Source organism: Enterobacter sp. SORGH_AS_0287 (genome assembly GCF_031453695.1).
GTDB lineage: Bacteria > Pseudomonadota > Gammaproteobacteria > Enterobacterales > Enterobacteriaceae > Enterobacter > Enterobacter ludwigii.
In genome coordinates, this window is sequence record NZ_JAVIZW010000001.1 from 3,621,814 (window position 1) to 3,852,499 (window position 230,686).

The following is a 230,686-nucleotide window of genomic DNA, read 5'->3' on the forward strand; positions in this document are numbered from 1 at the left end:
AACTCGCCGAACTCGACGTGATAGTCCTGCCCGTCGGCGTTTTTGGTCAGATAACCGCGTTTCGCCGCCTCTTCACAGAGGTCTCTGTCGCTGGCCACGTAAGGGTTGATATAGGAGAGGAACTGCACGCCCTCCTGCTTCCACTGCGGGATACGTGTATCCAGCTGCGGATACAGGTCGCTGTTCCACTTCCAGTTCCACATCACGCGTTTGCCAAAGGAGGTCATCCGGATGCCGGACCAGTCCTGCGCCCAGATACCGTTCACCTTCACACCGCCGTTGCGCATGGTGTCGAGCTTTTGCTGGCACACGTCGGTGCCGCCCTGAACGCCCAGCGTTACCCCGTCGTAAACCCAGTCCGGCAGTTCGGGCTGGCGGCCCAGTAACCCGGTCAGTTTTTCCAGCAGATCGACATACGTTTGCGCACATTCGAAGCGCAGCGTGGCGTTATCTTCCCAGAAGGCCAGCTCATGGAACGCCGGCGCGCTGAAGTCGAAATTCATATAACAGCTGTTATCCACGTGGCAGTAGTACTTCTGGGTACTCACAAAGGTGGGTTGCGGGAAGAAGGTCCAGTAGTAATCGCCGCCCGCGTTCTCTTTGCAGTCTGCCTGCCAGGTGACGTAGGTGTGCTTATTACGGCCCACGCCCTGCTCGCTGGTCCACAACGGGAACGGCTTGCCGCGCAGGTCGAAGTAGGAGAACTGCTCTCCGCAACCATAGATATGATCCTCGGGCTGGGCCGCCAGCCGCAGCCAGATGCGGTTATGGCAGGTGGCATCATTTTTGAGTTTCAGCTCCAGGCGTCCTTCGGCATCCACACCCACCAGTAGCGTGGCGCTGACGGCGTCACCCCGGGTAAAGCGAATCGCCCAGCCCGCATTTTGCGGCGCGACGGTGGCCTCGGTCAGGGCAATTTTTTCGTTGAGTTTGTCTTTGATGCTGAAGTTGCCGCGAAACATCTCGATATCGGCTTCACCTGCGCCGATCCACAGGCACGGGGTGTCGGCGGTGTGGGACAGAATCAGACGATCCTGCCAGCTCAGGGTGAAACCATGTTCACTGCTTTTAAGAATAATATTGTGTAGGGTACGCATAAGATCTCCGTTTTTATTATTTGGCCTGGCTATCCAGTAATCCGGCGGCAACGGCCGGGGCTAACCCTGGCGCCAGCGGTAAGCGAGGGATCACCAGGCAATGCAGCAGATGATAAATATCCTGCTTGCCGTCCCAGACTTTGGTGGTCACTTCGTTATGGATATCCAGCTCCTGCCACCATGAACCGTTCTCGTAGTCGATCAGGTATTTGATGCAGTAATCCCACCATTTCTGATACCAGGCTTCGTACTGCGCCTCGCCGGTGACGGTATAGAGCGCATAGGCCGTTCCCATCGCTTCGACAATCGGCCAGCGCACGCGCTCGCGAACGATGGGTTTACCATCCCAGCCAACGGAATAGACAAAACCGTCGGCACCATCGGGTGCCCAGGCGTCGCGGATTGTGGCGTGGAACAAGCCTTTTGCATCTTCCAGCAGCCATGCGGGGGGTGTTTCAAAACGCGCTTCCAGCGCAGCGCGCAGGTGCAGCATCAGGCGGCCCCACTCGATCCAGTGGCCTGGCGTACCGCCGTAGGCGCGAAAACGGTGAGCGGGGTTATCAATGTTGTAATCGCGGATGGGGTTCCATTGCGTATCGAAATGCTCATTAACCCGGTACTCGCCCTTGCGTGCCACGTCGTGAATGATCACCGAAGCAATGCGCAGGGCGCGGTCGAGCCATTTACGGTCATGCGTCACGTCATACACAATCAGGAAGGCTTCGACAGCGTGCATATTGGCGTTGCCGCCACGGTACTCTTCGGTTTTGCTGAAGGCCTCATCCCAGGATTCCAGGCACATCTGTTCCTGTTCGCTCCAGAAATAACGCTCAATCACCTCGATGGCATCGTCCAGTAACTTGCGAGCCTGTGGATGGCCCGTGGTGACGGCGCTGGCCGCGCCCAGCAAAACAAAGAAGTGCTGATAGCCCTGCTTGGAGGCATCCATAACGCCTTCATCGTTAATACAGGCGTACCAGCCGCCATATTGCGGGTCACGCAGCGGACCATTCAGGGCGTTGATGCCATGCTCCACCAGGGCATATGCGCCGGGACGCCCCATGTTTGCCGCCACGGCATAAACGTGCAGCATACGGGCTGTGATCCACAGATGCGTGCCCATATCGCTGCGCACCTGACCGTTATTGCCCAGCCAGCCAAAACCGGTCGGCACGGCGGCGTTTTTACCGAAATCAAGAATGCGGTCAGTCTCTTGTTCAAGCCAGCGGTTATGGCTTAGGGTGTTAAACCATTTCATGTTCGGGTCCTTTCTTAACGGCGAGCCATCATTTCGTCGACGATCTCACCCAAACGCTGCAGTTTCGGCACAGAAATATCACGGAGCATCAGTTCCGTGTCCGGCAGGCCAATCACTGATGACCAGACGGCGCGGCCGGCTAAAAAGCCGGATGCGCCCGCCTGCATCGCAACACTCACCGCCCTTGGGAACAACTTATCGTCCACGCCGGATGAGAGGATCACCCACGGCATGGCGATGTTCTCGTTCAGTTTTTGCGAGGCAGTCAGCAATTCCTGCTGAGAGCCTTTGCCGAACAGGGGCATCTCCACTTTGTAAAGGTCAGCTCCGCTGTCTCCCAGCTCTTTTGCCGCGTCGATAATGGCCTGTTCACGATTAAACGTCGCGCCGCGACGCGGCGGGCGGACTACCGGCTCAATAATGCTGAGCAGTCCATTGTTATGGCACAGCTGATTGAACGCCTTCACCATCTCCAGACGCTGCTGCGGATCTTCGTCGCTACGCCACAGCACCAGTAGCTTCAGCGCTTTACCGCCATCGCGCCTGACCGCCTGGGCATCAACGTTTTTATCGATGACGACGCTGTCAACGGGGATCCCGTTCCCCGGAATAAATTCGTCTGCTGCCACAATCATCGCGCAGTTTTTGGCAACGGCCTGTTGCTCTACGATCTGCTGGTAGCAAAACTGCTGATCGACAAGAATGGCGGAGGCATACGGCGACAGAATCTTGGCCGCGTTGACCTTAAAGTCGGTGAGATGCCGATCGGTGACCGGCACCGGTGCGCCAGCCGCAGCAAACATCAGGCGCATCGCTTCGCGCTGGTCAACGGCCAGCATCGCAAAACCGCCGGAAGGTCGGGTGATATCTTTCAGGGTGTACATCGTCATTCCTCAGTCCTTTCGTATCAGTGTGTTTTTTTCAGCCCGGCGGATGCGCGAACCTGTTCAAGAATGGCTGTCCAGTCTTCGCGCCCGCGTCCGGCGGCCCGCGCCTGGTTGTAGACTTCACGGGAGGCGGCGCCCAGCGGCATCGGGACGTGGAGCTGGTTTGCCACGTCCAGCGCGATCCCCAGATCTTTATGCGCGAGGTCGATCATAAAGGCCGGTGTAAGATCGCCTTTGAGCACCTTGTTAGGCCATGAAGTGGTGAAGTGGCCTTTGCCTGCTGGCGTACCGCTCATAACGCTGAGCGCCACATCGAAAGAGAGGCCGAGGGCTTCACACAGCACGGCGGCTTCAGCGGACAGCGCGTTCAGGGCAATGCTCATGTAGTTGTTAATAAGCTTCACGCGGATGCCCATGCCTGGCCCACCTGCGTTTATCAGTTCATTGCCCATCGCCATCAACACCGGCGTGGCTCGTTCAACCTGCTGCGCGCTGCCGCCAGCCAGAAGGAGTAATGTTCCGGCGACGGCATGGTCCGATGTGCGTCCGACAGGCACATCCATCATGCTGAAACCACGTTCAGCCATGTCGCGGATCAGGGCATCGGTCTGTAGCGGGTGAATGGTGGACATATCAATGACCAGCGCTTCGCGGGATAACCCTTCGCAGACGCCCTGCTCACCAAACAAGACTGTGCGAACCAGGTCTCCGTTTGGCAGCATGGTGATGACAAATTCGGCCTCCTTTACTGCCTGTGCAGGCGTGGCTGCAGCCCGGGCTCCACGCGCCACCAGAGCCTGTATCGCCTGCGGGTTTACATCAAAAACGTGAAGCTGGTGGCCCTGTTTAAGCAGATTCGTTGCCATGGGCGCACCCATCTGTCCTAACCCGATAAAGGCAATTGCTGACATGCTTCTCTCCTGTCACATCGTGTCAATTATTGAGCGTTTGTGTTGTCTGTTTTTGATCGTATTTGTAATTTATAGTCAAAAAATTGACAGGGGTCACTTTTTAAACATTTCGTGAAATTAAAATGAGAGCATCAGAAAACGCAGAAGGAATCACCATGACTCGCATCGTTTGTGTCGGCATTACCGTGCTGGATCGCATCTGGTATCTCGATGATTTACCGAAAGAAGGTGGCAAATATGTCGCAAAAGACTATACGGAGGTGGGCGGCGGTCCTGCGGCGACTGCGGCGGTGGCGGCAGCGAAACTGGGGGCTGAGGTGGACTTTATTGGCCGGGTGGGTGATGACGATACCGGCAGAAGACTGCTCGCGGAGCTGGAGTCCCTGGGGGTAAACACGCGCTATACGCGGATGGTGAAAGGAGCCCGTTCATCGCAATCGGCCGTGCTGGTGGATGGCCACGGGGAGCGTGTTATTGCTAACTACCCCAGCCCCGATCTCCCGACTACAGCGGCATGGTTGCAGGATATCGATTTTTCGCAATGGGATATCGTATTAGCCGACGTGCGCTGGCACGAAGGGGCTAAACAGGCGTTCACCCTTGCCCGCCAGCAGGGCGTCAGCACGCTGCTTGATGCCGATGTCACCCCGCAGGACATTGCTGAACTGGTCGCCTTAAGCGATCACGCGGCCTTCTCCACGCCGGGTTTGCGGCGTTTAAGCCAGCTGGACGATACGGAAAACGCACTGAGAAAAGCACAAACGCTCACAAATGGACATGTCTACGTCACGCAAGGGCGTGAAGGGTGTTACTGGCTGGAGCAGGGCGCGCTGCGTCATCAGCCGGGATTTGCGGTCGACGTGGTGGATACCACAGGTGCAGGGGATGTCTTTCACGGCGCGCTGGCGGTGAGTCTGGCGCAGCAGGGGGCGTCACCAGACGCGGTACGTTTCGCGAGCGCGGTTGCGGCACTGAAATGTACCCGGCCCGGCGGACGGGCGGGTATACCTGACTGTGATCAAACCCGCTCTTTTTTGTCACTTTTTGTATAAAATGCGGGGCGTGATGGTTTTCAGAGGACAGCCCATGAGCCTTACCGAACTGACCGGCAACCCGCGGCACGATCAACTGCTTACGTTGATTGCTGACCGCGGCTATATGAACATTGATGAACTGGCGCAACTGCTGGACGTCTCAACGCAAACCGTGCGCCGGGATATCCGCAAGCTGAGTGAGCAGGGGCTGATCACGCGTCATCATGGCGGCGCGGGCAGGGCATCCAGCGTGGTGAACACCGCGTTTGAGCAACGTGAAGTCTCCTTGACCGAAGAGAAGCGGGCCATTGCCGAAGCGATTGCCGACTACATTCCCGATGGTTCAACCATCTTCATTACTATCGGGACGACGGTAGAGCACGTTGCCCGGGCGCTGCTCAACCATAATCATCTGCGCATCATCACCAACAGCCTGCGGGTGGCGCATATCCTGTATAAGAACCCGCGCTTTGAAGTGATGGTGCCAGGCGGTACGCTGCGTCCGCATAACGGAGGCATTATCGGGCCTGCGGCGACGGCGTTCGTGTCAGGCTTCCGTGCCGATTACCTGGTGACCAGTGTCGGAGCAATTGAACACGACGGTGCGATGATGGAGTTTGACGTTAATGAAGCCAGCGTGGTGAAAACCATGATGGCCCACGCGCGACATATTTTACTGGCGGCCGATCATACGAAATACCACGCCTCTGCTGCCGTTGAAATTGGTAACGTGTCGCAGGCAACCGCGCTCTTCACCGATGAGCTACCGGGATCTGCGCTGCAAAATCATCTCAAATCCAGCAAGGTTGAAGTCGTTGAGGTGAATTCAGGCGACGAACAGCAGGCAGGCTAACCCTTCTTAATGGCCCGATATTCAGGCTCGGGCCTTTCCTTTCTGTAAGCTGAATCTGGCGCATAGCCAAACCTTATCTTTCCCGCTACAGTTACTTTTCCACGGCGAGCAGGAGATAAAAAATGCTTTATATCTTTGACTTAGGAAATGTAATCGTCGATATCGATTTTAATCGGGTGCTGGGCGCATGGAGCGACTTTAGCCGTGTCCCGCTGGCGACGTTAAAGCAGAGTTTCGCCATGGGCGAGACCTTCCATCAGCACGAGCGCGGCGAAATTAGCGATGAAGAATTTGCTGAACGTCTGTGTCATGAAATGGATGTGCCGTTAAGTTACGAGCAGTTTTCCCATGGCTGGCAGGCAGTGTTCGTCGCGATCCGCCCTGACGTGATCGCCATTATGCATAAACTCCGCGAGCAGGGGCATCGGGTTGTGGTGCTGTCGAATACTAACCGTCTGCATACCACGTTCTGGCCTGACGAGTATCCTGAGGTGCAGGCGGCGGCCGATAAAATCTACCTCTCCCAGGAGATGGGGATGCGTAAACCCGAAGCGCGTATCTATCAGGCGGTTCTGCAGGCGGAAGGATTCACCGCGGCCGATGCGGTCTTTTTCGACGACAATGCCGATAATATAGAGGGAGCTAACCAGTTGGGTATCACGTCAATTCTGGTGACCGGAAAGGAGACGATACCAAACTATTTTGCGAAGCAGTTATGCTAAAAACCGTTCATCAAAAAGCCACGCATCATACTCGTCCGCTCAGGGCGTGGCTGAAACTGCTCTGGCATCGCATTGATGAGGACAACATGACCACGCTGGCGGGTAACCTCGCCTACGTGTCACTGCTCTCGCTTGTGCCGCTGGTGGCCGTCATTTTTGCGCTATTTTCCGCTTTTCCAATGTTTGCAGATGTCAGCCTGCAGCTTCGCCACTTTGTCTTTGCGAATTTTATTCCCGCCACCGGGGACGTCATACAGAACTACATTGAACAGTTTGTCGCTAACTCCAGCAAAATGACGGCGGTTGGGGCGTGTGGCCTGATCGTCACGGCGCTGTTATTGATGTACGCCATAGATAACGCGCTGAATGCCATCTGGCGGAGTAAAAAGGCGCGGCCCAAGGTTTATTCCTTTGCGGTGTACTGGATGATCTTAACGCTGGGGCCCTTGCTGGCCGGTGCGAGTCTGGCTATCAGTTCGTATCTGCTTTCGCTGCGCTGGGCCAGCGATCTCAACGGCGTTATCGATAACCTGTTGCGTATCTTCCCGCTGATTTTATCGTGGCTCTCTTTCTGGCTGCTGTACAGCGTGGTACCGACCACGCGCGTGCCTAACCGCGATGCGGTCGTGGGCGCGCTGGTCGCGGCATTGCTCTTTGAACTGGGCAAAAAAGGGTTTGCCCTTTACATCACCATGTTCCCGTCTTATCAGCTGATTTACGGCGTGCTGGCGGTGATCCCCATTTTATTTGTCTGGGTCTACTGGACCTGGTGTATCGTCTTGCTTGGTGCCGAAATAACTGTCACTCTCGGCGTATACCGCGAACTTAAAAAAGCAGCAGAAGCTGAAAAACAACAAGAAGCAGACCAACCATGATTGCATTGATACAGCGCGTAACCCGTGCCAGCGTCACCGTGGAGGGAGAGGTGACGGGTGAAATTGGCCCAGGACTTTTAGTGTTGTTGGGTGTCGAAAAGGATGATGACGAACAGAAAGCCAACCGCTTGTGCGAGCGCGTGCTGGGCTACCGCATTTTCAGCGATGCGGAAGGTAAGATGAACCTGAACGTTCAGCAGGCGGGTGGCAGCGTGCTGGTGGTCTCCCAGTTTACACTGGCGGCCGATACCGAGCGCGGCATGCGCCCGGGTTTCTCTAAAGGTGCCGCACCGGATCGTGCAGAAGCCCTTTACGAGTACTTTGTGGCGCGTTGTCGTCAACAGGACATGAATACGCAAACCGGACGATTCGCTGCAGATATGCAGGTATCGCTGGTGAACGATGGCCCCGTCACATTCTGGCTCCAGGTATGAGCCAACTGGCGGCGTGGCCGCGGGTAACAAGAGAGAGTACAGCTATGTATCACCTTCGAGTACCGCAAACGGAAGAAGAGTTAGAAGCCTATTACCAGTTCCGCTGGGAAATGTTACGCAAGCCATTACATCAGCCAAAAGGGTCTGAGCGCGACGCCTGGGATGCGATGGCCCATCACCAGATGGTGATGGACGAAGAGGGTAACCTCGTCGCCGTCGGGCGTTTGTACATCAATGCCGATAACGAAGCTTCAATCCGCTTTATGGCGGTTCATCCTTCCGTGCAGGATAAAGGCCTCGGCACCTTGATGGCGATGACCCTTGAGTCCGTCGCCCGTCAGGAAGGGGTTAAGCGCGTCACCTGTAGCGCCCGCGAAGACGCCGTCGAATTCTTCGCCAAACTCGGTTTTGTTAACCAGGGGGAAATCACCGCCCCGCAAACCACGCCGATTCGTCACTTTTTGATGATCAAACCCATCGCTACGCTGGATGATATTCTCCATCGCGCCGACTGGTGTGGGCAGCTCCAGCAGGCCTGGTATCAGCACATCCCCCTGAGTGAAAAAATGGGCGTGCGTATTCAGCAGTACACCGGGCAAAAATTCATTACCACCATGCCGGAAATCGGCAATCAGAACCCCCATCACACCCTGTTTGCCGGCAGCCTGTTTTCGCTCGCCACGCTGACCGGCTGGGGGCTAATCTGGCTGATGCTCCGCGAACGCCATCTTGGCGGCACCATTATTCTGGCCGATGCCCATATTCGTTACAGCGCGCCGATCAGTGGTAAGCCGAGCGCCGTTGCCGATCTTGGCGCACTTGGGGGCGATCTCGACCGCCTGGCGCGCGGGCGTAAAGCGCGCGTACAGATGCGCGTTGAGCTGTTCGGCGATGAAACGCCGGGTGCTGTCTTTGAAGGTACCTACATCGTACTTCCTGCGAAGCCGTTTGGCGCGTTTGAAGAGGGTGGAAACGAAGAAGAGTAGGTTCCGTCGTCCCGGCATGATTGCCGGGTTAATTCCCCGCGCCGATCCGTCTGGCAATATCCCTCAGAAGATCGCGCGCAGACGGGCTGACCCCACCAAGCTGGAAAAATCCATGGATAACCCCCAGCCACCGCTGAGCCGTACACGTGACGCCTTGCTCAGTCAGGCGCTGATATAGCGCCTCACCTTCGTCGCAAAGCGGATCAAACTCGGCAGTAATGATGTGCACGGGAGGTAGGCCGCTAAAATCCTTTCGCCAGAGCGGGCTCGCTTCAGGATGCTGGCGTTCCGTGTTGGCCAGATAGAGCTCATATCCGCTCAGCAGCGTATCGCGGGTGATGACGTAATCCGCGCCGTTACGGGTATAACTTTCAAAATAGGCCGTGGCATCCAGCATCGGGTAGATAAGAATGAGCTGCGCAGGCCGCCAGAGTCTGGAAGACGTGAGCCGCAGGGCCGTCACCAGTGCCAGATGGCCTCCCGCGCTGTCCCCGCACAGGGTGATACGGTTTTTATCCACGCCAAACATATCCGCGTATTGCCAGACCAGATGTGCGCCTCTTTCTGCATCATCATGGGCGGCAGGGTAGGTATGTTCAGGAGCAAGTCTGTACTGGATCGCAATGACGCGGCAGTTGCCATAAAACGCTAACTGGCGCAGTTGATTATCGTGAGTATCGAAGCCGCCGCTGATAAAGCATCCTCCGTGGTAGTAGATAACGGTCGGCAGCTTTTCAGCAGCATCTGGCGGAGAGAAGACGCGATATGTGATGCCTTCGAGGTTCAGCGTTTCTACGTCAACGCGCGTTTCTGTCTCACCGGCAAGCGCCGTGCTGGCAATATAGCCTGCTCTCCGGTCATCAATACTTTGGCTACGCGCAGAAGGGCGTCCTGCTGCGATGAACGCCTGAACCAGCGTATCAATCCCTTTTTCGAGTGCCATGTGGGTCCCTTTAATCTGTATGAATATACAGTGTTATAACTCAGTTTGTTGTCGAGTGAAACAGGGAAAACGAGGCTGAAAACGATTCTGGAAAGCGGCTCGCAAAAGTAAACATGAATGTTAAATTTGGCTTTAGTCCTGAATAACGCACGTGTAGTTTGCCTGCACAGTGATGCTGGAAGATATGCGAGAGGAAGGCGAGGATGTTTCAGTCAACCAGATACAGGCCGGGCAAACCAACGTTGCCCGGCACTGTGAGTGGGGATTACTCCCCTTCACCCGGGAACAGGAACGGGTTAATAGAGCTGCGGGCAAAGCCCTCTTGCTCCATTTTGGCGTCCAGAATCAGCGAGGCGAGATCGTCGGCGACGGCTTCGACTTTCGGGTCTTTTTCCTGATAAAGGATCTTCAGGTAGGTACCGCAGTCGCCGCAGCTTTCAGCTTTGACCGCCGCGTCTTCATTTTCCAGCGACCAGTAGTTGAGATCGCGCGTCTGCTCGCAGTTGCTGCATTTAATGCGCACCACGTGCCACTCGGTTTCACACAGGTTGCAGTGCAGATAACGCAGCCCCTGAGTGGTACCGATCTGCACCATGCTGGACACCGGCATTGAGCCGCATACCGGGCAGAATTGACGCGCTTCGCCGTATTCGGCGCGGGCTTTACCCGGGATCAGGCTGGCCATTTGCGCCCAGTAAAGCGACAACGCCGCCCAGATGAACGGCGCTTTGTCGCTGCTGACCAGGGAGAAATCGGACGCAAACAGCGCGCTCGCCATCTCTTCCAGCTCCTGATCGGAGGCTTTTTCCAGATTCTCAATGACCGCCAGCGCGGTACCGCTCATCTCGGGTTTCAGCTCGGCAATCAGGGAGTGCAGCAGCGTATGCCAGTGCTTATCGCGCGGCAGAACGTGAATATCCAGCGGAGGCTTACCCTGCTCGCTGGCCTCTTTGATGCGCGCGGTCAGGTCAATTTGCAGCGGGTGGTCGTACAGCACCACTTCCTGCGCATGGGCAACCAGCGCGGCAAAACGCAGAAAATCGCCCAGTGGGTTGTTCTCTGCCAGCTCGCGCAGACGCTCTGCGCGGCGGTTATAGAGGTTCTTGAGTCTGGGGAATAACAACGGCGGAATATAATCCGCCGTGCGTTTCTCGCTCGAACCCAGCTCATCTTGCGGGATTATGCGAATACTCATTCAGATTACTTTTCCTGTTTCTGGCGGACCTCTCGGTACCAGCGCGGGTGATGTTTCTTCGCCCACGTACTGGTTACCCAGCCTTCCACCATCGCGGTAATGGTGCCTTTCACCCAAAGGGCGGCGTAAATATGCACCATGATAACCACAATTAACGCCACTGCGGCAAATGAATGCAGCATCAGCGCGAATCGGATCACCGGGATTGAGAAAGCAGGCGCAAAATACGGACGCCAGATGATCACGCCGCTTACCAGCAACAGGACCAGGAAGATAATCGCCGCCCAGAATACGCACTTCTGGCCGAAGTTATAACGCCCGGTATCACCCACTTCCTCGTTGACGACGATCTTACGAATATTCTTCGCCCAAAAGATATCATCCCGATTGATTAGGTTATGGTGCCAGTATCGGAAAAACATGATGATGAACGACGCGAACATGATGACGCCAACAAACGGGTGCAGTATACGCGCCAGCTGTGGTGTCCCCATGATCTGCATCAGCCAGTTGAAGGAGGGGAAGAAGAACCCCAGCCCGCTTATCGCCGCCAGCATGAAGCAGAAGGCGGTGACCCAGTGGTTAATGCGTTCCGGCGCGGTATAGCGCACGATGGTGTCACGTTTTTTCATTTGCGCACCTCGTCTTTCTCTTCATGCAGGTTGTCGTCTTCCTCTTCCGCGCGGTTCGGACCAACACCGACATAGTGGAAGATGCTTGCTGCGAAGGTGGCAGCAAAACCCACCGCTGCCAGCGGTTTCCAGATGCCTTTCCAGAACTTCACGGTCGCGCTGATTTCCGGATTCTCCGGCAGGCCGTGATACAGATTCGGCTTGTCTGCGTGGTGCAGCACATACATCACGTGCGTGCCGCCCACGCCGGCCGGATCGTACAGGCCTGCGTTGTCGTAGCCACGGGTTTTCAGTTCGCCCACGCGTTCAGCCGCCAGCGTTTTCATATCCTCTTTGGAACCAAAGTGGATAGCGCCCGTCGGACAGGTTTTCACGCACGCAGGCTCCTGGCCGACGTTTACGCGGTCTACGCACAGCGTGCATTTGTAGACGCGGTTGTCTTCCGGGTTCATGCGAGGGACATCGAACGGGCAGCCCGCTATGCAGTAGCCGCAGCCAATGCACTGCTCGGACTGGAAGTCGACGATACCGTTAGCATACTGAATGATAGCCCCTTCTGACGGACATGCCTTCAGGCAGCCCGGATCCGCACAGTGCATACAGCCGTCTTTGCGGATAAGCCATTCCAGTTTGTCGTTCTGTTCCACTTCCGAGAAACGCATCACCGTCCAGGACTTGGCGGTCAGGTCAGCTGGGTTGTCGTACACCCCGACGTTGTGACCCACTTCATCACGGAGGTCGTTCCACTCAGAACAGGCCACCTGGCAGGCTTTACAGCCGATACAGGTGGTCACGTCGATAAGCTTCGCCACTTCCTGCTGGTGGTCCCGCGCCTGAGGCGCGGGCGTGAAACCGTTAGTCGCGGAACGACGGATAATGTCTTGAGATTGATAAGCCATAAGTCGTCTCCGTTACACCTTTTCCACGTTCACGAGGAAGGCCTTAAACTCCGGCGTCTGCGTGTTCGCATCACCGACGAACGGCGTCAGGGTGTTCGCAATGAACCCTTTCTTCGCCACGCCCTCATAACCCCAGTGAATCGGAATACCGATGGTATCCACCTGCTGACCGTGAACGTTCAGCGTGCGAATACGCTTGGTCACCACCGCCTTGGCCTTGATGTAGCCACGGTTAGAAGAGACCTTCACGGTATCGCCATGGGCAATGCCGAGCTTGTTCGCCAGCTTCTCGCCGATCTCCACAAACTGTTCCGGCTGCGCGATAGCGTTAAGCAGCGCGTGCTTGGTCCAGTAGTGGAAGTGTTCGGTCAGACGGTAAGTGGTGCCCACATACGGGAACTTGTCTTTTTTACCCAGCGCGTCGAAATCGCCCTTAAAGATGCGGGCTGCCGGGTTAGAGACCACGTTCGGGTGCAGCGGGTTGGTGCCCAGCGGCGTCTCAAACGGCTCGTAGTGTTCCGGGAATGGCCCTTCCGCCATCTTATCGATAGCAAACAGGCGTCCCATCCCTTCAGGCTGCATGATAAACGGCCCGACATCGCTGCCTGGAGGGGCAGTACTGTAGTCCGGAATATCCACACCGCCCCATTTCGCGCCGTCCCATTTCAGCAACTGACGCTTCGGATCCCACGGATTACCCTGCGGGTCAGCGGAAGCACGGTTGTAGAGAATGCGGCGGTTCAGCGGCCATGCCCAGGCCCAGCCCAGCGTATTGCCGAGGCCTGACGGGTCAGCATTATCGCGGTTGGCCATCTGGTTACCTTTCGGCGTCCAGCTACCGGCAAAGATCCAGCAGCCACTGGCGGTCGTGCCGTCATCACGCAGGTGCGCGAAGGTACTGAGCTGATCGCCTTTCTTCGCCAGCACCGTCCCGGTGGCCGGGTCGATAACATCTGCCAGCGCTTTACCGTTGCTCTCCATCGCCACTTCTTCCGGCGCTGGGTTTTCCGGCGTCGAGTAGTTCCAGGTCATGTTCAGCACCGGTTCCGGGTTCGCACCGCCTTCTGCCGCATACATCTTACGCAGGCGTAAGAAGATACCGGCCAGGATCTCGCCGTCGTTCATGGCGATGCCAGGGGCATCCGCACCTTTCCAGTGCCACTGCAGCCAGCGGCCGGAGTTCACGATGGAACCGTTCTCTTCCGCGAAGCAGGTAGAAGGCAGACGGAACACTTCAGTCTGAATCTTCGATGGGTCAACATCATTCGACTCACCGTGGTTCTGCCAGAAGGTCGACGTCTCGGTGTTGAGTGGGTCAATCGTCACCAGGAATTTCAGTTTCGACAGCGATTCAACCACCTTGTTCTTGTTCGGGAATGAGGCGACCGGGTTAAAGCCCTGGCACAGATAGCCATTCACCTTGCCCTGATGCATCATCTCGAAGTACTGCAGAACGTCGTAACCTTTGTCCCACTTCGGCAGCCAGTCAAATCCCCAGCTGTTTTCCGCTGTCGCTTTGTCACCGAAGAAGGCTTTCATCATCGAGACGAAGAACTTCGGATAGTTGCCCCAGTAGTTCACCTGACCTTCGAGCAGCGGTTTAGGCGTGCTGGCTGTGAGGTAGGTCTGCAGGTCGGTCTGTTTTTCACTTGGCAGGTTCATGTAACCTGGCAGGCTTTGAGACAGCAGACCAAGGTCGGTCAGACCCTGAATGTTGGAGTGACCACGCAGGGCGTTCACGCCGCCGCCAGCCATCCCCATGTTGCCGAGCAGCAGCTGAACCATCGCCATGGTACGGATGTTCTGCGCGCCGACAGAGTGTTGGGTCCAGCCGAGCGCGTAGAGGAACGACGCCGTTTTGTCTTTCGCGCTGGTTTCGGCGATAAGCTCGCACACCTTCAGGAAGTCTTCCTTCGGCGTACCACAGATGTTTTCAACAACGTCCGGCGTGTAGCGGGAGACGTGCTCTTTCAGCAGGTTCCACACGCAGCGCGGATGCTGCAGCGTCGTATCACGCTTCGCAAAGCCTTTCTCATCCAGCTCATAGTTCCAGCTGGTCTTGTCGTATTTGCGTTTTTCGGCGTCATAACCGCTGAACAGTCCATCTTCGAAGTGGTAATCCTCACGCACGATCAGGCTGGCGTTGGTATAGGCTTCGGTGTATTCGCGGTTATATTTTTCGTTGGTCATCAGGTACAGCAATACGCCTGACAGGAAAGTGATGTCAGTACCTGAACGAATAGGGGTGTAGAAATCCGCCACTGACGCAGTACGCGTAAAGCGGGGATCGATCACAATCAGTTTCGCACCGTTGTGGATTTTGGCTTCCATCGCCCAGCGGAACCCGACAGGGTGCGCTTCAGCGGCGTTACCGCCCATCACCACAATAAGGTTGGCGTTCTTGATGTCGACCCAGTGGTTGGTCATCGCACCGCGACCAAATGTTGGAGCAAGACTTGCTACCGTTGGTCCGTGTCAGACACGCGCCTGGTTGTCGACCGCGAGCATACCGAGTGCACGCGTAAATTTCTGGGTTAAATAGCCGGTTTCGTTACTGGAAGCAGACGCACACAGCATCCCGGTGGAGAGCCAGCGGTTGACGGTGACGCCTTCAGCGTTCTTCGCAATAAAGTTGGCATCGCGGTCTTCTTTAATCAGTTTAGCGATGCGGTCAAATGCGTCTTCCCAGCTGATTTGCTGCCATTTATCGGAACCTGGCGCACGATATTCAGGGAATTTGAGGCGGCTTTCGGAGTGGATAAAGTCAACCAGGCCGGCACCTTTCGGGCACAGCGCGCCGCGGTTGACCGGATGGTCCGGGTCACCTTCGATATGGAAGATAGACGCTTTGGCGTTTTTAGCACCGTCGCCGAGGCTATACATCAACAGCCCGCAACCGACAGAGCAGTACGTACAGGTATTACGGGTTTCACGGGTGCGCAGCAGTTTATATTGCCGCGTCTCCGCCAGCGCTACACCGGGTGCAAAACCCAGTGCCGCCGCCGTGGTGCCTGCCATACCGCCAGCGCAGATCTTAAAGAACTGCCTTCTGCTGACCTGCATGGGTCACTCCTTGTTTCGACATTGCTTACATATGTAGTTTTGACTTCGCGGTTGAACGGTGACCGCAAAGGAGAAAAATTTGCGTTAATCCCTCAGTTCTACGAGGGATATCATCAGAATACCACAATGTCGGTACGCCTGTTCCAATGGCGTTAATACAAAGTGAACGTATTATCACTGTGTTGATTATAAAGTGTGACACGAGTCACATTATTGCCCCAGCATGTTAAAGGGCTGTATCACCGCCTCGGTTGCGCCTCTCCCAAATGAGTAGGTAAACTTGATGAGAATGGGTGCTGAAAAGTTGATCCATACTATGCGTATGGCCTGCGGTTTATGATGCAATAGCAGGCTCACCTCCGTGGTTGTTCAGGAATACCGCTGTGTCTAAACAAAACCGTGTTACCCACTCGTCGCCACTGCCTGCCGGTATCGTGGAACTGTCGGTACACAGACCGCCCCACATTACCCACACCACGCCTGATTTTCTGGCGGAGGAAGTGCCCGTTGCTCTGGTTTACAACGGTATTTCCCATGTGGTGATGATGGCCTCGCCGAAAGATCTGGAGCTGTTCGCGATTGGCTTTTCCCTCTCGGAAGGCATCATTGAGCACCCGCAAGAGATTTACGGCATGGATGTGGTGAAGGCCTGTAACGGCCTTGAAGTGCAAATCGAACTCTCAAGCCGCCGCTTTATGGGGCTCAAAGAGCGGCGACGCGCGCTGGCCGGGCGTACCGGATGCGGGGTTTGCGGGGTAGAGCAGCTCAATGATATCGGTAAGCCTGTCGCACCTCTGCCGTTTACCCAGACCTTCAATCTGGCCCATCTCGACCATGCCCTTGAACATCTGAATGACGTGCAACCTGTCGGCCAGTTGAGCGGATGCACGCATGCGGCGGCATGGGTTCTGCCATCGGGCGATATTGCCGGCGGACATGAGGATGTCGGCCGCCATGTGGCGCTGGATAAACTGATGGGCCGCCGGGCGCGCGAAAGCGACCTCTGGCAGCAGGGGGCGGCACTGGTCTCCAGCCGCGCCAGCTACGAGATGGTGCAAAAGTCGGCGATGTGCGGCGTTGAAATCCTTTTTGCCGTATCGGCCGCGACCACGCTGGCGGTAGAAGTGGCGGAGCGCTGTAACCTGACGCTGGTGGGGTTCTGTAAGCCGGGAAGGGCGACGATTTATACCCATCCGCAGCGATTAATAGTTAATCAGTAAATTTGAAAAAGAATAGCAAATCCTTCCGCTTTTAGTTGTTCATGATGAGGTCTACTATTTATCTCATCAAGGCACGGTGCCTTAAACAAACAACTAATTGAAAGGGTTTATATCATGAAAAGCATCAAAACTTTTGTCGCAGTAATCGCTCTGGCTACATCTTTCGGTTCTTTCGCTGCACAGACTGTGACCGCAACCGCCACTACCATTGATGGCGCAGAAGCCAAAATTGCTGCACAGGCTCAGGAAGCGGGCGCGTCATCTTACAAAATTACCCAGGCGTTTACGGGTAACCGCGTACACATGACCGCTGAACTGAACAAATAAGCTGCCACACCGTCGAAAGAGCGCCCCAGGGGCGCTTTTTTTATTGGATACCCGCCAGACGCAGCAATGCAGTCACAACCGCAGCCGCCACGATCACCACAATTAACGGCATTTTTCGCCATGCCAGAAACACTGCAAACGCCACGCCCAGTACGCGCGCCATACCGGCAAAATGCTCACCTTCATAGAAGGTGGTCGCCAGCGCGACGGAAAACAGCAAAACCGTTGCCGCATCTGAAAGCAGAGCCTGAGAGCGGTCTGACAGCGCCAGTCGGTTACCGAGTTTTGCCCCGCCGAGACGCATTAAATAGGTTCCCACAGAAAGAAGGGCGATACCGAGAATAAAGACCGTCATATTCCCCATTATTTTTTCCTCGCAGCAAGACCCAGTAAAGAGAGCAGAACCGGTAAACCCACCGGAGCAAACGGCACGGCGGCCAGTGACAATGCAGCACCGCTGCAGGCGCGGATCAGGGTGGTGCGATTTTTAAAAGCCGGCACCACTAACGCCAGTAAAATCGCCGGGAATACCGCATCCAGCCCGATGGTTTCAAGGTCCGGCAACAGTTTGCCAACCATGGTGCCCAGCAATGTACCCAGCGGCCAGACGATCGCCACGCCTAAACCGCATAGCCAGTAAGCCGTCTTACGCTGTTCGGGCGTTTTTTGCGACAACCCGAACACCACGCTTTCGTCGTTCATAATGTGGCAACCCAGAAAACTCAGGCCACGTTTACCCACCAGTTCACGCACCGTCACCCCAAACGGTACATGGCGTGCATTAACCAGTAATCCGGCAGCCGCCGCCGCCAGAGGGTTACCGCCGCTTGCCACAATGCCGATAAACATAAATTCAGAGGCACCCGCCAGCACGGTAATGGAGAGTAAAAACGGGACCCAGACCGGGAAACCGTAGGCCATTGCCAGCGAACCATAGGACATCCCGACGACGCCTACCGCGAGACACACCAGGATGATTGCTTTTATCGTGTCGCCTTTCAGGGTTGAGAGATGATGCTTCATACAATTTTAGCCATATCGAACGTATTTCCATTATAATGAACGCATCAGAACCGTTTTTCAAGACGAACGATTCGTTCGATTTATAGAACAAAGGGGCCGTTTTTATGACGCAGCCAATCAGCGTGATCGCTAAAAGTCTGGTGCGAGAACGCCTGCGAACCGGACTTTCACTGGCGGAAATCGCGCGCCGTGCCGGGATCGCTAAATCCACGCTGTCGCAGCTGGAGTCCGGCAACGGGAATCCCAGCCTGGAGACGCTCTGGTCACTCTGTGTGGCGCTGGACATTCCTTTTGCCCGTTTGCTCGAACCGCAGCAGCCGACCACTCAGGTGATCCGCCGTGGAGAAGGAACGAAGGTGGTTGCCGGACAGGCTAACTATGAAGCCATTTTGCTGGCGGCGTGCCCGCCGGGCGCGCGTCGTGATATCTACCTGTTACTCACCCAGCCGGGTGCCGACCGCATTTCTCAGCCACATCCGGCAGGCTCAGTGGAGCATATTATTGTGACGCAGGGTAGAGCGCTGGTTGGTCTGATCGACGCGGCGGAAGCGCTTGGCCCGGGGGATTACATTTGCTATCCCGCTGACCAGCCGCATATCTTTAAGGCCCTGGAGCCGGATACGCACGCGCTTCTGGTGGCTGAACAAAATTAACGCAGATACGGAAAATCATGTCGCTTAAAGCCATTGCCAAAGAACTGGGGCTGTCTGTTACCACCGTCAGCCGCGCCCTTAACGGGTATGACGATGTCTCCCGCGAGACGCGCGCCCGCGTCGAAGCGGAGGCTCAGCGCCGTGGCTACCGGCCAAACACCTTCGCGCGTCGCCTGAAGATGGGCAAAATCGACGCCGTGGGTCTGGTTTTTCCGGTGCATCCTGTTCCGCTCAATAACAGCGTCTTTATGGACATGGTCGGCGAAATTAGCCACGAACTGGCGCGACATGAAATCGATCTCCTGCTGATTGCCGATGACGATCTGGCGGATAAGCACAGCTATATGCGTATGGTGCAAAGTCGTCGCGTGGATGCGCTGATTGTGGCGCACACGCTGGATCATGACCCGCGCCTGGAACAGCTTCAGGCCGCCGGTTTTCCCTTTCTCGCGCTCGGGCGCAGCCAGCTGCCGCAGCCCTATGCGTGGTTTGATTTTGACAACTATGCCGGCACGTACAATGCCACCCGCTGGCTGATTGAAAAGGGACATCGCCGCATCGCCTTGCTGGGTGAAAGCAACAATCAGGCCTTCATCACCCAGCGCCGCCAGGGTTATCTGGATGCGCTACGCGAAGCCGGGTTATCCAGCGAATGGCTGCGCGCTATGCCGCCTTCGCGCCGGGTGGGTTACGCCACGACGAATGAACTTCTCTCCCTGCCGCAGCCCCCCACGGCCATCATTACCGACTGCAACACTCACGGCGACGGCGCGGCCATGGCGCTGGCGCAGCGGGGTCTTCTCTGCGGTGAAAACGCCGTTTCGCTGGTGGTTTACGACGGCTTACCGCAGGACAGCATTGTCGATGTTGATGTGGCGGCGGTTATTCAGTCCACCCGCCAGGGTGTCGGGAAACAGATCGCTGACATGGTGCGTCAGTTGATTAACGGCGACGATATCGCTCAGCTTCAGGTGCTCTGGCAGCCAGAGTTCTTCCCGGGCCAGACGGCCTAAACACAGCAAAATTCCAAAGCCGATCACAGATCCGAAACGTTTTGGTTTGTATCCGAAACGTTTCGGATCAACACTCAGATCATCCCGATGACAGGAGAGGTCTGATGCACGATTCCATTTTTCGACTCGAAAGTAAGGCGGTTGACCTGGTGATAACCACGCACCCGTTCGCCGAAATTCTCTACTGGGGGCCGCACCTTCACCACTTTTCACCGCAAGATGTGGTAAGTCTGGCTCGTCCTGTGGCGAACGGCAGGCTCGACGTTGACGCCCCGGTGACGCTGATGGCGGAGCTGGGACACGGTCTGTTTGGTTCGCCCGGTATTGAAGGGCACCGCCAGGGACTGGACGGGTCGCCTGTCTTTAAAACCACCCATGTGCAGCACGAGGGGCAAACCCTGACCTTAACGGCGGAAGATGAACATGCCGGGTTGCGTCTGACCAGCGAGCTGGCACTGGATGCAAGCGGGGTTCTGGTGGTGCGTCACGGTTTAACTAACCTGCGGGCGCAGGCGTGGCAGGTTGATCGTTTTGCCGTGACGCTACCGGTCGCTGAACGCGCGCAGGACGTGATGGCGTTCCACGGACGCTGGATCCGTGAGTTCCAGCCGCATCGCGTGAAGCTTGAACACGACAGCGTTGTGATTGAAAACCGCCGCGGCAGGACCTCTCACGAACACTTCCCGGCGCTGATCGCCGGTACGTCCTCATTTAACGAAATGCACGGCGACGTCTGGGGCGTGCATCTGGGCTGGAGCGGCAACCACCGCCTGCGTGCGGAAGTCAAAACCGACGGACGCCGCTATCTGCAGGCCGAAGCCCTCTACCTGCCGGGAGAAATGGCGATTGAAGAGGGGGAAACGCTCTGGACACCACGCCTGTATGCGAGCTACTCCGCACGGGGTCTGAACGGCATGAGCCAGTCGTTCCACCGGTATCTGCGCGACAACGTTATCCGCTTCCCTGAAAACAAACCGCGCCCGGTACATCTCAATACCTGGGAGGGGATCTACTTCAGCCATGACCCGGCGTACATCATGCGCATGGCCGATGAGGCTGCGGCGCTGGGCGTGGAGCGTTTTATCATCGACGACGGCTGGTTCAAAGGCCGTAACGATGACCACGCGGCGCTGGGTGACTGGTACCTGGACGAGAAAAAATACCCGGACGGGCTGACGCCGGTGATTAACCATGTGAAAAAGCGCGGCATGGAATTTGGTATCTGGATTGAGCCGGAGATGATTAACCCGGACTCGGATCTGTATCGTGCCCATCCCGACTGGGTGCTGGCGCTGCCGGGCTACACCCAGGCAACGGGCCGTCATCAACTGGTGCTCAACCTGAATATTCCGCAGGCTTTTGATTATCTGGTCGAGCGCATGAGCTGGTTGCTGGGCGAACATGCCATCGACTACGTTAAGTGGGATATGAACCGCGAACTGGTACAGCCCGGGCACCACGGCAAAGCCGCCGCGGATGCGCAGACGCGGCAGTTTTATCGTCTGTTAGACGTGCTGGGTGAGCGTTTCCCGCACATCGAATTTGAGTCCTGCTCCTCGGGTGGCGGGCGAATCGATTATGAAGTCCTGACCCGCAGCCACCGCTTCTGGGCCTCTGACAACAACGACGCGCTGGAGCGCAATACCATCCAGCGTGGCATGAGTTACTTCTTCCCGCCGGAAGTGATGGGCGCGCATATCGGTCATCATAAATGTCACGCCACCTTCCGCCAGCACAGCATTGCTTTCCGCGGCCTGACGGCACTGTTTGGCCACATGGGACTGGAGCTTGATCCGCTCACCGTCGATGCTCAGGAGCGTGAAGGCTATCGCCATTACGCCGCGCTGCACAAGCAGTGGCGGGAAGTCATCCATCACGGTACCCAGTGGCGCGTGGATATGCCGGATGCCAGCACGCTGGCGCAGGGTATAGTGAGCGAAGACAAAACGCAGGGGTTGTTTATGGTCAGCCAACTGGCCATGCCGGATTACACGCTCATGATGCCGCTGCGCATGCCGGGGCTCGACGCGCAGGCGCAGTACCGCATCACGCTGCTCGACCACCCCAACATTCGACTCACCGGTGAGGGCGGGCACACCATGCGCAAGCTACCGGCGTGGATGGAAACGTCCCAGATGGCCAGCGGTGAGTGGCTGATGCAGGCGGGGATCGCACTGCCGATTCTGGACCCGGAAACCGCCATTCTGATTGGCGTTGAACGCGTGTAAGGGTGATGGGCCGGGAGACTGGCCCTCCGTTGAGGATAAAAATAATGAACACAACAACCTGTACCCACAAAGACAACCCTAACTTCTGGATCTTCGGGCTGTTCTTCTTTCTCTACTTCTTCATTATGGCCACCTGCTTTCCGTTTCTGCCGATCTGGCTGTCGGATGTCATCGGCCTGAACAAAACCCATACCGGGATCGTATTCTCCTGTATCTCGCTTTCGGCCATCGCCTTCCAGCCCGTACTTGGGGTCATTTCGGATAAGCTGGGGCTGAAAAAACACCTGCTGTGGATTATCACGGTGCTGCTGTTTCTGTTCGCGCCGTTCTTCCTGTATGTCTTTGCGCCACTGCTGAAAAGCAGTATCTGGCTGGGGGCATTGAGCGGCGGTCTGTATATCGGTTTTGTCTTCTCCGCAGGTTCAGGCGCGATTGAGGCCTACATCGAACGCGTGAGCCGTAACAGCGTGTTTGAATACGGCAAGGCGCGCATGTTCGGCTGTCTCGGCTGGGGGCTGTGCGCTTCAACGGGCGGTATTCTGTTTGGCATCGACCCGTCGTATGTCTTCTGGATGGGATCAGCGGCTGCGCTGCTGCTGATGCTGTTGCTGGTGGTTGCGAAACCGAAGCCAAACCAGACTGCGCAGGTGATGAATGCGCTGGGGGCCAACCAGCCGCAGATCACCGCCAGGACGGTCTTTAACCTGTTCCGTCAGCGCAGAATGTGGATGTTCATTCTGTACGTCATCGGTGTGGCCTGTGTGTATGACGTTTTTGACCAGCAGTTTTGCCACCTTCTTTAAAACCTTCTTCTCAACGCCGCAGGAGGGAACGCGAGCCTTTGGTTTTGCCACTACGGCGGGGGAAATTTGCAACGCGATCATCATGTTCTGCTCGCCGTGGATCATAAACCGTATCGGTGCGAAGAATACGCTGCTGATTGCCGGGCTGATTATGGCGACGCGCATTATCGGCTCGTCGTTCGCCACCACCGCGGTGGAGGTCATTGCCCTGAAGATGCTGCACGCGCTGGAGGTTCCGTTCCTGCTGGTGGGGGCGTTCAAATACATCACCGGCGTGTTCGATACCCGTCTGTCGGCCACTATCTATCTGATTGGCTTCCAGTTTGCCAAACAGTCGGCGGCGATTTTCCTCTCTGCTTTTGCCGGGAATATGTATGACCGGATCGGTTTCCAGGAGACCTACCTGATGCTGGGCTGTTTTGTACTGGCGATTACGGTGGTCTCGGCCTTTACGCTGAGCAGTAAGCAGGAGATTGCGGCGCGCCGCGCTGCGATGGAGGCAAACTAACGCAGGACGCTGCCGCGGATGCGGCAGCGTTAACGTTTTAGGGCAGGTAAAACACCGCTTTCAGTTCGGCACTCACCGGGCTGTTGTCGGGGTTCGAGGGCATAACCTCACCCATGTATTTCCACCAGCGCTGACAAATGTCGGTCTTTGCCACCGCGTTCCAGCGCGCTTCCGATTCAATTTCAACGCTCGCAAACAGCAGGTTACGCGTCTCATCGAGATAGATAGCGTAATGGTGCGCACCGTGGTCTTTTAATACCGCCTCCAGCTCTGGCCAGATGGGGTTATGGCGACGCGCGTACTCGTCGTGCGCGTCAGGGTTCACCTGCATCACAAATGCTTTGCGGATCATCATGCCTCCAGCCGCTTTCGCGGGCCGCTATGGGTACAAATCCAGTGCCGACTGCATCGGCGTGACGCCAAAGCGTTTACCGAGTGCAATCAGCTCTTCCCGGGTGATGGTCTGCTTCATGCCGCCCATCGACAGGACCTTCACCAGTACCTCGGCGGACTTCTCGGCGGTATCAATCAGACCAAACGTTTCGTCGAGCGTCGGCCCGCTGCCGAATACCCCGTGGAACGGCCACAGCACCAGGGAGTGGGACTGCATTTCGATGGCGGTGGCCTGCCCGATTTCGTCGGTACCCGGCACCATCCACGGCAGAATGCCGACCCCGTCGGGGAAAACCACCAGACATTCGGTGCTGCCTTCCCACAGCTTCCGCGTGAGGTAGTCGCTACTGTTTTCCAGCACGTAGGTCAGGGCGATCAGGTTAGTGGCGTGACAGTGCATGATCACCCGGTCCTTGCCGTGAGTTGCCTTGATACGCTCACAGTGAGAGAGGAAGTGCGCCGGGAGTTCAGACGTGGGCACTGCATCGTCCGTCAGCCCCCAGAGGATGTGATAGCCTGCGCCGTCGCTGTCCACTCTCACCACCCCGAGGTTGGCCTGCGGGTCGAGCTGCACGTTACGGAAGAATTTGCCGGAACCGGTGACGATAAACGGCGTACTGGCGAGCTGCGGCATTGGCTGGCTCAGAGCGATATAGCGCGGCTTCTGATGGAACTCGGCGGCGAACGGTTCAATGTCGGCATCATCCAGGCGCAGCGTCAGGTTACCGCCATTGCGCTCGTCCCAGCCTTTCAGCCAGGCGTCGGAGGTGGCTTTAATCATGCCCTGGACGAACCAGGCGTTAGTGATGGTCTGCATAGTGTTTCATTTCCCGTGATCGCGGTGAGCGTTTCCCTCACCCCGGCCCTCTCCCACAGGGAGAGGGGGTAAAAGTGGCCTCTTCCACAGGAAGTGGGTGAGGGCATATTTATCCGCGCTGACTCAGCACGTCTTTCTCATACATCCGCACGTTATCCAGCCACTGACTGCCCGCTGGGGTGTCGTTACGCTGGCAGTACATCTCCCACACCGCCTGCCATGGCAGGGTTTTCTGCTCTTCCAGCAGCACCAGGCGCGCGGTGTAATCGCCGTTCTCTTCCAGCTGTTTCAGGGCGCTGGTGGGCTCCAGCAGCGCACGCAGCAGGGCTTTTTTCATGTTGCGGGTGCCAATCACCCAGGCCGCGATGCGGTTGATGGAGGCGTCAAAGAAGTCGAGGCCAATGTGCACGCGGTCAAACAGATCGTGGCGAATGATTTCGCTGGCAATGGCCTGGGTTTCGTCATCCAGCAGCACCACGTGGTCGCTGTCCCAGCGTACGGGACGGCTCACGTGCAGCAGCAGGCGGGGTACGTAGAGCATGGCGGCGGAGATTTTGTCGGAGATCACCTCCGTCGGGTGGAAGTGGCCGGCATCCAGGCACAGCGCGGTCTGGCGGCTGGTGGCGTACCCCATGTAAAACTCGTTCGAGCCCACGGTGTAGCTTTCCGCACCAATACCGAACAGCTTGCTCTCTACGGCGTCGATGTGGTGCGCCGGGTTCAGTTTTTCGCTGATGGCTTCATCCAGCGCCGCCAGCAGGCGTTGACGCGGGGCCAGACGGTCAACGGTGATGTCTTTCATGCCGTCCGGGATCCAGATGTTCATCACCGACGGCGTGCCGAGCTGCTCGCCAAAGTACGCGGAGACGCGGCGGCTGGCTTTTACGTGGTCAATCCAGAACTGGCGGATGTCGTCGTTCGCGTGGGCAAGGGTAAAACCGTCGGCGCTCAGCGGGTGCGAGAAGCAGGATGGGTTGAAATCCAGGCCCAGCTGGTTGGCTTTCGCCCACGCCACCCAGTTTTTAAAGTGCGCAGGTTTGATCTCGTTACGCGCGACCGGCGTGTCAGATTCCAGATAGATAGCATGCAGGTTCAGCCGCTTAGGCCCCGGGATCAGGCTCAGCGCCAGCTCCAGGTCGGCGCGCAGCTCGGTGGCGTTACGCGCTTTGCCCGGATAGTTGCCGGTGGCCTGAATGCCCCCCGTCAGCGAGCCGCCCGGGTTTTCAAAACCGGCAACGTCGTCGCCCTGCCAGCAGTGCATGGAGACCGGCAGACGATCGAGCTGGCGCAGCGCCTCATCGACATCCACGCCTACGGCGGCGTAACGCTGTTTAGCCAGGTCCCAGGCTTGTTCAAGTTGAGTGGTCATGCGCAAAGCTCCTTAGTCAGTCGGTTTTGCTGAAACTGCGCCCGATAGCGGGCAATTTCATGGCAGGGATTGGGGATGAACGTGGTCAGCGTGGCGTTCGCCGACACCACCGTGCGGAAATCGTCCACGCTGGCAAGTTCGTCCAGGGTCATGAGCTGAATGCCAATATTGCCGAGCGTCGACGCTTCAATCGGGCCCGCCACCACGGTGATCCCGCAGGCATCGGCGCAGAGCTGGTTCAGAAGCTGGTTCTGGCAGCCGCCACCGACAATATGCAGCTGAGTGAAAGGCCGGCCGCGAAGGTCGGCCAGCTCGCTCAGGATCTCGGCATACAGCAGGGCGAGGCTGTCGAAAATACAGCGTGCCAGCTCTGCCGGTTTCGATGGCACGGGCTGCCCGGCGTCGACGCAGGCGGCCTGGATTTCGGCGCTCATGTCCGCCGGGTTGATAAAGCGGTCATCATTAGGATTGATCAGGAAACTGCAGGCTTTCAGTCTTTCGGTGTCGGCAATAAGCGCGGGCAGGTCGGTAATGTTTTGCTCTTTTAGTACTCGCTGGAGCAGCCACAGACCCATGATGTTCTTCAGCACGCGGTAGCGCCCCTCGGCACCGCCTTCGTTGGTGATGTTCGCGGCCAGCGCGGCATCGCTGGTGTAGGGGGTTTTGCTCTCAAAGCCCATCAGCGACCAGGTCCCGGAAGAGAGGTAGGCCGCGTCGTTACCGGCAAGCGGTGACGCAATGACGGCGCTGGCGGTATCGTGACTCGCAACCGCCACCACCGGGATCGCATTACCCTGCGGGCACATCCATTGCCCGATCACATTGCCAGGGTGCGTCGGCGTACCGAACCAGGAGGGTGAAGCCCCGGTCCAGGCCAGCAGGTGTTCATCCCAGTTATCGGAGTTGATGTTCACCAGTTGCGTGGTGGTGGCGTTGGTGTATTCCCAGTTCATGTTGCCGGTCAGGCGGTAGCTGAAGTAGTCCGGGATCAGCAGTGCATGCGCCACGCGGGGAACCAGCGCCGGCTGCTGTTCGACCAGCGCGCGCAGTTGATAGAGCGTATTGAATGGCAGGAACTGAATGCCGCTGCGGCCATAAATATTCTCTTTGCCAAGCCCGGCAATCGCACGCGCCATCAGGCCGTCGGTGCGGCTGTCGCGATAGGCTATCGGCAAACCAACGCGTTCGCCGTTACTGTCCAGCAGTACGTAATCGACGCCCCAGGTATCGATGCCGATACTGTCGATACGGATCCCCGCATCGCAGACCTTCTGCAGTCCGGTGCGGATCGCTGCCTCAAGGCTGTCGATATCCCACACCTCACAGCCGTCCTGCTTTTGCAGGCAGTTAACAAAGCGGTGCATCTCGCGAAGCGAAAGCGTCTGCCGCTTGCCGTCATAAGTGGCCAGCATTACACGGCCGCTGGATGCACCGAGATCGACAGCCACGCAATGGCGAAAAGTCATGGTTGTGTCCTTCTTAAAGTCATTAGCGGTGAGTGTAAAAAAAGGAACCCATCACCACCTTCTCGCCAGTGACAGCGGTTTTCCGGGGCTGGCAAGAAAGCAAAGATGAACGTGAGGGAGTTCACAGTTTCCAGGCGTGACGGGGTTTGCAGGCAGTGTGACGCTTACCGCATTTCCTGATCTTTCAGCCTGTTTCTTGAAAAACGGACAGTTTTTGCGAGGTTTACGGTCGAAAATTTAAGGTGAGGGGACGGGGCCTTAATTAATATTTTGAGAACATTTCTCATTGGTGGGGGCCGTTATGACCGTACTGCACAGCGCGGATTTTTTTCCTTCGGGTGGGTCGTCTGTCGCGATTGAACCGCGACTCCCTCAGGTGGCGTTTCCTGAGCATCATCATGATTTTCACGAAATTGTGATTGTTGAACACGGAACGGGGATCCATGTGTTTAACGGCCAGCCGTATACCATCAGTGGTGGGACGGTCTGCTTTGTGCGCGATCATGACCGGCACTTATATGAACATACCGACAACCTGTGCCTGACTAACGTGCTCTACCGTTCGCCCGATGCGTTCCAGTTCCTGTCCGGGCTGAACCATCTCCTGCCGCAGGAGAAGGACGGCATCTATCCTTCACACTGGCGGGTGAATCAGTCCACGCTGCAGCAGGTGCGTCAGCTGGTGAGCCAGATGGAACAGTGCGACGAGGGACAGGAGACCCACGTCATCGCCACGCGTGAGCTGCTGTTTATGCAGCTGCTGGTGCTGCTGCGGCGCAGTAGCATGGTGGCCGGGCTGGGGAATAACGATGCGCGTTTGACTCAACTGATGGCCTGGCTGGAGGGCCATTTCGCCGAGGATGTCTGCTGGGAAACGCTGGCGGATGATTTTTCGCTGTCGCTCCGGACCTTGCATCGTCAGCTGAAGCAGCAAACCGGGCTGACGCCCCAGCGCTATCTGAACCGTCTGCGCCTGATTAAAGCGCGCCATCTGCTGCGTCATACCGATGAGAGCGTCACGGATATCGCCTATCGTTGCGGTTTCGGCGACAGTAACCACTTTTCGACCCTGTTTCGCCGGGAATTTAGCTGGTCACCGCGCGATATTCGCCAGGGAAAGGACGCGTCACTGCAGTAACGCGAGGGTTGTCACCGTTTCCCGTGGGCAAAAACGCTAATAATGTCAGGTTATTTGCTGTCGAGGTGGTGTCGTGGTTGCTCAGTTAATGCTTCGCAAAGTGGATTTTTTTGCCTCCGCCGGCCAGGCCGTCGCGGTGGCGGATCGCTATCCGCAAAACGTCTTTGCCGAGCACACTCATGAGTTCTGCGAGCTGGTGCTGGTGTGGCGGGGCAATGGCTTGCATATCCTTAACGACCGGCCCTACCGCATTACGCGTGGGGATCTGTTTTACATCCGTGCTGAAGACAAACACGCCTACGCTTCGGTCAACGACCTGGTCCTGCAGAACGTGATTTACTGCCCTGACAGGCTGAAACTCAACGTCGACTGGGCGGCTTACATTCCGGGTTTTAATGATACGAAGTGCGCGGCGCACTGGCGACTGAGCAGTAACGGCATGACGCAGGTGCGACAGGTGATTTCTCAGCTGGAGCAGGAGAGCCAGAAAAGCGATCCTGAGGCTCACCAGATGGCAGAACTGCTTTTCGCCCAGCTGGTCATGACGTTGACGCGCCATCGCTACGCCATTGATAACCCGTCGGCTACCGCGCAGGAAGCCCTGCTTGATAAGCTCATCACCACCCTGGCGGGCAGCCTTAACAAAAGCTTTGTGCTGGAGAAATTCTGCGAGCAGGCGCAGTGCAGCGAGCGCGCGTTGCGCCAGCAATTCCGCACCCAGACCGGGATGACGGTGAACCACTATCTGCGCCAGCTGCGCATCTGCCATGCCCAGTACCTGCTTCAGCATACGGAACTGATGGTCAGCGATGTGGCGATGCGCTGCGGCTTTGAGGACAGTAACTATTTTTCGGTGGTCTTTAACCGCGAGGTGGGGATGACGCCGGTTCAGTGGCGTCATCGCAGTCGTAACGCGGCGTAATCAGTTCGCCATGCCGAGGCCCACAATGTTGGCCGCAATAATGATCACCACGCACCCCAGACTCAGCACGCCCACCGGGCGACGCCCGGCGTTGTTCCACTCTTTCAGAAGCAGACCCACCAGCCCACCGCACAGCACGTAGAAGCTCATGTGCAGCATCCAGCTCATATAGTCATACTGCGCCGGAATACTGGCGTGACCCCACGCGTAGAAGAAGAACTGGAGATACCACATCAGCCCGCCGAGCGCCGAGAGCAGCACGTTCCCGATAATCATCTGTTTAGCCAGCGAGAAGTCGGCTTTCAGTGACAAGGTCTTCACGTTTGCCAGACGGAAAAAACAGAAACCGAGGTTAACCACCGCTCCGCCACCCATGATCACCACGTAGCTTGGCAGTGCCACGTACAGCGGGTCGACGCCCAGTGCGGCAGCGGCTTCATGCATCGGTTTGGCGGCGTTCATCGCGAATGACATGCCTGCGGAGAAGATCCCGCACATCACCGCCAGCAGCAGGCCTTTCTTCAGGTTGAACTCTTCGGCTCTGATGCCCATTTTGCGCTCTTTCAGCTGCCCTGCGCGGGTGACAATGCCCACGCCAATGACGGCCACCAGCACGCCCAACAGCGTCATCTGGCCGCCTTTGGTGTTGATCAGCACGTCGACGTTGCCGTTGAGGATCGGCGTCATCAGAGTGCCGACAATCAGCGTAATACCAATCGCGATGCCAATGCCCATCGACATGCCGAGGTAGCGCATGGTGAGGCCATAGTTAATGTTACCGACGCCCCACATGGCGCCAAAGAGAAAGACCGGCAGCAGGGTGGAGGCGTTAAAGGAGGAGAAGTAGCCCCAGAAATCCGGGAGCAGCATGGCGCTGATGGTCCAGGGAAGAATTATCCACGAGACCACACCGCCGACGGACCACATGGTTTCCCATGACCACTGTTTGACCTGTTTAAACGGGGCATAGAAACAGGCTGCACTGGCCGCGCCTATCAGATGCCAGAAAATACCCATCGTAATCGCATGATTCATGTTTACATCCTCATCGTTTTTATATGCCGGTGGCTTCCCACCGACTCGATGAGTGTAAAAATTAAGCAGTCGGGTAACCTTCGGAAGGTTGCCGCACTTTGGTTTTGAATGGCAATCAACGCGTTAACCGGGTGAGCAGACTCACAATTTCAGCAATAATCGAAAACCGAATAACCTTATAAAAACTACGGCATTGATAATCATTTTCAATATCATTTAATTAACTATAATGAACCAACTGCTTACGCGGCATTAACAGCTGTGCCGCCCGACAATAATGGAGAGGATTATGAGTTATACACTGCCATCCCTGCCGTATGCCTACGACGCACTGGAACCGCATTTCGACAAGCAGACGATGGAAATCCATCACACTAAACACCACCAGACCTATGTGAACAACGCGAACGCCGCGCTCGAAAGCCTGCCAGAGTTCGCTAGCCTGCCTGTTGAAGAGCTGATCACCAAACTGGACCAGCTGCCAGCTGACAAGAAAACCGTTCTGCGTAACAACGCAGGTGGTCACGCTAACCACAGCCTGTTCTGGAAAGGCCTGAAAACCGGTACCACCCTGCAGGGCGACCTGAAAGCGGCTATCGAGCGCGATTTCGGTTCTGTAGACAACTTCAAAGCGGAATTTGAAAAAGCCGCTGCGACCCGTTTCGGCTCTGGCTGGGCGTGGCTGGTTCTGAAAGGTGACAAACTGGCGGTTGTTTCAACGGCTAACCAGGACTCCCCGCTGATGGGTGAAGCAATCTCTGGCGCATCCGGTTTCCCTATCCTGGGTCTGGACGTGTGGGAACACGCTTACTACCTGAAATTCCAGAACCGTCGCCCGGACTACATCAAAGCCTTCTGGGACGTGGTGAACTGGGACGAAGCAGCAGCGCGTTTCGCCGCGAAAAAATAAGGTTGCATTGACGCCTGTGAGAAGCGAGTCTGATGACTCGCTTTTTTTGTATCTGCAGAAAGGAGCAGCGATGCATTTTCCGGTGAATGTCTTTACAGGCAAGGTAAGGGAGTACGACGGCAGCCGCCCGAGCGCCATCGCCAAAATTCAGGTCGACGGCGAGTTGACGTTAACCGACCTCGGGCTGGTGGGCGATGAGCAGGCCGAAAAGAAAATCCATGGCGGGCCTGACCGCGCGCTGTGCCACTATCCGCGGGAACACTATCAGCACTGGATAACCGAGTTTCCCGAACAGGCGGATATGTTTGTCGCGCCCGCGTTTGGTGAGAATCTCTCAACGGAAGGGCTGACCGAGAAAAACGTCTTTATCGGCGATATCTACCGCTGGGGCGATGCCCTGATTCAGGTGACGCAGCCGCGCTCGCCGTGCTTCAAACTAAACTATCATTTCGGCATCAGCGACATGTCTGCCCGGCTGCAGAGCGCGGGTAAAACGGGCTGGTTATATCGGGTGGTGCTGGCAGGTCAGGTATCGGCAGATGCGCCGCTGGTGCTGGCATCGCGCCTGAGTGATGTCTCGGTATATGACGCCTGCGCGATCGCCTGGCATATGCCGTTTGATGACGACCAGTACCATCGGCTTTTGTCCGCTGCAGGGCTGTCCACGAGCTGGACCCGAACGATGCAGAAACGCTGTTTAAGTAGCAAGATCGAAGATAATTCGCGGAGATTGTGGGGGAAATAGTTTCCCCGCAGGAGAGGCAAGCCGGGTCAGCGATACCGCCGCCCGGCTAAACGGCTACGAACGTTTATACAACGGCAGCCACAGTGTTAACCGCAACCCACCCAGCGGGCTGTCGTCGGCCTTCACCCAGCCGCGATGCTGCTGCATGGCGGTTTCCACAATCGCCAGACCCAGCCCCGTGCCGCCAGATTCACGGTCACGCGCCTCGTCGGTACGGTAGAACGGACGGAAAATCTGTTCGCGGTCTTCCGGGCTTACCCCAGGACCATCGTCATCAACGATGATGGTGATCCCGTCTTTATCCACCGAGAAGGCTACTTCAATCTTCGTGTGCGAATAGCGCAGGGCGTTACGCACGATGTTCTCCAGCGCGCTTTCCAGCGTGTTGGGGTTACCGTACAGCGGCCATGGCCCCGGCGGGAAGTTGACGGTAAAGGATTTCCCCATCTGCTCCGCTTCGAACGCCGCGTTATCCAGCACTTCATGCCACAGGTGGTTGGCTTTCACCGTTTCGCTCACCAGCGCATTTTTCTGCTGATTGCGCGACATGACCAGCAGGTCGTTAATCATGCTGTCCAGACGATGCGCTTCCGTTTCAATACGTTCCAGCTCTTTGCTCTCACCGCTGCGGCGACGCAGCAGCGCGGTGCCGAGTTGTAAGCGCGTGAGCGGCGTGCGCAGCTCGTGCGAGATATCCGACAGCAGGCGTTGCTGTGCCGTCATCATGCGGTCGAGGGCGCTCACCATCTGGTTAAAACTGGTCCCCGCGGCAAGGAACTCCTGTGGACCGGCTTCCAGTTCAGGGTGTTGTCGCAGGTTACCCTGCGCCACTTCGTCCGCCGCGTTTTTCAGCTTACGCGCCGGTTTCGCCAGACTCCACGCCAGCCACAGCAGCAGCGGTGAGCTAACCAGCATGGTGACAATCAGCAGCAGAAGCGGACGGTCAAACAGCAGGTTGATGAAATCGGACTGGGAGTTGCTCGCCGGGCGGATCAGGTAAAGCTGGTAATTATCCTCGCCATCTCTGACGGAGAAGGGGCCCACCATCTCAACCCGACCGTATTTTTTCTTCTGAGGATGGTCGGCGTTATCCGCCTGACCAATGAAGTTACGGATGATCTGCATTTCATTGCGATCGGCGCCAATCACGCGCCCTTCGCTGGTCACCAGCAACAGGCGCTGGGCCTGGCGGTGCCCATTTGTCGATAGCGCGAAACAGCCTGCGCCACCACATTAAATCGTTCGGCGGGTCGTTTGCCAGCTCGGCTTCCACGTGCTGCTCGATCATCACGCCCTGACGTTGCTCGCTGTCGAGAAGCTCCGTCATCTGGCGTGAGTCGAGTTTTGGCAACATCAAAACGAGCATTAAAACCAGTGCCAGCGTCAGCCAGAAAATGGCGAAGATGCGGGCTGTTAAGCTTCCTATCATGAAGCGGAAACCATCAGATAACCGCGACCACGCAGGGTTTTAAACCATGGATGCCCGTCCTTGCGTTCCGGCAGCTTGCGGCGCAGGTTCGAGATATGCATATCGATGGCGCGATCAAACGGGGTGAGGCGTTTGCCGAGCACTTCCTGGCTCAAATGTTCACGCGATACCACCTGGCCGAGGTGCTGGGCCAGCAGGTACAGCAGGGTGAACTCGGTGCCAGTCAGTTCCAGCGTTTCACCGTCAAAACTCGCTTCCTGACGGCCCGGATTCAGGCTCAGGGAGTCGACTTCCAGCGTCGGTGAACTGTTGTCGCTGTTCTGCTGCTGTTCGCTCCAGTGAGAGCGACGCAGGATAGCGCGAATACGGGCAACCAGTTCACGGTCGTTAAACGGCTTTGGTAAATAGTCATCCGCGCCCAGCTCAAGGCCAAGTACACGGTCAAGTTCGCTGCCGCGAGCGGTCAGCATAATTACGGGCGTCTGGTGTGTCTGGCGAAGCTCTTTCAACGTATCAATGCCGTTTTTCTTCGGCATCATTACGTCGAGCAAAAGTAAATCGATGCTGTCGTCAAGGAGACTCAGCGCCTGCTCGCCATCATGGGCAACCAGAACGTTGAAACCTTCCATGTCGAGCAACTCCTTTAAAAGGGATGTGAGCTCTCGGTCATCATCAACTAACAGGATTTTATTCATTGTTTAAATACCTCCGAGGCAGAAATTACGACATCAAGGCTATCTAATCCATGACTTTACGTTGTTTTACACCCCCTGACGCATGTTTGCAGCCTGAATCGTAGACTGTCTCTCGTTGAATCGCGACACGAAAGATTTTGGGAGCAAGTGATGCGCAAAGTTACCGCTGCCGTCATGGCCTCAACGCTGGCGTTCAGTACATTAAGCCAGGCCGCTGTAGCTATCCCCGGCGATAACGGGCCCTCAACGGAGGGGGCAACGCAGCACAGCAGCCAAAGCCATATGTTTGATGGCATAAGTTTAACCGAACATCAGCGTCAACAGATGCGAGATCTGATGCAGAGGGCACGACACGACCAGCCCCCTGTTAATGTTAGCGAAATGGAGACAATGCACCGCCTTGTCACCGCAGAAAAATTTGACGAAAGCGCTGTACGCGCTCAGGCCGAAAAAATGGCACAGGAGCAGGTTGCCCGCCAGGTAGAGATGGCGAAGGTCCGCAACCAGATGTTCCACCTGCTAACGCCCGAGCAGCAAGCGGTTTTGAACACAAGACATCAGCAGCGAATGGACCAGTTGCGTGAGGTTGCACGGATGCAGCGAAGCTCAGAAACAACGTTTTTCAGTAGCAATAGCAGTACCCGTAGTAACCAGTAAACCCTGTTTTCCTTGCCATAGACACCATCCCTGTCTTCCCCCACATGATGTGGGGGTTTTTTTTGCCCTTCATTCTGCTTTGTTAACCGTTTATTCATCCTTTGACTCCCCATGCTTCCGTTATACTAGCGGCATGACATGACAGGAGCGTTTATGAATCAATCCTATGGAAGACTGGTAAGTCGGGCAGCGATTGCAGCGACCATCGTGGCTTCAAGCCTGTTAGTGATTAAAATTTTTGCGTGGTGGTATACCGGCTCAGTCAGTATTCTCGCGGCGCTGGTGGACTCGTTGATGGATATTGCCGCCTCGCTGACGAACCTGCTGGTTGTGCGTTACTCGCTGCAACCGGCGGATGAAGAACATACGTTTGGGCACGGGAAAGCCGAGTCGCTGGCCGCGCTGGCGCAAAGCATGTTTATTTCCGGCTCCGCGCTGTTTCTGTTTTTAACCGGTATTCAGCATCTCGTCTCGCCGTCACCGATGAACGATCCCGGCGTGGGCGTGGTCGTGACGATTGTGGCACTTATATGCACACTTGTTCTGGTAACGTTCCAGCGCTGGGTTGTTCGCAAAACGCAAAGCCAGGCTGTACGGGCGGATATGCTTCATTATCAATCTGATGTTATGATGAATGGCGCTATTCTTATTGCGCTCGGTCTGGCCTGGTATGGCTGGCATCGGGCCGATGCGTTGTTTGCGTTAGGGATTGGCATCTATATTTTATATAGCGCCTTACGGATGGGGTATGAAGCGGTGCAATCGCTTCTGGACCGCGCCCTCCCGGACTCAGAACGTAATGAAATTTTTTCTATCGTGACCTCCTGGCCTGGTGTCAGAGGTGCACACGATCTTCGAACGCGGCAGTCAGGGCCGACCCGCTTTATTCAGATTCATATTGAAATGGAAGACAACCTGCCACTGGTTCAGGCTCACGTTATTGCTGAGCAGGTCGAGCAGGCGATTTTGCAGCGTTTTCCTGGTTCAGACGTCATTATTCACCAGGATCCCTGCTCGGTTGTACCCGGACATGTTGAGCTTTCGTAATTGGTTGTAAAAAAGTGAGCCAGGCCAGCATTTTGTGTATAAATTACCGCCATTTGGTCTGACCTGAATCAATTCAGCTGGAAGTGATTGATATACTATTTGCAGTATTCGTTGGTCGATAAATTCTTCCGGCAACAGATTTCAATTTTGCATTCCTAAGTTCAGAGGTAGTCATGATTAAGAAAATCGGTGTGTTGACAAGCGGCGGTGATGCGCCGGGCATGAACGCGGCAATTCGTGGGGTTGTCCGTTCAGCGCTGACGGAAGGCCTGGAAGTTTTTGGTATCTATGATGGTTATCTGGGCCTGTATGAAGATCGCATGGTTCAGCTCGACCGTTACAGCGTGTCCGACATGATCAACCGTGGCGGTACCTTCCTCGGTTCTGCGCGCTTCCCGGAATTCCGTGATGAACACGTCCGTGAAGTGGCTATTGAGAACATGAAAAAACGTGGCCTCGACGCACTGGTTGTTATTGGTGGTGACGGCTCGTACATGGGTGCAAAACGTCTGACTGAAATGGGCTTCCCGTGCATCGGGCTGCCGGGTACGATCGACAACGACATCAAAGGCACTGACTACACCATCGGTTATTTCACCGCACTGGGCACCGTTGTTGAAGCGATTGACCGCCTGCGCGACACCTCTTCTTCCCACCAGCGTATCTCCATCGTGGAAGTGATGGGCCGTTACTGTGGTGACCTGACGCTGGCTGCGGCCATCGCCGGCGGTTGTGAGTTCGTAGTGGTTCCGGAAGTGGAATTCAGCCGTGAAGATCTGGTGGCTGAAATCAAAGCGGGTATCGCAAAAGGCAAGAAACACGCCATCGTAGCCATCACCGAGCATATCTGTGACGTTGACGAGCTGGCGAAGTACATCGAAACCGAAACCAAACGTGAAACGCGCGCTACCGTTCTGGGCCACATCCAGCGTGGGGGTTCCCCGGGTCCATACGACCGCATCCTGGCATCACGTATGGGTGCATACGCCATTGAACTGCTGCTGCAGGGTCATGGCGGTCGTTGCGTGGGTATTCAGAACGAAAAACTGGTTCACCATGACATCATCGACGCCATTGAAAACATGAAGCGTCCGTTCAAGGGTGACTGGCTGGACTGCGCAAAAAAACTGTACTGAGCGGTGACTTTCCCCCGGTCGCGCTGAGTTAACCGGGTCTGCAGTCCACACTCGTAAAGACCGGGTAAGGCGATATTGCCGCCCGGTTTTTTTATGCCAGTCCGTTTTTTATTCCTCTATGTTATAGCCAATCTTTTTTTATTCTTTAATCATTGGTTAGCTTTCTGGCACGCTGCAAGCATCAAAACACTACACAAGAGATCCGGGCGATGAATAAATGGGGCGTGGGGTTAACATTATTGCTGGCATCGACCAGCGTTTTGGCTAAGGACATCCAGTTACTGAACGTGTCATACGACCCGACGCGTGAGCTGTACGAGCAGTACAACAAAGCCTTCGCGGCACACTGGAAACAGGAAACCGGCGACAACGTGGTGGTGCGCCAGTCTCATGGTGGCTCCGGTAAGCAGGCGACCTCAGTCATCAACGGGATTGAAGCCGACGTGGTTACCCTGGCGCTGGCCTATGACGTCGACGCCATCGCCGAGCGTGGGCGTATCGATAAAAACTGGATCAAACGCCTGCCAGACAATTCAGCGCCTTACACCTCGACCATTGTTTTCCTGGTGCGTAAGGGCAACCCAAAACAAATTCATGACTGGAACGATCTGGTTAAGCCGGGCGTTTCCATTATCACCCCGAACCCGAAAAGCTCGGGTGGCGCACGCTGGAACTACCTGGCGGCCTGGGGCTACGCGCTGCATCACAACAACGGTGACCAGGCGAAAGCCCAGGCGTTCGTGAAAGCGCTGTATAAAAACGTTGAAGTGCTGGACTCGGGCGCACGTGGTGCCACGAACACCTTCGTTGAGCGTGGGATTGGCGACGTGCTGATCGCATGGGAAAACGAAGCCCTGCTCGCCACCCACGAACTGGGTAAAGACAAGTTCGAGATCGTTACGCCAGGCGAATCTATCCTCGCCGAACCTACCGTTTCTGTGGTTGATAAAGTGGTTGAGAAGAAAGAGACCAAAACGGTGGCGGAAGCGTACCTGAAGTATCTCTACTCGCCAGAAGGCCAGGAAATTGCGGCGAAAAACTACTATCGTCCACGCGATCCGGCGGTGGCGAAGAAATATGAAAGCGTCTTCCCGAAACTGAAGCTTTTCACCATTGATGAAGAGTTCGGCGGCTGGGCGAAAGCGCAGAAAGAGCACTTCTCTAACGGCGGAACTTTCGACCAGATCAGCAAGCGCTAAACGTTAGCAGGACAGACACGGTGACCCGGCGCGAGAAATCCGCCGGGTTTTTTATTTGGTCATCATTTTGCGTTACTCTTTCGCCACTATCGAAAACAGGGAACGCATTGTGAAAAAAATACTATTACTGATTCTGGTTGTCATCATTCTTGCCGCGGGTGGCTGGTACTGGATGAAAGCGGGTAATCCGAATGCGTTGCGTCATATCGTTCTCAACCAGTGTCTGCCGAATCAACTCCAGCACCGTAACCCGGCCCCGTGCGCGCAGGTAAAGCCTGATGCGGGTTATGTGGTGTTTAAAGACCGCAACGGGCCGCTGCAGTATCTCCTGATGCCGACTTACCGTATCAAAGGAACCGAAAGCCCGCTGTTGACCGAACCGAATACGCCCAACTTCTTCTGGCTGGCCTGGCAGTCACGCAACTTTATGAGCATGAAGCGCGGGGCCGAGGTGCCGGACAGCGCAATTTCGCTCACCATTAACTCCCCGACAGGCCGTACGCAGAACCATTTTCATATCCATATCTCCTGCCTGCGCCCGGACGTGCGCGAGAAGCTTAATGCCGCGCAGGGGCAAATCAGTACCCAGTGGTTACCGTTCCCGGGCGGGCTGGAAGGGCATGAGTACCTCGCCCGTCGCGTGACGGAAAATGAGCTGGTACAGCGCAGTCCGTTTATGATGCTGGCTGAAGAGCTGCCGGAAGCGCGTGACCATATGGGGCGCTTCGCGCTGGCCATGGCGCAGCAGTCGGATGGATCGTTTGTCTTACTGGCGACCGAACGTAACTTGCTGACCCTGAATCGCGCGTCGGCTGAGGAATTGCAGGATCATCAATGCGATATCCTGAAGTGACATCACCATAAATAGCGTTTACTCGTCCTGCCTGTCGCCGTAGACTTGCTGAAAAAAACGACAGGAGACAGGAATGTCGCTCTGGTTAACGCATCCTCTGTTTGTGCCCTCATTGATAGTCGGCGTCACCATCGTGCTGTGGGCGACGTCGCTATTGCCGGAATTTATCACCGCGCTGCTGTTTTTCACGGCGGCGATGACCGCCAGAATCGCCCCGGCGGAGGTGATTTTTGGTGGTTTTGCCTCGTCTGCATTCTGGTTAGTGTTTAGCGGCTTCGTGCTGGGGGTGGCAATCCGTAAAACCGGTCTGGCGGACAGGGCCGCACGGGCGTTGTCGGCAAAACTCACGGATTCGTGGGTATTGATGGTGGCAAGCGTGGTGGGGCTGAGCTACGCGCTGGCGTTTGTGATGCCGTCGAATATGGGCCGTATCGCGCTGCTGATGCCGATTGTCGCCGCCATGGCCAAAAGGGCCGCCATCCCCGACGGTTCCCGCGCGTGGTATGGCCTGGCGCTGGCCGTCGGGTTCGGAACCTTCCAGCTCTCGGCGACCATCCTGCCTGCCAACGTGCCGAATCTGGTGATGAGTGGCGCCGCGGAGGGCTCGTACGGGATCCATCTGAACTATGTCCCGTATCTGCTGCTGCATACACCCGTCCTCGGGATCCTGAAAGGGGGCATTCTGATCGGCCTGATCTGCTGGTTGTTCCCCGGTAGCCCGAAACCGGCCACCGATCTTACGCCGTCTGAACCGATGGGCCGGGATGAAAAACGTCTCGCCTGGTTGCTGGCGGTGGTGCTGGGGATGTGGGTGACAGAGAGCTGGCATGGCATTGGACCGGCGTGGACGGGTCTTGCGGCGTCGGTCATCGTCATGCTGCCACGCGTCGGGTTTATCACCGGTGAAGAGTTTTCTGCGGGAGTGAACATGCGCACCTGCATTTACGTGGCGGGGATTCTCGGGCTGGCGATTGTAGTGACCCAAACGGGTATCGGTTCCGCGGTGGGGGAGGCATTATTGCGGATTATGCCGCTTGATGCCAACAGACCGTTCACCAGCTTCCTGGCGCTTACCGGTATTACCACGGCACTCAACTTCATTATGACCGCGAACGGTGTACCGGCGTTGTACACCACGCTGGCACAGAGTTTTTCGGACGCCACCGGTTTCCCGCTGTTGTCGGTGATCATGATTCAGGTACTGGGGTATTCCACGCCGCTGCTGCCATATCAGGCGTCGCCGATTGTGGTGGCAATGGGTTTAGGGAAGGTGCCTGCAAAGGCGGGGATGTTGCTCTGTCTGGCGCTGGCGATTGCAACGTATCTGGTGCTGCTGCCGCTGGATTATCTGTGGTTTAGCGTGCTGGGGAAAGTGTAATTTCCCTCCCCGGTGGGGGAGGGAAGTCGGTTTTTACGCCTGTTTAGCCGCTTCTGCTGCTTTAACGATCACCGCGAAAGCGTCAGCTTTCAGGGATGCACCGCCAACCAGCGCGCCATCGATGTCTGGCTGGGTGAACAGCTCAGCAGCGTTGGATGCGTTAACGGAACCGCCGTACTGAATAATTACCTGCTCAGCCACTTTCGCGTCCGCTTTAGCAATGTGGTCACGGATAAATTTGTGAACCGCCTGTGCCTGCGCAGGGGTTGCTGATTTGCCGGTACCGATCGCCCAGACGGGTTCGTACGCGATAACCGCGCCTTCGAATGCTGCAGCACCCTGCGTTTTCAGCACGGCGTCGATCTGACGAGCACACACTTCTTCCGTTTTGCCTGCTTCGTTTTCGGCTTCGGTTTCACCGATGCACAGAACCGGGATCAGACCCTGCTCTTTCAGCACCGCGAATTTCTTCGCGATAAATTCGTCGGATTCTTTGTGGTAAGTGCGACGCTCAGAGTGGCCGATGATGATGTATTTCGCGCCGATATCTTTCAGCATTTCAGCAGAGGTTTCACCGGTGAATGCGCCTGACAGGTTAACGTCAACGTTCTGTGCGCCCAGAATGATGTGGCTGCCGTCAGCGGCATGTTTAGCCAGATCCAGGTACATATCCGGCGGAGCGATAGCAACCGCGCAGCCCGTCACGCCCGCCAGCTCTTTACGCAGGTTCGCAACCAGTTCGTTTACCATGTGGCGGCTGCCGTTCAGTTTCCAGTTACCCATCACTAAAGGATGTCGCATTTCAATTCTCCACGCTAAATTAGCGAATTAAGGAATATGGCCGCCCTGTCGGGCAGCATGGTCTGTGAATCAGTATAGAGATTTTCCCTCGAAAGGCTTTGCTTTTTGTCATTAATTCGCCCCGCCGAGTGTGTCTGATAGTGCCAGCTTAATCGGTTCAACAGCGAAGGTCAGTCCTTTTTCGCCGTTATCTGCCACCACATAGCGTATGGCCCCTTCGGTATCGGCGTAGTAACGCTTGTTTTTACCGGCGGTGAGAAGTTTTTGCAGCTTTTGCTGGCTTTGCTTTTTGGTCAGCGCGGGCGTAAAAGCCTGCAGTATCGCGCTCATGTACTCGAGCGCTTTTGCCTTAGCGGCTTTCTGCTCTGGCCCCTGAATCGGCAGCCAGGTTATTTGCATGCTTTTGATTTTTAGCGTGCCGCGCTCCAGCGCAGTGGAGGCATATAAATTCTCGTTAATCTTGCTTGCAGCCCGGGTCAGGGTTGGCGTATCCCGGGAGCTGTCAATGGCGCGGAATTCATCCAGCGGTAGCGTGGGGTTGGTTTTATTGAAGGTTTCACGAAACTGGCTGATTGACTGATCGAACGAGGGTGCACCTGCCAGCAGATAGGGGGCTGTCGTCGGGGCAGTGGTTTCGGCGGCGTGCAGGGGGACACCCGCGATGAGCATCGCTAAACACAGGAAAAGAGAACGTGCCGAACTTTTCATCAACATTGCCCCTGGCCGTAAGTGTTCATGATTAAATCGATATCTGGTCGGCTTGTCAAAAGGTCACAACTCCAGGGTAAAATGCGCGCTATATGATAATAAGGAACCTTACATGACCATACAGCAGTGGTTGTTTTCATTCAAAGGGCGTATTGGACGCCGTGACTTCTGGATCTGGATGGCGGCGTGGATCGTTGCCATGCTGCTTCTGTTTTTCGTGGCCTTCAACGCATGGCTCAGCACACAAACGGCGGCGTTTGCGCTGGTCTGTTTACTGTGGCCAACCGCGGCCGTGGTGGTGAAACGTCTGCACGATCGCGGCCGTTCCGGCGCGTGGGCTTTTCTGATTATTCTGGCGTGGATGCTGGTGGCCGGGAACTGGTCGATACTTCCGTCCATCCTTCCCTGGGTGGTGGGCAGACTGCTACCAACCATTATTTTTGTCATGATGGTGGTCGATCTGGGCGCGTTTATCGGCACCCAGAGCGAAAACAAATACGGCAAAGACACCCTTGAGGTGAAATACCGCTGATCACCAGTAGTGTTCGGCGGTCATATGGCCCGGCCGGCGGCGAAGATGTTTCGTCATCTGCCGGGTATCCTTCAGAAGCTGCTGCGTGTCGCGAACCATCTGCGGGTTGCCACACAGCATGACGTGGCTGGTTTCAGCGCTCATCGGCAGGCCAATTGCGTCTTCCAGTGCACCACTCTCAATCAATGCCGGCACGCGGCCCGTCAGTGAACCTGCTGCGGTTTCGCGGCTGACCACGGTCTGAATTTTCAGTTTCCCGCCGTACTGCTTTTCCAGCGCCTGCATCTGCGGAAGATAGCTCAAGTCTGCGGCATAGCGCGCGGCGTGAACCAGCACGATGTTTTTAAAGCGCTCAAGGTCTTTGCCGTACTGCAAAATAGAGAGATAGGGGCCAATGGCCGTGCCGGTTGCCAGCATCCAGAGGGTGTCGCAGTCCGGGATTTCGTCCAGTACGAAGAAACCGGCCGCTTCACTCACAATTTGCACATCATCACCGGGCTTAAGCGCGGCAAGGCGTGGGCTGAGTTTGCCGTCCGGGACGGTGACCAGATAGAACTCGAGATCCGGGTTATCGGGGGCATTAACGTAGGAATAGGCGCGCTGCACGCGCTCGCCGTCAACATCCAGCCCCAGCTTCGCAAATTGCCCGGCCGTAAACGGGTGGACGGGAGCATGCAGGGTGAGACTAAATAGCGCATCGGTCCAGAACTGTATTTTTGTGACTTTACCTGTTACCCAGTCCGCCATGATCTTCTCCTGTGCTTTTTCTCTGTTCTATCTTCCGGACTTGTGGCGAAGATTTCCAGCCCATTTGGGCCGGAAAGCTCTATCGATCAAACGGTTTTACAGAATGTGCGCCTGCACGTCAGGGTCTTTACGATCCAGATAGTGAACAGACTGAATGCGGCGAATGGTGCGCGATTTACCGCGGATCAGCAGGGTTTCGGTGGTGGCCATATTGCCCTTACGGGTGATGCCATCCAGCAGGTCACCTTTGGTGATGCCGGTTGCGGAGAAGACAACGTTGTCGCTGCGCGCCATGTCATCCAGCGCAAGCACCTTGTTGGCTTCAATACCCATCGCTTCGCAGCGTGCCAGCTCTTTTTCCCCAATACGGCGATTCTCTTCGCTGTCGCCTTTGACTTCATGACGGGGCAACAGACGGGCCTGCATGTCGCCATCCAGAGCGCGGATCACCGCGGCGGAGACCACACCTTCCGGCGCGCCGCCGATGCCGTAAAGCACATCCACTTCGCTGTCTGGCATGCAGGTCAGGATAGATGCTGCCACGTCGCCATCCGGGATGGCAAAGACGCGAACGCCGAGCTGTTGCAACTGGGCAATGGTGGCATCGTGGCGCGGTTTCGCCAGAATGGTCACGGTGAGCGCGCTAAGCGGTTTTTCCAGCGCCCTGGCAACGTTACGCAGATTCTCTTCCAGCGGCAGGCTCAGGTCGATAGCCCCTTTGGCGCCGGGGCCGACAATCAGCTTTTCCATGTACATATCCGGCGCGTTGAGGAAACAGCCTTTGTCCCCTACCGCCAGCACGGCCAGCGCGTTGGCCTGGCCCATTGCCGTCATGCGGGTACCCTCAATCGGGTCAACCGCGATATCCACGGCATCACCTTTGCCGGTGCCCACTTTCTCACCGATATAGAGCATTGGCGCTTCGTCGATCTCGCCTTCGCCAATGACGATGGTGCCATCGATGTTGACCTGGTTAAGCACAATGCGCATTGCATGGACAGCCGCACCGTCTGCGGTATTTTTGTCGCCACGGCCGAGCCATTTATAGCCCGCCAGTGCGGCAGCTTCGGTGACGCGGGAAAACTCGATAGCCAGTTCACGTTTCATGAGGTACTCGTGCAATCAAAAGGAATTGCACGAAGTTTATCACAGAGTGGGGGTGGGTGCGGTCGGTCCCCTCTCCCCGGCGGGGAGAGGGGACGGGAGAAATTACTGCTCGTGCTCTTCCCACGCCAGGGCGCGTTTCACCGCTTTCTTCCAGCCGCTGTAGCGATAGTTACGCTCAGTGGTTTCGATGCCAGGGCGGAATTCGCGTTCGATAACCGCTTTTTCCTGCAGTTCATCCAGATTCTGCCAGAAGCCGACAGCCAGACCTGCAAGGTACGCCGCACCCAGCGCGGTGACTTCACGTACTTCCGGGCGCTCTACGCGGGTGCCCAGAATGTCGGACTGGAACTGCATCAGGAAGTTGTTGGCAACGGCGCCGCCGTCCACGCGCAGGGCGTGCAGACGAATGCCGGAGTCAGCCTGCATTGCTTCCAGTACGTCGCGCGTCTGATAAGCGATGGATTCCAGCGTAGCGCGGATAATGTGGTTCGAGTTTACCCCACGGGTCAGGCCGAAAATCGCGCCGCGTGCATACGGGTCCCAGTAGGGTGCGCCCAGACCGGTAAAGGCCGGAACCACATACACACCGTTGGTGTCCTTCACTTTGGTTGCGAAATACTCGGAGTCAAACGCATCGCTGATGAGTTTCATCTCGTCACGCAGCCACTGAATAGACGCACCTGCCATGAACACCGCACCTTCCAGCGCATAGTTCACTTCACCGCGTGGGCCGCAGGCGATGGTGGTCAGCAAGCCGTTTTCTGATTTCACCGCTTTCTCACCGGTGTTCATCAGCATAAAGCAGCCGGTACCGTAGGTGTTTTTCGCCATCCCTTCCTTAACGCACAGCTGGCCAAACAGCGCCGCCTGCTGGTCACCGGCAATACCGGCGATTGGAATACGCGTGCCGCCTTTGCCGCCGATATTGGTCTGACCGTAAACTTCAGAAGATTTGCGGACTTCTGGCAACATCGCGCGCGGGATATCCAGCGCGTCCAGCATCTTGTCATCCCACTCCAGGGTATTGATGTTGAACAGCATGGTGCGCGAGGCGTTGGTGTAATCAGTGACGTGGACACGCCCCTGGGTCATCTTCCAGATAAGCCAGGTGTCGACGGTACCAAACAGCAGCTCACCGCGTTTTGCACGTTCACGTGAACCCTCAACGTGGTCGAGGATCCATTTCACTTTGGTACCGGAGAAATACGGGTCAACGACCAGACCGGTTGCGCTACGCACATAGTCTTCCATACCGTCGCGCTTCAGCTGTTCGCAGATTTCTGACGTACGGCGGCACTGCCAGACGATGGCATTGTAAATGGGCTTACCGGTTTCGCGCTCCCAGACGATAGTGGTTTCACGCTGGTTGGTAATACCGATAGCGGCAATCTCGTCGGAACTGATATCGGCTTTCGCCAGCACTTCTACCAGCGTGGAGCTTTGTGAAGCCCAGATCTCCATAGGATCGTGTTCAACCCAGCCTGGACGAGGATAGATTTGCTCAAATTCGCGCTGTGACACGCTGACGATATTCGCGTCATGATCCATTACGACAGCGCGGGAGCTGGTAGTGCCCTGGTCGAGCGCAACGATATATTTTTTTTCGGTCATGGTATGTGTCCCGTAGTCAGATTACAGCGAAGCTTTTTGTTGTGCGGTAGAAGTCGTTTCCTTCTCCTCTTCCACACAGGTGTCGCACGGTAAATGGCGACCAATTAATTTGCGGTAGCTAAATGCACCCAGCGCAGCCCCGACAACCGGTGCAAACAGCGGTACCAGGAAGTAAGGGATATCTTTACCGCCGGTGAAGGCCACGTCGCCCCATCCTGCGATAAAGGCAAAAGCTTTAGGTCCGATATCACGCGCCGGGTTCATCGCAAACCCAGTCAGCGGGCCCATGGATGCGCCGATCACCGCAATCAGCAGGCCAATCAGCAGCGGTGCCAGCGGGCCGCGCGGAATGCCGTTTCCGTCGTCGGTCAGCGCCAGGATAACGCCCATCAGAATAGCGGTAATCACCATTTCAACTGCGAACGCCTGCACAAAATTGATATGCGGGTTGGGATAGGTTGAGAAAATGCCTGCCAGATCCAGACTTTCGACACTGCCACGCACCATATGATGAGTCTGTTCGAAGTCGATGAAAAGATTGTAATAAAGCCCGTAAACTAACGCCGCTGCGCAAAACGCGCCGGCAAACTGAGAAAGGATGAAGGGAACAACTTTGCGTCCGTCGAAGCACGCGAACAGCCACAGCGCGATGGTCACCGCCGGGTTAAGATGTGCGCCGGAAACCCCTGCGGTCAGGTAGATGGCCATCGCCACGCCCAGACCCCAGATAATACTGATTTCCCACTGACCGAAACTGGCACCCGCCACTTTCAGTGCAGCAACACAGCCCACTCCGAAGAATATCAACAACCCGGTACCAAGGAACTCGGCAATGCACTGGCCTTTTAAGGTTGATGTCTGACTCATAATCGGAATCCTGAAGAAATTGATGTTTATTGTTAGCATGACCGCCCGTGACAGCCACGATGCCCTGTAGACATAGTGTTAATTTATCGTTAACGAGCAAAAACGAGAAATATCGAAATCAAAATGTGTGGTCTGCGTCAATAAAATGAGCGTTTTCGCGCCATAAAGCGCATTTTTACACCAATAGCAAAATGTGAGCTGAATCATTTCATTAACGAATGAGTTAACAATTTAGGGGTATATGCCGCGAACGCACCAGGACGAGGCCGAAAAGTGTTGCAAACCACGATCTGCGCGGTCTGCCGCTGGACAGGGGCGACGGGGCTTCATACAATCGGCATATCTGTTGTGCGCGTTTACGTTAAAGCGTCGCCTTGCAATTCAGGAGAGGTAGGATCATGTCTTTAGAAGTGTTTGAGAAACTGGAATCGAAAGTACAGCAGGCGATTGACACCATCACGCTGCTGCAGATGGAAATTGAAGAGCTGAAAGAGAAGAACAACAGCCTGGCGCAGGAAGTTCAGAACGCCCAGCACAGCCGTGAAGAACTGGAGCGCGAAAACAACCAGCTGCGTGAACAGCAGAATGGCTGGCAGGATCGTCTGCAGGCGCTGCTGGGGCGTATGGAAGAAGTGTAATTTCTTTCGGGAAATGCAGAACAGGCCGGGTAAGGCGTCGCCGCCACCCGGCTTTTTTTATTACTCGATATCCAGTGGATCTTCGGAAAGGATAATCCCGGTGTTATCGGCATAGAGATGGTCACCGGAGAAGAAGGTCACGCCGCCGAAATTGACGCGCACGTCGCTTTCGCCGATACCTTCACCTGCAGCACCCACCGGAATGGCCGCGATAGCCTGAATGCCAATGTCCAGGTCTTCGAGATCGTCCACCTGGCGCACTGAGCCATACACCACAATGCCTTCCCACTCGTTCTGTACGGCAAGACGGGCGAGCTCAGCATCAATGAGGGCACGACGTACGGAGCCCCCGCCATCAACCAGCAGAACGCGGCCACGGCCGTTCTGTTCGAGCAGATCATAGAGCAACCCGTTATCCTCGAAACATTTCACCGTGACGATTTGTCCGCCAAACGACGACCGCCCACCAAAGTTGGAGAACAGCGGTTCAACGACGTTGACATCTTCCTGGTAGATGTCACAAAGCTCGGAGGTATCGTATTTCATAGGTTTAACGCTCAGTTGCTGCGAATGTGTTCAGTATATCGTGCTAAATGCGTTGTTGGCAAAATCATCAATTGTTAATTGATATTTGTCAGTTAACCCAGCGTCTGACTTAAGACAATCCCGATGACGAACAACAGGTTAGTCAGCAGCGCCCCTTTTACCGTACGCTCCAGCATTGGCGGCATGGCCGCAGGGCTGAGTTCACGCATGACGAATCGCGCCTGCTTAATCAGCAGCGGTGCGACGAGTACAAACAGCCAGCCCCATATGCTGTGCAGCGAGATAACGTTAAACAGCGCCAGGCACAGCAGAGCGCCCAGCAGCAGGCACGCATGATAACGGCGTGCATTAACGGGCCCCAGACGCACGGCCAGTGTGTTTTTGCCGTTCTCACGGTCGCTGTCGATATCGCGCAGGTTGTTGATGTTAAGCACCGCCGTCGCCAGCATGCCGCAGGCGGTTGCCGGCAGGAACAGGGCTGGGATCAGGGTATGTGCCTGTAAGTACCCGCTCCCCATCACGCTCAGCCAGCCGAAGAACACCAGCACGGAGATATCACCCAGCCCAATATACCCGTAAGGGCGGGTACCGACGGTATAGGTAATGGCGGCAATAATGGCGAGCAGACCCAGTACCAGGAAACCAATGAAATCGCTGGGGGTTTTAGACGCGACCGTTACCAGCGCCAGGCCGGAAAGACAAATCAGCGCCACGGTGATGATCAGCGCGCGCTTCATCTGCGCCTGGGTAATGACCCCTTTCTGCATACCGCGCAGTGGCCCGATACGGTCGGGTTTGTCGCTGCCTTTAACCGCATCGCCATAGTCGTTGGCGAGATTGGAGAGAATTTGCAGCAGACCGGCGGTAATCAGTGCCAGCCCGGCAACCAGCGGATCGAAATAGCCTTGCCACCAGGCAAGCGCCGTACCGACGATAATGGCGGCAAAGGCCAGAGGAAGAGTTTTAGGGCGCAGACTTTCGAGCCACGCCTGAGTACGGCTGATGTCAGTCATAGTAATTTAGCCAATAAAAATGGGGGCTTTAGCCCCCATTAAACGTGATGAGAATGCAGTAACCGCGATTATAGGATAAAACGGCTCAGATCTTCATCTGCCACTAACGCATCCAGGTGTTTACCCACATATTCTGCGTCAATGGTAATGCTTTGACCGTTCAGGTCGCTCGCATCATAAGAGATATCTTCCATCAGGCGCTCCAGCACGGTGTGCAGACGACGGGCACCGATGTTCTCGGTGGTTTCGTTGACCTGCCAGGCGGCCTGGGCGATGCGTTTGATACCGTCTTCAGTGAACTCGATGTTCACACCTTCGGTTGCCATCAGCGCTTTGTACTGTACGGTCACAGAGGCATTTGGCTCGGTCAGGATGCGTTCGAAATCTTCAGTGGTCAGCGCCTGCAGCTCCACGCGAATCGGCAGACGACCCTGCAGTTCCGGGATCAGGTCAGACGGTTTCGCCACCTGGAATGCGCCAGAGGCGATAAACAGGATGTGGTCCGTTTTGACCATACCGTGTTTGGTGGAGACGGTGCAGCCTTCAACCAGCGGCAGCAGGTCGCGCTGAACGCCTTCACGGGAGACATCCGGGCCTGAGGATTCGCCACGCTTACAGATTTTGTCGATTTCGTCGATAAACACGATACCGTGCTGCTCAACCGCGTCGATAGCATCCTGCTTCAGCTCTTCCGGGTTCACCAGTTTCGCCGCTTCTTCTTCGATCAGCAGCTTCATCGCGTCTTTGATTTTCAGCTTACGCGCTTTCTGCTTCTGGCCGCCCAGGTTCTGGAACATGGACTGCAGCTGGCTGGTCATCTCTTCCATGCCAGGCGGTGCCATGATTTCCACACCCATAGGGGCAGCAGCAAGATCGATCTCAATCTCTTTGTCGTCCAGCTCGCCTTCACGCAATTTTTTGCGGAACGCCTGACGCGCCGCTGACGGCTCAGCCTGCTGTTCAGCCTGGCCCCAGTTGTTTTTCGCCGGTGGGATCAGGACGTCAAGAATGCGCTCTTCCGCCATCTCTTCGGCGCGATAGCGGTTTTTCTCAATCGCCTGGACGCGCACCATTTTGATCGCCGAGTCGGTCAGATCGCGAATGATGGAGTCCACTTCTTTACCCACATAGCCCACTTCGGTGAACTTGGTGGCTTCGACTTTGATGAACGGGGCGTTAGCCAGTTTCGCCAGACGACGGGCGATTTCGGTTTTACCGACACCGGTCGGGCCGATCATCAGAATGTTTTTTGGCGTCACTTCATGGCGCAGCTCTTCTTCGAGCTGCATGCGGCGCCAGCGGTTACGCAGGGCAATAGCCACGGAACGCTTGGCGTTGTCCTGGCCGATAATATGTTTGTCCAGTTCGCTGACAATTTCGCGTGGGGTCATTTCAGACATGGGAGATCCTTACGCTTTAGACGGTAATTCTTCGATGGTGTGGTTGTGGTTGGTATAGATGCAGATATCACCTGCAATATCCAACGCCTTCACCGCGATATCGCGCGCGTTCATGTCGGTATTTTCCAACAGCGCACGGGCTGCAGCCTGGGCGTACGGGCCACCAGAGCCAATAGCAATCAGGTCGTTTTCAGGCTGAATGACGTCACCGTTACCGGTGATGATAAGCGAAGCGGTTTCATCGGCCACCGCCAGCAGCGCTTCAAGTTTGCGCAGCATGCGATCGGTACGCCAGTCTTTCGCCAGCTCAACGGCGGCTTTCACCAGGTGACCCTGGTGCATTTCCAGTTTGCGTTCAAACAGTTCGAACAGCGTGAAGGCGTCAGCCGTGCCGCCTGCAAAACCGGCGATCACTTTGTCGTTGTATAAACGACGAACTTTCTTCACGTTGCCTTTCATTACGGTATTACCCAGCGTGGCCTGGCCATCACCGGCGATTACCACGTGGCCGTTACGGCGTACACTTACGATTGTTGTCACGAGCAGACCCCCTGGTTACAGAATCGGGAAACAGAAGCCCTGAGCCTGTGCTCAGGGCTGAATAGAATGATAGATGGGGGGGAATTTGGGGGTTTCAACCCCCGGTAGCGAGTCGAATGCAGTTTGTGTGTCCCGCCACTTTCAAACGGGAAATGGTTCCGTCGGCATTTTCTTTGCCTTTGACCGGGCCAATCACCACGCGATTCCAGCCGTTATTGGTGGTAATGCGTGAATCAAACCCTTCAAAAGCCAGCTGTGCGCGCACCGTTTCCGCCTGCTCAGCACCTTTGAATGAACCACATTGAACCATCCAGCGGCGTTCGTCTTTTTTCTCAGCAGTCTGCTTCGGCGCATCGGTCTCTTTGGTTACCGGTGCGGCCTGCTGCGTTTTCGGCTGCTGCGCAGTGGTATGCGCCGGCGTCTGCAGCAGATCCTGATACGGCTGAGCCGCCTGTTTCTGCGGCTGGGCCTTCGGCGGTTGCTGCACTGGCTGGGACTGCGCCGTTCGCGTTTGCTGCTGATACGGCTGTTCCGTCACCCGTGGCTGCGTTTTAGGCTGCTGCACTGGCTGGGTTTGCGCCCACTGCTGTTGTTGCTGCTGTTGCTGTTGGAGCTGCTGCTGCGCCTGACGACGCTGCAGCGTTTGCTGACGCTGTTCCGGCGTCTGCTCGTTCCACGGCACTTCGTTCAGCTGCGTAGGCTGCTGGCGCATATCGGCCTGCATTTGTGCCAGCAACTGACGCTGTTCATCCGTCAACTGGCTGGCATTTTGCACTTCGCCACCCGCTGAAGGTTCGGTCGGCGCACGTACGCCAGGCTGACGGCTTTCCAGCTCTTTGATATAGCGCCAGCGCTCTTCAGGCTTCGGCGGAAGGCCGTTTCCGGCAACCTTGCTGGCCTGAAGCGCCTCGGACTCTTCTTTTTTATGGTGCGTGATAAAGTACAGACCACCAATAAAGGCCACGACTACAGCCGCAGCAATAGCGACCATCGCTGGCGAGACAGCAGGCAGGTTACGTTGCTTTTTCCTTGAGCTACTCTTTTTGCGTCGCGAAGGTGCCGGCTGGCCGCGACGTACATAATCTCGTTGTGCCACTATCGTTTCGCTGTATTTATTCGTTCGTCAGCCCGCCATGTTACTTAAGCGGCGGGGCTTTGACCAGATAAGGGTGTCTGAAAGACATTTACTTTAAGTCAATGCCTGGGTAGAACCGCGCACAATCAATTCACAGTCCAGCAACCGCGAGCCGCTGTTAACTGTTTGACCATGCAGCTGATCCAGCAGAAGAAGCATCGCTTCACGCCCAATATCATAGCGCGGCTGCGCCACGGTCGAGAGTGGAGGATCGCAAAATTCTGACAGCGAAATATTATCGAATCCGATGATCGACAAATCTTTCGGTATGCGCAGGCCGCGGCGCTTCGCATACGATAATGCCCCCAGTGCCATCACATCGCTGTGACAGAATACCGCGGTCGGCGGCTCGGGCAGATCCAGCAGCTTCTCCAGCGCCTGTCCACCAGCTTCAAAGGTGAAATCCCCGCGAGCAATGTAGTGCGGGTCGACGGTGACGCCGGTACGGCGCAGCGCCTGAACGTAGCCCTGCAGGCGGTAGTGGCACAATGGCATCTCTTCCGGCCCGGCAATGCAGCCAATACGCTTGTGCCCCAGCTCCTGAAGATAGTTGACGGCGTTGAACGCGGCGGTCAGGTTATCAATATGTACCGTCGGCAGCTCCAGCTCGGGTGCAAACTCGTTGGCCATCACCATCGGCGGTAAATTGCGCTGCTCTTCAATGCTGGCATCAAACGGCAGGCGAGACCCAAGCAGCAACATGCCGTCGATCTGCTTGGTGATAATGAGGTCGATAAAGGTTTTTTCCTGCTGGTTCTGGTGAGCACAGTCGCCAATCAGCACCAGATAACCTTGCTCTGCCGCCGTCACTTCGATACCGCGAATAATCTCGCTGAAGAAGGGATCGCAGATGTCCGGCACAATCACCAGGATGGTGCGCGACTCATTGCGTTTAACGTTTCGTCCCATCGCCTGCGGGAAATAGCCCACTTCCAGCGCAGCCTGCTCTACCCGGTTACGGGTCGCCTGGGAGACTTTATCCGGGTTCATTAATGCGCGGGACACGGTTGCCGTAGAGACTTGTGCTTTCTGGGCAACGTCTTTCATGGTCGCCGTGGCAACCTCTTTCCTGGACTTCAACGTCTTCTCCTCGCCTGAACACCGAACTTCTGACGCCACCATTTTTACAGATAGTTAATGGAATCGGTTACAGAATTTTCATAAAAAGTGTGAGGAGCGTTAAATTTTTCGATCCGTCTTCAGCCTTCGATAGGATCAACGTCCAGCACCCACTTCACTTTGCGCGCTTCCGGTAGGGTATTGATCAGCACCAGCGCGCCGCTGACGATATGTTGCAGGCGGATGCGCGAAGGGTGCTGGAGCAAAATCTGCCAGCGGAAACGTCCACCACGCTTTGGTGCCAGCGCCGGCACCGGCCCCAGTATCCACAGCGGGTTATCCACCAGCGGACTGGCCTGCAGGAGGTTTCTCAGCTGCTGCAGGAAAAGCGGTGCCTGCTGGTTGTTGTGATCTTCTGCGCGGATGATGACGTGGCTGGTCCACGGCGGAAGCTGCATCGTCTGGCGTTCTGCCAGCGCCTGCTCCGCAAACGCGTCATAGCCTTTATGCAGCAGGGTTTGCAGTAACGGATGTTCAGGATGGTGGGTCTGTAAAACCACCTCACCCTGTTTGCCTGCGCGACCGGCACGTCCGGCAACCTGGGTATAAAGCTGGGCAAAACGTTCTGCTGAGCGAAAATCGGCCGAAAACAGCGCGCCGTCTACGTCCAGCAGGGCGACCAGCGTTACGTCCGGGAAGTGGTGCCCTTTGGCCAGCATCTGCGTGCCAATCAGAATGCGTGCGCCACCGCGATGCACTTCCGCCAGCTGCTGTTCCAGCGCCCCTTTGCGGCTGGTGGTGTCACGGTCGATGCGGGAAAGAGGAACGTCAGGGAAGAAAGGCTTAAGGGCCTCCTCCAGTTGCTCCGTCCCCAGACCGACCGGCACGATATGCGTTGAGCCACATGACGGACACTGGCGTGGTACCGGCCGCTGGCTGTCGCAGTGGTGGCAGCGCAAATGGCGCTGGGCCTGATGGAACGTGTAGTAGTGGTCGCAGCGCGGGCATTCGGCAATCCAGCCGCAGTCGTGACACAGCAGCGCCGGGGCAAACCCGCGGCGGTTAAGGAACAAAATGACCTGATTACCGGCCTGCAAATGCTGGCGCATCCGGGTGATAAGCGCAGGCGCTAACCCCGCCTGCACCTGCTGGCCTTTTAGATCCAGCACATGCTGAATGGCAGGGCGCGCGTTCCCTGCGCGCCGCGTCAGGCGCAGCATGTGGTATTTACGCTGGCGAACGTTATGCAGCGTTTCGAGGGCGGGCGTCGCGGAGCCAAGAATAATCGGGATTTGCTCGCTGTGGGCGCGATAAACGGCCAGATCGCGGGCGTGATAGCGCCAGCCTTCCTGTTGCTTATAGGAGCTGTCATGCTCTTCATCGATGACGATAACGCCGAGGTTTTTAAACGGCGTAAACAGCGAGGAACGGGTGCCAATCACAATCGCCGCTTCGCCGTTTTTGGCTTTCAGCCAGGCGCTGAGGCGCTCGCTGTCGTTCAGGCCCGAATGTAACACTTCAACCGGCGCATTAAACCGCTCGCGAAAACGAGCGATGGTTTGTGGCGTAAGGCCGATTTCCGGAACCATCACCAGCGCCTGTTTACCCTGCGCAAGCACGTTTTCCAGTACGCTGAGATACACTTCTGTTTTGCCGGAGCCGGTGACCCCTGCCAGTAGCCAGGCGGAGAAATGATCGGAGGCGCTGTGAATGGCTCCTACGGCGGTGGCCTGCTCGGTGTTGAGTCGCAGACGATCCCCTGAAACGGAGAAACTGTCCCGCCAGTCATAAAGGGCAGGCGCCTCGCTTGCCAGTTCGCTCAGCCCTTTTTTGCGCAGGGCCTGCAGCGCCGTTTCACTCACCGCAAGCTCATCAACCTGATGTCGCCAGATTTTCCCCTGACGCAGGGCCGCCAGCGCCTGCTGCTGTTTCTGCGAGCGTTTCAGGCTATTGATATCGACCGCCTGACCCTCCTCAGTGGCAAACCAATACCAGAGGGGAGCGTGGCTGGCACTTTTACCCTGACGAAGCATAATAGGCAGGGCGTGGAACAGGACATCGCCGATGGGATGATGGTAGTAATCTGCCGCCCACAGCAGGAGCCGCCAGATGCTGGTGGAGAACACGGGCTCGCTGTCCAGTACCTCCGCGACGGCTTTCAGCTCATTGAGCGGCAATTCGCTCTTATCGCTCACCGACACCACAATCCCAATACGCTGCTGTTTGCCAAATGGCACGGTCACGCGACAGCCCGCTTTGGCGCTCATGCTGTCAGGCAGCAGATAGTCAAAGGTGCGGGGAAGCGGAACGGGCAGGGCAACGTGAGCGACGGGCATCGAATCTTCCTGACTTGAAAAGTGGCGCGTTAGTATACACATTAGTGAAAGCGGCGTGCGGATCAGTTTGCATACGTTGGTCAAATTCTGTATGATTCGCCGCCTTTGGTGTACTTTACGCCAAAGAACTTACATTCAACATCGCGTGGTGTCTGGCGTTAGGGCTGGAAGAGCGACGCGGCCTTAACTGAGGTTCTCCCATGAAAAAAGATATTCACCCGAAATACGAAATGATTACTGCAAACTGTTCTTGCGGTAACTCTATCCAGATCCGCTCTACCGTGGGTCACGATCTGAACCTGGACGTGTGCGGCAAATGCCACCCGTTCTACACTGGTAAGCAGCGTGATGTTGCAACCGGTGGCCGTGTTGACCGCTTCAACAAGCGTTTCAGCATCCCGGGCGCTAAGTAAGTTTCCCGAAAAAAAGGCACCGCAAGGTGCCTTTTTTGTATCCGCTTCTCAGTATTCCCACGTATCCGGGTCGATACCCAGTTCACGCATGATCACCTTCGCCTCTTCCGGAATTTCATCACTACGCTCTTTGCGCAGATCTTCATCGTTTGGCAACGGTTGACCGGTAAACGCATGCAGAAACGCTTCGCACAGCAGTTCGCTGTTGGTCGCGTGGCGCAGGTTGTTCACCTGACGACGCGTACGTTCATCGGTGAGGATCTTCAACACCTTCAGAGGAATGGAAACCGTAATTTTCTTTACTTGCTCACTCTTCTTACCGTGCTCAGCGTATGGGCTGATATATTCGCCGCTCCATTCAGCCATGAGATACCTTTAATCCTCTCAGTCATTAATCTAAAGGTGCAAAACCCGTCATCGCCAGTTTTGACCGTAATCCAGCGTAGTTTACCGTAGAGACGATACCGTGGCACGGATATTGCCGCTGCAGCGTGCACTAAAGCATATAATTTTAACGGCTATTTGCGCATTGCTCAATCTATACGCAAAGAAGTTTAGATGTCCAGATGTATTGACGTCCATACTTTCAGTGTTTACTCTGGTGCCTGACTTTTCACCTCTTTTAGCCAGGAAGCCTTCACCATGACGCGTAAACAGGCCACCATCGCAGTGCGTAGCGGATTAAATGATGACGAGCAGTACGGCTGTGTTGTCCCGCCAATTCATCTTTCCAGTACTTACAATTTTACCGGTTTTAATGAACCCCGTGCGCATGACTACTCCCGTCGCGGCAACCCGACGCGTGACGTAACCCAGCGCACGCTGGCGGAGCTGGAAGGCGGTGCAGGCGCCGTGTTAACCAACACCGGGATGTCTGCGATTCACCTGGTGACGACGGTATTTCTGAAGCCGGGCGACCTGCTGGTGGCACCGCACGACTGTTACGGTGGTAGCTATCGTCTGTTTGACAGCCTCGCAAAACGCGGGTGCTACCGCGTGCTGTTTGTCGATCAAAACGACGAACAGGCGCTGAAACAGGCGCTGGCAGAGAAACCGAAGCTGGTGCTGGTGGAAAGTCCAAGCAATCCATTGTTGCGCGTCGTCGATATTGCGAAAATTTGTCAGCGCGCAAGGGATGCGGGAGCGATAAGTGTAGTGGATAATACCTTCCTCAGTCCGGCCCTTCAGAACCCGCTTGCGCTGGGTGCCGATCTGGTATTGCATTCATGCACAAAATATCTGAACGGTCATTCTGATGTGGTAGCGGGCGTGGTGATTGCAAAAGATCCCGACGTTGTCACCGAACTGGCATGGTGGGCCAATAACATTGGCGTCACTGCGAGCGCTTTCGACAGCTACCTGTTGTTGCGCGGTATCCGCACGCTGTCGCCGCGCATGGAAGTGGCGCAGCGTAATGCTCAGGCGATTGTCGATTTCCTGAAGACCCAGCCGCTGGTGAAAAAGCTCTATCACCCGTCGCTGCCGGAAAACCAGGGGCACGAGATTGCCGCGCGTCAACAAAAGGGATTTGGCGCGATGTTAAGTTTTGAACTGGACGGTGACGAGCAAACGCTGCGTCGCTTCCTGAGCGGGCTGTCATTGTTTACGCTGGCGGAATCATTAGGTGGGGTTGAAAGCTTGATCTCCCACGCCGCGACCATGACGCACGCAGGTATGGCACCAGAAGCACGTGCCGCCGCCGGTATTTCTGAGACGCTGCTGCGTATCTCGACCGGTATTGAAGATTCTGAAGATTTAATTGCCGATCTGGAAAATGGCTTCCGGGTCGCAGCCAAGGGGTAATCATGAGTGTGATAGCGCAGGCAGGGGCGAAGGGTCGTCAACTGCACAAGTTTGGTGGTAGTAGTCTTGCTGATGTGAAGTGTTACCTGCGTGTCGCAGGGATCATGACAGAGTATTCGCAGCCGGGGGACATGATGGTTGTCTCCGCGGCTGGCAGCACCACCAACCAGTTGATTAGCTGGCTCAAACTGAGTCAGACCGATCGCCTCTCTGCGCATCAGGTGCAACAGTCCTTACGTCGTTACCAGAGTGAGCTGATTGCCGGCTTACTGCCAGCGGACGTCGCGGACGGATTGATTAGCGCCTTTACGCATGACCTTGAGCGTCTGGCTGCCCTGCTGGACAGCGGTATTACCGACGCGGTGTATGCCGAGGTGGTCGGCCACGGTGAAGTGTGGTCTGCGCGCCTGATGGCGGCCGTGCTGCAACACCTGGGCGTGGATGCGGCCTGGCTTGACGCGCGCGACTTCCTGCGTGCCGAACGCGCCGCTCAGCCACAGGTGGATGAAGGCTTGTCATATCCGCTGCTGCAACAGCTACTGGTTCAGCATCCGGGCAAACGTATTGTGGTGACCGGCTTTATCAGCCGCAGCAGTGCCGGTGAAACCGTGCTGCTGGGACGTAACGGCTCTGACTACTCAGCGACGCAAATTGGTGCGCTGGCAGGCGTTTCCCGCGTCACCATCTGGAGCGACGTGGCCGGTGTCTACAGTGCTGACCCGCGTAAAGTGAAAGATGCCTGCCTGCTGCCGCTGCTGCGTCTGGACGAGGCCAGCGAGCTGGCACGCCTGGCGGCACCGGTTCTGCATGCGCGTACGCTACAGCCGGTTTCCGGGAGCGACATCGACCTGCAGCTGCGCTGTAGTTACACCCCGGATCAAGGCTCTACCCGCATCGAACGCGTCCTGGCGTCCGGTACGGGGGCGCGAATTGTGACCAGCCATGACGACATCTGCCTGATTGAGTTCCAGGTCCCGGCGGGCCAGGATTTCAAACTGGCACACAAAGACATCGACCTGATCCTTAAACGCGCCCAGGTGCGTCCGCTCGCCGTTGGCGTGCATAACGACCGCCAGCTGCTGCAGTTCTGCTACACCGCCGAAGTGGCGGACAGCGCCCTGAAAATTCTTGATGAAGCGGGCCTGCCGGGCGAGCTTCGCCTGCGTCAGGGTCTGGCGCTGGTGGCGATGGTGGGGGCGGGCGTTACCCGCAACCCGCTGCACTGCCACCGTTTCTGGCAGCAGCTGAAAGGCCAGCCGGTTGAATTCACCTGGCAGTCGGAAGAGGGCATCAGCCTGGTGGCCGTACTGCGTAAAGGACCCACCGAGAGTCTGATTCAGGGGCTGCATACCTCTCTGTTCCGTGCGGAGAAACGCATTGGACTGGTGCTGTTTGGCAAAGGAAACATCGGCTCACGCTGGCTGGAGCTGTTCGCTCGCGAGCAGGTGACCCTCTCAGCGCGTACCGGGTTTGAATTTATTCTCGCGGGCGTGGTGGACAGCCGCCGCAGCCTGTTGAACTACGAAGGGCTGGACGCCAGCCGGGCGCTGGCCTTCTTTAACGATGAAGCGGTTGAACAGGACGAAGAGTCGCTGTTCCTCTGGATGCGCGCGCACCCGTATGACGATCTGGTTGTGCTGGACGTGACCGCCAGTGAACAGCTTGCCGATCAGTATCTTGATTTCGCCAGCCACGGTTTCCATGTTATTAGCGCCAATAAGCTGGCGGGGGCGAGCAGCACGGACAAGTATCGTCAAATCCACGACGCGTTTGAAAAGACAGGCCGTCACTGGCTGTATAACGCCACGGTGGGCGCTGGCTTGCCGGTTAACCATACCGTGCGTGATTTGATTGAAAGCGGCGACAGCATTCTGGCGCTGAGTGGCATCTTCTCCGGCACGCTCTCCTGGCTGTTCCTGCAGTTTGATGGCACCGTGCCGTTCACTGACCTGGTGGATCAGGCATGGCAGCAGGGCTTAACGGAGCCTGACCCACGCGTTGACCTCTCCGGTAAAGACGTTATGCGTAAGCTGGTGATCCTGGCGCGCGAAGCCGGTTATGACATCGAACCTGATGCCGTCCGCGTTGAGTCGCTGGTGCCTGCTGGCTGTGAGGACGACTCTGTCGACCACTTCTTCGAGAACGGCGAAGAGTTGAACGAGCAGATGGTGCAACGTCTGGAAGCGGCAAACGAGATGGGACTGGTGCTGCGCTACGTGGCGCGTTTCGAAGCGAACGGAAAAGCACGTGTGGGTGTCGAGGCGGTTCGTCCTGAACATCCGTTGGCGGCACTGCTGCCGTGCGATAATGTTTTCGCCATTGAAAGCCGCTGGTACCGTGATAACCCACTGGTGATCCGTGGCCCGGGTGCGGGGCGCGATGTGACCGCCGGGGCCATCCAGTCTGACATCAACCGTCTGGCTAAACTGCTGTAATCTTTCTTGTTCCCTCTCCCGGTGGGAGAGGGACAGGGTGAGGGCATCAGACCGCACTCACCCGCCATCATGAACTCCCTTCATCTTCCCTGAGCATTCCTCACCATTCCTGGCGATTATTTCTGTTGACGTCCCTCCGCTTTTCCGTCATTTTTACATCTGGACGTCTAAACGTATAGAAGTTCGAAACACAACACACAATGACACGCGATTGATGAGGTAAGGTATGAGCTTTTTTCACGCCAACCAGCGGGAAGCCCTGAATCAGAGCCTGGCCGAAGTAAATGGTCAGATTAACGTCTCTTTTGAATTTTTCCCGCCGCGCACCAGTGAAATGGAGCAAACCCTCTGGAGCTCTATCGATCGCCTGAGCAGCCTGAAACCGAAGTTTGTCTCCGTCACCTACGGTGCTAACTCCGGTGAGCGTGACCGTACGCACAGCATCATTAAAGGCATTAAGGACCGTACGGGTCTGGAAGCGGCTCCGCACCTGACCTGTATCGACGCGACGCGCGATGAGTTGCGTGCCATTGCCCAGGACTACTGGAACAACGGTATTCGCCATATCGTCGCCCTGCGCGGTGACCTGCCGCCGGGGAGCGGTAAACCGGACATGTACGCCACCGATCTGGTCGCGCTGCTGAAAGAGGTCGCAGACTTCGACATTTCCGTTGCCGCTTACCCTGAAGTTCACCCGGAAGCGAAAAGCGCCCAGGCGGATCTGCTTAACCTGAAGCGTAAAGTGGACGCCGGTGCGAACCGCGCCATTACCCAGTTCTTCTTTGATGTGGAAAGCTACCTGCGCTTTCGTGACCGCTGTGTGTCCGCGGGCATCGACGTCGAAATTATCCCGGGAATTTTGCCGGTCTCTAACTTCAAACAGGCGAAGAAATTTGCCGATATGACCAATGTGCGCATTCCGCACTGGATGTCTAAAATGTACGAAGGGCTGGACGATGATCCGGAAACACGCAAGCTGGTGGGCGCAAACATCGCGATGGACATGGTGAAGATCTTGAGTCGTGAAGGAGTGAAGGATTTCCACTTCTATACGCTCAACCGCGCGGAAATGAGTTACGCCATTTGCCATACGCTGGGTGTACGGCCTGGCGCATAACAAATAGAAGCCCTCTTCGGAGGGTTTTTTGATTTATAAGGGTTTTATTTCCCCGCCATATCAGCAATGCTGCCTTTGACGTACAGAACGCACATACTTTCAATGGGAAATTAAACGGAATTAACTATCGAATCTGTGGGTTATCTCAACTATACCTTATCAACAAGGGCGTATATCGTAACGGTAACACTGTAAAAGGGAGCATAGCGATGAGCACGTCAGACGACAGCAATAATGCGGCATCAATCGGCAAGTGCCCGTTCCATCAGGGCAGCGTCGATCACAGCGCGGGGGCAGGCACAGGCAGCCGCGACTGGTGGCCAAAACAACTCCGCGTCGATCTTCTTAATCAACATTCCAACCGTTCTAACCCTCTGGGTGAAGACTTTGACTACCGCAAAGAATTCAGCAAACTCGATTACTCAGCGCTCAAGGGCGATCTCAAAGCACTTCTGACCGACTCTCAGCCGTGGTGGCCAGCCGACTGGGGCAGCTATGCGGGCCTGTTTATCCGTATGGCCTGGCACGGCGCAGGTACCTATCGCTCCGTTGACGGTCGCGGTGGCGCAGGGCGCGGTCAACAGCGCTTTGCCCCCCTGAACTCCTGGCCAGATAACGTAAGCCTGGATAAAGCGCGCCGTCTCCTGTGGCCTATCAAACAAAAATACGGTCAAAAAATTTCCTGGGCTGACCTCTTCATCCTTGCCGGTAACGTGGCGCTGGAGAACTCTGGCTTCCGTACCTTTGGTTTTGGGGCCGGGCGTGAAGATGTCTGGGAACCGGATATGGACGTGAACTGGGGTGATGAAAAAGCCTGGCTCACCCACCGTGACCCGGAAGCACTGGCGAAGCGCCCACTGGCAGCCACCGAAATGGGGCTGATTTACGTTAACCCGGAAGGGCCAAACGCCAGCGGTGAACCACTGTCAGCGGCCGCGGCGATCCGTGCCACCTTTGGCAACATGGGGATGAACGACGAAGAGACCGTTGCGTTGATTGCTGGCGGTCATACCCTCGGTAAAACCCACGGTGCAGGTGAAGCGACCCATGTCGGCGCCGACCCGGAAGCCGCGCCAATTGAAGCGCAGGGTCTGGGCTGGACCAGTACGCACGGTACCGGCGTTGGCGCAGATGCGATCACCTCCGGGCTGGAAGTCATCTGGTCACAAACGCCGACCCAGTGGAGTAACTACTTCTTCGAGAACCTGTTCAAATACGAGTGGGTGCAGACCCGCAGCCCGGCGGGTGCGATTCAGTTCGAAGCCGTGGATGCACCAGACATTATGCCAGATCCGTTCGACCCGTCGAAAAAGCGCAAACCGACGATGCTGGTCACCGATCTGACGCTGCGTTTTGACCCCGAGTTCGAGAAAATCTCCCGCCGCTTCCTGAACGATCCGCAGGCCTTTAACGAAGCCTTTGCCCGCGCGTGGTTCAAGCTGACCCACCGTGATATGGGGCCAAAAGCGCGTTACATTGGTCCGGAAGTGCCGAAAGAAGATCTCATCTGGCAGGATCCACTGCCGCAGGCGGTGTTCAACCCGACCAAAGAGGACATAGAGAGTCTGAAAGCGGAAATCATTGCCTCGGGTCTGTCCGTGAGCGACCTGGTTTCCGTTGCCTGGGCGTCTGCATCGACCTTCCGCGGTGGCGATAAGCGTGGCGGCGCCAACGGTGCGCGTCTGGCACTGGCACCTCAGCGCGACTGGGAAGTTAACGCCGCAGCGGTTCGCGCGTTACCCGCTCTGGAAGCTATTCAGCGTACCACGAATAAAGCGTCACTGGCCGATATCATCGTGCTGGCAGGTGTGGTGGGTGTTGAACAGGCGGCGAAAGAGGCCGGCGTTTACGTCAATGTACCGTTCACGCCGGGCCGCGTTGATGCGCGCCAGGATCAGACGGATATCGAGATGTTTAACCTGCTCGAACCGATTGCCGATGGCTTCCGTAACTACCGTGCACAGGTTGATGCCTCCACTACCGAGTCTCTGTTGATTGATAAGGCCCAGCAGCTGACGCTCACTGCACCAGAACTGACGGTGCTGATTGGTGGTCTGCGCGTACTGGGGGCGAACTTCGATGGCAGTCAGAACGGCGTGTTCACCCATCGTGAAGGCGTGCTGAGTAACGATTTCTTCGTGAACCTGCTGGACATGAATACCCAGTGGAAAGCGACCGATGAATCAAACGAGCTGTTTGCCGGCAGCGATCGCGCCAGTGGTGAAGTGAAATACACCGCCACGCGTGCCGATCTGGTATTCGGTTCGAACGCCGTGCTGCGCGCGCTGGCCGAGGTTTACGCCAGCAGCGACGCCCATGAGAAATTCGTCCGCGACTTTGTTGCCGCTTGGGCGAAGGTGATGGATTTGGATCGGTTTGATCTGCAGTAAATACAATCCCCGCTTCGGCGGGGATTTTTTTATTATCCGGCCATACCGGTTACGCCCACTCCCGCAGGAACCGTTGCCCGTACTGATCGGCCACCAGCAGCGCCGCGTAAACCTGATCAGGTGACACCCCGCCTGGCATGTTGTGAATGGTTTCCCCCTCTGCGCAGGCAGCCTCGGCAATCAGCCGCATTTTGACCGGAATATCCTCTTTAATATTCAGTTGTGCCAGCGTGATGGGCAAACCTACGCTGTGACACAGCGCCGCGACGGTTTCAATTTCCTCTACCGGGGCATTTTCCAGCACCAGTTGCGTCAGCGTCCCAAACGCCACTTTTTCACCGTGATAGAACGAATGTGCCTCCGGCACGGCGGTCATTCCGTTGTGAATGGCGTGTGCGGCCGCCAGTCCACCACTTTCAAATCCAACGCCGCTCAGATAGGTATTGGCTTCAATGATGCGCTCCAGCGCCGGTGTGACCACGTGCTGCCCGGCTGCGAGCATCGCTTTCTCACCCTCTTCAATTAACGTGTTGTAGCACAGCTCGGCTAGGGCTAGCGCAGCCTGGGTACATTTTCCGCCCGCCATGGTGATTGCGCCGCTACGGGAACAGGCGCGCGCTTCAAACCAGGTGGCAAGGGCATCGCCTATCCCGGCGGCCAGCAGACGCGGCGGAGCGCCAGCCACCACCCGGGTGTCGACAATCACCATGTTCGGGTTATGCGGCAGCATCAGGTAGCGATCGAATTCACCGCTGTCGGTATAAATGACGGAAAGGGCGCTGCACGGGGCGTCGGTGGAAGCGATAGTCGGGGCGATGGCAACGGGCACGTCCATAAAATGCGCCAGCGCTTTGGCGGTATCCAGCGTTTTCCCGCCGCCGATACCGAGCACCGCCATACAGTCGGCGCCGTCGGCCCGTTTTTTCACGCGATCGATCTCGTTTTGCGAACATTCGCCACCGAAGGGCGCGATTTCAGCATGAATTTCCGCTTTTTTGAAACTCTCAAGCAAGGTCTCTTGTGCAAAACCCAGCACAAACTTATCGCCCACAACCAGCCAGCGTGTTGCCAGTGGTTTCAGATAGTCGCCGAGACGGGTGAGAACATCAGCGCCCTGGATATATTTCCCCGGCGATTGAATGATACGGTCCATAACAGATCTCCCTTAGAGATTGAGGTTACCAAACGCGTTTTTCCAGTCGTGCTCAAACTTCTCTATGGCTGACTCTACCGCCGGGGTGCCGAGCATTTGTTGCGCTACATCTAAAGGAAGCGTGATTGCTTCACATCCGGCGAGCAGGCAGTCCAGCGCCTGACGTGGTGTTTTGAAGCTGGCGGCCAGTACGCTGCTTTCTGGGGCGTGGCATTCGAGCAGGGATTGCAGCTCCTGTACCATACGAATGCCGTCCCCGCCCTGAGCGTCGACGCGGTTAACATACGGTGCGACATATTTCGCTCCCGCCAGCGCGGCCAGTAAACCCTGGGCGGCGCTGTAAACGGCCGTGCCCAACGTGGTTATGCCCTCTTTTTTCAGCATTTTTATCGCCATAAGGCCCTGTGCGGTCACCGGGATTTTCACCACGATGTCAGGAATGGCGTTACTCAGGCGTTTGGCTTCTGCCACCATCCCTTCGGCTTCACGGCTCATGGTCTGGGCAAACAGCGTACCCTGTGGCCCGATGGCGTTTTGCAGACGCGGCAGTACGTTCCAGAGGGTTTCGCCGCTGGCGGCTACAATGCTCGGGTTGGTGGTGACGCCGGCAATCGGAAAAATGCGCGCCAGGCGCTCAACCTCTGCCACGTTGGCGGTATCCAGATACAGTTCCATTATTTTTCCTTAAGTCAGAAAGGTTAACTTAAGGATAAGGTGGGGCTGCTGGCCGGGGATACAGGTCAATTTTGCCAAATACTGGACAAATGTAATGTGCTTAGTGAAGTGAGAGGGCGATCACAATGCTAGTTTTTGGCAGTCAGCTGGCTGTGATACTGGCGGCGGTACTCGGAAGGGGAGCGTTCGGTATGTTTACGAAAGAGGCGGCAGAAGTAGTTGCTGTCTGTAAAGCCGCAGCGGGCGGCAATGTCTTTGATTTTTAGATCATAACCCTTGAGCAACTGGCGCGCGTGTTCCAGACGCGTTTGGGTCAGGTATTCATTGAACCCCACGTTCCCGGTCTTCTGAAACAGATGTGAAAGGTAGTTGGGTGAAATATAAAACGCCCGCGCCACGGAATCGCGGGTCAGCGGTGAGGCGTGATGTTCATCGAGATAGCGCCGGATGGCTTCAAACAAAGCACGACTGCGGCTGTCAGTATGAATGTCGCTGCCAAGAAGATCGCGACAGTGGCTGAGCATACTCAGTACCACCAGTCTGGCCGTTTCCTGTTCATCAGGCTGCATCTGCAGCTCGGCCAGCGTTTGCAGGAGAAACGCTCCGGTTCGGGGGCCGCGCCGGGCAACCTGCTGGTGCTGTATAAGCACGTTATCCCGATAAAGACGAAGCGACAGCTGCTGTTTACCGAAGCTGATGCTGAGCGCGTGACCGGTATGAAGTAACCCCTCCGCAGAGGAAGAAAACCACGCTTCGCAGGCATTATCGAGGTTAATGACCAGGCAAGGCGTTGTGCGGGAGTGTGGGTCGGGCGGGGCGACAAACCGTACGTCACGTAGCGCGACGGTGCCATTAATGAGGTCGGTCAGAAGGGTGCTGATGTCGTGGTGCATGGCGTGAATACCGGATATCGCCCGGCAGCGTTAGCGCTGCCGGGCCTGTATGAAGCCAATGGATTAGCCTGTGTTACGCATACCTGCCGCAACGCCTGCAATCGTCACCATCAACGCCTGTTCGACGCGTGGATCCGGCTCTTTACCTTCTTCTTCCGCCAGACGTGAACGGTGCAGCAGCTCCGCCTGCAGGACGTTCAGGGGGTCGGTGTAGATGTTACGCAGCTGGATGGACTCGGCAATCCACGGCAGATCCGCCATCAGGTGCGAGTCGTTAGCAATGTCCAGCACCACTTTGATGTCGTCTTCCAGCAGTTCGCGCAGCTCTTTACCCAGCGTCCACAGCTCAGGCTTCACCAGACGCTGATCGTAGTATTCCGCCAGCCACAGGTCTGCTTTCGAGAAGACCATCTCCAGCATACCCAGACGGGTGGAGAAGAATGGCCAGTCGCGGCACATGGTTTCCAGTTCGTTCTGTTTGCCATCTTCCACCACTTTCTGCAGCGCCGCGCCTGCGCCCAGCCAGGCGGGCAGCATCAGACGGTTCTGGGTCCAGGCGAAGATCCACGGGATGGCACGCAGAGACTCTACACCACCGGTCGGGCGGCGTTTAGCCGGGCGTGAACCCAGCGGCAGTTTACCCAGCTCCTGCTCAGGGGTAGCTGAACGGAAGTAAGGCACAAAATCTTTGTTTTCACGCACGTAGCCGCGGTACAGATCGCAGGAGATATCTGATAGCTCGTCCATGATATGGCACCAGGACTCTTTCGGCTCTGGCGGTGGCAGCAGGTTCGCTTCCAGAATTGCACTGGTGTAGAGCGACAGGCTGCTGATGGTCACTTCCGGCAGGCCGTACTTAAAGCGGATCATTTCACCCTGTTCGGTCACGCGCAGGCCGCCTTTCAGGCTTCCCGGCGGTTGTGACAGCAGTGCCGCATGCGCTGGCGCGCCACCACGGCCAATCGAGCCGCCGCGTCCGTGGAACAGCGTCAGTTCGATGCCCGCTTTTTCACAGGTTTTGATCAACGCGTCCTGTGCCTGATATTGCGCCCAGGATGCCGCCATGACGCCCGCGTCTTTTGCGGAGTCGGAATAGCCAATCATCACCATCTGTTTGCCCTGAATAAAGCCGCGGTACCAGTCGATGTTCAGCAGCTGCGTCATGACGTCGTTGGCGTTGTTCAGGTCATCAAGGGTTTCAAACAGCGGTGCAACCGGAAGGGCATAGTCGATACCGGCTTCTTTGAGCAGAAGGTGAACGCCCAGCACGTCAGACGGCGTTTTCGCCATGGAGATCACATAGGCAGCCACCGATCCTTTTGGCGCATCAACGATCGCTTTACAGGTGTTGAGCACCTCGCGGGTTTCGTTGCTTGGCTCCCAGTTACGTGGCAGCAGGGGACGCTTGGAGTTCAGTTCGCGGATCAGGAAGGCTTGTTTGTCCGCTTCGGACCAGCTTTCATAGTCGCCGATGCCGAGATAGCGGGTCAGTTCGCCCAGCGCTTCGGTATGACGGGTGCTTTCCTGACGGACGTCAATACGCACCAGCGGCACGCCGAAGCACTTCACGCGACGCAGGGTGTCGAGCAGTTCGCCATTCGCGATGATGCCCATTCCGCAGGCCTGCAGCGATTTATAGCAGGCATACAGCGGCTCCCAGAGCTGCTCGTTCTGGCTCAGCAGGCCTTCCGGCTTCGGCAGGCGCTGGCCTTTCAGACGCGCTTCCAGCCAGGCCTGCGTCGCCATCAGTTGGCCACGCAGTTTTTTCATCAGGAAACGATACGGCTCGCTGGCACCTTCTTCGCCGGCCAGCGCGCGCAGTTCCGGCGTGGCCTCTACCATCGACAGCTCGGAGATCAATACCTGAATATCTTTCAGGAACAGGTCGGTTGCTTTCCAGCGGCTCAACAGAAGCACGTGGCGGGTAATTTCCGCGGTGACGTTCGGGTTGCCGTCACGGTCGCCGCCCATCCAGGAGGTGAAGCGCACCGGCACAAAATCGACCGGCAGGCGGTAATCCAGATTCGCTTCCAGCTGCTCGTTCAGCTCACGCAGGTAGTTCGGCACCCCTTCCCACAGGCTATTTTCCACTACTGCAAAGCCCCATTTGGCTTCGTCGACCGGGCTTGGACGATGCTTACGAATTTCATCGGTGTGCCAGGACTGGGCAATCAGCTGGCGCAGACGGCGCATCAGCTGGTTGCGTTCGTAGTCAGCAATGTCTTTGTTATCCAGCTGCTTGAGGCAGTTGTTCACTTCCACCATTTTGTGGATCAGGGTGCGGCGAGTGATTTCGGTTGGGTGAGCGGTCAGAACCAGCTCCAGCGAAAGGGACTCCACCGCTTTTTTGATGATGTCTTCGTTGAGGTCTGGTTGGTCTTTCAGTTTACGAAGCGTACGGGCAATGACTTCCGGGTTGCTGGCAGCTTCGCCATTCGGCGAAATGCTGTGGTATTGCTCAGCGGTGTTTGCCAGGTTCAGAAACTGGCTGAAGGCGCGGGCAACGGGCAGCAGCTCATCGTTAGAAAGGTTCTGCAAGGTGGTGAGCAGCTCCTGACGACTGGCCTCGTTACCTGCACGGGAAGATTTTGACAGCTTGCGGATGGTTTCAACGCGGTCGAGGATGTTTTCCCCCAACGCATCTTTGATGGTATCTCCAAGCACTTTGCCGAGCATACTGACATTACTACGCAACGCGGAATATTGTTCGTTCATAAAAACCCAGTCACCCCATCATTTTTGTTTATGCCCAATCGAAAATCTTTTGGACAATATTTTGTCATCTCCCTTTATAAAGCCACGTAAAACCCCCGTCGTCAATTGCTGCGAAAACGGTTCAGCAAACGAATAAATGTGGGTAATTTACGAAATTTAATTCGCTTTGCGTCAGATAAGAGATGCTTATGGGAATGTGACGAAGATCGCGGGATTTGTTGCCCTTACCCTGACCCTCTCCCACCGGGAGAGGGAACCCTCAGGGGCATTTTAATGCCAGCAGAAGTGATGCACGACCTGAGTAATCAGTTCACGGGTCGGTTTGATAAAGCGCGTTTCCAGATATTCATCCGGCTGGTGAGCCTGGTTGATGGAACCCGGGCCAAGCACCAGCGTAGGACACAGGGTCTGAATAAACGGTGCTTCGGTGCAATAGTTCACCACGTCGGTTTTCTCGCCGAGCAGCTTTTCCACGACTTCAACCAGTTGATGATCCGGCGGACATTCGTAGCCAGGGATCGGCGGATGAAGCTCGGAGACCGTCAGGCGGCCCGGCCAGCGCTCGCTGACCGGCGCCAGCGCTTCGGTCAACAGGCCGTCGAGATCGCTCAGCGTCATGCCCGGCAGCGGACGGATATCCATATGCAGTTCGCAGCAGGCGCAGATACGGTTGGATGCATCGCCACCGTGCAGGCTGCCGAGGTTCAGCGTCGGGTAAGGCACGGTGAATGCGTCGTAGTGATAACGCTCTTTCAGCGAGTCGCGCAACTGCATGATGCGGCCGATGGCGTCGTGCATCAGTTCGATGGCGTTGACGCCGCGCGCCGGATCGCTGGAGTGGCCTGACTGGCCCAGCACGCGCACCGCCGTGGAGATATGGCCTTTGTGGGCGCGGATTGGCTGCAGTGACGTTGGTTCACCAATAATGGCGCAATCCGGGCGAATCGAGGTGTTTTCAGAGAAGTAGCGCGCCCCGGCCATGCTGGTCTCTTCATCGGCAGTGGCCAGAATGTAGAGCGGTTTCTTCAGCGTTGTCACGTCCACGTCACGCAGCGCATCGAGGATAAAAGCAAAAAAGCCTTTCATGTCGGCGGTGCCCAGACCGTAAAGCTTGTTGTCATGCTCGGTCAGGGTGAACGGATCGCGCGTCCAGCGACCATCGTCAAAGGGAACGGTATCGGTATGACCGGCCAGCAGCAGGCCGCCGGCACCCTGTCCGGTACTGGCGAGCAGGTTAAATTTATGGCGTGTTCCGGGGACGGGCTGAACCTCAACGTTAAACCCAATATCGCTAAACCAACCTGCCAGCAGATTGATTAAAGACTCATTGCTCTGATCCAGCGCTTCTTCGGTCGCACTGATGGAGGGTGTGGCAATCAGGGCGCGGTAAATCTCGATAAATGGCGGTAAGTTCATTTTCATTGTTGACACACCTTAGGTCGTGATAGTATCAATATTCATGCAATAAATGTGAATAAAAATACATTAACGTTGAGCATAAAGGAACCCGATGTTGAATACGCTGATTGTAGGCGCTAGCGGTTATGCGGGCGCAGAGCTTGTAAGCTACGTGAATCGCCATCCTCATATGACCATAACCGCTTTGACCGTGTCAGCGCAAAGCAATGATGCAGGAAAGTTAATTTCCGATTTGCATCCGCAACTTAAAGGCATTGTTGATCTGCCGCTGCAGCCAATGTCTGACATCCGCGCGTTCACCGACGGCGTCGACGTGGTGTTTTTAGCTACCGCGCACGAAGTCAGCCACGACCTGGTTCCGCAATGTCTGGCGGCCGGCTGTGTGGTGTTCGACCTCTCCGGCGCCTTCCGTGTGAATGACGGCGCGTTCTACGAAAAATATTACGGTTTCACCCATCAACACCCTGAACTGCTGGAAAAAGCGGTATACGGCCTGGCGGAGTGGAGCACAGATAAACTGAAGGAAGCGGATCTGGTTGCCGTGCCGGGCTGTTATCCGACGGCGGCACAGCTTTCTCTGAAGCCGCTGATCGACGCAGACCTGCTGGATCTGAACCAGTGGCCGGTGATCAACGCCACCAGTGGTGTCAGCGGCGCGGGGCGTAAAGCCGCTATCGCTAACAGCTTCTGCGAAGTGAGCCTTCAGCCGTATGGCGTGTTCAATCACCGCCATCCACCCTGAAATCACGACGCATCTGGGTGCGGATGTTATCTTCACGCCGCATCTGGGCAGCTTCCCGCGTGGGATCCTCGAAACCATCACCTGCCGCCTGAAACCCGGCGTGACCCACGAACAGGTGAGCGAAGCCTTTACGCAGGCCTATGCGGACAAACCGCTGGTGCGCCTGTACGACAAAGGCGTGCCGGCGCTGAAAAACGTGGTTGGCCTGCCATTCTGCGACATTGGCTTTGCCGTGCAGGGTGAGCACCTGATTGTGGTGGCTGCGGAAGATAACTTACTTAAAGGCGCTGCCGCGCAGGCAATGCAGTGTGCAAATATTCGTTTCGGTTTCCCGGAAACCCAGGCTCTTATTTAAGGTGTGATGATGAACCCATTAATTATCAAACTCGGTGGTGTACTGCTGGACAGCGAAGAAGCGCTGGAGCGTCTTTTTACCGCGCTGGTGAACTATCGCGAATCACACCAACGTCCGCTGGTGATTGTGCACGGCGGCGGCTGCGTGGTTGATGAGCTGATGAAAGGGCTCAACCTGCCGGTGAAAAAGAAAAATGGCCTGCGCGTCACGCCTGCTGACCAGATTGATATTATTACCGGTGCCCTGGCGGGGACGGCGAACAAAACGCTGCTGGCGTGGGCGAAGAAACACCATATCGCCTCTGTCGGTCTGTGTCTGGGCGATGGTGACAGCGTAAAAGTGACCCAGCTCGACGAAGAGCTCGGACACGTTGGACTGGCACAGCCTGGTTCGCCTAAGCTGATTAACATGCTGCTGGAAGGAGGATTCCTGCCGGTGGTGAGCTCTATCGGGGTGACCGAAGAGGGCGAGCTGATGAACGTCAATGCAGACCAGGCGGCAACGGCTCTGGCGGCTACGCTGGGCGCGGACCTGATTCTGCTCTCTGACGTAAGCGGTATTCTCGACGGCAAAGGCCAGCGTATTGCGGAAATGACCGCAGCGAAAGCCGAACAGCTTATCGAGCAGGGCATTATTACCGACGGCATGATCGTCAAAGTCAATGCGGCGCTGGATGCCGCGCGTACGCTCGGACGTCCGGTGGACATCGCCTCCTGGCGCCACGCGGAGCAACTCCCGGCGTTGTTTAACGGCACGCCGATTGGCACGCGTATTCTGGCGTAAGCAATTTACCGATTCTGCAGGCCCGGTCAGCGCAGCGCAGCCGGGCAATGAAATTCAAAGATATTAAGGAAGCATGTTATGGCACTTTGGGGTGGGCGTTTTACACAGGCAGCGGATCAACGGTTCAAACAGTTCAACGACTCTTTGCGCTTCGACTACCGCCTGGCCGAGCAGGATATCGTCGGCTCTGTGGCCTGGTCCAAAGCGCTGGTCACCGTGGGCGTTCTGACCGCAGACGAACAGCTGCAGCTGGAAGAGGCGCTGAATAACCTGCTGGAAGAGGTGCGTCTGGACCCGCAGCAGATCCTCGCCAGCGATGCGGAAGATATTCACAGCTGGGTGGAAGGGAAACTCATCGATAAAGTCGGCCAACTGGGTAAAAAACTGCATACCGGGCGTAGCCGTAACGACCAGGTCGCGACTGATCTGAAATTGTGGTGTAAAGATACCGTTGGTGAACTGCTGGCAGCCAACCGTCAGCTGCAGGGTGCGCTGGTGGAAACCGCGCAGAACAATCAGGACGCGGTGATGCCGGGTTATACCCACCTGCAGCGCGCGCAGCCGGTAACCTTTGCGCACTGGTGTCTGGCCTACGTTGAGATGCTGGCGCGTGATGAAAGCCGTCTGCAGGATACCCTGAAGCGTCTGGACGTGAGCCCGCTGGGCAGCGGTGCGCTGGCAGGGACGGCCTATGAAATCGACCGTGACCAGCTGGCAGGCTGGCTGGGCTTTGCTTCAGCCACCCGTAACAGCCTGGACAGCGTCTCTGACCGTGATCACGTGCTGGAGCTGCTTTCCAATGCGTCTATCGGCATGGTGCATCTGTCGCGCTTTGCCGAAGACCTGATTTTCTTCAAACTCCGGTGAAGCCGGGTTTGTTGAGCTGTCTGACCGCGTGACGTCAGGCTCCTCTCTGATGCCACAGAAGAAAAACCCGGATGCGCTGGAGCTTATCCGCGGTAAGTGTGGCCGTGTGCAGGGCGCGCTGACCGGCATGATGATGACCCTGAAAGGGCTGCCGCTGGCGTATAACAAAGATATGCAGGAAGACAAAGAAGGGCTGTTCGACGCGCTCGATACCTGGCTGGACTGCCTGCATATGGGCGCGCTGGTGCTGGATGGCATTCAGGTGAAACGCCCGCGTTGTCAGGAAGCGGCGCAGCAGGGCTATGCAAACTCGACCGAGCTTGCCGATTACCTGGTGGCGAAAGGCGTACCGTTCCGTGAAGCGCACCATATTGTCGGTGAAGCGGTGGTTGAAGCCATTCGTCAGGGTAAGGCACTGGAAGCGTTGCCGCTGACCGACCTGCAGAAATTCAGTGCGGTTATCGGTGATGATGTGTATCCGATTCTGGCGTTACAGTCTTGTCTGGATAAGCGTGCAGCGAAAGGCGGCGTGTCACCGAAGCAGGTCGCGCAGGCGATTGCGGATGCGAAAAACCGGCTGGTTTGATGAGTGCGGGCTGGTGCCCTCATCCCGGCCCTCTCCCACCGGGAGAGGGCGTAAACACTAAAAATGGCAACTTCGGTTGCCATTTTGCTTTTATCCCCGGGCTTTTTTACGCAAAAAAAAAGCGGACCACGGGGTCCGCAAAAGTTCACGTTGGCTTTAGTTGTTCGAGTTTTGAGAGAAACTCGCTGACGGTGCGGGGACGTCAAGGGTCAAGCACGTGCCGCCTCGTCTATGTGGTGTATTATTCAACAGAATGCTTGATAGGGATAATCGTTCGTTGCTATGCTATCTATCGCCATGAACTATCGTGGCGACGGAGGATGAATAATGAATATTCGTGATCTTGAATACCTGGTAGCGCTAGCCGAGCACCGCCATTTTCGCCGCGCGGCAGATTCCTGCCACGTCAGCCAGCCTACCCTGAGCGGCCAGATCCGCAAGCTGGAAGACGAGCTGGGCGTGATGCTGCTGGAGCGCACCAGTCGTAAGGTACTGTTCACCCAGGCAGGTCTGCTGCTGGTGGATCAGGCGCGCACCGTGCTGCGCGAGGTCAAAGTGCTCAAGGAAATGGCAAGCCAGCAGGGGGAGGCGATGTCCGGCCCGTTGCATATTGGCCTGATCCCAACCGTTGGCCCGTACCTGTTGCCGCACATCATTCCAATGCTGCATCAGACGTTCCCGAAACTCGAAATGTATCTGCATGAAGCGCAAACCCATCAGCTGCTGGCGCAGTTAGACAGCGGCAAGCTCGACTGTGCCATTCTGGCGCTGGTCAAAGAGAGCGAAGCTTTTATCGAAGTGCCGCTGTTTGATGAGCCCATGATGCTGGCGATCTATGAAGATCACCCATGGGCGAACCGCGATCGCGTGCCGATGGCCGATCTGGCCGGTGAAAAACTGCTGATGCTGGAAGATGGTCACTGCCTGCGCGATCAGGCGATGGGCTTCTGCTTCGAAGCGGGTGCTGACGAGGATACCCATTTCCGCGCAACCAGCCTTGAAACGCTGCGTAATATGGTGGCGGCGGGAAGTGGAATCACATTGCTGCCGGCACTGGCCGTGCCGCGCGAACGTAAACGTGACGGCGTGGTTTATCTGCCATGCATTAAACCAGAGCCACGTCGTACCATTGGTCTGGTTTATCGTCCGGGTTCACCGCTGCGCAGCCGCTATGAGCAGCTGGCAGAGGCCATCCGTGGTTCGATGGATGGCCATTTTGACAATGCGTTAAAACAGGCGGTTTAAACCGTTCAGTGCCGCGACCCGATAGGCTTCCGCCATGGTCGGGTAGTTGAAGGTGGTGTTAACGAAGTACTCGATGGTGTTACCACCACCTTTTTGCTCCATGATCGCCTGGCCGATATGAATAATCTCCGCCGCGCGTTCACCAAAGCAGTGAATACCGAGGATCTCTTTCGTCTCGCGATGGAACAGGATCTTCAGCGTACCCACGCTCATTCCCACGATTTGCGCCCTCGCCAGATGTTTAAACTGCGCGCGACCCACCTCGTAAGGCACCTTCATTGACGTCAGCTGCTGCTCGGTTTTCCCGACGGAGCTGATTTCCGGGATGGTATAAATACCTGTCGGAATATCTTCGATCAGATGTGCCGTCGCTTCGCCTTTCACCAGCGCCTGCGCCGCGATGCGTCCCTGATCGTATGCTGCAGAAGCCAGGCTTGGATAACCGATAACATCACCGACGGCATACACATGCGGCAGGGCTGTCTGGTACATGCTGTTCACCTTCAGCTGACCGCGGCTGTCGGTTTCGAGCCCGATATTTTCCAGAGCCAGAGAATCGGTGTTACCGGTACGGCCGTTGGCGTACAGCAGGCAGTCTGCTTTCAGCTTCTTGCCCGATTTCAGATGCATGATCACACCGTCGTCGCAGCCTTCAATTTTCTCGTACTCTTCGTTGTGGCGAATCACCACGCCGCTGTTCCAGAAGTGGTAAGAGAGCGAGTCTGACATTTCCTGATCGAGGAAGGCCAGCAGGCGGTCGCGGGTGTTGATCAGATCAACTTTCACGTCCATGCCCCGGAAGATCGACGCATATTCGCAGCCAATCACCCCTGCGCCATAGATAATCACATGACGGGGTTCGTGGTGCAGGCTCAGGATGGAGTCGCTGTCGTAAATGCGCGGGTGGGAGAAGTCCACGTCTGCCGGATGGTATGGGCGTGAACCACAGGCGATGACAAATTTTTCCGCCGTGATGGTTTCGACCGACCCGTCGTGGCATTCGAGTGCCAGGGTGTGTTCATCAACAAAGTGCGCATTGCCCTGCAAAATTTCACAGTGGTTACGCTCATAAAACCCCTGGCGCATCCGCGTCTGCTGGTTAATAACGGTATCTGCATGATTCAGGATGTCAGCAAAGGAGGAACGAAGAAGTCGGGAGTGGTCGCTGTAAAGAGGGTTCTGGTTAAATTCAATAATGCGGCTAACGGCATGGCGGAGGGCTTTGGAAGGGATGGTGCCCCAATGGGTGCAACCACCGCCAACGTTATGGTAGCGCTCTATCACCGCTACTCTGGCTCCCTGTTTCACCAGTCCCATAGCAGCGCCTTCGCCGCCGGGGCCGGAACCTATCACAATTGCGTCGTAATCGTAGGAATGTGGCATGGTAAGGCTTACCTGTTCTTATACATAAAAGCAACAGAATCATAACATCATTGCCCGAGTAACCCAATTATCGTTGTGCTTTTTTCCGGCAGTGGAGCACAAACCGTACGTAAACAATCATTCACAAAGCCAGGCAAACAGATTAATTTTATTCTCTGGTATAGTGCCATCAGGCCTTTGGAAGGATTCAACTATCGTGATGGGCGTAAGAGCACAACAAAAAGAGAAAACCCGGCGTTCGCTGGTGGAAGCCGCATTCAGTCAACTGAGTGCCGAGCGTAGTTTTGCCAGTTTAAGCCTGCGTGAAGTTGCGCGCGAGGCCGGGATTGCGCCAACGTCCTTCTATCGTCATTTCCGTGATGTGGATGAACTGGGTCTGACCATGGTCGACGAGAGCGGGCTGATGCTGCGTCAGCTTATGCGCCAGGCGCGGCAGCGTATCGCTAAAGGGGGGAGCGTGATCCGCACCTCTGTGTCGACCTTTATGGAATTTATTGGCAATAACCCCAACGCATTTCGCCTGCTGTTGCGGGAACGTTCCGGAACATCAGCCGCGTTCCGTGCCGCTGTGGCGCGTGAAATTCAGCATTTTATCGCGGAACTTGCCGACTATCTTGAACTCGAAAACCATATGCCGCGTGCATTCACTGAAGCACAGGCTGAGGCGATGGTGACGATTGTTTTCAGCGCGGGTGCCGAAGCGCTGGATGTCAGCATCGAACAACGCAAGCAGCTCGAAGAGCGACTGGTATTACAGCTCAGGATGATCTCCAAAGGCGCGTACTACTGGTATCGCCGTGAACAAGAGAAACTGGCACATCAAACCGAAGAGTGAAGGTGAGTAATGAAACAGTCAGGTCAGGATAAGGGTACGCTGTTGCTGGCATTGATCGCTGGCTTATCAATTAATGGCACGTTTGCGGCTGTGTTCAGCTCGATCGTTCCATTTTCTATTTTCCCGCTCATTGCGCTGGTGCTGACGGTGTACTGTCTGCATCAGCGTTACCTGAACCGCACCATGCCGGTCGGGTTGCCTGGGCTGGCCGCGGCCTGCTTTATTCTTGGCGTGTTGCTGTATAGCACCGTGGTGCGTGCAGAGTATCCGGATATCGGTTCTAACTTCCTGCCGGCGGTACTCTCTGTGGCACTGGTGTTCTGGATTGGCTCGCGCATGCGTAGCCGCAAGCACGAGCTGCCGGAGTAAGAGAGTGGGGTTGCAGGCAGGTTGACCTGCCTGCCATCACGTTACTTCGCGGTAAGAAGTACGCCGCACTCCATATGGTGCGTATACGGGAACTGATCGAAGAGAGCCAGACGTTCAACATTGTGCGTCTGGCTTAATGTTTCGAGATTCTTGCACAGCGTTTCCGGGTTACAGGAAATGTACAAAATACGCGGGTACGCCTGCACCATCTTCTCGGTTTCGCTGTCAAGGCCACTGCGCGGCGGATCGACAAAAATCGTCTCACACTGGTAGCTCTTCAGATCGATCCCCTCCAGGCGATTAAACTGTCGTACGCCATTCATGGCCTGCGTGAACTCTTCTGCAGACATACGGATGATCTGCACATTGTCGATGTGATTGGCGGCAATGTTGTACTGTGCAGCGGCAACGGACGGCTTGGCAATCTCCGTCGCCAGGACGCGCTCAAAGTTACGCGCCAGCGCCAGGGAGAAGTTGCCGTTCCCGCAGTACAGCTCAAGCAGATCGCCCTTTGACCCTTCGGTCGCCTTCAGCGCCCAGTCCAGCATCTGTACGTTCATTGCCGCGTTTGGCTGGGTAAAGCTGTTCTCAACCTGACGGTACACCATCTCTTTTCCCGCCACCGACAGACGTTCGTCGATGAAATCCTGATCCAGCATGATTTTGGTTTTTGTCGCACGACCAATCAGGTGAACGTTGATGTTCTGCGCGCGCAGGGCATCGCGCAGCGCTTCTGCCTGCTCGCGCCATTCGTCATTCAGCGCTTTGTGATACAGCAGAGAGACAATCGCCTGGTTGCTTTGTGTGGTCAGATAATCAATCTGGAACAGCTTGTGGCGCAGCACAGGGTTGTTGCGTACGCCGTCGATCATCAGCGTCATGAGCTGGTTGATGAGTTCACTCGCCGCCGGGAAGCTGTCGACCCGAATGCGGGACTTCGTCTGCTGATCGAAAATGATGTGGTACAGGTCGTCACCGTCGTGCCAGATGCGGAACTCCGCACGCATGCGGTAGTGGCTAACGGGCGAGCGGAACACCTCAGGAACGGGCGCGTTGAAAGGCGTCATCATACTTTGCAGGCGGACAACTTTCTCTGCCAGCTGTGCGTCGTACTGTTCTGTTGGGAGGTGTTCGGGGGTCATGATGCGTCCTGAGTGATAAAGAATTACGCGGGGATTGTAGGGATTGTGCAGTGGATGTCCAGATTTAATGGCCAATAGCTATCTGGACATCTATACGTGTCTAATTGTAGCATTCTGTTTCCGGTCTCCTGAGAGTGAAAAGGGAATCCAGTGAAAATCTGGAGCTGACGCGCAGCGGTAAAGACTGGCGGGATGAGAATTGTAGACACTGTGAAAATGGGAAGTCTTCATCCGCAAAACGCCACCTAGCCCGAAGACCTGCCGGGATCACGTCGCATTTGGTTTCGTCATCGCGTGCTATAGATGAAGCCTGCGGCATCCTTCTTATATTGTGGATGCTTTAACAATGATTAAAAAAGTATCGCTGTTGACGGCGTTGTCCGTCACGGCATTTTCGGGCTGGGCGCAGGATAGCGACGACTCGTTGGTGGTGACAGCAAACCGTTTTGAGCAACCTGTTAATACCGTTCTTGCACCAACGTCTGTGGTGACGCGCGAGGATATTGATCGCTGGCAGGCAAACACCGTCATTGACGTTATGCGTCGCTTGCCTGGCGTGGATACTGCCCAAAACGGCGGAATGGGGCAACTTTCCTCTCTTTTTATTCGGGGAACTAATTCCAGTCATGTTCTTATTCTTGTCGACGGGATCCGTCTTAACCAGGCTGGGGTAACGGGGTCGTCCGATCTCAGCCAATTCCCGATCGCCCTGGTGCAGCGCATTGAATATATTCGCGGGCCACGCTCTGCAGTCTATGGTTCTGATGCGATTGGTGGCGTAGTGAACATTATTACTACCCGCGCAAAGGACGGCACGACGTTGAATGCGGGCGTAGGCTCGCATGGCTACCAAAATTACGGCGGCAGCACCCAGCAAACCCTGGGTGACAGCACGCGCGTGACGCTGGCGGGTGATTATACCTATACCAAAGGCTTTGACGTGGTCGCGGATGGCAACAACGGTGGTCTGGCCCAGACCGATCGTGACGGCTTTATGAATAAAACCCTCTACGGTGCGCTGGAGCATGCTTTCTCTGATCAGTGGAGCGGGTTCGTTCGCGGCTATGGCTACAGCAACCGTACCGCCTATGACGGCTATTACAGTTCATTTACGCCTGATGTTTTGGTTGATACTCGCCAGCTCTATAGCCAGACCTGGGACGCTGGGCTGCGCTTTAATAATGACATTTTCCATTCACAACTTCTCACCAGCTACAGCCACAGCAAAGATTATAACTACGACCCGCATCTGGGACGTTATGATTCCAATGCCACGCTGGATGAGATCAAACAGTACAACGTGCAGTGGACTAACTCCGTTGAGGTGGGCCATGGCAATATTGGCGCAGGTGTCGACTGGCAGAAGCAGAGCACCGAACCAGGAACAAGCTATGTCACAAACGGCTATGACCTGCGTAACACCGGCGTCTACCTGACTGCGCTGCAGCAGTTTGGCGACTTTACCCTGGAAGGGGCAGCGCGTAGCGACGATAACTCTCAGTTTGGTCGACATGGCACCTGGCAGGGCAGTGCGGGCTGGGAGTTCATTGAAGGTTATCGATTCATTGCCTCGTATGGCACTGCCTATAAAGCACCCAACCTCGGGCAGTTGTATGGTTTCTATGGCAACGACCATCTTGATCCTGAGGAGAGTAAACAGTGGGAAGGCGCGTTCGAAGGCCTGACGGCTGGCGTAAACTGGCGCGTATCGGCCTATCGCAATGACGTTGATAACCTGATCGACTTTAATAACAACCTTCAGGAATACTACAACGTAGGCAAGGCGCGTATTAAAGGGGTTGAAGCCACAGCGTCCTTTGATACAGGTCCACTAACTCATACGGTCGGTTACGATTACGTGGATGCACGCAATGCGGCAACAAACCAGCTATTGGATCGCCGGGCTAAGCAGCAGGTGAAGTATCAGCTTGATACGCAGGTCTATGAATTCGACTGGAGCCTGACTTACCACTACCTGGGAACACGTTACGACACTGACTTTGGTACCTACCCGTCTGAAAAGGTGAAAATGGGCGGCGTAAGCCTGTGGGATGTCGCAGTTTCATATCCTGTCATCTCTCACCTTACAGTTCGTGGTAAAATAGCCAACCTGTTCGACAAAGATTACGAGACAGTTTATGGCTACCAAACTGCAGGACGGGAATACACCTTGTCTGGCAGCTACACCTTCTAATCCGCGTCCCACCGTGCTGGTATTTGATTCCGGCGTCGGTGGGCTTTCGGTCTATGATGAGATCCGACATCTTCTGCCGGATCTCCATTACATTTACGCCTTTGATAACGTCGCGTTCCCGTATGGGGAAAAGAGTGAAGACTTTATTGTTGAGCGTGTGGTTGAAATCGTCACCGCGGTACAAAAGCGTTATCCCCTCTCGCTGGCGGTCATCGCCTGTAACACGGCCAGTACAGTATCGCTTCCTGCATTGCGCGAAAAATTCCAGTTCCCGGTTGTGGGCGTTGTTCCTGCAATAAAGCCTGCCGCACGTCTGACGGCAAATGGCATTGTTGGTTTACTGGCAACGCGAGGCACGGTGAAGCGACCTTATACGCGCGAGTTAATCGACCGCTTTGCCAACGAATGCCAGATTGCGATGCTCGGTTCGGCGGAACTGGTCGAGATCGCCGAAGCGAAGCTGCACGGAAAGGCAGTGCCGCTCGAAGAGTTGCGCCGTATTCTCCGCCCGTGGCTGCGGATGCCGGAGCCACCGGACACCGTTGTGCTGGGGTGCACCCATTTCCCTCTATTACAGGAAGAGTTATTAGAAGTTCTGCCTGAGGGCACGCGGCTGGTGGATTCGGGGGCGGCTATAGCCCGACGTACGGCCTGGTTGCTGGAACATGAAGCCCCGGATGCAAAATCTGCCGATGCAAACATCGCTTTTTGTATGGCCATCACCAACGAGACCGAGCAACTTTTGCCCGTTTTACGCCGTTATGGCTTTGAAACGCTCGAAAAACTGGCGCTGTAGCACGATTTTGAGCAAAAAAGAGACGGTTGAACGTTTTTTTTAAAAGAGGGGTTGTCAACGTCTGAGAACTCCCTATAATGCGCCTCCACTGACACGGAACAACGGCTTACAAGCCGCCGGGTTAGCGGGGTTCAGAGATGAACACCAACAGAGAAAAGCAAAAATAAATGCTTGACTCTGAATGAGGAAAACGTAATATACGTGACCTCGCGACGGTGAGCTGTAAGCCGCGTCGCAACTGCTCTTTAACAATTTATCAGACAATCTGTGTGGGCACTCAAAGTGACATGGATTCTTAATGTCTTCGGACACTAAATGAATACCAAGTCTCTGAGTGAACATACGTAATTCATTACGAAGTTTAATTCACGAGCATCAAACTTAAATTGAAGAGTTTGATCATGGCTCAGATTGAACGCTGGCGGCAGGCCTAACACATGCAAGTCGAACGGTAGCACAGAGAGCTTGCTCTCGGGTGACGAGTGGCGGACGGGTGAGTAATGTCTGGGAAACTGCCTGATGGAGGGGGATAACTACTGGAAACGGTAGCTAATACCGCATAACGTCGCAAGACCAAAGAGGGGGACCTTCGGGCCTCTTGCCATCAGATGTGCCCAGATGGGATTAGCTAGTAGGTGGGGTAACGGCTCACCTAGGCGACGATCCCTAGCTGGTCTGAGAGGATGACCAGCCACACTGGAACTGAGACACGGTCCAGACTCCTACGGGAGGCAGCAGTGGGGAATATTGCACAATGGGCGCAAGCCTGATGCAGCCATGCCGCGTGTATGAAGAAGGCCTTCGGGTTGTAAAGTACTTTCAGCGGGGAGGAAGGTGTTGTGGTTAATAACCGCAGCAATTGACGTTACCCGCAGAAGAAGCACCGGCTAACTCCGTGCCAGCAGCCGCGGTAATACGGAGGGTGCAAGCGTTAATCGGAATTACTGGGCGTAAAGCGCACGCAGGCGGTCTGTCAAGTCGGATGTGAAATCCCCGGGCTCAACCTGGGAACTGCATTCGAAACTGGCAGGCTAGAGTCTTGTAGAGGGGGGTAGAATTCCAGGTGTAGCGGTGAAATGCGTAGAGATCTGGAGGAATACCGGTGGCGAAGGCGGCCCCCTGGACAAAGACTGACGCTCAGGTGCGAAAGCGTGGGGAGCAAACAGGATTAGATACCCTGGTAGTCCACGCCGTAAACGATGTCGACTTGGAGGTTGTGCCCTTGAGGCGTGGCTTCCGGAGCTAACGCGTTAAGTCGACCGCCTGGGGAGTACGGCCGCAAGGTTAAAACTCAAATGAATTGACGGGGGCCCGCACAAGCGGTGGAGCATGTGGTTTAATTCGATGCAACGCGAAGAACCTTACCTACTCTTGACATCCAGAGAACTTTCCAGAGATGGATTGGTGCCTTCGGGAACTCTGAGACAGGTGCTGCATGGCTGTCGTCAGCTCGTGTTGTGAAATGTTGGGTTAAGTCCCGCAACGAGCGCAACCCTTATCCTTTGTTGCCAGCGGTCCGGCCGGGAACTCAAAGGAGACTGCCAGTGATAAACTGGAGGAAGGTGGGGATGACGTCAAGTCATCATGGCCCTTACGAGTAGGGCTACACACGTGCTACAATGGCGCATACAAAGAGAAGCGAACTCGCGAGAGCAAGCGGACCTCATAAAGTGCGTCGTAGTCCGGATTGGAGTCTGCAACTCGACTCCATGAAGTCGGAATCGCTAGTAATCGTAGATCAGAATGCTACGGTGAATACGTTCCCGGGCCTTGTACACACCGCCCGTCACACCATGGGAGTGGGTTGCAAAAGAAGTAGGTAGCTTAACCTTCGGGAGGGCGCTTACCACTTTGTGATTCATGACTGGGGTGAAGTCGTAACAAGGTAACCGTAGGGGAACCTGCGGTTGGATCACCTCCTTACCTTAAAGAACCTGCCTTTGTAGTGCTCACACAGATTGTCTGATGAAAAACAGCAGTAAAAAACCTCTACAGGCTTGTAGCTCAGGTGGTTAGAGCGCACCCCTGATAAGGGTGAGGTCGGTGGTTCAAGTCCACTCAGGCCTACCAAATCTGTCATGCAGATTTGAAGAGGTTGGTCATACGATGGGGCTATAGCTCAGCTGGGAGAGCGCCTGCTTTGCACGCAGGAGGTCTGCGGTTCGATCCCGCATAGCTCCACCATCTTTTACTGCGAAAACAAGAAAACTTCAGAGTGAACCTGAAAAGGTGCACTGCGAAGTTTTGCTCTTTAAAAATCTGGATCAAGCTGAAAATTGAAACGACACACATGTTATGTGTGTTCGAGTCTCTCAAATTTTCGCAAGCCGGTGATGAATCGAAAGAAACATCTTCGGGTTGTGAGGTTAAGCGACTAAGCGTACACGGTGGATGCCCTGGCAGTCAGAGGCGATGAAGGACGTGCTAATCTGCGAAAAGCGCCGGCGAGGTGATATGAACCTTTGACCCGGCGATGTCCGAATGGGGAAACCCAGTGTGTTCCGACACACTATCGTTAACTGAATACATAGGTTAACGAGGCGAACCGGGGGAACTGAAACATCTAAGTACCCCGAGGAAAAGAAATCAACCGAGATTCCCCCAGTAGCGGCGAGCGAACGGGGAGCAGCCCAGAGTCTGAATCAGCTTGTGTGTTAGTGGAAGCGTCTGGAAAGTCGCACGGTACAGGGTGAAAGTCCCGTACACGAAAGCACACAGGCTGTGAACTCGAAGAGTAGGGCGGGACACGTGGTATCCTGTCTGAATATGGGGGGACCATCCTCCAAGGCTAAATACTCCTGACTGACCGATAGTGAACCAGTACCGTGAGGGAAAGGCGAAAAGAACCCCGGCGAGGGGAGTGAAAAAGAACCTGAAACCGTGTACGTACAAGCAGTGGGAGCCTCTTTTATGGGGTGACTGCGTACCTTTTGTATAATGGGTCAGCGACTTATATTCTGTAGCAAGGTTAACCGTATAGGGGAGCCGAAGGGAAACCGAGTCTTAACTGGGCGTTAAGTTGCAGGGTATAGACCCGAAACCCGGTGATCTAGCCATGGGCAGGTTGAAGGTTGGGTAACACTAACTGGAGGACCGAACCGACTAATGTTGAAAAATTAGCGGATGACTTGTGGCTGGGGGTGAAAGGCCAATCAAACCGGGAGATAGCTGGTTCTCCCCGAAAGCTATTTAGGTAGCGCCTCGTGAACTCATCTTCGGGGGTAGAGCACTGTTTCGGCTAGGGGGCCATCCCGGCTTACCAACCCGATGCAAACTACGAATACCGAAGAATGTTATCACGGGAGACACACGGCGGGTGCTAACGTCCGTCGTGAAGAGGGAAACAACCCAGACCGCCAGCTAAGGTCCCAAAGTCATGGTTAAGTGGGAAACGATGTGGGAAGGCACAGACAGCCAGGATGTTGGCTTAGAAGCAGCCATCATTTAAAGAAAGCGTAATAGCTCACTGGTCGAGTCGGCCTGCGCGGAAGATGTAACGGGGCTAAACCATGCACCGAAGCTGCGGCAGCGACGCTTATGCGTTGTTGGGTAGGGGAGCGTTCTGTAAGCCGTTGAAGGTGTCCTGTGAGGGGTGCTGGAGGTATCAGAAGTGCGAATGCTGACATAAGTAACGATAAAGCGGGTGAAAAGCCCGCTCGCCGGAAGACCAAGGGTTCCTGTCCAACGTTAATCGGGGCAGGGTGAGTCGACCCCTAAGGCGAGGCCGAAAGGCGTAGTCGATGGGAAACAGGTTAATATTCCTGTACTTGGTGTTACTGCGAAGGGGGGACGGAGAAGGCTATGTTAGCCGGGCGACGGTTGTCCCGGTTTAAGCATGTAGGCGGAGGTTCCAGGTAAATCCGGTTCCTTATTAACGCTGAGGTGTGATGACGAGGCACTACGGTGCTGAAGTAACAAATGCCCTGCTTCCAGGAAAAGCCTCTAAGCATCAGGTAACATCAAATCGTACCCCAAACCGACACAGGTGGTCAGGTAGAGAATACCAAGGCGCTTGAGAGAACTCGGGTGAAGGAACTAGGCAAAATGGTGCCGTAACTTCGGGAGAAGGCACGCTGATATGTAGGTGAAGCCCCTGCGGGTGGAGCTGAAATCAGTCGAAGATACCAGCTGGCTGCAACTGTTTATTAAAAACACAGCACTGTGCAAACACGAAAGTGGACGTATACGGTGTGACGCCTGCCCGGTGCCGGAAGGTTAATTGATGGGGTTAGCGGCAACGCGAAGCTCTTGATCGAAGCCCCGGTAAACGGCGGCCGTAACTATAACGGTCCTAAGGTAGCGAAATTCCTTGTCGGGTAAGTTCCGACCTGCACGAATGGCGTAATGATGGCCAGGCTGTCTCCACCCGAGACTCAGTGAAATTGAACTCGCTGTGAAGATGCAGTGTACCCGCGGCAAGACGGAAAGACCCCGTGAACCTTTACTATAGCTTGACACTGAACACTGGTCCTTGATGTGTAGGATAGGTGGGAGGCTTTGAAGCGTGGACGCCAGTCTGCGTGGAGCCAACCTTGAAATACCACCCTTTAATGGCTGGTGTTCTAACGTAGACCCGTAATCCGGGTTGCGGACAGTGTCTGGTGGGTAGTTTGACTGGGGCGGTCTCCTCCCAAAGAGTAACGGAGGAGCACGAAGGTTAGCTAATCCTGGTCGGACATCAGGAGGTTAGTGCAATGGCATAAGCTAGCTTGACTGCGAGAGTGACGGCTCGAGCAGGTGCGAAAGCAGGTCATAGTGATCCGGTGGTTCTGAATGGAAGGGCCATCGCTCAACGGATAAAAGGTACTCCGGGGATAACAGGCTGATACCGCCCAAGAGTTCATATCGACGGCGGTGTTTGGCACCTCGATGTCGGCTCATCACATCCTGGGGCTGAAGTAGGTCCCAAGGGTATGGCTGTTCGCCATTTAAAGTGGTACGCGAGCTGGGTTTAGAACGTCGTGAGACAGTTCGGTCCCTATCTGCCGTGGGCGCTGGAGAATTGAGGGGGGCTGCTCCTAGTACGAGAGGACCGGAGTGGACGCATCACTGGTGTTCGGGTTGTCATGCCAATGGCACTGCCCGGTAGCTAAATGCGGAAGAGATAAGTGCTGAAAGCATCTAAGCACGAAACTTGCCCCGAGATGAGTTCTCCCTGAGACTTTAAGTCTCCTGAAGGAACGTTGAAGACTACGACGTTGATAGGTCGGGTGTGTAAGCGCAGCGATGCGTTGAGCTAACCGATACTAATGAACCGTGAGGCTTAACCTTACAACGCCGAAGGTGTTTTGGCGATGAGAGACGATTTTCAGCTGATACAGATTACAGAATTTGCCTGGCGGCTTTAGCGCGGTGGTCCCACCTGACCCCATGCCGAACTCAGAAGTGAAACGCCGTAGCGCCGATGGTAGTGTGGGGTCTCCCCATGCGAGAGTAGGGAACTGCCAGGCATCAAATTACGTAGTAAGCCGGTGCATAAATCCGGTGGTTACAGCAGTCTTCGGTGGAGCGGTAGTTCAGTCGGTTAGAATACCTGCCTGTCACGCAGGGGGTCGCGGGTTCGAGTCCCGTCCGTTCCGCCACTTATTAAGACATTAAGCCTGCCTACCCGGCAGGCTTAATGGCAAAAGACTTTAGGGGCGTAGCTCAGTTGGTAGAGCACCGGTCTCCAAAACCGGGTGTCGCGAGTTCGAGTCTCTCCGCCCCTGCCATATATAATCCTTTGCTTCGGCAAAGGATTTTTTTTGCCTGAAAGACGCCAGTCCCCTCTTCAGACGTTGCCGCCAGCATTTCTGCTGGCGCATGCATCAATCCATAATGTTGATTTTTAGAAGATCTTTTATCTGCGATTGCTTATCGCTGTTCTGGAGCCAGATGGCATACAGCGGTCTGGAAAGCGTGGTGGAGTCCACAACGGTATGCAACCCGGGTTTCGTGTCTGCCCAGCGAACAGGTAACCAGGTGCACCCCTTCAGCAAGGAGAGCTGCTGACAGGCGATCTCCGCAGAGCTGGTTGTTAACTGTGGCACATCATCCGGAGCAATCAATCCCGCCTCGTGTTGCTGGAAATCTGGCCCCCACTCCAGACGCAGATAGGTCAGGTCGGCTTTCATCATTGATGGCTCGGAGGCATAAAGCGCAAGGCCAAACTGGCCAACAATCTGGCTGCTAAATTCGTCCATTTTGGGGGCTTCGGTCGTGATCAGAAGATCCAGCTGGCGCTCGTGCAGTTGCTTAACGAGCGACTGACGTTGCGCAATCCGCGCTTCAAATTGCAAATGGTTGTGGGAAGGGTAGAGCCGGGTCAGCCACTGACTGAGCATACATTCCCACAACGATGCGCTGGCCCCAATGGAGAACTCGTTATGCCTCGAGGTGTGCGCAACCTCTTTACGTGCCGCCTGCCAGGTGTTCATCAGGGTCTCTGCATACGGCAGAAGTTTTTCACCGGCTGGCGTGAGGCGTATGTTGTTGCGGTGGCGGGTAAAAAGGTTCACACCCAGTTGATTTTCCAGCTGTCGAATACGAAAACTGACCGCTGACTGCGTCAGGTAAAGGGCTTCCGCTGCTCGCCCAAAGTGGCGCGTCCTGCTCACTTCCAGGAAAGTTTTTAGCAATTCCGTATCCACATCTTTCTCCGCAAAATAATTTGTCGTTATGATTTAAATGTTTTGTTTTACACTCTGTCAAGCGTAACTAATACTCCGCGCCATAAATAGCTCGGCCAAAGAATTAGGAGCGTGTAGGATGGCGGAAAGCTTTACGACGACTAATCGTTTTTTCGACAATAAAAATTATCCACGCGGGTTCTCTCGTCACGGCGATTTCACCATCAAAGAGGCGCAGATGCTTGAGCGTCATGGTTATGCCTTTAACGAGCTGGATCTGGGTAAACGTGAGCCTGCAACTGAAGACGAAAAACAGTTTGTCGCAGTCTGCCGTGGCGAGCGTGAACCACAGTCTGAAGCAGAACGTGTATGGATCAAGTATATGGCACGCATTAAGCGTCCAAAGCGTTTCCATACGCTGTCTGGCGGTAAACCGCAGATGGAAGGTGCTGAAGACTACACTGAGTCTGACGACTAACAAGAAAAGGGGCTGTGGCCCCTTTTTTTATGCCAGTAACTTTTGCAGGTGCAGGAGCAAGCGATCGATCGCACGATAGCTTAACGCTTCCTGCAGATGCCGCCTCTCAATGTCAGGGCACTTTTCCACATCGGCGATGGTGCGGGCGACTTTTATAAGACGCTGCCATGCGCGAATGGAAAGCCCAAAGCGCGTCAACGTATCCTCCAGCCAGCATGAATCTTCAGTCTTAAGAGGACAAAACTGCCGAATCTCAGCGTTATCCAGACGGGCATTCAGCTTATGTTGACGCATATACTGCCGGGCCTGCGCGGCGATAACCCGCTCGCGAACCTCCACCGTACTCTCTCCTCTGGCGCTGCTCTGGCTGAGCAGGCCGGGAGGAGGCAAGGGGATTTCCAGCGACAAATCGAAACGATCCAGGAAAGGACCAGATAACTTCCCCAGGTAGCGTAGCGTCTGTTCAGGCGTGGAGCGATTGTGGTTTCCCTGATAATGGCCCGATGGGCTGGGGTTCATTGCCGCTACCAGCTGGAACCGCGCGGGATAGCTTATTTTGGCGCGTGCACGGGAGATGTGGATCTCACCCGATTCGATGGGCTCCCTCAGCGCATCCAGAACGCGGCGTTCAAATTCAGGCAGTTCATCCAGAAACAGGATGCCGTTGTGCGCCAGAGAGATCTCTCCCGGCCCTGGTATGGAGCCACCGCCGACCATGGCCGCCAGTGAGGCACTGTGGTGCGGAGAGCGAAACGGGCGACGTCGCCACTGTTTTTGCAATGACACTGAACTCACCAGACTAAATATCGCCGCGCTTTCCAGCGCTTCATGGTTATTAAGTGGAGGCAGTAAACCATTCAACCTGCTCGCCAGCATCGTTTTTCCTGTACCCGGTGGGCCAATCAACAACAGGTTATGTCCGCCGGCAGCGGTGATCTCCAGCGCCCGCTTCCCCTGCTCCTGGCCGTAAATATCGCTCAGATCGTCCGGGCTTTCTGCCAGGGGATCGCCTGATTCTTCCGGCTCTGACAGCACATGTTGCCCCTCAAGATACGCGCACACTTCCTGTAAATGCCCGGCTAGCAGATATCCTCTCTCGGCTATCAGGCTCACTTCTGCACCATTTTCATTGGCAACAATGATTTGTCGACCTGCGCGAATGGCCTCCAGCGCACCCGAGATGGCACCAGGAACGCCCCTCAGCGCGCCTGTGAGCGCCAGTTCACCGATGAACTCATATGCGCCTAGTCTGCTGCTGTTAAGCTGCTCAGAGGCGGCGAGGAGCGCTATAGCGATAGGTAAATCATATCGCCCTCCCTCTTTAGGCAAGTCTGCAGGCGCAAGGTTGATGGTGATTTTCTTTGCCGGAAAGGTATAACCGCTATTAATAATCGCACTGCGCACCCGATCTCTGGCTTCCTTTACCGTGGTCTCCGGCAATCCAACCAGCGTCAGCCCGGGCAGCCCGTTGCTGAGATGAACTTCTACCGAAATAAGCGGTGCTTTTACGCCAATGGCCGCTCGGGTATAAACAACTGACAGTGACATAAGCACCTCCTCAGGAGATGACTATGCCCGTGACCGATATGCATGTTTAGCCACATTTAGCGGATTTACGCATCCTCTTCCGAGGTTTTAACGTCAAGATGTAACCTTTTCTTTTCTGTGGAACCCTGCTCGCAAAAAAATGTACAGGTGACATACCGCTCTGTCCGTGCTGAAAAAATGAAAAATATTCACTATCTAATTTCTTTATATAAAACAATGCGTTCAGAAAATATGATTCGCAGACTAACGAAAACAGCCATAAATAAATCTTGTGTTTGATTTAAAAACTGTGATACCTCTTTAGGTATTCCTTCGAACAAGATGCAAAAAGAACTGAAAATGACAGCCCTTCTACGAGTGATTAGCCTGGTCGTGATTAGCGTGGTGGTGATTATTATCCCACCGTGCGGGGCTGCACTTGGACGAGGAAAGGCTTAGAAATCAAGCCTTAACGAACTAAGACCCCCGCACCGAAAGGTCCGGGGGTTTTTTTATGACTAAAAAACTTACACGAGGAGCAGAGAATGACTAATAGCACAAAATTCTGTTTCTCCCGATTTATGACGGGGAACTAACTATGAATGGTGCACAGTGGGTAGTACATGCGTTGCGCGCACAGGGAGTCGACACTGTCTTCGGTTATCCGGGGGGCGCAATAATGCCGATTTACGATGCATTGTATGACGGCGGCGTGGAACACCTCTTGTGCCGACACGAGCAGGGCGCAGCGATGGCCGCCATTGGCTATGCACGTGCCACCGGTAAAACCGGTGTCTGCATGGCAACCTCAGGGCCGGGCGCCACAAACCTGATCACCGGCCTGGCGGATGCACTGCTTGATTCCGTTCCCGTTGTCGCCATCACCGGTCAGGTGGCCTCGCCCCTCATTGGTACTGATGCCTTCCAGGAAGTGGACGTGCTCGGCTTGTCACTGGCCTGCACCAAACACAGCTTCCTCGTTCAGTCTCTGGAAGAGCTGCCGCGTGTGATGGCAGAGGCGTTTGAAGTGGCAAACTCTGGTCGCCCTGGACCGGTTCTGGTTGATATCCCGAAAGATATCCAGGTTGCTCTGGGCGATCTGGAACCGCACTTCTCCACCGTTGAAAGCGACGATGCATTCCCGCACGCCGCGGTGGAAGAGGCGCGGCAGATGATTGCCCACGCTAAACAACCGATGTTGTACGTAGGGGGTGGGGTTGGTATGGCACAGGCCGTTCCCGCCCTGCGCGAATTCATCGCGGTTACGCAAATGCCCGCCACCTGTACGTTGAAAGGTCTTGGCGCGGTAGATGCGGACTATCCGTACTATCTGGGCATGCTGGGGATGCACGGTACCAAAGCGGCGAACCTGGCCGTGCAGGCGTGTGACTTGCTGATCGCCGTAGGTGCCCGTTTTGATGATCGTGTCACCGGCAAGCTGAATACCTTCGCCCCGAATGCTAACGTGATCCACATGGATATCGACCCGGCGGAGATGAACAAACTGCGTCAGGCGCATGTGGCCCTGCAGGGCAATCTCAACGCGTTATTACCGGCTTTACAGCAGCCTCTGAAAATCGACGCATGGCGTCAGCACACTGCCGATATGCGCGTTGAACATACCTGGCGTTACGACCATCCTGGTGACGCCATCTATGCGCCACTGCTGTTAAAGCAATTGTCCGACCGTAAACCGGCAGACTGTGTGGTCACGACGGATGTAGGCCAACACCAGATGTGGTCAGCGCAGCACATGACTTACACGCGCCCGGAAAACTTCATTACCTCCAGCGGCTTAGGGACGATGGGCTTCGGTCTCCCTGCCGCGGTAGGGGCGCAGGTTGCCCGCCCAAACGATACGGTTATCTGTATCTCCGGTGACGGCTCTTTCATGATGAACGTTCAGGAGCTGGGCACCGTTAAGCGCAAGCAGTTACCGTTGAAAATCGTCTTGCTCGATAACCAGCGTTTAGGAATGGTTCGTCAGTGGCAACAGCTGTTTTTCCAGGAACGCTACAGTGAGACTACCCTGACGGATAACCCTGATTTCCTCATGCTGGCCAGCGCCTTTGGTATCCCTGGCCAGCACATCACCCGTAAAGACCAGGTTGAAGCGGCACTCGACACCATGCTGTCAAGCGAAGGGCCGTACCTGCTTCATGTCTCAATCGACGAGCTTGAGAATGTCTGGCCGTTGGTACCGCCAGGTGCCAGTAACTCACAAATGCTGGAGAAATTATCATGATGCAACATCAGGTCGCCGTGCAGGCTCGCTTCAATCCAGAGACATTAGAACGCGTTTTGCGTGTAGTACGTCACCGTGGCTTTCAGATTTGCTCTATGAATATGGAGACGGCCACTGATGCTCAAAATATCAGTATCGAATTAACCGTTGCCAGCCCGCGGTCGGTCGACTTACTGTTTAGTCAGTTAACAAAACTGGTAGACGTTGCACATGTTGCCATCTGCCAGAGCACAACCACATCACAACAGATCCGTGCTTAAGCGCGACAGGAAGAGAAAATGACGACAAAAAAAGCTGATTACATTTGGTTCAATGGTGAGATGGTTCGCTGGGAGGACGCGAAAGTCCACGTTATGTCCCACGCGCTGCATTACGGTACCTCTGTCTTCGAAGGCATCCGTTGCTACGACTCTCACAAAGGGCCAGTGGTGTTCCGTCATCGCGAACACATGCAGCGTCTGCATGACTCAGCCAAAATTTATCGTTTCCCGGTTTCTCAGAGCGTGGATGAGCTGATGGAAGCCTGCCGCGACGTGATTCGTAAGAACAACCTCACCAGTGCCTATATTCGTCCGCTGGTGTTTGTAGGTGATGTGGGCATGGGCGTGAACCCGCCAGCCGGTTATACCACCGATGTGATCATTGCTGCGTTCCCGTGGGGTGCTTATCTGGGGGCTGAAGCTCTGGAGCAGGGGATCGACGCAATGGTTTCTTCCTGGAACCGCGTGGCACCAAACACGATCCCGACGGCGGCAAAAGCGGGCGGTAACTACCTCTCCTCACTGCTGGTCGGAAGCGAAGCGCGCCGTCACGGTTATCAGGAAGGTATCGCGCTGGACGTGAATGGCTATATCTCTGAAGGTGCAGGTGAAAACCTGTTCGAAGTGAAAGACGGCATCCTGTTTACGCCGCCATTTACCTCTTCCGCTCTGCCGGGCATTACCCGTGACGCCATCATCAAGCTGGCAAAAGATTTGGGTATCGAAGTCCGTGAGCAGGTCCTGTCCCGCGAATCCCTGTACCTGGCCGATGAAGTGTTCATGTCCGGTACCGCGGCGGAAATTACGCCGGTTCGTAGCGTAGACGGTATTCAGGTTGGTGCTGGCCGCTGTGGTCCGGTCACCAAACGTATTCAGCAAGCCTTCTTTGGCCTCTTCACCGGTGAAACGGAAGATAAATACGGCTGGCTGGATCAGGTTAATCAATAAGCATAAATATAGGACGGCACGCACCGTCCCATTCAATAGTCAGACGGGAGTAAATAAAGCATGCCTAAGTATCGTTCCGCCACCACTACTCATGGCCGTAATATGGCAGGTGCCCGCGCACTGTGGCGCGCCACCGGGATGACCGACGCCGATTTCGGTAAGCCTATTATCGCCGTGGTGAACTCCTTCACCCAGTTTGTGCCGGGCCACGTGCACCTGCGCGATCTCGGCAAACTCGTTGCCGAGCAAATCGAAGCCTCCGGCGGTGTGGCGAAAGAGTTCAACACCATTGCGGTGGATGACGGTATCGCGATGGGTCACGGGGGTATGCTCTATTCACTGCCGTCGCGTGAGCTGATCGCCGACTCGGTGGAGTATATGGTGAACGCCCACTGCGCGGATGCCATGGTTTGTATCTCCAACTGCGACAAAATTACCCCGGGGATGCTGATGGCTTCCCTGCGTCTGAACATTCCGGTGATCTTCGTCTCCGGCGGTCCAATGGAAGCGGGTAAAACCAAGCTTTCCGATAAAATCATCAAGCTCGACCTGGTCGATGCGATGATTCAGGGCGCGGATCCAAAAGTTTCTGATGAGCAAAGCGATCAGGTTGAACGTTCTGCGTGCCCAACCTGTGGCTCCTGCTCAGGTATGTTCACCGCGAACTCCATGAACTGTCTGACCGAAGCGCTGGGTCTGTCTCAGCCGGGCAACGGCTCGCTGCTGGCGACCCACGCCGACCGTAAACAGCTGTTCCTCAATGCCGGTAAACGCATCGTTGAGCTGACCAAACGCTACTACGAGCAAGATGATGAAAGCGCGCTGCCGCGTAATATCGCCAGCAAAGCCGCGTTTGAAAATGCCATGACGCTGGATATCGCCATGGGCGGGTCCACCAACACCGTTCTCCACCTGCTGGCCGCTGCGCAGGAAGCTGAAATCGACTTCACCATGAGCGATATCGACAAGCTGTCCCGCAAAGTACCGCAGCTCTGTAAAGTTGCGCCGAGTACCCAGAAATACCACATGGAAGATGTCCACCGTGCGGGTGGCGTACTGGGTATTCTCGGTGAACTGGATCGCGCCGGGCTGATGAACCGCAACGTCAAAAACGTGCTCGGCCTGACGTTGCCGGAGTCGCTGGACAAATACGACGTCATGCTCACGAAAGACGATGCGGTGAAAAAGATGTTCCGCGCCGGCCCGGCAGGTATTCGTACCACCCAGGCCTTCTCACAGGATTGCCGCTGGGACACGCTGGATGACGATCGTGCAGAAGGCTGTATTCGCTCACTGGAACATGCCTACAGCAAGGACGGCGGTCTGGCCGTGCTCTACGGTAACTTTGCAGAAAACGGCTGTATTGTAAAAACCGCAGGCGTGGATGACAGCATTCTCAAATTCACCGGCCCGGCAAAAGTATACGAGAGCCAGGACGACGCGGTAGAGGCTATTCTCGGTGGTAAAGTGGTGGAAGGCGACGTGGTTGTCATTCGCTACGAAGGGCCGAAAGGCGGGCCGGGCATGCAGGAGATGCTCTATCCCACCACCTTCCTGAAATCCATGGGCCTCGGTAAAGCCTGTGCGCTGATCACCGACGGACGTTTCTCTGGCGGTACGTCTGGTCTCTCCATTGGCCACGTGTCACCGGAAGCAGCAAGCGGCGGCAACATCGCGATTATTGAAGATGGCGATCTGATCGAAATTGATATCCCGAATCGCGGTATTCAGTTGAAACTGAGCGACCAGGACATTGCGGCGCGTCGTGAAGCCCAGGAAGCTCGCGGTGACAAAGCCTGGACGCCAAAAGATCGCCAGCGCGACGTCTCCTTCGCCCTGCGCGCCTATGCGAGCCTTGCCACCAGTGCAGATAAAGGCGCGGTGCGCGACAAATCGAAACTTGGGGGCTAATGATGGCCGAGTCGCAACCGTTATCCGCCGCCCCTGAGGGGGCGGAATACCTCAGGGCGGTGCTACGTGCACCGGTCTATGAAGCCGTACAGGTCACGCCGCTGCAGAAGATGGAAAAACTCTCCTCGCGCCTCGACAACGTGATTCTGGTGAAACGCGAAGACCGCCAGCCGGTACACAGCTTCAAGCTGCGTGGCGCCTACGCAATGATGGCCGGGTTGACCGACGAGCAAAAAGCGCGGGGGGTGATTACCGCCTCTGCGGGCAACCACGCGCAGGGCGTCGCGTTCTCCTCAGCGCGCCTGGGGCTGAAAGCGCTGATTGTTATGCCGGTTGCTACTGCTGATATCAAAGTGGATGCCGTACGCGGTTTCGGCGGTGAAGTGTTGCTCCACGGCGCAAACTTTGACGAAGCCAAAGCCAAAGCGATAGAGCTGGCGCAGCAACAGGGGTTTACCTGGGTGCCGCCGTTCGATCATCCGATGGTCATTGCCGGACAGGGAACGCTGGCGCTTGAGCTGCTGCAGCAGGATGCGCATCTCGACCGCGTCTTCGTGCCGGTTGGCGGTGGCGGCCTCGCGGCGGGCGTAGCGGTGCTGATCAAACAGCTGATGCCGCAAATCAAAGTGATTGCCGTTGAGGCGGAAGACTCGGCCTGTCTGAAAGCGGCGCTGGATGCCGGTCATCCGGTGGACTTACCACGCGTCGGGCTGTTTGCTGAAGGCGTGGCGGTTAAACGCATTGGCGATGAAACCTTCCGTCTTTGCCAGGAGTATCTTGACGATATTATCACCGTCGACAGCGACGCCATTTGCGCCGCAATGAAAGATCTGTTCGAAGATGTGCGTGCGGTAGCGGAACCTTCCGGCGCGCTGGCGCTGGCGGGGATGAAGAAATACATCGCGCAGCACAACATCCGCGGCGAGCGTCTGGCGCATGTCCTTTCTGGTGCCAACGTGAACTTCCACGGTCTGCGCTATGTTTCCGAACGCTGCGAGCTGGGTGAGCAACGCGAAGCGCTGCTGGCGGTTACCATTCCGGAAGAGAAGGGCAGCTTCCTGAAGTTTTGTCAGCTGCTGGGCGGCCGTTCAGTCACGGAGTTTAACTACCGTTTTGCCGACGCCAGAGATGCCTGCATTTTTGTCGGCGTACGGTTAAGCCGTGGGCTCGAAGAGCGTAAAGAGATCCTCCACCTGCTCCACGAAGGTGGCTACAGCGTCGTGGATCTCTCCGACGATGAGATGGCGAAACTGCACGTGCGTTACATGGTGGGCGGGCGTCCGTCGAAGCCGCTGCAGGAACGTCTCTACAGCTTCGAGTTCCCGGAGTCACCGGGCGCGTTGCTCAAATTCCTGCATACGCTGGGCACGCACTGGAACATCTCTCTGTTCCACTACCGCAGCCATGGTACCGATTATGGGCGCGTGCTGGCCGCCTTCGAACTGGGCGAGCACGAGCCTGATTTCGAAACGCGGCTGAACGAGCTGGGCTATGAGTGTCACGATGAAACCCATAACCCGGCGTTCAGGTTCTTCCTGGCGGGCTAGTGGTTAGGCAGTATCTGCCAGAAGGCATCAATAAGCGGCTCCTGCAGCCGCTTTTTTTGTGCGCACACGCCAAGCTCAAACGGCGTTTTTTCGTCGCTGCGCTCCAGAATCATCACGCGATTACGCACCGGTTCCGGGCTGTTCTCCAGGACCACTTCCGGCAGCAGTGCTACGCCGCAGCCCAGCGCCACCATTGACACCATCGCCTCATGCCCGCCAACCGTCGCGTAAATCGACGGGTTGCTGATCTTCTGGCGACGAAACCAGAGCTCAATACGACGGCGCACCGGCCCCTGATCGGCCATGATAAAAGGCACCGTGGACCAGTCCGGTTTTTCCACCGACACCTGATTACGCACCGGGCAGGGTAACGCGGGGGCAATCAACACGACCGCCAGGTTCTCCAGCATTGAGAACGCGACAGCGCCCGGCAGGGTTTCGGGTTTCCCGGCAATGGCGAGATCCGCCTCGCCTGTCACCACTTTTTCCATTGCGTCGGCGGCATCACCGGTGGTGAGTTTAATTTCCACCGACGGTTGTTCTGCGCGAAAGCGGTCAAGAATCGGCGGCAGATGGCTATAGGCCGCGGTCACGGAGCAGAAAATATGCAGCTCGCCGGACAGCGATGGCCCTTTCTGGTCAATGGTGTGTCGCAGCTGTTGATACTGCAGCAGCGTTTGTTGGGCAAAGACCCGTAACTCCTCACCGGCTTCCGTTAGGGTGACGGTGCGGTTGTCGCGTACAAACAGGGGCTGACCGAGGTCTTCCTCAAGGCGCTGGATCTGGCGCGAAAGCGTGGAGGGACTGACGTGCATCGCCCGGGCGCTGCGCCCAAAGTGACGGCTTTCCGCCAGATGCAGGAACATTTTCAGATCGCGTAAATCCACTGATTTCACTTCCCCTTTTTACATTGCAAATATTGCAACGTGACGTTGTGAATATATCAATTTCCGCAATAAATTTCCTGTCATATAGTAAGTTCATTCTCGCAAAAGCGAACCGAACAATAAGCACAACAACACAACATCACGGAGTCCATTATGGCTAACTACTTTAATACACTGAATTTGCGCCAGCAGCTGGCGCAGCTGGGCAAATGCCGCTTTATGGCGCGCGACGAATTTGCCGATGGCGCGAGCTACCTTCAGGGTAAAAAAGTGGTCATCGTCGGCTGCGGCGCCCAGGGTCTGAACCAGGGCCTGAACATGCGTGACTCCGGTCTGGATATTTCCTACGCTTTGCGTAAAGAAGCGATTGCTGAGAAGCGTGCGTCCTGGCGCAAAGCGACCGAAAACGGTTTTAAAGTCGGTACCTACGAAGAACTGATCCCCCAGGCAGACCTGGTGGTTAACCTGACGCCAGACAAACAGCACTCTGACGTTGTGCGTTCCGTGCAGCCGCTGATGAAAGACGGTGCGGCGTTGGGTTACTCCCACGGCTTTAATATCGTTGAAGTGGGCGAGCAGATCCGTAAAGACATCACCGTTGTGATGGTGGCGCCGAAGTGCCCGGGTACAGAAGTACGTGAAGAGTACAAACGTGGCTTCGGCGTGCCAACGCTTATCGCCGTTCACCCGGAAAACGATCCGAAAGGCGAAGGTATGGCAATCGCCAAAGCGTGGGCTGCAGCAACGGGTGGCCACCGTGCGGGCGTTCTGGAATCGTCTTTCGTCGCGGAAGTTAAATCTGACCTGATGGGTGAGCAAACCATCCTGTGCGGTATGCTGCAGGCGGGCTCTCTGCTGTGCTTCGACAAGCTGGTGGAAGAGGGTACAGACCCGGCATACGCAGAAAAACTGATTCAGTTCGGCTGGGAAACGATCACCGAAGCGCTGAAGCAGGGCGGTATCACGCTGATGATGGACCGTCTGTCCAACCCGGCGAAACTGCGTGCTTACGCGCTGTCTGAACAACTGAAAACGATCATGGCACCGCTGTTCCAGAAACATATGGACGACATTATCTCCGGCGAGTTCTCTTCCGGCATGATGGCGGACTGGGCTAACGACGATAAGAAACTGCTGACCTGGCGTGAAGAGACCGGTAAAACCGCTTTTGAAACCGCCCCACAGTTTGAAGGTAAAATCGGCGAGCAGGAGTACTTCGATAAAGGCGTTCTGATGATTGCGATGGTGAAAGCTGGCGTTGAGCTGGCGTTCGAAACCATGGTGGATTCCGGCATCATCGAAGAGTCTGCCTACTATGAATCACTGCACGAGCTGCCGCTGATTGCGAACACCATCGCCCGTAAGCGTCTGTACGAAATGAACGTGGTTATCTCTGATACCGCCGAGTACGGTAACTACCTGTTCTCTTACGCTTGCGTACCGCTGCTGAAAGAGTTCATGACAACCCTGCAGCCGGGCGATCTGGGCAAAGCGATTGCGGAAGGTGCGGTGGATAACGCGCAGCTGCGTGATGTAAACGAAGCCATTCGCGGTCATGAAATCGAGAAAGTGGGCCAGAAACTGCGTGGCTACATGACCGATATGAAACGTATCGCGGTAGCAGGTTAATACCCGGGCGGGCTGATGCCCTGACCTGACTAAACGTACAAGGCCTTCTCTCAGAGAAGGCCTTGCTGTTATTTGCGGTACAGAACCTTAATAACATGGTAGCCAAACTGCGTGTGCAGTGGGCCTGTGGGTTCTAGCACCGGGCAGGAAAAGACCACTTTATCGAACGCCGGAACCATTTGACCCTGACGGAATTCACCTAAATCACCGCCGCGTTTACCTGACGGACAAATAGAGTGTTTCTTCGCCAGCTTGCCGAAGTCGGCGCCGTTTTTGATCTGCTCGAGAAGATCCAGAGCCAGTTTTTCTTCTTTTACAAGGATATGCAGTGCTGCCGCGGTTTTTGCCATGATCGTGCCTTGAGTGGTATGGATTAGGCTCGCTATACTACCACGCTGTTATTCTCCCCTCCTGACTTTCATTGAGTGATCATTTATGCGTTTAAACCCCGGACAACAACAAGCCGTCGAATTTGTCACTGGACCCTGTCTGGTGCTGGCGGGCGCGGGATCCGGCAAAACGCGCGTCATCACCAATAAGATTGCCCACCTGATCCGCGGCTGCGGGTATCAGGCTCGCCACATCGCGGCGGTGACGTTCACCAACAAAGCAGCGCGCGAGATGAAAGAGCGTGTCGGCCAGACGCTGGGGCGTAAAGAGGCGCGCGGTCTGATGATTTCCACCTTCCATACGCTGGGGCTGGATATCATCAAACGTGAATACGCCGCGTTGGGGATGAAATCCAACTTCTCACTGTTCGACGATACCGACCAGGTGGCCCTGCTCAAGGAGCTCACAGAGGGGTTGATCGAAGATGATAAGGTGCTGCTGCAACAGCTGATCTCAACGATCTCCAACTGGAAAAACGATCTGATGACCCCGACCCAGGCCGCGGCGATCGCCAAAGGCGAGCGGGATCGGATCTTCGCCCACTGCTACGGTCTGTACGATGCGCATATGAAAGCCTGTAACGTACTGGATTTCGACGACCTGATCCTGCTTCCCACGCTACTGCTGCAGCGTAATGAAGAGGTGCGTGAGCGCTGGCAGAATAAAATCCGCTACCTGCTGGTGGATGAGTATCAGGACACCAATACCAGCCAGTATGAACTGGTGAAGCTGCTGGTGGGACAGCGCGCGCGTTTCACGGTGGTCGGTGATGACGATCAGTCCATTTACTCCTGGCGCGGTGCGCGTCCGCAAAACCTGGTCCTGCTGAGTAAAGATTTCCCGGCGCTGCAGGTGATCAAACTGGAGCAGAACTACCGTTCCTCCGGACGTATCCTTAAAGCCGCGAATATCCTGATCGCCAACAACCCGCACGTGTTCGAAAAACGCCTGTTCTCCGAACTGGGTTACGGTACAGAGCTAAAAGTGCTCAGCGCCAACAATGAAGAGCACGAAGCGGAGCGGGTCACAGGCGAACTTATCGCCCACCACTTCGTCAATAAAACCGAATACAAAGACTACGCGATCCTCTATCGCGGCAACCACCAGTCACGCGTCTTTGAAAAGATGCTGATGCAAAACCGCATCCCGTACAAAATTTCGGGCGGAACCTCCTTCTTCTCGCGGCCCGAAATCAAAGATCTTCTGGCCTACCTGCGTGTGCTCACTAACCCGGATGATGACAGCGCGTTTCTGCGTATCGTGAATACCCCGAAACGGGAAATTGGCCCGGCGACGCTACAAAAGCTTGGCGAGTGGGCGATGACGCGTAATAAGAGTCTCTTTACCGCCAGCTTCGATATGGGGCTGAGTCAGACACTCACCGGACGCGGCTACGATTCATTAACCCGCTTTACCCACTGGCTTGGTGAAGTGCAGCGGCTGGCAGAGCGCGAACCTATCGCCGCCGTGCGCGACCTTATCCACGGTATCGACTACGAGTCCTGGCTGTATGAAACCTCCGCCAGTCCGAAAGCGGCCGAGATGCGCATGAAAAACGTTAACCAGCTGTTCAGCTGGATGACTGAAATGCTGGAAGGCTCGGAGATTGATGAACCGATGACCCTGACGCAGGTGGTTACCCGCTTTACCCTGCGCGATATGATGGAGCGCGGCGAGAGCGAAGAAGAGGCCGATCAGGTTCAGCTGATGACGCTGCATGCATCAAAAGGTCTGGAATTCCCGTATGTCTATCTGGTTGGCATGGAAGAGGGGTTACTGCCGCACCAGAGCAGCATTGATGAAGATAACGTCGATGAGGAGCGCCGTCTGGCCTATGTAGGCATCACGCGCGCTCAGAAAGAGCTGACCTTCACGCTGTGCAAAGAGCGTAGACAATATGGCGAACTGGTGCGCCCGGAGCCGAGCCGTTTCCTGCTGGAACTTCCGCAGGACGACCTCATCTGGGAGCAGGAGCGTAAAGTGATTACGGCTGAAGAGCGGATGCATAAGGGGCAGGCGAACGTCGCTAACATCCGCGCCATGCTGGCGAAAGCCAAAGAGAAGGGGTAGGTTGTTACACGCCCGGCAAGCGTAGCGCTACCGGGCATGTCCGCCCTGTTATTTCACCTCAAGCACCCAGTGTACGTAGCTTTGCCACTGACACTCCTGCTCGACCATCTCCGCCCCAAGCGGATGATTATCCAGCCAGTTTTCCGGCAACGTCAGCGAAAGTTTTTCGTCATCCGCCACCAGATTGAGTGCCGGCAGCAAATCATCGCGGCGGCGGCTGGCAAACAAAATAGCCAGACGCAGCAGGCGGCACATATGCTCGGCTACGCGCGGCGGTACGGCGTTTTGCTGATGCAAAGAGGAGAGGTCAACGGCATTGGTCTGGTTCAGCAGCAGCGTTGCCAGCAACTTTTTTTGCGCAGGGGTATAGCCGGGTAAATCAAGGTTACGCACCAGATAAGCGGCATGAGCTGGAGCCTGTTTAAAATCAATGCTCAACCCGATTTCATGCAGTGCACAGGCACTTAGCAGCAGATCGCGACTCAAAGGGTCCAGATCCCAGGCATTAGCCACATGATCGGCGAAGCGTGACGCCAGCTGTGCCACGCGGCCTGCCTGATCGATATCAACCAGGAAACGACGCTGCACGTTTCGCAGGGTACGGCTGCGAATGTCCTGATCGACCGACAGGTGCAACATCCCGTAGACCAGACCTTCACGCAGCGCGCCGCCCGCCAGCGTCATACATTTGATGTTCAGCTCGGTGAAAATGGCGATCAGGATCGCGAGCCCGCTCGGGAATACCAGCGCGCGTTCAAGCGTCAGGCCTTCAATTTCCAGCTCTTCCAGACGCCCGCACTGAATGGCCCGCTGTTTAAGCTGCTGAAGCTTGGCAAGCGTGATCCGCTCATCCATGCCCTGCGCCATCATAATTTCCTGCAATGCCTGCACGGTACCGGAGGCCCCCACGCAGACTTTCCAGCCGTGGTAGCGCAGTTCGTCCATCACCGGGCGTAACACCTCGCGTGCGGCAGTTTCCGCCTCGTCGAAGTTCTCCTGACCCAGATTGCGGTCAGTAAAGTAGCGCTCAAGCCAGGTTACGCAACCCATCGACAGGCTGAATAGCGACGTTGCCTGCGCACCGGTGCCGGTCACGAGTTCGGTACTGGCGCCCCCGATATCCACAACCAGACGACGATCGTCGCCTCCCGTGGTGTGCGCAACGCCCTGATAAATCAGGCGCGCTTCTTCTTCACCGCTGATAACCTGCACCGGACAACCGAGAATTTCCTGCGCTTTGGCAATAAAATCCACGGCGTTAACTGCCAGGCGGAGTGTTGCAGTGGCGACGACGGTGATTTGGGAATGCGGGATATCCTGCAGACGCTCTGCAAAGAGTCGCAGGCACTGCCAGCCACGTTCCATGGCTTCAGGAGAGAGGTGATTATCGCTGCTCAGGCCCGCCGCGAGGCGGACCTTGCGCTTAATGCGCGTCAGCGTTTGTATGCTTCCCGCCACCTCGCGCACAACCAGCATATGAAAACTATTCGAACCGAGATCAATTGCCGCATAAAGCGAGGTGGAGCTGAGCATAATTTTTTAACCTGAGCGACGACGATTACGCGGCGCGCCAGATCGACGCGGGCCATTGCCGGAGCGGGCGCGGGTAAGGCGCTTGGCCGGCGGCAGTTCGCTTAATAGCGCATCCGGGTTGTACTTACTCACCGGAATAGAATGGCCGATGTACGTCTCAATCGCCGGCAGGTTCAGCGCATACTCTTCACACGCGAGGCTGATAGAGTGGCCGCTTGCACCCGCACGACCGGTACGACCGATACGGTGTACATAGTCTTCACAGTCATCCGGCAGGTCATAGTTAAAGACGTGCGTAACGGCTGGAATGTGCAGGCCGCGCGCTGCGACGTCGGTGGCGACCAGAATATCGAGATCGCCACGGGTGAATTCTTCAAGAATACGCAGGCGTTTTTTCTGCGCAACATCGCCCGTCAGCAGGCCAACACGGTGACCGTCTGCAGCCAGATGGCCCCAGATATCTTCACAGCGGTGCTTGGTGTTCGCGAAGATAATGGCGCGGTCTGGCCATTCTTCTTCGATCAGCGTTTGCAGCAGACGCATTTTCTCTTCATTGGAAGGATAGAAGAGTTCTTCTTTGATACGGTGGCCGGTTTTCTGCTCGGGTTCCACTTCCACATATTCGGCGTTGTTCATCTGCTCGAATGCCAGTTCGCGTACGCGATACGACAGGGTCGCAGAGAACAGCATGTTGAGGCGCTGATTCGCGGGTGGCATGCGGCGGAACAGCCAGCGGATATCTTTAATGAAGCCCAGATCGTACATACGATCAGCTTCATCCAGCACCACAACCTGGATGGCACCAAGGTTAATGTGGTTCTGTTTTGCGTAGTCGATAAGACGGCCGGTGGTACCGATCAGGATATCCACACCGCTTTCCAGCACTTTCAGCTGCTTATCGTAACCATCGCCGCCATAAGCCAGGCCGATTTTCAGGCCCGTAGCCTGCATCAGGGGTTCAGCGTCTGCGTGGATCTGTACCGCCAGTTCTCGCGTCGGGGCCATAATTAGCGCGCGCGGCTGGTTAACTTTGCGGTCTGCAATCGCTGGATGAGAAAGTAAATAATGAAACGTTGACGTTAAAAACGCCATCGTTTTGCCAGTACCGGTTTGCGCCTGCCCTGCTACGTCACGTCCCGCCAGCGTCAGCGGCAGGGCGAGAGCCTGAATGGGCGTGCAGTTATGAAACCCTTTATTTTCAAGGGCTTCGATCACTTTTGGGTGCAGGGCGAAGTCGGAAAACTTCTGTTCTGTTAAATGTGTTTTGCTCATAGTGTGGTAGAATATCAGCTTACTATTGCTTTACGAAAGCGTATCCGGTGAAATAAAGTCAACCTTTAGTTGGTTAATGCGACATCAACACGTCGTTGATGAGGGCGAAACCAACGCACCAGGCTTATTCCTGTGGAGTTATATATGAGCGATAAAATTATTCACCTGACTGACGACAGTTTTGACACGGACGTACTTAAGGCTGACGGGCTGACACTCGTCGATTTCTGGGCTGAATGGTGTGGTCCTTGCAAAATGATCGCCCCGATTCTGGATGAGATCGCTGACGAATATCAGGGCAAACTGACCGTTGCCAAGCTGAACATCGACCAGAACCCGGGCACCGCACCAAAATACGGTATCCGTGGCATTCCGACCCTGCTGCTGTTCAAAAACGGCGAAGTGGCAGCGACCAAAGTGGGCGCACTGTCCAAAGGTCAACTGAAAGAGTTCCTCGACGCTAACCTGGCGTAAGGTTTCTTTGCTGCGCGTCCAGAGCGCCTAAATTATGTGGAACTCTGGACGCCCGGCTGAAGTCGTGCTAAGTTAGCTATGACTTCGTTTTAAACATATCTTGTTGTTTGAATCTTGTTTTACCCGATACTTCCCGTTGTTGACACAAACAGTGCGTGAAGTTGCTAAATTCCGGGCTTGTCACTCAATCCGTCTTGTCGTTTCAGTTCTGCGTTTTTTCCCTGTGACCAGACAGCGAACAGACATGAGTTGATGGCCGCTAAACAGGCATGGATGACCCTGCCATACCATTCACAACATTAAGTTCGAGTATCACCCCGAGTTTAAGAACCCACACCATTATGAATCTTACCGAATTAAAGAATACGCCGGTTTCTGAGCTGATCACTCTCGGCGAAAATATGGGGCTGGAAAACCAGGCTCGTATGCGCAAGCAGGACATCATTTTCGCCATCCTGAAGCAGCACGCTAAGAGTGGCGAAGATATCTTTGGCGACGGTGTGCTGGAGATATTGCAAGACGGATTTGGTTTCCTCCGCTCTGCAGACAGCTCCTACCTCGCCGGCCCTGACGACATCTACGTATCCCCTAGCCAAATCCGCCGTTTCAACCTCCGCACTGGTGACACCATTTCAGGTAAGATTCGTCCTCCAAAAGAGGGTGAACGCTACTTTGCGCTGTTGAAAGTGAATGAAGTTAACTTCGACAAACCGGAAAACTCCCGTAATAAGATCCTGTTTGAGAACTTAACGCCGCTGCACGCGAACTCTCGCCTGCGCATGGAGCGTGGTAACGGCTCAACTGAAGATTTAACCGCTCGCGTCCTGGATCTGGCATCGCCAATCGGTCGTGGACAGCGTGGTCTGATCGTCGCACCGCCAAAAGCGGGTAAAACCATGCTGCTGCAGAATATCGCGCAGAGCATCGCTTATAACCACCCAGACTGCGTACTGATGGTATTGCTGATTGACGAACGTCCGGAAGAAGTGACCGAGATGCAGCGTCTGGTTAAAGGTGAAGTGGTTGCTTCTACCTTTGACGAACCCGCATCTCGTCACGTTCAGGTTGCGGAAATGGTTATCGAGAAGGCGAAACGCCTGGTTGAACACAAGAAAGACGTGATCATCCTGCTCGACTCCATCACCCGTCTGGCGCGTGCCTACAACACCGTCGTTCCGGCTTCCGGTAAAGTGCTGACGGGGGGTGTGGACGCTAACGCCCTGCATCGTCCAAAACGCTTCTTCGGTGCGGCACGTAACGTGGAAGAGGGCGGCAGCCTGACCATCATCGCTACGGCGCTGATCGATACGGGTTCCAAAATGGACGAAGTTATTTACGAAGAGTTTAAAGGTACAGGTAACATGGAACTGCACCTCTCTCGTAAAATTGCTGAGAAACGCGTCTTCCCGGCTATCGACTACAACCGTTCCGGTACCCGTAAAGAAGAGCTGCTCACCACCCAGGAAGAGCTGCAGAAAATGTGGATCCTGCGCAAAATCATCCATCCAATGGGTGAAATCGACGCAATGGAGTTCCTCATCAACAAACTGGCGATGACCAAAACTAACGACGATTTCTTCGATATGATGAAACGCTCGTAACGCAAATAAAGCCAGCAAGCGCCACGTTTTTACGTGGCGTTTTTCTTTTATGGCTTATACGCTATTAATGCAGACTCCCATTTCAGACCAGTCAGTGCGACAATAAGACTGTTTGTGCAGTTAATGAAATAATTGATTGAAAAATATACAAAGGGAGTTGTAAGAAGCCTTCTTTATTACTTCTGAGGCAGGGGCTTCATGGTTATACTTCCGGGACTAACTTTTGTTGAGAGCAATCCATTGTGAATCTACTCACCGCCGTTACTGAGCTAATCAGTATTTTTTTATTCACAACCTGTTTTTTGTTCATCGCGCGTAAGGTGGCCAAAAGAATAGGGTTGGTGGATAAGCCTAATTTTCGTAAACGTCATCAGGGACTTATTCCTCTGGTTGGAGGGATTTCTGTTTACGCTGGTATCTGTTTCACGTTTGGTATTGCGGATTATTATATTCCACACGCCGCCCTCTACCTTGCCTGCGCCGGTGTCCTGGTGTTAGTCGGGGCGCTGGATGATCGGTTCGATATCGCGGTAAAAATTCGCGCCACCGTCCAGGCCGCCATTGGCGTGATCATGATGGTCGTTGGTGGGCTATATCTGAGAAGCCTCGGTTATGTGTTCGGACCCTGGGAGTTAGTACTGGGGCCCTTTGGCTTCTTCCTGACACTGTTTGCCGTCTGGGCGGCGATAAATGCGTTCAACATGGTGGATGGTATTGACGGCCTGCTCGGTGGATTGTCGTCGGTTTCGTTTGCCGCAATCGGCATCATTTTATGGTTCGATGGTCAGTACAGCCTGTCGATGTGGTGTTTTGCCATGATTGCCGCCATTCTGCCTTATATCCTCTTAAATCTCGGTGCGCTCGGTCGTCGCTATAAAGTGTTTATGGGTGATGCGGGCAGTACGCTGATCGGCTTTACCGTTATCTGGATTTTGCTGGAGACCACACAGGGTAAAACCCACCCGATTAGCCCGGTAACAGCGCTGTGGATTATTGCCATTCCGCTAATGGATATGGTGGCGATTATGTATCGTCGTCTTCGTAAAGGAATGAGTCCTTTCTCTCCCGATCGCCAGCATATTCACCATCTCATCATGCGTGCCGGTTTTACTTCACGTCAGGCGTTTGTGCTGATTACCCTGGCTGCCGCTATTCTGGCCGCAATTGGGGTGGCTGCGGAATATGCTCATTTCATCCCTGAATGGGTCATGTTGGTATTATTCTTGCTAGCGTTTTTCCTGTACGGCTACTGCATTAAGCGCGCATGGAAAGTGGCGCGGTTTATTAAACGTCTTAAACGCAGGATGCGTCGCAACAGTGGCAACAATACAACATTAACTAAGTAAAACCGGGACTATGATGACTCAACCGTTGGCGGGAGCGAAATCAGTGGTAACTGAGAATGAGCTGGATATTCGGGGTTTGTTTCGCGTGTTGTGGGCAGGCAAACTTTGGATTGCGGGGATCGCGCTGGGGTTTGCATTGTTAGCGCTGGCATACACCTTCTTTGCAAAACAAGAGTGGAGCGCTACGGCAATCACTGATAAACCAACGGTTAATATGCTCGGGGGGTTCTATTCCCAGCAGCAGTTCCTGCGTAACCTGGATATCAAAGCCAATCTGGCCACCCCAGATCAGGCTTCCGTCATGGATGAGGCCTATAAAGAGTTTGTGATGCAGCTGGCTTCCTGGGATACGCGCCGTGATTTCTGGAGCCAGACGGATTATTACAAGCAACGGATGGTGGGCAACAGTAAAGCCGATGCCGCGCTGCTGGATGACATGATTAACAACATTCAGTTTATGCCGGGAGATGCGCTGCGTAACGTCAACGACAGCGTCAAGCTGATTGCCGAAACCGCGCCGGATGCCAATAACCTGTTGCGCCAGTACGTTGCCTTTGCCAGCCAGCGTGCGGCAAGCCACCTGAATGAAGAGCTGAAAGGTGCCTGGGCTGCCCGTACTATCCAGATGAAAGCGCAGGTTAAACGTCAGGAAGAGGTGGCTAAAGCCATCTTCGCCCGCCGTGTACACAATATTGAGCAGGCGCTGAAAATTGCCGAACAGCACAATATTTCCCGCACTGAGACGGACGTGCCGGCAGATGAACTGCCGGATTCCGAAATGTTCCTTCTCGGGCGCCCAATGCTGCAGGCTCGACTGGAAAACCTCCAGGCCGTTGGCCCTGATTTTGACCTCGACTACGATCAAAACCGCGCGATGCTGAACACCCTGAATGTCGGTCCAACAATGGATCCGCTTTTTCAGACCTATCGTTATTTGCGAACGCCTGAAGAGCCTGTAAAACGCGATAGTCCGCGCCGCGCATTCCTGATGATCATGTGGGGGATTGTGGGGGCACTGACTGGCGCTGGCGTGGCGTTAACGCGTCGTCGCACTAACTAAAACGCCGTCTACGATGAAGGCTGCGGCCTTCATCGTCTAATCGAAGAGAATCGATGTGAAAGTACTTACCGTATTTGGCACCAGGCCGGAGGCCATAAAGATGGCGCCTCTGGTTCATGCGCTGGCCAGTGATCCTGATATTGAAGCGAAGGTGTGTGTTACTGCCCAACACCGTGAGATGCTTGATCAGGTCTTAACTCTCTTTTCTATCGTCCCGGATTACGATCTCAATATTATGAAGCCGGGGCAGGGGTTAACGGAGATAACCTGCCGTATTCTGCAAGAGCTCAAGCCGATTCTGGAGTCCTTCAAGCCTGATGTGGTTCTGGTGCATGGCGATACCACCACCACGGTGGCAACCAGCCTGGCTGCGTTTTACCAGCGAATTCCTGTCGGCCACGTTGAGGCGGGTCTGCGTACCGGCAACCTTTACTCGCCGTGGCCCGAAGAGGCCAACCGCACACTCACCGGCCATCTGGCGATGTACCATTTTGCGCCCACCGAAAATTCACGACAGAACCTGCTGCGTGAAAATATTGCCGACAACAAAATCTTTGTCACCGGGAATACGGTGATTGATGCCCTGATTTGGGTTCGTGACCGCGTGCTGTCAAACAACGATCTTCAGAAAGAACTCGCCGCACGCTACCCCTTCCTGAACAATGGCAAAAAAACCATTCTGGTCACCGGCCACCGTCGCGAGAGCTTTGGACGCGGTTTTGAGCAAATCTGTCATGCCCTGGCGGAAATCGCCGCGCAGAATCAGGATGTGCAGATTGTCTACCCGGTACACCTTAATCCTAACGTCAGCGAGCCGGTCAATCGTATCCTTGGGCATATAGAAAACGTCCTGCTGATTGTACCGCAGGACTACTTGCCGTTTGTCTGGCTGATGAACCACGCCTGGCTGATCCTGACCGATTCCGGTGGTATTCAGGAAGAGGCGCCGTCTCTCGGCAAGCCTGTGCTGGTCATGCGTGAAACGACCGAACGCCCGGAAGCGGTGAAAGCGGGCACGGTACGTCTGGTCGGCACCAATGCACAGCTGATCGTCGAAGAGGTAACGCGCCTGCTTCACGACGACGAGGAGTATCAGGCGATGAGCCGGGCCCATAACCCGTATGGCGATGGGCAGGCTTGTGGCCGTATTTTGCATGCACTTAAACACAATCGGGTATCGCTATGAGTTTTACTACCATCTCTGTCATTGGTCTTGGCTACATTGGCTTGCCCACAGCGGCAGCGTTTGCCTCCCGTCAAAAACAGGTTGTGGGCGTGGATATCAACGCGCGTGCGGTGGAAACCATTAACCGTGGCGAAATTCATATCGTGGAGCCCGATCTCGACCGCGTGGTGAAAGAGGCGGTTGATGGCGGATTCCTGCGTGCCAGCACGACGCCGGTCGAGGCGGATGCATATCTGATTGCGGTGCCAACCCCCTTTAAAGGTGACCATGAGCCCGACATGGCTTACGTCGAAGCGGCGGCAAAATCGATTGCACCGGTCCTGAAAAAAGGGGCTCTGGTGATCCTGGAGTCCACTTCGCCCGTCGGCGCTACCGAACAGATGGCGCAGTGGCTGGCGCAAGCCCGACCTGACTTACGCTTCCCGCAGCAGGCGGGCGAGGAGGCTGATATCAATATTGCTTACTGTCCTGAGCGCGTGCTGCCAGGTCAGGTGATGGTAGAGCTGATTAAAAACGATCGCGTGATCGGCGGCATGACGCCAGTCTGTTCAGCACGCGCCAGCGCGCTTTACAAGATTTTCCTTGAAGGCGAATGTGTGGTGACCAACTCCCGCACCGCCGAAATGTGCAAGCTCACGGAAAACAGTTTCCGGGACGTGAATATCGCCTTCGCGAATGAACTGTCGCTGATTTGCGCCGATCAGGGGATTAACGTCTGGGAGTTGATTAGCCTGGCGAATCGCCATCCGCGCGTGAATATCCTCCAGCCTGGCCCGGGCGTGGGCGGTCACTGTATCGCTGTCGACCCGTGGTTTATTGTGGCGCAAAACCCGGCGCAGGCCCGCCTGATCCGCACCGCGCGTGAAGTGAATGACAGCAAGCCACACTGGGTGCTCAGTCAGGTGAAAGCCACCGTAGCGGACTGTCTGGCTGAGAGCGGCAAACGCGCCAGTGAGCTGAAAATTGCCTGCTTTGGTCTGGCATTCAAACCGAATATTGACGACTTACGCGAAAGCCCGGCGATGGAGATTGCAGAGATGATCGCTGGCTGGCACACCGGCGAAACGCTGGTGGTTGAACCCAATATTCATGAACTGCCGGCAAAACTGGCGGGCCACTGTACGTTGACCGCGCTGGATGAGGCGCTGGCGACGGCGGATGTGCTGGTGCTGCTGGTGGATCATAAAGAATTTAAAGCGACGTCCGGTGATGCTGTACGCCAACAGTATGTGGTTGATACGAAAGGTGTCTGGCGTTGAGCCACCTGAAGGGGGTTCTCGAGTCCCTTGAGTGGGAGAGTGCCTTTTTTGGTCTGCCATCAGCCATCGTACGCCTGCGCGACGATGCGCCGGTTCTGACTGACGCCGACTTCACCGCCTGGCCGCGGGTACAGGCCAGGATCCCCGCAGACCGTGCCGACCTGCTCGATGCGCTCCAGCAACAAGGTTTTCAGCTGGTTGAAGGCGAGGTTGATCTGTCCATTACGCTCGTCTGCCATGATTCGCCCGGTGCGGAAGTGGCAACGGAGCAGGATATCCCCGCGCTGCGTCAGATGGCGGCGCAGGCGTTTGCCCGGAGCCGTTTTCGCGCACCGTGGTATGCACCGGACGACAGTGGGCGTTTCTACGCCCAGTGGGTAGAGAACGCGGTAAAAGGCACCTTTGACCATGTGTGCCTGGTGTTTCGCACTGCAGACGGCCAGATTGAGGGATTTGTCTCGCTTCGTAAGCTCAACGCGAACGAGGGGCGTATTGGTTTATTAGCCGGGCGCGGCATGGGCGAAAAACTCATGCAGGCGGCGCTTCACTGGGCGCAGCAGCAACAGCTTTTGACTCTGCGGGTGGCAACCCAGATGGGCAACACCGCCGCGCTTAAACGTTATATCGCGAGTGGTGCCAACATCGACGCCACCGCTTACTGGTTATACAGGTGACAAGATGATTCCATTTAACGCACCACCCGTCGTGGGCACTGAACTCGACTATATGCAGTCTGCTATGGGCAGCGGCAAACTCTGTGGTGACGGTGGTTTTACCCGTCGCTGCCAGCAGTGGATGGAGCAGCGGTTTCACAGCGCTAAAGTCCTGCTGACCCCGTCCTGTACCGCATCGCTGGAAATGGCGGCGTTGCTGCTGGATATCCAGCCGGGCGATGAAGTGATCATGCCGAGCTATACCTTCGTCTCTACAGCGAATGCCTTTGTCCTGCGTGGTGCGAAAATTGTCTTTGTGGATATTCGCCCGGATACCATGAACATCGATGAGACGCTGATTGAAGCGGCAATCACGGACAAAACGCGTGCGATTGTGCCGGTTCACTACGCGGGTGTGGCGTGTGAGATGGACACCATCATGGCGATCGCCAAAAAACATGACCTGTTCGTGGTTGAAGATGCCGCTCAGGGCGTGATGTCGACCTATAAAGGGCGAGCGCTGGGAACGATCGGCCATATCGGCTGCTTTAGCTTCCACGAAACCAAAAACTATACCGCCGGTGGCGAAGGTGGTGCGACGCTGATTAACGACCGTGCGCTGGTCGAGCGCGCGGAAGTGATCCGTGAAAAAGGCACCAACCGCAGCCAGTTCTTCCGGGGACAGGTAGACAAATATACCTGGCGCGATATTGGCTCAAGCTATCTGATGGCCGATCTGCAGGCGGCATACCTGTGGGCGCAACTGGAGGCAGCGGACCGCATTAATCTTCAGCGCCTGTCCCTGTGGCAAACTTATTACGACGCGCTGCAACCGCTGGCTCAAGCCGGACGAATTGAGTTGCCGACCCTTCCGGCTGATTGCGTCCATAATGCCCATATGTTCTATATCAAACTGCGCGATAACGACGATCGCAGCAAGTTGATTGCCTGGCTAAAAGAAGCCGAAATTCTGGCGGTGTTCCACTATATCCCGCTGCACTCCAGCCCTGCAGGAGAGGCATTTGGGGTCTTCGCGGGTGAAGATCGCTACACCACGAAAGAAAGTGAGCGTTTGCTTCGTTTGCCACTGTTCTACAACCTCGCGCCTGTTAACCAGCGTACGGTGATTAACACCCTTCTGAGTTATTTCGGCTGATATGTCTCTGGCAAAAGCATCGGTGTGGACCGCCGCGTCCACACTTGTCAAAATTGGCGCCGGGCTACTGGTCGTCAAGCTGCTGGCCGTCTCATTCGGCCCTTCAGGCGTCGGGCTGGCGGGGAATTTCCGTCAGCTTGTGACCGTCCTTGGGGTACTGGCCGGCGCAGGGATTTTCAACGGCGTCACGAAATACGTTGCGCAGTACCATGATGATGCGGCCCAGCTTCGCCGTGTTGTCGGTACATCCTCGGCGATGGTCACCGGCTTTTCGACCCTGATGGCGGTTATTTTCCTGCTGGCAGCGGCACCCATAAGCCAGGGGTTATTTGGTCATACCCATTATCAGGGGCTGGTTCGTCTGGTCGCGCTGGTTCAGCTGGGCATTGCCTGGGCTAACCTGTTGTTGGCGCTGATGAAAGGCTTTCGTGATGCGGCCGGGAACGCACTGGCGTTAATCCTCGGCAGCGTCATCGGCGTGATTGCCTACTATTTTTGCTATCGGCTGGGCGGCTATGAAGGCGCGTTGCTGGGGCTGGCGCTGGTACCGGCATTAGTGGTCGTTCCGGCGGCGTTCATGCTAATGCGTCGGGGCACCATTCCGTTGAGTTACCTGAAACCTCAATGGGATAAGGTGCTGGCAAGCCAGCTGGGAAAATTTACCCTGATGGCGCTCATCACCTCCGTCACGCTCCCTGTCGCCTATGTGATGATGCGAAACCTGCTGGCGGCGCATTACAGCTGGGACGAAGTTGGGATTTGGCAAGGGGTGAGCAGTATTTCCGATGCCTACCTCCAATTTATAACGGCTTCCTTTAGCGTCTATTTGCTGCCAACCTTATCGCGCCTGACCTCCAGGCAGGATATCACGCGCGAAATTTCCCGCTCACTGCGGTTTGTCCTTCCCGCCGTTGCGGCAGCCAGTTTAACCGTATGGCTATTGCGCGATGTCGCCATCTGGCTGCTCTTCTCCGCGAAGTTTACCGCCATGCGCGATCTGTTTGCCTGGCAACTGGTGGGCGATGTACTGAAAGTGGGGGCTTACGTTTTTGGTTATCTGGTGATTGCGAAAGCCTCGCTACGGTTGTATATCCTGGCGGAAATCAGCCAGTTTGCATTACTGACCGCATTCTCACACTGGTTGATCCCGGCACACGGTGCGCTGGGGGCGGCTCAGGCCTATATGGCAACCTATATCGTTTATTTCGCTGCCTGTTGCGGCGTATTTTTACTTTGGCGTAAACGCGCATGACTGCACTGATTCACATACTGGGATCGGATATCCCACACCATAACCAGACCGTTTTACGGTTCTTCAATGATGAACTGGCATCGGGGGATCCCGACGCTCGTGAGTTTATGGTTGCCGGTCAGGATAATGGCCTGAGCGTGGCGTGTCCGGCGCTGACTCTCTCTTTCTGGCCGGACAAGGCTGCGCTGGCGAAGGCGGTTGTTGCCAAAGCCAAAGCGGATCGTGAGCAACGTTTCTTTTTCCATGGGCAGTTTAATACCGGCCTGTGGCTGGCGCTCCTGAGCGGGGGGATCAAACCTTCGCAGTGCAGCTGGCATATCTGGGGAGCCGATCTTTACGAAGTCTCCAGTGGCTGGAAATTCCGTCTTTTCTACCCGTTGCGGCGCATGGCGCAGGGGCGTGTGGGATGCGTTTTCGCGACCCGTGGCGATCTCAATTATTTTGCTAAACGCCACCCTGATGTACGCGGTGAGCTACTCTATTTCCCGACCCGAATGAACCCGGCGCTGAACAACATGGCGAATGATACGCCGCGCGAGGGTAAACTGACGATTCTGGTGGGTAATTCAGGCGATCGCAGCAATGAACATCTTGCCGCGCTCAGGGCGGTACATCAGCAGTTTGGCGACACCGTCAATGTGATTGTGCCGATGGGGTATCCGGCCAATAACGATGCCTATATCAATGAGGTCCGCCAGCAGGCACTCGCGTTATTTAGCGCCGGGAATGTGCACATTCTCCACGATAAGCTGGAATTTGATGAGTATCTTGCGCTGCTGCGTCGGTGCGATCTGGGCTATTTCATCTTTGCGCGTCAGCAAGGAATTGGCACGCTGTGTCTGCTGATTCAGGCGGGTGTGCCCTGCGTACTCAATCGCGAAAACCCATTCTGGCAGGACATGGCGGAGCAGCATCTGCCGGTGCTGTTTACTTCCGATGTGCTTAACGAAGAGGTGGTCCGCGAAGCGCAGAGACAACTGGCGCTGGTGGACAAAAGTGCCATCGACTTCTTTAGCCCGAACTACCTCACGCCGTGGCACCGCGCGCTGCGTATCGCTGCAGGAGACAAAGCATGAGCCAGTTGCAATTCAGCGGCTTACTGATCGTTTGGCTTCTGAGCACTTTATTCATCGCCACGCTCACCTGGTTTGAGTTTCGTCGGGTGCGTTTTAACTTTAACGTCTTCTTCTCGTTACTGTTTCTTCTGACCTTCTTTTTCGGATTCCCGCTTACCAGCATTCTGGTCTTCCGGTTTGACGTGAGCGTTGCCCCGCCCGAGATCCTGCTCCAGGCGATCCTGGCAGCGACCTGCTTCTACGCCGTCTACTACGCCACCTATAAAACGCGCCTGCGTTCAGCGCAATCCACCGCGCCGCGCCGGGCGCTCTTCACCATGAACCGGGTGGAGACGCACCTGACGTGGGTGATGCTGATGACGATCGCGCTGGTAAGCGTGGGTATCTTCTTCATGCACAATGGTTTTCTGCTGTTCAAGCTCCAGTCCTACAGCCAGATTTTTTCTGCCGAAGTGTCGGGCGTGGCGCTTAAGCGCTTCTTCTACTTCTTCATTCCGGCGATGCTGGTGATCTTTTTCCTGCGTCAGGACAGCAAAGCCTGGCTGTTTTTCCTGGTGAGTACCGTCGCCTTCGGTTTCCTGACCTACATGATTGTGGGAGGGACGCGTGCAAATATCATCATCGCTTTCGCAATCTTCCTGTTTATCGGCATCATCCGCGGGTGGATCTCTTTATGGATGCTGGTGGCTGCTGGGGTGTTTGGCATTGTTGGTATGTTCTGGCTTGCCCTGAAGCGCTACGGGCTCAACGTAGCCGGTGACGAGGCGTTTTACACATTCCTCTATCTCACGCGCGACACCTTCTCCCCGTGGGAAAACCTGGCGTTGTTGCTGCAAAACTACGACAAAATCGATTTCCAGGGCCTTGCGCCTATTGTGCGCGACTTTTATGTCTTTATCCCAACCTGGCTGTGGCCAGACCGTCCCGGCGTCGTTCTCAACACGGCAAACTATTTTACCTGGGAAGTGCTGAACAACCATTCAGGCCTTGCGATCTCACCTACGTTGATTGGCTCGCTGGTGGTGATGGGGGGAAGCTGGTTTATCCTGCCGGGGGCGGTGGTGGTGGGGCTGATCATCAAGTGGTTTGACTGGCTCTACGTGCGCGGCAATGAAGAAACAAACCGCTATAAGGCGGCTATTTTGCACAGTTTCTGCTTTGGTGCCATTTTCAATATGATCGTTCTGGCGCGTGAAGGGCTGGATTCATTCGTGTCGCGCGTGGTTTTCTTCATGGTCGTTTTTGGCATCTGCCTGTTACTGGCCAAACTGTTGTACTGGCTGTTTGACAGTGCAGGGCTTGTGCATAAGCGCGAGCCGCAGGGCAGCACAACGCTGTCGCAAGTGTGAGTAGGGAAAGTCATGACGGATAAAACTTCTGCACCGCGCTATACGCTGCGCGGTCTGCAGCTTATTGGCTGGCGCGATATGCAACACGCGCTGGATTTTCTGTTCGCTGGTGGTCAGATGAAATCCGGTACGCTGGTCGCCATCAATGCGGAAAAGATGCTGGCGGTGGAAGACAACGCCGAAGTGAGAAGCCTGATAGAAGCGGCTGAATTTAAATATGCCGACGGTATCAGCGTGGTGCGTTCAATCCGCAAAAAGTATCCTGGCGCTAATGTATCTCGCGTGGCAGGGGCCGATCTCTGGGAGCAACTGATGGCACGCGCAGGGGCGGAAGGCACGCCGGTATTCCTGATTGGCGGTAAGCCGGAGGTACTGGCGCAGACCGAAGCGAAATTGCGCAGTCAATGGAATGTTAACATCGTGGGCAGCCAGGATGGCTACTTCAAACCAGAGGCCCGGCAGGCGCTGTTTGAACGCGTTCGCGACAGTGGAGCGAAAATCATCACCGTGGCGATGGGCTCCCCACGCCAGGAGATCCTGATGCGTGACTGCCGTCAGGTGTGTCCGGATGCCCTTTATATGGGCGTTGGCGGAACGTATGACGTCTTTACCGGCCATGTTAAGCGTGCGCCCAAAGTCTGGCAAAACCTGGGGCTGGAGTGGCTGTATCGCCTGCTATCTCAGCCGACGCGGATTACACGACAGATCCGTCTGCTTCGCTACCTTACCTGGCACTACACCGGGAAAATGTAATCAAAATGTAGCGCGATATGCTGTTCGCGCTGCAACTCCCCTGCAAAACTGCTGCGAATCTGTGCAATGCATTCATTTTTTTTATGCATCGTTTGCCATTTGCCGCATTTTAAGAAACCATTCGCCCCGTATTTTAGTACCCCTAAAAAACAATACCCGGCCTTAAGTCGGGAAACAGCAAACACAATCGAGGATCTATGGCAGAGAAAAAACCGGAGCTACAGCGTGGGCTGGAGGCTCGTCATATTGAACTGATAGCGCTGGGCGGCACTATCGGCGTGGGCCTGTTTATGGGCTCCGCAAGCACGCTCAAATGGGCAGGACCTTCGGTCTTGCTGGCTTATATCATTGCGGGATTGTTCGTTTTCTTCATCATGCGTTCGATGGGCGAAATGCTCTTCATGGAGCCCGTCACGGGTTCCTTCGCCGTTTACGCGCACCGATATATGAGCCCGTTCTTTGGCTACCTGACGGCCTGGTCATACTGGTTTATGTGGATGGCGGTTGGCATCTCTGAAATCACGGCGATAGGGGTCTACGTGCAGTTCTGGTTCCCGGACATGGTCCAGTGGATACCGGCGCTGATTGCCGTGGGGCTGGTGGCACTGGCAAACCTTGCCGCGGTTCGTCTTTATGGTGAAATCGAATTCTGGTTTGCGATGATCAAAGTCACCACCATCATCGTGATGATTGTGGTCGGGCTGGGCGTTATCTTCTTCGGCTTTGGCAACGGCGGGCACGCCATTGGCTTTGGTAACCTGACCGAAAACGGCGGCTTCTTTGCGGGCGGCTGGAAGGGCTTCCTGACGGCACTGTGTATCGTTGTGGCCTCTTATCAGGGGGTCGAGCTTATCGGTATTACCGCGGGTGAAGCGAAAAACCCGCAGGTTACGCTGCGCAGCGCCGTAGGCAAGGTGCTGTGGCGTATCCTGATTTTCTATGTGGGGGCGATCTTCGTTATCGTAACCATCTTCCCGTGGAATGAAATTGGCACGACCGGTAGCCCGTTTGTCTTAACCTTCGCAAAGATTGGTATCACGGCAGCAGCAGGCATCATTAACTTTGTGGTTCTGACGGCGGCGTTGTCAGGCTGCAACAGCGGGATGTACAGCTGCGGACGTATGCTCTACGCGCTGTCCAGAAACAACCAACTGCCAGCGGCAATGGCGAAAGTTTCGCGTGCGGGCGTGCCGGTTGCGGGTGTGGCGGTGTCGATTGTGATCCTGCTGATTGGCTCCTGCCTGAACTACATCATCCCGAATCCGCAGCGCGTATTCGTTTATGTCTACAGCGCCAGCGTGCTGCCAGGCATGGTGCCCTGGTTTGTTATCCTGATTAGCCAGCTGCGTTTCCGCCAGGCACATAAAAAGGCCATCGCCAGCCATCCGTTCCGTTCCATTCTGTTCCCGTACGCCAACTATTTGACGATGGCGTTCCTGGTTTGCGTATTAATTGGAATGTACTTTAATGAAGATACGCGCATGTCGCTGTTTGTCGGGATGATCTTCCTGGCGGCGGTGACCGCGGCGTATAAGCTTTTTGGTCTGGGCCGCCGCGCTACCTCGCAGAAAGTGGAGGAATAAGCGGCAAAATGTGCAAACCATAACCAAACGCGCATTTTTTTCAAAAAAGCACTAGACAGCGGGGTCGGAGGTACGTAATATCCAGCCCCGCAACGGCGCTAAGCGCCCGTAGCTCAGCTGGATAGAGCGCTGCCCTCCGGAGGCAGAGGTCTCAGGTTCGAATCCTGTCGGGCGCGCCATTTTAGTCCCGGCGCTAGAGCTGCGGTGGTCTGAGAAGTAGTCAGTACCGCGTGAAAGAATACAGTGGTGGCTATAGCTCAGTTGGTAGAGCCCTGGATTGTGATTCCAGTTGTCGTGGGTTCGAATCCCATTAGCCACCCCATTATTGAAAGAGTTGTGAATTGCGAAGGTGGCGGAATTGGTAGACGCGCTAGCTTCAGGTGTTAGTGTTCTTACGGACGTGGGGGTTCAAGTCCCCCCCCTCGCACCACGACTTTTTAATGAATTGAACTAAAAATTCAAAAAGCAGTACATCGGCGAGTAGCGCAGCTTGGTAGCGCAACTGGTTTGGGACCAGTGGGTCGGAGGTTCGAATCCTCTCTCGCCGACCAATTTTGAACCCCGCTTCGGCGGGGTTTTTTGTTTTCTACGCCTTTCTCTCTTCTGTAGTGATTCCACGACAACAGCCGGCTTCCTTGTCGCGATTCAGCGACACATAACACACTGAAAGTAAAAGATATAATAATTTGGCGGCTTTCGTGTCTCCTCCAGACGACATTTCGTCGTGTTTATCAGCAGGTTGTAGGGTCTAAGATACCGCTCAACAACATAATTTCCTTTTATCTTAAAATGTTGCGCGATGTAAAAGTTCTGCGTGTCAAGTTGGCACGTTACGTGCAATAATATACGTGTAGATGCTCATTCCATCTCTTATGTTCGCCTTAGTGCCTCATAAACTCAGGAATGACGCAGAGCCATTTACGGTGCTTATCGTCCACTGACAGATGTCGCTTCGGCCTCATCAGACACCATGGGCATAACGTTGAGTGAAGCACCAAATATGTTGTCTTACAGACCTGTTTTAACGCCTGCTTTTATAGCAGGCGTTTTTTTATGCCTTATTCCCGGTAAACGTACATGATCAGGGCGACAAGTATCAGAGCGGCTGACGAAACGCTGTAAAGCGCTTGTATGGAGCCAAATCCTGCCGCCGCCATCGCGGCAATACCGGTGAAAAGCGAGGCACTGAGCGTTTGCCAGCGCCAGGCTTTACTGCTGGCCGAAGCCATGTGCGTGGTTTGAAAACTGCTGAGTACGGCAAATGTGCCAGCCGCAAAGAGAACATTTGAGGCCAGGTGTGCGACAAAAATCATCCCCAGCGCGCATGACATCCACCCGGACAACAGCGGGAGCATCCCATACGCGGCAAGGAAGATGCCGAGACACAGTAAAATCCGTGGCGTGCGTGCTGCAAAACGCGTCAGGCTGTCTCTTTTTAGCAGCAGGGGACCGCAAAGTTGTCCCATGCTCCTTGCAAAAAGCAGTGGCAAAGCAAGGCTGGCCGCATCCTGAGGATGGATCTGCTGTGCCATTGCCGGAAGAAGTGCCATGGCCGGTGAACCGACGGCGGCCAGCGCAGGCAAAATCAGCAAATTGCGTTTCTGCCGGATGGTCAACATCTGCCAGCGTAAAGCCGCAGGCGCTTTCTCTTCAGTGGGGACTGCCAGTGTGGGCGCTAAATATACACGACCCGCCAGCCAGAGCATGAACAGCGATCCGAGAAAGCTGGTGGCATCAATGGCCAGCAAGGCGAGGATGGCGATCTTCTGGAAAAGTACCATCCCCAGCCCGGTGCCTAACAAAACCTGAGCGGCAAAAATCACATTCTCGAGGCAGGTTGCGGCAGGGAGTTCTGCTTCTCTGAGTCCGCGTTTAAAGAGCAGCGTCAGTCAGGGCAGGCCAGCTCATTCCGCTAAGCAGTGCTTCGGTGGACTGCACGGCCAGTAACGCAGGGATACTGTGATAGTGCACGCCGAGCAGGGGAAAGAGCAGGGCCAGTAAGCCAAGCCCCTCGGTGAGTATCAACAGGGATATCGGAGAATAGCGCGCGCACAGCTTTTCACTGATGAGGCTGCCGATAAAGCCAGGTAGCGTGGCGAAAAGAAAGGCGAGGGTAAGCAGCGCGGGCGGGGCGGACCATGCTAACAGTAAGCCGAAGACCACCACCTGGGTTACGCCATTTCCCAGTGATGTAAAGATAAAGGCACAGGCCAGCAGGCGCAGCCAGCGGTGGCAGCGCAGCGCTTCAATAAGCGCGTACAAAAGGGTGTTCATGACGATTTCCTTTCAAAAACGATTCAGTCCACGCGGCACTCGTCGCGTGTATGGAAAAAAGTTAATGAAAAGACGTCGTTACATTGGCGGGTTCGTTTTAGATGATGTGGTAAAGAATGTAGCAGGCGAAGGGGAATAAAAAAAGGAGGCCGTCTGGCCTCCTTGTTATTTATTGCTGGCTGCCATTATTTTGCAGCGTTAATAACAGCCCATCGCGGCGCATGGCGGCAGCCTCTTCCGGCTTGTGCTGCTTATCCAGCGAATCGGCAAGCCACGCGTAGTCAAATGCGTCCGGGCGCTGTTTCAGCGCTGCACGGAAGGCGAGACTCGCTTCCTGCCATTCACCGTGCTTCATCAGCGACTGGCCCAGCGTACTCCACAGCAGTGGACGGTCGCCGACGGCTTTAATCTGCTGACGCAGCATTTTTTCAATTTGCTCAGGGTTATTGGTTTTCAGACGCGGGATCACCATAACCAGGCGATCGTCATATTGTCGCTTCAGTCCGTCGAGGAGGATCTCCTGCGCCGTGTCATGATCGTCACATTCAATCAGATGTTCTGCCATCGCAACCTGCAACGGAACCTGCTGACGCGTTTTCCGGCTCTGATTCTTCCACCAGGTTTTCAGACCATCGCTGCCGAGATCGGCACGCGCCTGATCCATCAGGCCAATCCATGCCAGACGCTGGAGTTCATCACGGTGCTCATCATCACCGACGTCGGCTTTGGCCATCGACGGAATGATATCCAGCAGTGAACCCCAGGCACCGGTGCGAATATAGGCCTGCTCGGCAAGACGCAGCACTTCCGGGTGGCGTGGCGCAACTTCCAGCAGACGGTCGATACCGTGACGCGCGGCGTGGTTTTCGTTGCGGGCCAGCTGCAGGCGAACGCGGGTGATCTCAACGGGAATCGGGTCTTTCGGAGAAAGTTCTGACGCGCGTTCCAGGTGCTGGTTGGCGCGGGCTTCGTCACCCCGCTGTTGCGCTGCCTCGGCGGCCAGCAGATAGTTCACCACCGGCTGTTCGGCATGGTCAGCATTTTTCGACATCAGCTTTTCAACCTGCTGATAGTCACCCTCGGCCAGCTTAAGCAGTGCCTGCTCAGTCTGCTTACGGGCGCGGCGGCGTTTACGGCCAACGAACCAGCCACGCGTATGCGCACCGGTACGGAAAATTCGGCGCAGGATCCACTCAACCGCAAGGAGCACCACCACACCGAGGATCAGGATGATCACCAGACCCGTTACGCTGGTTTCAATGTTGTAGTTATCGGTCTGGATCAGGACGTAACCCTGATGACCAGCAAGCATCGGCCCCAGGACGATCCCGGCGATCAGCAGGATGAAGAGTAAGAGTACTTTAAGCATCATTACTCTCCTTGTGGCGCGCTTTCAGGCGCTGGCGCGGCGGCAGGGGCCTGGGCGTGAGGTTCTGCCGGAACGCCCGGCTGCGCCAGCAGGTTGCGCACGCGCGTCTGCATCAGTTTCTCCAGAATCGGCTGGCTTTCCAGCTTGTCCGGCACGTTCATGGTGATGTTCTGCTGGCTCAGTTTATCAATGTCATCGAGGAAAGCCGTGGTCGTGGCATCATCGGTATTGTAGTAAGCACGTACCCATGTCGAGACGTTATCAAGCGCCTGTTTGTAGGTTTCTTCCTGATGACGCGGTACGGCTTGGGCCGCCACCAGCAGGCGGGAGCGAATGTTTTCGCGCAGATAAATGTCCTGATTCGGCGCTAACAGCGGAACGGCGGTTTCGTCACGGCGGCGGATAGTAATGAAGCTATCCATAAAGTTCTGCCAGCTTTTTTGCAGGTTCACGCGCCATTCGCTCAGGGAGCTGGAAAGCTCGGTGCCGTCAGAATCCATCGGGGAGTCATCGTCGTTGTTATCCGCCAGCTGCAGGTTATCAATCTGGTTTGAAAGCTGATTGACCTTCAGGATGATGCCATCGTAGTCCACCTGCGAAACGGCAGAGAGGCTGGCGATATCTTCGGTAATGGCACGACGCGCGGTAATGAGGCTCGGATCGTTCATGTCTGCCAGGCTCGCATCAGCGCTTTTCAGCAGCGCGGCGGCGGTGGTGACGTCCTGATCGCTCCAGAGCTTACGTCCGGCCAGCTTCACCAGGAAATCGGCCTGCGAGAGCAGCCAGGTTTTGGCATCGGTACCGGAAATCGTGGCGACTTTCTGCTGCACGTCGTCCAGCTGTTTGGTCAGCTCTTCCTGTTTGCTGTTCGCCTCAGCGAGCGCCGCGGACTGCTGTTTAATCACCGTTTCCAGTTCAGTTTTCTGCGTCTCCTGCGCTTTTTGCAGGGCGGTAAGCTGATTGACCAGCGTGTCGTTGGTCGCTGTCTGGCTGGAACCTTGCTGTTTCACCAGACCATAGAGGCCAACGCCTGCGGCCAGCGCAATGGCGATGGCTATCGCGCTCAGCGCGAGGCTGGTTTTATTGCTGCCGTTCTTCTTCTCAACGGTTTTCTCAGTCGTTTCTGACTGCGGCGTGATGTCCACAGTCTCCCTGGTCTCTTCAACCACGGCGGAGGATTTATCGTGTTCCGTCATTATGGCTTCCCATTATGAGAGTTATTGTAATGCGCGCAGCAGCGCATCGTTGTCAGCGTTATCAGCGATCCGAATATCTTGCCAGCCCAGTTCCCGGGCCTGGTTCGCCAGACGCTCACTGACGACCAGAAGCCGGCAGTGGAGTAACCAGTTTTCACGATACCAAAGGGGCACCAGCGACCAGAGCTGCTGCAGCATTTCGCCGCTGGTCACCACCAGGGTCGTAATACCGCGCATATGCCAGCGCATCGCCTCTTCCGCACCATCGTAATGTTTTGCACAACGCTGATAGCATTCGCAGAACGTGACCTCAGCCCCGCGTTCCCGCAGCGTTTCGCCCAACAGTTCGCGCCCGCCGTTACCGCGTAAAATGAGTGCACGCTTTCCGGCAATAGTTTGTAATTCAGGTAATTGTAGCAAGACTTCGCTGATTTCCCGATCTAACGGGTAACGAACGTCTGTTCCGCTTACGGTATGCAACGCCAGTGCCGTTGTACGACCAATCGCAAAATAGTGAGGGGCGGTTGGCCAGTTAAGCCCCTGCTGTTGCAGCTGCGCCTGGGCAAATTCCACCGCATGTTGCGACAGCGCAAACAGCAAGTCGCCCTGCTGGAGGGTATTCATATGGTCGGCAAGCGCGGACAGCTCCCGACCGGGGGAGAATTCAATGAGCGGAAAACTCCAGGCCACCTGCCCCAGTGCGCGCAGACGGCTCACTAACTGCTCTCCTGCGGGAGAAGGGCGGGTGACAAGAATACTCATGCAGGGGGTTCTCCATTATAAACCTCAGCCAGGATCTCACGGGCGCCGTTATCCAGCAGCTCTTCTGCCAGCGACACGCCAAGCTGTTCGGCATCTTGCGCTTTACCACGACGTTCGCCGCGGACCATCTGTGAACCATCCGGTGCGCCAACCAGCGCTCGCAGCCACAGTTCACCGTTAATTAATTCAGCATAGCTGCCAATCGGCACCTGACACCCTCCTTCGAGGCGGGTGTTCATGGCGCGCTCGGCGTTAACGCGGATAGCGGTCTCGTCATGGTTCAGCGGGGCAAGCAGCGCGCGGGTACGCTCATCATCCAGACGGCATTCAATGCCGACGGCCCCCTGACCCACAGCCGGCAGCGACAGCTCAGGCGGCAACGCGACGCGAATGCGAGACGTCAGCCCCAGGCGCTTCAGACCCGCAACCGCGAGGATAATGGCATCGTAATCGCCGTTATCCAGCTTGCTCAGACGCGTACCAACGTTACCGCGCAGCGAACGAATGATCAGGTCCGGACGACGTTCTGCCAGCTGACACTGACGACGTAAACTGGACGTGCCAACCACGCTGCCTTCTGGCAACGCATCGAGCGAATCATAGTGATTGGAGACAAACGCATCGCGCGGATCTTCACGCTCGCAAATGGTCACCAGTCCCAGCCCTTCCGGGAACTCGACGGGCACATCTTTCATCGAATGTACGGCGATATCGGCGCGGTTCTCAAGCAATGCCAGTTCCAGTTCTTTGACAAACAGGCCCTTGCCGCCCACTTTAGCCAGTGGCGTATCAAGGATCACGTCACCGCGCGTGACCATCGGCACCAGCTCGACGCACAATCCACTGTGGCAGGCTTCAAGGCGCTGCTTAACATAATGTGCCTGCCAGAGCGCAAGAGGGCTTTGGCGTGTGGCAATTCTCAAAACATTGTCTAACATGCTTGTTACCGTCATTATCAATCGCTAACCATCCTAACATTGTTGACTCTGGGATGGCAGTTTTACGGTGATGAAGAAGAGAGGGACAGGGCGGGGTTCTCGTCAGCCACAGCCGTATTAAGGAATTTACACGTACAGAACGGTGCTACACTGTATGTAGCGCATCTTTCTTTACGGTCAACCGGCAAGGTGTTAAATTGATCACGTTTTAGACCATTTTTTCGTCGGTACCACCATAATGATAAGGGCGAAAAAAGGTAACGGTTCTCTTTTTGTAATACTGCGGGTCCGCTGTTATTTCTGTTTTGGATAGCGTGCGACACCCGGAAACATCAGGCGATACGTCTTGTACCTCTATATTGAGACTCTGAAACAGAGACTGGATGCCATAAACCAACTGCGTGTCGATCGCGCGCTTGCTGCTATGGGCCCTGCTTTCCAGCAGGTATACAGTCTTCTGCCGACATTATTGCACTATCACCATCCGCTGATGCCTGGCTACCTTGACGGTAACGTTCCCAGAGGCATCTGTCTTTTCACGCCTGATGAAACCCAACAACACTACCTGACCGAACTTGAACTCTACCGTGGCATGCCGCCGCAGGAATCACCGAAAGGTGAACTGCCGATTACTGGCGTTTACACCATGGGCAGTACCTCCTCGGTTGGGCAAAGCTGTTCTTCGGACCTGGACATCTGGGTCTGTCATCAGTCCTGGCTCGATAACGACGAGCGTCAGCTGCTGCAGCGAAAGTGCAGCCTGCTGGAAAGCTGGGCCGCGTCGCTTGGCGTAGAAGTCAGTTTCTTCCTGATTGATGAAAACCGTTTCCGTCATAACGAAAGTGGCAGTCTGGGTGGTGAAGACTGCGGCTCAACCCAGCACATCTTACTGCTGGACGAGTTTTACCGTACTGCCGTACGCCTGGCCGGTAAGCGTATTCTGTGGAATATGGTGCCGTGCGACGAAGAAGAGCATTACGACGATTACGTAATGTCGTTGTACTCCCAGGGTGTGCTGACACCAAATGAATGGCTGGATCTGGGTGGCCTCAGTTCGCTTTCCGCCGAAGAGTACTTTGGCGCGAGCCTCTGGCAGCTCTATAAAAGCATTGATTCGCCGTATAAGGCCGTGCTGAAAACCCTGCTGCTGGAAGCCTATTCCTGGGAATACCCCACGCCGCGTTTGCTGGCGAAAGATATCAAACAGCGTCTGCACGACGGAGAAATTGTCTCCTACGGGCTGGATGCTTACTGCATGATGCTTGAACGCGTCACCGAATACCTGAAAGCCATTGATGACACCACGCGTCTCGATCTGGTGCGTCGATGTTTCTATCTCAAAGTCTGTGAAAAACTCAGCCGCGAACGCGCATGCGTGGGCTGGCGTCGTGAAGTGGTCAGTCAGTTGGTGAAAGAGTGGGGATGGGACGAAGAACGTCTGTCTATGCTTGATAACCGCGCCAACTGGAAAATCGATCAGGTGCGTGAAGCGCACAACGAACTGCTCGATGCCATGATGCAAAGCTACCGCAACCTTATCCGCTTTGCGCGTCGTAACAATCTCAGCGTTTCCGCCAGCCCGCAGGACATCGGGGTGTTGACGCGTAAACTGTATGCGGCGTTTGAAGCATTGCCGGGTAAAGTCACGCTGGTTAACCCGCAGATTTCACCGGACCTGTCAGAACCGAACCTGACCTTTATCTATGTGCCGCCGGGCCGCGCAAACCGCACCGGCTGGTACCTGTACAACCGTGCGCCAAGCATGGACTCGATCATCAGCCATCAGCCGCTGGAATATAACCGCTACCTGAACAAGCTGGTGGCCTGGGCCTGGTTCAACGGCCTGCTGACCTCGCGTACCCGGCTGTTTATCAAAGGCAACGAGGTTGTCGATTTAGCCAAACTGCAGGAGATGGTGGCGGATGTCTCCCACCACTTCCCGCTGCGTCTGCCGGCGCCGACGCCAAAAGCGCTCTACAGCCCGTGTGAAATTCGCCATCTGGCGATTATCGTCAACCTGGAATATGACCCGACAGCGGCCTTCCGCAATCAGGTGGTCCATTTTGATTTCCGCAAGCTGGACGTCTTTAGTTTTGGCGAGCAGCAAAACTGCCTGGTGGGCAGCGTAGACCTGCTGTACCGCAACTCGTGGAACGAAGTGCGTACTCTGCACTTCAACGGCGAGCAGGCGATGATCGAAGCGCTGAAAACGATTCTCGGCAAGATGCATCAGGACGCTGCGCCGCCGGACAGCGTTGAGGTGTTCTGCTATAGCCAGCATCTGCGCGGTCTGATCCGTACCCGTGTGCAGCAGCTGGTTTCGGAGTGCATCGAACTGCGCCTCTCCAGTACCCGTCAGGAAACCGGTCGCTTTAAAGCGCTGCGCGTCTCCGGACAGACCTGGGGCCTGTTCTTCGAGCGCCTGAATGTTTCAGTACAGAAGCTGGAAAACGCCATCGAGTTCTACGGCGCCATTTCGCACAACAAGCTGCATGGCCTGTCAGTGCAGGTGGAAACCAACCACGTGAAACTGCCACAGGTCGTGGATGGCTTTGCGAGCGAAGGGATTATTCAGTTCTTCTTTGAAGAGTCGGGTGACGACGCCGGTTTCAACATCTACATCCTGGATGAGACGAACCGCGCTGAGGTTTATCACCACTGTGAAGGCAGTAAAGAGGAACTGGTGCGCGACGTCAGCCGCTTCTATTCGTCCTCACATGACCGCTTTACCTACGGCTCCAGCTTCATCAACTTTAACCTGCCACAGTTCTACCAGATTGTGAATGTAGACGGACGTTCGCAGGTGATTCCGTTCCGTACGCAGGCCGTTACGCCAGCGGTTCCCGCCACGCCAGGACACTACCCCGCTGTTGCAGCAGTATTTCTCCTGACAGTTTTTGCCCGGTATGCAGCGCACCACCGGGCAAAACAGACTCAACGAAAACGCACGTCTTCGCCTGCCTGCGCGGTCGCCGCCTGTTCCAGCAGATCCCAGAACGTTTCGCCGCTACGGTCACACACCCATTCGCCCTCTTTCAGATCGAAATGGTAGCCACCCTGTTTGGCGGCCAGCCAGACCTGGTGAAGCGGCTCCTGGCGGTTAATAATAATTTTGCTGCCGTTTTCGAAGCTCAGGGTCAGAATGCCGCCGTTGATCTCACAATCGATATCGCTGTCGCCGTCCCAGTCGTCAAGCCGCTCTTCGATGGTCATCCATAAGGTGTCTGCAAGGCGATGGAATTCACTGTCGTTCATGGTTTTGTTCCTGTTTTTCGTGATGCCGGCAGTATAACGCTAAATAATTCCCGTTGCAGGAAAGCGGCAAACTCTTGCTTTTGTGTCTTCTCCTGCGATGATAGAAACAGATTTGAACTTACGGGCAACTTTATAATGAAAAACGTTTTCCGAACGCTTGCCGTTCTCATCACGCTGTTTAGTCTGACGGGCTGTGGACTGAAGGGACCGCTTTACTTCCCGCCAGCGGATAAAACGGCGCCGCCGCCGACGAAACCTGTGCAAAGCGGTATTGAGTCTTCCACGCCAGACACGAACGATCGTGGCAATAATGGTGGTCCGACTCAGGTTAATCTCTGACGATTACGTTCTGTACCCGCGCAATGGAGCGAATGATGCAGTTCTCTAAGATGCATGGCCTTGGCAACGATTTTATGGTCGTCGACGCGGTAACGCAGAATGTCTTTTTCTCCCCGGAACTGATCCGCCGCCTGGCGGATCGGCATCTGGGCGTGGGGTTCGATCAGCTGCTGGTGGTTGAGCCGCCGTACGATCCTGACCTCGATTTCCACTACCGTATTTTTAACGCTGACGGCAGTGAAGTCTCCCAGTGCGGCAACGGTGCGCGCTGTTTTGCCCGCTTTGTCCGCCTGAAAGGGCTGACGAACAAGCGCGATATCCGCGTCAGTACCGCGAATGGTCGCATGGTGCTCAGCGTCACCGATGACGATCTGGTTCGCGTGAATATGGGCGAGCCGAACTTTGAACCTTCCGCCGTGCCGTTTCGCGCAAACAAAGCGGAAAAGACCTATATTATGCGTGCGGCAGAGCAGACAGTATTGTGTGGCGTCGTCTCGATGGGAAACCCGCACTGCGTGATTCAGGTTGATGATGTAGAGACCGCCGCCGTTGAAACCCTCGGCCCGGTGCTGGAAAGCCATGAACGCTTCCCGGAACGCGCGAACATTGGTTTTATGCAGGTGGTGAAGCGTGAACACATCCGTCTGCGGGTGTATGAACGCGGCGCGGGCGAAACCCAGGCCTGCGGAAGCGGTGCCTGCGCGGCAGTGGCCGTCGGCATCGCTCAGGGGTTACTGGCAGAAGAGGTTCGCGTGGAGTTACCAGGCGGTCGTCTTGATATCGCCTGGAAAGGACCGGGTCATCCGCTGTTTATGACTGGCCCGGCGGTACATGTCTATGACGGGTTTATCCATCTATGAAGCAACCAGGGGAAGAACTGCAGGAAACGGTGACGGAACTGGACGACAGTGCTGTTGTTGATTATCTGCTGAACAATCCCGCGTTTTTTATTCGCAATGCACGTCTTGTCGAACAGATGCGGGTGCCGCATCCGGTGCGCGGGACCGTGTCGCTGGTCGAATGGCATATGGCTCGCGCGCGCAACCACATCAATCAGCTTGAAGAGAACATGACGCTGCTCATGGAACAGGCGAACAATAACGAAAGCCTGTTCTATCGACTGCTGCATCTGCAGGCGCGTCTGGCCTCGGCCCACAGCCTTGACGAGTTTCTCAGCCGTTTCCACCGCTGGGCGCGAGAACTGGGGCTTGCAGGCGCAACCCTTCGTCTCTTCCCCGACCGCTGGCGCATTGGTGCACCGTCTGGTTTCACCCATCTGGCACTGAGCCGTCAGGCGTTTGAGCCGCTACGTATTCAGCGCCTGGGTCATCAACATCATTATCTGGGGCCGCTGAACGGACCTGAATTGCTGGTGGTATTGCCAGAAGCCAAAGCGATTGGCTCGGTGGCCATGTCATTGATGGGGCGCGATGGCGACTTAGGCGTGATGTTATTTACCAGTCGCGACGCGCATCACTATGAGCAGGGGCAAGGTACGCACCTGTTGCAGGAGATCGCCCTGATGCTGCCTGAGCTGCTGGAGCGCTGGATTGAGCGCGTATGACGGACGGACTTCTTGCCACTGACGTCGCGCGATTTCTGCGCTACCTGGGGGTTGAACGTCAGCTTAGCCCCATAACGCTGCTGAACTATCAGCGTCAGCTTGATGCCATCATGCAGATTGCCGATGAAATCGGCCTGAAAAGCTGGCAACAATGTGACGCTGCGACGGTTCGTGGCGTCGTCGTGCGTAGCCGCAGGAAAGGGTTAGGTCCGGCGAGTCTGGCGCTCAGGCTCTCTGCCCTGCGCAGTTTCTTCGACTGGCTGGTGAGCCAGGGCAGCCTTAAAGCCAACCCGGCGAAAGGCATTGCCACGCCAAAAGCACCGCGTCATCTGCCTAAAAATATCGACGTCGATGATGTCAATCGCCTGCTGGATATCGATCTTAACGATCCGCTGGCGGTGCGTGACCGCGCGATGCTGGAGGTGATGTACGGTGCCGGACTGCGTCTGTCTGAACTGGTCAATCTCGATATAAAACATCTCGATCTGGACACCGGCGAAGTGTGGGTGATGGGCAAGGGCAGCAAAGAGCGCCGCTTGCCGATTGGTCGCAACGCTGTCGCCTGGATTGAGCACTGGCTTGACCTGCGCGGGCTGTTTGGCGCGGAAGAAGATGCGCTGTTCCTGTCGAAACTCGGCAAGCGGATCTCGGCGCGTAATGTGCAGAAGCGTTTTGCGGAGTGGGGCATTAAGCAGGGGCTGAACAGCCATGTTCACCCGCACAAGCTGCGCCACTCTTTTGCGACCCACATGCTTGAATCAAGCGGCGATCTGCGCGGCGTGCAGGAACTGCTCGGCCACGCGAATTTGTCCACCACCCAGATTTATACCCACTTAGACTTCCAGCACCTTGCCTCGGTGTATGACGCGGCGCATCCACGCGCCAAACGGGGGAAATAATGCGTTTTTACCGCCCACTGGGTCAGATTTCAGCCCTTACCTTTGACCTTGATGACACCCTTTATGATAACCGCCAGGTGATCCTGCGTACCGAGCAGGAGTCGCTGGCGTTTGTGCAGAACTATCACCCGGCGCTGAAGACGATGCAGAACAAGGACTTCCAGCAGCTGCGTCAGTCCCTGCGGGAGACCGAGCCGGACATTTACCATGACGTGACCGAATGGCGTCGACGTGCGGTTGAACAGGCGATGCTGAATGTTGGCATGAGCGCGCGTGATGCGGCGATAGGGGCTGAAGCGTCCATGGAAAACTTCGCCAAATGGCGGAGCCGTATTGATGTGCCACAGGAGACCCACGATACGCTGGCCGCGCTGGCAGAGAAGTGGCCGCTGGTGGCGATTACCAATGGCAATGCCCAGCCTGAGCTGTTTGGTCTTGGCGATTATTTTGAGTTTGTGCTGCGCGCGGGCCCGCACGGGCGCTCGAAACCGTTTAACGATATGTATCACCTGGCGGCGGAAAAACTGAACCTGCCGCTCGGCGAAATGTTGCATGTGGGTGATGACCTGACCACGGACGTGGCCGGGGCGATCCGCTGCGGCATGCAGGCCTGCTGGATCAAGCCGGAAAACGCTGACCTGATGACAACGCCGGACAGCCGTCTTCTGCCGCACGTGGAAATTTCACGGTTGGCATCCCTCACGACGCTGATATAATCATCAATTGTTCTGTATAAATTAACAGGGTTTTGGCGAAGGAATCACATTCGCCTGCCTGACATTACGTGACGGTGCCAATGGACGTTTCTTACCTGCTCGACAGCCTTAATGACAAACAGCGTGACGCGGTTGCCGCTTCGCGCACCAACATGCTGGTGCTGGCTGGGGCGGGCAGTGGTAAGACGCGCGTGCTGGTACACCGTATTGCGTGGCTGCAGAGCGTGGAAAACTGCTCGCCGTACTCCATTATGGCGGTGACGTTTACCAACAAGGCGGCGGCAGAGATGCGCCACCGAATCGCACAGCTGATGGGCACCAGCCAGGGCGGCATGTGGGTGGGTACTTTCCACGGTCTGGCGCATCGCCTGCTGCGGGCGCACCATATGGACGCTAACCTGCCGCAGGATTTCCAGATCCTCGACAGCGAAGATCAGCTGCGTCTGCTGAAGCGTCTTATCAAGGCGATGAATCTCGACGAAAAGCAGTGGCCGCCGCGTCAGGCAATGTGGTACATCAACGGCCAGAAAGACGAAGGGCTGCGTCCGCACCATATCCAGAGCTTCGGCAACCCGGTCGAGCAAACCTGGCAGAACGTTTATAAAGCCTACCAGGAGGCGTGCGATCGCGCAGGTCTGGTGGACTTTGCTGAGCTGCTGCTGCGTGCGCATGAGCTGTGGCTCAACAAACCGCATATCCTGCAGCACTATCGTGAACGCTTCACCAATATTCTGGTGGACGAATTCCAGGATACCAACAACATCCAGTATGCATGGATCCGCCTGCTGGCCGGTGATACCGGCAAGGTGATGATCGTCGGTGATGACGATCAGTCCATCTATGGCTGGCGTGGGGCGCAGGTGGAAAACATTCAGCGCTTCCTCAATGATTTCCCCGGTGCTCAGACCATCCGTCTGGAGCAGAACTACCGTTCGACCAGCAACATTCTGAGCGCCGCCAACGCCCTGATTGAGAACAACAACGGGCGTCTGGGTAAAAAGCTGTGGACCGATGGCGTTGACGGTGAACCGATCTCTATCTACTGCGCATTCAACGAACTTGATGAAGCGCGCTTTGTGGTGAACCGTATTAAAACCTGGCAGGACAACGGTGGCGCGCTGGAGCAGTGTGCCATTCTCTATCGCAGCAACGCCCAGTCGCGCGTGCTGGAAGAGGCGTTGCTGCAGGTGAGTATGCCGTACCGCATTTACGGTGGCATGCGCTTCTTTGAACGTCAGGAGATCAAAGACGCGCTCTCGTATCTGCGTCTGATCGCAAACCGTAATGACGATGCGGCGTTTGAGCGCGTGGTGAACACCCCAACCCGCGGCATCGGTGACCGTACCCTGGACGTGGTGCGCCAGGCCTCCCGCGATCGCCAGCTGACACTCTGGCAGGCGTGCCGCGAGCTGTTGCAGGAGAAAGCGCTCGCCGGACGTGCAGCCAGCGCCTTACAACGCTTCCTGGAGCTGATTGATGCCCTGGCACAGGAAACGGCCGATATGCCTCTGCACGTACAGACCGACCGGGTGATTAAAGACTCCGGCCTGCGCACCATGTATGAGCAGGAGAAAGGCGAAAAGGGCCAGACCCGTATTGAGAACTTAGAGGAACTGGTGACGGCAACGCGCCAGTTCAGCTACAACGAAGAAGACGAAGATTTGATGCCGCTGCAGGCGTTCCTCTCCCACGCGGCGCTGGAAGCGGGCGAAGGGCAGGCAGACACCTGGCAGGATGCGGTTCAACTTATGACCCTGCACTCCGCCAAAGGTCTGGAGTTCCCGCAGGTGTTTATCGTCGGGATGGAAGAGGGGATGTTCCCGAGCCAGATGTCGCTGGATGAAGGTGGGCGTCTGGAGGAGGAGCGTCGTCTGGCCTATGTTGGCGTGACGCGCGCGATGCAAAAGCTGACGCTGACCTATGCCGAAACCCGACGCCTGTACGGTAAAGAGGTGTATCACCGTCCGTCGCGCTTTATCGGCGAACTGCCGGAAGAGTGCGTGGAAGAGGTGCGCCTGCGCGCCAGTATCAGCCGCCCGGTCAGCCATCAGCGTATGGGCTCGCCGATTGCTGAAACGGACACCGGCTACAAGCTGGGTCAGCGCGTGCGTCATGCTAAGTTTGGTGAAGGCACCATCGTCAATCTGGAAGGTAGCGGCGAGCACAGCCGCCTGCAGGTGGCGTTCCAGGGGCAAGGTATCAAATGGCTGGTGGCAGCCTACGCCAGGCTGGAAACTGTGTAACTTTCAGAAAAATATCATTATTTTGTAATAATCTGCTAGCCTTATACGTTGAAGGTCAATTAATGCCCTTCAGCGTTCCGTTGCGTGTTGACGCCACTATTACTGCTGGCGTAACATGCGCGCACGATTACGCTAAGAGGACATTCGCCTTGGACACACCCAGTAGATACTGGCTCAATTCCCTGTCATCCAGGAACAACTCCTAAGGCTATCTCCTCTTGCTGATGGCCTTAGTGGTTGTCAGCGACCTGCATTATTCCCGTCGCGCTGAGTCAGGCTGTTTAATGGTCTGAAACCCAATTTGTTTCTGTGTGCCCACCGAACTGTCCGATATTTTTTGCATTGGGAGTCCCGGTCATGTTGAGCGCATTTCAACTCGAAAATAACCGACTGACTCGGCTTGAAGCCGAAGAGTCACAGCCCCTCATTGATGCCGTATGGGTGGATCTGGTCGAGCCGGACGACGATGAGCGCCTTCGCGTACAATCTGAGCTGGGGCAAAGCCTGGCAACCCGCCCGGAACTGGAAGACATCGAAGCATCTGCTCGTTTTTTTGAAGATGAAGACGGTCTGCATATTCACTCCTTCTTCTTCTTTGAAGACGCCGACGATCACGCGGGTAACTCCACCGTGGCGTTTACCATTCGTGACGGTCGCCTGTTTACCCTGCGCGAGCGTGAGCTGCCCGCGTTTCGTCTCTACCGCATGCGCGCCCGTAGCCAGGCGATGGTCGACGGTAATGCCTACGAACTGCTGCTGGACCTGTTTGAAACCAAAATCGAACAGCTGGCGGATGAAATTGAAAACATTTACAGCGACCTGGAAAAGCTGAGCCGCGTCATCATGGAAGGGCATCAGGGCGATGAATACGACGAAGCGCTCTCGACGCTGGCAGAGCTGGAAGATATCGGCTGGAAGGTGCGTTTGTGTCTGATGGATACCCAGCGCGCGCTGAACTTCCTGGTGCGTAAGGCGCGTCTGCCGGGCGGTCAGCTGGAGCAGGCACGTGAGATCCTGCGCGATATCGAATCCCTGCTGCCGCACAATGAATCGTTGTTCCAGAAGGTCAACTTCCTGATGCAGGCGGCGATGGGCTTTATCAATATCGAGCAGAACCGCATCATCAAGATCTTCTCGGTGGTCTCGGTGGTCTTCCTGCCACCAACGCTGGTGGCCTCGAGCTACGGGATGAACTTTGAGTTTATGCCGGAACTTAAGTGGAGCTTTGGCTACCCTGGTGCGATTATCTTTATGATCCTCGCCGGGCTGGCGCCGTACCTCTACTTCAAGCGCCGTAACTGGCTGTAAACTTCAGGCGGGTGGCGTTGTGCCAGCCCGCCTCATCACCGCTTACAATCCTTTGCGCGTTCTGCGCTGGGTATAAAGGGCGTCTGCAACAAAAATCGCCAGCGCCACCCAGATAAAGGCAAACGTCACCATCTTATCTGCGCCCGGTACTTCGCCGTAAAACACTACTGCCAGCAGGAACATCAGCGTCGGACCGATGTACTGAAAGAAGCCCAGCGTGGAGAGACGCAGGCGCGTTGCGGCACCGGTGAAGCACAGCAGAGGAATGGTGGTTACCACACCGGCCGCCATCAGCATCAGATTCAACGACAACGGGTTACTGCCCATATGGCTGGTAGCGCTGTCGGCAATACCAAACAGGTAAATCGCAGCGACCGGCAATAGCCACAGGGTTTCAAACAGCATCCCGGTCTGCGCTTCAACGGCTATTTTCTTCCGGACCAGCCCGTAAAACGCAAAGCTGAACGCCAGGCCCAGAGCGATCACGGGCAGCGAACCGAAGGTCCACAGTTGAACCAGCACGCCGCAAAAAGCGAGGATGACCGCCAGCCACTGCATGCGACGGAAACGCTCGCCCAGGAAAATCATGCCCAGAACAATGTTGACCAGGGGATTAATAAAATAGCCCAGGCTCGCTTCGAGCATGTGATGGTTATTGACTGCCCAGATAAAGAGCAGCCAGTTGCCGCCTATCAGCACGGCTGAGAGGGCCAGCAGGAACACCTTTTTCGGCGTTTTCAGCAGCGTTTTGACGCCAGACCACTGACGGCTAACGCTCATCAGTGCGATCATAAAGAAAAACGACCAAATCACACGGTGTGTGAGGATCTCGTCAGCGGGTACGTAAGCGATAAACTTGAAGTACGCCGGTGCGATACCCCAAATAAAATAAGCGGCAAGGGCGAGTAGTACGCCCTGCCGCGTTTGTTTAGCATCCATCGGGATAATCCGTTACAAAAAAGTGAATCAATTTTACCCGATTTTAGGGTTTCAACCCACCATATAAGTGGCAGTTGCGCTGGCGATATAGACCTGCTCTTCGTTATGCAATTCAACGCGGGCGACGGCGACCTTATTCCCGGCGCGCAGCAGGCTGCTGGTGGCGGTAAAACGGTTTCCGCGCCCGGGACGCAGGTAATCGACGCGTAAATCGATGGTGCCCATACGCGACAAACGCTGGCGCAACTCGTCTTCATTGATGGTGTCATGGCGCGTCAGCGTACTGCCCACACAGACCAGACCCGCCGCCACATCCAGCGCTGAGGCAATCACCCCGCCGTGCAAAATACTCTGCGCCCAGTTGCCTACCATCATCGGCTGGTTGTTGAAGCTGAGCTGGGCAAACGCTTTCTCGTAGCGCTCGAGCTCCAGACCCAGTGCACGGTTAAACGGCATATGGTAAACAAAAATCTCGCCCACGAGTTTTAACGCTTCTTCGGCGGTAAGCATGGCTGACATGAGGCATCACATCCTTATTGTTAATAAAATGTTGATTTTATGCTTCAGAAATAAGGAATTCCACTTTCAGAAACGAGGATGCAGCAGTTGTCGCAGAAGTATGTAGAATATCCGCCACATAACAATTCAACTAATTAACTCTTTGCAGGAGAACACCACCGATGCGGACGTATCTGGCCTGGTTACTGGCGGCGGTTGCGCTGCCCCTCACAGCATATGCCCAGGAAGCGACGATTAAAGAAGTTCACGATCAACCTGCCGTGCAGGGCAGCATTATCGCGAACCTTCTTCAGGAACATGATAATCCGTTCACGCTGTATCCGTATGACACCAACTACGTGATATACACGCAGACCAGCGATCTCAACAAAGAGGCGATAAGCTCCTATAACTGGTCCGATAATGCGCGTAAAGACGAAGTGAAGTTCCAGTTAAGTCTCGCGTTCCCGTTCTGGCGCGGCATTCTGGGACCGAATTCGGTGCTCGGCGCCTCTTACACGCAGAAATCCTGGTGGCAGCTTTCCAACAGTGGCGAATCTTCACCGTTCCGTGAAACCAACTATGAGCCGCAGCTGTTCCTCGGTTTTGCGACCGATTATGAATTCGCGGGCTGGACGCTGCGTGACATCGAGGTGGGCTTTAACCACGATTCAAACGGACGCTCCGACCCTACCTCGCGCAGCTGGAACCGTGCCTATACGCGACTGATGGCGCAAAACGGCAACTGGATGGCGGAAGTGAAGCCGTGGTTTGTGGTGGGCGATACCGACGACAACCCGGATATCACCAAATATATGGGTTACTATCAGCTCAAAATCGGCTATCAGTTGGGTGACGCGGTGCTGAGCGCCAAAGGCCAGTACAACTGGAACACCGGTTACGGTGGCGCGGAACTGGGCCTCAGTTATCCGGTGAGCAAGCACGTTCGCCTCTATACTCAGGTTTACAGCGGCTACGGCGAGTCGCTTATCGATTACAACTTCAACCAGACCCGTGTAGGTGTGGGCGTGATGCTGAACGATATTTTCTAGGCAGCTCGAATGTTTTTTCGTTAAACGTTGAAGTTTCTCTCTCAGGCGCTGAAAATAGCGCCTGTTTTATTTCTGGCAAATGGGGTTAACGTGGCGCAGGCGGAAGTATTGAATCAGGAATCGCTGGCTAAACAGGTTTTGCATGAAACCTTTGGCTACCAGCAGTTCCGCCCTGGCCAGGAAACCATCATTGAAACCGTGCTGGAAGGCCGCGATTGTCTGGTGGTCATGCCTACCGGCGGCGGTAAATCCCTCTGCTATCAGGTGCCCGCGCTGGTGCTCAACGGCCTGACGGTCGTGGTATCGCCTCTTATTTCCCTGATGAAAGATCAGGTCGATCAGCTCCTTGCCAACGGCGTGGCGGCGGCCTGCCTTAACTCCAGCCAGACCCGCGAGCAGCAGCAAGAGGTCATGGCCGGTTGCCGTACCGGGCAGGTTCGCCTGCTGTATATCGCGCCGGAACGTCTGATGCTGGATAACTTCCTCGATCATCTGTCGCACTGGAATCCGGTCCTGCTGGCGGTGGATGAAGCCCACTGTATCTCCCAGTGGGGACATGATTTCCGCCCGGAATATGCGGCGCTCGGCCAGCTCCGTCAGCGTTTTCCCGAACTGCCATTTATGGCGCTCACCGCGACGGCAGATGACACCACGCGTCAGGATATCGTCCGGCTGCTGGGGCTGAACGATCCGCTGATTCAGGTCAGCAGCTTCGACCGCCCGAACATCCGCTACATGCTGATGGAAAAATTCAAGCCGCTGGATCAGCTTCTGCGCTACGTGCAGGAGCAGCGCGGGAAGTCCGGCATCATCTACTGCAACAGCCGCGCGAAGGTGGAAGACACGGCCGCGCGCCTGCAGAACCGTGGTTTTAGCGCCGCCGCCTACCATGCCGGGCTGGAAAACGCGGTTCGCGCCGATGTGCAGGAGAAATTCCAGCGCGATGACCTGCAGATTGTGGTGGCGACGGTGGCGTTCGGAATGGGGATCAACAAGCCGAACGTGCGCTTCGTCGTACACTTCGACATTCCGCGCAATATCGAATCGTACTACCAGGAGACCGGCCGCGCCGGGCGTGATGGGCTGCCTGCCGAAGCCATGCTGTTTTACGATCCGGCCGACATGGCGTGGCTGCGCCGTTGTCTGGAAGAGAAACCGCAGGGCCAACTGCAGGATATCGAACGCCACAAGCTCAACGCGATGGGCGCGTTTGCCGAAGCGCAAACCTGCCGCCGTCTGGTGCTGCTCAACTACTTTGGCGAGGGGCGTCAGGAGCCGTGCGGCAACTGCGATATCTGTCTTGACCCACCAAAGCAATACGATGGCCTGATGGATGCGCGCAAAGCGCTCTCGACCATCTATCGTGTGAACCAGCGCTTCGGCATGGGCTACGTGGTGGAAGTGTTGCGTGGGGCGAATAACCAGCGTATCCGCGACATGGGACACGATAAGCTGCCCGTCTACGGTATCGGCAAAGACCAGAGCCACGAGCACTGGGTGAGCATCATCCGTCAGCTGATTCACCTGGGCTTTGCCACGCAAAACATTGCCCAACATTCCGCGCTTCAGCTTACCGAAGCGGCACGTCCGGTGCTGCGCGGGGATATCGAACTGAAGCTCGCGGTTCCGCGCGTTGTCGCCCTGAAGCCGCGGGTGATGCAAAAATCGTACGGCGGCAATTACGACCGCAAGCTGTTTGCCAAACTGCGCAAGCTGCGTAAAGCCATTGCTGATGAAGAGAACATTCCGCCCTACGTGGTCTTCAACGATGCGACGCTTATCGAGATGGCAGAGCAGACGCCGCTCAGCGCCAGCGAAATGCTCAGCGTCAACGGTGTTGGTACGCGCAAGCTGGAGCGCTTTGGCAAAGAGTTTATGGCGCTTATCCGCGCTCATGTCGACGGTGACGATGAGGAGTAGTCAGCCAGCCTAAAAAATGTCAGGATGGTGACTCACTTAATTATTTCCCTGCGAGTTAATTATGTTAATGCTATTTCTTACCGTGGCGTTAGTGCACATCGTTGCGCTCATGAGCCCGGGTCCTGACTTTTTCTTCGTGTCCCAAACCGCCGTCAGCCGCTCCCGCAAAGAAGCGATGATGGGGGTGCTGGGTATCACCATGGGCGTTATGGTCTGGGCGGCCGTGGCGCTGCTTGGTCTGAACCTGATTCTGGCGAAGATGGCCTGGTTGCACAACATCATCATGGTTGGCGGGGGGCTTTACCTTTGCTGGATGGGCTACCAGATGCTGCGCGGGGCGTTGAAGAAAGAAGAGAAAAAGCCGGAAGAGCCGAAAGTTGAGCTGGCAACGGGCGGCCGGAGTTTTATTAAAGGGCTGCTCACCAACCTGGCGAACCCAAAAGCGATTATCTATTTCGGCTCCGTGTTCTCCCTGTTTGTGGGTGACAACGTGGGTGCGGGTGCGCGTTGGGGCATTTTCCTGCTGATCGTGGTGGAAACTTTTGCGTGGTTTACCGTGGTTGCCAGCCTGTTTGCCTTACCGGCGATGCGCCGCGGTTACCAGCGTATTGCGAAGTGGATTGACGGCTTCGCCGGCGCGTTGTTCGCCGGCTTTGGCATTCATCTCATCATTTCTCGCTAAGCATGACGCGCTGACGCAAGCAGCGCGCCTACCAGCATAAACAGCGAACCAAAGATTTTGTTCAGGGCCTTCATCTGCTTAGGCCCTTTAATCCACACCGCAATCCGCTGCGCCAGCGTCGCGTAACCAATCATCACGATGATATCGACAACAATGGTGGTCGCACCCAGCACCACGTACTGCATAACCTGTGGCTGATGCGGGACGATAAACTGCGGGAACAGCGCGGCAAGGAAAACAATACTTTTCGGGTTGGTCAGGTTCACAAACACCGCGCGTTTAAACAGGCGTCCGCGTGTTTGCGTCTGGGCGAGCGTATTAAGATCAATTGAGCCTGCCGCACGCCACTGCTGAATACCGAGCCAAATCAGATACGCGGCACCGGCCCATTTCAGCACGTCAAAGGCCAGTACCGAGCGGGAGAACAGCGTACCCAGACCAATGCCCACCAGCACGATATGAATGCCCAGACCGGTCTGCAAACCGGCAATAGATGCTGCGGCACCGCGATAGCCGTGGTTGATGGAGGTGGTCATGGTGTTAATGGCGCCTGAACCTGGGGAAAGGCTAAGGATGATGGATGTCAGCAGATAAGCGAACCACCACTCGAAGGTCATTTGAAACTCCCGAATTGTCTGTTTTTATGCCACAATACGCTATTGTTACGTCATTTTGTGACCGGTGACGAAAAAACGATATTCCTTGGCTTACGGGGGTGGAAACCCGATGTTTCAGCAGAAAAAGGACTGGGAAACACGAGAAAACGCATTTGCTGCTTTCTCTATGGGGCCGCTGACCGATTTCTGGCGTCAGCGTGAGGAAGATGAGTTTACGGGTGTTGGCGATGTTCCGGTACGCTTTGTGCGTTTCCATGATGAGAAAAACGATCGGGTGATCGTGGTCTGTCCGGGACGTATCGAGAGCTACATCAAATACGCTGAACTGGCCTATGACCTGTTCCATCTGGGCTTCGATGTGTTGATTATCGACCATCGCGGGCAGGGGCTTTCTGGCCGCTTATTGTCGGACACGCATCGCGGTCATGTGGATAACTTCAGCGATTACGTCGACGATCTTGCCGCCTTCTGGCAGCAGGAAGTTCAGCCGGGCCCATGGCGTAAGCGCTATATTCTGGCGCACTCTATGGGTGGGGCGATTTCGACGCTGTTTTTACAGCGCTATGACCACCAGTGTGATGCCATTGCGCTTACCGCGCCAATGTATGGCATCGTCATGCGTTTTCCGGACTGGATGGTGCGCCATATTCTCGACTGGGCTGAGGGCCATCAGCGCATTCGTGAAGGGTATGCCATCGGGACAGGGCGCTGGCGCGCGCTGCCGTTTGCCCTCAACGTATTGACCCATAGCCGGCAGCGTTATCGCCGTAACCTGCGTTTTTATGCCGATGAACCGCGCCTGCGCGTCGGTGGCCCGACATATCACTGGGTGCGGGAAGGGATCCTTGCCGGTGAACAGGTGCTTGCTGGTGTTGGTAAAGATGATACGCCGACACTTCTGATTCAGGCTGAAGAAGAGCGAGTGGTGGATAACCGCATGCATGACCGCTTTTGTGAACTCCGCGCTGCGGCCGGTCACCCTTGCGAAGGGGGTAAACCGCTGGTCATCAACGGCGCGTACCATGAGATCCTTTTTGAAAAGGACGCTATGCGCTCAGTCGCGCTCAACGCCATTGTTGAATTTTTCGACAGGCATAATTGATTGTTGTTTTACCACCAGAGGTTGAAATCCCTATGTACCAGGTTGTTGCATCTGATTTAGATGGCACGCTGCTTTCGCCCGATCATACCCTGTCGCCTTACGCGAAAGAGACCTTAAAGCTTCTGACCGCCCGCGGAGTGAACTTCGTGTTTGCCACCGGCCGCCACCACGTGGACGTGGGGCAGATCCGCGATAATCTTGAGATCAAATCGTACATGATCACCTCCAACGGTGCGCGCGTGCACGATACCGATGGCAACCTGATCTTTACGCATAACCTGGATCGCGACATTGCCGCCGATCTGTTCGGCGTAGTGCATAACAACCCGGACATTATCACTAACGTTTATCGCGATGACGACTGGTTCATGAATCGCCATCGCCCGGATGAAATGCGTTTCTTCAAGGAAGCGGTATTTAACTATTCCCTGTACGAGCCAGGCCTGCTGGAGCCGGAAGGGATCAGCAAGGTGTTCTTTACCTGCGAAAGCCACGAAGCGTTGCTGCCGCTGGAACAGGCGATTAATGCGCGTTGGGGTGACCGCGTCAACGTGAGTTTCTCGACCCTGACCTGTCTGGAAGTTATGGCCGGGGGTGTTTCCAAAGGGCACGCGCTGGAAGCCGTGGCGAAACGTCTGGGCTTCGAACTGAAAGACTGTATCGCCTTCGGTGATGGCATGAACGACGCCGAGATGCTCTCTATGGCGGGCAAAGGCTGCATTATGCAGAATGCACACCAGCGCCTGAAAGACCTGCACCCGGAACTGGAAGTGATTGGGTCTAACGCTGACAACGCGGTACCAAAATACCTGCGCAAACTGTTCCTTGAATAATCTTCATTTGATTGTTTATTGCTCAGTTGTCAACTAAAGAGTTCGCTACAATGCCTGTCCTTCTTTCTGAGAGACAAGCATTGTGGCGCTACTCATTATTACCACTATCCTGTGGGCCTTCTCTTTTAGCCTGATTGGCGAGTACCTCGCCGGGCACGTCGACAGCTACTTCTCGGTGCTGATGCGCGTGGGGCTGGCGGCGCTGGTATTCCTGCCCTTCCTGCGTACACGCGGGCAATCGCTGAAGACCATTTTGCTGTACATGCTGGTGGGGGCGATGCAGCTCGGCATCATGTACCTGTTCAGCTTCCGGGCTTACGTCTACCTGTCTGTCTCTGAATTTCTGCTTTTCACCGTGCTTACGCCGCTCTATATCACGCTGATTTACGATCTGCTCAGCAAACGTCGTTTGCGCTGGGGATATCTGTTGAGCGCGGCGCTGGCGGTGATCGGGGCGGCGATTATTCGCTACGACAAAGTGAGCGACCACTTCTGGACCGGGCTGATGTTCGTGCAGCTGGCGAACCTCAGCTTTGCCATCGGTATGGTCGGGTACAAGCGCCTGATGGAAACCCGTCCGATGCCACAGCATAACGCGTTCGCCTGGTTCTATATGGGGGCAGCTATCGTCGCGGTGGCGGCATGGTTTATGCTCGGCAACCCGCAAAAGCTCCCGACGACAACCCTGCAGTGGGGCGTTCTGGTCTGGCTGGGCGTGGTGGCATCGGGGCTGGGGTACTTCATGTGGAACTACGGCGCTACGCAGGTAGACGCCGGTACGCTGGGGATCATGAACAACGTGCATGTGCCTGCAGGGCTACTGGTGAACCTTGCCATCTGGCAGCAGCAGCCTCACTGGCCGAGCTTCCTTATTGGGGGAGCAGTGATTCTGGCTTCGCTGTGGGTCCATCGCCGTTGGGTCGCTCCGCGCTCCGCACAAACGGAAGATGATCGCACGCGTGGTTCCGCGCAGAGCGAATAAACGCTTCCGTAATCGGCTGACGCTGCTCGCCATCGCGCACGGCGGCGTACAGCCGGCTCCATAGTCCCTCACCCAGGGTTTTAGTGACAACCAGACCCTGGCGTTCAAAACTCTCCACAACCCAGTGTGGCAGCGCCGCGATGCCCATTCTGGCGGCAACCATCTGAATCAACAGCAGGGTGTTATCCACGCTTTTGAGCTGCGGGCTAATGCCGGCCGGCTGCAGGAAGTGACGCCAGATATCCAGCCGACTGCGCTGTACCGGGTAAATCAGCAGCGTTTCACTGGCTAAATCTTCCGGGGTGATACGCGTTTTACTGGCCAGCGGATGATCCGGAGCCAGCACCAGACGTACCTCATAATCAAACATTGGTGAATAGTGCAGGCCGCTGCGGGGCAGAATGTCTGAGGTCATCACCAGATCCAGTTCGCCCTGCTGGAGCGACGGCTGCGGGTCGAACGTCACGCCGGATTTGAAATCCATCTCCACCTGCGGCCACCTCTGGCGGAAGTTCTCAAGCGCGGGTGTCAGCCATTGAATACAGCTGTGACACTCAATGGCGATACGCAGTCTGGTTTGCTGCGGCTCGTTACAGGACTGCAGCGCGCTGGCTATTTGCGGCAGCACCTGATTAGCCAGCTGCAGCAGGATCTCGCCCTGAGGCGTAAAGCGTAGCGGCTGGCTCTTACGAACAAAAAGACGAAAGCCGAGGCGTTGTTCCAGATCGCTGAACTGGTGAGAAAGGGCGGACTGGGTCTGGTGCAGCGTGGCTGCCGCCGCCGCGAGAGAACCGCAATTTCGCAACGCTTGTAGCGTTTTCAGGTGTTTAATCTCGATCATGAAAGTCCTTCACTTCGCCATGAACATTTTGCGCTTGAGGAATATACAGTAACTGCCAATTATGGATGTGTAAACATCTGGATGGCTAAATACGAAAAATTCACAGGGGACACACCATGACAATTCGCAATCACACTCTCGGTTTCCCTCGCGTTGGCCTTCGCCGCGAGCTGAAAAAAGCGCAGGAAAGTTACTGGGCAGGTACCTCTGGCCGTGAAGAATTGCTGGCAGTGGGTCGCGAACTGCGTGCGCGCCACTGGGAACAGCAAAAGCAGGCGGGCATTGACCTGCTGCCCGTGGGCGATTTCGCCTGGTACGACCATGTTCTGACCACCAGCCTGCTGCTTGGCAACGTGCCGGCTCGTCATCAGAACAAAGATGGATCGGTAGATATCGACACCCTGTTCCGCATTGGCCGTGGTCGTGCGCCAACGGGAGAGCCTGCGGCAGCGGCGGAAATGACCAAGTGGTTCAACACCAACTATCACTATATGGTGCCGGAATTTGTGAAAGGCCAGCAGTTCAAACTGAGCTGGACCCAGTTACTCGACGAAGTCGATGAAGCGCTGGCGCTGGGCCACCAGGTGAAACCGGTATTGCTGGGGCCGGTAACGTATTTGTGGCTGGGTAAAGTGAAAGGCGAGCAGTTTGACCGTCTCAGCCTGCTGAACGATATTCTGCCGGTCTACAAACAGGTGCTGATTGAACTGGGTAAACGCGGAATTCAGTGGGTGCAAATCGATGAGCCTGCACTGGTGCTGGAGCTGCCGCAGGCGTGGCTAAAAGCGTTTAAACCCGCTTACGATGCCCTTACTGGTCAGGTGAAGCTATTGCTGACCACCTATTTTGAAGGCGTGACGCCGAACCTGAGTACCATTACTGCGCTGCCGGTTCAGGGTCTTCATGTTGACCTGGTCCACGGCAAAGATGACGTGGCCGAACTGCACAAACGTCTGCCCGAAGAGTGGCTACTCTCGGCCGGACTGGTGAATGGCCGTAACGTCTGGCGCGCCGATCTGAGCGAGAAATATGCACAGATTAAAGATATCGTCGGCAAACGTGAGCTGTGGGTGGCCTCCTCCTGCTCTCTGCTGCACAGCCCAATCGATCTGAGTGTGGAAACCCGCCTGGATCCCGAGGTGAAGAGCTGGTTTGCCTTTGCGCTGCAAAAATGTGAAGAGCTGGCGCTGCTGCGTGATGCGTTAAATAGCGGTGACACCACGGCCATTACCGACTGGAGCGCCCCCATTCAGGCGCGTCGTCATTCGGCACGCGTCCACAACCCGGCGGTCGAAAAACGTCTGGCGGCCATTACCGCGCAGGACAGCCAGCGTCAGAGCCCCTATGAGGTGCGTGCCGAAGCCCAGCGTGCCCGCTTCAACCTGCCAGCTTGGCCAACCACCACCATCGGCTCCTTCCCGCAGACGACGGAGATCCGCGGCCTGCGTCTGGATTTCAAAAAAGGCAACCTCGATGCGAATCACTACCGCACCGGCATCGCTGAGCACATCAGACAGGCGATTGTTGAGCAGGAACGTTTAGGTCTGGACGTGCTGGTACACGGTGAAGCCGAGCGTAACGACATGGTGGAATACTTCGGCGAACATCTGGACGGTTTCGTCTTTACGCAGAACGGTTGGGTGCAGAGCTATGGTTCCCGCTGTGTGAAGCCACCGGTGGTGATTGGTGACGTCAGCCGCCCGCAAGCGATCACCGTAGAGTGGGCAAAATTCGCCCAGTCCCTGACCGACAAACCGGTGAAAGGGATGCTGACCGGCCCGGTGACGATCCTCTGCTGGTCCTTCCCGCGTGAAGATGTGACCCGTGAAACCATCGCCAAACAGATTGCGCTCGCGCTGCGTGATGAAGTGGCCGATCTGGAAGCGGCGGGTATTGGCATCATCCAGATTGATGAACCGGCGCTACGCGAAGGTTTGCCGCTGCGTCGCAGTGACTGGGATGCTTATCTGAAGTGGGGTGTGGAGGCTTTCCGCCTCAACGCCGCGGTCGCGAAAGACGACACGCAGATCCACACCCACATGTGTTACTGCGAATTTAACGACATTATGGATTCGATTGCCGCGCTGGATGCCGACGTGATCACCATCGAAACGTCGCGTTCAGACATGGAACTGCTGGAGTCCTTCGAAGAGTTCGAGTATCCAAACGAAATTGGGCCGGGTGTCTACGACATCCACTCCCCGAACGTACCGAGCGTGGAGTGGATTGAGAGCCTGCTGAAAAAAGCCGCCCAGCGGATCCCGGCTGAGCGCCTGTGGGTCAACCCGGACTGCGGACTGAAAACCCGCGGCTGGCCGGAGACCCGCGCGGCACTCGCGAACATGGTCAGGGCGGCGCAGAATTTGCGTCAGGCCTGATAAATCCGAAGCCCGGCAAGGCGTAGCCGCGACCGGGCTTTTGTTTTACGCTTTTTTCCCGCCGTACTGGCTGAACCATGCCAGCATCCGCTGCCAGCCATCTTTAGCCGATTCTGCGTGATAGCTCGGACGATAGTCGGCATTAAAGGCGTGGCCGGCATCCGGGTAAACGATGATTTCAGCTTTTGCATTGGCTGCGCGGAGCGCATGGCGCATGGTCTCTACCGTATCAAGCGGGATCCCGGTGTCCTGGCCGCCATATAGCCCTAAGACTGGGGCATTTAACTCGGTGGCGATATCAACGGGATGCTTCGGCGAGTTCAGCGTTTTCTCCCCCACCAGTTTGCCGTACCAGGCAACGGCGGCTTTAAGCTGCGGATTATGTGCGGCATACAGCCAGCTGATACGTCCTCCCCAGCAGAAACCCGTCACCATCAGACGATGTGCGTCGCCGCCATTGCGCGCAGCCCAGCTGGCCACGTGGTCCAGATCGGCCAGTACCTGTGCATCCGGCACTTTGCTGACCAGGTTGCTGAACAGTGTCGGTATATCACTGTAGTCGTTCGGATCGCCCTGACGGAAATAGAGCTCTGGCGCAACGGCCAGATAACCTTCCAGCGCCAGACGGCGGCAAAGGTCGCGAATATGTTCGTGAACGCCGAAAATTTCCTGAACCACAATCACGATGGGCAGCGGGCCGTCGGCCGATTTTGGCCGCGCGTGGTAAGCAGGCATATTCTCCCCCTGCGAGGGGATGGAGGTCTCACCTGCCGTAATGGCCTCTTCAGGTGTTGAGACGATGGTTGATGCATGAGGGGCCGCTGCAGGTGCAAAACCGGTTTTTTCAGTCATGGCATTCTCCGTACCAATGAGTTAGCGCAAAGGTAAATATAGTCACCAGGTTAACAATTCACAGTGCCTGAAACGGTCTATCTTTTGTGCAGCACCTGACGATATAACTTGTTAATGTGATGTGAGTCACTATTTCATGGAAATTTACTGCAATCATTTTCATTCATGGTGAGATGTGTCACGTAATTCTGCTTACTGCTTCTGTAAAGTACCTTTTTACTTCTTCTGACTAACCGACCCACAGAGGAGTCACCTATGTCTAAGTCTGATGTTTTTCATCTCGGCCTCACTAAAAACGATTTACAAGGGGCTACGCTGGCTATCGTCCCGGGCGATCCTGAGCGTGTGGAAAAGATCGCCGCGCTGATGGATAAGCCGGTTAAGCTTGCTGCCCATCGTGAATTCACCACCTGGCGCGCTGAGCTGGATGGCAAAGCGGTGATCGTCTGTTCTACCGGTATCGGTGGCCCGTCCACCTCAATTGCTGTTGAAGAGCTGGCGCAGCTGGGCATTCGTACTTTCCTGCGTATCGGGACTACCGGTGCCATTCAGCCGCATATCAACGTTGGCGACGTGCTGGTGACAACCGCTTCCGTGCGTCTGGACGGCGCGAGTCTGCACTTTGCCCCTATGGAATTCCCGGCGGTGGCGGATTTCGAATGCACCACTGCACTGGTTGAAGCCGCGAAATCCGTTGGCGCAACCACCCACGTAGGCGTGACCGCCTCTTCTGATACCTTCTACCCAGGCCAGGAGCGTTATGACACCTTCTCCGGCCGCGTGGTAAGCCGTTTCAAAGGTTCTATGGAAGAGTGGCAGTCTATGGGCGTAATGAACTACGAAATGGAATCTGCAACCTTGCTGACCATGTGCGCAAGCCAGGGTCTGCGTGCCGGTATGGTGGCGGGCGTTATCGTCAACCGTACCCAGCAGGAGATCCCGAACGCGGAAACCATGAAGCAGACCGAAAGTCATGCGGTGAAAATCGTGGTTGAAGCAGCGCGTCGCCTGATCTAATCCCTTCTTATACGAAAAAAGGCCGACCCGTTCGGCCTTTTTTTTGCGTAGCGCCTCTCAGGAAAACCCTTTCAAACTGGACGTTTATACAGCACAATTCTATTTTGTGCAGGTAATACGTTGATGCAGGGGGCATTGTGGATATCTCAATCCTGATTTATGCAGTGATTGCGCTGGTGGGCGTGGGGGCAGGCTGGCTGATTTCCAGCTACCAGCACGCGCAACAAAAGGCCGATCAACTGGCCGAGCGCGAAGAGATAGTCGCCGATTTAAGCGCGGCAAAACAGCAGGTTGCGCTGAGCGAACACTGGCGTGACGAATGCGAACTGCTCAACAACGAGCTGCGCAATCTTCGCGATATCAACACCTCGCTGGAGGCCGATCTCCGCGAAGTGACTACCCGCCTCGAATCCACCCAGCTGCATGCGGAAGATAAAATCCGCCAGATGATGAACAGCGAGCAACGCCTCAGCGAGCAGTTCGAGAACCTCGCGAACCGCATTTTTGAACACAGCAACCGCCGCGTAGACGAACAAAACCGCCAAAGCCTGAATAGCCTGCTAACGCCCCTGCGTGAACAGCTGGACGGCTTTCGTCGTCAGGTACAGGACAGCTTTGGGCAGGAGGCTCGCGAGCGGCACACGCTGGCGCATGAAATTCGTAATCTTCAGCAGCTGAATGCGCAAATGGCGCAGGAAGCGGTCAACCTGACCCGTGCGCTGAAGGGCGATAACAAAACCCAGGGCAACTGGGGGGAAGTGGTGCTGACCCGCGTGCTGGAGGCCTCTGGCCTGCGGGAAGGGTATGAATACGAAACGCAGGTGAGTATCGAGAACGATGCCCGCTCGCGTATGCAGCCTGATGTGATTGTGCGGCTCCCGCAGGGCAAAGATGTGGTGATAGACGCCAAAATGACGCTGGTGGCTTATGAGCGCTATTTCAATGCGGAAGATGACTACACCCGCGAGTCGGCGCTGCAGGAGCACATCGCCTCCGTGCGTAACCACATTCGTCTGCTGGGCAGAAAAGACTACCAGCAGTTACCCGGCCTGCGCTCGCTGGATTACGTCCTGATGTTTATTCCGGTTGAACCCGCGTTCTTGCTGGCGCTCGACAGACAGCCTGAACTGATTACCGAAGCCCTAAAAAATAACATTATGCTGGTGAGCCCCACCACGCTGCTGGTGGCATTGCGCACCATTGCCAACCTGTGGCGCTATGAACATCAGAGCCGTAATGCGCAGCAGATTGCCGATCGCGCCAGCAAGCTTTACGACAAAATGCGCCTTTTTGTGGATGATATGTCCTCGGTCGGGCAAAGCCTTGACCGCGCCCAGGATAACTATCGCCAGGCGATGAAAAAACTCTCTTCCGGGCGTGGCAACTTACTGGCGCAGGCCGAAGCGTTTCGTTCCCTGGGTGTGGAGGTGAAGCGCGAGATTAATCCGGAATTAGTTGAGCAGGCCACCGCCCAGGATGAAGAGTTTCGCCTGCGCGAAGGCGCTGGCGAACAAAAGACAAACAGTGAAGACAATACGTTAGCGACAGATTTAACGTCAGACGAGCGTCCGGCACGTTTCTTTCGCGAAGGTTGAAACGTAGGGCAAACGCGCCCAATCTGTTACACTTCACGAACATTTTACTGATAAGCAGGCTCTGAGATGGTTGACGATTCACAAGACACGACGCACTTTGGCTTTCAGACTGTCGCCAAAGCGCAGAAAGCTGATATGGTGGCCCACGTATTTCATTCCGTGGCGGCGAAGTACGATGTGATGAATGACTTGATGTCGTTCGGCATTCATCGCTTGTGGAAGCGCTTCACCATCGACTGTAGCGGTGTGCGTCGTGGACAAACGGTACTGGATTTAGCCGGCGGTACAGGCGATTTGACAGCAAAATTCTCCCGTCTGGTGGGCGAAACCGGTCGCGTTGTTCTGGCAGATATTAACGACTCAATGCTCAAAATGGGACGTGAGAAGCTGCGTAACATCGGCGTGGTAGGTAATGTCGAGTATGTGCAGGCGAACGCCGAAGCGCTGCCTTTCCCGGATAATACCTTTGACTGCATCACTATCTCCTTCGGCCTGCGTAACGTCACCGATAAAGAAAAAGCGCTGCGCTCCATGTACCGCGTGTTAAAGCCGGGTGGACGCCTGCTGGTGCTCGAATTCTCCAAACCGATTCTTGAGCCGTTAAGCAAAGCTTACGACGCATACTCATTCCATGTGCTGCCGCGCATTGGTGAGCTGGTGGCAAACGACGCGGAAAGCTATCGGTACCTGGCGGAATCTATCCGTATGCACCCGGATCAGGACACTTTAAAGGCCATGATGCAGGATGCGGAATTCGAGAACGTTGAGTATTTCAACATGACAGCAGGTGTCGTCGCGCTGCATCGCGGTTATAAGTTCTGAGTGGAGGTTTCCCGTGCCCTTTAAACCCTTAGTCACCGCAGGCATCGAGAATGTCCTGAATGCCTTTCTTTACCGCGCACCGGCGCTAAAAGCCGCACGTCAGCGGCTTAACGGCAAGGTGCTGTGTGTTGTTCTGAAAGAGTTCTCGACGCCGCTTGTGCTGGTTTTCAGTGAACGCCAGCTTGACGTTCTGGGTGAGTGGGAAGGTGAAGCCGACTGCTCCGTGATTACGCACATGAGCGTGCTGCCAAAATTACGTGACCGTCAGCAGCTTACGGCGCTTATCCGCAGCGGTGAGCTGGAAGTGGAAGGCAACATTCAGGTCGTACAGAATTTCGTTGCGCTCAGCGATCTGGCCGAGTTTGACCCGGCAGAGCTGCTTGCGCCTTTCATTGGCGACATTGCTGCCGAAGGGATCGGTAAAGCCATTCATGGCGGTACGTCTTTTCTTCGCAAGAGTCTGCAACGACAGCAACGCTATGCGGCGGAAGTGCTTACTGAAGAGTGGCGTATGGCCCCTGGCGCGCTTGAAGTTGCATGGTTTGCGGAAGAGACCGCAGCGGTTGAACGCGCGGTGGATGCCTTAACCAAACGGCTGGAAAAACTGGAGGGCAAATGACGCCTGGTGAAATTCGGCGCCTCTATTTTATCGTCCACACCTTTTTGAGTTACGGGCTCGACGAGCTTATCCCCAAAATGCGTATCACGCTGCTGCTTCGCATCTGGCGGCGGATGTTGTTCTGGATGCCTAATCGCCATAAAGATCAGCCGCTGGGTGAACGTCTTCGCCTGGCGCTCCAGGAGCTGGGCCCGGTATGGATTAAGTTCGGGCAAATGCTCTCGACTCGCCGCGATCTTTTCCCGCCGCAGATTGCCGATGAACTGGCACTGCTGCAGGACCGCGTTGCACCGTTTGACGGTGTGAGAGCGAAAAAACAGATCGAAGAGGCGATGGGCAATATTCCTGTCGAGACCTGGTTTGACGATTTCGAAATAGAACCTCTTGCTTCAGCCTCTATCGCCCAGGTGCATACAGCACGTCTGAAAGAGAACGGCAAAGAGGTGGTTATCAAAGTGATCCGCCCGGACATCCTGCCGGTAATCCGAGCGGACATGAAGCTTATCTATCGGCTTGCACGCTGGGTTCCGCGCCTGCTCCCCGACGGACGCCGTCTGCGCCCAATGGAAGTTGTGCGGGAGTATGAAAAAACGCTGATTGATGAATTAAACCTGCTGCGTGAATCGGCAAATGCCATCCAGCTGCGCCGGAACTTTGAAAACAGCCCGATGCTCTATGTGCCGGAAGTGTATTCGGACTACTGCAGCCAGAACATGATGGTAATGGAGCGGATTTACGGTATTCCGGTCTCGGATGTGGCAGCCCTGGAAAAGCAGGGAACCAACATGAAGCTGCTGGCCGAGCGTGGTGTACAGGTCTTCTTTACCCAGGTATTCCGCGACAGCTTTTTCCACGCGGACATGCACCCGGGGAATATCTTCGTCAGTTATGAGCACCCGGAAGACCCGAAATATATCGGTATTGACTGCGGTATTGTGGGCTCGCTGAACAAAGAAGATAAGCGCTATCTCGCTGAGAACTTTATTGCCTTCTTTAACCGTGATTACCGCAAGGTGGCCGAGCTGCACGTTGATTCTGGCTGGGTTCCGCCGGACACCAACGTCGAAGAATTTGAGTTTGCTATCCGTACCGTCTGCGAGCCGATTTTTGAAAAGCCGCTGGCAGAAATTTCCTTCGGACACGTATTGCTGAACCTGTTTAACACGGCACGCCGCTTCAACATGGAAGTGCAGCCACAGTTAGTTTTACTTCAGAAAACATTACTTTACGTTGAAGGTGTAGGTCGACAGCTCTATCCTCAGTTAGACTTATGGAAGACTGCGAAACCTTTCCTTGAATCCTGGATTAAGGATCAGGTGGGCATTCCGGCGCTGGTGCGCTCTATTAAAGAGAAAGGCCCGTTCTGGATAGAAAAAATGCCTGATATTCCTGAACTGATTTACGACAGTTTGCGTCAGAGCAAGAACCTTCAGCACAGCATGGATAAAATCGCCCGCGAGCTTCAGTCCAGCCGTGTTCGACAGGGGCAGTCGCGCTATCTCTTTGGCATTGGAGCAACGCTGCTGCTGAGTGGTACGCTGTTGCTGATTACTCGCCCTGACTGGCAGATGATGCCCGCCTGGCTGATGGCTGGCGGTGTTGTGGTCTGGCTCGCCGGCTGGAGAAAAACGCGCTGATTTTGCGTCGCTATCGACGGGTCGCCTACGTATAATGCGACCTGACTCATTAATCATCTATCCCTGAGGTACATGTATGGGTGGTATCAGTATCTGGCAATTGTTGATCATTGCCGTCATCGTCGTGCTGCTGTTTGGCACGAAAAAGCTCGGTTCTATCGGCTCCGATCTGGGCGCGTCTATCAAAGGCTTCAAGAAAGCGATGAGCGATGATGAGAGCAAGCAGGATAAAACCAGCCAGGATGCTGACTTTACTGCTAAATCCATCTCCGACAAGCAGGAAGAGGCGAAAAAAGAAGACGCTAAACGCCACGATAAAGAGCAGGTGTAATTCGTGTTCGACATTGGTTTTAGTGAGCTGCTGCTGGTCTTTGTGATTGGCCTGATAGTGTTAGGACCCCAGCGTCTGCCGGTGGCGGTGAAAACCGTTGTGGGCTGGGTACGCGCGCTGAGATCGCTGGCTTCGACCGTACAAAATGAGCTGGCGCAGGAACTTAAGCTGCAGGAGTTTCAGGAAAGCCTGAAAAAGGTGGAAAAGGCGAGCATGGATAACCTGACGCCTGAACTGAAAGCCTCAATGGATGAACTGCGTGAAGCGGCAGAATCCATGAAGCGCTCCTACAGCGTCAACGATCCTGAAAAGGCGAGCGATGAAGCCAACACCATCCATAACCCGGTGGTGAAGGACAGCGAAGCGCAGCGCGAGGGCGTTACGCCTGCCAGCGCGGAGCATCAGGCTACCGCGCCTGAACAAACGCCGCAGGAATCTGAACCGAAAAAACAGGCGCAGCCGGAAGCACCGGTGGTAAAAGCGGCTGACGTTAAGCCCGCCGCGCCTGTTTCCGAATCATCCCCCTCGTCGAGTGATAAAGCGTAAACATGGCAGTAGATGATACCCAACCGCTGATTACGCACCTCATAGAGCTGCGTAAGCGCCTGTTAAACTGCATTATCGCGGTTTTCCTCATTTTCTTATGCCTGGTCTATTTCGCCAATGATATCTACCAGGTTGTCTCTGCGCCGCTGATCAAGCAGATGCCGCTGGGGGCAACGATGATCGCAACGGACGTTGCATCACCGTTCTTTACCCCTATTAAGCTCACCTTCTGGGTATCGCTGATTGCCTCTGCGCCGGTCATTCTTTATCAGGTGTGGGCGTTTGTGGCGCCAGCGCTGTACAAGCATGAACGCAAGCTGGTTATCCCGCTGCTGGTATCCAGCTCGCTGCTGTTCTATATCGGCATGGCGTTCGCCTACTTTGTTGTCTTCCCGCTGGCCTTTGGCTTCCTGACGCATACCGCGCCGGAAGGGGTTCAGGTGTCGACGGATATCGCCAGCTACCTCAGCTTTGTGATGGCGCTGTTTATGGCGTTCGGTGTGGCATTCGAAGTGCCGGTAGCCATTGTGCTGCTTTGCTGGGTAGGAGTGACGACCCCTGATGACCTGCGTAAGAAGCGCCCGTATATCCTGGTCGGCGCGTTTGTGGTTGGCATGCTGCTCACACCACCTGACGTCTTCTCACAAACACTGCTGGCAATACCGATGTATTGTCTGTTTGAAGTCGGCGTATTCTTCTCGCGTTTCTACGTGGGAAAAGGGCGTCGGTCGGATGACGAAGACGATACGTCGGAAAAGACCACTGAAGAGTAAAACCAGCCGCCCGTCAGGGCGGTTGTGCTATGGGGAATCGCATGTTTGATATCGGACTCAACCTGACCAGCTCGCAGTTTGCGAAAGACTGCGATGAGGTCGTCGCGCGTGCTTTTGCCGCCGGGGTGAAAGGGCTGCTCCTGACGGGAACCAACCTGCATGAAAGCGAGCAGGCGCAGCAGCTTGCTCAACGCTATGATCGCTGCTGGTCAACCGCTGGCGTGCATCCTCATGACAGCAGCCAGTGGACGCCGCAGAGCGCTGAAATCATACACAGGCTGGCGAAAACCACTGAAGTCGTGGCCATTGGCGAATGTGGTCTCGATTTCAACCGTAACTTTTCCACGCCAGCCGAACAGGAAAATGCCTTCACCGCCCAGCTCGCCCTGGCAGCAGAGCTTGGAATGCCTGTGTTTATGCACTGCCGTGACGCGCATGAGCGCTTCCTCGCCTTACTGGAACCCTGGCTCGATAAACTGCCCGGGGCGGTACTGCACTGCTTTACCGGTTCACGGCAGGAGGCGCTGGATTGTCTGGAACGCGGGTTATATCTGGGCATTACCGGTTGGGTTTGCGATGAACGTCGCGGGCTTGAGCTTCGCGAGCTGTTGCCGGTGATCCCGGCGGACCGCTTGCTTGTTGAAACCGACGCACCTTATCTGCTGCCGCGAGATATGCAACCCAAACCGGCTTCTCGACGTAACGAACCGGCCTATCTGGGGCATATTCTTGAGAGCGTAGCGCGCTGGCGCGGAGAAGACCCGCACTGGCTGTGCGCACAGACGGATGACAACGTGCGTCGCCTGTTCGGGATAGACGTTTAAACTTTGCGGAAGTCGGTGTTTTTCACGCTCTGCAATACCTGCTTATTCAGCAGGTTGAGCAACAGCATGGAGCGTGCTTCACCGTCAGGCTCGGCGAAAATCGCCTGTAAGCCCTCGAAAGCCCCTTCAGTGATGACGACGCTGTCGCCTGCGTAGGGGGTTTCCGGATCGGTGATGCCTTCAGGTTGCTGGTACACCGAAAGCTGATGAATCACCGTTGACGGGACCGTGGCCGGGTGAGCGCCAAAACGCACAAAGTGGCTGACACCGCGTGTGGCGCTGATGGTCGTGGTGTGAATCACTTCCGGGTCGAACTCAACGAACAGATAGTTCGGGAATAATGGCTCACTAACGGTCGTGCGCTTCCCGCGCTGCATTTTTTCAAGCGTGATCACGGGTGTCAGGCAATTTACAGACTGACGTTCAAGATGTTCCTGCGCGCGCTGAAGTTGCCCGCGTTTGCAATACAGTAAATACCAGGCCTGCATAATCACTCTTTCCCTTAGTTCGGGGCGCAAGCATATCAAAACCCTGGCGGGATCGCTAAGTTGATTATAATGGGGGAAAAGGGAACAGAATGCATAAGTTCACGCTAATTTAACAAAATTACAGCATCAAGCAGGCTTACGCCGTATAATGAAGCGCTTACAGAGAGGCCATGACTAACTGCATGAAATACCACGATCTCCGCGACTTCCTGACGCTGCTGGAAAAGCAGGGCGAACTCAAACGCATTACACTTCCTGTTGATCCTTATCTGGAAATGACAGAAATTGCTGACCGCACCCTGCGTGCCGGTGGCCCCGCTTTACTGTTTGAAAACCCAAAAGGGTATTCGATGCCGGTGCTGTGCAACCTGTTTGGCACACCGCGCCGTGTGGCGTTGGGGATGGGACAGGAGGACGTCACGGCGCTGCGCGAAGTGGGTAAACTGCTGGCGTTTCTGAAAGAGCCAGAGCCACCGAAAGGTTTCCGCGATCTGTTCGATAAACTGCCGCAGTTTAAGCAGGTGCTTAACATGCCAACCAAACGTCTGCGCGGCGCACCGTGTCAGCAGAAAGTGCTGGAAGGCGATGCGGTGGATCTGACAAAAATTCCTGTCATGCAATGCTGGCCTGAAGATGCTGCGCCGCTTATCACCTGGGGGCTCACCGTCACTCGTGGTCCGCACAAAGAGCGACAAAATCTGGGTATTTACCGCCAGCAGCTGATTGGCAAGAATAAGCTCATCATGCGCTGGTTGTCACATCGTGGCGGCGCCCTGGATTTCCAGGAGTGGTGTGCTGAACACCCGGGCGAGCGTTTCCCGGTTTCCGTTGCGTTAGGCGCCGATCCGGCCACGATTCTGGGGGCGGTAACGCCAGTGCCGGATACGCTGTCCGAATATGCCTTTGCAGGCCTGCTGCGCGGAACCAAAACCGAAGTCGTGAAGTGTATTTCTAATGACCTTGAAGTTCCTGCCAGCGCGGAGATCGTTCTGGAAGGTTACCTTGAGCAGGGCGAAATGGCACCGGAAGGGCCATACGGTGACCACACCGGCTATTACAACGAAGTTGATAACTTCCCGGTGTTTACCGTCACGCACATCACCCAGCGTGAAGATGCGATTTACCACTCCACCTATACCGGACGTCCACCGGATGAACCGGCGGTACTGGGAGTGGCGCTGAACGAAGTGTTTGTGCCGATCCTGCAAAAGCAGTTCCCGGAAATTGTTGATTTTTACCTGCCGCCGGAAGGGTGTTCGTATCGCCTTGCAGTGGTGACGATGAAGAAGCAATATCCTGGTCACGCTAAACGCGTGATGATGGGCGTATGGTCTTTCCTGCGCCAGTTTATGTATACCAAATTTGTTATTGTCTGCGATGATGATGTTAACGCCCGCGACTGGAATGACGTTATCTGGGCCATTACTACGCGAATGGATCCGGCGCGGGATACGGTGTTAGTCGAAAACACGCCGATAGATTATCTGGATTTTGCCTCGCCGGTCTCCGGCCTTGGCTCAAAAATGGGACTGGATGCCACAAACAAATGGCCCGGCGAAACCGAGCGTGAATGGGGTCGACCGATCAAAAAAGATCCTGCCGTGACCGCGCGCATTGACGCGATCTGGGATGAACTGGCCATAATGAATAACGGTAAACCTGAAACAGGCCGTTAAGCCCTATAGACTTCACGACAGAGAGAGCGAATGACAACCTTAAGCTGTAAAGTGACCTCGGTAGATGCTATCACCGACACCGTATATCGCGTCCGTTTAGTACCTGAAGCGGCATTCTCTTTCCGCGCCGGTCAGTACTTGATGGTCGTGATGGATGAGCGTGATAAGCGTCCCTTCTCTATGGCTTCTACGCCAGCAGAGCAGGAATTTATTGAGCTTCATATTGGTGCGTCTGAGCTTAACCTGTATGCGATGGCCGTCATGGACCGCATTCTGAAAGAACGTGAAATCGTGGTGGATATTCCTCACGGTGATGCCTGGCTGCGTGAAGATGAAGACCGTCCGCTGATCCTGATTGCGGGGGGAACGGGTTTCTCTTACGTGCGCTCTATCCTGCTGACGGCCCTGGCGCGTAACCCGGATCGCGATATCACCATCTACTGGGGCGGCCGCGAAGAGAAACATCTCTACGACCTGTCTGAACTGGAAGCATTAAGCGTCAATCATCCACACCTGCGCATTGAGCCGGTGGTGGAGCAGCCAGAAGAGGGCTGGCGTGGGCGCAGCGGTACGGTACTGACGGCGGTGCTGCAGGATCACGGCACGCTGGCGGGACATGATATCTATATTGCTGGCCGTTTTGAGATGGCGAAAATTGCCCGTGACCTGTTCTGCAACGAACGTGACGCGCGTGAAGACCGTCTCTTCGGCGATGCGTTCGCGTTCATTTAAATAAAAAACCCGCCCCTGACAGGCGGGAAGAACGGCAACTAAACTTTATCTCTTCGCCACTGGCGCCATAACTGCGTTGGCTGCGCGTGCTCACCCGAATCCCTTACTTCCGTAAGCGCATCGGGCGCCGCTCGCGTGCCGCCGTGTTCTGGCGACACTGGCTGTAAGAACCCCTCGAAGAGTTACACTCGCTCAAATACCGTCGCGATACCCTGACCCAGCCCGATACACATCGTCGCCAGACCAAACTGAGCGTCTTTGCGTTCCATCAGGTTAATCAGCGTGGTGCTGATGCGTGCCCCGGAACAACCCAGCGGGTGACCGAGGGCGATCGCGCCGCCATTGAGGTTAATCTTGTCGTCTATCTGATCCATCAGGCCCAGATCTTTGATGCACGGCAGGATCTGCGCGGCAAAGGCTTCGTTCATCTCAAACAGATCGATATCACTGGTGGTTAAGCCTGCTTTTTTCAGCGCCAGCTTCGAGGCCGGCACCGGACCGTAACCCATAATGGACGGATCGCAACCCACCACCGCCATCGAACGCACCCGGGCGCGAGGCGTCAGGCCTAACTCGCGGGCACGGCTTTCACTCATCACCAGCATCGCGGCGGCCCCGTCAGATAGGGCAGACGAGGTGCCTGCCGTTACCGTACCGGTGACCGGGTCAAACGCCGGGCGCAGCGTAGAAAGGGTTTCTACAGTGGTTTCCGGGCGAATCACTTCATCGTAGCTGAACTGCTTCAAAACGCCGTCAGCATCGTGACCACCGGTTGGGATGATCTCATGCTTAAATGCGCCGGATTGCGTTGCGGCCCAGGCGCGTGCGTGGGAGCGCGCGGCAAAGGTATCCTGCATTTCGCGGCTGATGCCGTGGAGGCGGGAAAGCATCTCAGCGGTCAGGCCCATCATTCCCGCCGCTTTCGCCACGTTACGGCTCATACCCGGGTGGAAATCAACCCCGTGGCTCATCGGCACGTGGCCCATGTGCTCCACGCCGCCGACCAGACAGGCCTGCGCATCACCGGTCATGATCATGCGTGCCGCGTCGTGCAGCGCCTGCATTGACGAACCACACAGACGGTTAACGGTCACCGCCGGAACTGAATGCGGGATCTCCGCCAGCAGCGAAGCGTTACGGGCGATGTTAAAGCCCTGTTCGAGGGTTTGCTGTACACAGCCCCAGTAAATATCGTCGAGCGCAGCGGGATCCAGTGCCGGGTTACGCGCCAGCAGGCTACGCATCAGGTGCGCGGAGAGGTCTTCCGCGCGCACATTACGGAATGCACCGCCTTTTGAACGGCCCATCGGGGTGCGAATCGCATCAACAATGACAACCTTTTCCATTGTGACTCCTTAAGCCGTTTTCAGCTCGCCAACCGGACGGGCTGGCTCAACTGCTGGGTAATAGGGTTCGTTATGGCGCGCTTTGTTACGCAGACCTTCCGGCACGTCATACAGCGGGCCGAGGTGCTGGTACTGCTGAGCCATATCGAGATAACGGGCGCTGCCGAGCGTATCCAGCCAGCGGAACGCGCCGCCGTGGAACGGAGGGAAGCCGAGGCCATACACCAGCGCCATATCCGCTTCTGCCGGGCTGGCGATAATGCCTTCTTCCAGGCAACGCACCACTTCGTTGATCATTGGAATCATCATTCGGGCGATGATTTCATCGTCGGTGAAGTCACGTTTCGGCTGGCTGACATCGACCAGCAGGCCATCCACCGCCGCGTCTTCTTCTTTCTTCGGTTTACCTTTGCTGTCTTCTTTATAGCGCCAGAAGCCCAGGCCGTTTTTCTGACCAAAGCGGCTGGCGTCAAACAGGGCGTCAATCGCGTCGCGGTAATCTTTCTGCATGCGCTGCGGGAAGCCTGCCGCCATCACCGCCTGGGCGTGGTGTGCGGTGTCAATGCCGACCACATCCAGCAGATACGCCGGACCCATCGGCCAGCCGAACTGTTTTTCCATCACTTTGTCGACTTTGCGGAAATCCGCACCGTCGCGCAGGAGTTGGCTGAAACCGGCGAAGTACGGGAACAGCACGCGGTTGACGAAGAAGCCCGGACAGTCGTTGACCACGATTGGGGTTTTGCCCATTTTGCTGGCCCATGCCACGACTTTGGCGATCGTTTCGTCAGAAGTTTTTTCCCCACGGATCACTTCGACAAGCGGCATACGGTGCACCGGGTTAAAGAAGTGCATACCGCAGAAGTTTTCCGGGCGCTTCAGAACGCCTGCCAGTTCGCTAATCGGGATGGTGGAGGTGTTTGAGGCCAGTACGGTATCAGGACGAACCTTCTCTTCGGTTTCCGCCAGCACCGCTTTTTTGACTTTCGGGTTCTCAACGACCGCTTCAACGACCACATCCACACGGTCGAAACCGCTATAGTCCAGGGTCGGGTGGATTGTCGAGATCACCCCTGAGAGTTTCAGACCGTCAATTTTGCCGCGTTCCAGCTGTTTATTCAGCAGCTTGGCCGCTTCGGTCATGCCCAGCGTCAGGGATTTCTCGCTGATGTCTTTCATCACCACAGGCACGCCTTTCCAGGCCGACTGATAAGCGATACCGCCGCCCATAATGCCTGCACCGAGTACCGCCGCCTGTTTTGGCGTCTCAACATTTTTGGTCAGCTGTTTCGCCTTACCTTTCACGAATTGATCGTTCAGGAAGATGCCCACCAGTGCGCGAGCTTCATTAGTGTGCGCCAGCGGAACAAAGCTTTGGTTTTCCAGTTTCAGCGCTTCATCACGGCCAAAGCGGGCTGCGGCTTCAATCGTTTTAACGGCGGTAATGGGCGCGGGGTAGTGTTTGCCTGCCGTCTGCATCACCATCCCTTTGGCGATGGTGAAGCTCATGGCGGCTTCAATTTTGCTGAGTTTCAACGGTTCCAGCTTCGGCTGACGTTTGGCTTTCCAGTCGAGGTCACCATTAATGGCCTGGTGCAGAATGGCGAGGGAGCCTTCAATCAGTTTTTCTGGTTTAACCAGACCGTCCACCAGGCCTATTTTCTGTGCCTGTTCCGCCCCGACATCTTTACCGGCGGCGATGATCTCCAGGGCGCTATCGGCACCCAGCATGCGTGGCATACGTACGGAACCGCCAAAGCCTGGCATGATGCCCAGTTTTGTTTCCGGCAGGCCGATGCGCAGGTCTGGCGTGGCCAGACGATAGTCGGTTGCCAGCACGCACTCGCAGCCGCCGCCCAGCGCGTAGCCGTTAACGGCGGAGACTGTCGGAACAGGCAGATCTTCCAGACGATTAAAGACGCTGTTGGCAAAGTGCAGCCACTGGCTCAGCTGTTCTTCCGGGACCTGGAACAGTGAAAGGAATTCGGTGATATCTGCACCGACAATAAAAGCCGCTTTGTTTGAGCGCAGCAGCAGCCCTTTTAATTCAGATTGTTTTTCAAGCACATCCAGCGCCTGGCCAAGACTGGCCACCGTCGCGGTATCAAGCTTGTTGACTGAGCCGGGGGCATCGAACACCAGTTCGGCAATGCCATCTTCCAGCCAGTTGAGGTACAGGGTGTCGCCTTTGTAGAGCATGTCAGTCTCCTGAATCCAGCAAGTGGATCTGGTCATACCAGATGAGACGGAGTGTGGGATTTATGTTAATAAAATGCAAATTTCTCATTAAGAAATTGCTGCATTGATCACGGTCGGTGGAAATCACGCAGTCGGAGTCAGGTGTGCTAAGATGCGATGACTTGAGCTCAGAAAAATGAAAGGAAGAAAGATGGACTCACTGGCTTCGCTTTATAAAAATCATATCGTTACCCTACAGGAACGTACCCGTGATGTACTGGCGCGCTTTAAGCTGGATGCGCTGTTAATCCACTCCGGAGAGCTGATTAACACCTTCCTGGATGACCATGCGTATCCGTTTAAGGTCAACCCGCAGTTCAAAGCCTGGGTGCCGGTCACGCAGGTCCCAAATTGCTGGTTGCTGGTGGACGGGGTGAACAAGCCGAAACTGTGGTTCTATCTGCCTGTCGATTACTGGCACAACGTTGAGCCGCTGCCGACCAGCTTCTGGACGGAAGAAGTGGACGTTATCGCTTTACCAAAAGCCGATGGCATTGGCAGCCTCCTGCCAGCCGGGCGCGGCAATATTGCTTATATTGGCCCGGTTCCCGAGCGTGCGCTCGGTCTGGATATTCCGGCGGATAAACTCAATCCGAAAGGGGTTCTGGATTATCTGCACTACTATCGCGCTTATAAGACCGACTACGAACTTTACTGCATGCGTGAAGCGCAAAAAACGGCGGTAAACGGTCACCGAGCCGCCCATGAAGCGTTCCAGTCTGGCATGAGCGAGTTCGATATTAACCAGGCGTATCTGACCGCCACCGGCCACCGTGACACTGATGTCCCTTACAGCAACATCGTCGCGCTGAATGAGCATGCGTCCGTTCTGCACTACACCAGGCTCGATCACCAGGTGCCATCCGAGATGCGCAGCTTCCTGTTGGACGCCGGGGCAGAGTACAACGGCTATGCGGCCGACCTGACCCGCACCTGGGCGGCAAATGCGGATACCGATTTTGCACAGTTGATTAAAGACGTTAACGATGAGCAACTGGCGCTTATTGGCACCATGAAAGCGGGAACCAGCTATGTGGATTACCACATCCAGTTCCATCAGCGCATCGCTAAACTGCTGCGTAAGCACCAGATCGTGAAAGACATGAGCGAAGAGGCGATGGTGGAAAACGATCTGACCGGGCCGTTCATGCCGCACGGTATTGGTCACCCGCTGGGTCTGCAGGTTCATGATGTTGCCGGTTTTATGCAGGACGATACCGGTACGCACCTGGCCGCGCCGTCTAAATATCCTTACCTGCGCTGCACGCGTATTCTTGAGCCGCGTATGGTGCTGACCATCGAGCCGGGTATCTACTTTATCGAATCGCTGTTAGCGCCATGGCGTGAAGGCCCGTTCAGCAAGCACTTCAACTGGGACAAAATTGAAGCGCTGAAACCGTTTGGCGGTATTCGTATCGAAGACAACGTGGTGATCCACGAAAACGGTATTGAGAATATGACGCGAGACCTGAAGCTGGCCTGATGGATAGCTGGCTGATACCGGCTGAACCGGTCACCTTTGTTGAGGAAATTAAGAAGAGTCGATTCATTACGCTGCTGGCACATACCGACGGCGTTGAGGCGGCAAAAGCGTTTGTTGAGTCCGTTCGCGCGCAGCACCCTGACGCACGTCACCATTGCGTGGCGTGGGTGGCAGGGCCGCCGAACGATTCACAACAGCTGGGGTTTTCCGATGACGGTGAACCGGCAGGCACAGCCGGTAAACCCATGCTCTCCCAGTTGATGGGCAGCGGCGTGGGTGAAATCACCGCCGTGGTCGTTCGCTACTACGGCGGTATTTTATTAGGCACGGGTGGACTGGTTAAAGCGTATGGCGGTGGGGTTCAGCAGGCACTGAATATGCTGATTACCACCCGCAAAACGCCGCTCACCGAATATACTTTACTGTGCGATTACGGCCAGTTATCCGGCATTGAGGCATTGCTAAAGCAGTTTAACGGCGTCATCGCGCACAGTGACTATCAGGCAATGGTGCAACTGCGCGTGGCGCTTCCGCAGGCGGAACTGGCTGCTTTTTCAGCAAAGCTGGCGGATTTTAGTCGCGGTTCGTTGCAATTGCTGCCGATTGAAGAATAATCCCCACCTCACTTTTTTGAATACCAAAGGAAGCGGCAGAGATGCATTTTCGTGCCATTACCCGAATCGTTGGACTGCTGGTCATACTTTTTTCCGGGACGATGATTCTCCCAGGACTGGTAGCGCTTATCTACCGGGACGGCGCGGGGCGGGCATTTACCCAGACCTTCTTTGTCGCGCTGGCGATTGGCTCACTGCTCTGGTGGCCTAACCGTCGTCAAAAGGGTGAGCTGAAATCTCGCGAAGGGTTTCTGATTGTTGTTCTGTTCTGGACAGTACTGGGAAGCGTGGGTGCGCTACCCTTTATCTTCTCTGAACAGCCTAATCTGACCGTCACGGATGCGTTCTTTGAATCGTTTTCGGGTTTAACGACAACCGGGGCGACCACGCTGGTCGGGCTGGATTCCTTACCGCATGCCATTCTCTTTTATCGCCAGATGCTGCAATGGTTCGGGGGGATGGGGATCATCGTCCTGGCAGTGGCCATCCTGCCTATTCTCGGTGTCGGGGGGATGCAGCTTTACCGTGCGGAAATGCCGGGCCCACTGAAAGATAACAAGATGCGCCCGCGCATAGCCGAGACGGCGAAAACCCTGTGGCTTATCTATGTCTTACTGACGGTCGCCTGTGCGTTAGCGTTATGGTTTGCCGGGATGCCTGCATTCGACGCTATCGGGCACAGCTTTGCGACGATCGCCATCGGCGGGTTCTCGACCCACGATGCCAGCGTGGGTTACTTCGACAGCCCCACCATTAACACGATCATTGCCATCTTCCTGCTGATTTCCGGCTGTAACTACGGTCTGCACTTCTCCTTACTCAGCGGGCGTAGCCTGAAGGTGTACTGGCGTGACCCGGAGTTTCGCATGTTCATTGGTGTCCAGCTTACGCTGGTCATCATCTGTACCGTGGTGTTGTGGTTCCACGATGTCTATAACTCCGCGTTGACTACGTTAAATCAGGCATTCTTCCAGGTGGTGTCGATGGCAACCACCGCCGGTTTTACAACGGACAGTATTGCGCGCTGGCCGCTGTTCCTGCCGGTACTGCTGCTGTGTTCTGCGTTCATCGGGGGTTGTGCGGGGTCGACGGGCGGTGGCCTGAAGGTGATTCGTATTCTGCTGTTGTTTAAGCAGGGGAACCGTGAACTTAAACGTCTGGTCCACCCGAACGCGGTTTACAGCATCAAACTGGGTAACCGTGCCCTGCCGGAACGTATTCTTGAAGCGGTGTGGGGGTTCTTCTCGGCCTATGCGCTGGTCTTCATCATCAGTATGCTGGCGATTATCGCGACGGGGGTGGATGATTTCTCTGCCTTTGCTTCCGTCGTTGCAACGTTGAATAACCTCGGGCCTGGCCTGGGGGTTGTGGCGGATAACTTTGCCAGTATGAACCCGGTCGCGAAATGGATCCTCATCGCCAACATGCTGTTTGGTCGTCTGGAGGTCTTTACGCTGCTGGTGCTGTTCACCCCAACATTCTGGCGCGAGTAAGGAGTCGTCGGTGAAAACACTTATTCTTTTCTCTACGCGGGATGGGCAAACGCGTGAGATTGCCTCATATCTGGCTTCAGAATTAAAAGAGCTGGGGATTTACTCTGATGTGGTGAACCTGAACCGCACGGAGCAGATAGCCTGGCAGGATTACGACCGTGTGGTTATTGGCGCGTCTATTCGTTACGGGCATTTCCATCCGGCGCTGGATCGTTTTGTGAAAAAGCATACGGCAGTGCTCAATAAACTGCCCGGGGCTTTTTACTCGGTCAATCTGGTGGCGCGTAAACCTGAGAAACGTACGCCGCAGACCAACAGCTATACGCGCAAGTTTCTGTTGAGCTCTCCGTGGCAGCCGGACATCAGCGCCGTCTTTGCCGGCGCGCTGCGTTATCCGCGCTATCGCTGGTATGACCGCTTTATGATTCGCCTCATTATGAAGATGACCGGTGGCGAAACCGATACGCGCAAAGAGGTGGTTTATACCGACTGGTCGCAGGTCGCCAGTTTTGCGCGGGAGATCGCACATTTATCAGGCGATTCGCGGCTTAAATAGGCGTGAAGTTTGAAAAGTGAGCGAACGAAAAGTTTTTTGTATTTTGTGCTTGTCACTTCAGAATAACTCCCTATAATGCGCCTCCACTGACACGGAACAACGGCATACACGCCGCCGGGTTAGCGGGGTTCAGAGATGAACACCAACAGAGAAAAGCAAAAATAAATGCTTGACTCTGAATGAGGAAAACGTAATATACGTGACCTCGCGACGGTGAGCTGTAGGCCGCGTCGCAACTGCTCTTTAACAATTTATCAGACAATCTGTGTGGGCACTCAAAGTGACATGGATTCTTAATGTCTTCGGACACTAAATGAATACCAAGTCTCTGAGTGAACATACGTAATTCATTACGAAGTTTAATTCACGAGCATCAAACTTAAATTGAAGAGTTTGATCATGGCTCAGATTGAACGCTGGCGGCAGGCCTAACACATGCAAGTCGAACGGTAGCACAGAGAGCTTGCTCTCGGGTGACGAGTGGCGGACGGGTGAGTAATGTCTGGGAAACTGCCTGATGGAGGGGGATAACTACTGGAAACGGTAGCTAATACCGCATAACGTCGCAAGACCAAAGAGGGGGACCTTCGGGCCTCTTGCCATCAGATGTGCCCAGATGGGATTAGCTAGTAGGTGGGGTAACGGCTCACCTAGGCGACGATCCCTAGCTGGTCTGAGAGGATGACCAGCCACACTGGAACTGAGACACGGTCCAGACTCCTACGGGAGGCAGCAGTGGGGAATATTGCACAATGGGCGCAAGCCTGATGCAGCCATGCCGCGTGTATGAAGAAGGCCTTCGGGTTGTAAAGTACTTTCAGCGGGGAGGAAGGTGTTGTGGTTAATAACCGCAGCAATTGACGTTACCCGCAGAAGAAGCACCGGCTAACTCCGTGCCAGCAGCCGCGGTAATACGGAGGGTGCAAGCGTTAATCGGAATTACTGGGCGTAAAGCGCACGCAGGCGGTCTGTCAAGTCGGATGTGAAATCCCCGGGCTCAACCTGGGAACTGCATTCGAAACTGGCAGGCTAGAGTCTTGTAGAGGGGGGTAGAATTCCAGGTGTAGCGGTGAAATGCGTAGAGATCTGGAGGAATACCGGTGGCGAAGGCGGCCCCCTGGACAAAGACTGACGCTCAGGTGCGAAAGCGTGGGGAGCAAACAGGATTAGATACCCTGGTAGTCCACGCCGTAAACGATGTCGACTTGGAGGTTGTGCCCTTGAGGCGTGGCTTCCGGAGCTAACGCGTTAAGTCGACCGCCTGGGGAGTACGGCCGCAAGGTTAAAACTCAAATGAATTGACGGGGGCCCGCACAAGCGGTGGAGCATGTGGTTTAATTCGATGCAACGCGAAGAACCTTACCTACTCTTGACATCCAGAGAACTTTCCAGAGATGGATTGGTGCCTTCGGGAACTCTGAGACAGGTGCTGCATGGCTGTCGTCAGCTCGTGTTGTGAAATGTTGGGTTAAGTCCCGCAACGAGCGCAACCCTTATCCTTTGTTGCCAGCGGTCCGGCCGGGAACTCAAAGGAGACTGCCAGTGATAAACTGGAGGAAGGTGGGGATGACGTCAAGTCATCATGGCCCTTACGAGTAGGGCTACACACGTGCTACAATGGCGCATACAAAGAGAAGCGAACTCGCGAGAGCAAGCGGACCTCATAAAGTGCGTCGTAGTCCGGATTGGAGTCTGCAACTCGACTCCATGAAGTCGGAATCGCTAGTAATCGTAGATCAGAATGCTACGGTGAATACGTTCCCGGGCCTTGTACACACCGCCCGTCACACCATGGGAGTGGGTTGCAAAAGAAGTAGGTAGCTTAACCTTCGGGAGGGCGCTTACCACTTTGTGATTCATGACTGGGGTGAAGTCGTAACAAGGTAACCGTAGGGGAACCTGCGGTTGGATCACCTCCTTACCTTAAAGAACCTGCCTTTGTAGTGCTCACACAGATTGTCTGATGAAAAACAGCAGTAAAAAACCTCTACAGGCTTGTAGCTCAGGTGGTTAGAGCGCACCCCTGATAAGGGTGAGGTCGGTGGTTCAAGTCCACTCAGGCCTACCAAATCTGTCATGCAGATTTGAAGAGGTTGGTCATACGATGGGGCTATAGCTCAGCTGGGAGAGCGCCTGCTTTGCACGCAGGAGGTCTGCGGTTCGATCCCGCATAGCTCCACCATCTTTTACTGCGAAAACAAGAAAACTTCAGAGTGAACCTGAAAAGGTGCACTGCGAAGTTTTGCTCTTTAAAAATCTGGATCAAGCTGAAAATTGAAACGACACACAGTTAATGTGTGTTCGAGTCTCTCAAATTTTCGCAAGCCGGTGATGAATCGAAAGAAACATCTTCGGGTTGTGAGGTTAAGCGACTAAGCGTACACGGTGGATGCCCTGGCAGTCAGAGGCGATGAAGGACGTGCTAATCTGCGAAAAGCGCCGGCGAGGTGATATGAACCTTTGACCCGGCGATGTCCGAATGGGGAAACCCAGTGTGTTCCGACACACTATCGTTAACTGAATACATAGGTTAACGAGGCGAACCGGGGGAACTGAAACATCTAAGTACCCCGAGGAAAAGAAATCAACCGAGATTCCCCCAGTAGCGGCGAGCGAACGGGGAGCAGCCCAGAGTCTGAATCAGCTTGTGTGTTAGTGGAAGCGTCTGGAAAGTCGCACGGTACAGGGTGAAAGTCCCGTACACGAAAGCACACAGGCTGTGAACTCGAAGAGTAGGGCGGGACACGTGGTATCCTGTCTGAATATGGGGGGACCATCCTCCAAGGCTAAATACTCCTGACTGACCGATAGTGAACCAGTACCGTGAGGGAAAGGCGAAAAGAACCCCGGCGAGGGGAGTGAAAAAGAACCTGAAACCGTGTACGTACAAGCAGTGGGAGCCTCTTTATGGGGTGACTGCGTACCTTTTGTATAATGGGTCAGCGACTTATATTCTGTAGCAAGGTTAACCGTATAGGGGAGCCGAAGGGAAACCGAGTCTTAACTGGGCGTTAAGTTGCAGGGTATAGACCCGAAACCCGGTGATCTAGCCATGGGCAGGTTGAAGGTTGGGTAACACTAACTGGAGGACCGAACCGACTAATGTTGAAAAATTAGCGGATGACTTGTGGCTGGGGGTGAAAGGCCAATCAAACCGGGAGATAGCTGGTTCTCCCCGAAAGCTATTTAGGTAGCGCCTCGTGAACTCATCTTCGGGGGTAGAGCACTGTTTCGGCTAGGGGGCCATCCCGGCTTACCAACCCGATGCAAACTACGAATACCGAAGAATGTTATCACGGGAGACACACGGCGGGTGCTAACGTCCGTCGTGAAGAGGGAAACAACCCAGACCGCCAGCTAAGGTCCCAAAGTCATGGTTAAGTGGGAAACGATGTGGGAAGGCACAGACAGCCAGGATGTTGGCTTAGAAGCAGCCATCATTTAAAGAAAGCGTAATAGCTCACTGGTCGAGTCGGCCTGCGCGGAAGATGTAACGGGGCTAAACCATGCACCGAAGCTGCGGCAGCGACGCTTATGCGTTTGTTGGGTAGGGGAGCGTTCTGTAAGCCGTTGAAGGTGTCCTGTGAGGGGTGCTGGAGGTATCAGAAGTGCGAATGCTGACATAAGTAACGATAAAGCGGGTGAAAAGCCCGCTCGCCGGAAGACCAAGGGTTCCTGTCCAACGTTAATCGGGGCAGGGTGAGTCGACCCCTAAGGCGAGGCCGAAAGGCGTAGTCGATGGGAAACAGGTTAATATTCCTGTACTTGGTGTTACTGCGAAGGGGGGACGGAGAAGGCTATGTTAGCCGGGCGACGGTTGTCCCGGTTTAAGCATGTAGGCGGAGGTTCCAGGTAAATCCGGTTCCTTATTAACGCTGAGGTGTGATGACGAGGCACTACGGTGCTGAAGTAACAAATGCCCTGCTTCCAGGAAAAGCCTCTAAGCATCAGGTAACATCAAATCGTACCCCAAACCGACACAGGTGGTCAGGTAGAGAATACCAAGGCGCTTGAGAGAACTCGGGTGAAGGAACTAGGCAAAATGGTGCCGTAACTTCGGGAGAAGGCACGCTGATATGTAGGTGAAGTCCCTGCGGATGGAGCTGAAATCAGTCGAAGATACCAGCTGGCTGCAACTGTTTATTAAAAACACAGCACTGTGCAAACACGAAAGTGGACGTATACGGTGTGACGCCTGCCCGGTGCCGGAAGGTTAATTGATGGGGTTAGCGGCAACGCGAAGCTCTTGATCGAAGCCCCGGTAAACGGCGGCCGTAACTATAACGGTCCTAAGGTAGCGAAATTCCTTGTCGGGTAAGTTCCGACCTGCACGAATGGCGTAATGATGGCCAGGCTGTCTCCACCCGAGACTCAGTGAAATTGAACTCGCTGTGAAGATGCAGTGTACCCGCGGCAAGACGGAAAGACCCCGTGAACCTTTACTATAGCTTGACACTGAACACTGGTCCTTGATGTGTAGGATAGGTGGGAGGCTTTGAAGCGTGGACGCCAGTCTGCGTGGAGCCAACCTTGAAATACCACCCTTTAATGGCTGGTGTTCTAACGTAGACCCGTAATCCGGGTTGCGGACAGTGTCTGGTGGGTAGTTTGACTGGGGCGGTCTCCTCCCAAAGAGTAACGGAGGAGCACGAAGGTTAGCTAATCCTGGTCGGACATCAGGAGGTTAGTGCAATGGCATAAGCTAGCTTGACTGCGAGAGTGACGGCTCGAGCAGGTGCGAAAGCAGGTCATAGTGATCCGGTGGTTCTGAATGGAAGGGCCATCGCTCAACGGATAAAAGGTACTCCGGGGATAACAGGCTGATACCGCCCAAGAGTTCATATCGACGGCGGTGTTTGGCACCTCGATGTCGGCTCATCACATCCTGGGGCTGAAGTAGGTCCCAAGGGTATGGCTGTTCGCCATTTAAAGTGGTACGCGAGCTGGGTTTAGAACGTCGTGAGACAGTTCGGTCCCTATCTGCCGTGGGCGCTGGAGAATTGAGGGGGGCTGCTCCTAGTACGAGAGGACCGGAGTGGACGCATCACTGGTGTTCGGGTTGTCATGCCAATGGCACTGCCCGGTAGCTAAATGCGGAAGAGATAAGTGCTGAAAGCATCTAAGCACGAAACTTGCCCCGAGATGAGTTCTCCCTGAGACTTTAAGTCTCCTGAAGGAACGTTGAAGACTACGACGTTGATAGGTCGGGTGTGTAAGCGCAGCGATGCGTTGAGCTAACCGATACTAATGAACCGTGAGGCTTAACCTTACAACGCCGAAGATGTTTTGGCGATGAGAGACGATTTTCAGCTGATACAGATTACAGAATTTGCCTGGCGGCTTTAGCGCGGTGGTCCCACCTGACCCCATGCCGAACTCAGAAGTGAAACGCCGTAGCGCCGATGGTAGTGTGGGGTCTCCCCATGCGAGAGTAGGGAACTGCCAGGCATCAAATAAGTGAAGAGGCCATCCGAAAGGATGGCCTTTTTGCGTTTTTATCCCTTCCTCGTTTCTCTAAACTAATCACCTATCCCCCCGTATATACGGTAAACTATCCCGGTTTTTGTCTCAGGATAGCGTCTATGAATCACTCCCTTAAGCCCTGGAATACCTTTGGCATTCAACGTAATGCTAATAAAATTGTACGTGCCGATACTGCACAGCAACTGCTGGATGCCTGGCAAAGCGCAACAGAACAAGACGAACCTGTACTGATTCTGGGCGAAGGAAGTAATGTCCTGTTTCTCGATGATTTTGCGGGAACGGTGATCGTTAACCGCATCATGGGAATTGATGTGGAAGAGCGCGCCGATAGCTGGCATCTGCACGTTGGCGCCGGTGAAAACTGGCATCATCTGGTGCAATACACCCTGGACAAAGGGATGCCAGGACTGGAAAACCTTGCCCTTATCCCTGGCTGCGCCGGATCATCCCCCATTCAAAATATCGGTGCCTATGGCATCGAACTGAAACACGTTTGTGAATACGTAGATTGTATTGAGCTGTCGACCGGCGCGGCTCAGCGTTTAACCGCTGAACAGTGCCGTTTTGGCTACCGTGACAGTATTTTCAAGCATGAATATCAGGATCGCTACGTGATTGTCGCCGTAGGCCTGCGTCTGTCAAAAAACTGGCAGCCGGTGCTGACCTACGGTGATTTAACGCGTCTCGATCCCGAAACGGCGACTGCCCGTGACGTCTTTGACTCGGTTTGCCATATGCGCATGACCAAACTTCCTGATCCTAAAGTGAATGGAAATGCGGGAAGCTTCTTCAAAAACCCGGTTATCAGCAGCGAAAACGCCCAAGCGTTTCTTGCAGGTTGGCCTGCCGCACCCCATTACCCACAGGCGGATGGTAGCGTGAAGCTGGCCGCGGGCTGGCTTATAGATCAATGCCAGTTAAAAGGTGCCTCCGTGGGCGGTGCGGCCGTTCATCGCCAGCAGGCTCTGGTGCTGATTAACCAAAACGATGCGACCAGCGAGGATGTTGTCCAGTTGGCCCATCACGTCCGTCAGCAAGTGGGCGAAAAATTTAACGTCTGGCTGGAGCCAGAGGTCCGCTTCATTGGCCGTACGGGTGAAGTGAATGCCGTGGAGGTTATCGCGTGAAGGACAATACTATCCCTTTAACCCTGATAAGCATTCTTGCTGACGGTGAATTCCATTCCGGCGAGCAGCTGGGTGAACACCTGGGCATGAGCCGTGCCGCCATTAACAAGCATATCCAGACCCTCCGCGACTGGGGTGTCGATGTCTTTACGGTACCCGGAAAAGGCTACAGCCTGCCGGAGCCGATTCAGCTGCTGAATGAAGAGCTGATCCGCAGCCAGGTAGAGCACGGCAATGTTGCGGTCTTGCCGGTGATCGATTCGACCAACCAGTACCTTATGGATCGACTCAGCGAATTATCTTCCGGGGATGCCTGTGTAGCCGAGTACCAGCAGGCCGGGCGTGGCCGTCGAGGCCGCAAGTGGTTTTCGCCATTTGGTGCCAACCTCTATCTCTCCATGTACTGGCGTCTGGAGCAGGGTCCCGCTGCTGCTATTGGCCTGAGTCTGGTCATCGGGATTGTGATGGCAGAAGTGCTGCACGATCTGGGCGCTGATGAGGTGCGGGTGAAATGGCCAAACGATCTTTATCTGAACGATCGTAAACTTGCCGGTATTCTCGTTGAATTAACGGGTAAAACAGGCGACGCGGCGCAAATTGTCATTGGTGCAGGCCTCAATATGGTAATGCGCAATGTACAAAATGACGTGGTGAATCAGGCGTGGACCAATCTGCAGGAAGCGGGGATCACCATCGATCGCAACACCCTTGCCGTGCGTATGATTAAAGAATTACGCAGTTCGCTTTCGCTCTTTGAACAAGAGGGGCTGGCATCCTTCCTGTCCCGTTGGGAAAAGCTGGATAACTTTATTAACCGTCCGGTGAAATTGCTGATTGGTGATAAAGAGATCTACGGTATTTCCCGCGGCATCGACGCACAGGGCGCGTTGCTCCTGGAGCAGGATGGCGTGATCAAACCCTGGGTGGGCGGTGAGATTTCACTGCGCAGCGCGGAATAACCCATTATGCGAAAACCCGCATGCGCCGCTCTGGCCGTCATGATGAGTTTACTGTTCTCCCCCCTCTCTCAGGCGGGCCAGGCCTGGGAGAGTTACAAAGCACGCTTCTTTACGCCGGAAGGGCGGATTGTCGATACCGGCAACGGCAATGTTTCGCATACTGAAGGCCAGGGCTTCGCCATGCTGATGGCGGTGGCTAACGACGATAAAGCCACGTTCGATAAGCTCTGGAAATGGACTGACGGTACGTTAAAGAACAAAGAAAATGGTCTGTTTTACTGGCGTTATAACCCTGCCGAGTCCAACCCGATTGCTGATAAAAATAACGCCGCCGATGGCGATGTCCTGATTGCCTGGGCGCTGTTGAAAGCGGATACGCGCTGGCATGACAAACAGTACAGCGCCGCATCGGATGCGATAACGAAAGCACTCATTAGCCACACCGTGACCCGTTATGCGGGTTACCGCGTGATGCTGCCCGGCGTCCAGGGGTTTACCCTCGACGGTGAGATCGTGCTTAACCCCTCTTATTTCGTCTTCCCGGCCTGGCAGGCCTTTGCCAGCCGCAGCCATTCGCCGGTCTGGGGCAAGTTGATTCAGGATGGCCATCGCTTGCTGGCAAAAATGGGATCGGGTAAAGCCAGACTTCCCACGGACTGGGTCTCACTGGGCTCTACGGGCACGCTGTCCCCGGCCAAAGCCTGGCCGCCACGGATGAGCTACGACGCGATCCGCATTCCACTTTACCTGGCCTGGTCTGATAAGAAGAGCCCGCTGTTAACGCCGTGGCGAGCCTGGTTCGGTCAGTTCCCCCGCGAACAAACTCCCGCATGGGTAAACGTGACGACCAATGAATATGCGCCTTACATGATGGAAGGGGGGCTGCTGGCGGTACGTGATTTAACGATGGGACAGCCATCCGGAGAACCCGAGATCACTGCAAAGGATGATTACTACTCCGCAAGCCTGAAAATGCTTGTATGGCTTGCTGAACAGCCATAACGGAACGGGTGAGCCCTCTCCCCTGGGGGAGAGGGAAATGCGGTTTACTGCGGATAAGGTACCCAGTCTCCACCGTTCAGTCGAACGTACGGTTTGTTCTGATACTGAATCACGACCGCGTTCGCGTTCTCAGAGACTTCGGCAGTTTGCGGCAGGTTACTGGTGAGCTGATCCCAGTTCACGCTGTCTTCCACAAACAGTTTGCCGTCAACCGCGCGGGCAACCAGTTCTGAAATGGCCAGATAGCTGGTTGGCTGAGCGATCTCAATCGGTGCGCCCTGATGAGGTGCCTTCATACCAAAGAATTTAATGCCTGCCGGTACGTTGGTAATAGACGGGCTAGGGATATCACGCAGACCTGACACCTGCATTCTGTCGCCTTTCAGCGCGGCGCCGTGTTCAGGTACCACAACCACCATCACTTTACGGCCCGATTTATCCAGCTCCGTAAAGAACGCGTCCAGTTCATCGAAGAATTTCTGCGCACGAACTTTATAATCGGCCGTTTTGCTCACGCCAGGGAAGTGGTTACCATCGTGAAGCGGCAGCGTGTTGTAGAACGTTGCACTGCGCGGATTACTGTCTTTTTCGATGGTCTTCAGCCAGCGTTGCAGCACGGCGGTATCGTCATAAACAGGTGAACCGTCAAAGCCCAGCAGAGTGACCGGCAGTCCGGTTTGATCCATCAGCTGTGCCTGCATACCACCCTGTTCGCGCACCTCTTTCAGGAAGTTACCGAACTGGCCGTTATGTCCCAGCATCAGATGCTGCGTGAAGCCCAGTTTTGATAGGTTATCGAACAGATAACACTGGTTGCCGGCGGGTTGATACAGGTTCTTATGCGATGTCTGACCGCAGCTTGCGCGAAGCAGGCGAATTGCCGCCGGGCCGCTGTACGAAGTGGCAGAGTTAAAGTCTTTAAACTGGATATCGAAATGGGACCACAGCGGGTGAGACATCAAACCCGCGGCATCGACGTCAGCCCAGGAGAGGGAACAGATGTTGATCACCAGCAGCTCAAACGGCTGAGCATCCGCCGGCAGGGCTTCCGGGAATTTGGTCTGACGTTTATCTTCCGCGGTATAGAAGCTGGAGAGCCAGGCGTTCAGGTTAGTGGACGTCGGCGGTGCGGTCTGCGTCGGGATATCGCCGACCACAGGCGTATCACCTGCCGTCGTGACGGTTGCCGCTGCACTTCCCCCAGTAGTGGTCACCGTGGTCGTGGGTTGACCCGCGGGCCACAGGGAGAAGTCTGGACCTGCAAGCGTTAGCACGTTCAGCCAGATCATAATGGCGACGACAAATACCGTGACGCGGATCCATTGTGACAGGAACAGCCAGGCCACCAGCAGCACAAAGACGGCACCTATCATTTGCCAGTTAATAAAGCGCTCGGTCAGGTCAAGGACATAGCTGGCGCTAAACCCTGCCACCTGCGAACCCTGACTCATAATGCTGTCCGGTCCCGGCAGCCAGGTGTCATGCCAGAACAGAGCAAAGCCGACAGGGATAGCAATCCAGTGACGCAAGCGATGCAGCCTGATATTGGGCAAAGGCATCAGCAGGAAAGCCATAAACACCAGGTTAAGCAGGGGATGGAAATTCAGATAGCCTGCCCACAGCAGACCAAACTTCACCAGAAAGTAGAAGTTCCAGCCGGAAAGGCCGCGCCAGTATTGCCAGAGCGGCGATGGTGACGAAGCGGTATAGGTAGAATTAGTCATGTTTTCGGTCTGCCTTGACGTGTGATGCCCGTGTCAGTGTTCCGGCTGGTTTTACATAGCGAGGTTTTACAAACAGCACTCTGGCCGTATCGCGGATACGGCGTATGGAATGGCGTGCATAGTAGCCAAGCGGGAAAAAGATCAGCGCACAGAATACGACCAGTTGAATGATATCGCTGATATTCATGATGGTGCGTTCTCCCCATTCTCAGTTAACAGGCGAAGGGGTTCCGGTATTCGCCGCCAGACGTGTCCGTCATGTCGGGCGTTGAGAATCGGTTTGGCATCGCTCTTCACGGTGAGCGGTTTCGCCCATTGTTCAGGCTCGAGGGCGCGCATCTGCACCAGCTCTGCACTGATAGAATTATCTTCGAACCAGATCATACGGTTCGAGAAAATATCCCCGGTTGGCAGGGGGAAGATATGGTTAAGGGCGGTATCAAGATCGTTTATCCGGCAAAAGGACAAGAACAGCACCAGGCGGTTGTCGCCGATGGTCATAATGTCTCCTGTGCGGTTCGGACGGCATAACGTGAGCGCCTGTTCAACGCGGATACCCGGTACCGGGCGCAGGGCAACCATCACCCCTTTCCCGTCTGCAGGAAGCAGCGTGTTGCTCATCATGTTGCCGACGGCGTCGCAGAAGGTATCCCATTTCTGGTATCCGCGCAGCTTCATCGGCTGCGTCATGGAGAGCAGGGTGGAGATATCTTCCGGTACGTGACGGTTGAACTGCTGACCCTGAACACTTTCGAGAAGCGTCAGGCAGCGTGATAACGGCGCATTCCACGGAATCACCATATTGGCACCGCAGCCCAGAAGCAGGCGCTCATCCGTGGCGCGAAGGCTGGTGTTATTTTCGCGCACTACTATTTTTAAGGCGCTTCCGCGCTGGCGACGTAAGGTATGGATCTGTCGCGCCAGCGTTTCAATCTGGTTATTTTGCATGAGCGAAAAAACAATGGTTGCCGCCTGGGTTGTGCGAGCTTCATTAAAAAGCGCTTCGTTAGAATCAAACAACGACCAATTTTCCGAGAGCGCAGGTGCCCCCTCTAAAACGGCAATATGGCTCAGGATTCGTTTTTCATCGCTGCGCGGTTGCACCACGGTTTCTTCCTGCTGCGCCAGATGCCATTCGCCCTCAATATGTTTAAGGGTGAGCTGTTGTCTGGCGCTTACGCCTTTTTCATTACACCAGAATGCAATATCGTAGAGATAGCTGTCTGCCTGGTTCCGAAGACTCGCCAGACCAAACAGGGAGCGATATTCGCCCATTAAAAGGGAAAACAGTTTGTCGTTATTACTGCCAGGATTGACTATCAATAGCGTGCAATTTTGAAATTTTGCCCATTTATTGATTTTTTCCAGCCAGGGCAGTAGTTTTTCAGCAGGGATATTTTGCAGGGCGTTATTTGAGCATTTCAGAATCACCAGATAGTGATCCGGATCAATAGAGCACTGAATGTCGCGGGACAAAAAGTATAGACTATCGGCCTCCGCAGGCATGGAAAATAATCGCACCGTCTGCGGACCACGATCGTTTTCAAGGGTGATAATTTTCTTTGGCTCTTCGCCCATGCTCACGACGGCCACGCGGGAATCCTTGCCCTGAGCGGCAATTGTCTTGTTTACCAGACTGATAGCATCTTCATTACGATCCGTATTAATCCACCAGACTCCTCCGACTGGCATGTGGCTCAATTCGTCCCATAATGACTGGATGCCAATAGAAAATATGGAGTCCACGGTGTCCCTCTTTTCGTTTAATTTCTCTGTATCTCAGTTTACTAGCGAAAGCGTAGAAATAAACCTAACATTGAAATTAAAGAACATCAGATTTAGCATGTAAATGAAATTTGATAGGGCAGGAAGCCTCGCTACTTCTGATTGTGCGATTTTACTCAAAGGGATGGAATAGAATGGATAATAACGAACCCGGCACCCCAGTCGACTCAACCCTGGGTTACACATTCCAGAACGACTTTCTGGCGCTGACGCAGGCGTTTTCATTACCTGAAATAGATTACACCGACATTTCCCAGCGGGAACAGTTGGCCGCGGCTATTAAACGTTGGCCGCTATTAGCTGAATTTGCCCAACAACAATAAGGGAGCCATTGATGGCCATACTAGGATTACAGGGCGTCCGTGGTGGAGTAGGTACAACATCCGTTACCGCGGCGCTGGCGTGGTCATTACAGCTTTTAGGTGAATCGGTATTGGTGATTGACGCCTGTGCCGATAATTTGCTGCGCATGTCGTTTAATGTCGACTTTACGCGTACAGAGGGTTGGGCTCGCGCGCTGCTTGATGATAAAGACTGGCGCGATGCGGGTATGCGTTATACCTCGCAGCTTGATTTACTGCCCTTTGGCCAATTGACCACTACCGAGCGTGAAAATGAAGCTGCCTATCAGCGTCTGTTTTCCCAGTTCACCGTCGCGCTGCAGGAGCTGAAAGAAAAAGGCCATTATAAGTGGATCCTTCTGGATCTGCCGCACGGCGCCGGCACGCTGACCCGACAGCTTATGGCGCAGTGCGATCGCGTGCTGTCGATTGTGAACGTCGACGCGAATTGCCATATCCGTCTGCATCAGCAAGGGTTGCCTGAAAATGGTCATATCCTGATTAACGATTTACGCATTGGCAGCCAGATCCAGGACGACCTGTATCAGGTTTGGCTGCAAAGCCAGCGCCGTCTGCTGCCGATTGTTATCCATCGTGATGAGGGCATGGCGGAATGCCTGGCCTCCAAACAGCCACTCGGTGAATACCGCAGCGATTCCCTGGCGGCAGAAGAGATCCTGACGCTGGCGAACTGGTGTCTGCTGCACTTTGCCAAAGGGGCAGAGCCTGCAGGGAGTTCTGTATGAGCCGTCTCGTCAGCTGGTTACTCATCCCGCCGGTCAGTTCGCGTCTGAGCGAACATTACCGGCATTTTCGCCGGCACGGAGCTTCGGCATTCAGCGCCGCGCTCGGCTGCTTCTGGATGATTCTGGCCTGGACGTTCATTCCTCTCGAACACCCGCGCTGGCAGCGCATTCGTGCGCAGCACAGTGAGTTATATCCGCATATTCATCCCGATCGCCCGCGACCCTTGGATCCGGCGCGTTATATCATTCAGGCTGTCTGGCTGGTGGCCACGTCGTCCCGCTCAGAACACAAAGCGCCGCGCTGGCGCAGCTTCTCCCGCGTGCAACATTTACGTGAGCGCTATCACCAGTGGCTGGACAGTTTGCCTGACCGCGTGGGTGACAAGACCAGCCATCTGGATAACCATAAAGAGCTCGGGCATCTGCACCCGGGCTTGCGGCGTTTTATACTCGGCGTAATCGTCGTTTTCTCGCTCATTCTGGCCCTGGTCTGTATTACGCAGCCCTTTAACCCTCTGGCGCAGTTCACCTTCCTGATCCTGCTGTGGGGCGTGGCATTGCTGGTGCGCCGTATCCCGGGACGCTTCTCCGCCCTGATGCTGATTGTGCTGTCACTGACCGTCTCCTGTCGCTACATCTGGTGGCGTTACACCTCAACGCTCAACTGGGATGACCCGGTCAGCCTGGTGTGCGGTCTGGTTCTGCTGTTTGCGGAAACGTACGCCTGGGTTGTACTGGTGCTGGGGTATTTCCAGGTCATCTGGCCGCTCAACCGTCAGCCGGTTCCGCTGCCAAAAGACACGTCACAATGGCCGTCTGTCGATCTCTTCGTGCCGACCTACAACGAAGACCTGAGCGTGGTAAAAAACACGATTTACGCCGCGCTGGGCATCGACTGGCCGAAAGATAAACTCAAAATCTGGGTCCTGGATGACGGCGGCCGCCCGGCGTTCCGCCAGTTCGCGGAAGAGGTGGGTGTCGAGTACATCGCCCGTACCACGCATGAACACGCCAAGGCCGGGAACATCAACAACGCCCTCAAATATGCCAAAGGTGAGTTTGTCTCAATCTTTGACTGCGACCACGTGCCGACGCGCTCGTTCCTGCAGATGACGATGGGCTGGTTCCTGAAGGAGAAAGAGCTGGCGATGATGCAGACGCCGCACCACTTCTTCTCGCCGGATCCGTTTGAACGTAACCTTGGCCGTTTCCGTAAAACCCCTAACGAAGGCACGCTGTTCTATGGCCTGGTGCAGGACGGGAACGACATGTGGGATGCGACCTTCTTCTGCGGTTCCTGTGCGGTTATTCGTCGTAAACCGCTGGATGAGATCGGTGGCATTGCCGTCGAAACGGTCACCGAAGATGCGCATACCTCGCTGCGCCTGCACCGTCGGGGCTACACCTCCGCGTATATGCGTATTCCGCAGGCCGCGGGTCTGGCAACGGAATCTCTCTCGGCGCACATCGGCCAGCGTATTCGCTGGGCGCGCGGCATGGTGCAGATTTTCCGTCTCGATAACCCCCTGATTGGGAAAGGGCTGAAACTCGCGCAGCGTCTGTGCTACGTCAACGCCATGTTCCACTTCCTGTCCGGTATCCCGCGCCTCATCTTCCTGACCGCGCCGCTGGCGTTCCTGCTTCTTCACGCCTATATCATCTACGCGCCTGCGCTGATGATTGCGCTGTTCGTTCTGCCGCACATGATTCACGCGAGCCTGACGAACTCGAAGATTCAGGGTAAATACCGCCATTCGTTCTGGAGTGAAATCTACGAAACGGTGCTGGCCTGGTACATCGCGCCGCCGACGATGGTGGCACTGATCAACCCGCACAAAGGTAAATTCAACGTCACCGCGAAGGGCGGTCTGGTGGAAGAGGAGTATGTCGACTGGGTCATCTCCCGGCCGTACATCTTCCTGGTGTTGCTGAATATCGTGGGCGTGATTGCCGGTATCTGGCGCTACTTCTACGGCCCGGAAAACGAGATCCTGACCGTGTTCGTGAGTATGGCATGGGTGTTCTACAACCTGATTATCCTCGGCGGCGCGGTTGCGGTGTCGGTGGAGAGCAAACAGGTCCGCCGTGCGCATCGCGTGGAAATCTGCATGCCTGCGGCAATCGCCCGTGAAGATGGTCACCTCTTCTCCTGTACCGTGCACGACTTCTCAGACGGTGGTCTGGGGATAAAAATCAACGGTCAGGCGAAGGTGCTGGAAGGGCAGAAGGTTAACCTGCTGCTGAAGCGCGGCCAGCAGGAGTACGTCTTCCCGACGCAGGTGGTGCGTGTAGCCGGTAATGAAGTCGGTCTGCAGCTGATGCCGCTGACGAAAAAGCAACATATTGATTTTGTGCAGTGTACGTTTGCCCGCGCGGACACGTGGGCTCTCTGGCAGGACAGCTTCCCGGAAGATAAACCTCTGGAAAGCCTGCTGGATATTCTGAAGCTGGGGTTCCGTGGCTATCGTCACCTTGCAGAATTTGCCCCGTCGTCGGTGAAATTAATTTTCCGGTCCCTTACTTCGCTGGTTTCCTGGATCGTATCGTTCGTTCCTCGTCGTCCCGAGCGGGATGAGGCGAAGCAGGCGGACCCGGTTATGGCTCAACAATGATGATAACGCGATGAAAACTAAACTTTCCTGGTTATGTGCAGTGGCAATGGGGGTAAGTGCGCTCCCCACAACGATGGCTAACGCAGCACCCGATAACGCAGCGGCAACGCCTGCTCCGACGGTACCTGTGGTCGCCCAGGCGACCGATCCGGTTATCACCGCGGCACCCGGTCAAACGGAAAACGTCATTCCGAACCAGCCTACGGACGGCAACACCCTGCCGGCAGACAGCAATGTCGTCGGTCAGGTGATGCCGGGCGTACAGGGAGCAAACGCGCCTATTGTCGCGGAAGATGCCCCGTCACGGGACGTGAAGCTGAGCTTTGCGCAGATTGCGCCGCCGCCGGGCAGCATGGTGCTGCGCGGTATTAACCCTAACGGCGGCATTGAGTTCGGTATGCGCAGCGATGAGGTTGTCTCTCACGCCATGCTGAACCTTGAATACACGCCATCACCGTCGCTGTTGCCGGTACAGTCTCAGCTGAAGGTTTATCTGAATGATGAGCTGATGGACGTCCTGCCCGTCACGAAAGAGCAACTGGGTAAGAAAACACAGGCCCAGGTGCCAATTAACCCCCTTTTCATCACCGATTTTAACCGCATACGTCTGGAGTTTGTCGGTCACTACCGTGACGTCTGTGAGAACCCTGCCAGCAATACCCTGTGGGTAGACGTAGGACGCAACTCTTCGCTGCAGATGACCTACCAGTCGCTGGCGCTGAAAAACGACCTCTCGTCGTTCCCGGTTCCGTTCTTTGATCCGCGTGATAATCGTCAGTTAGTGCTGCCAATGGTGTTTGCGGCGTCTCCGGACGTCACTGAGCAGCTGGCGGCCACCATTGTGGCATCGTGGTTTGGTTCACGTTCCGGCTGGCGCGGGCAGAACTTCCCGGTGATGTACGACAAAATGCCGGACAGAAACGCGATCGTGTTTGCGACCAACGCGAAACGTCCTGCCTTCCTGCGCGATCACCCGGACGTAAAAGCGCCGACCATTGAGATGATGAGCCACCCGGATAACCCGTACGTGAAGCTGCTGGTGGTCTTCGGGCGTGATGATAAAGACCTGGTGCAGGCGGCCAAGGGCATTGCCCAGGGTAACGTTCTGTTCCGTGGAAACAGCGTGGTGGTGGATGAGGTTAAACCGCTGCTGCCGCGTAAACCTTATGACGCACCAAACTGGGTGCGTACTGACCGTGCCGTCACGTTTGGCGAACTGAAAACGTATGAAGAACAGCTGCAGGCGACGGGGCTTGAGCCAGCCCCAATTAGTCTGTCACTGAATCTGCCGCCAGACCTGTACCTGCTGCGCACCAACGGCATTGATATCAATCTGAGCTACCGTTACACCGCGCCGGCAACCAAAGACAGTTCACGCATGGATATCAGCCTGAACAACCAGTTCCTGCAATCTTTCAGTCTGACAAGCACGCAGGATACTAACCGACTGATGCTCCGTCTGCCGGTGTTGCAGGGGCTGCTGGACGGGAAAACGGACGTCTCTATTCCGGCGCTGAAGCTTGGGGCGATCAACCAGCTGCGCTTTGATTTCCAGTACATGAACCCGATGCCCGGCGGCTCGGTGGATAACTGCATCACCTTCCAGCAAGTACAGAACCACGTTGTGATTGGTGATGAGTCAACCATCGACTTCTCGAAGTATTATCACTTCCTTGCCATGCCGGACCTGCGTGCATTTGCTAATGCCAGCTTCCCGTTCAGCCGTATGGCCGATCTCTCTGAATCCATTGTCGTCATGCCAAAAGCGCCAAATGAGGGCCAGGTGACGACCCTGCTGGACACCATGGCGTCCGTGGGTGCGCAGACCGGATTACCGGCAATTAACGTCACGTTGACTGACGATGGTAGCCAGATCCAGAACAAAGACGCGGACATCATGGTCATCGGTAACATCCCGGATAAGCTGAAGGATGACAAGCGTATCGATCTGCTGGTCAAAGCAGCCCAGTCCTGGGTTAACACGCCACTGCGTCAGACCGAGTTCCCGAGCATTATGCCGGATATTAACGATCGTCAGGCCAGCGTGCAGACAACCGTTACGTCTCAGGGACCAATGGCCGCGGTGGTTGGCTTCCAGTCACCTTACAACGAGCAGCGTAGCGTAGTGGCGCTCCTGGCGGACAGCCCGCGTGGGTATGCGTTACTCAACAGCGCGATGAACGACAGCGGCAAACGTGCCGCGATGTATGGTTCGGTGGCGGTGATCCGCGAGTCTGGGGTCAATAGCCTGCGCGTGGGCGATGTGTACTATGTGGGCCATCTGCCGTGGTTCGAGCGTCTGTGGTATGCGCTGGCTAACCATCCGGTTCTGCTGGCTATCCTGGCCGCCGTCAGCGTGGTGTTGCTGGCGTGGGTGCTGTGGCGTCTGCTGCGTATCATCAGCCGTCGTCGCCTTAACCCGGATGAGTAACAGGTGATGAAAGCGTTTCGCTGGTGTGTGTTAGCAGCGTTGATGCTGGCGGCGATCCCTCTTCGCGCCGCCTGCACCTGGCCTGCCTGGGAGCAGTTTAAAAAGGATTACATCAGTGAGAGCGGGCGTGTCATTGATCCCAGCGACACGCGCAAAATCACCACGTCGGAAGGGCAAAGCTATGCGTTGTTCTTTGCCCTGGCCGCGAACGATCGCAAAGCCTTTGATCAATTGCTGACGTGGACGCGCGACAACCTGGCCGGGGGCAATCTGAACGATAATTTGCCCGCCTGGCTATGGGGTCAGAAAGACCACGACAACTGGGCGATAATCGATACCAACTCCGCCTCGGATGCCGATGTCTGGATTGCATGGTCACTGCTTGAGGCGGGCCGGCTGTGGAAACATCCGGACTATACCCGCACGGGTAAGGCGCTCCTTAAACGCATTGCCCATGAGGAAGTGGTGAAAGTACCGGGACTCGGCTCCATGCTGCTGCCCGGGAAGGTCGGTTTTGCCGAGGAGAAAGCCTGGCGCTTTAACCCCAGCTATCTTCCCCCGCAGATAGCGAGCTATTTCACGCGCTTTGGTGCCCCGTGGACGACCCTTCGTGAAACCAATCTGCGCTTGTTGCTGGAAACGGCGCCAAAGGGGTTTTCGCCGGACTGGGTGCAGTATCAGAAAAACAGAGGCTGGCATTTGCAGCAGGATAAATCGCTGGTGGGCGGCTACGACGCCATCCGCGTCTACCTCTGGGTCGGAATGATGAGTGACAAAGACGCCCAGAAAGCCCGGTTGCTTACGCGCTTCCGGCCGATGGCGACAATGACCACGAAACACGGTGTACCGCCGGAAAAAGTGGATGTGGCGAGCGGGAAGCCTGCGGGCAAGGGGCCGGTCGGCTTTTCCGCTGCGATGCTGCCTTTTTTACAGCAGCGTGATGCGCAGGCGGTACAGCGCCAGCGCGTTGCAGATAATTTTCCCGATAATAATGCCTATTACAGCTACGTACTGACTCTCTTCGGGCAAGGATGGGATCAGCATCGTTTTCGCTTCACCGCTCAAGGTGAATTAATACCGGACTGGGGCCAGGAATGCGCAACTTCACAGTAAATCTTCTCAGTTTATCGCTTAGCCTGGCACTGATGCCGCTGGCTCAGGCCGCTAACTCCCCGCAGCAGCAACAGCTGCTGCAACAGGTGCGGCTGGGTGAATCGACGCAGCGTGAGGATTTGGTTCGTCAGTCGCTCTACCGCCTTGAGCTGATTGACCCGAACAACCCCGACGTCATTGCGGCGCGCTTTCGTTACCTGCTTCGTCAGGGTGATAACGCCGGTGCGCAAAAAGAGCTGGATCGTCTGAAAGGGATCGCGCCGGGCTCCAGTGCGTATCAGTCCTCGCGCAATACGATGCTGCTTTCTACGCCTGAAGGCCGTCAGCAGTTACAGCAGGCCCGGTTACTGGCTACAACGGGTCATACTCAGGAGGCCATTGCGGCCTATGACAAGCTTTTTGACGGTAATCCGCCGGGCGGTGACGTGGCGACGGAATACTGGAATGTTGTGGCGAAAGATCCTGCCCGCCGTAGCGTCGCCATTAATCAGCTGAAGAAAATTAACGCCAGCAGCCCGGGCAATACGCAGCTGCAGGGCACGCTGGCCCAGCTCCTGTTCCAGACCGGACGCCGCGATGAAGGCTTTGCGGTGTTGCAGGAGATGGCCAAATCCAGCAATGGCCGCAGCCAGGCATCTGATATGTGGTATGAGCAGATCAAAAATCAGCCTGTCAGCAACGCCAGCGTCAGCGCGCTGCAAAAATACCTGAGCGTCTTCAGCGACGGCGACAGCGTAGCGGCGGCACGTACCCAACTTGATACGCAGCAAAAACAGCTCGCCGATCCAACGTTCCGTGCAAAAGCACAAGGGCTGGCGGCGGTGGATGCCGGGCAGGGCGATAAGGCGGTGGCGGATCTGCAAAAAGCGGTCAGCGCAAATCATGCCGACAGCGAAGCCGTGGGCGCGCTTGGACAGGCGTACTCTCAGAAAGGCGATCGCGCCCGTGCGGTGGCGCAGTTTGAAAAGGCGATCGCCCTCGATCCGCAGAGCGATAACCGTGGCAAATGGGACAGTTTGCTGAAAGTTAACCGCTACTGGCTGCTGATCCAGCAGGGTGATACCGCCCTGAAAGCGAACAATACGGCGCAGGCGGAACGTTATTACCAGCAGGCGCGTACCCTCGACAATACCGACAGTTATGCGGTGCTGGGGCTGGGAGATGCCGCGGCGGCGCGTAAAGACACGGCTGCGGCGGAACGTTATTACCGTCAGGCGCTGCGTATGGACAGCGGTAACAGCAATGCCGTTCGTGGCCTTGCCAATGTTTATCGTGCGCAGTCCCCGGAAAAGGCCGCGCAGTTTATCCAGTCGCTCTCTGCCAGCCAGCGCCGAAGCATTGATGACATTGAACGTAGCCTGACCAACGAGCAGCTGTCAGCCCAGGCGGAACAGCTGGAAAACCAGGGCCAATACGCTCAGGCGGCGGAAATTCAGCGTCGTCGTCTGGCACTCTCTCCGGGCGACGTCTGGATAACCTACCGTCTGTCGCGCGATCTCTATAGCGCGGGCCAGCGCAGCCAGGCGGATAACCTGATGCGCCAGCTTGCCAGCCAGAAACCGTCCGATCCGGAACAGGTGTATGCCAGTGGGCTGTATCTCTCCGGAAACGATCAGGACCGGGCCGCGCTCACGCATCTGGAGACGCTTCCGCGCAGCCAGTGGAACGCCAATATTAAGGAGCTTGCCGACCGCCTGCAGAGTAACCAGACGCTGGAAACGGCAAACCGACTGCGCGACAGCGGCAAAGAGCAGGAGGCGGAAAACCTCCTTCGCCAGCAGCCGTCCTCTACCCGTATCGACTTAACCCTTGCGGACTGGGCGCAGCAGCGTGGCGATCTGGAGGCCGCGAAAACGGCTTACAACACCGTGCTGGAGCGTGAACCGCAGAACGAAGATGCGATCCTCGGTCTGACCGAAGTGTATAGCGCCCAGGGCAACAAAGAGGCAGCCCGTGCCGCGCTGGCAAAACTGCCTGCCGCGCAAAACGGAGAGCCGCTGTCGCTCAATATGCAGCGCCGGATCGCGATGGCGCAGGCAGGCCTTGGGGATTCCGCCGCCGCAGAGCAGACGTTCAGCAAGATTATTCCTCAGGCGAAATCACAGCCTGCATCTATGGAAAACGCGCTGGTATTACGTGATGCCGCCCGTTTCCAGACGCAAAATGGTCAGCCTCAGCAGGCACTGGAAACGTATAAAGATGCGATGGTGTCGTCAGGCGTCACGACGACACGTCCGGCTGACAATGACAGCTTTACCCGCCTGACGCGTAACGACGAAAAAGACGACTGGCTGAAACGCGGCGTGCGTAGCGACGCCGGTGATTTGTACCGTCAGCAGGATGTTAACGTCACGCTGCAGCATGATTACTGGGGCTCCAGCGGCACCGGCGGCTATTCCGATCTTAAAGCGCATACCACCATGTTACAGGCGGATGCACCACTGGCGGATGGCCGTATGTTCCTGCGTAGCGATTTGGTCAATATGGATGCCGGGTCCTTTTCCACCGATAACGGTACCTACGATCCGAAATGGGGCACTTGTGCCGAAACGCCGTGTAGTGGCAACACGCATCAGTCAGCAAATGGCGCGAGTATTGCCGTGGGCTGGCAGAACAAAACCTGGGCGTGGGATATTGGTACCACGCCGATGGGCTTTGACGTTGTCGACGTAGTCGGTGGTGTAAGCTACAGCAGTGACCTGGGGCCAATCGGTTATACCGTTAACGCCCATCGTCGCCCGATCTCCAGCTCTCTGCTCGCCTTTGCCGGGCAAAAAGATACCAACACCGGCACCACCTGGGGCGGCGTGCGCGCAACCGGCGGTGGCGCGAGTATCAGTTATGACAAAGGTGAGGCGCACGGCGTCTGGTCGAGCCTGAATGCGGAAACGCTGACGGGTAAAAATGTGGAAGATAACTGGCGCGTCCGCTGGATGACCGGTTACTACTACAAGCTCATCAATAAAAACAATGAGCGTCTGACCGTCGGCGTGAGCAACATGCTCTGGCACTACGATAAAGATCTGAGTGGTTATACTCTGGGTCAGGGCGGTTATTACAGCCCGCAGGAGTATGTCTCCTTCGCGTTGCCTGTCACCTGGCGTAAACGTACCGAGAACTGGTCCTGGGAGCTGGGCGGATCGGTGTCATGGTCTCATTCTAAAACTAACGACGTGATGCGCTATCCCATTCAGGGACTGATTCCGACCGATGAGCCCGGTCGCTACACCGACAGAGGCGAAATGGAAACCGGCAGCAGCTCCTCAGGCACGGGTTATACCGCACGGGCCATTATCGAGCGCCGGGTCACGTCCAACTGGTTTGTGGGTCTCGGTGTGGATATTCAGGAAGCAAAAGATTATACCCCAAGCCACGCACTGCTTTATGTACGCTACTCTGCTGCAGGCTGGCAGGGCGATATGGACTTACCGCCGCAGCCGCTGATCCCTTACGCGGACTGGTAATCGGATTTAACTTAATCCATTTGTAAGTCTCTCTTAAAAGTACAGCAATCGGGTATACTCAGGCGCACCAGGTTTACACCCTGGTGCGCCCTGCGCTTCGAGTTTTGTGGAGAGTCATTTTGCGTGTCAGCCGTTCCTTAACTATCAAACAGATGGCGATGGTTTCTGCCGTCACAATGCTGTTTGTACTCCTTTTTTGCGTAATTTTGCTGTTTCATTCCGTACAGCAGAATCGCTATAACACGGCTTCGCAATTAGAAAGTATTGCCCGCTCAGTGCGTGGCCCGCTCTCTGCCTCTATTTTGAAAGGGGATATTCCCGAAGCGGAAACCATTTTAAAACGCATTCAGCCTGCCGGTGTCGTGAGCCGCGCAGACGTGGTGTTACCCAATCAGTTTCAGGCGCTGCGGATGAGTTTTATCCCCGAGCGCCCGGTCCCCATGATGGTGATGCGGCTGTTTGAACTGCCGGTGCAGATTTCGCTGCCGGTCTATTCGCTTGAGCGTCCCGCGAATCCACAGCCGTTGGCCTACCTTGTTCTGCAGGCGGACTCGTACCGCATGTATAAGTTCGTCATGAGCTGGGTTGTCACGTTAGTGACCACTTGCTTACTTATGACGCTTATTCTGAGCGTGGCGCTGACCTGGTGTATTAACCGTCTGATTGTGCATCCGCTACGCCGGATTGCCCGGGAGTTGAACACGCTTTCACCGCAGGACCAGGTGGGGCATCAGCTTCCGCTGCCACGTCTTCATCATGACGACGAGATTGGCATGCTGGTACGTAGCTATAACCTCAACCAGCAGCGGATGCAGCGCCAGCAGGATGAGCTGAACAGCAGCGCGACGCGCTTCCCGGTCTCGGAGCTGCCCAATAAAGCCTTCCTGATGGCGATGCTGGAACAGACTGTTGCCCGCCAGCAAACCACCGCGCTGATGGTGATTGCCTGTGAAACCCTGCAGGACACCGCCGGCGTGCTCAAAGAGAACCAGCGTGAAATGCTGCTCCTGACGCTGGTGGAGAAAGTGAAGTCCGTGCTGGCCCCGCGCATGGTGCTGACCCAGGTCAGCGGGTATGACCTGGTGGTGATTGCCAACGGCGTGAAAGAGCCGTGGCATGCGATCACGTTAGGTCAGCAAGTACTCACTGTCATTAATGAGCGGCTGCCCATTCAGGGCATCCAGCTTCGTCCAAGCGCCAGTATCGGTATTGCGATGTACTACGGTGACTTAACGGCGGAACAGCTTTACCGTCGTGCTTTCTCGGCGGCGTTTACCGCCCGGCGCAAAGGGAAAAATCAGATCCAGTTCTTCGACCCGGAACAGATGGAAAGGGCGCAGCAGCGCCTGACGGAAGAGAGCGACATTTTGACCGCGCTGGATAACCGTCAGTTTGCCCTCTGGCTCCAGCCGCAGGTGAATTTGCTGACGGGCGAGGTGATCAGCGCGGAAGCGCTGCTGCGCGTGCAGCAGCCGGATGGTTCATGGGAATTGCCGGAAGGGCTCATTGAGCGCATTGAATCCTGTGGCCTGATGGTCACCGTCGGTTACTGGGTGCTGGAGGAGTCGTGCCGACAGCTTGCTGCCTGGCAGGAACGAGGCGTGACGCTCCCGCTGTCGGTCAACTTGTCCGCCCTGCAGCTGATGCATCCGACCATGGTGTCTGAGATGCTGGAGCTGATCCATCGTTACCGGATCAAGCCTGATACGCTAACGCTGGAAGTCACGGAAAGCCGGCGTATTGACGATCCTAATGAGGCGGTCGCGATTCTGAAACCGCTGCGTAATGTCGGTATACGCATCGCGCTGGACGATTTCGGTATGGGCTATGCCGGGCTGCGTCAGCTCCAGCATATGAAAACCCTGCCGGTGGATGTGCTGAAAATCGACAAAGCCTTTGTTGAAGGGTTGCCGGAAGACAGCAGCATGGTCCAGGCCATTATCCAGCTGGCCCGCAGCCTGAAACTGCAGCTGATTGCCGAAGGGATTGAGACAGACGCGCAGCGCACCTGGCTGGCTGAAGCGGGCGTGGAGGGCGGACAGGGCTTCCTGTTTGCACCGGCTGTTCCGTCGGATGTCTTTGAACAACGCTACCTTTCCGGTGGGGACAATAGCGCAAACGTGTAATTTTGTTGCTGGCTTGTGCGAGCCAGCTCAAAGTTCTTAACATTTGTGTTTCAAATTTGAACTGGGTTTATTTCTGTCCTGTTATACGGGTGTTATTTTAGAGCCGCAGGTTAACCATAACCTTACAAAGCCTGTGGTTTTTCTTCCCAAGGACACCCTATGAAAACCTCACTCTTCAAAAGTCTCTATTTTCAGGTCCTGACAGCCATCGCAATCGGTATTTTGCTTGGTCACTATTACCCTGAACTTGGCGCACAAATGAAACCGCTTGGCGACGCATTCGTTAAGCTCATCAAAATGGTCATCGCCCCGGTGATCTTCTGTACCGTCGTGACGGGCATCGCTGGCATGGAAAGCATGAAGGCGGTAGGCCGTACCGGTGCAGTGGCGCTTCTCTATTTCGAAGTGGTCAGTACCCTTGCGCTGATTATTGGTCTTATCATCGTGAACGTGGTGCAGCCCGGCGCGGGGATGAACGTTGACCCGTCGACGCTGGATGCCAAAGCGGTCGCGGTGTATGCCGATCAGGCGAAAGACCAGGGGGTAGTGGCCTTCCTGCTGGACGTTATCCCAGGCAGCGTCATTGGTGCATTTGCCAGCGGCAACATTCTGCAGGTGCTGCTGTTTGCCGTCATGTTTGGCTTTGCCCTGCACCGTCTGGGCAACAAAGGCCAGCTGATCTTTAACGTCATCGAAAGCTTCTCGCAGGTCATCTTTGGCATCATCAATATGATCATGCGCCTGGCGCCTATTGGGGCCTTCGGTGCGATGGCATTCACCATCGGTAAGTACGGCGTGGGTACCCTGGTGCAGCTGGGCCAGCTCATCATCTGCTTCTATATCACCTGTATTCTGTTCGTGGTGGTGGTGCTGGGCTCAATCGCCCGCGCGGCAGGGTTCAGCATTTTCAAATTTATCCGTTATATCCGCGAAGAGCTGCTGATTGTTCTGGGGACCTCTTCATCAGAATCGGCCCTGCCGCGCATGCTCGATAAGATGGAAAAGCTGGGCTGCCGTAAATCGGTGGTGGGGCTGGTCATTCCGACGGGCTACTCCTTCAACCTTGATGGCACCTCGATATACCTGACAATGGCGGCCGTGTTTATCGCTCAGGCGACCAACAGCCATATGGACATTTTCCATCAGGTTACCCTGCTGGTGGTGCTCCTGCTCTCGTCTAAAGGGGCCGCAGGTGTTACTGGCAGTGGCTTTATCGTGCTGGCGGCCACCATTTCCGCGGTCGGACACCTGCCGGTGGCGGGGCTGGCGCTGATTCTCGGTATTGACCGCTTTATGTCTGAAGCCCGTGCCTTAACCAACCTCGTAGGTAACGGTGTGGCAACGGTAGTCGTGGCAAAATGGGTGAAAGAGCTGGATCACAAAAAGCTCGACGATACGTTAAATAATCGCCAGTCAGACAGCAAAACTCCTGGTTTATCCTCTTAATATTGTCACAAATGCCCGCATTCCCTTGTCGGGATGCGGGCTCCTGCGCATAATAACTGTTCGTACCTGTCATAATTCGACAAGATTTTTTTTGGGTATATTTCACTTCTGACCGTGACGTTTTGTAGAACACGCGGTCTAATCGACGTGTTTTCATCGTCATCTTTTAGAGTGAAACGCGTCGCGAGACACTCTCTTTAACCAGGAATGTTGATCAGGGGTTCACATGCAGGGCACAAAAATTCGACTCTTAACCGGCGGTTTGCTGATGATGGCAGCAGCCAGTTATGTGCAGGCAGATGCGCTCCAGCCAGACCCGGCCTGGCAACAAGGGACACTAGCGAACGGTTTTCAGTGGCAGGTTTTAGCCACCCCACAACGTCCAAGTGACCGTGTTGAAATCCGTCTGTCTGTCAATACCGGCTCCCTCACGGAAAGCACTCAGCAAACCGGTTTTAGCCATTTTATTCCCCGACTGGCGCTCACGCAGAGCGGCAGTTTGCAAGCAGTTCAGGTGCGTTCGCTCTGGCAACAGGCCATTGATCCGAAACGCCCGCTTCCTCCGGCTGTGGTCTCGTATGACTACACCATGTTCAACCTGAGCCTGCCAAATAACCGTAACGACCTGCTCAAAGAAGCCCTTACGTATCTCGCCGATGCGTCGGGCAATCTGGCGATTACGCCGGAAACTGTTAACTATGCGCTGAGCAACAGTGACATGGTTGCCACCTGGCCTGTGGACACCAAAGAGGGCTGGTGGCGTTACCGCCTGAAGGGTTCAACGCTGCTTGGGCATGACCCGGCCGAGCCGCTGAAACAGCCGGTGGACGCTGAGCAGGTAAAATCGTTCTACCAGAAATGGTACACCCCGGACGCGATGACGCTTATCGTGGTGGGGAATGTGGACAGCCGTGCGGTGGTGGAGCAGATCAACAAAGCGTTTGGCGAACTGAAAGGCAAACGCGAAACACCGGCCCCTGTCTCAACGCTCTCTCCGCTGCGCGCAGAGCCTGTCAGCATTATGACGGATACCGTTCGTCAGGACCGCCTCTCCGTCATGTGGGATAACGCCTGGCAGCCAATCCGTGAGTCAGCGGCGCTGCTGCGCTACTGGCGTGCCGATCTGGCACGTGAAGCGCTGTTCTGGCACGTTCAGCAGACGCTCAGCAAGAATAACGTGAAGAATATCGGTCTCGGCTTTGACTGCCGCGTGCTGTTCCAGCGTGCACAGTGTGCCATTAACGTTGAATCGCCGGGCGATAAGCTGAATGCGAATCTGGGCGTGGTGGCAAAAGAGCTGGCAAAAGTGCGCAAAGAGGGCCTGTCGGAAGAAGAGTTCAATGCACTGGTCGCGCAGAAAAAACTTGAGCTGCAGAAGCTGTTTGCAACGTATGCCCGCGCCGATACCGACATTCTGATCAGCCAGCGTATTCGCTCACTGCAGAATCAGGTGGTGGATATCGCGCCGGAGCAGTACCAGAAGCTTCGTCAGGACTTCCTGGAGGGGTTGACCGTCGATATGTTGAATCAGGACTTACGTCAGCAGCTGTCGCAGGAAATGGCGTTGATTCTTCTGCAGCCGAAAGGCGAGCCGGAATATGACATGAAGGAACTTCAGTCGACCTGGAATACCATTATGGCCTCCACGCCGCAGCCATCGCAGGCTGCTACGGCAGATGATTTGCATCAGGACGCAACGGATATCCCGCAGGGGCAGTAATGCCCCTCATTCAAAACCCTCTCCCTGTCGGAGAGGGTTTTTTTACTGTGGCATTGCTTCACGCGGAATAATTGCCCCGCGATACTGGATCACGGTGCTCGCCGTCAGGTGTCCACGCTGGGCCGCCGCTTCTGGCGTCCCGCCCGTCAAACGCACCGCCAGATAGCCCGCACTGAATGAATCACCCGCCGCCGTCGTATCAATCACTTTCTCTTTCGGCAACGTCACAGCAGGGACGTCGATGACGGCTTCACCTTCGATGGCGACCAGACACGAATCAGCCCCGCGCTTAATCACCACTTCACTTACGCCGGCGGCCTGCGTACGCGCAATCACCTCATCAACGGGTTTCTCACCCCACAGCGCATCTTCATCATCGAGCGTCAGGAAGGCGATATCGGTGCATTGCAGTATCTGCTGATAAACCTGCTGCGTCTCTTCACGGCTGGCCCACAGGCGCGGACGGTAGTTATTATCGAAAATAACCTTGCCGCCATTGGCGCGGCATTCACGCAGTAACGACAGCAGCTTTTCACGGCTGGCTGAGCTTAAAATAGCCAGGCTAATCCCGCTCAGATAAAGATAATCAAAGGTGGCTAACGCTTCGCAGATGGCAGCCGCATCGTCGCTCTCCAGCCAGAATTTGGCCGCGGCTTCGTTACGCCAGTAGTAGAAGGTCCGCTCGCCGGTATCGTCGGTTTCAATGTAGTAAAGCCCCGGCAGGCGGTTTTCCATACGCTGTATCAGCGAGGTGTCCACCTGCTCACTCTGCCAGGCTTCCAGCATTTGCTGGCTGAAACTGTCCGTCCCCAGGGCGGTGACGTAGTTCACGGTAAGGGCCTCAGGGGCAACCTGACGGGCAATATAAACGGAGGTGTTTAACGTATCGCCACCAAAACCGCGGCTGACTTCCGCGCCTTTTTGTGACAGCTCAATCATGCATTCGCCAATCACGGCAATTTTCTTGGTCATAGTCGTGAACCTGAACAGAGTAATTTTCGGTAGTGTGCGCTGAGTGAATTATGCGGTCAACTATATTAAAACGACGTTCCATTATTTTATTTGAGCCAGCGCGTGTTCCTGTTAATTTCTGCCCGCTTAATTTCATTTTCCCGGTGAATTGAACATAAAGTTCTCAATTGCCGGGCCGATAACCCTTTGACGAGTCCAGAAAGGCCATCCAACAACAGGACATCTGAAATGAAGTCAGAGCAGGTTATCCAGCGGCTGAGCACTACGCCTGAGGCAAGTATTGAGAACTTGCAGGAGCATCGCTACTGGCTGCAATGTGAGCGTGCGTACACCTATCAGCCGATCTACCGAACGGACGGTCGACTGATGGCTATTGAAATTTTGACCGTCGTGACGCACCCGTCAAACCCCTCACAGCGTATCGCACCGGACCGCTATTTTGCCGAAGTTGCTGTGCGCCAGCGCCTGGATGTGCTGGAAGAACAGCTCCGTATGCTGGCAACCAAACAGGCCTTTTTCGAACAGCACGCCATCCTCGCCTCGGTCAACGTCGATGGACCCACCCTGCTGGCGCTGCGCCAGAACGCGAAATTACAGGAGCTGATCGCCTCCTTACCGTGGATGCGCTTTGAGCTGGTGGAGCATGTTCGTCTGCCACAGGACTCATCATTTGCCTCAATGTGCGAATTCGGCCCGCTGTGGCTGGATGACTTTGGCACCGGGATGGCGAACTTCTCTGCCCTCAGCGAAGTGCGTTACGACTACATTAAAGTGGCCCGCGACCTGTTCATTATGCTGCGCCAGACCCCGGAAGGGCGGAATCTGTTTACGCTGTTATTACAGCTGATGAACCGCTACTGCCAGGGCGTGATAGTGGAAGGCGTGGAAACGCTGGAAGAGTGGCGTGATGTGCAAAATTCTCCCGCGGCAGCGGCACAAGGCTATTTCCTCTCTCGTCCGGTCCCAATGGATACCCTCGATTCCGTGATAACGATCCTCTGATCTGCCCGCTTCCCTTTGTCTGAACTATAGTTTTACAGGTAAGGTCATCAGGAAAGGGGATAACAATGACAAAAACAACCAGGGTAATCTCCTGGACAGCAGGGATTTTATTGTTGTTGATCGTGGTCGCCGTCGTCATTATCGCGACGTTTGACTGGAACCGCCTTAAGCCGACCATCAACCAGAAAGTCTCCACCGAACTCAATCGCCCCTTCGCCATACGCGGCGATCTCGGGGTGGTGTGGGAACGCCAGAAAGAGGAGACCGGCTGGCGAAGCTGGATCCCCTGGCCGCATGTCCACGCCGACGACATCATTCTCGGCAACCCGCCGGATATTCCTGACGTGACAATGGTGCATTTGCCCCGCGTTGAAGCCACGCTGGCCCCGTTAGCGCTACTGACCAAAACGGTTTACCTGCCGTGGATCAAGCTTCAGCAGCCCGATGCGCGTCTGATCCGCCTTTCCGAAAAGAACAACAACTGGACGTTTGATCTCGCCAGCAGCGACGAAAAAGATCCCAATGCGCAACCCTCATCATGGTCATTCCGTCTCGACAATATTCTCTTCGATCGCGGGCGGATCGCCATCGACGACAAGGTCAGCAAAGCTGATATCGAGATCCTGGTCGATCCGTTGGGCAAACCGCTGCCGTTTAGCGAAGTGACCGGCGCAAAAGCGAAGGGCGATAATGCCAAAGCCGGGGATTATGTTTTCGGCCTGAAGGCCAAAGGGCGCTACAAAGGGCAGCCCCTGACCGGCACCGGTAAAATTGGCGGCATGCTGGCGCTTCGAAGCGACTCGACGCCGTTTCCTGTGCAGGCGGATTTCCGCTCCGGGAACACGCGGGTGGCCTTCACCGGGACCGTCAACGACCCTATGAACATGGGGGGCGTTGATCTGCGGCTGAAATTTGCCGGTGATTCGCTGGGTGAACTGTATGAACTCACTGGCGTCCTGCTGCCAGATACGCCACCGTTTGAGACGGACGGGCATCTGGTGGCAAAAATCGACACGGAAAAATCGTCGGTATTTGATTATCGCGATTTCAATGGCCGTATTGGCGACAGCGATATCCATGGCTCGTTGACCTACACCACCGGAAAACCGCGTCCGAAACTGGAAGGCGATGTGGAGTCTCGCCAGCTGCGGCTGGCCGATTTGGGGCCGCTGATCGGGATTGATTCCGGTAAAGGCACGAAATCAAAAGAGGTGAAGAAAGATCGCCAGCCGGCGGGGAAAGTCCTGCCTTATGATCGCTTTGAAACCGATAAGTGGGACGTAATGGATGCGGATGTTCGCTTTAAAGGGGGCAAAATCGAACATGGCAGTACGCTGCCGATCAGCAATCTTTCGACCCATATCCTGCTTAAAAATGCCGATTTACGCCTGCAGCCGCTGAAGTTTGGTATGGCGGGTGGGACCCTCTCATCGAACATTCACCTCGAAGGCGATAAAAAGCCGATGCAGGGGCGTGCCGATATCAAGGCCCGCCGGCTCAAACTGAAAGAGCTGATGCCGAACGTGGAATTGATGCAGAAAACCCTGGGTGAAATGAACGGCGATGCCGATATCCGCGGCGTGGGGAATTCTGTGGCTGCACTGCTCGGGAGCAGTAACGGTAACCTGAAGCTTCTGATGAATGACGGGCTGGTGAGCCGTAACCTGATGGAGATCCTGGGGCTGAACGTCGGGAACTACGTCATCGGGCAAATCTTCGGTGATGATGAGGTGCGGGTGAACTGTGCGGCGGCCAACCTGGATCTGGTCAACGGCGTGGCGCGCCCGCAGATTTTTGCCTTCGATACGGAGAACGCGGTCATCAACGTGACCGGCACCGCCAGTATGGCCTCCGAGCAGCTTGATTTAACCATCGATCCGGAAAGTAAGGGGATTCGTATCATCACCCTGCGTTCGCCGCTCTACGTGCGTGGGACCTTTAAAAATCCTCAGGCGGGTGTGAAACCCGGTCCGCTGATTGCGCGCGGCGCGGTGGCGGCAGCACTCGCGACGCTGGTTACGCCAGCGGCGGCGCTGTTGGCGTTAATTTCGCCGTCAGAAGGGGATGCGAACCAGTGCCGGAACATTTTGTCGCAGATGAAAAAATAACGTGCGGCTTTCGGGACCTTTACCCTCTCCCTGGGGGAGAGGGTATCAGGCCGCGGTGAATTACAGAGACTGGTGCTTCGTCTCGTGGGTCAGCAGCAGGGCAATCAGCGTCAGTGCTGCCATGGCGGCCAGGTAAACGCCCACGTAGAACAGGCCATAATTTGCCTGCAGCCAGGTGGCGATATAAGGCGCAACGGACGCACCCAGAATAGAGGCAACGTTATAGGAGAACGACGCACCGGTATAACGCACTTCCGTTGGGAACAGCTCTGGCAGCAGCGCGCCCATCGGGCCGAAGGTCAGGCCCATCAGGCTCAGACCAATGAGCAGGTACGCCATGACCAGCGCAGGGCTACCTGAACCCAGCAGCGGCGGGAAGACGAACAGGGCAAACAGAATGATCAGCGTGGTGATAACAATCATGCTTGAGCGACGACCAAACTTATCCGCCAGCAGGCCGGCAATCGGCACCATGACGCCAAACCCAATGACCGCCATCATCAACATCCACAGCACTTCGTTACGCGGCAGGCCGAGCCCAACCGGCGCGGCGGCGGTGCTGAACGTCATTGAGTAGACCGTCATGATATAGAACAGCGTGTAGGTCGCGAGCATGATAAACGTGCCCAGTACCGTCACGCGGACGTGTTTAGTCAGCAGCGTACCCAGCGGCACTTTTACCTGTTTTTTCGCGGCGGCAACTTTAGCGAAAACCGGCGTTTCGTGAAGTGACACGCGGACATACAGGCCAATCAGCACCAGCACGGCGGAGAAGACGAACGGAATACGCCAGCCCCAGCTCATGAACTGTTCGTCCGTCAGCAGCCAGGAGAGCAGCAGGAAAGTCCCGTTCGCAAAGAAGAAGCCAATCGGTGCACCAAGCTGCGGGAATGAACCGTACAGCGCGCGTTTGCGTGCCGGTGCGTTCTCCGTGGCCAGCAGCGCCGCACCACCCCATTCACCGCCCAGCCCCAGACCCTGACCAAAACGCGCCAGCGCCAGCAGCATCGGGGCCAGAATACCAATGGTTTCGTAGGTAGGCAGCAAGCCGATAGCGACGGTGGAGATCCCCATCGTCAGCAGCGAGGCTACCAGCGTGACCTTACGGCCGATGCGATCGCCAAAGTGTCCAAACAGGGCAGAGCCAATCGGACGCGCAACAAACGCGATCGCAAAGGTAGCCAGAGACTGCAGCGTGGCTGCCGTCGGGTCACCCTGCGGGAAGAAAATATGCGGGAAGACAATGACCGCTGCGGTGGCATAAATGTAAAAGTCGAAGAACTCAATGGCGGTGCCAATCAGCGAGGCGACGACAACTTTGTTTCGCGAGTTAACCGGCGCGGTTTCCGCACCGGAGTCGAGTGTTGTGGCTGTTGCTTGCATAATATTTTCTTATTTTTAGTCGGACGAAAGGCCATATTACGCACAGCAAAAGCGACATTTCAATCTGTAACAAAGCCGCGCGCTGGTTATAAAAGCAACAAAAAGCGGATAATGTTCAGGCCAGACAAAACACTTCTATGAAATGCTTCACAGTTTTCAAATATCAGCTGATAAAACTGGTTTTTGGTTAAATAAAAGTTACGGACTGGATTTATATGCTGAAATGATGAAGCGGGCTGAAGTTTCAGCCCGGGAGAGACGTTATCGGTGTGTTTTACCCGGCATGCGCGGGTCGTCTTTGTACTCGGCGGTGGCAATCCATGCCGCGCAGAACAAGGTCAGGCGGGCGAAGAAGTAGAAGAACGCCATCAGCCCCAGCACCGAGCCAAACGCCGCGCCAGAAGGGGATTTCACCAGCGATGGCAGAGTGTAAGTCATCACAATTTTGATCACTTCAAAGCCTATCGCCGCAATCAATGTGCCGCGGATCAGCGCCTTCTTACGCGGACGATGGCGGGGTAAGCGCCAGAAGATCCAGAAGAACAGCAGATAGTTGGCGAAGATGGAAATAGCCAGTCCAATGCCGCGCCACGCGGGCTTCAGCCACTCGATGTAATCCAGATAGAGCGCAGAGATAATCATCTGCTGCGCCGAACCGGCGACGGAGGTGATGGAGAGCGTCACAATCAGCGCGACGAGCAGGCCAATCAGCGAAACAAAGTCGCGAAGATACTTAACCCAGATTTTCTCCTGGTCCTGAGGCTTACGCTCCCACACCTCGCGCGACTGGGCACGAATGGCCTCGCGGAGGTTGCCCATCCAGTTAATTCCGGAGTAAAGGGCAATCAACAGACCGACGATACCGACCGTCGTACGTTGCTGTACGGCGGTATTAATGGTGTTTTTGAGCGTGGTGGCGAGGGTCGGATCACTGACGTTATTCAGGATTTTATTGAAGATATCCTGCAGCAGCGTTGGGTGTGACGCGAGCACAAAACCGGCTGCGGCAAAGGACACCATCAGGATCGGGATCATCGATAAAAAAGAGAAATAGGTGATGGCAGCCCCAAACTGGTTACCCATGCGGTCATTAAACCGCTCTGTTGCGCGTATCAGGTGCGCAATCATGGGGAACTGCTGTATCCGCTCTGCCAGGCTGGTGACAGTCCCCAGCGCTTTGCTGGCGGTGCCTGGCATTTTTACTTCTTCAGGCCCGGTTTCCATCTTCTGGATGGGTTCGTAATCTAAATGTTGGGTAGGTCGTTGCGGGTTGTTTTCCGGCGTCACGCGACTTTTCCTTTTCGTTTGGCTGGATGTTATTGAATTATAGCTTGCGACTAATCCACGTAAGCTTTTGTGAGTGCAGTCAGCCACTCCATAAACAGATGTACCCGACGGGAGAGGTTGCGCCGGTGGGGATAAATCAGCGATACCGGCATCGGTTCTGCCCGGTACTGCGGGAGAACTTCAATCAACTTCCTGGTGCGCAGAGCGTCACGCACGCCAACGCGCGGCACCTGGATAATACCCAGCCCGGCGATGCAGGCCGCCTGATACGTTTCTGTGCTGTTGACGGTCAAAACCCCGCCCGTCTTCACCCACTGCGTCGACGTGCCGTTATAAAACTCAAAGCCCTGGGGACGTGTTCCCAGCGTGGCGGCGTAGTGAATGACGGCGTGTGAACCCAAATCTTCCAGCGTTTCCGGATAGCCAAAACGCGTGACATAATCCGGGCTGGCGCAGTTAATCACCGACAGCTTGCCCAGCGGGCGGGCGATAAGTCCCGAGTCTTTGAGCGCGCCGACGCGTACCACACAATCAAACCCTTCACGAATAACATCCACCAGGCGATCGCTGCTGCTAAGTTCCAGCTCGATGCCCGGATATTGCTGCAGAAAAGCAGGCAGTTTGGGGATGACTAAATTTCGAGCAACGCTGACGGGCATATCCACGCGTAACCGACCGCTGATGGTGGAGGGGTCATGCTGGAACATACCGTCCAGTTCATCCAGGTTTGTCAGAAGATCTTTTGCCCGCTCGTAATACACCATGCCGTCCTGCGTCAGGCTTACGCGACGCGTGGTTCGGTGCAATAGCTGGGTTCCCAGTCGGTTTTCCAGCGCCTGAATTTGCCGCGAAACACTGCCTTTCGGCAGCGTCAGTGACTCCGCCGCCCGGGAAAAACTCTCCAGTTCCGCGACACGAACAAACAGCTGCATTGCGTGAATTTTATCCATAGACGAAGCTCATTGTTGTTGCAATTGAAACAGTGAAGCGCTCTGCGACATCTTTATTGATCTTCTATCACCTAATAAGCTCTTTCTCAATCTCCACAACAGTCAAAACGAGGTTTCTTATGTCTGAACGTATTGCATTAGTCACAGGTGGTAGCCGTGGTCTGGGTAAAAACGCGGCGTTGAAGCTCGCAGCAGACGGAACGGGAATTATCCTGACCTATAATCGAAGCCAACAGGACGCGCTGGATGTTGTGCGCGAAATTCAGCAAAAAGGCGTTAACGCGGCCGCATTGCAGCTCAACGTCGGAGATATTGCCAGTTTCGACCTTTTTGCCGCTCAGCTTCAGGAAATCCTTAAGACCGTATGGCAGCGTGAAACCTTTGATTATTTATTAAACAACGCCGGGACGGGCTTGTACGCGCCCTATGCTGAGACAACGGAAGCCCAGTTTGATGAGGCGCTGAATATCCATTTCAAAGGGCCTTTTTTCCTGACGCAGCGTTTGCTTCCCTTGCTGAACGACGGTGGGCGGATCCTGAACGTCTCCAGCGGGCTGGCCCGTTTTACGCAACCCGGTTCCGGCACCTATGCAGCAATGAAAGGGGCGATGGAAGTGCTGACCCGCTACCAGGCGAAAGAGCTGGGCGCGCGCGGTATCTCCGTCAATATCATTGCTCCCGGTGCGATAGAAACCGACTTTGGCGGCGGACGCGTGCGTGACAACGCGCAGCTTAATCAGATGCTGGCATCACAGACGGCGCTCGGGCGCGTAGGGCTGCCGGATGATATCGGTGATGCCATTGCGGCGCTGCTCAGCGATAAACTGGGCTGGATGAATGCGCAACGTATTGAAGTGTCAGGCGGTATGTTCCTGTGATGCCTTCGCTTAAGGGGAGGGAACCTCTTAAGGAAATCCTCAAATTGAATGTGTCCAGATACTGGGAGATATAAATAACACTGGTGGATTTGTAACGTCTCCGTTCATTGAGTTTTTTCTTAAATAATGCCTCTGTAGAATCTCCCTTCGCAACTCTCAGAGGGAGAAAAACGATGCGGGTAATTATGTTTGACAGGCAGTCCCTGTTTATTCACGGAGCGATACACAGTCTTCAGAAATTAATTCCGGAAATAAATATTACGGGAAGCTGTCAGGCAGAAGATATACGGGCGCAAATTTCAGCGTCACCCTCTGCTATCGTCATGATTGACGGGAATTTAATTGAGGATGAGGGGATCGCCTGGCTGGAAGCGATCATGCAGCGTTTTCCGACGATACGCGTGGTAATGGTTCTGGCTAAAAAAGAGGCCCGATGGGTTGAACAATTGCTGCAGCGAAACGTGATGGCCATTGTTCCCCGCAATGCGCACCCGGAGCGCTTTTCCGCGGTGCTGGATTCGGTCTCCCGAGGAATGGTGTGCTTCCCCGGTGAGTGGGTGAGGCAACCGTCGGCGCCGCAGGCGTTATTATCCTTAAGCGAACGCCAGCGCGAAGTCCTGAAGTTACTGGCGGCGGGGGAGTCCAACAAAGAGATCGGGCGCAATCTCAACATCAGCGCCGCCACGGTGAAAGCGCACCTGGAAGCGCTTTTCCGCCGCCTGGAGGTGAAAAACAGAACCCAGGCCGCGATGTACTATACCCGGGCGACGGCCTGAAGAATTGCGGTCGGTAGTGAGGTCGTCTCACCGAAACTGAGCATCATCAACACCAGCGCGTCGTGCTGCTGTTGGGTTAACGGGCGTTTAAATTTTTCCCGCAGCAGCGTTTCGCACAGCTGAATATCATCGTAAAGTAAATATTCAGCCTGTAGCGGCGTGATAAGACGCTGAAAACATTCGCCCTGGCGAATAACATGGCCATAGCCAATAACCCATAAACCGTTTTCATCACGATATTTCTCCAGAGAAAGCCCCTGGTGTTTTTTTATTAACGCAATGGCGGCAGAAGATATCTTCAGCGCATGACCTTTCATATTCGTTTCCTCTTAATGGCAATATTGTAGAGGAAACGACACACGCGAAATATCCGCCAAATGGCTATAGGTCAGGAATAATTGCTGAGATATTCCTGCTTCAATAAACCGAACAGCCAGTCATTATGCCATTGTCCGCCAAGGTAATAACTCTCGCGTAACTCACCTTCCAGACGAAAGCCCGTTTTTTCCAGCAGGCGTCTGGAGGCGATATTCCCCGCCGTGACGGTGGCGGTGAGGCGGCGTATGCCGCCCTGATGAAAGGCGTAACCGCACAGCGCCTGCAGCGATTCGAAGCCGTAGCCTTTCCCCTGGGCCGCAGGTGCAAAAAGAAAACCCACTTCCGCGCAATCGTCATCGCGATGAATATAACCGGTGACGCCGAGCGGTACGCCGGAGGTGGCGTCACGCACAACGAGGCAAAGCCAGTGCGCGCTGCCCGGCGTCCAGGGCGTCAGACGAGATTCGAACGCCTCGCGGATCGCCTCCACGGGGCGATCTTCCGCGACAAAACGCATCACCTCGGGGTCGTGCTGTAACGCCAGGAAAAAGGGCCAGTCAAGGTCTTGCAGCGGCGAACAGATAAGACGCGATGTCGTTAAGACAGGCATTCAGATTCTCCTGAAACATTTAAAATGATTTTCGTGGTGTCACTTTATTTCAACAGAAAGTCAGGTATGGTTAACCTCGTATAAATAAAAAGAAAAACGGCCATTACGGGCCCATTCTGGTTGTCTTCGTTGTCGCTTAAGGAAAACAATGACTCTCAGCACAGCACACCCTATCCGCGAACAGTTCGAACACTGTCTGGCGGTTATTCGCCAGGCCTCGGTTGAAATTTTACTTCTCCTGAATGTACATGTTTCTGAGGGAAAAGATCCACGCTGGTTTCTGGAACAACTGGACAGCGCGCGTTTAGGCCTGGGGGGCTGGAATGCGGTTGCGAAGACGCTCAATTTGAATGACGCGGAGATGTCCGAATTCACGCTGCAATTGCGTCTGCTTCAGCAGCGTGTTCCTCAGTACGAAAGCGGTCAGGATGTCAGTGAAAACCAGCTGATTGCCGCGATGCGGTTTGTGACCACCCTGGAGCACCTTCGTTTGCAGCAGCCTCTTCTGACCTACAGCACCGAAGTGGCACCTGGCAGTGAACTCCAGCAACAACAGGCGCACAAGCAGGTACGTACGATTGAGTTGATGATAAAAGGGCTGATCCAGCAGGCCTGGCCCGATCAGGTGCGGCTGAATAACCATCTTAAAACCCTGTTTAACGCGGACCGCGTGCGGCGCTGGCTGAAGCTTGGTGACATCAATGATGTGCTGAGCGGCATGATGTTCAGTGAGCTGGCACAGATGCTGGTGGATAAAAAAGAGTTCAGCCGCTACTACGCCTCGCTGTTTAACGATCCGTCAATGCTCACGCTGATGGTGGAACCGCGGAAAACCCTGCAAACCTTCCTCGATGATATTCGGCAAATCCGCAACAATATTACCGTGCAGAAGGCGTTAAGTTCGGCGCAAATCCAGCTGCTGGATAACTACTACACGCAGATCACCCGACCGGTTCAACGTGCTTTTGAAGAGGGGAGAACCCGCGTCAACCCGGCCGGACTGATGGCGGTGGATGCCAGCGAGCTGCATGCTTTCTGGGAAAAGGCGCAGAAAATGGATCGCGTGACCGGCGGGGATCTCTTTGAGGTTCGTGACACGATTGAAAAACCGACCCAGCGCGCACCGCGCACGCCAGAACAGCGTGAGCAGCTTATTTCCGGCGCGTTATGGGGGGCGGTTGGCGTGATGGTGATTGTCATTGTGGCGGGCGGCTTCTGGCTGGTAACCAGCAGTAAACCCCAGCCAGCAGCCGGGAACGTTGCAGAAACGGCCCAGCCTCAGGAGATGCGCGAAACCCCGTCCTCGCGCGAGACGCTGTCGCGCATGGGCGTGACCTGGGACGAGAATAATTTCCGCTCGGCGATTAACCGCAATGATACCCGGGTGGCACTGCTGTTTTTGCAGGGAGGGATGGACTGGAAGCTCTCCTGGACGGAAGAGGCGATGTCGGCTGACTATGACGACGTTCTGGAACTGATGTTGCGCTACCGACAGAACATGGTGGAACAGAAGCCGTGCCGGCGCTTTATCAACACGCTCAGCCATGCCATGTCGAATGGCGAGTCCCTGACGTCAATGCGTAAACAGTATCTGAAGGCGTTTTGCACCGTGCCTGCCGTGGTGAAGCGCCAGCAGCATGATCTGAATATGGCGACGCGTCGGGCACAGTCACAGCCGGATGCCACCACAAAAAAATGGCAGTCCATCCAGACCGCCATTTATGAAGTGATTCGTTAATCCTGTCTTCTCCCTCTCCCGGCAGGAGAGGGGTGGATACGGGCATCAGACCGCAGAAGGTCACGGCTCCCCATACAACCCAATCAACCGCCGTACCACGCCGTTAGTCCAGCCGAAGCCATCCTGCAGCGGGTACTCACCCCCGCCCCCTTCGCGCGGCGTACTGCTGGCGATGTGATATTTCTCAATCAGCTTATGGTGGGCTTTATAGAAATGATTCACCGTCTGCAGCCAGCTCCAGGCAATCTCATCGCCCAGCGAGTCATTGCCGTACTGTTTGAAGCCCTGAATCGCCATCCACTGCAGCGGCGCCCAGCCGTTGGGTTTATCCCACTGCTCGCCGGTTTCGTACTCGGTGGCCAGAATCCCGCCCGGCGTCAGCAGACGTGCTTTTACCGCATCCGACAAGCGTTCAGCCTGCTCGTGGGTCGCCATGCCAACGTACAGCGGCACAATGCTCGCCGCTGAGAACAGCGCCATGACCTCGCGGCGCCAGTCGTAGTCACGGTAACAGCCATTCTCGTCATCCCACAGATACCGGTTCACCGCGGCGCGGCGATCGCTGGCTTTCTGGCGGAACAGTTCCGCGGTCTCTTTATCCCCTTTCGATGCCGAAATATTGGCGATCGCGCTTTCCAGTTTGAACAGGAACGCGTTCAAATCGATAGGGATAAACTGCGTGGTGCGGATGCTGGCAAGTCGGCCAGGCTCCCGCAGCCAGCGCGAGGAGTAATCCCAGCCGGAGGCCGCACCTGCGCGCAAATCGCGATAAACCTCATTCGGCGGACGGCCAGAGTGACGGGCGGTTTCCACATCCTCAATCCATGATTCATCGCGCGGCGTGTCACGGTCGTCCCAGTAGCGGTTTAACAGCGAGCCATCCGGCATACGCACCGCGCTGCGATAGGCCTGATTAAGCAGCAGCGATTCCGCCCCGTCCATCCAGAAGGCGTGCTCCATTTTGAGGTGTTCAAGGTAGCGCTTTGCACCGCGCACACCATCCTCTTCAAACAGCTCCACCATCAGGGCAAATACCGGCGGCTGGGAGCGGCTGAGATAATAGGTACGGTTACCGTTCGGGATATGGCCGTAGCGTTCAATCAACCACGCGAAGTTATCCGCCATACATTTCAGCAGATCGTTACGTCCGCTCTCTGCCAGACCCAGCATGGAGAAGTAGGAATCCCAGTAATAGGTCTCACTAAAACGCCCGCCGGGCACGATATAGGCCTGCGGCAGCGCCAGCAGAGAAGACCAGGGGATGTGGTCCTGCGGCTCGCGCGTTAGCACGGGCCACAGGCTGTCAATGTGCTCTTTTAGCGACAGGCCGGGGTCGGAGACATATTCCGTGGTATAGGTCTCTGGCAGCCAGAAGTGGTTCTCCACGAACCGACGCAGGTCGAAATCCCGGTGGCGCCTGACCTTGCGATAGCGGATCAGAATATCCAGAGGATCCATCTTCGGGGCACAGTCGGGGAAGGTTTTGCTGTCCGCAAACAGCCGTGTCGACTGCACGTGCTCGAACAGTTCCAGATAGCGATCGGCGGGCGTCAGAGCATCAGAGGCGGGTAGCCCCTCAATCATTTCGGGTTCCGGCTCCGCCTCAATCATTTCATCCAGTTTTAACTCGCAGGGATCGGTCTCGTAGCGCAGCTCTTCTGCAATCTCGAACTCGATGTTCTCGGCAGCCTGTAGTTTCTGGTTGAACATGGCGATAAGGACCTCCGGTTGTGTGTTCAAAATAACAGTTTTTTCCGGGCGTCTTATAAGCGTAGACATTCGCTTCGGTGTTGGCTGAGGGAAATGTGCGGTTGATCACGTTTTTAAACGCGAGATATTTGCGGAGTTAAAACAGTAATTGCCTGAAAAATAAAGGCTAAAAGGGATTTTTAGAAAGATTTATGGGGCAAATAATTCAGAGCATTCGTTGTGCAACGATTTATGTCTGAAACAAACGCCCCTCCGCAGAGGGGCATTTTGCTTAACGCATGGTGACAAATTCTTCGGCCGCTGTCGGGTGGATCGCAACGGTGTTATCGAAGTCTTTCTTGGTGGCACCCATTTTCAGCGCCACGGCGAAGCCCTGCAGGATCTCGTCCATGCCAAAGCCAATGCCGTGGATACCGACAATCTTCTCTTCCGGACCCACGCAGACCAGCTTCATGCGGCATGGCTGACGGTGAGAGGTGACGGCGGTATACATCGCGGTGAACGCGGATTTATACACTTTCACCTGGTCGTCGCCATACTGCTCGCGCGCCTGAGGTTCTGTTAAGCCCACTGTGCCGATTGGCGGGTGGCTGAAGACCACGGTCGGAATGTTACTGTAGTCCAGATGCTCTTCCGGTTTGTTGTTAAACAGACGCTCAGAGAGGCGACGGCCTGCGGCAACCGCAACCGGCGTCAGTTCGACCGCACCGGTGTTATCGCCCACCGCGTAAATGCCCGGAACACTGGTGTTCTGGAATTTATCGACAACGATATACCCTTTCTCATCGGTTTTAACGCCCGTCGTCGCCAGGTTGAAGTTGTCGTTAGCCGGTTCACGACCAATCGCCCAGATCAGGCAATCCACGGTCTGGCTACGGCCATCTTCCAGCTCAAGCGTCAGGCTACCGTCTGCATTTTTCACGACCGCTTTTGGCACGGCGTGGGTGTGCAGCGTTGGGCCTTCGGTATTCATCACTTCGACCAGCGTATCGACGATCAGCGGGTCAAAGTTGCGCAGCGGCGCGTGTTTACGCACGAACAGGTGCGTTTCTGCGCCCAGACCATTAATCACACCGGCCAGTTCTACGGCGATGTATCCCGCGCCCACCACGGCAACACGTTCTGGCAGAGCAGGCAGCTCGAAGAAACCGTCGGAGTCGATACCGTATTCCACACCGGGAATATCCGGGTGGCTTGGACGCCCGCCGGTCGCGATCAGGATGTGATCGGCAGTGATCGTCTCACCGTTAACGTCGATCGTCTTCGCATCAACAAAGCGCGCAAAACCATGAATAACATCGACGTTGTTCTTGCCCAGCACATTGTCGTACGAGGTATGAATACGGTCGATATAGGCAGTACGGCTGGCGATCAACTTGTTCCAGTCAAAGTTATTGATGGTGGTGTCAAAGCCGTAATCCGGGCCATACATATGGATTGCTTCACGGATTTGGGCCGCATGCCACATCACTTTCTTCGGTACACAACCCACGTTGACGCAGGTGCCGCCCAGCGCTTTGGCTTCGATCAGCGCACATTTCTGGCCATACATGGCCGCGCGGTTGATGGAGGCGATGCCGCCGCTGCCGCCGCCGATTGCGATGTAGTCATAATGCTTAGTCATAGCTTTTATCCTTAATCGTGAATTGCCGCGATTGTATACCTGAAATCAATAGTTTCCACCGATGACTGCGATTACTCCGGCACGATCCAACTGACGGTGGCATGGCCCGTTCCGGCCGGAACCAGCGTCTTGTGCAGCCACGGCAGCACGTTGTTCATTTGCGCTTCGAGCTTCCATGGCGGGTTGATCACAATCATGCCGGAAGCGGTCATGCCGCGCTGATCGCTGTCCGGGCGCACGGCCAGTTCAATTTGCAGAATTTTGCGGATACCGGTCGCTTCCAGGTCTTTGATCATGCGTTTAATTTGCGCACGCAGCACCACCGGATACCACAGGGCATAGGTGCCCGTCGCAAAGCGTTTGTAGCCGTCGTTAATACCGCTCACTACCGCCTGATAGTCGGTTTTGATCTCATAAGGCGGGTCGATCAGCACCAGACCGCGACGGGATACCGGCGGCAGTTTGGCCTTCAGCTGCTGGTAGCCATCCGCCTTTTCCACACGGGCGCGGCTGTCTTTCTGGAATTCAGAACGCAGCAGCGGGAAGTCGCTTGGGTGCAGCTCGGTCAGCTGAAGGCTGTCCTGCTCGCGCAGCAGCTGGCGGGCAATCAACGGCGAGCCAGGGTAGTAGCGCAGCTGGCCGTTGCGGTTAAAATGATTCACCACACCAATGTAGGGCTCCAGCTCTGCCGGCAGGTCGTCCTGCTGCCAGATGCGGGCGATCCCTTCCAGGTATTCCCCGGTGCGTTCGGCATGTTCGCCGCTCAGCTGATAACGTCCCGCGCCCGCGTGGGTGTCCAGATAGAGAAACGGTTTATCTTTCTCTTTGAGTGATTCAATGATCAGGCTCTGAACGGTGTGTTTAAGGACGTCGGCGTGGTTGCCTGCGTGAAAGCTGTGGCGATAACTGAGCATGAATGATTGTGTTCCAGGTAGTAAACGTAGGCCTGATAAGCGTAGCGCCATCGGGCAAAAATAGAGCGTATCGCCACAGTATACAGAAAAGTTTATCCTGCCGCGAAAGCGCAACGTCTGGCATTGAAATCCTCTACACTTATCCCCATTCTAGATCGCATATGCACAGCGCCGGATGCGCGCTTCATTCATCTTATTCAACAGGACAGCGTTTATGACCAATCCATTACTGACGCCTTTTTCGTTGCCACCGTTTTCTAAAATCCTCCCTGAGCATGTGGTTCCAGCCGTAACACAGGCGCTGGACAACTGCCGTGCGGCGGTAGAAAGCGTGGTGGCGCAGGGCGCGCCGTACACCTGGGAAAATCTGTGTCAGCCGCTGGCCGAAGTGGATGACGTGCTGGGACGCCTCTTCTCCCCGGTAAGCCATCTGAATTCAGTGAAAAACAGCCCGGAACTCCGTGAAGCGTATGAACAAACCCTGCCGTTGCTCTCTGAGTACAGCACCTGGGTTGGTCAACACGAGGGGCTGTACAAAGCCTATCGCGACCTGCGCGATGGCGACCACTATGCCGAACTTAACATCGCGCAGAAAAAATCGGTCGATAACGCTCTGCGTGATTTCGAACTCTCCGGCATTGGTTTGCCGAAAGAGAAACAGACCCGTTACGGTGAAATTGCGGCCCGTCTGTCTGAGCTGGGCAACCAGTACAGCAACAACGTGCTGGACGCGACCATGGGCTGGACGAAGCTGATTACCGACGAAGCCGAGCTGGCCGGTATGCCGGAAAGCGCGCTGGCGGCGGCGAAAGCGCAGGCCGAAGCGAAAGAGCAGGAAGGCTTCCTCTTAACCCTGGACATCCCGAGCTACCTGCCGGTCATGACCTACTGCGACAATCAGGCGCTGCGCGAAGAGATGTACCGTGCGTACAGCACCCGCGCTTCCGATCAGGGTCCGAATGCCGGTAAGTGGGATAACAGCCCGGTGATGGCTGAAATCCTCGCGCTGCGTCACGAGCTGGCACAGCTGCTGGGCTTTGAGAGCTACGCCTCCAAATCCCTCGCCACCAAAATGGCGGAAAATCCACAGCAGGTCCTCGATTTCCTGACTGACCTGGCGAAACGTGCGCGTCCGCAGGGCGAGAAAGAGCTGGCACAGCTGCGCGCCTTCGCGAAAGCGGAATACGGTGTCGATGAGCTGCAGCCGTGGGATATCGCCTGGTACAGTGAAAAACAGAAACAGCACCTTTACAGCATCAGCGATGAGCAGCTGCGTCCTTACTTCCCGGAAAACAAAGCCGTTAACGGTCTTTTTGAAGTGGTTAAACGCATTTACGGGATCACCGCCAAAGAACGTACCGACATCGACGTCTGGCATCCGGACGTGCGCTTCTTCGAACTGTATGACGAGAAGAACGAGCTGCGCGGGAGCTTCTACCTGGATCTGTACGCTCGCGAGAACAAACGCGGCGGTGCATGGATGGATGATTGCGTCGGGCAGATGCGTAAAGCGGACGGCTCCCTGCAGAAGCCGGTGGCGTACCTGACCTGTAACTTCAACCGTCCGGTGAATGGCAAGCCTGCACTGTTTACCCATGACGAAGTGATTACCCTGTTCCACGAGTTCGGCCACGGCCTGCACCATATGCTGACCCGTATCGAAACCGCAGGCGTTGCCGGTATCAGCGGTGTGCCATGGGATGCGGTCGAACTGCCAAGCCAGTTTATGGAAAACTGGTGCTGGGAGCCGGACGCGCTGGCGTTCATCTCCGGCCATTACGAAACCGGCGAGCCGCTGCCGAAAGAACTGCTGGATAAAATGCTGGCGGCGAAAAACTACCAGGCGGCGATGTTTATCCTGCGTCAGCTGGAGTTCGGCCTGTTCGACTTCCGTCTGCACGCCGAGTTTAGTCCGGAGCAGGGGGCGAAAATCCTCGAGACGCTGGCCGAGATTAAAAAGCAGGTCGCCGTTATTCCTGGCCCAACCTGGGGCCGCTTCCCGCACGCGTTCAGCCATATCTTCGCGGGCGGCTATGCGGCAGGCTATTACAGCTACCTGTGGGCCGACGTGCTGGCGGCGGATGCGTTCTCTCGCTTTGAAGAAGAGGGCATTTTCAACCGTGAAACCGGCCAGTCGTTCCTTGATAACATCCTGACGCGCGGCGGTTCTGAAGAGCCAATGGTGCTGTTCAAACGCTTCCGTGGCCGCGAGCCGCAGCTGGATGCGATGCTTGAGCACTACGGAATTAAAGGCTAACCGTTACGTGAAGATCTGTTTAGTCGATGAAACAGGCGCCGGAGACGGCGCCTTATCTGTTCTGGCCGCCCGCTGGGGGCTGGAGCATGATGATGAAAACCTGATGGCGCTGGTGATGACGCCGGCGCATCTGGAATTACGTAAGCGTGACGAACCCAGGCTCGGCGGGATATTTGTCGATTTTGTGGGGGGCGCCATGGCGCACCGGCGCAAGTTCGGCGGCGGTCGCGGTGAAGCGGTTGCCAAAGCGGTTGGCGTCAAAGGAAGCTATCTTCCTGACGTGGTGGATGCCACGGCGGGTTTAGGGCGCGATGCGTTTGTCCTGGCCTCGATAGGGTGTCACGTGCGGATGCTGGAGCGCAATCCGGTCGTGGCCGCGCTGCTCGACGACGGGCTGACGCGCGGCTATGCCGACCCGGAGATTGGACCGTGGCTGCAGGCACGCTTGCAGTTGATTCACGCCTCCAGCCTGACGGCGCTGACCGATATCACTCCGCGTCCGCAGGTGGTCTATCTCGACCCGATGTTCCCGCATAAGCAGAAAAGCGCGCTGGTGAAGAAAGAGATGCGGGTGTTCCAGTCGCTGGTCGGGCCGGATTTAGACGCGGATGGTTTGCTGGCACCTGCTCGTCAGCTAGCCACGAAGCGCGTGGTGGTGAAACGTCCGGACTATGCGCCGCCGCTGGCGGACGTGGCCACGGCCAATGCGGTGGTCACCAAAGGGCACCGGTTTGATATTTATTCGGGAACGCCGGAACAGGAAGGTTAGGGTGTGCGGTTTAATGCCGTCACCCCAACCCGCGCTGGAAAGAGGCTCGAACGGTTCCCTCTCCCTTTGGGAGAGGGAAAGCAGACTTACTCGTCTTCTTCGTCACGCAGTGGAACAATCAGCATATCCACATGAACGGTGTTAATCAGCTGACGCGCTGAAGACATCAGTTTGCTCCAGAAGTCCTGGTGGTGACCACAAACGACCAGGTCCATATCGTATTTCTTAATCGCATCAACCAGCACCTGACCCAGATCGCCGCTGCCGCTTAAGGTTTCGGTGATAGGGTAGCCCGCGTTGGTGGACAGTTCGCTCAGGGCGTGGTGTGTCTCTTCAGAGATGCGTTTCTGCATATCACCGAGATTGACGTCAATCAGACCGGTATAAAGGTCGGAGTAATTCACATCAACGTGGATAAGAGAAACTTTCGCGTTGTAAGGGCGTGCCATGGATACCGCTTTATCAACCAGCACTTTACTCTCCGGAGAGAGGTCTACCGCGATGAGAATGTGTTTGTAAGCCATAGTGTTACTCCTTCCTTAAGTTATCGATGACTAAATGGAAAAGCCGTCGTCTGATGCTTTCATTACGGCCCAGTAAAACATATTTTTCAAGCTTTGGTGTTGATAACGATTAACCTTGTGGCAAAAAAATTAACGGATCTCCTACACTATTTAATGAGCCGTTCGGATATTAAAACGCGAACCGGATCGACTTTTGTTCATTCTTTCACTGAACTGTCTGTCAGGGCACTGGAGTGCGGTAGCTCAGAGGCCTTGCTTCGTGGGCGTACGCCGGGGAGGATGTATGATTAGCACCGTCGCATTGTTTTGGGCGTTATGCGTGGTTTGCATAGTGAATATGGCGCGCTACTTCTCATCGTTACGTGCGCTGTTAGTGGTACTTCGTGGTTGCGATCCGTTGCTTTATCAGTATGTGGACGGTGGAGGGTTCTTCACCTCGCACGGACAGCCCAGCAAGCAGATGCGTCTGGTAGGGTATATCTATTACCAGCGCTATCGCGATCACCACGATGAAGAGTTTATTCGCCGTTGCGAGCGTCTTCGCCGTCAGTTCATTTTAACCAGTGCCCTGTGTGGTCTGGTTGTGGTCAGCATGATTGCCTTGATGATTTGGCACTGAGCATAAAAAAAGCGGGTCAGTTTCCTGACCCGCTTTTTTATCGCGTTCTGCCGATTAGATAAGCTTCAGCGAAATCCAGTACAACCCACCAGACAGCAGGATAGAGGCCGGAAGGGTAAATACCCAGGCCATCAGAATGTTGGTCACGGTTTTGCGTTGCAGACCGCCGCCGTCAACAATCATGGTCCCTGCCACGGAAGAGGAGAGTACGTGGGTGGTCGAAACTGGCATACCGGTATAGCTCGCCAGACCGATTGAAACCGCCGCCGTCATCTGCGCGGACATACCCTGCGCATACGTCATGCCTTTCTTACCGATCTTCTCGCCGATGGTGGTCGCCACACGACGCCAGCCAATCATCGTACCGATACCGAGAGCCAGTGCGACAGCCATGATGATCCAGATTGGCGCGTACTCAATAGTATTGAGCATATCGCCTTTCAGTTTCTTCAGCAGACGCTGGTCGTCAGCATTCACTTCTGGCAGCTTCGCCACTTTATCCGTGACATCAGAGATGCACAGCATAATGCGACGCAGTTGACCACGTTGCTCAACGGACAGTTTGTCGTAGCTTTCGATATTACCCAGCATGCCTTTGGCACGTTCCAGCGCGTTAATCGCGTTTGCCGGATGGCAGTGGAATTCGCCCGGCGCAGTGGTAGCGCCTGCTTCAGGAGAAGGGATCAACTGGTCAACGCCGGTTGCCTTCTTCAGCAGCTCAGGGTGTTGCTGGAAATAGATTTCAACGTTGTTCACCGCATCACGGGTACGGGTGATTTCGTAACCGGAGGCGTTCATGTTGACCACGAATCCCGCCGGTGCGACGCCAATCAGTACCAGCATTACCAGACCAATGCCTTTCTGACCGTCGTTCGCGCCGTGAGAGAAGGCTACGCCGATAGCGGAAAGGATCAGGGCAATCCGCGTCCAGAATGGCGGCTTTTTCTTGCCGTCTTTCTTCTCACGCTCTGCCGGCGTCAGGTGAATACGGGAGCGTTTTTTCGTATTGCTCCAGTAACGACGCAGGATGAAAATCAATCCGCCTGCTACCACCAGACCCACGATAGGGGAGACAATCAGTGAGGCGAAAATTCCCAGCACTTTCGGGATGTTTAACGCATCAACAACCGAGGTACCGGTCATGAGGGCATTCGTTAACCCAATACCGATAATCGCGCCGATGAGGGTGTGAGAACTGGATGCAGGCAGGCCGAAATACCAGGTACCGAGGTTCCAGATAATTGCAGCAAGCAGCATTGAGAACACCATAGCGAGGCCATGGCCAGAACTAACGTTGAGAAGCAGATCCGTTGGCAACATATGCACGATCGCATATGCAACGCTCAGTCCACCCAGAAGAACACCAAAAAAGTTAAATACCGCCGCCATAACAACCGCGAGCTGCGATCGCATTGCGCGAGTGTAGATAACCGTTGCTACTGCGTTTGCAGTGTCGTGGAAGCCGTTGATCGCTTCGTAAAACAGTACAAAAACCAGAGCAAGCAATAATAAAAGCCCGGTATGTAAATCCAGGCCAGCAAACAAATGTAGCATAGGACGTTACGCCATTTTGAGGACATGAACGCGGCGCATTATCCAGGACAAATGCGCGGCGGGCAAAGTGAAATATAGCTTTTTTTTGATATAACTTCGGCTTTGTTGGCGTTAGGTAAAGAAATATATTTTATATTTCAAGTATATGACTGATATCTCGGTTAATTGCGCTGGTGTGACCACAGAGGAAACTTTACAATCCGCGGCAGTTAACGAAGAGGATTTTGACGTGGAAAGGTTTGATGCCGTGGTAATTGGCGCCGGTGCGGCGGGTATGTTTTGTGCGGCGATGGCCGGACAGGCGGGTCGTCGCGTGCTGTTGCTGGATAACGGTAAAAAGCCAGGACGTAAAATTCTAATGTCCGGTGGCGGGCGTTGCAACTTTACAAATCTCTATGTCGAACCTGCAGCTTATCTGAGCCAGAACCGTCATTTTTGCAAATCGGCCCTGGCGCGTTACACCCAGTGGGACTTTATCGACCTGGTGGGTAAGCACGGTATCGCATGGCATGAGAAAACGCTGGGCCAGCTGTTCTGTGATGACTCCGCCCAGCAGATTGTCGATATGCTGGTGGCCGAGTGCGAGAAGGGCGGCGTGGTGATGCGCCTGCGCACGGAAGTGCTGGAGGTGTCCCGCGATGAGCAGGGCTACACGCTGCAGTTAAACGGGGAAAGCGTCAGCGCCGATAACCTGGTGATTGCCAGCGGTGGCCTCTCCATGCCGGGGCTCGGTGCTTCACCATTCGGCTACAAGATTGCCGAACAGTTTGGCCTGAACGTGCTGCCCACCCGTGCGGGGCTGGTACCGTTCACCCTGCATAAGCCCCTGCTGGAACAGCTCCAGACGCTTTCTGGCGTCTCGGTGCCGTCGGTCATTACGGCTGAAGACGGTACGGTGTTCCGTGAAAACCTGCTGTTTACCCACCGTGGTCTTTCCGGCCCGGCGGTACTGCAAATCTCCAGCTACTGGCAGCCGGGGGAGTTTGTCACGGTTAACCTGATACCCGATTGCGACCTGGAGGCTTTCCTCAACGAGCAACGCGCGGCGCACCCGAATCAAAGCCTGAAAAACACGCTGGCCATGCAGTTGCCAAAACGTCTGGTGGAATGTTTGCAGGTGCTGGGGCAGATCCCCGATGTGTCGCTCAAGCAGCTTAACAGCCGCGAACAGGAGGTGCTGGTTGAGACGCTGACAGCCTGGCGGGTGCAGCCCAACGGTACCGAAGGCTACCGCACGGCGGAAGTGACGCTTGGCGGGGTCGACACCCATGAACTCTCCTCACGCACCATGGAAGCGCGCAACGTGCCTGGGCTCTATTTTATTGGTGAGGTGATGGATGTGACCGGCTGGCTCGGCGGATACAATTTCCAGTGGGCATGGGCAAGTGCCTGGGCGTGTGCTCAGGCGCTGGCAGAAGACAAGTGACATAAGAGCACTGCCACTCGTCACAGTTGGCTTTACGGGCTGACGGTGGTTACGTCTGTTACAGCAAGAATATTGCTCGCGGCCACGGTCCCCATCTTGATATATGACGCTGCGGTAACGCCGCCAATATGTGGTGAAATAACCACGTTTTCTACGGACTGCCAGAGGTGCGGCGCCGTCAGCGGCTCGTGGGTAAAGCTGTCCAGCGCTGCGCTGTGCAGCGTGCCATCCCTGAGCGCCGCCAGTAACGATTCATCGTCGATCAGTCCGCCGCGTGCCGTATTTACCAGAATTGCGTTCCGCTTGCAGTGTGCGAGCGTCTGGCTATTGATCATCCCCCGATTCTCATCGGTCAGCGGACAGTGCAAAGAGATGACATCGGAACGGGAAAGAAGTCCATTCAGCGTTTCTGCGCGTTCACACAGGGCAGGCATGGACTTAGCATAGGGATCGTAAGCCAGCACCTTCATGCCGAATGCGTGGCCAATATGTGCCACACGCGAGCCGATAGCACCCAATCCGATGAGCCCTAATGTTAAGCCCTCCAGTTCAATGGATTTATGCGTCGCCTTATCCCAGTGCCCGTCTCGCAGGCGCTTGTCCAGAGGTACCACCGACTTTGCGCAGGCGAGGATCTGCGCCCAGGTATGTTCAGCCACTGCCGCCGCGTTTGCACCTGGCGCAGCGCGGACGGCGATGTTGCGCTCGGCCGCTGCCGTCTGGTCTATCACATCGATCCCGCTTCCGTGCTTGGAAATAACCTGCAGAGCGGGGGCGGCATCCATGACTTTCGCGGTAATCTTGCCGTAACGTACCAGAATCGCCACAGGATTGTGTCGTTCACACAGCGCGATCAGTTCATCTTCTGTGGGCTGGCGGCCCGCAAACACCACCTCAAAGCCCTGCAACATCACCATGGCCTGCTCCGCCAGGTCGCTTCCGGTAACCAGAACTACGTCTTTGCCCCCCATCACAGCGTCTCCCCGTCATCTAACATACCTGCCTTACGAAGCGCGTCATCAAGCCAGTGTGGACGTAAATCGCCTTCACGGATGGCGGCAAGGCGTCGGGTCTCCATCTCCAGCTTTCCTTTTGCCAGCGCGATAATTTCCTGAACCTCATCGCGCGGGATGACTACCACGCCGTCGATATCCGCGACAACCAGATCCCCGGCCTGAACCGTCGCCCCGGCGACTGAAATGGGATGATTAACCCGACCAGAAATTAGCTTTGTCGGGCCGCAGGGGTTCAGACCGGCAGAAAAGACAGGGTAGTGACCTTTGCTCAAGGTATCGGCGTCTCGTACAGCGCCGTCAATAATAATGCCCGCAATGCCGCTCGCCTGAGCCTGAGTGGCCATGATTTCCCCAAGCAGCGCGCAGCTCAGGTCGCCTTTGCCATCGACGATCAGGACATCGCCGGGCTGCGCCACCGCCATCGCGGCATGAATCGCCAGATTATCACCCGGACGGACTTCAACGGTGATGGCCGGACCCGCAACGGACATGTGTGGGGCCAGCGGTTTGATGCGGCCATGAAGCGTACCGCGGCGACCGGCCACGTCGGCCAGAATAGCGGCCTGATACTCGGCAGCCCGACGAACGTCCTCGGCAGAAACGCGATCAAACTGGCGATTAATCGGTTTTTTTTCAGTAACGGACATGAATGCCTCCATATTGTTTTACTAAGTACAATGCAGGTGTACAGTGCAAAACAACTATAGCGGTGTTGCTTTCCTTTTAGCCAGACCCGAGATGGCGTTTGTGATGTAAACACGAAGTGACTCACAAAATTTGAGGTACACTCACTGCCGGGCTAACAAGGAGATAATGATGGGGAATGAAGGCGTTGTAGCGGTTGAAAAAGCGCTGGCTTTACTGGATTGCTTCCGTCCTGGAGATGAGAGCCTGACGCTGACCGCGCTGGCACAGCTATCGGGTTATCACAAAACCACGGTTTACCGCTTGATGAATTCTCTTGAACGGATGAATTACGTCGTCAGGCATGAAGACGGCAATTATGCGCTGGGCCCACGTCTGCTTTACCTCGGCAAGCTGTATGAACAATCTTTCCATCTTTCCCGAGTGGTTCAGCCAGAGCTTCAGGCCTTATCCCTGGCGTCTCAGGAGAGTGCCAGCTGGTATGTGCTGGAGGGAGGGCAGCGGCTTTGCCTGTTTCGCGCTGAAGCGTCGCATGGCCTGCGACACAGCAATCTTCCCGGTAGCCAGTTTCCGCTCGATAATTCGGCCATCAGTAAGGTATTACGCCATTGGGGGCTCAATGAGAGCCTGCCGGAGGGAGACGCTGAACTCCCTTTCTACACGTCAGGCGCACGCGATCCCCACACCGCTGCGTTTGCGATGCCTGTCTTCGGCGTTCACGACAAGCTGGTTGCGGCGTTAGCCCTGACCGGCCCCATCTCACGGCTGACGGAAGATTGTCGTGAGAAGGAGATAGGTCAGTTGATGAAGGCGGCAGCAAGCCGTCTGTCGCAGAAAATGGGAGCCAGTAAGCTCTTCTGTCAGCAGTTTTTTGGGGAAACGAGCGATACGGCGGAAGAACATCTTTAAATGCAGAAGCGGGACAGTTGTCCCGCTTCTGTCAACGCTAATGCGTGACCTGTTTTTCTTGTAGCTGAGCGTTGCGGGCCTGTCGGCCCATAATGAGCACCGCTATCCCCCCGGCCACGCACAGCGCGGCCAGCGGAAGCATCGCCAGCGTGTAGCTGCCCGTCCGCTCATTGATAATGCCGTACGCGTTTACCATCACCGCCCCGCCTATCAGGTTTGCGATGGCGCCAATCGCGGCCAGTCCCGCCGCCGCTGAAGTACTGCTCATCCAACCGGACGCCAGCGCCCAGAAAGGCCCTTTCATTGAATAGGCGCCTATCAGCATAATGCTGAGGATAACGATCGTGGCAGACAGCGAAACGCTCACAAAGGCGGCGAACACGCCGGCGGCAATTATGAATAGCGTGAGTGCGGTATGCCAGCGGCGTTCGTTGGTACGATCGGAATTCCGTCCCCATACAATCATGAGAACAGATGCCAGACCGTAAGGAATGGCGTTAAGCAGACCTGTCTCAAGATTATCGAGATGGAAGGATTTCAGCAGTTGAGGAGACCAGACGCTGATGGTGGTACCCGCGGACGATGCACCCGCGTAAATCAGCGCCATCAGCCAGATTTGGCGATGCTTTAACAACTGCCAGGTGGTCTGGTGTCCGATATTCTTTTGCTGATTGCGCTCGGTTTCCAGCGTGGTTTCCAGCCATTGTTTCTGTTCACTGCTAAGCCAGCTCGCCTGATGAGGGCGATCCCGGAGAATAAACCAGGCTGCAATACCCAGCAGCACCGCCGGCAAGCCTTCAATAATGAACAGCAGATGCCAGCCGCGAAGACCCAGCCAGCCATCCAGTGACAGTATCAACCCGGAAAGCGGGGAGCCAATGAAGTTAGCGAGCGGGATGGCGACCATAAAGGACGCAATAATGCGTGCGCGGTAGCGGGACGGGATCCACCAGGTCAGATACAGCACGACGCCCCGGGAAGAAGCCCGCCTCTGCAGCACCGAGAAGAAAACGGACGATATAGAGCGACGTGGCGTTCTGCACCAGGGACATACACATGGAGACGATGCCCCAACTGATCATAATGCGCGGGATCCACAGCCGGGCGCCGACTTTCTGCATGGCCAGGTTGCTGGGTACTTCAAACAGAAAATAGGCCACGAAATAAAGACTGCTGGCGAAGCCAAATGCAGCTTTGCTGAGGCCAAGGTCCTCATTCATCTGCAGCGAAGCCATGCCGATATTCCCGCGATCGATAATGGAGACCAGGTAACTGACAATCAGAAACGGGAGAATACGCCAGATCACCTTCCGCATCGTCTCTCTTTCTATGTCCTCGGTGGCGGTAGCACCGTTACGTAAATGTTCTGTCATTGTGTCCTCGCAGGGTATGTTCTTTGTTTTATTAGGTACAACTGAGTTTTATTAAACAAAACCACTATAGCGACGGCGCGTTCTTTTTATCCAGTTAATGGAAGGTTTAAATGATGTAAATAAGAGGTGACTCACAGATAGTGCGCTCCAGATATATCGCTCACAGCAGTCGAACCAGCCGCAAAGAGGAGACTCTATAAGGGTGATAATCACGCAGCGCAATTATTGCACCAACTTTTTTCCTCCGATCCACTAAGCTTCGACCAGGCCAGACAGCTCCAGGTGCCCCGCTGCGTTCGCGGGGTCATTTTTCTTCCCGGTCAGAGCACCTTTCATGCAGCTACTCAGCATCATTATTTTGCTTACCCTTACGGTGGTCATCCATTCGCTGTGGATGTTTTGCGTTTTAAAATTCATTAACTTAGAGGTCGACTCTGCGGTGCGCGTGGTTTTGCGTAACGTCGGGATCGTTATCTCCATGATCTTCGCCCATCTTCTTGAAGCCGGTCTGTTCGCCGGGTTTTATTTTGTTATTGATGCATTTAACGACTGGAACACCAGCTTCTACTTTTCGCTGGTCAGTTACGCCACGGTGGGATACGGCGATGTCACGTTGCCTCAGCACTGGCGGCTGATTGGGGGTGTGGAAGGCCTGGTCGGCGCCTTGATGGTGGGCTGGTCAGTGGCGGTTCTGGTGGCCGTACTGCAGCGTTTGCGCGGCATGAGCGCCTAAACGGCAGATGCGCGACCCCATGGAGTGCGGTAAAGTACCTCTCTTTGCCGGGCCTGGAAGGCCGCGGCTTTAAGGGTTAAAGGCTGGTAAACAGCCTGCCCCTTTCCGTTCCTGGTTTACGCCAGTTTGCATGGTGTTGTGTTTTGTCTGCCAAAAGGGTTGTGTATGTCTGCTGCTCATCTCGGTTTCCCGACTGAAACCGTTGTTGTCTTTGTAGTGATGGCCGTCGGGGCGATGTTTATCGACCTCTTTATGCACCGTCACGATAAACCGATCTCGCTGAAAAGCGCTGCCATGTGGTCCCTCTTCTGGGTCATGATGGCCATGGCTTTCGCCGGGTTCCTGTATGTTCACCACGGCGCAGAGATGGCGAGCCTGTTCCTCACCGGTTACGCGCTGGAAGAGGTGCTCTCCGTCGATAACCTGTTTGTGATGATGGCGATTTTTGCCTGGTTCGGCGTGCCGGATAAATATCGTCACCGCGTCCTCTACTGGGGCGTGCTCGGGGCGATTGTTTTCCGCGGTATCTTTGTGGCCATTGGGACCAGCTTGTTAAGTCTGGGGCCTTACGTCGAGGTTATCTTCGCGCTGGTCGTCGGCTGGACGGCGGTGATGATGCTCAGACGCAATGAAGAGAGTGACGAGGTTGAAGATTACTCCGGCCATCTGGCTTACCGTCTGGTGAAACGCTTCTATCCTGTCTGGCCTAAAATCAGCAGCAATGCCTTTATTCTGACCCAGAAAGAGGTGGACGCGGAGCTGGAGAAACCTGAAAACCAGGACGTGATGGTTGGCCGCGTGAAGAAGGCGAAGCGCTACGCAACGCCGCTGTTGCTTTGCGTGGCGGTCGTGGAACTCTCTGATGTGATGTTCGCGTTTGACTCCGTGCCGGCCATTATTGCCGTCAGCCGTGAGCCGCTTATTATTTACAGCGCAATGATGTTCGCCATCCTCGGCTTGCGTACGCTCTACTTCGTGCTGGAAGCGCTGAAGCAGTATCTGGTGCATCTGGAGAAAGCGGTGGTGCTGCTGCTGTTCTTCGTGGCGTTCAAGCTCGGATTAAATGCCACCGATCACTTCTGGCACCACGGTTACAGCATTGGTGCCACGGCAAGCCTGTTTGTGGTGCTTGGCGTGCTGGCGCTGGGGATTATCACCAGCGTGATGTTCCCGGGTAAAAAAGAAGCCCATTAAAAGCAAAACGGCAACCTTTGGTTGCCGTTTTCGGGTAGACAGTGTCTAACACTTAATCGGTGAATGTCGACGCTTGCGCGGTGGATGGAAGTGCCGCCAGTGTGCATCCTGCGCCGCCGCCAGCAGTTCATGGTCGCCGCGGGTATCGCCCCACGCGCGCAGGTGGTAGCTATTCAGATCGCCATACACTTTTTCCAGCCTCGCCACCTTCTGGGCACAGCGGCAGTTGTTGCCGGTGATACGCCCGGTCAGCTTGCCGTCTTTCACTTCCAGCTGTGTGCCAATCAGCTTAATCCCCAGCTTGTCAGCCCACGGCTGGAGCACCAGCGCCGGAGAGGCGGAGCAGATGGTCACTTCCGCACCGGAATTCACCTCTGCGGCGACGGCCAGTACGCCGGCAGGGCGCATCAGCTTGTCCCAGTATTTTTCGCAAAACGCTTCCGCCTGCTGGCGTAGCCAGTGTTCATCCACGCCCGTCAGGAACGTTTTAATCAACACTTCCTTCAGCTCATCGCGCGTCAGCTTACGACGCACGCAGTGGAGCGTGGGCAAGGCCATACGCACCAGGCGGCCCGCGAAGTAACGTTTACCAAAGGCAAAACGCAGGAAAGGGATAAAGCTGTCGTGGTGCGTCAGTGTTCCATCAAAGTCGAAGACGGAGAGCACGTTGGATTTGGCCACGGCCTCGTCGGCAATCATATTGGTCATAAATACGTCTTAGCTAAAATACACATTCTGTTGATTAGTTTACCTGCTTTACCCTGTCTGTCCTTCTGTCTTGAGCATTTTTTTCGCGATCTTGCGATCGGAAAGTGAGTCCATTTTTGGTCTCAATAATAATTGGTTGAAAAGCGAGCTGTCTATATTATCGCCACATTGAGCGCTATTTCGGGGGAACGTTGGCCCCCACCGGTAAGGAAAATATTCACTCACTGAATCTATTTTGATATGACGTTTAGATCGCTTATTTCAATCCTCTCGTTAAGTCTGGCTTCGTTTTCGGCATTGAGTTTTCAACTGCCGGCGTCGATGCTGTCAATGAACCGCGAGCTCGCCCTTTCTCCGGCAAAATCCGCGCTGCTGCACCAGGAAACAGGACCACTGCGTACCCGGATCCTTGATCAATACCAGAAGTGGAAAGGCACCCACTATCAGTGGGGCGGGACCACACATCGGGGCGTGGACTGCTCCGCGCTGATGCAGCATCTGTTCAGCGATGCGGCGCACCTTAATCTGCCGCGCACGACGGGCGAACAGATCCATCGCGGCGTGAAGGTGGCGCAATACCGTCTGAAGGCGGGGGATTTGGTCTTCTTTCAGACCGGTCCAGACCGAAGGCACGTGGGCGTGTACATCGGCAATAGCCAGTTTATTCATGCCTCACGCAGCCAGGGCGTAACCGTTTCAACCCTGACTGATGACTACTGGCAGGCGCACTATATTACTGCCCGACGGGTCACAGACCGTTCTGTCTGAGGGATCAGATGATGTCATCCACCACGCCGCCATCGACGCGCAGTGCCGCGCCCGAGGTGGCGGAGGCCTGGGGCGAGCAGACATACACCACCATATTGGCGACTTCTTCCACCGTCGCGGCACGCTGGATAACCGAGCTCGGGCGGTGAGTCATCACAAACTCTTTCGCCAGTTCCTCCAGCGATTTGCCGGTTCTCTCGATCTCGTCTTTCATCATGTCGGCAAAACCGTCTGAAAGGGTGGGGCCGGGCAATACGCTGTTCACCGTGACACCGCTTCCCGCCACGAACTTCGCCAGCCCGCGAGCGAGCGACAGCTGCGCCGTTTTGGTCACGCCATAGTGGATCATGTCCGCCGGAATATTGCAGGCCGACTCGGACGAAATAAACACCACGCGTCCCCAGCCTTTCTGCACCATACCCGGCAGCAGCGCACGGGAGATACGCACGCCGGACATCACGTTTGTCTGCCAGTAACGCTCCCAGGTGTCATCGTCGGTGCCATAAAAATCCTGCTGGCCGTAAATGCCGGCGTTGTTGACCAGGATGTCGACGTGGGTCGCCACGTTCAGCAGCGATTCCACCCCTTCAGCCGTGCTGAGGTCGGCAATTGCGGCGCGTACCTGCACCCCAGGCACAACCTGTTGTAGCTGCTGGATACCTTTATTCACAGATTCCGTGCTACGGCCATTGATGATCACTTCCGCACCGCTTTCAGCCAGCCCTCGGGCTATGGCGAACCCGATCCCGCCGGTAGAGGCGGTCACCAGCGCGACTTTCCCCGTAAAATCGATCTTCATCATCTGCTCCTTATCGTGTTTAACGTTCGGACCTTAAAGCGTAGCAGGTGAGGATGGCGGCTCCTGGCTAAAAAGGCGCAGCAGGGTTTCAACCTGTTCATCCAGCGGGCCGAGCGAGCGTTTCACAATCAGGTGCAGCGGCGTAGCCCGGCGCGCGCCATGGCTAAGCGGCAGGCGTTTAAGCACCCCCAGATCAAGCTGGGTCTGAATACGCTCCTCTGGCAGCCAGCCATAGCCGACCTGGGACATCACCGCCTCTATGGCTGCATCAATGGTGGAAAAGGTCCACGACTCGCCGGCCGCACGCGCGGCGGTCTGGCTGTCGGCTATCTGAATGAGCGGCCACGGGCGCAGCATATCGTCGTTAAGCGGCGCGTCGAGGCTAAAGAGGGGATGTTGATGATGCGCCACGGCAACAAAGTCGATATTCATCAGCCATTCGCCAAGACCGGTTATGTCCTGGCGGCGGGTTAACACCATCACGTCGGCTTCATCATTAATGACATCGGTGCGGCTATTTTCCAGCACTTCGGTGAGGCGGACCTGCGTTTGCGGATACAGCTGCTGGAACTGACGCAAAATAGCGAACAGGCGTCGGCGCGGGAAAATGCTGTCCACCACCAGATCTAACCGCGTGCGCATTCCGTTACGCAGGCTTGCCGCACGGGTCTCAACATAGGCGAAGGCTTTCAGCAACGGTTTAACCTGGTTGAGCAGGAGTTCGCCGGCCGGGGTTAAGACAGCCCGCCGCCCCTCGGGCACCAGCAGCGCCACGCCCAGCCGCTCCTGCAGCAGCGACAGGTTATAGCTGACCGAGGACTGGCTGCGGTTGGTCTCTTCCGCTGCTTTGGCAAAGCTGCCTGCCTCGACCACTCTTTCCAGTAATGACCATTGTTCAAGCGTCGTCTTATGCATGATTAATCTAAAATTTGGATGAATTTGATTTAAACATAGCGTTATTCATTCATTTTTTGAAGGGGTACGATCGTCTCATCAAAGCAAAGGAGACACATTATGAACACCTTCGACAAACATGACTTAAGCGGCTTCGTCGGCAAACACCTTGTATATACCTACGATAATGGCTGGAACTACGAGATTTATGTCAAAAATGAAACCACCCTTGATTACCGTATTCACAGCGGGATTGTGGCGAACCGTTGGGTGAAAGATCAGCAGGCTTATATTGTTCGCGTAGGGGAGAGCATCTATAAAATTTCCTGGACAGAACCAACCGGTACCGACGTGAGCCTGATTGCAAACCTGGGTGACAAACTGTTCCACGGCACCATCTTCTTCCCACGTTGGGTGATCAACAATCCAGAAAAAACCGTCTGCTTCCAGAACGATCATATTCCATTGATGAATGCGTATCGCGATGCGGGCCCGGCATACCCCACTGAAGTCATTGATGAATTTGCGACTATCACCTTTGTTCGCGACTGTGGGGCTAATAATGAAAGCGTTATTGCCTGTGCGGCGAGCGAGTTACCAAAAAACTTTCCTGATAATTTAAAATAAGCGCGACAATTAACTAAAAAGAAAAGTTCCCGGCTATTTCTTCTTTTAAAAGAAATAGCCGGGATTTTTTTGTTTGTTGATGTTATGTTTAAAAAATTGCAGGCAAAGGTCGAGTTTGATCACACAATAAATAATTCATAATAATTTAACTCTTTGTATTTTAAGTTGTTAATGGGTGGGCAAAGTGAATGGAATGTCTTTCTTAATTTTTCCCTAAGAAATGTTAGCTACCTTGATATAAGTTTATGGTTCGTTGAAATAAACGAGCCGGCATTTGGTTAATATCAAAAGCGTGCCATTCTTATTTCAAGGAAATTAATGATGAGTGATTTTTTGCCTTTTTCCCGGCCGTCCATGGGTAGCGAGGAATTAGCGGCGTTGCAGGAGGTATTAACCTCCGGCTGGATCACCACAGGACCGAAAAATCAGGCGCTTGAAGAGGCATTCTGTCAGCTAACCGGGAATCAACATGCGATTGCCGTCAGCTCAGCGACCGCGGGAATGCATGTCACGCTGATGGCGCTGGGTATTGGTCCAGGCGATGAAGTGATTACCCCCTCCCTGACCTGGGTATCCACACTGAATATGATTGTGCTGCTGGGCGCAACCCCGGTGATGATTGATGTGGACCGGGATACGTTGATGATCACGCCGGATGCGGTCGACGCCGCCATTACGCCACGTACAAAAGCGATTGTTCCGGTTCATTATGCCGGCGCGCCGTGTGACATCGACGCCATTCGCGCCATCGGGGAACGTCACGGTATCCCGGTCATTGAAGATGCGGCGCATGCAGCCGGCACGTACTACCACTCGCGTCACGTGGGCTGGCAGGGCACCGCGATTTTCTCATTCCACGCCATTAAAAACATGACCTGCGCCGAAGGCGGGTTAGTGGTCACGGACGATGCGCAACTGGCGCAGCGGATCCGTAGCCTGAAATTCCACGGCCTGGGTGTGGATGCCTACGACCGCCAGACGCACGGTCGTGCGCCGCAGGCTGAAGTTATCACGCC

Annotated in this window: 190 protein-coding genes, 10 tRNA genes, 6 rRNA genes, 7 pseudogenes and 1 riboswitch (2 of these 214 running past the window's edge); of the genes and pseudogenes, 134 read left to right on the forward strand and 79 right to left on the reverse strand. The window is 55.5% G+C overall.

Annotated features, from left to right (window positions below; genetic code table 11):
- The 4 genes in view from QE396_RS17165 to yihU are tightly spaced (at most 17 nt apart) and all read right to left on the reverse strand, a layout consistent with a single transcriptional unit that may run on beyond the window.
- Positions 1 to 1,097: the 5' portion of an alpha-glucosidase gene (locus tag QE396_RS17165; RefSeq protein WP_047366315.1), read on the reverse strand. Its footprint begins 928 nt before the window's first position; 1,097 of the gene's 2,025 nt are visible here — the first part of the coding sequence; it begins with the start codon at positions 1,095 to 1,097; the stop codon falls past the left edge of the window.
- A gap of 16 nt (positions 1,098 to 1,113) precedes the next feature.
- Entirely contained in the window at positions 1,114 to 2,355 is a 1,242-nt protein-coding gene (yihS, locus tag QE396_RS17170) for a sulfoquinovose isomerase (protein ID WP_014172243.1), read from the reverse strand.
- A 14-nt stretch (positions 2,356 to 2,369) separates the two neighbouring features.
- Positions 2,370 to 3,245 carry a sulfofructosephosphate aldolase gene (gene yihT, locus QE396_RS17175; RefSeq protein ID WP_020883980.1) on the reverse strand — a complete coding sequence of 292 codons (876 nt, stop codon included), beginning with the start codon at positions 3,243 to 3,245 and terminating at the stop codon, positions 2,370 to 2,372.
- A gap of 17 nt (positions 3,246 to 3,262) precedes the next feature.
- Positions 3,263 to 4,153 (reverse strand): sulfolactaldehyde 3-reductase, encoded by an 891-nt coding sequence (yihU, locus tag QE396_RS17180; protein WP_014172241.1) that lies wholly within the window; start codon positions 4,151 to 4,153, stop codon positions 3,263 to 3,265.
- A 155-nt stretch (positions 4,154 to 4,308) separates the two neighbouring features.
- On the opposite strand from yihU, the gene QE396_RS17185 reads away from it, so the two are divergent.
- The 6 genes from QE396_RS17185 (at position 4,309) to fabY (ending at position 9,057) form a co-directional block, all read left to right on the forward strand.
- Positions 4,309 to 5,205: a sugar kinase gene (locus QE396_RS17185; RefSeq protein ID WP_020883979.1), complete on the forward strand. Its 897-nt coding sequence runs from the start codon at positions 4,309 to 4,311 to the stop codon at positions 5,203 to 5,205.
- 34 nt (positions 5,206 to 5,239) lie between these two features.
- Positions 5,240 to 6,040, forward strand: a complete 801-nt coding sequence (locus QE396_RS17190; protein ID WP_020883978.1) for a DeoR/GlpR family DNA-binding transcription regulator — start codon at positions 5,240 to 5,242, stop codon at positions 6,038 to 6,040.
- Between the two features lie 122 nt (positions 6,041 to 6,162).
- Complete coding sequence (yihX, locus tag QE396_RS17195; protein WP_014172238.1) at positions 6,163 to 6,762, forward strand: glucose-1-phosphatase; 600 nt, start codon at positions 6,163 to 6,165, stop codon at positions 6,760 to 6,762.
- Complete coding sequence (locus tag QE396_RS17200; protein WP_014172237.1) at positions 6,756 to 7,637, forward strand: virulence factor BrkB family protein; 882 nt, start codon at positions 6,756 to 6,758, stop codon at positions 7,635 to 7,637. Before yihX ends, QE396_RS17200 begins: the two co-directional genes overlap by 7 nt.
- On the forward strand, positions 7,634 to 8,071 hold the full coding sequence (dtd, locus tag QE396_RS17205) for a D-aminoacyl-tRNA deacylase (protein WP_020883977.1): 438 nt from the start codon (positions 7,634 to 7,636) through the stop codon (positions 8,069 to 8,071). The genes QE396_RS17200 and dtd overlap by 4 nt, the downstream gene beginning before the upstream one ends.
- 44 nt (positions 8,072 to 8,115) lie before the next feature.
- A complete protein-coding gene (gene fabY, locus QE396_RS17210; RefSeq protein WP_020883976.1) occupies positions 8,116 to 9,057 on the forward strand; it encodes a fatty acid biosynthesis protein FabY in 942 nt (313 codons plus the stop codon).
- 28 nt (positions 9,058 to 9,085) lie between these two features.
- Here the strand turns inward: fabY and QE396_RS17215 are convergent, their stop codons facing one another.
- The 5 genes from QE396_RS17215 to fdnG form a co-directional block, all read right to left on the reverse strand.
- The gene (locus QE396_RS17215; RefSeq protein ID WP_020883975.1) at positions 9,086 to 10,000 is read right to left on the reverse strand and encodes an alpha/beta hydrolase; all 915 of its coding nucleotides are present in this window, start codon (positions 9,998 to 10,000) and stop codon (positions 9,086 to 9,088) included.
- A 265-nt stretch (positions 10,001 to 10,265) separates the two neighbouring features.
- Complete coding sequence (fdhE, locus tag QE396_RS17220; RefSeq protein ID WP_014172233.1) at positions 10,266 to 11,195, reverse strand: formate dehydrogenase accessory protein FdhE; 930 nt, start codon at positions 11,193 to 11,195, stop codon at positions 10,266 to 10,268.
- A gap of 5 nt (positions 11,196 to 11,200) precedes the next feature.
- A complete protein-coding gene (fdoI, locus tag QE396_RS17225) occupies positions 11,201 to 11,827 on the reverse strand; it encodes a formate dehydrogenase cytochrome b556 subunit (protein ID WP_309951866.1) in 627 nt (208 codons plus the stop codon).
- Positions 11,824 to 12,726, reverse strand: coding sequence for a formate dehydrogenase subunit beta (fdxH, locus tag QE396_RS17230; RefSeq protein WP_014172231.1), 903 nt, complete (start codon positions 12,724 to 12,726; stop codon positions 11,824 to 11,826). Before fdxH ends, fdoI begins: the two co-directional genes overlap by 4 nt.
- Before the next feature lie 12 nt (positions 12,727 to 12,738).
- Positions 12,739 to 15,789, reverse strand: a complete 3,051-nt coding sequence (gene fdnG / locus QE396_RS17235) for a formate dehydrogenase-N subunit alpha (RefSeq protein ID WP_088202997.1) — start codon at positions 15,787 to 15,789, stop codon at positions 12,739 to 12,741.
- Positions 15,790 to 16,172: 383 nt separating this feature from the next.
- On the opposite strand from fdnG, the gene fdhD reads away from it, so the two are divergent.
- Complete coding sequence (gene fdhD / locus QE396_RS17240; protein ID WP_020883973.1) at positions 16,173 to 17,009, forward strand: formate dehydrogenase accessory sulfurtransferase FdhD; 837 nt, start codon at positions 16,173 to 16,175, stop codon at positions 17,007 to 17,009.
- Between the two features lie 114 nt (positions 17,010 to 17,123).
- Complete coding sequence (locus QE396_RS17245) at positions 17,124 to 17,336, forward strand: DUF1471 domain-containing protein (RefSeq protein WP_020883972.1); 213 nt, start codon at positions 17,124 to 17,126, stop codon at positions 17,334 to 17,336.
- Between the two features lie 40 nt (positions 17,337 to 17,376).
- Here QE396_RS17245 and QE396_RS17250 read toward each other — a convergent pair whose 3' ends face one another.
- Both QE396_RS17250 and QE396_RS17255 read right to left on the reverse strand, forming a co-directional pair.
- On the reverse strand, positions 17,377 to 17,700 hold the full coding sequence (locus QE396_RS17250; protein ID WP_020883971.1) for an AzlD domain-containing protein: 324 nt from the start codon (positions 17,698 to 17,700) through the stop codon (positions 17,377 to 17,379).
- Entirely contained in the window at positions 17,700 to 18,359 is a 660-nt protein-coding gene (locus QE396_RS17255) for an AzlC family ABC transporter permease (protein ID WP_020883970.1), read from the reverse strand. Before QE396_RS17255 ends, QE396_RS17250 begins: the two co-directional genes overlap by 1 nt.
- Positions 18,360 to 18,463: 104 nt before the next feature.
- Here QE396_RS17255 and QE396_RS17260 point away from each other — a divergent pair, with 104 nt between their 5' ends.
- The 4 genes and pseudogenes from QE396_RS17260 (at position 18,464) to QE396_RS17275 (ending at position 23,564) form a co-directional block, all read left to right on the forward strand.
- Entirely contained in the window at positions 18,464 to 19,012 is a 549-nt protein-coding gene (locus QE396_RS17260) for a helix-turn-helix domain-containing protein (RefSeq protein ID WP_020883969.1), read from the forward strand.
- Positions 19,013 to 19,029: 17 nt separating this feature from the next.
- Positions 19,030 to 20,025 carry a substrate-binding domain-containing protein gene (locus QE396_RS17265; protein ID WP_014172224.1) on the forward strand — a complete coding sequence of 332 codons (996 nt, stop codon included), beginning with the start codon at positions 19,030 to 19,032 and terminating at the stop codon, positions 20,023 to 20,025.
- Between the two features lie 104 nt (positions 20,026 to 20,129).
- A complete protein-coding gene (locus QE396_RS17270) occupies positions 20,130 to 22,253 on the forward strand; it encodes an alpha-galactosidase (protein ID WP_020883968.1) in 2,124 nt (707 codons plus the stop codon).
- A gap of 44 nt (positions 22,254 to 22,297) precedes the next feature.
- A pseudogene (locus QE396_RS17275) lies at positions 22,298 to 23,564 on the forward strand (MFS transporter).
- Positions 23,565 to 23,601: 37 nt separating this feature from the next.
- On the opposite strand, the gene rhaM reads toward QE396_RS17275, so the two are convergent.
- The 4 genes from rhaM to rhaB form a co-directional block, all read right to left on the reverse strand.
- On the reverse strand, positions 23,602 to 23,916 hold the full coding sequence (rhaM, locus tag QE396_RS17280; protein WP_020883966.1) for an L-rhamnose mutarotase: 315 nt from the start codon (positions 23,914 to 23,916) through the stop codon (positions 23,602 to 23,604).
- 27 nt (positions 23,917 to 23,943) lie between these two features.
- Positions 23,944 to 24,774 carry a rhamnulose-1-phosphate aldolase gene (rhaD, locus tag QE396_RS17285; RefSeq protein WP_014172220.1) on the reverse strand — a complete coding sequence of 277 codons (831 nt, stop codon included), beginning with the start codon at positions 24,772 to 24,774 and terminating at the stop codon, positions 23,944 to 23,946.
- A gap of 109 nt (positions 24,775 to 24,883) precedes the next feature.
- Positions 24,884 to 26,143, reverse strand: coding sequence for an L-rhamnose isomerase (gene rhaA, locus QE396_RS17290; protein WP_020883965.1), 1,260 nt, complete (start codon positions 26,141 to 26,143; stop codon positions 24,884 to 24,886).
- Positions 26,140 to 27,609 (reverse strand): rhamnulokinase, encoded by a 1,470-nt coding sequence (gene rhaB, locus QE396_RS17295; protein ID WP_020883964.1) that lies wholly within the window; start codon positions 27,607 to 27,609, stop codon positions 26,140 to 26,142. The genes rhaA and rhaB overlap by 4 nt, the downstream gene beginning before the upstream one ends.
- 301 nt (positions 27,610 to 27,910) lie before the next feature.
- On the opposite strand from rhaB, the gene rhaS reads away from it, so the two are divergent.
- Both rhaS and rhaR read left to right on the forward strand, forming a co-directional pair.
- Positions 27,911 to 28,747, forward strand: a complete 837-nt coding sequence (gene rhaS, locus QE396_RS17305) for an HTH-type transcriptional activator RhaS (protein ID WP_020883963.1) — start codon at positions 27,911 to 27,913, stop codon at positions 28,745 to 28,747.
- Between the two features lie 73 nt (positions 28,748 to 28,820).
- Positions 28,821 to 29,669 carry an HTH-type transcriptional activator RhaR gene (rhaR, locus tag QE396_RS17310; protein WP_014172216.1) on the forward strand — a complete coding sequence of 283 codons (849 nt, stop codon included), beginning with the start codon at positions 28,821 to 28,823 and terminating at the stop codon, positions 29,667 to 29,669.
- Here the strand turns inward: rhaR and rhaT are convergent, their stop codons facing one another.
- Positions 29,670 to 30,704, reverse strand: a complete 1,035-nt coding sequence (gene rhaT, locus QE396_RS17315; RefSeq protein ID WP_020883962.1) for an L-rhamnose/proton symporter RhaT — start codon at positions 30,702 to 30,704, stop codon at positions 29,670 to 29,672.
- A 289-nt stretch (positions 30,705 to 30,993) separates the two neighbouring features.
- Here rhaT and sodA point away from each other — a divergent pair, with 289 nt between their 5' ends.
- Together sodA and yiiM are read left to right on the forward strand one after the other, a co-directional pair.
- Positions 30,994 to 31,614 carry a superoxide dismutase [Mn] gene (gene sodA, locus QE396_RS17320; RefSeq protein WP_014833772.1) on the forward strand — a complete coding sequence of 207 codons (621 nt, stop codon included), beginning with the start codon at positions 30,994 to 30,996 and terminating at the stop codon, positions 31,612 to 31,614.
- A 70-nt stretch (positions 31,615 to 31,684) separates the two neighbouring features.
- On the forward strand, positions 31,685 to 32,359 hold the full coding sequence (yiiM, locus tag QE396_RS17325; protein WP_020883961.1) for a 6-hydroxyaminopurine reductase: 675 nt from the start codon (positions 31,685 to 31,687) through the stop codon (positions 32,357 to 32,359).
- Between the two features lie 54 nt (positions 32,360 to 32,413).
- Here yiiM and cpxA read toward each other — a convergent pair.
- Positions 32,414 to 33,788 (reverse strand): annotated as a pseudogene (gene cpxA, locus QE396_RS17330) (envelope stress sensor histidine kinase CpxA).
- Complete coding sequence (cpxR, locus tag QE396_RS17335) at positions 33,785 to 34,483, reverse strand: envelope stress response regulator transcription factor CpxR (protein WP_014172213.1); 699 nt, start codon at positions 34,481 to 34,483, stop codon at positions 33,785 to 33,787. Before cpxR ends, cpxA begins: the two are co-directional and overlap by 4 nt.
- Before the next feature lie 150 nt (positions 34,484 to 34,633).
- Here cpxR and cpxP point away from each other — a divergent pair, with 150 nt between their 5' ends.
- The 6 genes from cpxP to QE396_RS17365 all read left to right on the forward strand — a co-directional run bounded on the left by cpxP (position 34,634) and on the right by QE396_RS17365 (position 40,753).
- The gene (gene cpxP, locus QE396_RS17340; protein WP_020883960.1) at positions 34,634 to 35,140 is read left to right on the forward strand and encodes a cell-envelope stress modulator CpxP; all 507 of its coding nucleotides are present in this window, start codon (positions 34,634 to 34,636) and stop codon (positions 35,138 to 35,140) included.
- A 153-nt stretch (positions 35,141 to 35,293) separates the two neighbouring features.
- Positions 35,294 to 36,187 (forward strand): CDF family cation-efflux transporter FieF, encoded by an 894-nt coding sequence (gene fieF, locus QE396_RS17345; protein ID WP_020883958.1) that lies wholly within the window; start codon positions 35,294 to 35,296, stop codon positions 36,185 to 36,187.
- 173 nt (positions 36,188 to 36,360) lie between these two features.
- The gene (pfkA, locus tag QE396_RS17350; RefSeq protein WP_014172210.1) at positions 36,361 to 37,323 is read left to right on the forward strand and encodes a 6-phosphofructokinase; all 963 of its coding nucleotides are present in this window, start codon (positions 36,361 to 36,363) and stop codon (positions 37,321 to 37,323) included.
- A gap of 209 nt (positions 37,324 to 37,532) precedes the next feature.
- Positions 37,533 to 38,522 (forward strand): sulfate ABC transporter substrate-binding protein, encoded by a 990-nt coding sequence (locus QE396_RS17355; protein ID WP_032679243.1) that lies wholly within the window; start codon positions 37,533 to 37,535, stop codon positions 38,520 to 38,522.
- Positions 38,523 to 38,631: 109 nt separating this feature from the next.
- Entirely contained in the window at positions 38,632 to 39,375 is a 744-nt protein-coding gene (locus tag QE396_RS17360) for a CDP-diacylglycerol diphosphatase (RefSeq protein ID WP_020883956.1), read from the forward strand.
- Between the two features lie 73 nt (positions 39,376 to 39,448).
- Complete coding sequence (locus QE396_RS17365; RefSeq protein ID WP_020883955.1) at positions 39,449 to 40,753, forward strand: SLC13 family permease; 1,305 nt, start codon at positions 39,449 to 39,451, stop codon at positions 40,751 to 40,753.
- A gap of 33 nt (positions 40,754 to 40,786) precedes the next feature.
- Here QE396_RS17365 and tpiA read toward each other — a convergent pair whose 3' ends face one another.
- Positions 40,787 to 41,554: a triose-phosphate isomerase gene (tpiA, locus tag QE396_RS17370; protein WP_014172206.1), complete on the reverse strand. Its 768-nt coding sequence runs from the start codon at positions 41,552 to 41,554 to the stop codon at positions 40,787 to 40,789.
- Between the two features lie 111 nt (positions 41,555 to 41,665).
- Positions 41,666 to 42,262 (reverse strand): DUF1454 family protein, encoded by a 597-nt coding sequence (locus QE396_RS17375; RefSeq protein ID WP_020883954.1) that lies wholly within the window; start codon positions 42,260 to 42,262, stop codon positions 41,666 to 41,668.
- A gap of 112 nt (positions 42,263 to 42,374) precedes the next feature.
- Here QE396_RS17375 and QE396_RS17380 point away from each other — a divergent pair, with 112 nt between their 5' ends.
- A complete protein-coding gene (locus QE396_RS17380; RefSeq protein WP_020883953.1) occupies positions 42,375 to 42,794 on the forward strand; it encodes a DUF805 domain-containing protein in 420 nt (139 codons plus the stop codon).
- Here QE396_RS17380 and fpr read toward each other — a convergent pair whose 3' ends face one another.
- The 4 genes from fpr to QE396_RS17400 all read right to left on the reverse strand — a co-directional run bounded on the left by fpr (position 42,795) and on the right by QE396_RS17400 (position 47,126).
- Positions 42,795 to 43,541: a ferredoxin--NADP(+) reductase gene (fpr, locus tag QE396_RS17385; RefSeq protein WP_014172203.1), complete on the reverse strand. Its 747-nt coding sequence runs from the start codon at positions 43,539 to 43,541 to the stop codon at positions 42,795 to 42,797.
- 96 nt (positions 43,542 to 43,637) lie between these two features.
- Positions 43,638 to 44,648: a class II fructose-bisphosphatase gene (gene glpX, locus QE396_RS17390; protein WP_020883952.1), complete on the reverse strand. Its 1,011-nt coding sequence runs from the start codon at positions 44,646 to 44,648 to the stop codon at positions 43,638 to 43,640.
- A 102-nt stretch (positions 44,649 to 44,750) separates the two neighbouring features.
- Positions 44,751 to 46,259, reverse strand: coding sequence for a glycerol kinase GlpK (gene glpK / locus QE396_RS17395; RefSeq protein WP_014172201.1), 1,509 nt, complete (start codon positions 46,257 to 46,259; stop codon positions 44,751 to 44,753).
- A gap of 21 nt (positions 46,260 to 46,280) precedes the next feature.
- Positions 46,281 to 47,126 carry an MIP/aquaporin family protein gene (locus tag QE396_RS17400; protein ID WP_014885705.1) on the reverse strand — a complete coding sequence of 282 codons (846 nt, stop codon included), beginning with the start codon at positions 47,124 to 47,126 and terminating at the stop codon, positions 46,281 to 46,283.
- Positions 47,127 to 47,524: 398 nt separating this feature from the next.
- Between QE396_RS17400 and zapB the strand changes: the two genes are divergently transcribed.
- Positions 47,525 to 47,764, forward strand: a complete 240-nt coding sequence (zapB, locus tag QE396_RS17405) for a septal ring assembly protein ZapB (protein ID WP_008501806.1) — start codon at positions 47,525 to 47,527, stop codon at positions 47,762 to 47,764.
- Between the two features lie 60 nt (positions 47,765 to 47,824).
- Here zapB and rraA read toward each other — a convergent pair whose 3' ends face one another.
- The 7 genes from rraA to priA all read right to left on the reverse strand — a co-directional run bounded on the left by rraA (position 47,825) and on the right by priA (position 55,793).
- Positions 47,825 to 48,310 carry a ribonuclease E activity regulator RraA gene (gene rraA, locus QE396_RS17410; RefSeq protein ID WP_014172197.1) on the reverse strand — a complete coding sequence of 162 codons (486 nt, stop codon included), beginning with the start codon at positions 48,308 to 48,310 and terminating at the stop codon, positions 47,825 to 47,827.
- A 92-nt stretch (positions 48,311 to 48,402) separates the two neighbouring features.
- A complete protein-coding gene (gene menA / locus QE396_RS17415) occupies positions 48,403 to 49,323 on the reverse strand; it encodes a 1,4-dihydroxy-2-naphthoate polyprenyltransferase (RefSeq protein WP_020883951.1) in 921 nt (306 codons plus the stop codon).
- Between the two features lie 68 nt (positions 49,324 to 49,391).
- Positions 49,392 to 50,723, reverse strand: coding sequence for an HslU--HslV peptidase ATPase subunit (hslU, locus tag QE396_RS17420; RefSeq protein ID WP_014172195.1), 1,332 nt, complete (start codon positions 50,721 to 50,723; stop codon positions 49,392 to 49,394).
- 9 nt (positions 50,724 to 50,732) lie between these two features.
- Positions 50,733 to 51,263 carry an ATP-dependent protease subunit HslV gene (gene hslV / locus QE396_RS17425; RefSeq protein ID WP_014172194.1) on the reverse strand — a complete coding sequence of 177 codons (531 nt, stop codon included), beginning with the start codon at positions 51,261 to 51,263 and terminating at the stop codon, positions 50,733 to 50,735.
- Positions 51,264 to 51,357: 94 nt separating this feature from the next.
- Positions 51,358 to 52,359, reverse strand: coding sequence for a cell division protein FtsN (gene ftsN, locus QE396_RS17430; RefSeq protein ID WP_014172193.1), 1,002 nt, complete (start codon positions 52,357 to 52,359; stop codon positions 51,358 to 51,360).
- 93 nt (positions 52,360 to 52,452) lie between these two features.
- Positions 52,453 to 53,478, reverse strand: coding sequence for a DNA-binding transcriptional regulator CytR (cytR, locus tag QE396_RS17435; RefSeq protein WP_020883949.1), 1,026 nt, complete (start codon positions 53,476 to 53,478; stop codon positions 52,453 to 52,455).
- Positions 53,479 to 53,597: 119 nt separating this feature from the next.
- The gene (gene priA, locus QE396_RS17440) at positions 53,598 to 55,793 is read right to left on the reverse strand and encodes a primosomal protein N' (protein ID WP_020883948.1); all 2,196 of its coding nucleotides are present in this window, start codon (positions 55,791 to 55,793) and stop codon (positions 53,598 to 53,600) included.
- A 200-nt stretch (positions 55,794 to 55,993) separates the two neighbouring features.
- Here priA and rpmE point away from each other — a divergent pair, with 200 nt between their 5' ends.
- Positions 55,994 to 56,206, forward strand: coding sequence for a 50S ribosomal protein L31 (gene rpmE, locus QE396_RS17445; protein WP_003862040.1), 213 nt, complete (start codon positions 55,994 to 55,996; stop codon positions 56,204 to 56,206).
- A gap of 48 nt (positions 56,207 to 56,254) precedes the next feature.
- Here rpmE and metJ read toward each other — a convergent pair whose 3' ends face one another.
- Entirely contained in the window at positions 56,255 to 56,572 is a 318-nt protein-coding gene (metJ, locus tag QE396_RS17450; RefSeq protein ID WP_007369220.1) for a met regulon transcriptional regulator MetJ, read from the reverse strand.
- Positions 56,573 to 56,848: 276 nt separating this feature from the next.
- On the opposite strand from metJ, the gene metB reads away from it, so the two are divergent.
- The 4 genes from metB (at position 56,849) to katG (ending at position 63,951) form a co-directional block, all read left to right on the forward strand.
- Complete coding sequence (metB, locus tag QE396_RS17455) at positions 56,849 to 58,009, forward strand: cystathionine gamma-synthase (RefSeq protein ID WP_014172189.1); 1,161 nt, start codon at positions 56,849 to 56,851, stop codon at positions 58,007 to 58,009.
- 2 nt (positions 58,010 to 58,011) lie between these two features.
- A complete protein-coding gene (locus QE396_RS17460; protein WP_020883947.1) occupies positions 58,012 to 60,444 on the forward strand; it encodes a bifunctional aspartate kinase/homoserine dehydrogenase II in 2,433 nt (810 codons plus the stop codon).
- 226 nt (positions 60,445 to 60,670) lie between these two features.
- Positions 60,671 to 61,561, forward strand: a complete 891-nt coding sequence (metF, locus tag QE396_RS17465) for a methylenetetrahydrofolate reductase (RefSeq protein ID WP_014172187.1) — start codon at positions 60,671 to 60,673, stop codon at positions 61,559 to 61,561.
- A 209-nt stretch (positions 61,562 to 61,770) separates the two neighbouring features.
- Positions 61,771 to 63,951: a catalase/peroxidase HPI gene (katG, locus tag QE396_RS17470; protein ID WP_025202761.1), complete on the forward strand. Its 2,181-nt coding sequence runs from the start codon at positions 61,771 to 61,773 to the stop codon at positions 63,949 to 63,951.
- A gap of 49 nt (positions 63,952 to 64,000) precedes the next feature.
- On the opposite strand, the gene QE396_RS17475 is transcribed toward katG, so the two are convergent.
- The 5 genes from QE396_RS17475 to argE all read right to left on the reverse strand — a co-directional run bounded on the left by QE396_RS17475 (position 64,001) and on the right by argE (position 70,809).
- A complete protein-coding gene (locus tag QE396_RS17475; RefSeq protein ID WP_309951886.1) occupies positions 64,001 to 65,104 on the reverse strand; it encodes a glycerol dehydrogenase in 1,104 nt (367 codons plus the stop codon).
- A gap of 12 nt (positions 65,105 to 65,116) precedes the next feature.
- The gene (gene fsa, locus QE396_RS17480) at positions 65,117 to 65,779 is read right to left on the reverse strand and encodes a fructose-6-phosphate aldolase (RefSeq protein ID WP_163304486.1); all 663 of its coding nucleotides are present in this window, start codon (positions 65,777 to 65,779) and stop codon (positions 65,117 to 65,119) included.
- 128 nt (positions 65,780 to 65,907) lie between these two features.
- Positions 65,908 to 66,672: an AraC family transcriptional regulator gene (locus QE396_RS17485; RefSeq protein WP_040018280.1), complete on the reverse strand. Its 765-nt coding sequence runs from the start codon at positions 66,670 to 66,672 to the stop codon at positions 65,908 to 65,910.
- Positions 66,673 to 66,735: 63 nt separating this feature from the next.
- Positions 66,736 to 69,387 (reverse strand): phosphoenolpyruvate carboxylase, encoded by a 2,652-nt coding sequence (ppc, locus tag QE396_RS17490; protein ID WP_014172182.1) that lies wholly within the window; start codon positions 69,385 to 69,387, stop codon positions 66,736 to 66,738.
- A gap of 270 nt (positions 69,388 to 69,657) precedes the next feature.
- The gene (gene argE / locus QE396_RS17495; protein ID WP_020883942.1) at positions 69,658 to 70,809 is read right to left on the reverse strand and encodes an acetylornithine deacetylase; all 1,152 of its coding nucleotides are present in this window, start codon (positions 70,807 to 70,809) and stop codon (positions 69,658 to 69,660) included.
- Positions 70,810 to 70,897: 88 nt separating this feature from the next.
- Between argE and argC the strand changes: the two are divergent.
- The 4 genes and pseudogenes from argC to oxyR all read left to right on the forward strand — a co-directional run bounded on the left by argC (position 70,898) and on the right by oxyR (position 75,384).
- Positions 70,898 to 71,903 (forward strand): annotated as a pseudogene (argC, locus tag QE396_RS17500) (N-acetyl-gamma-glutamyl-phosphate reductase).
- 6 nt (positions 71,904 to 71,909) lie between these two features.
- Positions 71,910 to 72,686, forward strand: coding sequence for an acetylglutamate kinase (gene argB / locus QE396_RS17505; protein WP_086462987.1), 777 nt, complete (start codon positions 71,910 to 71,912; stop codon positions 72,684 to 72,686).
- Between the two features lie 78 nt (positions 72,687 to 72,764).
- Positions 72,765 to 74,139: pseudogene (gene argH, locus QE396_RS17510) on the forward strand (argininosuccinate lyase).
- Positions 74,140 to 74,466: 327 nt separating this feature from the next.
- A complete protein-coding gene (gene oxyR, locus QE396_RS17515) occupies positions 74,467 to 75,384 on the forward strand; it encodes a DNA-binding transcriptional regulator OxyR (protein WP_014172176.1) in 918 nt (305 codons plus the stop codon).
- Here the strand turns inward: oxyR and sthA are convergent.
- Positions 75,367 to 76,767, reverse strand: a complete 1,401-nt coding sequence (sthA, locus tag QE396_RS17520; RefSeq protein ID WP_014172175.1) for a Si-specific NAD(P)(+) transhydrogenase — start codon at positions 76,765 to 76,767, stop codon at positions 75,367 to 75,369. The genes oxyR and sthA overlap by 18 nt on opposite strands.
- A gap of 196 nt (positions 76,768 to 76,963) precedes the next feature.
- Here sthA and fabR point away from each other — a divergent pair, with 196 nt between their 5' ends.
- Positions 76,964 to 77,602: an HTH-type transcriptional repressor FabR gene (fabR, locus tag QE396_RS17525; RefSeq protein ID WP_008501784.1), complete on the forward strand. Its 639-nt coding sequence runs from the start codon at positions 76,964 to 76,966 to the stop codon at positions 77,600 to 77,602.
- Between the two features lie 9 nt (positions 77,603 to 77,611).
- Positions 77,612 to 77,971, forward strand: coding sequence for a YijD family membrane protein (locus QE396_RS17530; RefSeq protein WP_020883939.1), 360 nt, complete (start codon positions 77,612 to 77,614; stop codon positions 77,969 to 77,971).
- 41 nt (positions 77,972 to 78,012) lie between these two features.
- Here QE396_RS17530 and trmA read toward each other — a convergent pair whose 3' ends face one another.
- Positions 78,013 to 79,113, reverse strand: coding sequence for a tRNA (uridine(54)-C5)-methyltransferase TrmA (gene trmA, locus QE396_RS17535; protein ID WP_032679233.1), 1,101 nt, complete (start codon positions 79,111 to 79,113; stop codon positions 78,013 to 78,015).
- 104 nt (positions 79,114 to 79,217) lie between these two features.
- Positions 79,218 to 79,394: riboswitch (cobalamin riboswitch) on the forward strand.
- Between the two features lie 65 nt (positions 79,395 to 79,459).
- On the opposite strand from trmA, the gene btuB reads away from it, so the two are divergent.
- The 9 genes from btuB (at position 79,460) to QE396_RS17580 (ending at position 87,814) form a co-directional block, all read left to right on the forward strand.
- Positions 79,460 to 81,307, forward strand: coding sequence for a TonB-dependent vitamin B12 receptor BtuB (gene btuB / locus QE396_RS17540; RefSeq protein ID WP_309951892.1), 1,848 nt, complete (start codon positions 79,460 to 79,462; stop codon positions 81,305 to 81,307).
- A complete protein-coding gene (gene murI / locus QE396_RS17545; RefSeq protein WP_020883936.1) occupies positions 81,252 to 82,103 on the forward strand; it encodes a glutamate racemase in 852 nt (283 codons plus the stop codon). Before btuB ends, murI begins: the two co-directional genes overlap by 56 nt.
- Positions 82,104 to 82,486: 383 nt before the next feature.
- A 16S ribosomal RNA gene (locus QE396_RS17550) occupies positions 82,487 to 84,026 on the forward strand.
- A gap of 70 nt (positions 84,027 to 84,096) precedes the next feature.
- Positions 84,097 to 84,173 (forward strand) — tRNA-Ile (locus QE396_RS17555).
- A 38-nt stretch (positions 84,174 to 84,211) separates the two neighbouring features.
- Positions 84,212 to 84,287, forward strand: a tRNA-Ala gene (locus tag QE396_RS17560).
- Positions 84,288 to 84,467: 180 nt separating this feature from the next.
- A 23S ribosomal RNA gene (locus QE396_RS17565) occupies positions 84,468 to 87,374 on the forward strand.
- Between the two features lie 63 nt (positions 87,375 to 87,437).
- Positions 87,438 to 87,553 (forward strand): 5S ribosomal RNA (gene rrf, locus QE396_RS17570).
- The 16S, 23S and 5S rRNA genes sit together here with 4 tRNA genes alongside, the layout of an rRNA operon.
- A 55-nt stretch (positions 87,554 to 87,608) precedes the next feature.
- Positions 87,609 to 87,685 (forward strand) — tRNA-Asp (locus QE396_RS17575).
- A gap of 53 nt (positions 87,686 to 87,738) precedes the next feature.
- A tRNA-Trp gene (locus QE396_RS17580) sits at positions 87,739 to 87,814 on the forward strand.
- A gap of 96 nt (positions 87,815 to 87,910) precedes the next feature.
- On the opposite strand, the gene hdfR is transcribed toward QE396_RS17580, so the two are convergent.
- A complete protein-coding gene (gene hdfR / locus QE396_RS17585; RefSeq protein ID WP_014172169.1) occupies positions 87,911 to 88,732 on the reverse strand; it encodes an HTH-type transcriptional regulator HdfR in 822 nt (273 codons plus the stop codon).
- Positions 88,733 to 88,850: 118 nt separating this feature from the next.
- Between hdfR and QE396_RS17590 the strand changes: the two genes are divergently transcribed.
- Positions 88,851 to 89,189 carry a DUF413 domain-containing protein gene (locus tag QE396_RS17590; protein ID WP_014172168.1) on the forward strand — a complete coding sequence of 113 codons (339 nt, stop codon included), beginning with the start codon at positions 88,851 to 88,853 and terminating at the stop codon, positions 89,187 to 89,189.
- A gap of 27 nt (positions 89,190 to 89,216) precedes the next feature.
- On the opposite strand, the gene QE396_RS17595 is transcribed toward QE396_RS17590, so the two are convergent.
- On the reverse strand, positions 89,217 to 90,737 hold the full coding sequence (locus tag QE396_RS17595) for a YifB family Mg chelatase-like AAA ATPase (protein WP_309951897.1): 1,521 nt from the start codon (positions 90,735 to 90,737) through the stop codon (positions 89,217 to 89,219).
- 339 nt (positions 90,738 to 91,076) lie between these two features.
- On the opposite strand from QE396_RS17595, the gene ilvL reads away from it, so the two are divergent.
- The 7 genes from ilvL to ilvA all read left to right on the forward strand — a co-directional run bounded on the left by ilvL (position 91,077) and on the right by ilvA (position 97,627).
- Complete coding sequence (gene ilvL / locus QE396_RS17600) at positions 91,077 to 91,175, forward strand: ilv operon leader peptide (protein WP_001311244.1); 99 nt, start codon at positions 91,077 to 91,079, stop codon at positions 91,173 to 91,175.
- Between the two features lie 86 nt (positions 91,176 to 91,261).
- On the forward strand, positions 91,262 to 91,312 hold the full coding sequence (ilvX, locus tag QE396_RS17605; RefSeq protein WP_102046757.1) for a peptide IlvX: 51 nt from the start codon (positions 91,262 to 91,264) through the stop codon (positions 91,310 to 91,312).
- Between the two features lie 2 nt (positions 91,313 to 91,314).
- Positions 91,315 to 92,961, forward strand: a complete 1,647-nt coding sequence (gene ilvG / locus QE396_RS17610) for an acetolactate synthase 2 catalytic subunit (protein ID WP_025202771.1) — start codon at positions 91,315 to 91,317, stop codon at positions 92,959 to 92,961.
- Complete coding sequence (gene ilvM, locus QE396_RS17615; protein ID WP_014172166.1) at positions 92,958 to 93,221, forward strand: acetolactate synthase 2 small subunit; 264 nt, start codon at positions 92,958 to 92,960, stop codon at positions 93,219 to 93,221. Before ilvG ends, ilvM begins: the two co-directional genes overlap by 4 nt.
- 18 nt (positions 93,222 to 93,239) lie before the next feature.
- Positions 93,240 to 94,169 carry a branched-chain-amino-acid transaminase gene (gene ilvE / locus QE396_RS17620; RefSeq protein ID WP_025202772.1) on the forward strand — a complete coding sequence of 310 codons (930 nt, stop codon included), beginning with the start codon at positions 93,240 to 93,242 and terminating at the stop codon, positions 94,167 to 94,169.
- A gap of 60 nt (positions 94,170 to 94,229) precedes the next feature.
- Positions 94,230 to 96,080: a dihydroxy-acid dehydratase gene (gene ilvD / locus QE396_RS17625; protein ID WP_138614750.1), complete on the forward strand. Its 1,851-nt coding sequence runs from the start codon at positions 94,230 to 94,232 to the stop codon at positions 96,078 to 96,080.
- Between the two features lie 2 nt (positions 96,081 to 96,082).
- Positions 96,083 to 97,627 (forward strand): threonine ammonia-lyase, biosynthetic, encoded by a 1,545-nt coding sequence (gene ilvA / locus QE396_RS17630; protein WP_025202773.1) that lies wholly within the window; start codon positions 96,083 to 96,085, stop codon positions 97,625 to 97,627.
- Here the strand turns inward: ilvA and ilvY are convergent.
- Entirely contained in the window at positions 97,624 to 98,514 is an 891-nt protein-coding gene (ilvY, locus tag QE396_RS17635) for an HTH-type transcriptional activator IlvY (protein WP_020882896.1), read from the reverse strand. The genes ilvA and ilvY overlap by 4 nt on opposite strands.
- Positions 98,515 to 98,667: 153 nt before the next feature.
- Here ilvY and ilvC point away from each other — a divergent pair, with 153 nt between their 5' ends.
- Entirely contained in the window at positions 98,668 to 100,143 is a 1,476-nt protein-coding gene (ilvC, locus tag QE396_RS17640) for a ketol-acid reductoisomerase (protein WP_014172161.1), read from the forward strand.
- 68 nt (positions 100,144 to 100,211) lie between these two features.
- Here the strand turns inward: ilvC and ppiC are convergent, their stop codons facing one another.
- Positions 100,212 to 100,493 (reverse strand): peptidylprolyl isomerase PpiC, encoded by a 282-nt coding sequence (ppiC, locus tag QE396_RS17645; protein WP_008501570.1) that lies wholly within the window; start codon positions 100,491 to 100,493, stop codon positions 100,212 to 100,214.
- An 85-nt stretch (positions 100,494 to 100,578) separates the two neighbouring features.
- On the opposite strand from ppiC, the gene rep reads away from it, so the two are divergent.
- Positions 100,579 to 102,603: a DNA helicase Rep gene (gene rep, locus QE396_RS17650; protein WP_176586967.1), complete on the forward strand. Its 2,025-nt coding sequence runs from the start codon at positions 100,579 to 100,581 to the stop codon at positions 102,601 to 102,603.
- Positions 102,604 to 102,651: 48 nt separating this feature from the next.
- Here rep and gppA read toward each other — a convergent pair whose 3' ends face one another.
- Positions 102,652 to 104,136 (reverse strand): guanosine-5'-triphosphate,3'-diphosphate diphosphatase, encoded by a 1,485-nt coding sequence (gppA, locus tag QE396_RS17655; RefSeq protein WP_014172159.1) that lies wholly within the window; start codon positions 104,134 to 104,136, stop codon positions 102,652 to 102,654.
- A 6-nt stretch (positions 104,137 to 104,142) separates the two neighbouring features.
- A complete protein-coding gene (gene rhlB, locus QE396_RS17660; RefSeq protein ID WP_014172158.1) occupies positions 104,143 to 105,408 on the reverse strand; it encodes an ATP-dependent RNA helicase RhlB in 1,266 nt (421 codons plus the stop codon).
- 144 nt (positions 105,409 to 105,552) lie between these two features.
- Between rhlB and trxA the strand changes: the two genes are divergently transcribed.
- The 17 genes from trxA (at position 105,553) to QE396_RS17745 (ending at position 120,707) form a co-directional block, all read left to right on the forward strand.
- Entirely contained in the window at positions 105,553 to 105,882 is a 330-nt protein-coding gene (trxA, locus tag QE396_RS17665; protein WP_004386384.1) for a thioredoxin TrxA, read from the forward strand.
- A 341-nt stretch (positions 105,883 to 106,223) separates the two neighbouring features.
- Positions 106,224 to 107,483, forward strand: a complete 1,260-nt coding sequence (gene rho, locus QE396_RS17670; protein WP_008501566.1) for a transcription termination factor Rho — start codon at positions 106,224 to 106,226, stop codon at positions 107,481 to 107,483.
- A gap of 242 nt (positions 107,484 to 107,725) precedes the next feature.
- The gene (gene wecA / locus QE396_RS17675; RefSeq protein ID WP_014172155.1) at positions 107,726 to 108,829 is read left to right on the forward strand and encodes a UDP-N-acetylglucosamine--undecaprenyl-phosphate N-acetylglucosaminephosphotransferase; all 1,104 of its coding nucleotides are present in this window, start codon (positions 107,726 to 107,728) and stop codon (positions 108,827 to 108,829) included.
- Between the two features lie 13 nt (positions 108,830 to 108,842).
- Positions 108,843 to 109,889 carry an ECA polysaccharide chain length modulation protein gene (wzzE, locus tag QE396_RS17680; RefSeq protein ID WP_309951916.1) on the forward strand — a complete coding sequence of 349 codons (1,047 nt, stop codon included), beginning with the start codon at positions 108,843 to 108,845 and terminating at the stop codon, positions 109,887 to 109,889.
- A 55-nt stretch (positions 109,890 to 109,944) separates the two neighbouring features.
- Positions 109,945 to 111,075 carry a non-hydrolyzing UDP-N-acetylglucosamine 2-epimerase gene (wecB, locus tag QE396_RS17685; RefSeq protein WP_250369503.1) on the forward strand — a complete coding sequence of 377 codons (1,131 nt, stop codon included), beginning with the start codon at positions 109,945 to 109,947 and terminating at the stop codon, positions 111,073 to 111,075.
- Positions 111,072 to 112,334: a UDP-N-acetyl-D-mannosamine dehydrogenase gene (gene wecC / locus QE396_RS17690; RefSeq protein ID WP_050737768.1), complete on the forward strand. Its 1,263-nt coding sequence runs from the start codon at positions 111,072 to 111,074 to the stop codon at positions 112,332 to 112,334. Before wecB ends, wecC begins: the two co-directional genes overlap by 4 nt.
- The gene (gene rffC / locus QE396_RS17695) at positions 112,331 to 113,008 is read left to right on the forward strand and encodes a dTDP-4-amino-4,6-dideoxy-D-galactose acyltransferase (protein WP_040019197.1); all 678 of its coding nucleotides are present in this window, start codon (positions 112,331 to 112,333) and stop codon (positions 113,006 to 113,008) included. The genes wecC and rffC overlap by 4 nt, the downstream gene beginning before the upstream one ends.
- A 4-nt stretch (positions 113,009 to 113,012) precedes the next feature.
- Entirely contained in the window at positions 113,013 to 114,143 is a 1,131-nt protein-coding gene (gene rffA, locus QE396_RS17700; protein ID WP_020882890.1) for a dTDP-4-amino-4,6-dideoxygalactose transaminase, read from the forward strand.
- 1 nt (position 114,144) lies between these two features.
- Positions 114,145 to 115,395 (forward strand): lipid III flippase WzxE, encoded by a 1,251-nt coding sequence (wzxE, locus tag QE396_RS17705; RefSeq protein ID WP_014172149.1) that lies wholly within the window; start codon positions 114,145 to 114,147, stop codon positions 115,393 to 115,395.
- Entirely contained in the window at positions 115,392 to 116,471 is a 1,080-nt protein-coding gene (locus QE396_RS17710; RefSeq protein ID WP_014172148.1) for a TDP-N-acetylfucosamine:lipid II N-acetylfucosaminyltransferase, read from the forward strand. The genes wzxE and QE396_RS17710 overlap by 4 nt, the downstream gene beginning before the upstream one ends.
- Entirely contained in the window at positions 116,468 to 117,820 is a 1,353-nt protein-coding gene (wzyE, locus tag QE396_RS17715; protein WP_020882888.1) for an ECA oligosaccharide polymerase, read from the forward strand. Before QE396_RS17710 ends, wzyE begins: the two co-directional genes overlap by 4 nt.
- Before the next feature lie 12 nt (positions 117,821 to 117,832).
- On the forward strand, positions 117,833 to 118,573 hold the full coding sequence (gene wecG, locus QE396_RS17720; protein ID WP_020882887.1) for a lipopolysaccharide N-acetylmannosaminouronosyltransferase: 741 nt from the start codon (positions 117,833 to 117,835) through the stop codon (positions 118,571 to 118,573).
- A gap of 197 nt (positions 118,574 to 118,770) precedes the next feature.
- Positions 118,771 to 120,156, forward strand: coding sequence for an amino acid permease (locus tag QE396_RS17725; RefSeq protein ID WP_014172144.1), 1,386 nt, complete (start codon positions 118,771 to 118,773; stop codon positions 120,154 to 120,156).
- 102 nt (positions 120,157 to 120,258) lie between these two features.
- Positions 120,259 to 120,335 (forward strand) — tRNA-Arg (locus QE396_RS17730).
- Positions 120,336 to 120,402: 67 nt separating this feature from the next.
- Positions 120,403 to 120,478: transfer RNA gene (locus QE396_RS17735), tRNA-His, on the forward strand.
- Between the two features lie 21 nt (positions 120,479 to 120,499).
- Positions 120,500 to 120,586: transfer RNA gene (locus QE396_RS17740), tRNA-Leu, on the forward strand.
- A 44-nt stretch (positions 120,587 to 120,630) separates the two neighbouring features.
- Positions 120,631 to 120,707 (forward strand) — tRNA-Pro (locus QE396_RS17745).
- A gap of 507 nt (positions 120,708 to 121,214) precedes the next feature.
- Here the strand turns inward: QE396_RS17745 and QE396_RS17750 are convergent.
- From QE396_RS17750 to hemC, 5 genes and pseudogenes are all read right to left on the reverse strand, one after another.
- A pseudogene (locus tag QE396_RS17750) lies at positions 121,215 to 122,430 on the reverse strand (MFS transporter).
- A 169-nt stretch (positions 122,431 to 122,599) separates the two neighbouring features.
- On the reverse strand, positions 122,600 to 123,799 hold the full coding sequence (gene hemY, locus QE396_RS17755) for a protoheme IX biogenesis protein HemY (RefSeq protein ID WP_032669625.1): 1,200 nt from the start codon (positions 123,797 to 123,799) through the stop codon (positions 122,600 to 122,602).
- Positions 123,800 to 123,801: 2 nt separating this feature from the next.
- The gene (gene hemX / locus QE396_RS17760; RefSeq protein WP_014172141.1) at positions 123,802 to 124,995 is read right to left on the reverse strand and encodes a uroporphyrinogen-III C-methyltransferase; all 1,194 of its coding nucleotides are present in this window, start codon (positions 124,993 to 124,995) and stop codon (positions 123,802 to 123,804) included.
- A 21-nt stretch (positions 124,996 to 125,016) separates the two neighbouring features.
- Positions 125,017 to 125,757, reverse strand: coding sequence for a uroporphyrinogen-III synthase (gene hemD, locus QE396_RS17765; protein WP_014172140.1), 741 nt, complete (start codon positions 125,755 to 125,757; stop codon positions 125,017 to 125,019).
- Entirely contained in the window at positions 125,754 to 126,695 is a 942-nt protein-coding gene (gene hemC / locus QE396_RS17770; RefSeq protein WP_032669623.1) for a hydroxymethylbilane synthase, read from the reverse strand. Before hemC ends, hemD begins: the two co-directional genes overlap by 4 nt.
- Before the next feature lie 346 nt (positions 126,696 to 127,041).
- On the opposite strand from hemC, the pseudogene cyaA reads away from it, so the two are divergent.
- Positions 127,042 to 129,586 (forward strand): annotated as a pseudogene (cyaA, locus tag QE396_RS17775) (class I adenylate cyclase).
- Positions 129,587 to 129,629: 43 nt separating this feature from the next.
- On the opposite strand, the gene cyaY reads toward cyaA, so the two are convergent.
- Entirely contained in the window at positions 129,630 to 129,950 is a 321-nt protein-coding gene (gene cyaY / locus QE396_RS17780; RefSeq protein WP_014172137.1) for an iron donor protein CyaY, read from the reverse strand.
- A 135-nt stretch (positions 129,951 to 130,085) separates the two neighbouring features.
- Between cyaY and QE396_RS17785 the strand changes: the two genes are divergently transcribed.
- From QE396_RS17785 to corA, 8 genes are all read left to right on the forward strand, one after another.
- Positions 130,086 to 130,289 carry an LPS translocon maturation chaperone LptM gene (locus QE396_RS17785; RefSeq protein ID WP_025202779.1) on the forward strand — a complete coding sequence of 68 codons (204 nt, stop codon included), beginning with the start codon at positions 130,086 to 130,088 and terminating at the stop codon, positions 130,287 to 130,289.
- Positions 130,290 to 130,324: 35 nt separating this feature from the next.
- The gene (dapF, locus tag QE396_RS17790; protein ID WP_020882883.1) at positions 130,325 to 131,149 is read left to right on the forward strand and encodes a diaminopimelate epimerase; all 825 of its coding nucleotides are present in this window, start codon (positions 130,325 to 130,327) and stop codon (positions 131,147 to 131,149) included.
- Positions 131,146 to 131,853, forward strand: a complete 708-nt coding sequence (locus QE396_RS17795; RefSeq protein WP_014172135.1) for a DUF484 domain-containing protein — start codon at positions 131,146 to 131,148, stop codon at positions 131,851 to 131,853. The genes dapF and QE396_RS17795 overlap by 4 nt, the downstream gene beginning before the upstream one ends.
- On the forward strand, positions 131,850 to 132,752 hold the full coding sequence (xerC, locus tag QE396_RS17800; RefSeq protein WP_014172134.1) for a tyrosine recombinase XerC: 903 nt from the start codon (positions 131,850 to 131,852) through the stop codon (positions 132,750 to 132,752). Before QE396_RS17795 ends, xerC begins: the two co-directional genes overlap by 4 nt.
- Positions 132,752 to 133,468, forward strand: a complete 717-nt coding sequence (gene yigB, locus QE396_RS17805; RefSeq protein WP_014172133.1) for a 5-amino-6-(5-phospho-D-ribitylamino)uracil phosphatase YigB — start codon at positions 132,752 to 132,754, stop codon at positions 133,466 to 133,468. The genes xerC and yigB overlap by 1 nt, the downstream gene beginning before the upstream one ends.
- 80 nt (positions 133,469 to 133,548) lie before the next feature.
- Entirely contained in the window at positions 133,549 to 135,711 is a 2,163-nt protein-coding gene (uvrD, locus tag QE396_RS17810) for a DNA helicase II (RefSeq protein ID WP_020882882.1), read from the forward strand.
- A gap of 149 nt (positions 135,712 to 135,860) precedes the next feature.
- Positions 135,861 to 135,917, forward strand: coding sequence for a YsgD/CorL family protein (ysgD, locus tag QE396_RS17815; protein WP_212743980.1), 57 nt, complete (start codon positions 135,861 to 135,863; stop codon positions 135,915 to 135,917).
- A gap of 151 nt (positions 135,918 to 136,068) precedes the next feature.
- Positions 136,069 to 137,019 (forward strand): magnesium/cobalt transporter CorA, encoded by a 951-nt coding sequence (corA, locus tag QE396_RS17820; RefSeq protein WP_020882881.1) that lies wholly within the window; start codon positions 136,069 to 136,071, stop codon positions 137,017 to 137,019.
- Between the two features lie 42 nt (positions 137,020 to 137,061).
- On the opposite strand, the gene rarD is transcribed toward corA, so the two are convergent.
- Entirely contained in the window at positions 137,062 to 137,958 is an 897-nt protein-coding gene (gene rarD, locus QE396_RS17825; RefSeq protein ID WP_014172130.1) for an EamA family transporter RarD, read from the reverse strand.
- 51 nt (positions 137,959 to 138,009) lie between these two features.
- Positions 138,010 to 138,477 (reverse strand): acyl-CoA thioesterase YigI, encoded by a 468-nt coding sequence (gene yigI / locus QE396_RS17830; RefSeq protein ID WP_014172129.1) that lies wholly within the window; start codon positions 138,475 to 138,477, stop codon positions 138,010 to 138,012.
- A gap of 161 nt (positions 138,478 to 138,638) precedes the next feature.
- On the opposite strand from yigI, the gene pldA reads away from it, so the two are divergent.
- The 3 genes from pldA (at position 138,639) to rhtC (ending at position 142,110) form a co-directional block, all read left to right on the forward strand.
- Positions 138,639 to 139,508 carry a phospholipase A gene (pldA, locus tag QE396_RS17835; RefSeq protein WP_020882880.1) on the forward strand — a complete coding sequence of 290 codons (870 nt, stop codon included), beginning with the start codon at positions 138,639 to 138,641 and terminating at the stop codon, positions 139,506 to 139,508.
- A 90-nt stretch (positions 139,509 to 139,598) separates the two neighbouring features.
- Positions 139,599 to 141,428 (forward strand): ATP-dependent DNA helicase RecQ, encoded by a 1,830-nt coding sequence (gene recQ, locus QE396_RS17840; protein ID WP_025202782.1) that lies wholly within the window; start codon positions 139,599 to 139,601, stop codon positions 141,426 to 141,428.
- Between the two features lie 61 nt (positions 141,429 to 141,489).
- Positions 141,490 to 142,110 carry a threonine export protein RhtC gene (gene rhtC / locus QE396_RS17845; RefSeq protein WP_014172126.1) on the forward strand — a complete coding sequence of 207 codons (621 nt, stop codon included), beginning with the start codon at positions 141,490 to 141,492 and terminating at the stop codon, positions 142,108 to 142,110.
- On the opposite strand, the gene rhtB is transcribed toward rhtC, so the two are convergent.
- Positions 142,107 to 142,727: a homoserine/homoserine lactone efflux protein gene (rhtB, locus tag QE396_RS17850; RefSeq protein ID WP_014172125.1), complete on the reverse strand. Its 621-nt coding sequence runs from the start codon at positions 142,725 to 142,727 to the stop codon at positions 142,107 to 142,109. The genes rhtC and rhtB overlap by 4 nt on opposite strands.
- A 109-nt stretch (positions 142,728 to 142,836) precedes the next feature.
- Between rhtB and pldB the strand changes: the two genes are divergently transcribed.
- From pldB to QE396_RS17865, 3 genes are all read left to right on the forward strand, one after another.
- On the forward strand, positions 142,837 to 143,829 hold the full coding sequence (pldB, locus tag QE396_RS17855) for a lysophospholipase L2 (protein WP_020882879.1): 993 nt from the start codon (positions 142,837 to 142,839) through the stop codon (positions 143,827 to 143,829).
- 32 nt (positions 143,830 to 143,861) lie between these two features.
- Positions 143,862 to 144,662, forward strand: a complete 801-nt coding sequence (yigL, locus tag QE396_RS17860) for a sugar/pyridoxal phosphate phosphatase YigL (RefSeq protein WP_020882878.1) — start codon at positions 143,862 to 143,864, stop codon at positions 144,660 to 144,662.
- A gap of 82 nt (positions 144,663 to 144,744) precedes the next feature.
- The gene (locus QE396_RS17865) at positions 144,745 to 145,644 is read left to right on the forward strand and encodes a carboxylate/amino acid/amine transporter (protein WP_020882877.1); all 900 of its coding nucleotides are present in this window, start codon (positions 144,745 to 144,747) and stop codon (positions 145,642 to 145,644) included.
- Here the strand turns inward: QE396_RS17865 and metR are convergent.
- Positions 145,532 to 146,485 carry an HTH-type transcriptional regulator MetR gene (metR, locus tag QE396_RS17870; protein WP_014172120.1) on the reverse strand — a complete coding sequence of 318 codons (954 nt, stop codon included), beginning with the start codon at positions 146,483 to 146,485 and terminating at the stop codon, positions 145,532 to 145,534. The genes QE396_RS17865 and metR overlap by 113 nt on opposite strands.
- A 116-nt stretch (positions 146,486 to 146,601) precedes the next feature.
- On the opposite strand from metR, the gene metE reads away from it, so the two are divergent.
- Entirely contained in the window at positions 146,602 to 148,863 is a 2,262-nt protein-coding gene (gene metE, locus QE396_RS17875; RefSeq protein WP_020882876.1) for a 5-methyltetrahydropteroyltriglutamate--homocysteine S-methyltransferase, read from the forward strand.
- A gap of 45 nt (positions 148,864 to 148,908) precedes the next feature.
- Here metE and QE396_RS17880 read toward each other — a convergent pair whose 3' ends face one another.
- Complete coding sequence (locus QE396_RS17880; RefSeq protein WP_014172118.1) at positions 148,909 to 149,715, reverse strand: dienelactone hydrolase family protein; 807 nt, start codon at positions 149,713 to 149,715, stop codon at positions 148,909 to 148,911.
- A 255-nt stretch (positions 149,716 to 149,970) separates the two neighbouring features.
- Between QE396_RS17880 and udp the strand changes: the two genes are divergently transcribed.
- The 9 genes from udp to tatD all read left to right on the forward strand — a co-directional run bounded on the left by udp (position 149,971) and on the right by tatD (position 157,879).
- The gene (udp, locus tag QE396_RS17885; RefSeq protein ID WP_003860792.1) at positions 149,971 to 150,732 is read left to right on the forward strand and encodes a uridine phosphorylase; all 762 of its coding nucleotides are present in this window, start codon (positions 149,971 to 149,973) and stop codon (positions 150,730 to 150,732) included.
- 137 nt (positions 150,733 to 150,869) lie between these two features.
- Entirely contained in the window at positions 150,870 to 152,327 is a 1,458-nt protein-coding gene (gene rmuC, locus QE396_RS17890; protein WP_014172116.1) for a DNA recombination protein RmuC, read from the forward strand.
- A gap of 66 nt (positions 152,328 to 152,393) precedes the next feature.
- Positions 152,394 to 153,149, forward strand: coding sequence for a bifunctional demethylmenaquinone methyltransferase/2-methoxy-6-polyprenyl-1,4-benzoquinol methylase UbiE (gene ubiE / locus QE396_RS17895; RefSeq protein ID WP_014172115.1), 756 nt, complete (start codon positions 152,394 to 152,396; stop codon positions 153,147 to 153,149).
- Between the two features lie 13 nt (positions 153,150 to 153,162).
- Positions 153,163 to 153,768: a ubiquinone biosynthesis protein UbiJ gene (ubiJ, locus tag QE396_RS17900; protein ID WP_020882875.1), complete on the forward strand. Its 606-nt coding sequence runs from the start codon at positions 153,163 to 153,165 to the stop codon at positions 153,766 to 153,768.
- On the forward strand, positions 153,765 to 155,405 hold the full coding sequence (gene ubiB, locus QE396_RS17905) for a ubiquinone biosynthesis regulatory protein kinase UbiB (RefSeq protein ID WP_014172113.1): 1,641 nt from the start codon (positions 153,765 to 153,767) through the stop codon (positions 155,403 to 155,405). The genes ubiJ and ubiB overlap by 4 nt, the downstream gene beginning before the upstream one ends.
- A 76-nt stretch (positions 155,406 to 155,481) precedes the next feature.
- Positions 155,482 to 155,736, forward strand: coding sequence for a Sec-independent protein translocase subunit TatA (gene tatA / locus QE396_RS17910; protein ID WP_020882874.1), 255 nt, complete (start codon positions 155,482 to 155,484; stop codon positions 155,734 to 155,736).
- A 3-nt stretch (positions 155,737 to 155,739) separates the two neighbouring features.
- Positions 155,740 to 156,282: a Sec-independent protein translocase protein TatB gene (gene tatB, locus QE396_RS17915; RefSeq protein WP_020882873.1), complete on the forward strand. Its 543-nt coding sequence runs from the start codon at positions 155,740 to 155,742 to the stop codon at positions 156,280 to 156,282.
- A 2-nt stretch (positions 156,283 to 156,284) separates the two neighbouring features.
- On the forward strand, positions 156,285 to 157,055 hold the full coding sequence (gene tatC / locus QE396_RS17920; protein WP_014172110.1) for a Sec-independent protein translocase subunit TatC: 771 nt from the start codon (positions 156,285 to 156,287) through the stop codon (positions 157,053 to 157,055).
- Between the two features lie 41 nt (positions 157,056 to 157,096).
- A complete protein-coding gene (tatD, locus tag QE396_RS17925) occupies positions 157,097 to 157,879 on the forward strand; it encodes a 3'-5' ssDNA/RNA exonuclease TatD (protein ID WP_020882872.1) in 783 nt (260 codons plus the stop codon).
- Here the strand turns inward: tatD and rfaH are convergent.
- Entirely contained in the window at positions 157,876 to 158,367 is a 492-nt protein-coding gene (rfaH, locus tag QE396_RS17930; RefSeq protein WP_020882871.1) for a transcription/translation regulatory transformer protein RfaH, read from the reverse strand. The genes tatD and rfaH overlap by 4 nt on opposite strands.
- Before the next feature lie 170 nt (positions 158,368 to 158,537).
- On the opposite strand from rfaH, the gene ubiD reads away from it, so the two are divergent.
- The gene (ubiD, locus tag QE396_RS17935) at positions 158,538 to 160,043 is read left to right on the forward strand and encodes a 4-hydroxy-3-polyprenylbenzoate decarboxylase (protein WP_014172107.1); all 1,506 of its coding nucleotides are present in this window, start codon (positions 158,538 to 158,540) and stop codon (positions 160,041 to 160,043) included.
- A 30-nt stretch (positions 160,044 to 160,073) separates the two neighbouring features.
- Complete coding sequence (gene fre, locus QE396_RS17940; RefSeq protein WP_014172106.1) at positions 160,074 to 160,775, forward strand: NAD(P)H-flavin reductase; 702 nt, start codon at positions 160,074 to 160,076, stop codon at positions 160,773 to 160,775.
- A gap of 182 nt (positions 160,776 to 160,957) precedes the next feature.
- Here fre and fadA read toward each other — a convergent pair whose 3' ends face one another.
- Both fadA and fadB read right to left on the reverse strand, forming a co-directional pair.
- The gene (gene fadA, locus QE396_RS17945; protein ID WP_014172105.1) at positions 160,958 to 162,121 is read right to left on the reverse strand and encodes an acetyl-CoA C-acyltransferase FadA; all 1,164 of its coding nucleotides are present in this window, start codon (positions 162,119 to 162,121) and stop codon (positions 160,958 to 160,960) included.
- Positions 162,122 to 162,130: 9 nt separating this feature from the next.
- The gene (gene fadB, locus QE396_RS17950; RefSeq protein WP_020882870.1) at positions 162,131 to 164,320 is read right to left on the reverse strand and encodes a fatty acid oxidation complex subunit alpha FadB; all 2,190 of its coding nucleotides are present in this window, start codon (positions 164,318 to 164,320) and stop codon (positions 162,131 to 162,133) included.
- A gap of 190 nt (positions 164,321 to 164,510) precedes the next feature.
- Between fadB and pepQ the strand changes: the two genes are divergently transcribed.
- From pepQ to QE396_RS18010, 12 genes are all read left to right on the forward strand, one after another.
- On the forward strand, positions 164,511 to 165,842 hold the full coding sequence (gene pepQ / locus QE396_RS17955; protein WP_020882869.1) for a Xaa-Pro dipeptidase: 1,332 nt from the start codon (positions 164,511 to 164,513) through the stop codon (positions 165,840 to 165,842).
- Positions 165,842 to 166,456 (forward strand): IMPACT family protein, encoded by a 615-nt coding sequence (locus QE396_RS17960; RefSeq protein WP_020882868.1) that lies wholly within the window; start codon positions 165,842 to 165,844, stop codon positions 166,454 to 166,456. The genes pepQ and QE396_RS17960 overlap by 1 nt, the downstream gene beginning before the upstream one ends.
- 41 nt (positions 166,457 to 166,497) lie before the next feature.
- Positions 166,498 to 167,949, forward strand: a complete 1,452-nt coding sequence (trkH, locus tag QE396_RS17965) for a Trk system potassium transporter TrkH (protein ID WP_020882867.1) — start codon at positions 166,498 to 166,500, stop codon at positions 167,947 to 167,949.
- Between the two features lie 10 nt (positions 167,950 to 167,959).
- Positions 167,960 to 168,505 (forward strand): menaquinone-dependent protoporphyrinogen IX dehydrogenase, encoded by a 546-nt coding sequence (gene hemG, locus QE396_RS17970; RefSeq protein WP_020882866.1) that lies wholly within the window; start codon positions 167,960 to 167,962, stop codon positions 168,503 to 168,505.
- Between the two features lie 381 nt (positions 168,506 to 168,886).
- Positions 168,887 to 170,426: ribosomal RNA gene (locus QE396_RS17975) — 16S ribosomal RNA — on the forward strand.
- A 70-nt stretch (positions 170,427 to 170,496) separates the two neighbouring features.
- Positions 170,497 to 170,573: transfer RNA gene (locus tag QE396_RS17980), tRNA-Ile, on the forward strand.
- A 38-nt stretch (positions 170,574 to 170,611) separates the two neighbouring features.
- Positions 170,612 to 170,687, forward strand: a tRNA-Ala gene (locus QE396_RS17985).
- Between the two features lie 180 nt (positions 170,688 to 170,867).
- A 23S ribosomal RNA gene (locus QE396_RS17990) occupies positions 170,868 to 173,774 on the forward strand.
- 63 nt (positions 173,775 to 173,837) lie between these two features.
- Positions 173,838 to 173,953, forward strand: a 5S ribosomal RNA gene (gene rrf, locus QE396_RS17995).
- 134 nt (positions 173,954 to 174,087) lie between these two features.
- Positions 174,088 to 175,116: a UDP-N-acetylmuramate dehydrogenase gene (murB, locus tag QE396_RS18000; RefSeq protein ID WP_020884476.1), complete on the forward strand. Its 1,029-nt coding sequence runs from the start codon at positions 174,088 to 174,090 to the stop codon at positions 175,114 to 175,116.
- The gene (gene birA, locus QE396_RS18005; RefSeq protein ID WP_020884477.1) at positions 175,113 to 176,075 is read left to right on the forward strand and encodes a bifunctional biotin--[acetyl-CoA-carboxylase] ligase/biotin operon repressor BirA; all 963 of its coding nucleotides are present in this window, start codon (positions 175,113 to 175,115) and stop codon (positions 176,073 to 176,075) included. The genes murB and birA overlap by 4 nt, the downstream gene beginning before the upstream one ends.
- Positions 176,076 to 176,081: 6 nt before the next feature.
- Positions 176,082 to 177,077 carry a glycosyl hydrolase family 8 gene (locus QE396_RS18010; protein WP_020884478.1) on the forward strand — a complete coding sequence of 332 codons (996 nt, stop codon included), beginning with the start codon at positions 176,082 to 176,084 and terminating at the stop codon, positions 177,075 to 177,077.
- A gap of 44 nt (positions 177,078 to 177,121) precedes the next feature.
- Here the strand turns inward: QE396_RS18010 and bcsG are convergent, their stop codons facing one another.
- Genes bcsG through bcsE form a run of 3 tightly spaced genes read right to left on the reverse strand, consistent with a single transcriptional unit; the run spans position 177,122 to position 180,547 of the window.
- Positions 177,122 to 178,801 carry a cellulose biosynthesis protein BcsG gene (gene bcsG / locus QE396_RS18015; protein ID WP_020884479.1) on the reverse strand — a complete coding sequence of 560 codons (1,680 nt, stop codon included), beginning with the start codon at positions 178,799 to 178,801 and terminating at the stop codon, positions 177,122 to 177,124.
- Positions 178,794 to 178,991: a cellulose biosynthesis protein BcsF gene (gene bcsF / locus QE396_RS18020; protein ID WP_025202797.1), complete on the reverse strand. Its 198-nt coding sequence runs from the start codon at positions 178,989 to 178,991 to the stop codon at positions 178,794 to 178,796. The genes bcsG and bcsF overlap by 8 nt, the downstream gene beginning before the upstream one ends.
- The gene (gene bcsE / locus QE396_RS18025) at positions 178,985 to 180,547 is read right to left on the reverse strand and encodes a cellulose biosynthesis c-di-GMP-binding protein BcsE (RefSeq protein ID WP_020884480.1); all 1,563 of its coding nucleotides are present in this window, start codon (positions 180,545 to 180,547) and stop codon (positions 178,985 to 178,987) included. The genes bcsF and bcsE overlap by 7 nt, the downstream gene beginning before the upstream one ends.
- A gap of 173 nt (positions 180,548 to 180,720) precedes the next feature.
- Between bcsE and bcsR the strand changes: the two genes are divergently transcribed.
- The 9 genes from bcsR (at position 180,721) to QE396_RS18070 (ending at position 196,585) form a co-directional block, all read left to right on the forward strand.
- Complete coding sequence (gene bcsR / locus QE396_RS18030; RefSeq protein WP_020884481.1) at positions 180,721 to 180,909, forward strand: cellulose biosynthesis protein BcsR; 189 nt, start codon at positions 180,721 to 180,723, stop codon at positions 180,907 to 180,909.
- Positions 180,910 to 180,920: 11 nt separating this feature from the next.
- A complete protein-coding gene (bcsQ, locus tag QE396_RS18035) occupies positions 180,921 to 181,673 on the forward strand; it encodes a cellulose biosynthesis protein BcsQ (protein ID WP_020884482.1) in 753 nt (250 codons plus the stop codon).
- The gene (bcsA, locus tag QE396_RS18040) at positions 181,670 to 184,285 is read left to right on the forward strand and encodes a UDP-forming cellulose synthase catalytic subunit (RefSeq protein WP_020884483.1); all 2,616 of its coding nucleotides are present in this window, start codon (positions 181,670 to 181,672) and stop codon (positions 184,283 to 184,285) included. The genes bcsQ and bcsA overlap by 4 nt, the downstream gene beginning before the upstream one ends.
- 10 nt (positions 184,286 to 184,295) lie before the next feature.
- Entirely contained in the window at positions 184,296 to 186,716 is a 2,421-nt protein-coding gene (gene bcsB, locus QE396_RS18045; RefSeq protein WP_032670490.1) for a cellulose biosynthesis cyclic di-GMP-binding regulatory protein BcsB, read from the forward strand.
- Positions 186,717 to 186,722: 6 nt separating this feature from the next.
- Complete coding sequence (gene bcsZ / locus QE396_RS18050; RefSeq protein ID WP_020884485.1) at positions 186,723 to 187,829, forward strand: cellulose synthase complex periplasmic endoglucanase BcsZ; 1,107 nt, start codon at positions 186,723 to 186,725, stop codon at positions 187,827 to 187,829.
- Positions 187,811 to 191,293 carry a cellulose synthase complex outer membrane protein BcsC gene (gene bcsC, locus QE396_RS18055; RefSeq protein ID WP_020884486.1) on the forward strand — a complete coding sequence of 1,161 codons (3,483 nt, stop codon included), beginning with the start codon at positions 187,811 to 187,813 and terminating at the stop codon, positions 191,291 to 191,293. The genes bcsZ and bcsC overlap by 19 nt, the downstream gene beginning before the upstream one ends.
- A gap of 119 nt (positions 191,294 to 191,412) precedes the next feature.
- Positions 191,413 to 193,419 (forward strand): biofilm formation regulator HmsP, encoded by a 2,007-nt coding sequence (gene hmsP, locus QE396_RS18060; protein WP_020884487.1) that lies wholly within the window; start codon positions 191,413 to 191,415, stop codon positions 193,417 to 193,419.
- Between the two features lie 159 nt (positions 193,420 to 193,578).
- The gene (locus QE396_RS18065) at positions 193,579 to 194,865 is read left to right on the forward strand and encodes a dicarboxylate/amino acid:cation symporter (protein WP_014172087.1); all 1,287 of its coding nucleotides are present in this window, start codon (positions 193,579 to 193,581) and stop codon (positions 194,863 to 194,865) included.
- Positions 194,866 to 195,091: 226 nt separating this feature from the next.
- Positions 195,092 to 196,585, forward strand: a complete 1,494-nt coding sequence (locus QE396_RS18070) for a pitrilysin family protein (protein ID WP_020884488.1) — start codon at positions 195,092 to 195,094, stop codon at positions 196,583 to 196,585.
- A 42-nt stretch (positions 196,586 to 196,627) separates the two neighbouring features.
- Here the strand turns inward: QE396_RS18070 and QE396_RS18075 are convergent, their stop codons facing one another.
- Entirely contained in the window at positions 196,628 to 197,557 is a 930-nt protein-coding gene (locus tag QE396_RS18075) for a sugar kinase (protein ID WP_020884489.1), read from the reverse strand.
- 228 nt (positions 197,558 to 197,785) lie between these two features.
- Between QE396_RS18075 and pdeH the strand changes: the two genes are divergently transcribed.
- On the forward strand, positions 197,786 to 198,559 hold the full coding sequence (pdeH, locus tag QE396_RS18080) for a cyclic-guanylate-specific phosphodiesterase (protein ID WP_020884490.1): 774 nt from the start codon (positions 197,786 to 197,788) through the stop codon (positions 198,557 to 198,559).
- Between the two features lie 65 nt (positions 198,560 to 198,624).
- Positions 198,625 to 200,667 (forward strand): AsmA family protein, encoded by a 2,043-nt coding sequence (locus tag QE396_RS18085; RefSeq protein ID WP_020884491.1) that lies wholly within the window; start codon positions 198,625 to 198,627, stop codon positions 200,665 to 200,667.
- Between the two features lie 60 nt (positions 200,668 to 200,727).
- Here QE396_RS18085 and QE396_RS18090 read toward each other — a convergent pair whose 3' ends face one another.
- The 3 genes from QE396_RS18090 to QE396_RS18100 form a co-directional block, all read right to left on the reverse strand.
- Positions 200,728 to 202,050 (reverse strand): MFS transporter, encoded by a 1,323-nt coding sequence (locus QE396_RS18090; protein ID WP_014172082.1) that lies wholly within the window; start codon positions 202,048 to 202,050, stop codon positions 200,728 to 200,730.
- Between the two features lie 261 nt (positions 202,051 to 202,311).
- Positions 202,312 to 203,337, reverse strand: a complete 1,026-nt coding sequence (yhjD, locus tag QE396_RS18095) for an inner membrane protein YhjD (RefSeq protein ID WP_020884492.1) — start codon at positions 203,335 to 203,337, stop codon at positions 202,312 to 202,314.
- Between the two features lie 50 nt (positions 203,338 to 203,387).
- Positions 203,388 to 204,287: a LysR family transcriptional regulator gene (locus tag QE396_RS18100; protein WP_014172080.1), complete on the reverse strand. Its 900-nt coding sequence runs from the start codon at positions 204,285 to 204,287 to the stop codon at positions 203,388 to 203,390.
- A gap of 119 nt (positions 204,288 to 204,406) precedes the next feature.
- Here QE396_RS18100 and QE396_RS18105 point away from each other — a divergent pair, with 119 nt between their 5' ends.
- Positions 204,407 to 205,165: an SDR family NAD(P)-dependent oxidoreductase gene (locus tag QE396_RS18105; RefSeq protein ID WP_020884493.1), complete on the forward strand. Its 759-nt coding sequence runs from the start codon at positions 204,407 to 204,409 to the stop codon at positions 205,163 to 205,165.
- A 173-nt stretch (positions 205,166 to 205,338) separates the two neighbouring features.
- Positions 205,339 to 205,941, forward strand: coding sequence for a response regulator transcription factor (locus QE396_RS18110; RefSeq protein WP_020884494.1), 603 nt, complete (start codon positions 205,339 to 205,341; stop codon positions 205,939 to 205,941).
- Here QE396_RS18110 and QE396_RS18115 read toward each other — a convergent pair.
- Both QE396_RS18115 and QE396_RS18120 read right to left on the reverse strand, forming a co-directional pair.
- Complete coding sequence (locus QE396_RS18115) at positions 205,920 to 206,258, reverse strand: lysozyme (protein ID WP_020884495.1); 339 nt, start codon at positions 206,256 to 206,258, stop codon at positions 205,920 to 205,922. The genes QE396_RS18110 and QE396_RS18115 overlap by 22 nt on opposite strands.
- Before the next feature lie 71 nt (positions 206,259 to 206,329).
- A complete protein-coding gene (locus QE396_RS18120) occupies positions 206,330 to 206,869 on the reverse strand; it encodes a GNAT family N-acetyltransferase (protein ID WP_020884496.1) in 540 nt (179 codons plus the stop codon).
- Between the two features lie 148 nt (positions 206,870 to 207,017).
- Between QE396_RS18120 and QE396_RS18125 the strand changes: the two genes are divergently transcribed.
- The gene (locus QE396_RS18125) at positions 207,018 to 208,607 is read left to right on the forward strand and encodes an STY4199 family HEPN domain-containing protein (protein WP_020884497.1); all 1,590 of its coding nucleotides are present in this window, start codon (positions 207,018 to 207,020) and stop codon (positions 208,605 to 208,607) included.
- Positions 208,608 to 208,667: 60 nt separating this feature from the next.
- Here the strand turns inward: QE396_RS18125 and QE396_RS18130 are convergent, their stop codons facing one another.
- The 3 genes from QE396_RS18130 to QE396_RS18140 form a co-directional block, all read right to left on the reverse strand.
- Entirely contained in the window at positions 208,668 to 210,317 is a 1,650-nt protein-coding gene (locus QE396_RS18130) for an alpha,alpha-trehalase (protein WP_020884498.1), read from the reverse strand.
- A gap of 271 nt (positions 210,318 to 210,588) precedes the next feature.
- Positions 210,589 to 211,941 carry a glutathione-disulfide reductase gene (gene gorA / locus QE396_RS18135; RefSeq protein ID WP_020884499.1) on the reverse strand — a complete coding sequence of 451 codons (1,353 nt, stop codon included), beginning with the start codon at positions 211,939 to 211,941 and terminating at the stop codon, positions 210,589 to 210,591.
- A gap of 71 nt (positions 211,942 to 212,012) precedes the next feature.
- On the reverse strand, positions 212,013 to 212,855 hold the full coding sequence (locus QE396_RS18140; protein WP_020884500.1) for a 23S rRNA (adenine(2030)-N(6))-methyltransferase RlmJ: 843 nt from the start codon (positions 212,853 to 212,855) through the stop codon (positions 212,013 to 212,015).
- A 214-nt stretch (positions 212,856 to 213,069) separates the two neighbouring features.
- Between QE396_RS18140 and prlC the strand changes: the two genes are divergently transcribed.
- Complete coding sequence (prlC, locus tag QE396_RS18145) at positions 213,070 to 215,112, forward strand: oligopeptidase A (protein ID WP_047366232.1); 2,043 nt, start codon at positions 213,070 to 213,072, stop codon at positions 215,110 to 215,112.
- A gap of 7 nt (positions 215,113 to 215,119) precedes the next feature.
- Entirely contained in the window at positions 215,120 to 215,881 is a 762-nt protein-coding gene (gene rsmJ / locus QE396_RS18150; protein WP_032670491.1) for a 16S rRNA (guanine(1516)-N(2))-methyltransferase RsmJ, read from the forward strand.
- 86 nt (positions 215,882 to 215,967) lie between these two features.
- Here rsmJ and uspA read toward each other — a convergent pair whose 3' ends face one another.
- Entirely contained in the window at positions 215,968 to 216,405 is a 438-nt protein-coding gene (uspA, locus tag QE396_RS18155) for a universal stress protein UspA (RefSeq protein ID WP_003861223.1), read from the reverse strand.
- A gap of 283 nt (positions 216,406 to 216,688) precedes the next feature.
- On the opposite strand from uspA, the gene uspB reads away from it, so the two are divergent.
- Positions 216,689 to 217,024, forward strand: a complete 336-nt coding sequence (gene uspB, locus QE396_RS18160) for a universal stress protein UspB (protein ID WP_003861224.1) — start codon at positions 216,689 to 216,691, stop codon at positions 217,022 to 217,024.
- Positions 217,025 to 217,078: 54 nt separating this feature from the next.
- On the opposite strand, the gene pitA is transcribed toward uspB, so the two are convergent.
- Positions 217,079 to 218,578 carry an inorganic phosphate transporter PitA gene (gene pitA / locus QE396_RS18165; protein WP_014172068.1) on the reverse strand — a complete coding sequence of 500 codons (1,500 nt, stop codon included), beginning with the start codon at positions 218,576 to 218,578 and terminating at the stop codon, positions 217,079 to 217,081.
- A 229-nt stretch (positions 218,579 to 218,807) separates the two neighbouring features.
- On the opposite strand from pitA, the gene QE396_RS18170 reads away from it, so the two are divergent.
- Positions 218,808 to 220,004, forward strand: a complete 1,197-nt coding sequence (locus QE396_RS18170) for an NAD(P)/FAD-dependent oxidoreductase (protein ID WP_032670504.1) — start codon at positions 218,808 to 218,810, stop codon at positions 220,002 to 220,004.
- A 32-nt stretch (positions 220,005 to 220,036) separates the two neighbouring features.
- On the opposite strand, the gene QE396_RS18175 is transcribed toward QE396_RS18170, so the two are convergent.
- Both QE396_RS18175 and QE396_RS18180 read right to left on the reverse strand, forming a co-directional pair.
- Positions 220,037 to 220,975, reverse strand: coding sequence for an NAD(P)-dependent oxidoreductase (locus tag QE396_RS18175; protein ID WP_020884505.1), 939 nt, complete (start codon positions 220,973 to 220,975; stop codon positions 220,037 to 220,039).
- Entirely contained in the window at positions 220,975 to 221,667 is a 693-nt protein-coding gene (locus QE396_RS18180; protein WP_020884506.1) for an RraA family protein, read from the reverse strand. The genes QE396_RS18175 and QE396_RS18180 overlap by 1 nt, the downstream gene beginning before the upstream one ends.
- A gap of 169 nt (positions 221,668 to 221,836) precedes the next feature.
- On the opposite strand from QE396_RS18180, the gene QE396_RS18185 reads away from it, so the two are divergent.
- The gene (locus tag QE396_RS18185; RefSeq protein ID WP_309952665.1) at positions 221,837 to 222,574 is read left to right on the forward strand and encodes an IclR family transcriptional regulator; all 738 of its coding nucleotides are present in this window, start codon (positions 221,837 to 221,839) and stop codon (positions 222,572 to 222,574) included.
- A 37-nt stretch (positions 222,575 to 222,611) separates the two neighbouring features.
- Here the strand turns inward: QE396_RS18185 and QE396_RS18190 are convergent.
- Positions 222,612 to 223,947, reverse strand: a pseudogene (locus QE396_RS18190) (MFS transporter).
- A 334-nt stretch (positions 223,948 to 224,281) separates the two neighbouring features.
- Between QE396_RS18190 and QE396_RS18195 the strand changes: the two are divergent.
- Together QE396_RS18195 and QE396_RS18200 are read left to right on the forward strand one after the other, a co-directional pair.
- Positions 224,282 to 224,680, forward strand: a complete 399-nt coding sequence (locus QE396_RS18195) for a potassium channel family protein (RefSeq protein WP_020884509.1) — start codon at positions 224,282 to 224,284, stop codon at positions 224,678 to 224,680.
- A 165-nt stretch (positions 224,681 to 224,845) separates the two neighbouring features.
- Positions 224,846 to 225,874 (forward strand): TerC/Alx family metal homeostasis membrane protein, encoded by a 1,029-nt coding sequence (locus tag QE396_RS18200; RefSeq protein WP_020884510.1) that lies wholly within the window; start codon positions 224,846 to 224,848, stop codon positions 225,872 to 225,874.
- A 45-nt stretch (positions 225,875 to 225,919) separates the two neighbouring features.
- Here the strand turns inward: QE396_RS18200 and QE396_RS18205 are convergent, their stop codons facing one another.
- Complete coding sequence (locus tag QE396_RS18205) at positions 225,920 to 226,582, reverse strand: HAD family hydrolase (protein ID WP_014172059.1); 663 nt, start codon at positions 226,580 to 226,582, stop codon at positions 225,920 to 225,922.
- Between the two features lie 240 nt (positions 226,583 to 226,822).
- On the opposite strand from QE396_RS18205, the gene QE396_RS18210 reads away from it, so the two are divergent.
- Positions 226,823 to 227,350: an NlpC/P60 family protein gene (locus QE396_RS18210; RefSeq protein ID WP_020884511.1), complete on the forward strand. Its 528-nt coding sequence runs from the start codon at positions 226,823 to 226,825 to the stop codon at positions 227,348 to 227,350.
- A 4-nt stretch (positions 227,351 to 227,354) separates the two neighbouring features.
- Here the strand turns inward: QE396_RS18210 and QE396_RS18215 are convergent, their stop codons facing one another.
- Positions 227,355 to 228,149, reverse strand: coding sequence for an SDR family NAD(P)-dependent oxidoreductase (locus tag QE396_RS18215; protein WP_020884512.1), 795 nt, complete (start codon positions 228,147 to 228,149; stop codon positions 227,355 to 227,357).
- Positions 228,150 to 228,182: 33 nt separating this feature from the next.
- Positions 228,183 to 229,064, reverse strand: a complete 882-nt coding sequence (locus QE396_RS18220; protein WP_020884513.1) for a LysR family transcriptional regulator — start codon at positions 229,062 to 229,064, stop codon at positions 228,183 to 228,185.
- A 99-nt stretch (positions 229,065 to 229,163) separates the two neighbouring features.
- Between QE396_RS18220 and QE396_RS18225 the strand changes: the two genes are divergently transcribed.
- Together QE396_RS18225 and arnB are read left to right on the forward strand one after the other, a co-directional pair.
- A complete protein-coding gene (locus tag QE396_RS18225; RefSeq protein ID WP_020884514.1) occupies positions 229,164 to 229,670 on the forward strand; it encodes a phenolic acid decarboxylase in 507 nt (168 codons plus the stop codon).
- A 321-nt stretch (positions 229,671 to 229,991) separates the two neighbouring features.
- On the forward strand, positions 229,992 to 230,686 hold the 5' portion of the coding sequence (gene arnB, locus QE396_RS18230; protein WP_032670492.1) for a UDP-4-amino-4-deoxy-L-arabinose aminotransferase. The gene runs 445 nt beyond the window's last position; 695 of the gene's 1,140 nt are visible here — the first part of the coding sequence; it begins with the start codon at positions 229,992 to 229,994; its stop codon lies off the right edge, out of view.

Excerpts from the sequence above, each read along its gene's own strand:
- QE396_RS18120 (WP_020884496.1), bottom strand. The coding sequence starts at position 206,869 with ATGCCTGTCTTAACGACATCGCGTCTTATCTGTTCGCCGCTGCAAGAC.
- fdoI (WP_309951866.1), bottom strand. The coding sequence starts at position 11,827 with ATGAAAAAACGTGACACCATCGTGCGCTATACCGCGCCGGAACGCATT.
- tpiA (WP_014172206.1), bottom strand. The coding sequence starts at position 41,554 with ATGCGACATCCTTTAGTGATGGGTAACTGGAAACTGAACGGCAGCCGC.
- hslU (WP_014172195.1), bottom strand. The coding sequence starts at position 50,723 with ATGTCTGAAATGACCCCACGCGAAATTGTCAGCGAACTGGACAAACAT.
- cpxR (WP_014172213.1), bottom strand. The coding sequence starts at position 34,483 with ATGAATAAAATCCTGTTAGTTGATGATGACCGAGAGCTCACATCCCTT.
- QE396_RS17960 (WP_020882868.1), top strand. The coding sequence starts at position 165,842 with ATGGATAGCTGGCTGATACCGGCTGAACCGGTCACCTTTGTTGAGGAA.
- yihU (WP_014172241.1), bottom strand. The coding sequence starts at position 4,153 with ATGTCAGCAATTGCCTTTATCGGGTTAGGACAGATGGGTGCGCCCATG.
- pdeH (WP_020884490.1), top strand. The coding sequence starts at position 197,786 with ATGAAGTCAGAGCAGGTTATCCAGCGGCTGAGCACTACGCCTGAGGCA.
- QE396_RS17595 (WP_309951897.1), bottom strand. The coding sequence starts at position 90,737 with ATGTCACTGTCAGTTGTTTATACCCGAGCGGCCATTGGCGTAAAAGCA.
- trxA (WP_004386384.1), top strand. The coding sequence starts at position 105,553 with ATGAGCGATAAAATTATTCACCTGACTGACGACAGTTTTGACACGGAC.
- QE396_RS18175 (WP_020884505.1), bottom strand. The coding sequence starts at position 220,975 with ATGGGGGGCAAAGACGTAGTTCTGGTTACCGGAAGCGACCTGGCGGAG.
- QE396_RS18010 (WP_020884478.1), top strand. The coding sequence starts at position 176,082 with ATGCGAAAACCCGCATGCGCCGCTCTGGCCGTCATGATGAGTTTACTG.
- hemD (WP_014172140.1), bottom strand. The coding sequence starts at position 125,757 with ATGAGTATTCTTGTCACCCGCCCTTCTCCCGCAGGAGAGCAGTTAGTG.
- QE396_RS18205 (WP_014172059.1), bottom strand. The coding sequence starts at position 226,582 with ATGACCAATATGATTGCCGACGAGGCCGTGGCCAAATCCAACGTGCTC.
- hemY (WP_032669625.1), bottom strand. The coding sequence starts at position 123,799 with ATGCTTAAAGTACTCTTACTCTTCATCCTGCTGATCGCCGGGATCGTC.
- QE396_RS18075 (WP_020884489.1), bottom strand. The coding sequence starts at position 197,557 with ATGACCAAGAAAATTGCCGTGATTGGCGAATGCATGATTGAGCTGTCA.
- cyaY (WP_014172137.1), bottom strand. The coding sequence starts at position 129,950 with ATGAACGACAGTGAATTCCATCGCCTTGCAGACACCTTATGGATGACC.
- QE396_RS17710 (WP_014172148.1), top strand. The coding sequence starts at position 115,392 with ATGACTGCACTGATTCACATACTGGGATCGGATATCCCACACCATAAC.
- rhlB (WP_014172158.1), bottom strand. The coding sequence starts at position 105,408 with ATGAGCAAAACACATTTAACAGAACAGAAGTTTTCCGACTTCGCCCTG.
- QE396_RS17795 (WP_014172135.1), top strand. The coding sequence starts at position 131,146 with ATGAAGCAACCAGGGGAAGAACTGCAGGAAACGGTGACGGAACTGGAC.
- QE396_RS18225 (WP_020884514.1), top strand. The coding sequence starts at position 229,164 with ATGAACACCTTCGACAAACATGACTTAAGCGGCTTCGTCGGCAAACAC.
- cpxP (WP_020883960.1), top strand. The coding sequence starts at position 34,634 with ATGCGCAAAGTTACCGCTGCCGTCATGGCCTCAACGCTGGCGTTCAGT.
- xerC (WP_014172134.1), top strand. The coding sequence starts at position 131,850 with ATGACGGACGGACTTCTTGCCACTGACGTCGCGCGATTTCTGCGCTAC.
- rhtC (WP_014172126.1), top strand. The coding sequence starts at position 141,490 with ATGTTAATGCTATTTCTTACCGTGGCGTTAGTGCACATCGTTGCGCTC.
- QE396_RS17365 (WP_020883955.1), top strand. The coding sequence starts at position 39,449 with ATGTCGCTCTGGTTAACGCATCCTCTGTTTGTGCCCTCATTGATAGTC.
- murB (WP_020884476.1), top strand. The coding sequence starts at position 174,088 with ATGAATCACTCCCTTAAGCCCTGGAATACCTTTGGCATTCAACGTAAT.
- sodA (WP_014833772.1), top strand. The coding sequence starts at position 30,994 with ATGAGTTATACACTGCCATCCCTGCCGTATGCCTACGACGCACTGGAA.
- QE396_RS17245 (WP_020883972.1), top strand. The coding sequence starts at position 17,124 with ATGAAAAGCATCAAAACTTTTGTCGCAGTAATCGCTCTGGCTACATCT.
- gppA (WP_014172159.1), bottom strand. The coding sequence starts at position 104,136 with ATGCTCAGCTCCACCTCGCTTTATGCGGCAATTGATCTCGGTTCGAAT.
- QE396_RS18115 (WP_020884495.1), bottom strand. The coding sequence starts at position 206,258 with ATGAAAGGTCATGCGCTGAAGATATCTTCTGCCGCCATTGCGTTAATA.
- QE396_RS17265 (WP_014172224.1), top strand. The coding sequence starts at position 19,030 with ATGTCGCTTAAAGCCATTGCCAAAGAACTGGGGCTGTCTGTTACCACC.
- yihT (WP_020883980.1), bottom strand. The coding sequence starts at position 3,245 with ATGACGATGTACACCCTGAAAGATATCACCCGACCTTCCGGCGGTTTT.
- ubiD (WP_014172107.1), top strand. The coding sequence starts at position 158,538 with ATGACTAACTGCATGAAATACCACGATCTCCGCGACTTCCTGACGCTG.
- fdhE (WP_014172233.1), bottom strand. The coding sequence starts at position 11,195 with ATGAGTATTCGCATAATCCCGCAAGATGAGCTGGGTTCGAGCGAGAAA.
- rhtB (WP_014172125.1), bottom strand. The coding sequence starts at position 142,727 with ATGACCTTCGAGTGGTGGTTCGCTTATCTGCTGACATCCATCATCCTT.
- QE396_RS18215 (WP_020884512.1), bottom strand. The coding sequence starts at position 228,149 with ATGAAGATCGATTTTACGGGGAAAGTCGCGCTGGTGACCGCCTCTACC.
- QE396_RS18195 (WP_020884509.1), top strand. The coding sequence starts at position 224,282 with ATGCAGCTACTCAGCATCATTATTTTGCTTACCCTTACGGTGGTCATC.
- QE396_RS17475 (WP_309951886.1), bottom strand. The coding sequence starts at position 65,104 with ATGGACCGTATCATTCAATCGCCGGGGAAATATATCCAGGGCGCTGAT.
- ilvE (WP_025202772.1), top strand. The coding sequence starts at position 93,240 with ATGACGACAAAAAAAGCTGATTACATTTGGTTCAATGGTGAGATGGTT.
- priA (WP_020883948.1), bottom strand. The coding sequence starts at position 55,793 with ATGCCCGTCGCTCACGTTGCCCTGCCCGTTCCGCTTCCCCGCACCTTT.
- prlC (WP_047366232.1), top strand. The coding sequence starts at position 213,070 with ATGACCAATCCATTACTGACGCCTTTTTCGTTGCCACCGTTTTCTAAA.
- QE396_RS17380 (WP_020883953.1), top strand. The coding sequence starts at position 42,375 with ATGACCATACAGCAGTGGTTGTTTTCATTCAAAGGGCGTATTGGACGC.
- udp (WP_003860792.1), top strand. The coding sequence starts at position 149,971 with ATGTCTAAGTCTGATGTTTTTCATCTCGGCCTCACTAAAAACGATTTA.
- rep (WP_176586967.1), top strand. The coding sequence starts at position 100,579 with ATGCGTTTAAACCCCGGACAACAACAAGCCGTCGAATTTGTCACTGGA.
- menA (WP_020883951.1), bottom strand. The coding sequence starts at position 49,323 with ATGACTGACATCAGCCGTACTCAGGCGTGGCTCGAAAGTCTGCGCCCT.
- QE396_RS17190 (WP_020883978.1), top strand. The coding sequence starts at position 5,240 with ATGAGCCTTACCGAACTGACCGGCAACCCGCGGCACGATCAACTGCTT.
- rhaS (WP_020883963.1), top strand. The coding sequence starts at position 27,911 with ATGACCGTACTGCACAGCGCGGATTTTTTTCCTTCGGGTGGGTCGTCT.
- fadA (WP_014172105.1), bottom strand. The coding sequence starts at position 162,121 with ATGGAAAAGGTTGTCATTGTTGATGCGATTCGCACCCCGATGGGCCGT.
- murI (WP_020883936.1), top strand. The coding sequence starts at position 81,252 with ATGGCTACCAAACTGCAGGACGGGAATACACCTTGTCTGGCAGCTACA.
- ilvC (WP_014172161.1), top strand. The coding sequence starts at position 98,668 with ATGGCTAACTACTTTAATACACTGAATTTGCGCCAGCAGCTGGCGCAG.
- fabY (WP_020883976.1), top strand. The coding sequence starts at position 8,116 with ATGTATCACCTTCGAGTACCGCAAACGGAAGAAGAGTTAGAAGCCTAT.
- QE396_RS17355 (WP_032679243.1), top strand. The coding sequence starts at position 37,533 with ATGAATAAATGGGGCGTGGGGTTAACATTATTGCTGGCATCGACCAGC.
- QE396_RS17250 (WP_020883971.1), bottom strand. The coding sequence starts at position 17,700 with ATGGGGAATATGACGGTCTTTATTCTCGGTATCGCCCTTCTTTCTGTG.
- ilvL (WP_001311244.1), top strand. The coding sequence starts at position 91,077 with ATGACAGCCCTTCTACGAGTGATTAGCCTGGTCGTGATTAGCGTGGTG.
- bcsQ (WP_020884482.1), top strand. The coding sequence starts at position 180,921 with ATGGCCATACTAGGATTACAGGGCGTCCGTGGTGGAGTAGGTACAACA.
- pfkA (WP_014172210.1), top strand. The coding sequence starts at position 36,361 with ATGATTAAGAAAATCGGTGTGTTGACAAGCGGCGGTGATGCGCCGGGC.
- QE396_RS17460 (WP_020883947.1), top strand. The coding sequence starts at position 58,012 with ATGAGTGTGATAGCGCAGGCAGGGGCGAAGGGTCGTCAACTGCACAAG.
- glpK (WP_014172201.1), bottom strand. The coding sequence starts at position 46,259 with ATGACCGAAAAAAAATATATCGTTGCGCTCGACCAGGGCACTACCAGC.
- bcsC (WP_020884486.1), top strand. The coding sequence starts at position 187,811 with ATGCGCAACTTCACAGTAAATCTTCTCAGTTTATCGCTTAGCCTGGCA.
- bcsA (WP_020884483.1), top strand. The coding sequence starts at position 181,670 with ATGAGCCGTCTCGTCAGCTGGTTACTCATCCCGCCGGTCAGTTCGCGT.
- QE396_RS17785 (WP_025202779.1), top strand. The coding sequence starts at position 130,086 with ATGAAAAACGTTTTCCGAACGCTTGCCGTTCTCATCACGCTGTTTAGT.
- QE396_RS18200 (WP_020884510.1), top strand. The coding sequence starts at position 224,846 with ATGTCTGCTGCTCATCTCGGTTTCCCGACTGAAACCGTTGTTGTCTTT.
- pepQ (WP_020882869.1), top strand. The coding sequence starts at position 164,511 with ATGGACTCACTGGCTTCGCTTTATAAAAATCATATCGTTACCCTACAG.
- metB (WP_014172189.1), top strand. The coding sequence starts at position 56,849 with ATGACGCGTAAACAGGCCACCATCGCAGTGCGTAGCGGATTAAATGAT.
- QE396_RS18125 (WP_020884497.1), top strand. The coding sequence starts at position 207,018 with ATGACTCTCAGCACAGCACACCCTATCCGCGAACAGTTCGAACACTGT.
- rarD (WP_014172130.1), bottom strand. The coding sequence starts at position 137,958 with ATGGATGCTAAACAAACGCGGCAGGGCGTACTACTCGCCCTTGCCGCT.
- QE396_RS17185 (WP_020883979.1), top strand. The coding sequence starts at position 4,309 with ATGACTCGCATCGTTTGTGTCGGCATTACCGTGCTGGATCGCATCTGG.
- QE396_RS17880 (WP_014172118.1), bottom strand. The coding sequence starts at position 149,715 with ATGACTGAAAAAACCGGTTTTGCACCTGCAGCGGCCCCTCATGCATCA.
- gorA (WP_020884499.1), bottom strand. The coding sequence starts at position 211,941 with ATGACTAAGCATTATGACTACATCGCAATCGGCGGCGGCAGCGGCGGC.
- QE396_RS18185 (WP_309952665.1), top strand. The coding sequence starts at position 221,837 with ATGGGGAATGAAGGCGTTGTAGCGGTTGAAAAAGCGCTGGCTTTACTG.
- yigB (WP_014172133.1), top strand. The coding sequence starts at position 132,752 with ATGCGTTTTTACCGCCCACTGGGTCAGATTTCAGCCCTTACCTTTGAC.
- bcsR (WP_020884481.1), top strand. The coding sequence starts at position 180,721 with ATGGATAATAACGAACCCGGCACCCCAGTCGACTCAACCCTGGGTTAC.
- fieF (WP_020883958.1), top strand. The coding sequence starts at position 35,294 with ATGAATCAATCCTATGGAAGACTGGTAAGTCGGGCAGCGATTGCAGCG.
- rhaB (WP_020883964.1), bottom strand. The coding sequence starts at position 27,609 with ATGACTTTTCGCCATTGCGTGGCTGTCGATCTCGGTGCATCCAGCGGC.
- QE396_RS17255 (WP_020883970.1), bottom strand. The coding sequence starts at position 18,359 with ATGAAGCATCATCTCTCAACCCTGAAAGGCGACACGATAAAAGCAATC.
- QE396_RS18110 (WP_020884494.1), top strand. The coding sequence starts at position 205,339 with ATGCGGGTAATTATGTTTGACAGGCAGTCCCTGTTTATTCACGGAGCG.
- QE396_RS17485 (WP_040018280.1), bottom strand. The coding sequence starts at position 66,672 with ATGCACCACGACATCAGCACCCTTCTGACCGACCTCATTAATGGCACC.
- QE396_RS17270 (WP_020883968.1), top strand. The coding sequence starts at position 20,130 with ATGCACGATTCCATTTTTCGACTCGAAAGTAAGGCGGTTGACCTGGTG.
- wecC (WP_050737768.1), top strand. The coding sequence starts at position 111,072 with ATGAGTTTTACTACCATCTCTGTCATTGGTCTTGGCTACATTGGCTTG.
- oxyR (WP_014172176.1), top strand. The coding sequence starts at position 74,467 with ATGAATATTCGTGATCTTGAATACCTGGTAGCGCTAGCCGAGCACCGC.
- QE396_RS18220 (WP_020884513.1), bottom strand. The coding sequence starts at position 229,064 with ATGCATAAGACGACGCTTGAACAATGGTCATTACTGGAAAGAGTGGTC.
- wecG (WP_020882887.1), top strand. The coding sequence starts at position 117,833 with ATGACGGATAAAACTTCTGCACCGCGCTATACGCTGCGCGGTCTGCAG.
- ppiC (WP_008501570.1), bottom strand. The coding sequence starts at position 100,493 with ATGGCAAAAACCGCGGCAGCACTGCATATCCTTGTAAAAGAAGAAAAA.
- QE396_RS17530 (WP_020883939.1), top strand. The coding sequence starts at position 77,612 with ATGAAACAGTCAGGTCAGGATAAGGGTACGCTGTTGCTGGCATTGATC.
- pitA (WP_014172068.1), bottom strand. The coding sequence starts at position 218,578 with ATGCTACATTTGTTTGCTGGCCTGGATTTACATACCGGGCTTTTATTA.
- bcsG (WP_020884479.1), bottom strand. The coding sequence starts at position 178,801 with ATGACTAATTCTACCTATACCGCTTCGTCACCATCGCCGCTCTGGCAA.
- katG (WP_025202761.1), top strand. The coding sequence starts at position 61,771 with ATGAGCACGTCAGACGACAGCAATAATGCGGCATCAATCGGCAAGTGC.
- QE396_RS18210 (WP_020884511.1), top strand. The coding sequence starts at position 226,823 with ATGACGTTTAGATCGCTTATTTCAATCCTCTCGTTAAGTCTGGCTTCG.
- ubiE (WP_014172115.1), top strand. The coding sequence starts at position 152,394 with ATGGTTGACGATTCACAAGACACGACGCACTTTGGCTTTCAGACTGTC.
- QE396_RS17400 (WP_014885705.1), bottom strand. The coding sequence starts at position 47,126 with ATGAGTCAGACATCAACCTTAAAAGGCCAGTGCATTGCCGAGTTCCTT.
- uvrD (WP_020882882.1), top strand. The coding sequence starts at position 133,549 with ATGGACGTTTCTTACCTGCTCGACAGCCTTAATGACAAACAGCGTGAC.
- wzzE (WP_309951916.1), top strand. The coding sequence starts at position 108,843 with ATGACTCAACCGTTGGCGGGAGCGAAATCAGTGGTAACTGAGAATGAG.
- rho (WP_008501566.1), top strand. The coding sequence starts at position 106,224 with ATGAATCTTACCGAATTAAAGAATACGCCGGTTTCTGAGCTGATCACT.
- metE (WP_020882876.1), top strand. The coding sequence starts at position 146,602 with ATGACAATTCGCAATCACACTCTCGGTTTCCCTCGCGTTGGCCTTCGC.
- trmA (WP_032679233.1), bottom strand. The coding sequence starts at position 79,113 with ATGACCCCCGAACACCTCCCAACAGAACAGTACGACGCACAGCTGGCA.
- metF (WP_014172187.1), top strand. The coding sequence starts at position 60,671 with ATGAGCTTTTTTCACGCCAACCAGCGGGAAGCCCTGAATCAGAGCCTG.
- ubiB (WP_014172113.1), top strand. The coding sequence starts at position 153,765 with ATGACGCCTGGTGAAATTCGGCGCCTCTATTTTATCGTCCACACCTTT.
- yiiM (WP_020883961.1), top strand. The coding sequence starts at position 31,685 with ATGCATTTTCCGGTGAATGTCTTTACAGGCAAGGTAAGGGAGTACGAC.
- glpX (WP_020883952.1), bottom strand. The coding sequence starts at position 44,648 with ATGAAACGTGAACTGGCTATCGAGTTTTCCCGCGTCACCGAAGCTGCC.
- QE396_RS18070 (WP_020884488.1), top strand. The coding sequence starts at position 195,092 with ATGCAGGGCACAAAAATTCGACTCTTAACCGGCGGTTTGCTGATGATG.
- yigI (WP_014172129.1), bottom strand. The coding sequence starts at position 138,477 with ATGTCAGCCATGCTTACCGCCGAAGAAGCGTTAAAACTCGTGGGCGAG.
- pldB (WP_020882879.1), top strand. The coding sequence starts at position 142,837 with ATGTTTCAGCAGAAAAAGGACTGGGAAACACGAGAAAACGCATTTGCT.
- QE396_RS17215 (WP_020883975.1), bottom strand. The coding sequence starts at position 10,000 with ATGGCACTCGAAAAAGGGATTGATACGCTGGTTCAGGCGTTCATCGCA.
- trkH (WP_020882867.1), top strand. The coding sequence starts at position 166,498 with ATGCATTTTCGTGCCATTACCCGAATCGTTGGACTGCTGGTCATACTT.
- rhaA (WP_020883965.1), bottom strand. The coding sequence starts at position 26,143 with ATGACCACTCAACTTGAACAAGCCTGGGACCTGGCTAAACAGCGTTAC.
- uspB (WP_003861224.1), top strand. The coding sequence starts at position 216,689 with ATGATTAGCACCGTCGCATTGTTTTGGGCGTTATGCGTGGTTTGCATA.
- dtd (WP_020883977.1), top strand. The coding sequence starts at position 7,634 with ATGATTGCATTGATACAGCGCGTAACCCGTGCCAGCGTCACCGTGGAG.
- hemC (WP_032669623.1), bottom strand. The coding sequence starts at position 126,695 with ATGTTAGACAATGTTTTGAGAATTGCCACACGCCAAAGCCCTCTTGCG.
- argB (WP_086462987.1), top strand. The coding sequence starts at position 71,910 with ATGATGAACCCATTAATTATCAAACTCGGTGGTGTACTGCTGGACAGC.
- rpmE (WP_003862040.1), top strand. The coding sequence starts at position 55,994 with ATGAAAAAAGATATTCACCCGAAATACGAAATGATTACTGCAAACTGT.
- tatC (WP_014172110.1), top strand. The coding sequence starts at position 156,285 with ATGGCAGTAGATGATACCCAACCGCTGATTACGCACCTCATAGAGCTG.
- rhaM (WP_020883966.1), bottom strand. The coding sequence starts at position 23,916 with ATGATCCGCAAAGCATTTGTGATGCAGGTGAACCCTGACGCGCACGAC.
- zapB (WP_008501806.1), top strand. The coding sequence starts at position 47,525 with ATGTCTTTAGAAGTGTTTGAGAAACTGGAATCGAAAGTACAGCAGGCG.
- QE396_RS18090 (WP_014172082.1), bottom strand. The coding sequence starts at position 202,050 with ATGCAAGCAACAGCCACAACACTCGACTCCGGTGCGGAAACCGCGCCG.
- wzyE (WP_020882888.1), top strand. The coding sequence starts at position 116,468 with ATGAGCCAGTTGCAATTCAGCGGCTTACTGATCGTTTGGCTTCTGAGC.
- fadB (WP_020882870.1), bottom strand. The coding sequence starts at position 164,320 with ATGCTCTACAAAGGCGACACCCTGTACCTCAACTGGCTGGAAGATGGC.
- rhaT (WP_020883962.1), bottom strand. The coding sequence starts at position 30,704 with ATGAATCATGCGATTACGATGGGTATTTTCTGGCATCTGATAGGCGCG.
- QE396_RS18100 (WP_014172080.1), bottom strand. The coding sequence starts at position 204,287 with ATGGATAAAATTCACGCAATGCAGCTGTTTGTTCGTGTCGCGGAACTG.
- btuB (WP_309951892.1), top strand. The coding sequence starts at position 79,460 with ATGATTAAAAAAGTATCGCTGTTGACGGCGTTGTCCGTCACGGCATTT.
- bcsZ (WP_020884485.1), top strand. The coding sequence starts at position 186,723 with ATGAAAGCGTTTCGCTGGTGTGTGTTAGCAGCGTTGATGCTGGCGGCG.
- QE396_RS17725 (WP_014172144.1), top strand. The coding sequence starts at position 118,771 with ATGGCAGAGAAAAAACCGGAGCTACAGCGTGGGCTGGAGGCTCGTCAT.
- argE (WP_020883942.1), bottom strand. The coding sequence starts at position 70,809 with ATGAAAATGAACTTACCGCCATTTATCGAGATTTACCGCGCCCTGATT.
- pldA (WP_020882880.1), top strand. The coding sequence starts at position 138,639 with ATGCGGACGTATCTGGCCTGGTTACTGGCGGCGGTTGCGCTGCCCCTC.
- QE396_RS18105 (WP_020884493.1), top strand. The coding sequence starts at position 204,407 with ATGTCTGAACGTATTGCATTAGTCACAGGTGGTAGCCGTGGTCTGGGT.
- sthA (WP_014172175.1), bottom strand. The coding sequence starts at position 76,767 with ATGCCACATTCCTACGATTACGACGCAATTGTGATAGGTTCCGGCCCC.
- fre (WP_014172106.1), top strand. The coding sequence starts at position 160,074 with ATGACAACCTTAAGCTGTAAAGTGACCTCGGTAGATGCTATCACCGAC.
- ilvA (WP_025202773.1), top strand. The coding sequence starts at position 96,083 with ATGGCCGAGTCGCAACCGTTATCCGCCGCCCCTGAGGGGGCGGAATAC.
- QE396_RS17590 (WP_014172168.1), top strand. The coding sequence starts at position 88,851 with ATGGCGGAAAGCTTTACGACGACTAATCGTTTTTTCGACAATAAAAAT.
- ilvM (WP_014172166.1), top strand. The coding sequence starts at position 92,958 with ATGATGCAACATCAGGTCGCCGTGCAGGCTCGCTTCAATCCAGAGACA.
- yihX (WP_014172238.1), top strand. The coding sequence starts at position 6,163 with ATGCTTTATATCTTTGACTTAGGAAATGTAATCGTCGATATCGATTTT.
- ppc (WP_014172182.1), bottom strand. The coding sequence starts at position 69,387 with ATGAACGAACAATATTCCGCGTTGCGTAGTAATGTCAGTATGCTCGGC.
- rfaH (WP_020882871.1), bottom strand. The coding sequence starts at position 158,367 with ATGCAGGCCTGGTATTTACTGTATTGCAAACGCGGGCAACTTCAGCGC.
- corA (WP_020882881.1), top strand. The coding sequence starts at position 136,069 with ATGTTGAGCGCATTTCAACTCGAAAATAACCGACTGACTCGGCTTGAA.
- QE396_RS17375 (WP_020883954.1), bottom strand. The coding sequence starts at position 42,262 with ATGAAAAGTTCGGCACGTTCTCTTTTCCTGTGTTTAGCGATGCTCATC.
- QE396_RS18180 (WP_020884506.1), bottom strand. The coding sequence starts at position 221,667 with ATGTCCGTTACTGAAAAAAAACCGATTAATCGCCAGTTTGATCGCGTT.
- rhaD (WP_014172220.1), bottom strand. The coding sequence starts at position 24,774 with ATGCAGACCATCACTAACGCCTGGTTCGTCCAGGGCATGATTAAAGCC.
- bcsB (WP_032670490.1), top strand. The coding sequence starts at position 184,296 with ATGAAAACTAAACTTTCCTGGTTATGTGCAGTGGCAATGGGGGTAAGT.
- hemX (WP_014172141.1), bottom strand. The coding sequence starts at position 124,995 with ATGACGGAACACGATAAATCCTCCGCCGTGGTTGAAGAGACCAGGGAG.
- uspA (WP_003861223.1), bottom strand. The coding sequence starts at position 216,405 with ATGGCTTACAAACACATTCTCATCGCGGTAGACCTCTCTCCGGAGAGT.
- fdxH (WP_014172231.1), bottom strand. The coding sequence starts at position 12,726 with ATGGCTTATCAATCTCAAGACATTATCCGTCGTTCCGCGACTAACGGT.
- rffA (WP_020882890.1), top strand. The coding sequence starts at position 113,013 with ATGATTCCATTTAACGCACCACCCGTCGTGGGCACTGAACTCGACTAT.
- dapF (WP_020882883.1), top strand. The coding sequence starts at position 130,325 with ATGCAGTTCTCTAAGATGCATGGCCTTGGCAACGATTTTATGGTCGTC.
- wzxE (WP_014172149.1), top strand. The coding sequence starts at position 114,145 with ATGTCTCTGGCAAAAGCATCGGTGTGGACCGCCGCGTCCACACTTGTC.
- QE396_RS18065 (WP_014172087.1), top strand. The coding sequence starts at position 193,579 with ATGAAAACCTCACTCTTCAAAAGTCTCTATTTTCAGGTCCTGACAGCC.
- QE396_RS18085 (WP_020884491.1), top strand. The coding sequence starts at position 198,625 with ATGACAAAAACAACCAGGGTAATCTCCTGGACAGCAGGGATTTTATTG.
- metJ (WP_007369220.1), bottom strand. The coding sequence starts at position 56,572 with ATGGCTGAATGGAGCGGCGAATATATCAGCCCATACGCTGAGCACGGT.
- QE396_RS17260 (WP_020883969.1), top strand. The coding sequence starts at position 18,464 with ATGACGCAGCCAATCAGCGTGATCGCTAAAAGTCTGGTGCGAGAACGC.
- tatD (WP_020882872.1), top strand. The coding sequence starts at position 157,097 with ATGTTTGATATCGGACTCAACCTGACCAGCTCGCAGTTTGCGAAAGAC.
- ilvD (WP_138614750.1), top strand. The coding sequence starts at position 94,230 with ATGCCTAAGTATCGTTCCGCCACCACTACTCATGGCCGTAATATGGCA.
- yihS (WP_014172243.1), bottom strand. The coding sequence starts at position 2,355 with ATGAAATGGTTTAACACCCTAAGCCATAACCGCTGGCTTGAACAAGAG.
- rraA (WP_014172197.1), bottom strand. The coding sequence starts at position 48,310 with ATGAAATACGATACCTCCGAGCTTTGTGACATCTACCAGGAAGATGTC.
- QE396_RS17200 (WP_014172237.1), top strand. The coding sequence starts at position 6,756 with ATGCTAAAAACCGTTCATCAAAAAGCCACGCATCATACTCGTCCGCTC.
- metR (WP_014172120.1), bottom strand. The coding sequence starts at position 146,485 with ATGATCGAGATTAAACACCTGAAAACGCTACAAGCGTTGCGAAATTGC.
- fsa (WP_163304486.1), bottom strand. The coding sequence starts at position 65,779 with ATGGAACTGTATCTGGATACCGCCAACGTGGCAGAGGTTGAGCGCCTG.
- QE396_RS18140 (WP_020884500.1), bottom strand. The coding sequence starts at position 212,855 with ATGCTCAGTTATCGCCACAGCTTTCACGCAGGCAACCACGCCGACGTC.
- yigL (WP_020882878.1), top strand. The coding sequence starts at position 143,862 with ATGTACCAGGTTGTTGCATCTGATTTAGATGGCACGCTGCTTTCGCCC.
- ilvG (WP_025202771.1), top strand. The coding sequence starts at position 91,315 with ATGAATGGTGCACAGTGGGTAGTACATGCGTTGCGCGCACAGGGAGTC.
- QE396_RS18130 (WP_020884498.1), bottom strand. The coding sequence starts at position 210,317 with ATGTTCAACCAGAAACTACAGGCTGCCGAGAACATCGAGTTCGAGATT.
- tatA (WP_020882874.1), top strand. The coding sequence starts at position 155,482 with ATGGGTGGTATCAGTATCTGGCAATTGTTGATCATTGCCGTCATCGTC.
- fpr (WP_014172203.1), bottom strand. The coding sequence starts at position 43,541 with ATGGCGGACTGGGTAACAGGTAAAGTCACAAAAATACAGTTCTGGACC.